The sequence below is a fragment of the Marinomonas alcarazii genome (genome assembly GCF_003208215.1).
In the GTDB taxonomy this organism is placed as follows: Bacteria; Pseudomonadota; Gammaproteobacteria; order Pseudomonadales; family Marinomonadaceae; genus Marinomonas; species Marinomonas alcarazii.
Window position 1 is genome coordinate 1 of the sequence record NZ_QKLW01000004.1, and the last position, 230,686, is coordinate 230,686.

A 230,686-nucleotide genomic window follows, 5' to 3' on the forward strand; every position below is an offset into this window, starting at 1 on the left:
GGGCTTTTGTATTTATTCCCTCCCCTTATGAAGGGGAGGGCTAGGGTGGGGTTCTAGGGCTTTTTGACCCCCTCCCAACCTCCCCCTTGGCAGGGGGAGGAGCTAAGGGCTTTTGTATTTATTCCCTCCCCTTATGAAGGGGAGGGCTAGGGTGGGGTTCTAGGGCTTTTTGACCCCCTCCCAACCTCCCCCTTGGCAGGGAGGAGCTAAGAGCAGCAGAGATTTAATTATTTAGATAAGAACAAGGAATCCAGTATGAAAAAACAAACGTTACGAATTGGTGTGGGCGGTCCAGTAGGATCAGGCAAAACGGCATTGCTGCGTTCTTTATGTAGCGCGATGCGAGACCATTACAACATTGCCGTGGTGACCAATGATATTTATACCCAAGAAGATGCGAAGTTCTTAACTCAGCATGAGGCGTTAGATGCCGATCGTATCTTGGGTGTCGAGACTGGCGGTTGCCCACATACGGCGATTCGTGAAGACGCGTCGATGAACTTGGCGGCGATTGACCAACTATTAGAGCGCCATGGCGAATTGGATGTGGTGTTTGTGGAAAGTGGTGGCGACAATCTGAGCGCGACTTTTAGTCCAGAGTTATCCGATTTTACGATTTATGTGATCGATGTCTCCGCTGGTGACAAAATTCCACGAAAAGGTGGTCCAGGTATTACCAAGTCCGATTTGTTGATTATTAATAAAACTGACCTAGCCCCTTTGGTTGGCGCGTCTTTGGATGTGATGGCACACGATGCCAAGATTCAACGCGGTTATCGTCCGTTTATTTTTTCAAATCTTAAAAAAGCCCAAGGTTTGGATGAAATTATTCAGATTATTGTGTCGGAAGGTATGTTGGAAGCGAAAGAAATACCAGCAGCGAAAGCCGTTGTTTAAACGACTACAGCGTTCTTAACGACGTTGAGCAGTATTCAGTATTAGGAGAAAGAGAGTATGAATGCATTGAAAACAAAAGGTTTGTTGGTAGCGGCCTGCGTATTAGCGTCAGGTTCTGTTCTGGCACATCCGGGGCATGAACAAGCTTCTAGCTTTATGACGGGATTTGCTCACCCAATGGGTGGTTTGGATCATCTTTTAGCGATGGTGGCGATTGGTCTTTGGGCCGCGAGCATGGGCGGTCGCGCTTTGTGGGCGATTCCGGCTGCGTTTGTTGTAACCATGTTGCTAGGCGGCGGTTTAGCTGTGGCAGGTTTGAATGTGCCATTTGTTGAGCAAGGTATTTTATTGTCTGTCATCGTTTTGGGGGCTTTGGTGTTGTTTGCTAAGCGTTTACCAACGGCGGTTTGCGTGGCGATTGCGGGTGGTTTTGCGTTATTCCATGGTGCTGCTCACGGTATGGAAATGCCTTTGAATGCCAATGGTCTGCAATATGCGCTGGGCTTTGCTTTGGCAACGGCTGGTTTACATGTGGTTGGTTTGGGTTTTGGTCAGTTAATGGCGAAAATCGGTACGTCTTTGGCGACGCGCATTAGTGGTTCTTTAATTGCGACAGCGGGTTTGTTTCTTGCTTTTGCATAAGAAGATGGTCGGCATCTTGATGCCTAAGTCCGAGATATTATGACCGCGGCACAAAAGATCTTTAAAGTGCGACGCCACTATAATAAATGGGTCGCCGACCAAACGATGGAAGACTATGCCTTGCGCTACACTTCCAAACAAGGTCATACCATGAGCATCGAGCGTGTCGGTCATACTGCGCTCGGTGCAACGGCGTTTTTGGCGTTGGAAGGTCTGGCAGCCGTTATTACTTTAGCTTATGGTTTTACCAACGCGGTGGCGGCCATTCTTACTGTGTTGGCGGTGTTTTTTATAACGGGTTTTCCCATTGCCTATTATTCTGCCAAGCATGGTTTAGATATAGACTTACTGACCAGAGGCGCGGGTTTTGGTTATCTCGGATCGACTATTACCTCGTTGATTTACGCGACTTTCACTTTTATATTCTTTGCCATTGAAGCGGCTATTTTGGCCTCTGCTATGGAGGTTCTGTTAGGCATTCCCTTGGCCTTGGGTTACGCGCTTTCAGCAATATTTGTGATTCCCATCGTGACGCATGGTATTCGGGCTATTAGTCGTTTTCAAAACGGTACTCAATGGATTTGGTTGGTGTTGCAAGTGGCGGCTATCGGCGTGGTGGTTACGCAGGAATACCAAAACTTCGAAGGCTGGACTCAATATGCGCCGGTGGATTTACCACAAAGCACGCATTTCGATTGGATATTATTTGGCTCGGCGGCGTCTGTGTTATTTGCCTTGATGGCGCAGATTGGCGAGCAGGTCGACTATCTACGTTTTTTTCCAATCAAGAGTAAACAAAATCGTCGCCGCTGGTGGTTCTGGTTAATTTTAGCCGGTCCCGGTTGGGTGTTTATTGGCGCCATCAAAATGCTGTTGGGCTCATTTTTGGCCTACTTGGCAATCTCCGATGGTGCTTCTGCGATACAAGCTACAGACCCAACTTACTTGTATCAGCGAATCTTTTTCTTTTTAACTACCTCTCCGACCACTGCGCTGATTTTAGCAGCGGTGTTTGTTTTTATCTGTCAGATGAAAATCAATTTAACTAACGCGTATGCGGGTTCTATTGCTTGGTCGAATTTTTTCTCACGTTTAACTCATTCTCATCCGGGCCGCGTGGTTTGGTTGGTCTTTAACGTGACTATTGCGCTATTGCTTATGGAGTTAGGCATTTATCAAGCGTTAAGTGCTATTTTAGGCGTGTTTGCCATTGCAGCAGTGAGTTGGTTAGGCAGCTTATCGGCGGATTTATTGATCAACAAGCCCTTAGGATTAAGCCCCAATTATGTGGAGTTCAAGAGGGCGCATTTATACGATATCAACCCAGTTGGAACGGGATCAATGCTAATCGCGACGACATTAGGGTTAATAAGTTATTTAGGAGTCTTTGGCGAAGTCGCAAAAAGCTTGTGTCATTTTATTTCTCTGGGTTCTTGCTTTGTGTTTGTGCCGTTGATTGCTTGGCTTACCAAGGGGAAGTATTACCTTGCGCGCCAAAGTCCTGAACTGATTCCAATGATTGAGCTAGCAAAGGAACGCAACCCTAAATATGTCACTCTAACTTGTGGGATTTGTGAGAACGCTTTTGAAACTGAAGATATGAGTTTTTGCTCAGCCTATATGCAGCCTATTTGTTCCTTGTGTTGTTCTTTAGATGTGCGATGTTTAGACAGTTGCAAGCCGAAGGCAAGCATTGGACAGCAAAGTGATTACTTTTTGAAGTTGTTTTTACCCAAGAGACTAGTGAAAGCGCTGAGCTCTCGCTTTGGCCGTTTTGCTTCCTTATTGCTAATAATCAATATTATCAATGCAGCACTGATGATGTTGATTTATACGCAAATGGCACCGAATTCAGCAAATGAAGTGGTTTTGTTAAAAGACACTATGTTGGCCTTATTCTTCACGCTATTGATCGTTTCTGGTGTGTTGTCATGGCTATTCGTATTGGCTCATGAAAGCCGTTTAGTGGCTCAGAAAGAGTCCAATCGTCAAACTCGAAAACTGATTCGCGAGATTGACGCTCACCAAGAAACGGATCGCGCATTACAAAATGCAAAAGAGCAAGCCGAGCAGGCAAACGAAGCAAAAAGCCGATATCTTACTGGTATTAGCCACGAATTACGCACGCCGCTGCAATCTATTATTGGTTATGCGCAACTCTTGTCCGAGAAAGCCAATACGCCATCAGGGCACCAGAACGGTTTGGATATCATTCATCGTAGTGGTTTGTATTTGGCGGATTTGATCGAAGGTTTGTTGGATATTTCGAAGATAGAAGCGGGGCGCTTTGATCTATACCGCAATACGGTAGATCTGCCGAAATTGATCGATCAGTTAAACAGCATGTTTTCTATGCAGGCTCGTGACAAAGGTATTCAACTGCAATCTAAAATTCTCGCCCCTTTGCCTCAACACGTGGTGACAGACGAAAAGCGTTTGCGGCAAATCTTGATCAATCTGTTATCAAATGCGGTGAAATACACACCAAAAGGCTCGGTTTTGTTTGAAGTGAATTATCGCAACCAAGTGGCGGAGTTTGTGATTCGCGATACAGGTGTTGGTATTAAAGAAGGACATCTAAAACGTATTTTTGATCCCTTCGAGCGAGTCCGCGACATCAGCACTGGCAATTTACCCGGCACAGGCTTGGGCTTGACCATAGTGAAGCTGTTGACGGAAATTATGGGCGGTGATTTGCAGGCGCGCTCAGTGGTCGGCGAGGGCAGTGAGTTTCGCGTTAGTCTGATGTTGCCTTGGGTCAGTCAAGGAGACGGCTCTGCTTATGAATATAAACGCATCGTGAGTTACCGCGGTTATCAGCGCACTCTGATGGTAGTGGACGATGACCCAGTGGTACGTGGTTTGTTGTCGGATATTCTGGTGCCGCTGGGCTTTAATGTTCTGGAAGCCTCCGACGCTGAAGCTTGCTTGGATGAGCTGGATTCTTGCTCGCCAGATTTATTCGTATTAGATGTCTCCATGCCCGGTATGGATGGGTTGAGTTTAGCTAAGTTGCTACGTGATCAAGCTTATAGTGCGCCAATTATTATGTTGTCTGCTGATGCCAAAGAGAATCAGCGTAAGCCTGATGAGCAAGCGGCGTTTAATCAGTATTTAGTCAAACCGGTTAATAACAGCGCCTTGTTGGATGCGATTAAACATTGGTTGGTGCTTGATTGGGTTTATCAAGAAACAGAATTAGACACCTTAGCACCGACTGTCATTCAGAAGCTTTCAGGAAGCAGCGAAGAGCAAGAGCAAAAAGTGTTAGATGAACCGACCATTCCAGACCATGAAAGTGTGCGTGAACTAATGGCGTTCGCAGAAATGGGTTATAAAAAGGGCGTGCGTGGTGTGCTGGATCAATTGGCTAAAACAGACGTAATCGCTCCGAATCATTTGCAGCACTTAGAAAGTTTGTATCAAAGTTTTCAGTTCGATGCGATTGCCCAATATATACAAAAAAGTCATGTTTAATCCGTGGTGTAAGTGAGAAATCTAATTATGAATCCGAGTAGTAAAAGTGACATTGTATTAGTGGTTGACGACTCACCAGATGCGTTGAGCCTGATTCATGACACCTTGGAAACAGCTAATATGGATGTGCTTGTCGCCCTTGAGGGAAAGCAGGCTTTAACCATCGCCCGACGGATTCGTCCTGACATTATTTTGCTCGATGCCCTTATGCCGAACATGGATGGTTTTGAAACTTGTCGAGCGCTTAAAGCCGACCAAAGTTTGGCGTCGATTCCGGTTATTTTTATGACGGGGTTGAGCGATACCGATGATATTGTGCGTGGCTTAGAAGCGGGTGGTGTGGATTATCTCACTAAGCCAATTCAACCCAATGAGCTAATTGCTCGCATGCGCGTGCACTTGTCTAATGCTCGTTTAAGCAATAACGCGCAATCGGCTCTTGATAGCATGGGGCAATATTTGATGACAACGACTTACGCAGGCGAAATTGCTTGGGCGACGCCACAAACCTACGCCTTGCTTGCCAAAGCTCGCGCCAGCAGTGAATGGCAAAATACGGAATTAGCCCTACAAATACGACTTTGGTTAGCTCATCACCCCGTGGTCGGAAACGTCTTGAAACTCAGCGGCTTGGAATACCCTTTGGCGTTGAAAATGATGGGAATTACTGAGCAAAAAGAAGTGCTTCTAAGATTGGAAGATGGTGATAAACCGACAGGCCCTGCATTATTAAAGAAAGAACTGGATCTAACTGATCGCGAGTCCGAAGTATTGCACTGGATCGCCAATGGTAAAACCAATCGAGAAATCGCCGAAATCCTAGAGATGAGCCCGCGTACAGTCAACAAACACCTAGAGCAAATTTTCCCTAAGCTTGGTGTTGAAAATCGGACCTCCGCTGCAGGTGTGGCTTTGCGAATTTTATCGGCAGATCGATAGTTTTGGTAGGGTGTTTGCTATTGTTTAGGCTTAACTTTAGGTAAGCATTTACTTATTTTATAAACGCACAGATTACTCTATGCTGCCATTTTACCGCATCGAAGAAGGTGTTCTAATGTCTATTGAGAAATCCATCGAGTTATCGCTTCCCGTTGTTTACAAGGTGAATCAGGCTATAACGGCTAAGCAGTTTGTTGAGTTGCTGGCAAAAACGACATTGGGCGCGCGTCGTCCTATCGATGAGACTGTAACAATAGAGGCTATGTTGGAAAATGCTAATTTATTGATTACGGCATGGCAAGGCGAGGCCTTGGTCGGCGTGGCGCGTTCAGTGACGGATTTTGCCTTTTGTTGTTACTTATCGGACTTGGCGGTGGACGAATCTGTTCAGGCGTCGGGCATTGGTAAAACGCTGATCCGAATGACCAAGGAAGCCTTACAACCTAAATGTTCCTTGATTCTATTGTCAGCTCCTCTGGCCGTGGATTACTACCCTAAAATTGGTTTTACTCAACATAATAGTGCTTGGGTGTTGACGAATGTTGATGACTTGAAATGATTTTTCTTGACCAAACAGCTTACCTAACGCCTACTACCGCTCATGTCATGCCGCTTAAATGGTGCGGTATTGTCTTATCAATAAAAGGCTTTTAAGGCGCTGGTTATGAAGATTACAGATTTACCCTTTGGCATTACCGATTGGCAAGGTGTGGAAAAAACGACCCACAAGGGCGAGAGCGGTTTTGCCTATTGGCAGACTAAGCAGTTCGGCGATATTCGAGTGAGAATCGTGACTTATTCTGCGGGTTATTTAGCAGATCATTGGTGTACCAAAGGACACATTCTTTTTTGCATGAGTGGCGAGCTGAAAACGGTATTAAAAGACGGTCGTACTTTTGTTTTATCCGCAGGCATGAGCTATCAAGTGGCGGATGATGCTGAGCCGCATCGTTCATCCACCTCGGAAGGGGCAACGCTATTTATTGTCGATTGAGTTGCGTCGATTCCATAGTAATGATTAATAAAAAGCAAAATCATCCTGTGGTTTTGCTTTTTGCGTTGTTCACTGTATTGGCCCGATTAGCGGGGTAAAGAAGAAACAAAACGTTTGCGAAAAGCGCTGGGCGTTAATCCCATTATTTTCTGAAAGGTTTTACGGCAACTTCCCACATCTTCATATCCTACCTGCAACGCGATACTCTCGAACGGCAGCGTTGTTTGCTCTAACGCATCGCAAGCAGCTTGAATGCGGATACGTTGTAAGTATTCATTTGGGTTTAACCCTGTGCATTTAGCAAAGTGTCTTAAGAATGTTCTTGGTGTGAGTTTGGCAAAAGCGGCCATGTTTTCGGTGCTTTTTAGTTCGGCAAAATGGCCTTGTAAATAATGCTGAACAGCTAGAATAGCGGCATCGCCATGGTCGAAATTAGGCTGAAACTGTTGGTAGTAGCGTTGCTCTCTTTTGCCAGTATCGATTACCAAGGTTTTGCTAAGCTGGCGAACGATATGAGCATTTGTCAGAGCTTGTACTAATTCCAGCGCCAGATCCATCCAAGACATCATTCCGCCGGCACTGATGATATCGCCTTGATTGATCAAAATCTTCGACGTATCTATCGCTTGTTTTGGGAAGCGTTCCTTGAACAATGCCTCCAATGCCCAGTGTGTTGTCATCTGGCGTTTTTCTGTTAGGCCTGAGTAAGCCAAAAAGAACGCGCCAGCGCAGGCGCTGCAAAGTATGGCTCCATGTTGATGTTGTGCAATTAAAAAATTATTGATGATGGTGTTTTTCACACTGTAGCTGGCTTTGTTTAGAGTCGGGGGCAACAAAACCGCGTGATAGTGCGATTGCGTGTCTAATTCTGCCTGCAGGTCTTCCATGTGTAAAATATGCGTAGTAATACGAACTTCTAACCCCGTTGTTTTGCAGGCTTCATTGGCTAGTTCGAAGGTTTCTGCAAAACCATAAACAGCCGATAAAAGGGAGTGGGGATAAGCAAGCACAGCGATTTGATAATGTTTCAAGGTTTTATCCTGCTTGTCATTTATGCCTCCTAATATGTCAAATTTGACACTGTGATGGAATCTATTGTTTTGCGATGCTAACGTTTTAAACGCAACCCTATAGGAGTTAACAATGAGCCGCACTGCATTATTAGTCATCGACCCACAAAACGACTACTTCACTAATGGTAGCTTTCCTCTATGGAATGCCGATGAAGCCCTGAAAGAAATAATCAACGCCATTCAAGCCGCGAAAGAGCAAGATGCCGCTGTGATCCTTGTGCAACATGTGGCTGCAAGCGAGTCACCATTATTTGCTGAAGGCAGCGAAGGGGCAAAGCTTCATCACGCGATTCTTGAAGCGGCACCTGATGCACCAGTGATCACGAAAAAACACGCCGATGCGTTTCAGGACACCAACCTAACGCAAGTGTTAGAAGAATTGGAAGTTGATCGTTTAGTCATCTGCGGCATGATGACGCAAAACTGTGTGACTCATACCGCCATCTCGGATGCGGCCTATCTTTATCAAGTCAGCATATTGCCTGATGCTTGTACTACCCGTGAACAACTATTGCACCTAATCGCTTTAGAGGCGATTAAGGCTAAAGTGACCTATACCGACATTCAGCACGCTTTTGAGCGAGTTTAGGTGGGAACTTTTAACGAGAATGAGAAAGCGTTGAAAGGCAGAAAATAAGAGGGCTGTGTAAGAGGTTGGTTGAAAAATAGCCTGTTAATCAACTACTTTCGAAGATTTATTACACATAAATTGCATCGACTTCTTGGCAAGCGGCGAGCATGTCGCTATAATCTGCAACGCTTTTAGGGCCTGTAGCTCAGTTGGTTAGAGCATCCGACTCATAATCGGCAGGTCCCCAGTTCAAGTCTGGGCAGGCCCACCATATAAAATAAGCCTCTAGAGAGTTAGTGAATGCTAATCTCTAGAGGCTTTTTTATTTGTTGTGCTACACGGGTGCTACAGTGTAGTACAGTGCCTTCTCAATTGTATGGCCTTCCTTCAACATCTTTGGTACAACTTTTTTAATATTTGAAAGAGATATAGGTTCATTTTTGTCGTGTCCTTCGTTTATCTCTGAATTAAGTATCTCGACATAAGACATATTGAGCCCTATCTTTTTGTAAAACCAACGTTCATTGCGTACCAATAAGCGGTCTGTTGTGACTAGACGTTCTCTTCGAGATAGCATTGCTTCTAGTACAATTGCGTTGATGAGCCAGAAAGGGTGTTGTGAGGCTTCGTAGTGATTGTTTAAAAGGCCTTCAGAGTATAATGTTTTACTTAGATCTTTTAGTGAGGATGCGTTTGAGATGGCTTCGTTTAACCCGTTGGGTAAGTCTGGCAGCGAAGCCGCAAACTCTTGAAATTTTGAGATGTTAACATTACTCCAATGCTCTTGTTTTAGATCATATACCATTGAATGTATAAATGAGTTCGTTGGTAGTGCAGGAGTTTCTGTATCAGGAACCTCTTCAATCATAAAGTTGCTATGAAGTCGGAAATCATTATGTTGTACCAAGTTTCTCTTAAGCTTGTAGTTATCTAGCATTTTTTTTTCATCAGGCTCCAATGCTTCAAATACTATTTTCCCTAATCTATTTGATTTGTTTGAATCTACAATCGATGTTTGATGCTTAGGACAAAGCCCACTATTATTCGCTACTCTATAGCAAAACTTGCAGAGTAAGAAATCTGTAGATTTTAGAAGATGAGAGCTAAGCTTGTTTTTTTCTACTTCTTGAGAAAAATTATTTAAATATGAATGAGTATTTCGTTTAGAAATTATTTCATGGGAATCTTTTAAGAGTAAGTAACAAAGCTTTGATTCTGCTAATAGAAATTCGAGTTGCGGTGTACTACTTAACAGTAAATAGTTGTCTTTGATCTCTTGTCGATAGGTTTTAATTTGATTCAATATTGAAAATATTTTACTACTTTTTGTTTTCCCCCATTCTTTCGATGACCAACTTTCGTGATTTGATATTTCTATTAAGGCTTGTTGTAAGCTACGAAAATCTATTTTTATATTTTCATTTATAATAAATGGGAATAACCCATAACTTTTTAATTTATCAGAATGATTTGAAAGTATTTTCAATAAATTATTTTCTAAAATACGAAGATATGATCTTGTGCTGTTTCGTTGTTCAAAAGATATATAGAATTTTTCAACTGAAAAATAGTCGGAAATTTCTTTTAAACATGTAGAGCAATATTCACCTATTTCATCTTCAAACTCTTTAAATTGTCTATAAAAAATCAATGATAACTCTGACTTGATTTCATTTGTTTTATGCTCGTTTGACATAAAAAATCCTCTTGGCTACTTTTTTGTAAACTTTCCCACGTGACCCCAAAAAATATCATCATTAGTCTATAGCTGTCTAACAACGAGGACTTAGATGATGAAAGAAAAAGATAGATCTAATTTGATTTCCACTAATGGAAAACAAGGTTTGTTGAGTCGTAATGAAGCAGCCCAATTTTTGGGTGTACGTCACCAAACTTTGAGTACTTGGGCTTGCAATGGGCGCTACGGATTGCGTTATGTGAAGATTGGACGTAGAGCAATGTATCGTGTTTCTGATCTAGAGGATTTTTTAGACCGTCGTACGATTACTCATTGTGGGGAGTTGAGAGATGAGTAAATTAACAGCTTTTCTATCAGACCCCAACGCACCTGACGATGCATTCAGTGTCTTATGGAAATCGGAGCTATCGCTTGAGTCTCTCACAGAGTAGCTGATTTCAGTTAGAGAATTGATTTCTCAATTCCATTATTAAAAGTTTAACTAATTCAATTGTTTAAGGCGGATTTCATTGAAATCACGCTCAGGGAATTTTTATGTCTAAAAAAAGTGTAAGTCGAGCAATCACAGTACGTTTTTCAGCGTCAGATTATAACCGTATCGTAAACGATGCTGAACAAAAAAATGAGTCAGTCGCGGAGCATATTCGAACCATCATTTCAGCAAATGATGAACAGCTATCTCTAGATCAACGATTTGTAAATTTAGAACGTCGTATTACTAATCGAATGTTTTCAATTGTATGTGCTGTTGCAAATATTAGTGATCATGAGCGTGAGATTGCTAGACAGCGCTTAAATGGAGGTAACTAGTGATGAGAACTACACCAAACGAAAAAACACAGGATTGGAATTCAATTTTCTTGTCATTTGGGATTTTTTTTGTATTTTTTTATTGCTTTATTATATGGCTAACATGGAATTGGCTTACTGGATGGGGTGATATTTCTGAATATTATGAATATTTTTTAAGCTTCTTTAAAAAGGTAGCGTTAGGTGGTTCTGGTTATGATTGGATTCAGTACTGGAATTGGTTAGAAAGAGAAAGTTTAGTATTGCATTTCTATATTCATTTGATAGCTCCATTATTATTTTCATTTCTGGTTTCTTATAAATTAACAAAGAAACTAGTTTGGGAAGAAGGTGGTCGTGATCTTAGTAGGCATGTTGAGGGTTCTAAGTTATATATAGGGAAACGAGCTATATCTGTTATTAAGAAAAAAACAAAAAAATCTCTGAAAAAGGCAGGATGGAAAAGTAGAGGGATTACTATTTATCCAAATTCTTCCCTAACAAAAAAAGAGGAACAGTCAAATGTTTTAATTTTAGGTACTGCGGGTGGAGGTAAAACTACAGTTATTTTGCCAATGATGGATCAGGTCATAAATAGAAATGATAAAGCTTTTATTTATGATGAGAAAAAGGAGTTTACAACTTTTTTCTTGAACAACAAATCGATCTTGATCGCGCCTTGGGATGATAGGTCATTTAGGTGGGCTATCGAAAACGATATTCAGAATGAACATGACGCTGAAATGATAGCAGCTAATTTAATTCCAGATGGCAATTCACATGATCCGATGTGGATAAAAGGAGCGCGGCTTATTTTTACCGGAATGCTGGTTAGTCTCTTGGAGGAAGGTGAGCCTTGGGGCTGGGGTAGTATCAATCAACGTATTCAGCTACCCCAATCTGATATGTTATCTCTATTACAGCGTTACTATCCAATTGCAGCATCATTTGTAATCGATGGTTCTAAAACTACACAGGGGTTCTATGTGAATTTGATAGCGGAGCTTAGCTGGATTGAGACTTTAGCGGTTGCATGGCGGGATTCAGATAGGCCAAGGTTTTCTATTCGAGAGTGGGTGAATAGCAATCATAAAAAAGGACGAAATACGCTTATTGTGCAGTCTGATCCTCGATATAAATCGATTGGAGCACCATTATGTAACGCGTTATTGTCGCTGATGACAAAGCATTTTCTATCCCAATCAATGAAAAATGTTCGGGACACTTGGTTGTTCATTGATGAAATGGCAAACCTTCCGCCAAATCCGAGTATCAAAATGTGGCTGGAGCTAGCGCGAGCGCGTGGAGGGCGTGCCGTTTTTGGAACTCAATCAATTTCACAGATTAAGAAAAATTATCAAAATGATGCTGATACGATTTTAAATCTATTCTCTGTTGTGGTTGCTATGCGTGTAGGTAGTGCTGGAGGAGAATCTGAATATGTTTCCAATATGTTCGGAGATCGCATTGTTGAGCGACCGTCACAGGTTGGTAACGAAAAAACATGGCAGCGGTCTATTGAGGCAATTGTTAGTGAACATGATTTAACTCACATTGAAATGCCATCAAAAAAAGGCGTAATTGGCTATCTCATGGTGCCTAGCTGGGAAGGTGTATTCCGTTTGCAATGGCCTCTTTTCAAGAAAAAGCCTATTGCGGAGGAGCATGTTCCTGCGAAATGGTTAACTGAACGTCCCAAAAAAGAGAGTAGGCCTGAAAATAAACTGTTCGGAGGTCGTCCATAATGATGACGATATCGCCGATTAGAACGATTTCCTATTATACCAACCTCGCAGCCGAGGATTACTACCTCGGCTCAGGAGAGCCGCCTGGTGAATGGTATGGGTTAGGTTGTCGTCACCTCAAACTATACGGTGAAACAGTAGAAAAAGAGTCATTAGAGGCTTTGATCAATGGAGGTGCGCCTTCGGGCGCTCCTCTTGTTCAGAATGCATATTCAGATAAACGTCGATTAGGTTGGGATTGCACGTTTAGTGCGCCTAAATCGGTCTCTGTTGTGTGGGCTAGAGCAGAAGAGGGTCTTTGAGCAAAAATTCAGGAAGCACAGACTACCGCAGCTAAACGCGGCATTGATGCATTGGAACGGTATGCATCTTTTACTAGACGAGGTAAAGGGGGTGAAACGTTAGAGCGTACCGCTGGTCTAGTCGCGGCGACTTTTAATCATTGCACTTCTAGGGAGCAAGACCCACAGCTTCATATACACGCTGTTATATGTAATGTCGCCCCTCGTGCTGACGATAGCTGGGGAAGCTTGGAATCTCGAAAAATTTACCAGTGGCAAAAGGCAGCGGGTGCTATTTATAGAGCTGAATTGGCCGCTCAGATGAAAGAGCTAGGTTTTCAGGTGGAACGAGAGGAAGACTCCTTTCATGTGTCTGGTGTCGATAAAGAGGTTTGTGAGCATTTCTCAAAAAGATCAAAAATGATTCGTGAAGAGCTGAAAAAACAGGGAGTCGGGAGCAGTGCGAGTAAGGCGGGGGATCTAATAAAACTTGATACTAGAAAAGACAAAGGCCTAGTCGACCACCATGTTCTTCTAGAAAGCTGGCAAGGTGAAATGGATCAACAGGGCTTTTCTAAAGAGCACTTAAACCAGATACATTCACATGAACAAGTTTGTTTAAATGAATTGAATGAAGATAGCTCTCTCCTTTCGATTACTGACAAAAAAGCAATCTTCAAACCTCAAGATTTGTTCTACCAAATTGCAATCGACTCGGTGGGTTCAGGTATTAATGCGACTAGTGTAGAAAGCATTTCTAAGCGTTTATTAAAAGACGCTGAGGTGGTCGAGCTTCCTACAGAATACGCATTTGATCCTAAATACACGACTGAATCGGTTCTGGCCTGTGAACGTATGATGGTTCAGTCGGCTAAAACACTCGCTAGTAGAACAACTAAGCAAATACCTAATACTCAAATTGCAAGTGCGATTGCCTCCGCTGAAAATCAGCTTGGTTTTGCATTTGACGACGAACAGCTAGAAGCAACTTACTCCATGCTATCAGGCGGCGATTTTTCAATTATCCAAGGCAGCGCGGGCGCGGGTAAAACAACGGCTATGTTGGCGGCAAATCATGCTTTTCAAAATAGAGGTTATCGCGTTCAGGGTGCGAGTATTGCTAAGCGCGCAGCCGATAACTTGCAGCAAGAAACGGGCATAGAGTCCGTCACTATTGCATCCTTGACCAGTAAGATAGTTGAAGGTGCGAATCCGCTATCCAATTTAGATGTATTGGTTGTCGACGAAGCAGGGCAATTACCCAGTACAGATCTGCAAAAGCTTACTCACTGTGCGGAGCAAGCTAATTGTAAAATTGTTTTGACTGGAGAAGATAAACAATTAGATGCCATCAACCGTGGCGGTGCTCTTAAGTATCTATCCAAACCAGAAATAATCGGAACTACTCGAATAGAAACCATCAAAAGGCAGCGGACTGAATGGGCGCGTCAGGTCGTCGCGGACTTACGAGATGGTCACATGGAAAAAGCGTTCAACACCTTGAATGATAAAGGTTGCTTGCACTTTGGGGAGGATCAAGAGGCTGCAAGGAAGATGCTAGTCGAAGATTGGCATAACTTTCAAAAGACTCATCCAAACAAGAAGTCACTTGTTATTGCTCAGAAATGGAGTGATGTCCAAGAACTAAGCAAGCTTATACGTGATATCCACATTTCAGAGGGACGGGTAGGGCATGAAAATATAGAGTTGGATTGCAGCGTAGCAGGGAAAACCTTCAAAACTGAGTTTTCTAAAGGGGATAGGATCAAGTTTTGTCGAAATGACTATCGAGATTTGAAGGTATCCAATGGTACATTAGGAACAATAAGTGGTATAAGAAAAACAGAAAGTCTTGAAACCGAGCTGACAGTGAAAGCTGATGATGGGCGTTTGTTGTCTTTCTTAGCGTCAGACTATGCCGATGAAAAAGGGGCTTACCTTTGTCATGCATATGCACTGACAGTTTATAGTTCACAAGGTGTGACAGTTGATGGAAATACGTTTGTATACGGAGATGCTGGGATGGATCGTGTTAATTCATATGTATCATTAAGCCGCCACAAAGATCTTTCAAATTTATATGTTACTCAAGATGAAGTAGATTTTTTGACTAGAGTATACGAACAAGAAAACATTATAGAAAGTAATCTTACATCTCGTCATCTTGGCACGGTTGTTCCCCGACAAAAGTCATCAGCTCTAGCAATTGAGGAACAGTTGAGTTGCTAAGAGGATAGGTGAAAGAGGTTTCTGGATGTGGGGTTTTTAGGATATGTCACAAGGCTTTATATTAGGGTAGCTATATTGAAACTGCGTTTTTTAGGGGACAATTCGCTATCTCTACTTATGTATTTAATTACGTTTAAGGAGAGAAATATGGATTTTTTAACGAGCAGTATACTATCAGGGGTGCTCTATGATGGTTTTAGACGAGGCGCCTCGATATCATCTACTTTTTTGAAAGAGAAGCTTCAGGGTTGGATTCTAGATGATGTTCTATTGGAAGGCTTAACAGCTAAAGTGAACGAGCTTAAATTGCAAGATTATGGTGAGCATGTCATTGAGCGTAAGTTAGATGAATCTGAGTCATTGCAAAAAATTTTAGAGCAGATCAAACCAGATCAAAATACAACAATTGGATCAGTGACTCAAAATCATAGCGGTTCAGGTGACAACATTGTCGGGAACAAAACTGTTTATCATAAGTAGGTAGATTATTTGATGGTGGAGCAGGATGATACCTTTATTGGTGACAATGTTGTGGGTGGGAACAATGCGACTCAGAGCCATACAGGATCTGGTGACAATGTTTTGGGTAACAAATACGAGAACATAGTTCGCAGCATTAAATCTGGCGACCTTATGTTGGTTACCACAAGTATTATGAAAGATATTTGTTATAGAGATCTAGATAAAGCTCATGAAACGTTGAATGTTTTAAGTGAGATTGGGGGACTAGAAGTTGATGTTCAATTGTTGCTCAAAGCCTTAAAACTCAAAGCCGAACTTGTAAATACATCTGATTTACCATCAAAGAGTGATCTCTTAACATTGGTGAAGAGTGATGGTCTTCCTAACGATATTTGTGATGTAGTTACTTCTATCTTAATTGATCTGGAGTCAAGGTCCTCAGCGGATTTAGCTAGAAAAAGATATGCCGATTTATCTTTTGAAGGCGTATATTGCAAAGAAGTTTTCTATGAATTCTTAGCATCTGAGGAAGAGCTAAAAGATGCCTACCAAAACGCTAAAGTCTACAATCTGTCCGAGCAAGAGTTGACAGGGTTGATTCGTGGTGTATTAAGGGTTAACAATTTTGAGTTTGCCTTTGAGATCGCTAAGTGTCTACATGAACATTTTTTTTCAAGTAACTCTACAGCCCTTTTGTTATATGTAGAAACTTGCACATTGTGTAGTTCCAATCAGAAATTGCACTATTTTTCTTTCAATAAGAAAAAGAAAAGTGATGTGGATAGACTAATTAAACAGCTTATAAATGATATCTCTGATAAAAAAGATTCTAGGCATATTGCTGCCCTAGCGAATTTGCTTAACCTTACGAACTTCTCTGATAAACGATTATTTGATCTTGGAAAATTACATCTTGATTCAATCAATAAAATCGTCCCAGAGTGCTCGGAAAGGATTGAACTACTTGCTGGAGAGACCGTTAGTTCAAAGGAGAAAATTGATTTAGCTAATAGTTTTCTGAATTTAGAGCAATTCGAATACCTTGATATTGCTCTAAATAATAATGAATTTAAGGTTAGTACTCTGCGAATTTGGCTTGAGCGCGGAGGAGAAGTTCTTACAGATGATGATTCTATTAGCTCTTTTGGTAATTTATATCTAAATGCTTGGGTGTGCTCATCTGATAATAATGAGCTACAAAACCTAGATAGAAAAGCGAAAGACTTTTTAGATTTATATGAGGATAAACTTCTTAAATTTAATCCTTATATAATTGTTAGACTATGTATGAAGTTTATCGAGCTGAAGCTTCCTTTGCAGGCTGTCAAATTCTTGGAACCTTTTTTATCAGATGAGGCTTGGGTATCACCACTTTTTCATTGCTATCTTGATGCATTATTTGCTAGTGAGAAGTTTGACTTACTCTTGTCCAAAGTAAGTCATTTAAGTCTTGCGGATAAAACGCCAGATATTTACTTAAGAGAAGCCCGAGTATATGAACGCCTAAGTGACTATCCCTCTTCCATTGCATCTACAAGGGCTTCAATTTTAATTGAGCCGGACATACCGTATGCGTGGCAATTGTTGCTGCACGTATCCAGAGAAAATGAAGCTAGCCAAGAGCAGTTGGCTAATATTGTTCGTGAAATACCAGAGATAATGTTCTCAAGTTACCATGAATCCTCAGTACCGTTAGTTAATGAAATAGCAACTTATGCAGACGTTAATTTTGCAGATAGAGTGCTTGTTGATTGGTTTGCTCAAGACCCTGATAAATCAGCTACAGCCCTAACGCAAATTTATTTTAATTCTTTGCGCAATAGGCCTGATGTTACTGTCAATCCTTACGAACCACTATATTGTTGTGATGGAGTTAGATACAACGATGGATTTGAGACCTTTTCCCGATTGCTTGTTCGTGAGGTCGCTGTAGATCACCCCTTATTACTAGATATAGAATCTCCTCTGGGGAACAAGCTGAGTGTTATGCAAGTGGGGGAAACGCTAGATGATCTTAAATTGCTTGAGCGTTTACCGCCATTTGTTGCTGCTTTTAGGTATGCCGCAGATATCCGGCATAAAGGGAATGATGGGACGGATGCTTTTAAGATGTTTAATGTTCCTAGTAACGAAGAGGATTTTTTTCCTTATTTTGAAAAGGTATTGAGGCGCTTTTCCCCGGAAGAAAACAGATCAAATGAAGCTTTTAATAACCCTAACCTACCTTTGATGATGAGAGCTCATTATACGGATAGAGGAAAACCGCTTCGAGGAGCCATAGTAAACCTTCATTCAAATGACGCGACTCAACATATGAAGCTGTTCAATAAAGGTGAAGAGCATTTTAAGAGAGTTATTGTTGATGTATATACGGCTGTATATTTATCTATGATGGGCTTTATTCCGAGTGTAATTGACCTACATTGTAAAATAGTACTATGTCGAAATACAAAGAGAGTTCTAGAGAAGTGGCTTGAAGATATTTCAAAAGACGACTTCATACTTATGGGCGTGTCAGAGCAAGGTCTACATAAAACTACATCTGATAGCTTTCAAAAAGAGTTTCGTATCCTTATTGAAGGTATTAAAATTCTACTTGAGATTTCGACAGTCGAGTCATTAAAACCTTTGAATACCCCTGAGTTCTTAATAAAAATTAGAGATGTTGTAGATGAGACAGTATTTTCAACCTTTCAGCTCTCGTTTGCTAATGATATTCCGTTGCTTTGTATAGATCATTTGATGGCTGAGTTGGTGTATAAATCTGGACTACGTGTTGTCAATATGGCCTCTATTATCCAGAGTTCTATTAATTCGCTATCACTGAAAGATAGAAAAAAAAGTATCGAATGTAGCTTATACCTTGGGGTGCCGTGTTCTATTTTTTACAATGACATTATAACGCTTAGTCGCTCATCAGAGCTCGATGACACTCGCTTGGTTTCTAAATTTTTAGATAAGTATGGCGATCAAATTATTCAAACTGATTACCCTCTAGAGTTTTTAGCTCGTATTGCCAAAAATGTAGTAGTCATAGCTAATCTTGATGGAGAGATTGTACGGAGGGGAGCAACTAGTCCTAGATATCGTGGACATGCAGTGAAAACTTTTAACTCATGTTGTCGTTTGGCAATGAATACTAATATTGGTCAAACCTCAGAACAAAGATTGGCGATACTCATCTACGGTATCATTAACTTATCAAACCAGTCTCAAGAATTAATCAGACTTATCTCTTATTTAGTTACTGAGTTTGCTAAAGGCCACTTTTTAGATGTTGAAGCTTGCTATCGAGAGCTACAGTCCTGTTTTGATAGTGGAGGCGGTTAAAGTACATACTGGGAAGTGCAGTGTTTACCAAAACATCAGATCGAAACCATTGCACTAATTATGTTGTCTATATTTGAGGAACGCTATGACGATGCCAAGACCTGTTCGCTTGTTTCATATAACGGCAATCGATAATTTAGATATGATATGTCAGCAAGGTGCCTTGTTTAGTAAAACCAGAAGTCAGCAGCTTGGTTTGCATTATCATAATATCGCTCATGGCGGAGCTCAAGGAGCGAGAGCGGTAAAGTCTGTGACTAACCCTCCTGGTGGTTTGGTGCATGAGTTTGTTCCTTTTTATTTTGCCCCTCGATCACCTATGCTTTCGGCCATTCATCATGGGCAGGTTCAAAACTGTCAGTATGATCAAACGGGTATCATCTATTTTGAAACAACGATTGAAATAGCCCGTCAAAACGGGCTACAAGAGTTTGTTTTTTATGATCGAAACGCAACATTAGATTACAGCCAATGCTTTACGGACTTAAGTTCATTAGAAAGCTCTGTAGATTGGCCTACGATGACTGCATACCCTCAACTAGACGGTTTTTGTAAGTACTTTTTTGATAATCCAAGAGATGAGCGATACGTAGACAGAATGGAAAAGCGCCAAGCGGAGTTCTTAATCAAAGAACAAGTTCCGTTAAGTTGGATAACTAGAATTGGTGTGATAGATGAAGTTAGAGCACAAGAGGTCAATGTCATTTTAGCTCGTAACAATGTAAACTTAATAGTAGATGCAATGACTGACTGGTACTTTCTGGGGCAATGATATGACGATAATCTCAGCTAAAGGTGATTTGCTAAAGCAGCAAGATGTTGATGCTATTGTGAATACTGTCAATTGCGTAGGGGTAATGGGCAAAGGTATTGCATTGCAGTTTAAGAAAAAGTGGCCTGACAATTTCAAAGCCTATGCTGCAGCCTGCAAAAACAAAGACGTAAAGCTAGGTCAAATGTTTATTTTTGAGCTAGGGGTTCTTGCTACGCCTCGTTACATTGTGAACTTCCCTACAAAAGATCATTGGCGAAGTGCCTCTAAGATAGAAGATATTGAGTCCGGCTTACAAAGCTTGGTCCTGCATATACAAAAGTTCGATATTCGCTCTATTGCTATTCCACCTTTAGGTTGTGGCTTAGGCGGCTTACCTTGGGTTGATGTGAAAGCATTAATTGTAAAGTACTTAGGTGAGTTAGATAATTTAGAAATTCGACTATTTGAACCTAATGATGAGATCAAAGCGTCTGATATTGAAATAAACACTGCAAAACCAAAGATGACGGCAGGAAGAGCGGCTATTCTCGCTCTGTTAGAAAGCTACCGCTCAGTTAACTTTGGCTTATCTAAAATTGAAGTTCAGAAACTGGCTTATTTTTTACAAGAGGCGGGTGAAAGTATGAGGCTTCAATTCACCAAAGATGCATACGGGCCTTATGCCGACGCTTTAAGACATGCACTGAATACAATGGATGGTCATTATATTCAAGGTGTTGGTGACGGTGTTGTTGAGTCTGAGATAAGACCGATAACTTCGGCATTAAAAGATGCAAAGCAATTTATAGCCGACTCAAACGAAGGTATTCATTCAAGAATTCAACGAGTCACTGAACTTATTGATGGCTATCAATCTCCCTATGGGGTTGAGCTTTTAGCTACAGTTCATTGGGTTGCTAAAAATGAGGGAGCCTCTAATCCCACTGAAGCTCATCAAGCGATCCAAGTTTGGAATGATCGTAAAAAAGCATTAATGACGCCACAGCATATAGAAGCTGCATGGGGTCGACTTAAACAAAATGGATGGATCCAGTAGTTTTTATGGCGATATATCAAGTAACAGATAACGAAATTAAATCAATTTCACGTACTACTTTTTCTCAATCAGGATTAAAAGAACGTGAAGACCTTCAGCGTTTGCTAAAACATCAAATCCAAATCATTTCACCAGACACTCTAGTTGTTGCAGAAGAGTTTGGTGAATGGGATGAAAGTCGTAGACGTATTGATTTATTAGGTATTGATAAGAAAGCTAATATCGTTGTTATCGAATTAAAGCGTACCGAAGATGGTGGCCATATGGAGCTTCAGGCAGTTCGATATGCAGCTATGGTTTCAACGCTCACGTTTGATCGTTTAGTTGATATATATGCTGACTATCTAAAAGCAAACAGTCTTGAATTAGATGCTGAAGCATCACTATTGGATTTCTTAGGTTGGAGCAAAAAAGACGAAGATGAATTCGGGCAAGAAGTTAAGATAGTCTTAGCGTCTGCTGAATTCTCTCGAGAGTTAACAACAACCGTTATGTGGCTCAATGATTACGGTTTATCTATTCGCTGCGTGCGTATGCACCCATATATAAGTGATGGGAAAATTCTATTAGATATACAGTCCGTAATACCTATTCCTGAAATCGAAGATTACCAAGTTAAGATTCGCGAGAAACGCCAAAAAGAAAGAGCTTCACGTTCTAGTAGTAGGGATACGAGCCGTTATTCTATTTACTTTAATGGTGAGCAAGTTTATGCCCATATCCAGAAATCAGATATTGGTTACTGCACAGTACAGTTGCTTGACGAGAAAGGCTTGATTGATCATGGCGTATTTGAGTTTTTGAGAGCGGATAATACCTGTGCATTTCAGTTAATTAAATTAGAGTCGGAAGTAACTGAAACCAATAAAAAGTATAACAAGTATCGTGTTTCTCGTGATCCAGAGCTGATTTATGATGGCGAAGAGTATTACGTTGCACGTAACTGGGGTAAGGAGAGTGCCCAAGCCTTCACTGTTAAAATAAGTAATCGGTTTCCTTTAGTTTCTTATGAAATGCATGCTGAGTAGTACTAGTTTTTTAAAATAGATAATGTCTAACTTGCTTTACTTGTTAAGCAATTTATTTTCTATTATTTCGCATGAGGGTTTTAACTCTTCAGCTGTAAGAATTGTATAGCCTGCAGTTACATCGTTTCTACCCGTTTTATGATTAAGTAAACGCTTAATCGTATAAGTGCCGACTCGTAAGAGTTCTGCTGTGCTTGTGAATGTTCTTCTAAGGTCATGAAGTGTAAAGCTAACCCCTGTTTCATCTATAATTTTCTGTATTGATTTTTTTGGCTCTCGAACGTATCCATAATCGTTTTCCGCTTGAAATACATACTCATTGTTGGTCATTGTTTGTCGTCTCTCAAAAATAGAATGTAAATGACCTGCCATTGGTAGTTCTAACGCATCACCATTTTTTGTCTCTAAAATTCGGAAAGTTCGTTCTTCAAGATTTACCTGTTCCCATTTCAAGTTTAGTAGTTCTGATTTTCTCAATCCTGTGAATAGGGCTATTTCAACAAAGTCACAGACCGCAAACAAAAATGTGTCTGCGGTTTCACGAATAATATTTAGGCCGCTCAATAATTTAGGGATTTCAGATCGGGTGAGGCGTGTTTGTTTGCGTGGTACGTGATTCCATTGCCTTTTATGACTAAGTATTTGAACTGGGTTGTAGAGAAAAATTGGTTTGTCTTGAGCGTTTTTATATTCAAATTGAGCAAAGTTGTACAAAGCTCTGAGTACTCTCATGCAATAGTCGGCTTGCGCTCGACTAGTGCATGAGAGACTCGCGTGTTTTTCTTTGATCATGCTCTCTGTAATGTCTGCAAGGGCCGATTTATGCCAGTCAGCAAGATAGGATCGCATTATTTGGTTATAGCCGCGTAGGCTCGACTCAGACAGCTCCTTTTGTGATATGTAGTCATCATAAACTTCTATTAATGTGATTTTTGACTTTGCATCGGCTTTGGCTTGTTCATTTGGGTTGATGCCATGTGCAAGCTTGGATAATTCCTCTAGTGCTTTTTTTCGAGCGTTCTCAATGGTTAAAGAAGGGAATTGGCCTAGTGTAATGCTTACAGGAGAGGTTTGTCCTTTGAGGCGTTTGTAGACACGAAATGATTTTCTACCAGAAGGAAGCACTTCTATTACTAAACCATCGACCTTAGCATCTTGAATACGTTGTCTTTTATCTGACGGTTCTATGGCGGCAATGATCTCTTTAGTGAACTTCAATTTCATATGATACCTAAATTACGTGCTACAGATGTGCTACATAATCTATCAATATAGGTATAGTTAAGTAAAGCTGAATTAAGTAGTTTTATATTTAAGTATTTGATATATATAATTAAATATATTTCAATCAATCTGCGTAAAGCTATATCAACCACTAGAGATTAAAACTCATAATCGGCAGGTCCCCAGTTCAAGTCTGGGCAGGCCCACCATATAAAATAAGCCTTAGTAGGTTAGTACTTACTAAGGCTTTTTTTATTCCTTTTTTATTGATCTGGTCGGATCATTCCTCTAAATATTCCTCTAAATTCACTTCATCATGCAGTTCTTTAGGTAGGAATCGCTCGGCGTATGTTAAGTAAGTACCGCTGGTTAGAAAGAAGCGGAACAGTTGTAGGTCGAGGTGTCCTTCTTTGCACATGTTAAACATAATGTCGACGGCAACGCTGAGTGGTTTGGCCTTTTTATAAGGACGGTCAGCGGCGGTGAGGGCTTCGAAAACATCGGCGATCATTAGAACTCTGTCGGGAATGCTGAGCTGTTCTGCATTGAGTTTTCGTGGGTAACCTTTGCCGTCCATTCTTTCATGGTGAGTGGAGGCATAAAGCGGTACTCGACTTAACTCTGGCGGGAAAGGCAGTTTGTCTAGCATAGTAATGGTGCTGATGATGTGTTCGTTGATTTTGAATCTGTCCTCTTCGGTGAGTGTGCCTTTTTGTATGGTGAGATTGTAAATCTCACCTTGGTTATATTGATGCTCGGGGATTGTCATCTTGATGCCTAGGGATTCATCAAACTTGACTTCTTTATGCCGAGGAATGATGTGTTCAGGCTTGTCTGATAATAGGGTTTCTATGGCGTTATGTGGATCCCTGTGCTGGTCTTGCTCTGCATGCATCATTTCTTCTGCAGGGGATAATCCTAAGCGATTATTGAAATGGCGAGTCCATTCTTGTGCACCAATGGCTTTGATCTTGTTTTGCTCTTTTTCACTCATGAATTCACTGCCAACGTTGGCTTTGGCTACTAATGCAAATTCCTCTTGAAGCCTTGCTTGATTTTCTTGCCATGTTGCTAAGGCGATACTTGGGTCTTGTTTTTCAATATGTACAGAGCGTAAGTAGTCTATTTCCGCATCGCGCCATAAGACTTCAAATCGTGTGCGAATCTCATGAATGCGATTATAGATACATTCGAGTTTTGAGCCTTTGTCGATGATGTGTTCTGGCATGGTGATTTTGCCGCAGTCGTGTAACCAAGCAGCAATACGAAATTCTAGGCGTTCATTGTCATTGGCAAATTGGAAGTTTTTATAAGGGCCTTCTTCGGCTTTTTCTAAAGCGCCGGACAGCATGAGCCCTAGTTCTGGAACTCGATAGCAGTGGCCGCCAGTATGAGCGGATTTGTCATCTATGGCCGTGGCGATAAGGCGGATTAATGCCTCCATAAACTCTTTTTGGCTGGCTTCATGCCGCTTGATGTCTTGAGACATAGAGACGAAGGAGTTAGACAGTTGCCAGATTTCTTTAATGTGTGAGTCTGTGAAGGTGACATCATCAAACTGGCGTCGTTTGATTTTCTCTGTTTCGAGTTGTAGTTGTCGAATCGGGCGAACGATGGGGGCGCTAAAAAGCCAGATAATGGGTAATAAGATGATCATTACCAGCGCATTTAACAATGTGGAATGAAGCGCTTCTTTGGTGGCTTGTTGAAACAAGACGTCCTTTGGCAGAGTAACGGCGATGTATTGTTGATTGAGTATGTCGTTGCCGATGGCGGTAATAAATGCATAGTATCGAGGAGAATTTTCTTTTTCGATAAGGGTTGGCTGTTTTGCGTTTGGGTTGTTGGCAATGTCGATGAGTCTTTTTGATTCTATGCCAAGGTAATCTTGAATGTATTGATGATACGACGATGTGTCTGAGTCGCTATCCGTTATATTTGAGGCAATGATTTTGCCGTTTTGGTTGAATAAAAAGGCCTGCTCCTGACCATTTATCAGTTTTGTTGAAGATAAAGTCAGTTGATCTGATAAAGACGATAAAAGTATATCTAATCCGATTACCTGTTCTGTGTTGCGAATTCTCTTTGCGTAGGTTTGTCCAGATATTTGTAAGTGTTCAAAAGTATAAGGTGGGGTTGTAACGATATTATTTTGTTCTGATGCCGCAAACCATGGTCGCTTTGTAGGGGAGAAACTACTCTTCTCTGTTTGTTGGTGATTTAGGCGAAAGGTATTCGAGTAAAAATAGGTGCGGCGTAAGCGCTTTTCGCCATCCCCTGAAATATGTACAGCGGCCCAGCGGTCATCCGCTTGCGCCCCCATTCGTTGTCTTGTGTCTTTGGCTGAGTTTAGGTTAATGAGCTGAAAAAAGTTTTCTTGCTTGTCACCAACATAAAGGCTGTATAGCTCGGGACGCTTTTGTAGAAACTGAGCAAATAGGCTGCTTTTGTGTTCTATGCTGATGTTGGATAAATCTGAGCTGATGAGCTCGGAAAGTAAATTAACGGCTTGTTTGGCGTCGCTGTCTAGGCTTTGAACACTGTCGCTCATATGATCGGAGAGTAGATCGATGCTTGATAGCATGTGATCGACAGCGGTTTTTTTGCTGGTGCTATACTGCAGAGAAATAGCAATGCCTGCGGTAATGACGATTGCCAGAAGAAACATATTGGCAACAAGAATTCTGATCGATAATCGCTTGGGTCTTCGCTGCTTGCTAGTCACTATTCATTCCCTTGTAATGAGTATTGAGTACATACATTTGTGCAAATCCATCAATGTGATGATTTGTTATCTCTTATGCCTTCATTCTTGATTCAAATTTTTTCCTTATTTGTTTTTCTTATATAAGGTAATCATTTTTCCTTCTTATCCATTTAGTCAACATTTTGTTAAGATGGCGCCAACTTGCCGATCAGACCTGTTGATTGATGTTTAGGTGAACGGGCGTCGGTGTTCTAAGGTTTATTTTTTTAAGGTTTTCCTCATGTTGTATCCCATTATTAACTTAGTGGTTTTCGCTTTGTTAATTGTATTGCTGTTTAAGCTTCAAAAAGCAAAAAAGACACTGTCTACCCAAGTGTTTACTGGTTTGGGCTTAGGTGTTGCCTTTGGTGCTGCGCTGCAATTTATCTATGGTGTTGGCAGTGCAGAAGCAAGCGCCACGCTAGAGTATGTAAATATAGTTGGTTATGGCTATGTTAGCTTGCTGAAAATGATCATTATGCCGTTAATTTTGGTGTCTATTATTGGCGCTATCATTAAGGTGAAAGACACGGGCTCTTTGGGCAAGATGTCTGGCGGTATTATCGGTATCTTGTTAGCAACTACCGCAGCTTCTGCCTTGATTGGTGTTTTTGTCAGCAATTTATTTGGTTTGTCTGCAGATGGTATCGTACAGGGCGCTCGTGAAATGGCGCGTGGTGCGGCATTAGAGACACGTCTTGATGGTCTGGCTAGTGTGTCTTTTGCTGACATGATTACGTCTTTCTTCCCTGGTAATCCTTTTGCTGATTTGGCGGGTAGTCGTCCGACTTCTACAATCGCTGTGGTGATTTTTGCTGCCTTCGTCGGTATCGCTGGGGTGACAGTTGCCCGCTCTGAGCCAGAATTAGGCGCAAGTTTTGAACGTTTTGTTGATGTAGCTCAATCAATTGTTAGAACCTTGGTTCGTATGGTGCTAAGCCTTACGCCATATGGTATTTTGGCTCTGATGACTAAGGTCGTTGCTGGTTCTAATGTTGATGACATACTGACGCTGCTTAACTTTGTTGTGGCCTCTTATGTTGGTTTGGCACTCATTTTAGTCATGCATTTATGTTTATTGGCTTTCAATGGTATTTCACCTCTGCGTTACTTTAAGAAAGTCTTGCCAGTATTGTTGTTTGCCTTTACTTCCCGTTCGAGTGCGGGAACGATCCCGCTAAACATCGATACTCAGGTAAAACGTCTGGGTAACGGTGAGGGTGAGTCAAACTTTTCGGCTTCTTTTGGTGCGACGATGGGCCAAAATGGTTGTGCTGGTTTGTATCCAGCCATGTTGGCCGTGATGATCGCGCCAACTGTGGGCATTAACCCGTTGGATCCAAGCTTCATCATTTCATTGATTGCCATTGTGACGGTTAGCTCGTTCGGTATTGCAGGTATTGGTGGTGGCGCGACATTCGCTGCATTGATTGTCTTATCCGCTTTAGATATGCCAGTTGCATTAGCGGGTTTGTTAATTTCTATTGAGCCTTTGATCGATATGGGGCGAACAGCCGTAAATGTGAATGGGGCAATGACTGCCGGTAGTATTACATCTAAATGGCTTGGTCATTCAGATTCGAGTGTGTTTGAACAAGATGAAGTGCCTGAAGCAGAGCTGAAAAACAGTTAATGATATAGGGCTGCAATATTTTGTTTATATAAAACCACCTTCGGGTGGTTTTTTTATGAATTTTTTTGGAGAAGTATTAACTGCGGTAGTTAATAAAAGAGCGCAAATTTTTTGCTGATCTATATTAATGATATTGGGCATGCAAAGTGCATGATTTCGTCTAAGCTTGCTTTATAACAACGACAAGGAGAGGCTAGTGTCCTTATTTTCAAATCTAAAAGTATCTCATTCGGTTGCCATTGTTGGCATATTACCCTCACTTTTTGCGATTATTATCGTGGCGTTTTTGGTCACAGATCTTAATGAACAAGTGGATGAGGGGGTGCTTGCGGAAGACATGGTAAAGCTATCAACTATTCTTGATGGGGTAGCACATAATTATGCTGTAGAGCGTGGTTTGAGTGCAGGTTTTTTGGGAAGCAAAGGCAGTAATGGCGCCGAGGCATTATTAGCTCAGCGTAAGGTGGCTGATAGTGCAGAAGAAGCCCTTCGCAATATTGATGAAGATGCTTTTGAAGAATTGTCGTTAGATCGTTTGAATCGCTTGCGAAATCCTGTTTTAAATTTGCTAAAGGATAAGAGTCAGATCCGTCAAAAAGTGGATGCGTTAGCCGCGGATAATGGCGCTTTTGATTTTTATTCTGAGGTCAACCGTAAAGCTCTTGGTTCGATAGAGCGTGTTATTTTAGATGTGAGTAATCGCGATATTGCTAAAGCACTTGAAGCTCGCTTAAGTTTGTTGTGGATGAAGGAGCGAGTCGGTCAGTATCGTGGTGCACTGAATGGCGTCTATGCCGCTAAGACGACAACCTTAATGCGCCAGTCTCAGATTGCGGCTTTTATTATTGATGAGGAGCATCAATTAGAACACTTTATGGTGACGTCATCCGATAAGGAGCAAGCCTTGCTGGACACGGCGATGAAAAATGCAAAATGGCAGGCGGTCGACCAAGCGACTAAGAATTTTTTGGCGTTACAGGATGTGTCCTCTGTGAACGGCCCCGCTGATTGGTTTGCGCTTGCGACGGCGAAGATAGGTTTGATTAAAGGTGTTGCTGATCAGGTTAGTACAGAGATCAAAACGTTAAGTAGCGCCATGACAGCGCAAAGTAAGCTGTATCGTAATGGGCTGGTGATTGGCTTTATTGTACTGATTACACCGGTTATTTTGTTGGCATTTTCGTTGACTCGTTCCCTAACAAAACGTGTGGAAGAAATTAGCCGAGCATTATCTAATGTCTCTGTAGAACGTAATTTAGTCGGCCGAATTGAAAATACGTCGAAAGACGAATTGGGTGAAATTATCCAATATCTCAATGTTCACTTAGATCATCTGAGTGAGTCATTTCATCTGATGGTGGATATGGCATCAGAATCAAAAGAAAGCATGAATGTATTAAGTGGCTATTCTAAAACTGCATTAGAGGAAACCAAAGACCAGTTTAATCAAACCGATCTTATGGCTTCTGCTGTAGAGGAGATGTCTCTGACCAGCAACACTATTTCTCAGGATATGCAATCCTCAGCGGAGGCGACGGAAAGTATTCGTCAGCAGAGTACCCAAGGTTCAGAACGTATGCAGAGTATTCTGCAATCTATCGCAAATTTATCATCTGAAGTGGAAGGTGGTCATAAAGCGGTACAGTCTGTGACGGATCATACGGAAGAAATTAGCAGTATTCTGCAAACCATCGAATCTATTGCTGAACAAACGAATTTGTTAGCCCTTAATGCCGCAATCGAGGCGGCTCGAGCAGGAGAGCAAGGTCGAGGTTTTGCGGTAGTGGCAGACGAAGTTAGAACGCTGGCGCAGCGTACACAAAATTCGACGGAAGAGATTCGTTCGATGATAGAAGCCTTGGTAGGTTCTGGTAAGAGTGCGCTTCAATCAATGGGGCAATGTGCCAACATGGCAACGGAAACATCGAATGTAGTGACTGAGAACGTCACTATGATGCAAGGCTTATTTGAGGCCATAGAGCATTTGGCTCAAACAATTGAACGAGTTGCTACCGCGTCTGAAGAACAATCACAGGTCTCTGAAGAAATTAATAAGAACATTCAAAATGTCAGCGAACGTTCCGAACGAATTCTGGACATGGTGAATAAAACCGATGAAGGGGCAGGTCAAGCCAAGCAGCGTTTTGAAAACGTATTGAAAGAGATTAGCTCTTACAAGTTGAGTTAGTTTTTCCTCACGATGACATCTGGTTCTAGCGTTGAGAGGCAGATGTCATCTTAGTTTAATAGGTTTGCTCAATGTTGTTTTCTTCCATGAAGGCTTCGCTGCTAAAAGCGCCGATCAATGTGCCTAAAGAAATTGACAATGCGATGATGAAGATAAGCGATTTGATGGATGGGTTTTTAATGCGTTTTCTTAGGGTGAAGTAAGAGAGTAGTGCAGCTAAATATAAAACAGCGGCATTTAGGTTAAAGAGGAAGTAGAACATAATCTCGAATGTCCAAAGAGATTCGCTGCTTTTGAATTCATTAAGAGACAGAGTTGTGTAAGCGAAGGCGAGGAATATAGCGGTAATGGTAGGTAGAATTTTATAGACAAAAAGCTTTTCTTCTTTCAATAGGACGTAGCCTATTCGTAGAGAGTAAAGGAAGCTGATCGCCCAGAATAAAAACAGAGGAAGAATGATAATTCCCATGACACGTCCTTGATGTAAGTGAGTTGTTATTTAATCTTATGCGCTGTTCAAAGAAAAGACACAGTAGCGGTATGCTCACTGTGGCTTTATTTTAGCAGACTCACTGAAAATTAGTCTGGCTTACGGTTACGACGCGCTGGCGCTAATGGTTTGCTACGTAGACCTTGTCCAGGTGTCATTTCTGCTTTCGGTGCTGCAGGGCGACGTTTGCCAGATTTAGGCGCGTTACCTTGCTTTGCTCCAGCGTGTTGATCGCGTGGGGCTTTCGGTTTTTTCGGCTTTTTGGGTTTAATTGGGCGCGTATCAAGGGTGGTATCAGGCAACATGTGTGTTGGAATGAAGTCATCTTCATAACGACGCTCAATCAGCTTTTGAGTCAGGCGCTCAATGGCACGTAATTGATCCAGTTCGTCAGCTGCAACCAATGAAATTGCTTTGCCTGTCGCACCAGCGCGGCCAGTACGACCGATGCGGTGAACGTAATCTTCAGCCACATCAGGTAAATCAAAGTTGACAACGTGAGGCAGCTGTTCGATGTCTAGACCACGAGCGGCAATGTCGGTTGCAACGAGAATGCGAATGCGGCCTTCTTTAAAATCGGCTAGGGCACGGGTGCGTGCGCCTTGGCTTTTATTGCCGTGAATAGCACTAGCACGAATGCCAGCGTCTTCTAATTGTTTGGTGATCTTGTTGGCGCCGTGTTTGGTGCGAGAAAATACCAAGGCTTGATCCCAGCGACCTTGGGCTATAAGTTGAATCAATAATTCCGATTTACGTTTTTTGTCTACTGGGTGTAACCACTGCTCAACAGAAACGGCTGTCGCATTACGTGGCGTGACAGAGATTTCAACAGGGTTGTTGACTAAGCCTTTCGCTAGTTGGCGAATCTCTGGAGAGAAGGTCGCAGAGAACAATAGGTTCTGGCGTTTTTTCGGTAAGATGGCTAGGATCTTTTTGATGTCATGAATGAAGCCCATGTCTAACATTCGATCGGCTTCATCTAAAACCAGCACTTCCAATTTATCGAAACGCACGGCTTTTTGGTTGTATAAATCCATCATACGACCAGGCGTCGCAATAAGAATATCTGCGCCGCGTCGAAGGGCCATCATTTGAGGGTTGATTTTGACGCCACCAAATACAACGGTCGACTTAAGACCTAGGTGCTGGCCGTAGTTCTTTACGCTTTCAGCGACTTGAGCGGCGAGTTCTCGTGTTGGTGTTAACACCAAAGCACGAACCTGATTATTTTGCGCATGCTCGCCTTTACTCAGAATTTCAAGCAAGGGTAGGGTAAAACCGGCTGTTTTGCCTGTCCCTGTTTGGGCCGCGGCCATCACATCTTGGCCTTCAAGAATGGCTGGTATTGCCTGAGCTTGAATTGCAGACGGCTCAGTATAGCCTTGATCTTCAATGGCTTTTAGGATGGGGGCAGAAAGCCCAAGTTTGTTGAAACTCATAGATGTTCTCATGTTTTATAAAGGCAGGTGCAAAGCTGAAAAATCAGGTTATGCAAGAATTTCGCGAAGCTTACCTTATATCGGCTCTACATGCTATGTGGTAAGCCTCTTACTGAAATTTAACAGTATGCATATTAGTCTATTTTAAACATGTTTTAACAAGGTGTTGTTTTTGAGGTTGGCTATTTTTAGGCTCATTTTATCATTAGTGACATGGGTCGGTTTTATTTCAACGGAAAGTCGCTACTATGCCCTGTAGATTGTTTATAAAAATCTCATTTTAAAAGAGAGGGTGTTATTTGAAGCAGGTTAATCGTGTTGTGATTGCAGGTGCTGGGATTGGTGGCTTGTGTGCAGCATTAGCTTTGGCAAAGCGTGATATTCAAGTGGTGGTTTGTGAGCAAGCCGTAAGTCTTGGTGAGGTGGGGGCGGGTTTACAAATGAGCCCGAATGCCATGAAGGTTCTGCGTGAACTGGGTTTAGAAGCAGAGCTAAGCGCTTTTGCTTTTGTGCCTCAGAACGCTGCGATTCGACATTATAAAACGGGTGAATATTACCTTAAATCTCCTTTGGCGGAGCAAGCCGAAGTGCGATATGGCGCGCCTTATTGGCATTTGCACCGCGCTGATTTGCATCAGGTATTGGCGCAAGCCTGTTCCCAAGCGGGTGTGGAATTAGTGCTCAATTCAACGGTAGATTCTTACCGCGAAGATAAGGCGCTAAATCAAGTTTGTGTGTCCCTTGATGGTGGACGTGAAATTTGGGGGGATTTACTGATTGGTGCGGATGGCATTCGCTCAAAAGTACGTGAGCAAATGCTTGGCAAGGAGCGCCCTACTTTTATGGGGCAGGTGGCATGGCGTGGTGTTATTCCTGTGAGTGATCTGACAGTTAATGTGAAGCCGGATGCCTGTGTTTGGGCGGGGCCTGGTCGGCATTTTGTCAGTTATTATCTGCGTGGTGGTGATTACGTTAACTTTGTTGCGGTTGAAGAGCGCAGTGATTGGCTGTCCGAATCTTGGCGTGAAGAGGGGGACATAGCCGAATTGAAACGAGTTTTTGCTGATTGGCACCCTGAGGTTAGCCAGTTGATTGCTTGTGCGAAAAGTACTTTTTTATGGGCTCTGAATGGGCGTGACGAATTACCTACTTGGCATCAGGGACGAGTGGTTTTGTTAGGTGATGCTTGTCATCCAATGTTGCCTTTTATGGCACAAGGAGCGGCTATGGCAATTGAGGATGCGTATGTTTTGGCTGAAAATTTAGCTCGCCACGAATGCCATGCAGCATTGGTTGAGTATGAGCAAATTCGAAAGCCAAGAGCAACCAAAGTTCAGCAGATGTCGAAAGCCAACGCTGGTCTCTATCATATGCAGGGCGGTGTATTTGGCAAGGCGAAATTAAGAGCGCTCCAGGCCGCAGGTCGCTTTGTTCCTAATGTTATTCAATCTAAGTTGGATGCTGTTTATGGCCATGATGTAACGCAGGGGTGAGGAGTATCGCCTTTTAAATATGTAAGAAAAAAGTCTATTTTGTCATTTTGTGCTCTAAACTTTTCCTTTGAAATGTAATCATCTATGGTAAATAGGTAGCTTGACGGCTTTCAGTGCTCGTTTGGCATTTGTGCTCCTGAATTAAATGAATGAATCAAACACAAAGGGATGAGTTTATATGATAATTCTTTCGGTACTTTTTTTAGCAATAGGGCTAGCGTTGCTATTCGGTGGCGGTTGGTTAGTGGCACTTGACGGTAGTTCTTACTACGTTGTTGCTGGTGTTGCATTTATCGCTGTTGCTCTATTGCTAAGAAAGCGTAATAAAATAGCTAACCTTATTTATGCGCTCTTATTAGTGGGAACCTTGATTTGGTCGATTATGGAATCCGGTTTGAGCTGGTGGCCATTGGCGACTCGAATGGGGCTTTTCTTAGTTCTAGCGATTCCTCTTCTTTTATTCGCTTTCTTCAAACGTCCTGCCGGTGGACGCTTGTTATTTCCTGTTTGGTTAGCGACTGCCTTGGTGACTATATCGCCTCTATTTATGACATCTCCAACGACGATCGAAGGGCAAATGACTCGCTCTGTTAGCATTCCTGACGCCGACATGGGGGATGTGAATCAAGGGGAGTGGAATGCGTATGGACGCAGTAACTTAGGCCAGCGTTTTTCGCCTTTGGCGCAGATAACCCCTGATAATGCTGATCAGCTTCAAGTTGCTTGGCAGTATCAAACAGGTGATAAAAAAGGTCCAAAAGACGTTGGTGAGACGACTTATGAGGCAACTCCGTTAAAGTTGGCGAATGCTCTTTATGTGTGTACGCCACATAACTGGATTGTGGCTTTAGATGCCGATACTGGTGAAGAACAATGGGTTTATGATGCAAAAGTTCCTGAAGAAAGTCAGCGTCAGCATCAGACTTGCCGTGGTGTATCTTATTTACCGCCTTCGAATGCGCCTCTTCCTCCTGTTCAAAAATCATCTGTACCTGCTGAAAGCTTAACGAGTATGCAATGTGATGCTCAGTTGTTTTTACCTACGTCTGATGCTCGTCTAGTGGCTGTGGATCCAACCACTGGTGCCCGTTGTGCTAACTTTGCTGATAATGGTGAATTGGACTTAATGCACAATATGCCATTCAAACAGTCTGGTTATTATTATTCTACGTCGCCGCCAATAGTGGCTGGTGGTGTGGTGATTGTCGCGGGATCGGTGAATGATAATTATGCGGTGAACTCGCCTTCAGGTGTGATCCGTGCTTATGATGTAAAAACAGGTGAGTTGATGTGGAACTGGGATTCAGGCCATCCAGATGACACAACACCGATTGGTCCTAATGAAACCTATGCGACAAGCTCACCAAACAGTTGGTCTGTTGCCAGTGCTGATGAAGATCTAGGTTTGGTGTATTTCCCAATGGGGAACCGCACGCCGGATCAACTGGGTATGTACCGTTCTCCTGCGGAAGAAAAATACGCAACCTCTGTTGTGGCTCTGAGCCTTGAAACGGGTCAGGTTGCTTGGGTTCAACAATTTGTTCATCACGATTTATGGGATATGGACACCCCTGCCCAACCCGCGTTGTTGGATTTAGATACGCCAACGGGTAAGCAGCCTGCTCTGGTGGTGCCCACTAAGCAAGGTGATGTGTACGTATTGAATAGGAAAACGGGCGAGCCGATTTTCCCTATTACAGAAGAGCCTGCGCCACAGGGCACGATTCCTGGAGATTATGCTGCGAAAACCCAACCCACTTCGGCGTTGACGTTTAAGCCAGCTAAATTGACAGAGGCTGATATGTGGGGTGGTACACCTTTGGACCAGCTCATGTGCCGAATCCAGTTTAAGCAGTTACGTTATGAGGGCCGATACACTCCGCCTTCGTTGCAGGGAACCATCGTCTATCCTGGTAATTTTGGGGTATTCAACTGGGGCAGCATTGCCGTTGACCCTAAACGTCAGCAAATGTTTGGTATGCCGCTTTATCTAGCCTTTACATCAACCCTAGTGCCAAAAGATGGTGTTGATTTGGGAGAATCAAATAAGGGCGAGCAGGGCCTAAACTCAAATGAAGGCGCAGATTATGCGGTTGAGTTGAAACCTTTCTTATCGCCATTAGGCGTGCCTTGTCAGCAGCCACCTTGGGGTTATGTTGCTGGTGTCGATCTTAAAACGGGCAAAACGGTGTGGAAGCATAAAAACGGCACAATTGAAGATATGACGCCACTTAAGCTACCAATCGAAATGGGTATGCCTGGAATTGGCGGTCCCGTTATCACGGATGGTGGTGTTGTCTTTATGGCAGCAGCCGTGGATAACTATTTGCGAGCTTATGATTTGTCTACGGGTAAAGAGTTATGGAAAGGGCGTTTGCCAGCAGGTGGTCAAGCAACACCAATGACATATTTGAACAGCAAAGGCGAGCAAATGGTTGTTCAGGTAGCTGGTGGACACGGTTCTATTGGCACCACGATTGGAGACTATGTCGTCGCTTATAAACTGAAAAAATAACCTAAGAGTTCTTTGCTTTATAGCTAGGTGGTTTTATAGCTAAAAGAAAAACCCAAGGTTAAGGCTAGCCAATAATGGTTTGTCTTAATGATTGGGTTTTTTATTGCTTGTGAGTTCTAGTATTGTGTATATGTCTATATTGAATAAAAAGGTGATATATTTGATTTTTTGGTTATAACGTTTTGTGACAACGACATTGCTAATTATTATTGGTCTCGTTGACGACTTTTTACTATCATTCGCGCCTTTCTTCCCTAAGACCAAAAGTTGCAGGGTTAACTTAATCTGGAATCCTCAGACGATATGACTTCTAAATCTCCTTTGGCATTGTTGCCATTGTTACTTTTCCTTGTTCTTTTTGTTGGCAGTGGCCTTTGGTATCAGTCTGAAGGTGTCGATTTCGCCTTCTATCAGATCTCTGCACCTGTCGCTATTTTACCTGCGATTGCCTTGGCTATTTTGTTAGGTAAAGGACACTTCAATCAGCGTATTGAGACTTTTATTCAAGGCGTAGGTGATAACACGATTATCACTATGATCTTGATTTATTTGTTGGCGGGCGCTTTTGCCAGCGTAGCAAAAAGCGTTGGCGGAGTGGATGCAACGGTTAACTTTGGTTTGAGCATTGTACCTGCCTCTTTATTATTGCCGGGCTTGTTTGTTATCACCGCATTCGTTGCAACGTCGATGGGGACTTCCATGGGAACCATTGCCGCTATTGCGCCAATTGCTATTGGTGTTGCGGAAGCTGCGGATTTGCCTTTGTTATTGACAGTAGGGACTGTGATTGGCGGTGCGATGTTTGGTGATAACTTGTCGATTATCTCCGATACCACAATCGCGGCAACGAGAACGCAAGGCTGTGATATGCGAGATAAATTTCGCATGAACTTTAAAATTGCTTTGCCAGCGGCACTGGCGGCTTTGGTGTGGTTATTTTTTCAGAGTGAAGAAGCGCATATTGCCGATGTTCAAGATTACGAGCTGATTCGAGTGTTGCCTTATGTGGCCGTTTTGGGCTTGGCTGTGGCTGGGGTGAATGTCATTTTAGTCTTGTTTAGTGGCATTATCTTGGCAGGTGTGATTGGTCTGACGATGCAGCCTGACTATTCAGTGGCTTCTTGGTCCGCGGATATTTATGCGGGTTACACTGGGATGCAAGAGATTCTGATTTTATCTTTGTTAATTGGTGGTCTTGCTGGATTAATGAAATCACAAGGCGGCTTGGCTTGGTTGGTTGGTGCGATTGAGCGTATTAGCCGTGGCCTAGGAGCGAAAGAAGGCTCTACTCGTGCTGGAGAGTTGAGTATCAGTGCTGCTGTCGCGTTGACTAATTTATGCACAGCCAACAATACGGTGTCTATTTTAATTAATGGTTCAGTCGCAAAAGATATTGCTGAGCGCTACAATGTTGATTCGAAACGCAGTGCTAGCTTGTTGGATATTTTCTCTTGTGTGGTACAAGGTATCTTGCCTTATGGCGCGCAAATCTTATTGGCTTCTTCTTTAGCGAAGGTGTCACCATTAGAACTAATTAGTTATGTCCAATACAGTTGGTTATTGGCCGTTGCCGCTTTGATTTCTATTTTTATTAGCTGGCCTAAAGGTACGAAAGCAAATAAGGTTTAGTAACAAGCAATAAATTTTTAAAGCCTGCGAACTTAGTGATAGCTCACTCGGTATGCAGGCTTTTTTGTGTCTTGCATTTGGTAGGGGGAGCGCCTTTTCTGTCCAACATTATTATTTTTAAGTAAGGAAAGCTCTTGAAACAAGGGACTCATCTGAAAGCTGAATTGATTTTAGTCTTCGTCACTATTTTGGCGGGGTTTGGTTGGATCTTTTCAAAAGAAGCCATCTCAGGAATGCCACCGCAGTTTTTTATGGGGGTACGTTTTCTTGTTGCGGGTTTTGTTTTGTATCTTGCTGGGTTGAAATATTTTCAGGGGCTAAACTGGCAGGATGTTAAGCGGGCGGGGTTGGTCGGTTTGGTGATGGGGATCACCATGATGTTTTGGGTGAAAGGCTTAGATCAAGGTTCGAACTTAGGAGTGGGGGCTTTTATCGCCAGCCTAGGGGTTGTCTTGGTGCCTTTGATTGCGCGATTTATGTTTGGCGCTAGGCCACCATTGAGTATCTGGCTTGCCTTGCCTGTGGCTGTTTTAGGCTTGGCTTTTTTGGCATTGGATAATGGCTTGGATTTCGAATTTGCCCATGTGTACTTTTTTTGTTCGGCGTTAGGCTTGGCGTTTCAGCTTAATTTATTGTCGCGTTTTTCTATGCGTATGCATGTTTTAGTATTAACGACGATTCAGTTATTGGCGGCAGGCTGTGTCTTATTGTTGCTATCACTGTTAACAGAATCGCTTCCGCACAGCATTAGTCTTGAGGTGGCCGGTTGGTTCCTTGCGAGTACTTTGATTGCCAGTAGTCTGAGGTTTTTATTACAAGCTTATGGGATGAGTTTGACGCCAGTAAGTCATGCGGCAGTTATTATGAATTTGGAGCCTGTTTGGACTGCTATCTTTGCGGTATTTTGGTTTAGGGAGTCGATGTCGGGTGGTCAGATATTTGGCTGTTTTTTGATCTTTGTTGCGATGTTAATTAGCCGCTGGCCTCAAATTAGGGGCATATTCAAAACGCGTAAATATTCATGAGAGAGTTTTAAACTTCTGAGTGAATATTTAATCGGGCAGAATCGTGTCTAAAGTTTGCTGATAGATTAACTGCGTTTCTTCGTTAAAAGGTCTGTTCTGTGAGTCCCATCTGGCCAGTAAGCCTTCAGTAAGCGTAACGAGTATTTCAATACGTGCGATGATTTCTGCTTTTGCCATTTTGGGGTATTGAGATTGAAGAATTTTTACCGCGCGAGCTTGTAAGCGGTTATTGGATTCCATATAGATTTTCTCGATAACAGGGTTACGTGATGCTTCCGCTTGGATTTCATAGTGCATCACTCTCATGCTATGAGTGTCTTGATTTTCTTCAGAAAAGTGTCGGTTTAGCCAATCTTTTTTATCTAAAAAAGACGCCATAAACTGTAATCTTTTTTCGGTAAATTGGTCTACTAAAGCGCAGATAATGTCATCTTTGTGTGCAAAGTATCGATAAATTTGGCCAACACTCAGTCCAGCTGTTTTGGCAATTTCGCTCATACTGGCTTTATGAAAGCCTTTCACAAGGGCGTGTTGTTCAGTGGCATCAATAATGCATTGCTTTCGCTGATCGCTGTGACATGGCGGCTTAATAGATCTCATTTATTTGCACGTTTTGACATATATTAGGTACATTTCTTGTATTATAGTGCTAGTGAATGGTCATTCTCAATATCTCGAAAGGAAGTTTCCTCAATGTTGTCTAAATCTAAATATGCTTTAAGCGTGTTAGTTATTTTTTTGTTGGCTGGTTGTCAGGAAGAGGCTGCTGAGTCTGCTTCTGCAAAACCACCGGCTCCGAAAGTGCAAGTGGGAGTCGTTAGTATTGAAGCCCAAAAAACAGATCTAATTGCTGAATTACCTGGACGTACCACTTCAAGCTTGGTCGCAGAAATTCGTCCGCAGGTGGGTGGAATCGTTAAGAAGCGTTTTTTTGAGGAAGGTCAAAATGTTAAAGCAGGTGATTTGCTTTACGAATTGGATGACTCTACTTATGTTTCTTCTTATAACCAAGCTCAAGCGGACTTAGAGTCAGCGAATGCAAGCCTCAAATCTGCGCAGTTGAAACTGCAACGCTACACAGAGCTGCGTAAGCAAAATAATGTTTCTCAGCAAGATTTAGATGATGCGCAAGTGGCTTTTCTAGAAGCTAAAGCAAGGCAAAAAGGGTCTGAAGCCGCGTTAGAAAACGCCAAAATCAATTTAGGTTACACTAAAATCAAATCCCCTATCGATGGTCGAATCGGTATCTCTCGCGTTACTGTAGGTGCCTTGGTGACGGGTAGTCAGGCTGCCGTTATGACAACGGTTCGTTCATTGGACCCTATTTTTGTAGACTTATCTCAAACAAGTTTGGATCAGCTTAAACAGCGTACGTTTTTAACGAAAGAGGGTGTTGAGCGTGGCTCAAATCAAGTTTCTTTGATTCTAGAAGATGGCACAGAGTACCAATATAAAGGTAGTTTGAAAGCCAGAGAAATAAGCGTAGATGAGTCCACCGGTAGTGTCACGTTGCGTGCTGAATTTCCAAATCCAGATAACCTTCTTTTGCCGGGAATGTTTGTTCGTGGCTTGATTAATGAGCTAACACATAATTCAGCGATTCTAGTGCCTCAGCAAGCCGTTTCTCGTGACGTTAAAGGCAATCCTGTTGCCTTGGTTGTTAACGATAAAAATGTGGTTGAGCGCCGTATTTTGAACATTGAACGCTCTTTGGGTAATCAGTGGTTGGTTCTCTCTGGTATTCAATCGGGTGAAAAAGTCATTGTTGAAGGTTCTATGAAGGCAAAACCAGGCACTGAAGTCGTGCCGTTTGCAATGAAACGAGATAGTGAGACTGGTGCTATTGTCGATGCCAGCGGTTCTTCGACTCAAGGGAATTAATCTATGTTAGCTCATTTTTTTATCAATCGTCCGGTATTCGCGTGGGTTATTTCCATTGCGATTATGCTGGCAGGTCTTGGTGCAATAACGGCCTTACCAATCTCTCAATACCCTAATGTAGCGCCACCTACGATTAGTATTTCAGCAACGTATTCTGGTGCTTCAGCTGAAACGGTTGAAAACAGTGTTACTCAAGTATTAGAGCAGCAATTGACTGGCCTTGACGGTCTTTTATATTTCTCGTCTTCCAGTAGCTCAAGTGGTCGTGCAAGTATAAATGTTACTTTTGAGCAAGGTACAGATGCTGATATTGCACAAGTACAAGTGCAAAATAAAATTCAGCAAATTACGTCCAATTTGCCAACGTCTGTTCAGCAAAACGGTGTGACTGTTCGCAAAGCGAACTCAGACTTTTTGATGGTAGCGTCTGTTTATGATGAGACAGATAGAGATACAGCAAATGATATTTCTGACTTTTTAGTGTCAAGCATTCAGGACCCTGTTTCTCGTGTTGATGGTGTTGGTAGTATCCAAGTATTTGGTGCGGCTTACGCCATGCGCGTTTGGTTGGATCCACTGAAATTGGCCTCTTATAAGTTGATGCCTTCTGATATCGCAGCAGCAATTAATGCTCAAAATACTCAGGTTGCTGCAGGTAGCCTTGGTGCTTACCCGATTGTTAAAGGGCAAGAACTTAACGTCACAGTCACCGCTCAGTCTAAATTACAAACGGCAGAGCAGTTTAAAGACATCATACTGACTTATGATGACAGTGGTGCAACGGTTCGTTTGAGTGATGTTGCAAGGGTTGAACTTGGTAGTGAGTCTTATGGCTACATTCCCCGTTTGAATAAACACCCTGCCTCTGGTTTGGCTGTGATGTTGGCGCCAGGCGCAAATGCCTTATCGACGTCGGAAGCGGTGAAAAAGACGTTGAATGATTTGTCTGGCAGTTTGCCTGAAGGGTATAAATTTTCATTCCCTGTTGATAATACTGACTTTATTAAAATATCCATCGAAGAAGTGGTCAAAACTCTCTTTGAAGCCATTGCTTTGGTAATCATTGTGATGTTCGTCTTTTTGCAGAACTGGCGTGCGACGCTCATTCCTGCAATTGCAGTGCCTGTTGTACTTTTAGGTACATTTGGTGTGTTGGAGGTATTTGGTTTCTCGATCAACACGCTGACCATGTTCGGTATCGTACTCTCTATCGGTTTGCTTGTTGATGACGCCATCGTTGTGGTTGAGAACGTTGAGCGAGTCATGGAAGAAGAAAAGCTGTCTCCTAAAGAGGCGACGATCAAGTCCATGAAGGAGATAACAAGTGCCCTTATCGGTATTGCGGTCGTTTTGTCTGCGGTATTTTTACCGATGGCGTTCTTTAGTGGTTCTACGGGGGTTATTTATCGACAGTTTTCGGTAACCATCGTTGCTGCCATGGTTTTGTCTGTGATTGTGGCATTAACCTTAACGCCAGCTTTGTGTGCGACTCTGTTAAAACCAAAAGATCATTCAGATGAATATAAGGGTCTTGGTGGTTGGTTTAATCGAAACTTTGACCGCTTTACGGGCAAATATTTTAATGGTGTTAGTCGTATCATTAAAAAGCCTGTTCGCTGGATGCTGGTATACGGCATGATCGTTGCCGGTTTAAGCGGCTTGATGTTGAATTTGCCTTCTGGTTTCTTGCCAACCGAAGACCAAGGTCGAGTGATGGTTATGGTGTCTTTGCCTGAAGGCGCCTCTATGTCTCGTACTGATAAGGTCATGCAGGAAGTGGAAAACTATTTCCTCGAAACTGAGAAAGACAATGTTAATGACGTGTTCACTATTTCTGGCTTTAACTTTATGGGCAGTGGCCAAAACGCAGGTTTGGCGTTCATTGCGTTAAAAGATTGGAGTGAGCGAATTGGCCCTGCGAATAGTGCTAGCGCTATCGTTGGTCGTTCTTATGGTGCTTTTGCAGGTATACGTGATGCGCAAATCTTCTCTCTAATTCCGCCTTCAATCCAAGGTTTGGGTCAGAGTAGTGGCTTTACTTTCCAGCTTCAGGCAACCGGTAACACTGATCGTGAAACCTTGCTTGAGATGCGAAATAATTTGCTTAACGATGCTAATGCAAGCCCGTTATTGACTGGTGTTCGCTTGGGTTCACAGTCTGAAGGGCCGCAACTGCATATTGATATAGACCAAGAAAAAGCGTCTGCGCTTGGCTTGTCTTTATCTGATATCAGCTCAACCTTGAGCAGCGCGTGGGCTGGTCGTTATATCAATGACTTTATCGACCGTGGTCGTGTTAAGACTGTTTATATGCAAGGTGAAGCGGAATACCGTTCTGCTCCTGAAGATTTACAGCACTGGTATGTTCGAAGTAATGACAATACGATGACGCCATTTTCTGCTTTTGCTAAAAGCGAATGGACATATGGACCGAAGAGTTTGTCTCGTTTTAACGGCCTCGCTTCTTATGAAATTCAAGGTTCAGGAGCTCCTGGCGTGAGTTCGGGTGAGTCCATGGATGAATTGCAGCGTATTACGAACAACTTACCTGGTGTAACAGGCTCTTGGAGTGGTTTGTCTTATCAAGAGCGTTTATCGAGTGGGCAGACGCAATTGTTGTACGCCATTTCGATTTTGGTTGTATTCCTATGTCTTGCAGCCTTGTATGAGAGCTGGACTGTGCCTTTCTCGGTGATCATGGTTATTCCTCTTGGGGTAATAGGTTCTGCTGCAGCGGCGCATTTGCGAGGCTTGGAAAACGATGTGTATTTTCAGGTTGCGTTATTAACCACCATAGGTTTGTCGTCTAAGAATGCGATCTTGATCATAGAGTTCGCTGAAGCGGCTTATCGACGAGGACTTGGGGTGTGGGATGCTGCTGCTCAAGCTGCTCGCTTGCGCTTACGTCCTATTATCATGACGTCTTTGGCGTTTATGGTGGGTACTTTACCGCTAGCGCTTTCTTCTGGTGCGGGTGCAAATAGTCGAATTTCTATAGGTTCAGGTATCGTGGGCGGTACTTTGACGGCAACTGTATTGGCTATTTTCTTTGTGCCTTTATTCTTTGTTGTTGTTCGTCGGATCTTTCCGAAACGTCCAGATGGATTAGTAACTGAAGAAAACGCAGAGTAATTGAGCTTAGCTAAAAGCAAAGCTAATAAGTAAAAAAGGAGCCGTCTTTGGCTCCTTTTTTTGTGCAGTAAACTGTTTACTGAAGAGAGTTAAAGTAAGCGTTTGCGAATAATTCGTAGAGCATTGATTGTTTATAACGTCGAGATCAGCGAAAATAGGCGTATAGAATCCAAGATTAACATCACGGGGCTTTATAATAAGCTCGCGTATAACCTAAAAGAACACTTTAATGGCAGACCAGAATTTCCTTAATGAAGTAAGCGATAGACGTACTTTCGCTATTATCTCCCACCCAGACGCCGGTAAAACTACTATCACTGAAAAATTGCTGTTACTAGGGCAGCTGATACAGACTGCAGGTTCAGTGAAAGGGCGTAAAGGTGATAAGCATGCCACATCAGATTGGATGGCAATGGAGAAGCAGCGTGGTATCTCGATTACCTCTTCTGTGATGCAGTTTCCTTATAGAGATCGTACGGTTAACTTGCTGGACACCCCTGGGCACGAAGATTTCTCTGAAGATACCTACCGAACGTTAACAGCTGTTGATTCTGTGTTGATGGTGATCGACGGTGCGAAGGGTGTAGAGGATCGCACGATCAAGTTGATGGATGTTTGTCGTCTTCGTGATACGCCTATTTTATCTTTCATTAACAAAATGGACCGCGATATTCGTGATCCGATTGAGTTGCTTGACGAAGTGGAAGATGTATTGAAAATTGCCGCGGCTCCTATCACGTGGCCCATAGGTATGAGTGATTTCTTTAAAGGGGTTTATAACCTTTATACTGATACTATCCACGTATTTGTTCGTGGACGTGGTCATACTTTGATGGATGACATTCGTATTGAAGGGTTAGAGTCTGATGAAGCTAAGGAGTTGCTTGGTGATGATTGGGAAGCGTACGTTGAAGAGATCGAGTTAGTTCGTGGTGCTAGTCATGAGTTTGATCATGATGCGTATCTTGCTGGTGAATTAACGCCTGTGTTCTTTGGTACGGCGTTGTCTAACTTTGGTGTTCGCGAAATGCTGGACGGCTTTGTTGAGTGGGCTCCCGCACCGATCGATCGCGAAACAAACTCTCGTACAGTTGCCGCGAAAGAAGAAAAGTTCTCTGGTTTTATCTTTAAAATCCAAGCCAATATGGATCCAAAGCACCGTGACCGTATTGCGTTTATGCGAGTGTGTTCAGGAACCTACAGCCGCGGCATGAAAATGCGTCACTGTCGCATTGGAAAAGATATTAAGGTGACGGATGCGGTGTCTTTCACCGCTGGCGATCGTGAGGGTGTTGATGAGGCATTTTCTGGTGATATCATTGGTTTGCATAACCATGGCACGATTCAAATCGGTGATACCTTTACAGAAGGTGAGGATTTGAAATTTACAGGTATTCCTCACTTTGCCCCAGAATTGTTTCGCCGTGTACGCTTGAAAGATCCAATGAAAATGAAAGCGTTACAGAAAGGGTTGCAGCAGCTTTCCGAAGAAGGTTCTACTCAGCTATTTATGCCACAACGCAATAATGAACTGATTGTTGGTGCGGTAGGTCAGTTGCAATATGAAGTTGTGGCTTATCGTTTAAAAGACGAATACAAAGTTGAGTGCATTTACGAACCCGTTAACGTTAATACCGCTCGCTGGGTTGAATGTGATGATGCTAAGAAGTTTGAAGAATTTAAGAACAAATGTCGTGATAATTTGGCGATTGATGGCGGTGGCCATTTAACTTATTTAGCGCCAACAAGAGTAAATCTGATGATGGCCGAAGAGAAATGGCCTGAAGTACGTTTCCGTTCTACTCGAGAGCACTGATCTATACTTGACTAAATTACTCGGATAAGCGGATAATTCATTTATTGAAATGGTTTTAGTGGTATTGAAATGAGCATGGTTGAATCGATTGATCCTATCGAGTTTACAGACGCAGCTGCGGCTAAGTTGCAATCTTTGATTGAAGAAGAAGAGAACGATCGACTCATGTTGCGAGTTTATGTAACAGGGGGCGGTTGCTCTGGCTTTCAGTATGGTTTTACGTTTGATGAAGAGCATCAAGAAGACGATACAGAAGTTAAGCGTAATGGAGTGACTTTAGTGGTCGATCCGTTGAGCTTCCAATACTTAGTTGGCTCTGAAGTAGACTATAAAGAAAACTTAGAAGGCTCGCGCTTTGTGGTGCAGAACCCTAATGCCACATCAACGTGTGGTTGTGGCGCAAGCTTTAGTATTTAACTCTAGTGTTTTGTTACTGAAACCCTTCAAGCTTCTGGCTTGAAGGGTTTTTTATTGGCTGGCGTTTACAATTAGGCTTTGGTATAGAGATTGGATGCTTGTCTAGCGCTTTGCTCTACGCTGTGAATGTTGCCTTCTAGTGCTGTGTAGTGACCGACAAAAAGCAGGCCTATTTTATTACTTCCTAATACTATCGGTGTTAGGGCGTTGTTCTTGGCTCGCCAAATTCTTAAACCAAACATCTGCTTTGGCAGTGAACTTTCTTCAGCTAACTTACTTTGATTAACATGAGCATAGAGGGCTGAGAGCTGATCTGGCTCGCCATCTTGATCCAGTAAAATGTGGTGATGCCTGGTTTGCTGATCCAAAAATTCTGGCGGATACGGTGTTTTTAGTACAGGCAGAGAATTTTCTTTAGGGAGCGAGTGAAAAAGCTCTAATGTTTCAGGGGAGCCGTTATGTGGCGATAAAAGTAGGGTCATTTCCACAGGTATTCCGTATGAAGGCTTAACCGGAATGTGGAAAATGAGTTGTTTTGCTGGTGGTCGTCGATGAATCTCTGGTGCCATGTATCCCGCTGTTTTGTTGTTTTTGTTTGCGTGTATAGGGGGGACTTGTAAAAAAAGACGCCATTCTTTTTTGTCTAAGTCGAGTTCTTCTGGTGAATGAATGTGGAACTTAGCTTCAAATATGTGGCTGAGTACGTGTTCAATTAGGTTGGCAAATATACTGGTTGAGGCCGTAAGCGATTCTTTATTTTGGCTATCTAGGTATATTTCTTTTACCTGATGCGCAGCAGAGCTTAGGTCAACTGAATCTTGATTACTGGTTATAGGGCGATATTTGACCCGAGAAATGGTTTTTCTCTCGCTCGGTTGATTTGATGCTCGATTGAGCGCCTCTATGAACAGCATAATACGACTCCTTGATTCGCTATCAAGAGTATCGGCCATATCGTTGAAGAGTTTAGAGATAGTCTGTTTTTTGTTCAAAAAAGACTATCTCATGGTGTATTTAGCGAAGAAGATTCGAAAGCTTTGGGTTTGGCTCTAAAGCTGCACGGTAAAAAAGTGCTACTTTGCCAATAGTCTGAACAGTTTCGCATTTCATGATTTTACTGATTTCTGCAATAAGAGCGGTACGAACTTCGCGATCCGCGATGCTAATGCGTACTTTAATAAGCTCGTGATCTTCTAATGCGCGATCTACTTCAGTTAATACGGCTTCAGTTAAACCGTTGCCCGCAATCATAACCACAGGATTTAGCGCGTGGCCGATTAGGCGATATTGCTTTTTTTGGGCGTTTGTTAGACTCATAGTTAAATTTTCTCATATTAGTTGACCCTCTTTATTGGAGGCTTAAGAGGTTAAGCGATATTATAGCGGAATATTGACTAATTTAGGTATGATGAAAACGTGGCAAGATCAAAAAGTAGTAATAATTGGATGAAGGAACATTTTGACGATCCATATGTCAAAAAGTCCCAGCAAGATGGTTATCGCTCTAGAGCCAGTTATAAGCTGATAGAGATTAACGATAAAGACAAGCTATTCAAACCCGCTATGCGAGTTGTGGATCTTGGCGCTGCTCCTGGTGGTTGGTCACAAGTGGCAGCAAAACTTGTTGGGGATCATGGAACAATTGTGGCTTCTGATATATTGGAGATGGCACCCTTGCCGGGCGTGCGTTTTGTTCAGGGTGATTTTACTGAGCAGGAAGTGTACGAGGCTATTTTGGCTGAAATTGGAGATGAGAAAGCAGATCTTGTAATTTCAGATATGGCCCCCAATATGAGTGGTAACAGTTCTTCTGATCAGCCACAAGCTATGTATCTTGTAGAACTTGCTTTGGATATGGCGGCACAAGTATTGCGTCCAGGTGGGAATTTTCTGGTAAAAGTGTTTCAGGGTGAAGGGTTCGAAGAATACCTGAAAACTATGCGGGCTCAATTTGGGTCAGTAGTAACACGTAAACCAGATGCATCGCGAGCAAGAAGTCGTGAAGTTTACTTATTAGGAAGACAATATAAAGGTTAATGGGATATGTTCTGGTATGATTACCAGATACATTTTAAATAACCGTTTAGAGGTGTGCTCTTGAACGATATGCTGAAAAATATACTGTTGTGGTTGGTAATAGCAGCTGTACTACTAACTGTATTTAATAATTTTAATACGACATCTGATACGAACCGAATTTCATACTCTGAATTTGTAAAAGAAGTTCAGGATGGTCGTATTGCCAAAGTGGTTGTTGATGGTTACACCATTAGTGGTAGTAGAACCAGTGGCGACACCTTTGATACTGTGCGTCCAGCGGCAGCTGATCCAAAAATTATGGACGACTTGCTGAGTAATAATGTGGTTGTTGAAGGGCGTATGCCTGAGCAGCAAAGCATTTGGACTCAATTGCTTGTCGCCAGTTTTCCTATTCTTCTTATTCTTGCCATCTTCATGTTTTTCATGCGCCAAATGCAAGGCGGTGGCGGCGGCAAGGGCGGACCAATGTCTTTTGGTAAGTCAAAAGCGCGTCTGTTACCTGAAGACCAGATTAAAACAACCTTTGCCGATGTGGCTGGTTGTGATGAGGCGAAAGAAGATACCGAAGAGCTTGTCGATTTCTTAAGAGAGCCAAGTAAGTTTCAACGCCTTGGTGGTAAAATTCCACGTGGTATCTTGATGTGCGGTCCTCCGGGTACGGGTAAAACCTTGCTGGCAAAAGCGATTGCTGGTGAAGCTAAGGTGCCTTTCTTTACTATTTCGGGCTCTGATTTCGTTGAAATGTTTGTGGGTGTTGGTGCGTCTCGTGTTCGTGATATGTTTGAACAAGCTAAAAAACACGCACCATGCATTATCTTTATCGATGAGATCGATGCCGTAGGTCGTAACCGTGGTTCCGGTATGGGAGGCGGTAACGATGAGCGCGAGCAGACATTGAACCAGCTATTGGTAGAAATGGATGGTTTTGAAGGTAACGAAGGTATTATCGTTATTGCGGCGACTAACCGCCCAGACGTATTGGACCCAGCATTGTTGCGTCCAGGCCGTTTTGACCGTCAGGTTCAAGTTGGTTTGCCAGACATTCGTGGTCGTGAACAGATTCTTAAGGTGCATTTGCGTAAAGTGCCTTGTGATGATGATGTTGAGCCAAAAAACATCGCTCGTGGTACACCAGGGTTTTCTGGTGCAGACTTAGCGAACTTGATAAACGAAGCGGCATTGTTTGCAGCTCGTTCTAATCGTCGATTAGTGAATATGGAGTTGCTTGAGTTAGCGAAAGATAAAATCCTCATGGGTGCTGAACGTAAGACCATGGTGATGAGTGATAAAGAAAAGTTAAACACGGCATACCATGAAGCGGGTCATACCATTATTGGTTACTTGATGCCTGAACATGATCCTGTTTATAAAGTGTCTATTATTCCTCGTGGTCGTGCTTTAGGTGTCACCATGTATCTTCCAGAGGAAGATAAATACAGTATCAGTAAGCGCGGTCTTGAAAGTCAGGTTTGTAGTTTGTACGGCGGTCGTATCGCTGAAGAAATGATTCATGGCTTTGATGGTGTTTCAACGGGCGCTTCAAATGATATTGAACGCGCTACTAGTATTGCTCGCAACATGGTTACCAAGTGGGGCTTGTCTGAAAAACTAGGTCCTTTCGCGTACGAAGAAGATGACAATAGTGGTAGCTTTATTTCTGGGCCAACGGGCAGTAAATCGAACTATTTCTCGCCTGAGACAGGTAAGGTTATTGATGCTGAGGTTCAGGATATTATTAGTCGTTGTTATGAGACTGCGACAAAGATTTTGGTTGAAAATCGTTCAAAACTGGATGTTATGGCAGAAGCCTTGATGCAGTATGAAACGATTGATGCTAAGCAAATTAAAGAAATCATGGACGGAAAAAAACCGTCACCGCCTGAAGGCTGGTCTGATCCAGGTTCCAAGGCTCCTAAAGCAGAAGATGCTGATCAAGTTAAGGATGATGCGGTTTTATCGTCTGATGATGACGTGAAAGCGGATGATGCAGATGCAACTTCTGGTCAGGTGTCGCCTAAATCAACAGGTGAGTGATTTCAAATAGTACTTTTTGATATGGTTTTTTCATGTCGTTAATGTCATTTGGGGATAAGTCGTTAGACTTATCCCTTCCTCATGTTATGGGGATATTAAATATAACCCCAGATTCCTTTTCAGATGGTGGTGCTTTCAACTCATTAGATGCGGCATTGCGTCAATCTGAAGTGATGATCCAAGAAGGCGCTAGTATTATTGATGTCGGTGGCGAATCCACGCGCCCTGGTGCCGAAATTGTATCCACTCAGCAAGAGATGGATCGTGTCTTACCTGTTGTTGAAGCGATCAAGCGTCGCTTTGATATTATTGTCTCTGTTGATACGAGCACCCCGGATGTCATTCGAGCAGCTTCGGCTCTTGGTATGGGGCTGATTAATGATGTAAGGGCGCTTGAGCGTGAAGGGGCTTTGCTGGCCGCTGCTGAGACAAATTTACCTATCTGTTTGATGCATATGAAAGGTGCACCTCAAACAATGCAGGATCGACCTGATTACACTTCTGTGGTGGGCGATGTGGTTGGGTATTTGATGTCTAGGGTTGCTGCGTGTGAGTCGGTTGGAATTGATCGCTCTAGACTTATTTTGGACCCTGGTATTGGCTTTGGAAAGACGCTTTCCCATAACTTATCATTGTTGAGTCATACTGATACTTTAAAGTCATTAGGTTTTGAGGTGCTGATGGGGCTTTCTAGGAAAACCATGATAGGTGATGTACTAGGGAATCCTGTGGAAGAAAGACTTTATGGCACCATGGGAGCAAATGCTTCTGCTTATTTGAAGGGTGCACGTATATTTAGAGTTCATGATGTTAGGCCGCATGTAGAAATGTTGGCGTTAATGTCTCGTATTGAGGGAGCGGTTTAATGCGTAAGTATTTTGGTACAGATGGGATTCGAGGTAAGGTCGGGACAGCGCCTATAACACCTGAGTTCATGTTGAAGTTGGGTTGGGCAGCAGGTCAGGTTTTTAAAGAACATGATAAGAAAATCTTGATTGGTAAAGATACCCGTATTTCTGGTTATATGTTTGAATCTGCGCTGGAATCAGGAATTGTTGCTGCTGGGGCGGATGTGCGCCTAGTGGGTCCAATGCCGACACCGGCAATTGCGTATTTAACGCGAACGTTTCGTGCCAGTGCAGGCATTGTTATTAGTGCTTCACATAACCCTTACACTGACAATGGGATTAAATTTTTCTCAGCTGAAGGTGGCAAGATTTCTGATGAAATTGAAGAGCGCATAGAGTATTTCCTAGAGCAGCCGATGGAGGTTGTTGAATCCAGTCTTATTGGCCGAGCGAAGCGTATTGATGATGCCGCTGGTCGATATATCGAGTATTGCAAGGGTACTTTTCCTATTGGGCTGCAGCTTAGCGGTTTAAAAATCGTTGTCGATTGTGCTGATGGTGCAACTTATCATGTCGCTCCTCGCGTGTTTTCTGAATTAGGCGCCGAAGTAATTCCAATTGGTATCAATCCTGATGGGTTAAATATCAATGAATTCTGTGGTGCAACTAAGCCTGAATTGTTGCGTAAAAACGTCTTAGCTGAAGAGGCCGATTTAGGTATCGCGTTAGATGGTGATGGTGACCGTCTAATACTGGTGGATCGCCATGGCGTCGTGCGTGATGGTGATGATATTTTGTATATCATTGCGAATCATCTGATGCGCACAGGTCGCTTCAGTGGTGGTGTTGTGGGGACGTTAATGAGTAACTTCGGCCTAGAGCTAGCATTTTCTGAAACTGGAATTGGTTTCAGCCGGGCAGCTGTTGGTGACCGTTATGTAAACGAGAAGCTGATGCAACACGGCTGGGTGTTGGGTGGTGAGCCTTCTGGGCATATCGTCTGTCGCTCTATTACCACTACAGGTGACGGTATTATCGCTGCTTTACAGGTTCTTCGTGCCATGGTTGAAGAGGGTAAGGCCCTTGATGAACTGCTTGTCGGTTTGGTTAAGTTTCCTCAAAAGCTAAAGAATATTCGTGTCGCTAAACGGTTTATTCCAAATGAAGAGCCAGCTTTGCAAAAGGCCATTGCGGTTGCGAATGAGCGTTTGAATGGGCTTGGTCGTGTATTACTTAGAGCGTCTGGAACAGAACCTTTGATCAGGGTAATGGTTGAGGGGCGTGATAATGATACGGTCGATGAGTTGGTTGAATATCTTGTTGACGAAGTGAACGCTATTGTTGAGTCAAAGAGCGGCGAATAAAGTGATTTGTGAATTGAAAAAATAAATGCTTGAAACCAAAGCGTCCATTCCATAGAATGGGCGCCTCGAATTTAGGGGTTAGAATATGATTCGTCAAAAGATAGTTGCTGGTAACTGGAAAATGAATGGCTCAAAAGAGAGCATTTCTGCACTTGTTAATGGCCTTCTTGAGATGGATGGTTCTGGCTCTGAAGTAGTTATTGCTCCTTCGTTTCCTTATTTATCTCAGGTCGACAGCCTTATTTCTGGTAGCCATATTGTTTTGGCGGCTCAGAATGCAAGCCAAGAGATAAAAGGCGCTTTTACTGGAGAAGTTTCGGCTTCTATGTTGAGTGATTTTGGAGTTAAGTACGTTTTAGTTGGTCATTCAGAGCGTCGCTCTCTTTATGGAGAATCTGACGAGCTGGTTGCAGCCAAAGTGAAAACGATACTTGAATTGGGTCTGACTCCAATGTTGTGTATCGGCGAAACATTAGCTGAGCGTGAGTCGGGCAAAACTCTTGAAGTTTGTGAACGTCAAATTCAAGCGGTTATTGATTTAGTTGGTATTTCTGCATTTGAAAAGCTAGTTGTTGCTTATGAGCCGGTTTGGGCTATAGGAACAGGTCTATCAGCAAGTGCAGAACAAGCTCAAGACGTTCATGAGTCAATTAGAGCCTTTTTGGCTAAGTCATCTAAATCTGTTTCTGAGAAAGTTCAGATTTTGTATGGCGGAAGTGTTAAAGCATCAACCAGCTCGGCTTTATTTAAAATGCCTGATGTAGATGGTGCTCTTGTTGGTGGTGCATCACTTGATGCAAAAGAATTTATCGCGATTGTAAAAACAGCAGGTTAATAAATGGAAGCACTTATTTTAGTTTTGCATGTACTAGCAGCGGTATTAATTATCGCGTTGGTTTTGTTGCAGCAAGGCAAAGGTGCGGATGCCGGTGCCTCTTTTGGTGGTGGAGCATCCCAAACAGTATTTGGTAGCCAAGGTGGCGGCAGCTTCTTTGGGAAAATGACCGCAGTCTTCGCTTTGGTTTTCTTTTTGACCAGTTTTGGTTTGGCGTTTTTTGCCAGTGAGAAAGCGAAAGGTGTTTCTGGCGCGGTTGATTTTGTTCCTTCAGCTCCTCAGGTTGAAGAAACGACAGGATTGCCAGAGTTAGGTGAAAAGAATAAAACAAATTCTGATATTCCAGTGACTGAGTAATAATTTCATTTAGTTTCTGGCGTTTTGTACTGAAGAGTTTGGAAAGAGTTTTGCGGATGTGGCGGAATTGGTAGACGCGCCACCTTGAGGGGGTGGTGAGCTATGCTCGTGGGGGTTCGAGTCCCCCCATCCGCACCAATATTGAATTGATATCGTATTTTGTGTATGATGTCGAAATATTGATGCAGAGTAATCTGGTTTGTTGAAAGTGTTATGTGTTTTTGTATTCGCTTTCTGTTTGTTTTCCTATCTTAGGTAAGCGCACCAGCTTGTTCTTAGAGTATTTAGTGTCAGGATTGACAACCTTCTTCTGGAAGGCTTCTCTCTCAATTTATTTTGAAGGGAGTGCTAAGAACCCCTATATGGGGTTTTTTGTTATCTGTACTGCTGCACTAAGTTTTTAATGTAAATGGGCCTTGAGCCCGTTTTTTGTTTCTGCGTTTTACAAAAATGATATTCGGAGAAAACGATTGTCAGCGAAATACACGATTTTAGAAGAGCTCATTCGACCAGTTGTTGAAGGGTTAGGTTTTGAGTTTTGGGGAATGGAATATTTATCACTAGGTAAAGATTCTGTGCTTCGTATTTTTATTGAGACCGATGATGAGAAAGGAATTGATGTTGAGGATTGCGCTCGTGTCAGTCGTCAGGTTAGTTCTATTCTAGATGTTGAAGACCCTATCACAGGGGAATATAACCTAGAAGTCTCGTCACCAGGTTTAGATCGGCCTTTATTCAGTTTGGCTCAGTATCAGGCTTATATCGGTTCTATTGTTTCTTTGCGTTTGCGAGTGCCTTTCGATGGCCGTCGTAAATTCAAAGGGCAACTAATGGGGATCGAAAGCGAAGATATTGTTATTCGTGTAGATCAAGAAGAATACTTGTTGCCTATCGATTTGATTGATAAGGCAAATGTAGTTCCACAATTTTAAAAATTAACCTTGAAGAGAGGCTAAAAGGATGAGCAAAGAAATTCTTTTGGTAGTAGAAGCCGTTTCCAACGAGAAAGATGTTCCGAAACAAGTTATTTTCGAAGCCGTTGAAATTGCTTTAGCTAGTGCTGCCAAACGCCGTTTTGAAGAAGACGCATTAATTCGTGTATCTATTGATCAACGTACGGGCGATTACAAAACATACCGTCAATGGAATATTGTTGCGGATGAAGATTATTCTGCTCCTGCTTCCGAGTTAACAATTGATGATTCTGAAGAGCAAAATCTTGGCGTTGCTATTGGCGAGATTTACGAAGAAGAAGTTGAGTCTGAGGCGTTTGGACGCATTGCTGCACAAACAGCAAAACAGGTTATCGTACAGAAAGTACGTGAAGCTGAACGCGCTAAAATGGTCGCTTTGTATTCTGAGAAAGTGGGCAAACTTGTTCACGGTCAAGTGAAGAAAGTGACTCGCGATAGCTTGATTATTGATTTGGGTGAGAATGCTGAAGCATCTTTGCCAAAAGATCAGTTGATTGCTCGTGAAAGCTTCAGAATGAATGACAGAATTCGTGCATTGTTGCTTGAGATTCGTGAAGACAGCCGTGGTGCTCAGTTGATTCTGTCACGTAACGCCCCTGCGTTTATGGTTGAACTGTTCCGTCTTGAAGTGCCAGAAATTTCAGAAGAAGTTATTGAGATTCGCAGCGCTTCACGCGATCCAGGTCTAAGAGCAAAAATAGCGGTTAAAACGAATGATCGTCGTATTGATCCTATTGGTGCTTGTGTTGGTATGCGTGGTGCTCGAGTTCAGGCTGTTTCTAACGAAATGAATGGTGAGCGTGTTGATATCGTGCTTTGGGATGATAACCCAGCGCAATTGGTTATCAATGCGATGGCGCCTGCTGAAGTTGATTCTATTGTGATTGATGAAGACGCTCATTCTATGGATGTCGCAGTTAAGAGTGATAATTTAGCTCAGGCGATTGGCCGTAATGGGCAAAACGTTCGATTGGCCTCCGCTCTAACAGGTTGGTCTTTGAATGTGATGACCAGCGAAGATGCTGAAGCGAAGCAGCAAGAAGAGTCGCAAAAACTAATCGATATCTTTGTTACTGGATTAGATATTGATGATGATTTAGCGATTCAGATGGTCGATGAGGGATTCACTTCTTTAGAAGAAGTGGCGTATGTCCCAATGGAAGAAATGTTAGATATTGACGGATTTGATGAAGATTTAGTGAATGAACTTCGTTCACGAGCAAAAGAAGCTCTTTTGAATAAAGCACTTCAAGCAGAAGAACAATTAGATGATGCCAAACCAGCAGCTGACTTATTAGCTATGGATGGAATGGATAATCACCTTGCATTGGTTCTTGCCTCTATGGGGGTAATTACAATGGAAGATTTGGCTGAACAATCAGTTGATGAATTGCTTGATGTTGAAGGTATGACAGAAGAGCGTGCAGCTAGTCTTATTTTGACTGCTCGCGCACCTTGGTTTGCTGAATCTGAATAAAATCTGAGTACATAAGGGGGAACTTAATGACAGTTCAAACCGTAAAGATACTATCCGAATTGGTAAATACGCCAGTCGATAAGCTACTGGCTCAGATGAAAGACGCTGGTTTGCCTCAAACAAGTGCGAGCCAAGAAGTCTCTGAAGTAGAAAAGCAAGTTCTGTTGAACTATTTAAAGCGTCAGCATGGTGAAGAAAGCGATACAAGTCAGCGTATTACTTTGCAGCGTAAAACCACTAGTACTTTGTCTCGTGGTGACGGCGGAAAAGCGGTTAATGTTGCGGTAAAGAAAAAACGCACCTATGTTAAACGCGATGATGCAGACGAAGAAGCTCAAAAGCAGGAAGAATTGCTGTCGAAACGTCTTGCGGAAGAGCAAGAGCGTTTAGCGGCTGAAGAGAAAGCACGCCTAGAAGCAGAGCGTAAGTTAGAAGAAGAGAAGGCAGCTAAAGCAAAAGCTGAAGCTGAAGAAAAAGCGCGTCAAGAAGCAGCAGCGAAGCCTGCTAAAGCGGATGCTGGCGCGGTAAATGATACGGAGCAGTATGTTTCCGATATAGGAGCGGCAGAACCCGTGGAATCACCGAAGCAGCCAAAAAACCCGAAAAAAGCGTCTCAACCAGCAATGGACAGTAAAAAGTCAACTGTTGCGCCTAAAGGCAAAAAGGGTCCAGTTAGACATGACAATGATAAAGACAAGCCTCGTGGTCGTGCTAATCCAGATAACAAACGTTCACGCGTAAACGTGAATGATGAAGATGAATTTACTCGTCGCGGTAAGTTAGGTCGTAAGAATAAGAAGCCTGCTAAACAAGAGCATGGTTTCCAGAAACCTACAGCGAAGATGATTCATGAAGTCGCTTTGCCAGAAAGTATTACTGTTGCTGATCTTGCTGAGAAAATGGCAGTAAAAGGCGCAGAAGTTATTAAAATTATGTTCAAAATGGGCGCGATGGCGACCATTAACCAGACAATCGACCGTGATACAGCAACGCTTGTTGTTGAAGAAATGGGCCATACGGTTAAGTTTATCGACGAAAATGCTGTCGAAAATGACATGATTGAAGCGATTGACTATGAAGGTGAGGCGATTAAGCGTGCACCTGTAGTCACTGTAATGGGTCACGTTGACCACGGTAAAACATCATTGCTTGATTACATTCGTACTACTCGCGTTGCAGCGGGTGAGTCGGGTGGTATCACGCAGCACATTGGTGCTTATCACGTTGAAACACCTCATGGCATGGTTAGTTTCTTGGATACACCTGGACACGCTGCGTTTACTTCCATGCGTGCTCGTGGTGCTAAAGCAACGGATATCGTTATCCTTGTTTGTGCCGCTGATGATGGTGTAATGCCTCAGACTATTGAAGCGATTCAGCATGCTCGCGCTGCTGAAGTGCCTATGGTTGTTGCTATCACTAAGATAGATAAAGAAGGTGCGGACTTAGATCGTGTTAAAAACGAACTTGTTGCACAAGAAGTTGTGCCAGAAGAATGGGGCGGTGACGTTCAGTTCGTAGGCGTATCGGCTAAATCTGGTGAAGGTATCGAAGAACTTCTAGAAGCGGTTCTTTTGCAATCTGAAGTACTTGAACTTACCGCTGTGCCTAGTGCTCCAGCTAAAGGTGTTGTGGTTGAGGCTCGCCTTGATCGTGGCCGTGGTTCTGTAGCGACACTGCTTGTACAAAACGGTACTTTGAAGAAGGGCGACATTGTGTTGGCTGGTCTTCAAATGGGTCGTGTGCGTGCTTTGTTGGACGAAACTGGTAAAGCAATTGATGCCGCTGGTCCTTCTATCCCTGTTGAGATTCTTGGTCTTGATGGAACACCGGAAGCGGGTGAAGAATTCATTGTGGTTGCTGATGAGCGTAAGGCTCGTGAAGTAGCTAACTTCCGTCAAGGTAAGTACCGTGAAGTGCGCTTTGCGCGTCAGCATTCTGCTAAGTTAGAGAACTTGTTCTCTGAAATGGGCAAAGACGAAGTTCGTACCTTGAACGTGGTTCTTAAAGCGGATGTTCGTGGTTCTCTTGAAGCTTTGATCAAGTCTTTGACTGACTTGAATACAGACGAAGTAAAAGTAAATGTTGTTTCTAGTGGTGTTGGTGGTATCACCGAGACTGACGCAACTTTGGCACTTGCTTCTGATGCGGTTATCTTCGGTTTCAACGTTCGTGCAGATAGCTCAGCTAAGCAGTTTATCGAGCGTGAAAGCATCGATCTTCGTTACTACAGTGTTATCTACAACATTATTGATGATGTGAAATCTGCATTGTCTGGCATGTTGTCTCCAGATCTTCGCGAGGACATCAAAGGTACTGCTGAAGTACGTGATGTATTCCGTTCGCCTAAGTTTGGTTTGATCGCTGGTTGTATGGTTATCGAAGGTACGGTTTACCGTAACAAGCAGATTCGTGTACTACGTGATGACGTTGTTATTTACGAAGGTGAGCTTGAGTCTCTTCGTCGCTTCAAAGATGCTGTTAACGAAGTTAGCCGCGGTATGGAGTGTGGTATCGGCGTGAAGAACTACAACGATGTCAAAGTAGGCGATAAGATCGAGGTTTTTGAAACCGTCGAAGTAGCGCGTACGCTTTAATAGGACAAAATCATGGCAGGCGAATTTAGTCGTACTAGTCGGATTGGTGACCAGCTCCAAAAGGAGCTGGCGTCCTTGATCCAGTTTGAAGTAAAAGATCCTCGTTTAGGGTTGGTTACTGTCAACGAAGTGCGTGTAGCAAAAGATTTAGGTTATGCGGATATTTACTATACCGTTCTTGGTAAAGATGATCAGCCAGAAGTATTGGCTGAGAACCAAGCAGCACTTGATAGTGCAAAAGGGTTCTTGCGTCGTCGTTTAGCACAAGAAGTAAAACTTCGTGTTATGCCGCATTTGCGTTTCCATTATGACCAGAGTGTTGTAAATGGCTCGCGCATGTCTGCTCTTATTGACGAAGCAATTCGTGATGATGAGACAAAAAACGGTAAAGAAGACGAGTAATAAGTTCGTATGGTTAAAGCAAAATGGCGTTCAGTGGACGGTATTGTCCTGCTGAATAAGCCGATAGGTTTAAGTTCTAACCAAGCCCTGCAGCGTGTCCGTCGTCTTTATCAGGCGGCAAAAGCTGGGCACACTGGGGCGCTTGATCCTTTGGCAACTGGAATGTTGCCATTATGTCTTGGTGAGGCGACTAAATTTTCTCAGTATTTATTGGATGCAGATAAGCGCTATTTAACCTGTATTCAACTGGGGAAAAGAACAACCACAGGCGATCGAGAGGGTGATGTGTTGACGGAAGAGTCGATACCGTCACTTACTGATGATGAGCTTGAGGCTGTTTTGGACAGATTTCGTGGTGAAATAGAGCAAATACCACCAATGTATTCTGCTTTAAAGCATGAAGGAAGACCTTTATATGAGTATGCTCGTCAGGGTATTGTCATTGAAAGGAAACGTCGTCGCGTTATTATTTCTAATCTTACCCTTGTTTCAAGAACGGAAGATACACTGACTTTAGATATTCAGTGTTCTAAAGGTACTTATATTCGAACGATTGGTGAGGATATTGGTGAAGCATTGGGCTGTGGTGCTCATCTTCATTCATTGCATCGTATTTCTACGGCAGGATACTTGCCTGAAAATATGATGACGTTGGAGGAGTTTGAGTCCATTGCAGAGCAAGGTTATGAAGCGTTAGATTCTCATCTAATTTCTATGGATACGGCCGTTGAGCATTTTGTTAAAGTGGATTTACCTAAAGTAGATTCGCTGGATATGATGTTCGGTCGAACTGTCCAAAGTCCTGTTTCATTAGACCATGAAACGGTAATTAGAATGTACGATCATGAGTCTCAGCGATTCTTAGGTCTTGGTCAGATTAAAGGGGCGACTATTCGTCCTTATCGATTAGTTAATACGAGTGAGTTCTCTTTATAAATAGCAGTGAGTTCTGCTAAAAAGAGTGTTAAACTTGCTGGTCTAGGATAACTGAAAATATGCTCGGCTATCCTTTACTTTTAATAGCATATTAATTTGGAGATTAAGATTATGGCATTGTCTGCAGAATCAAAAGCAGCGTTGGTAAAAGAGTTTCAAGTAGCGGAAGGCGACACTGGTTCTCCTGAAGTTCAAGTAGCATTGTTGACTAAGAACATCGAAGGTCTTCAAGGTCACTTTAAAGCTCATATCCACGACCATCATTCTCGTCGCGGTCTAATCCGTATGGTAAACCAGCGTCGTAAGTTGTTGGATTACCTTAAGCGTAAAGATGCAGCACGTTACACTAGTTTGATCAAAAAACTAGGTCTGCGTCGCTAAGACTGAGAAAGGGCCATAAGTGATTATGGCCCTTTTTTTATTGGTCTCCCAAGGGACAGCCTGTACTTCATATACACTTTTTTCTCTCTGTAAGTGGGAGAAGCGAGAAGAGTTTATATGAGTACTGGCTTAAAAAGAGGTCTTTGGGAGAAGAATTATTTTTAATAAAAAGGAATACGCGTGAGTATTACTACAAAAACTTTTCAGTTCGGTAACGATACCGTAACGCTAGAAACAGGCCGCATTGCTCGTCAAGCAACAGGTGCTGTTCTTTGTACAATTGGTGATGCGCAAGTACTTGCTACTGTTGTAGGTGCTAAATCAGCTAAACCAGGTCAAGACTTCTTCCCACTGTCTGTTCATTATCAAGAGCGTGCTTACGCTGTTGGTAAAATCCCAGGTGGTTTCCTAAAACGTGAAGGTCGCCCTTCTGAAAAAGAAACGCTAACTTCTCGTTTGATCGACCGTCCAATTCGTCCATTGTTCCCTAAAGGGTTCATGAACGAAGTTCAGGTTGTTTGTACTGTTATGTCAACAAACACTGACCTAGACGCTGACATTGCGGCTATGTTGGCAACGTCTGCAGCATTGACTATTTCTGGTATTCCATTCAACGGTCCTATTGGTGCTGCTCGTGTTGGCTTTAACGACGAGTCTGGTTATGTGCTTAACCCAAGCTACTCTGATCTAGACGGTTCTTTGCTAGACATGGTTGTTGCTGGTACTAAAGACGCGGTATTGATGGTTGAGTCTGAAGCACAAGAGCTTACAGAAGACGAAATGCTAGGTGCGGTTCTTTATGCTCACAAAGAAATGCAAACGGCTATTTCAGCTATTACTGAATTTGCAGCTGAGTGCGCTAAGCCTCGTTGGGATTGGGAAGCTGAAGCGGCAAACGTTTCTTTGACTGACGCTCTAGAGTCTGGTTATGCAGCTCAAATTGAAGAAGCATACGGAATCAGTGAGAAAATGGCTCGTTACGCTCAACTAGGTGTTGTTCGTGACGCTGCTGTTGCTGCGCTTGTTGCTGAAGAAGGCGAATTTACAGAAGCTGACGTTGTTGGTGCTTTCTCTAAACTTGAAAAACGCATTGTTCGTCGTCGTGTAATCGATGGCAAGCCTCGTATTGATGGTCGTGACAACAAAACGGTTCGTCCAATTGACGTAGAAGTGGGTTTGCTAAGCAAGACTCACGGTTCTGCTTTGTTCACTCGTGGCGAAACTCAGGCGATTGCAACTTGTACTCTAGGTACGAGCCGCGATTCACAAATGACAGATGGTTTGACTGGCGAAAGCAAAGACAGCTTCATGCTGCATTACAACTTCCCTCCATACTCTGTTGGTGAGTGTGGTCGTATGGGTGGTGTTGGTCGTCGTGAGATTGGTCACGGTCGTCTAGCGCGTCGTGGTGTTCAGGCTGTGTTGCCTTCTGAAGATGAATTCCCATACACAATCCGTGTGGTATCTGAGATCACTGAATCTAACGGTTCAAGCTCTATGGCCTCTGTTTGTGGTGCGTCTTTGTCTATGATGGATGCGGGTGTTCCTCTTAAAGCACCAGTTGCGGGTATCGCAATGGGTCTTATCAAAGAAGACGACGGCTTTGCAGTATTGACTGATATCTTGGGTGACGAAGATCACCTTGGCGATATGGACTTTAAAGTAGCGGGTACTGCAGAAGGTATCACTGCGCTTCAAATGGACATTAAAATCGAAGGCATCAACGAAGAAATTATGGACATCGCCTTGAGCCAAGCGCTTGAAGCTCGTACTCATATCCTTCGTGAAATGGCAAAAGTAATTGGTTACGCTCGTCCAGAAGTGTCTCCAAATGCGCCATCTATGGCGACGATCAAAATTGATCCAGAGAAAATTCGTGACGTTATCGGTAAAGGTGGTGCAACAATCCGTTCTATCACTGAGCAGACAGGTGCTTCTATCGATCTAGATGACGATGGTACAGTGCGTATCTACGCGGCTGATAAAGCATCTTCTGACGCTGCTTTGCTTAAGATTCATGAAATCACTGCTGAAGCAGAAGTTGATAAGCTTTACAAAGGTAAAGTTGTTCGTCTTGCTGAGTTTGGCGCATTCGTAAATATCTTACCTGGTAAAGATGGTCTAGTTCATATTTCTCAAATCGCTGAAGAACGCATTCGTGCGGTTTCTGACTTCTTGTCAGAAGGCCAAGACGTGATTGTTAAAGTACTAGATGTTGATGCACGTGGTCGTATCAAGCTTTCTATGAAAGATGTAACTGAAGAAGAAAAAGCAGCTTATACTGAATAATTTTTAGTGTAAATTGATGTAAAAGGGCGCTATTTATAGCGCCTTTTTTTGTTTTTAATGGGTCTAATAGACTAGAATGAAAACATCATAAATAACACTCTCATTTGTTGTTTGACTGACTTATTAAACAAGGAAAAGCGCATGACGTTTAAAGTAGTAAGTGTATTGGCTGCCAGTTTGGTGTTGGCTGCCTGCAGTAAAGATGTAGTAAATACCCCTGTTGCTGATGTTCCTGATTGTGTGTTTGCTGATGGTTCAAATCAAGCGGCACCAGAATGGGTGTGTGGTGCACCGGTTGAGGGTGTGGAATTATCTGCAGTTGGTTACAGTGAAAAGTCTGCAGCCGGCGCTAATTATATGAAGCAAATGGCAACGACAGCTGCACGCGTAGAATTAGCTCAAGTACTAAGTGTTGATTTGCAAAACATGGTTAAGCAATATGTTGAAACGACAGGCGCTGCCGATGCTGAAACGGTTGATCGTGTTAACAGCGTGGTGACAAAACAAATAACTGAGCAAACCTTGATAGGATCTAAGGTCATTCGCCAGATGCCAACCCCAACGGGTGGTTTAGTGGTGTTGGTTGGTTTAGACCCATCTCAAGCTGAAGGTATTGCTGAAAGTATTTTGCGTACATCTATGAGAAATGAAGCGGCTTTATTTCAGAAATTAGAATCTGAAAAGAGTTTTGATGAATTGGCTTCTGAGATAGCAAAACGACGTGCTAATTAATGGATGAACGATGGGAGACAGGGTTATCTTGTCTTCCATCATTTTCCGGAATAGGTGTTAAACACCTTCTTCTTCGTCAAAGATGGGTGTCGGCTTTTTATTGCTGTCTACTGCCACAAAATTAAAATGCCCAGTGACGGCTTTTGTGCGTTTGTCGCTGTCGAGCTGTTCAAGAAAAATAGACACTTCTACTTTTAATGACGTTCTGCCAACGTGAACTACGCGGGCGATAAGTTCAACCAGAATGCCAGATGGGATTGGTTGTTTAAAATCGACTTGCTCTGTTGAAATGGTAACCATGGTTTTTCTTGAAAACCGAGTGGCTGCAATGTAAGCAACTTCGTCCATCCATTGTAAAGCGATGCCGCCAAATAATGTGTCGTAATGGTTTGTCGTGCCAGGGAAAACCATTTTGGCCACGCGTGTTTCTGAAATTTCTTCTCGTTTTTGGATGAGTAGCTTGTTCATGTTAATAAAGCCTTTTCGTTCTTATCTTCTGTTGTTCGCTATTATACTCGTTGTTGGCGGTTGTGATACTCGCTTTAAAGGTGAAGCTTTTCTGAATGAATATGTCGTAGATTTAAATCGCTCTCAGTCATTGTCGATTTCTTCTCCTGCGATTGTTATGCCGAAAACGTTTCCTTCAGCACGATATAGACAGCAAACTTTAAGCCAATTTGATATTGGTTTATTGGATTTTCTTTCTCTACAGCAATGTGATGTAGGGGCTGTTGCCGGAAGAAAGAACAGTATTCTAGGTAAGGTAATGCCTGATAGTCAGCGATTTTTGTACGAACTAGATATTATTCGTGCGATTGAGTCCTGCGATATTAAGAATGAATCCTTGTCAGAAGAATTGCACCAAGTCGCTGCGCAGAAAAGACTTGAATTGTCTAAAGCGTTCTCAAATGCACTTTTTAATGGCGTAGAAAGCGATGCCTTTTTCAGCCTATCGAATGGTTATTTGCCACTTAATTACTCTACGGCGGAGCAGCAGGAGTTGTTAGATTCACTTAATCGATTGGTGGTGATTGGCGAGAATTTGCAAGATTTACCTGTGATTGATGCTGGGACTTTTGAGGATGATCTGAAGGTCTTGATAGACAGTGAATATGCTGGACGTTTATTGTATTCGTTAGCGCGTATAGCGGATTATTTAAATCTTGTTGCGAGTAATGTGCATGCTTTAAATGAAGAGGTTTGTGGTGCGCCAATGACATTTTTAAAGCAACAATTTGAGACACATTATGTGCAGAAAATTCAGCCATATATGGGGCGAATTAACCGTGGTGCTTATCAGGTATTACCGCTGTTAAATCAATTATTCCAAATAAGTCAGCCGCTAAGTATCGAAATGGCTGAGTTTTCAAGTCAATTTTCTTTGCAGCAAAAAGGAAGTGAATGGCAGCGTTATCAGTCGGCGTCTCAGTATCATGCTAAAGAGTGGAGTGCATTATTCGAGCGCTGCTCTGTCTCAATTCAAGATCGTTAGATGCGAACACTCAGCTGTTGTTCTAAGCTTTCAACGGCATCATATTGGTAAGCAGGGCCATTCGCTAAAGGTTCTTGGCTTAATGCTTTTAAAAGAGCGATGTTCGCGATCGGGTTCTCACCAATGTTGTGGGAAAACTGCATTGGCCGAGTCAGAGCATGAGGCTGATGAAAGCTTAATTCATCATCTGCGTTCATGATAGACGGGCCTGGTTGATTGAAGAGGCTCATCAATAAAGCGAAATTAGCGTTTCCAGATACAGCTTGGCCCGCTTTACTGCTTTGAGTTACCTGCGTTTCAATAATTTCTCTTATATTCATTTGTGTACCTAGTTAGCCACTCTTAAATTAGCTATCGGCACAGATAAAATTTTCTTAAAGAAAACAGGTAAATAAAAGAAGGCTGAGTTGTGCTAGGTGGTGATGAAAGAAAAGAATATGATGTGATATTTGTCTCTGAGGCATACAAAAACGCTGTTTTTGTATGATTATTCATCACTTTTTTGTTCCATCTATAGCTCAAAGTAATTAAGCATCGTACTATAATGCAGTTAGATCAATGAGGTTTTTAGGGTCTGGTGCTTCTATATAGAATTAATGAACCGCTTAATTTGACTGCGGTAAGGCATAATGCATGCATAATATTAATGAATTGATCGATAATGTTAGACACAATGAAGAGATAGCACGCAAATTTTTTGAAATTGAGCGTTGTATTCTTTCGATTGGTCGCTGTGATCAGTTTGTTTCGACTCTTACTAAAGAAGTGCAAAAACAATTCAATGTTCCTTATGTTTGGGTGAATTTAATCAACGAGGCTCCTTTGTCTCATTTGATTGAAAGCTTGGAAAAAATGCCTGATCTACGCGATAGGGTGTTATTTACAAGACGCCGTTCAATGATTGATATCATTAAATCTAGCAATAAAACAGTTTTGGTTAATACCAATCTAAGCCGCTGTTGGGAGATTATCCCAGCGGTTTACCGAGATATCATTTCGTCCGTTGCTATTTCGCCTTTAACGATTGATGGTGAGCTTGTGGGTTTATTTTGTCAGGCTGATTCGGACAGTACTCGCTACGATGCCACTACAAAAGACACTTTCTTACTTGATCAGTTGGCCATCAAAATTTCCATTTGCCTTAGCAATGTGACAGCAAGAGAAAAGCTTGAATATTTGGCGACTCGAGATCCCTTGACTGGTTTGTTAAACCGCCGACAATTAGAGTTAATGTTAGACCGCGAATTCGCTCGCTCTAAGATGCAGGAGCGTGATTTAACGGTGGTTTTTATTGACTGCGATGCTTTCAAATCGATTAATGACACATTAGGCCATAACTGTGGTGATGAGGTGTTGGAATACATCGCCAAGCGGCTATTAAAATATGTACACAAGCAAGGGTTGGCATTTCGGTTTGCTGGTGACGAATTTGTTTTTGTTATGCCGGGTAAAAGCTATGAGCAGGCCATTCTCATCGCTGAATCTATTCAGGAATATCTACAATCTAATCCATTAAGGTACAAATCTAACCTTGTACCTATTACTATTAGCTACGGTGGTGCTAGTGTGTCATCTGACAGACCAAGTAACTATAAACATCTGTTGAAGATCGCAGATGAGCGTCTCTATGATTATAAAAATAACCGTAAAAGATTAGTGCCTACAAAGGTGTTCAAGTTTTTAAACAGGCTGAGATAAAATGTAATTTTATTACATTTTAGCCTTTGTTTTTTCAGGGTTGCGGTATTTTTCACCTCATTTTTGTTGTAAAATTTCAAGAAAATTAAATAGGGTTCGTTTATGTCCCATGCTTTAATCGCCGATCTCGGCGGAACTAATGCGCGCTTTGCCTTGGTTCCCATTCATCAGTATGAGCCTCTAGAAGTAAGAGTGCTTCCCTGTGAAAATTATGAAACCTTTTTTGATGCTGCTGCCGATTACATTGAAAATTGCAGTGTCGGAATGGATGATATTGACGCTGTAGTGCTAGCGATTGCAGGTCCTGTAAATCAGCCGGTGATTAGGTTCTCTAATAATCCATGGCAGTTTACTCGTAGCGAAGTAGAGTCGTATTTTGGTGACAATAAAGCGGTTGCTTTGTTGAATGATTTTGATGCTGTTGGTCACTGCCTAGAAATCTTGACTCCTCAGGATTTGGTGGTGGTTGGCGAACGATCTGAAGTAGATCCCAAAGGCGCTTGTTGGGTGGTTGGGGCTGGGACAGGTCTTGGTGTCGCCTGTGTTGTTCCGCAAGATCATGGCCCAAATATTGTTTTGCCAGGCGAAGGTGGTCATGTTGATTTGTCTGCTTGTAATGACGTCGAGGATAATATTTTAAAGTTTCTTCGTACTCGTCATCATAGAGTTTCTGCTGAACGAGTCCTATCTGGCATGGGGTTGGAAAATATTTACGAAGCGTTGGCCTTGCAACAAGGTATTAAAAAGCGTTTAACTGCACCTGAAATAGGTGACGCGTTGAAATTGGGTAATGATCCGATAGCGACAGCGACCTTGGATCAGTTTTTTGTCTTTTTAGGACGAGTGATTGGCGATTTGGTGTTGTCGGTTGAATCCCGCGGAGGGGTTTATATTGCCGGTGGTATTGTGCCTCGTTATCTAAAAGAAATTCTGAAAAGTAGCTTTCGTGACGCGATGCAGGATAAAGGTCGTATGAAAGATTTCGTGTCACCGATTCCTACGTTTGTTGTGATGTCTGAATACCCAGGGCTGATGGGCTGCGCATGTTATGCATCTCATCTAGTATCGAAAGCCTAGATTTAGTTGGAGAGTAAAGAATGAAGGCCAGTTTAAAAGCCTGTGATGTTGTAATTTTTGGTGGCGGTGGTGATCTTGCGATGCGTAAGTTATTACCGGCTTTATACCATTTAGATATGGATGGTTTGCTTGCTCCAACAACACGAATTATTGGTGCTTCTCGACGAGAAGTGACTACGGAAGATTATCAAGCAAAAATTCGAACGGCACTTGATGAGTTTGTACCTTCTAGCATTGGCGACAGCAAAACATGGGAACGTTTTAAAAAGCGTTTGAGTTATGTCTCGGTTGATGCGCAGCAGGAATCGGATTTTGTTCGTTTGAATGACCATCAAGTCGGAGGCGATGATCGTGATGTTGTTTTCTATCTTGCGACTTCCCCTGATTTATTTGGTTCTATTTGTTCATCATTAGCGGCGCATGGTTTAAATGCTGAACGCATGCGTGTGGTATTAGAGAAACCACTAGGCCGTGACCTTGTTTCTTCTCGTGCTATAAATGATGAGGTAATGAAAAACTTTACGGAACAGCAAGCGTTTCGTATCGATCATTACTTAGGTAAAGAGACAGTACAAAACTTGTTGGCTATCCGTTTTGGTAACACACTTTTCGAACCTCTATGGGACAGTGCGCATATAGATAATGTGCAGATTACTGTATCCGAAACAGTCGGAGTGGAAGGTCGCTGGGGGTATTATGATAATGCCGGCGCTATGCGTGATATGGTGCAAAACCATTTGATTCAGCTGCTTTGCTTGGTGGCGATGGAGCCACCGGGTCGCATGGATGCCGATTCAGTACGAGATGAAAAAATTAAAGTACTAAAAGCTTTGCGTCCAATTGCTGGTGCTAATGCTTATACCAAAACTGTCCGTGGCCAGTATGCAAAAGGCATGATCAAAGGCAAGGAAGTGAAAGGTTACTTTGATGAAGAGGGCAGTAACCCGAATTCAAGAACGGAAACCTTTGTGGCTTTGCGTGCCGATATTGATAACTGGCGTTGGGCTGGCGTACCTTTCTATTTAAGAACTGGTAAGCGCCTTGGTCAGCGTTATTCTGAGATTGTGATTCAATTTAAGGCTGTTCCTCATAGTATTTTTAGTGACGAGAGTAACCGCCAACTACAGCGTAATCAGTTGATCATTCGTCTTCAGCCAGAAGAAAAAATCTCGTTGACTGTGATGAATAAGGTACCTGGCGCAAGTGAGGGTATGAACCTTCAGCCTGTTGATTTGAACTTGAGTCTGACAGAAGCCTTCAATGACAAACGTAGTCCAGAAGCGTATGAACGACTATTGCTTGATGTAATGCGTAACGATGCTACTTTGTTTATGCGCTACGATGAAGTGGAAGCGGCTTGGAAATGGGTCGATGGTATTATGTCTGCATGGAGTCAAACTAGTGAGCGTCCAAAAGAATATGCTTCTGGTTCATGGGGGCCGGCTGCATCTATGGCTCTGCCTATTAAAGATGGCCGTAATTGGCACGATTATTAAGTTTTAAAGAAAGGAAAATTTCAATGACCACTTCTTATACTGCTGAGCAGGTAATGACTGCAACTCCTGTTGTGCCTGTTATTGTTGTTGATGACGTAGAACAAGCTGTTGCATTAGGTAAAGCACTTGTTGCAGGTGGAGTGCCTGTTTTAGAAGTTACTTTGCGTACACCTGCAGCCTTGGAAGCCATTGCGGCGCTTCGTAAAGAAGTTCCAGAGGCGATTGTCGGTGCGGGAACCGTGTGTTCTCGTGAGCAATATGTTCAGGCAATCGAGGCTGGCTCTCAGTTTATTATTAGCCCTGGGATGACTGCGGATTTATTGGCTGTTGGTAAAGAATATGATGTTCCTTATTTACCTGCTGTCGCAACCATCTCGGATATATTGTTGGGGATGGAATACGGTTATGACCGTTTCAAATTTTTCCCAGCAGAGGTGAATGGTGGTGTTAAAGCTCTGAAAGCGTTCGGAGGTCCATTGCCGCAAATTAAATTCTGCCCAACAGGTGGTATTGGTGCGAATAATTTCCGCGAGTACTTGGCTCTGCCTAACGTACTTTGTGTTGGCGGATCTTGGATTGTGCCTATGGATTTGGTTCGTGCTGGAAAGTGGGATGAAATTACAGAGCTGGCAAAATCTGTAAGCCAGTAATTTACTGCTTTTCATTTTTTTTGAGTCAATTAAAAAGGGAAAGAGCATTTGCTCTTTCCCTTTTTTAGTCGCTGTTGTTCTGTTATTTAGAGGTTTTCTTCTGCAAATTCAGCAAGTCGACTGCGCTCAATCCCATTGACGTGCATGATGCTGGAGTATTTGAAAGATTTCGTTTTTTCAACCAAGTAGGTTAAACCTGATGTAAGTGGGGTAATGTACTTGTTGTCTATCTGAGCCAAGTTGCCTAAGACAATAATTTTTGAGTTGCTACCAACCCTTGTGACAATAGATTTAAGCTGGAATTGTGTTAATCCTTGAGCTTCATCAATAATAATCAGAGCGTTGTTGAAAGATCGACCTCTCATAAAGTTCAGTGATTTGAACTGAATGTTGGCCTTTTGTTTTACATAGTCAATGCTACTAAAAGAATGCTCGTCAGCGCCATGAAGTATTTCTAGGTTGTCATCGAATGCCGCTAACCAAGGTGCCATTTTTTCTTCTTCAGTACCTGGTAGAAAGCCGATGTCCTCAGCCATTGGTGGTGTTGATCTTGCCACAATGATCTTATTGAAGCGTTTTTCCTCCATGGTGACTTGTAGGCCATAAGCTAAGGCCAGTAGGGTTTTCCCTGAGCCTGCTGGGCCTGTCATTACCATTAAATCGGAGTTGTCATGGCGTAATAAGTAAAACGCCATAGCTTGCTCCAGATTGCGTGGATGGATGCCCCAAAAGTTTTGATTCATCAAATGCTGTTTGTTTACATCAAGCAAATAGACAAATTCTTGATCGAGGTTTACCACAAAGCCAATAAAGTCCTCATCATCAATAACGAACATATTGATATAGAGGTTAGGGAGTCGGCTTTTATTGATTACATGGACTGTGTGACGGCCGTGAGCTTCCGTTTTGACACTATCAATAGTCGACCAAAAGCTTCCGGTAAATTGAATGTAGCCTTTGGTCATTAAGTCCAGATCATCTAAAACACGATCTTTGCGGTAGTCTTCTACCCGTTCTAGGCCAGAGCCTTTTGCTTTTATGCGCATATTAATGTCTTTGGTGACTAAGCAAACCGAAGAACGCGGATGCGTTGCTTGTAAGCTTAAGCCAACATTAATAATTCGATTATCGTTTGCGTGATCATGGTTTCCGTTTAGGAAAGGGATGTTGTCGGTTAGTGTAATTTGTTGATCGGGGTAGATTGCTAAAGAGCCTTCATTGCGGGCGTTCTCGTTTTTGTCTATGTCGTTGCTAACGACGCGGATTGGAACGCCAGCTTGCAATTCGCGAGGGGAGGCGTCACCTACTATTTTATCTATCGTATTGATGGCTACCCGTGCCTCGCGACTGACGTCTTTGTCTCTTCTATCTTTAATAACGTCCAGTTCTTCAAGAACCGTCATTGGAATAACAACCTTGTGTTCAGCAAAAGCATAAATTGCCAAGGGGTCGTGCAATAGCACGTTAGTGTCAAGAACGTAGATTTTTTCCATAGAGTATTACTCCTACAAAGAACATGAAGTTTTCTTTTGAAAGGGTGCATAAACGTACAAAACAATGGGGCTTGGTATTTTTTGTGGTGCTGAATTTTTTATTGGAGGTAAATTTTAGGGTATTGAAAATCTGAACAGAGATGCTTTCTGTTGGTGGGAATAGGGTGATGTTATGGTCTGGATTATGGTTTTGTAGCAAGCTATACCTCACTGTATTTATCCATACTCTAATCTGAGTGTATGACAGTTTGGTTGCGTATGCTTGTTCTAATTGGTTTTTTTTACATTTTTTGGTTATAAAAAAACCGCTGTTTATGGCAGCGGTTTTTTTTATAGTCGATCATATTACTCGTCTAAGAAGCTTCTTAGATGCTCTGAACGGCTAGGGTGGCGTAGTTTACGCAATGCTTTGGCTTCGATTTGACGAATACGTTCACGAGTAACGTCAAACTGTTTACCAACCTCTTCTAGGGTGTGGTCAGTATTCATATCGATACCGAAGCGCATACGTAGAACTTTAGCTTCGCGGGCGGTTAGGCCAGCAAGTACCATTGTTGTTGATTCACGCAAGCCTTCAATGGTGGCAATATCAATTGGAGATTCAGCACCATCGTCTTCAATGAAGTCGCCTAGGTGTGAATCTTCATCATCACCAATAGGGGTTTCCATCGAAATAGGCTCTTTAGCAATTTTCAGAACCTTACGAATCTTGTCTTCTGGCATATCCATTCGAGCTGCTAGCTCTTCAGGTGTCGCCTCACGACCCATTTCCTGAAGCATTTGACGAGAGATACGATTAAGTTTGTTAATCGTTTCAATCATATGCACAGGGATACGTATAGTGCGTGCCTGATCCGCAATTGAGCGAGTAATTGCCTGACGAATCCACCATGTAGCGTAAGTTGAGAACTTGTAGCCACGACGATATTCAAATTTATCAACCGCTTTCATTAGGCCGATGTTACCTTCTTGAATAAGATCCAAGAACTGTAGGCCACGGTTAGTGTATTTTTTCGCTATAGAGATAACCAAACGTAAGTTGGCTTCAACCATTTCTTTTTTCGCACGGCGAGCGCGAGTCTCACCGATAGAAATACGACGGTTGATTTCTTTAAGCTCAGCAATGGTTAAGCCTGTTTCTTTCGTCACTGCACGAAGTTTACGTTGGCTGCGCATAAACTCAGCTTCGTTTTCTTCTAAGGTTGCAGCGTAATCCGCGCCCGTTGCAATTTGTTCTTGAAGCCAATCAGGATTGGTTTCATTGCTTGGGAAGCGTTTCAAAAATTCTGTTCTTGGCATGCCGGCTTTACGCACGCACACTTGCATGATTAGGCGTTCTTGTTCACGAACTTTTTCCATGCGAGAGCGAACACGATCAATCAAATCGTCAAACAGTTTTGGAACCAGTTTGATCGGCGCGAAGCTGATGCTCAATTCTTCTTGCTTGCTTTTTACAGCTGGATCTTGTCGATCTTTCGTTTCTAGCAAGATTTTCAGCTCTTCGTAAATGCGTGAAATATCGTTGAAGCGCAGTGCCGTTTCTTCTGGGTCTGGACCGTTATCGGTTTCTTCTTCGCTGGTTTCGGTGTCATCATCATCGTCGTCACTGTCAACCGAATCTTCTTCGATAGCAGGCTCGTCCGCTAAGGTCTCTTCGAAAACAGGCTCTTCGCCATCGCCATCGATAAAGCCACTGAATATGTCGCTTAAACGGCCTTCTTCTTCTTGCACTTTTGAGTAAGCATCAAGCAATACGTCTACTGCGCCAGGGAAGTACGAAATGGCCGCCATGACTTCACGAGTACCTTCTTCGATACGTTTTGCAATGGCGATTTCGCCTGCGCGAGTCAGTAGCTCAACGGTTCCCATTTCGCGCATGTACATACGCACTGGATCTGTTGTTCGGGTGATATCACCTTCTACGGCCGCTAACGCAGCAGCAGCTTCTTCAGCCGCGGCTTCGTCTGTGGCATCACCTTCTTCCATAAGAAGGTTATCTTTATCAGGAGCAACTTCAGAAACCGTGATGCCCATGTCGTTGATCATGGCAATAATTTCTTCTACTTGCTCCGGGTCTGAAAGGTCATCAGGTAGATGGTCGTTAACTTCTGAGAAAGTTAGGTAACCTTGTTCTTTACCTTTGGAGATCAGCTCTTTGAGACGTGACTGTTGAGTGTCTGGCATTCGACAACCTATCGTTAGAAATTCATTTGGGAGTTTAGCAAGCCGCGGATTATAACAAAATCAATCACTTTTATCCACCAAATCCTTAGATTTTTGAATGAAAAGTAAGCAACATTTAAGATTTTTTTTGCCTAATTAGATCCATCAAATTTCGCAGTTCTTGCTGACTGTTAATATCCTTTATGGATTCATTTCCCTTGTTTTTCAACCGTGCAATGCTGCTATTTAATCCAAGATTTTTTTCTAGCGTTAGAATCATATCAAGCACTTCTTGCTGTGCGTTGGTGATTTTTTGCTTTGTTATGGCGTCTTTGTGGTTCAATAATGCGTAAATAGAAGAAAGGGTGAAAGAATCTGTTATCTCGCTTAAAAGATTTCCGGTGTTTTTTGTTGGATTTTTGGTGAAAAAACGCCAAATTTTACAAAAAACTTGTAGCTCTTCGCTTGCTTGGTTGATCAGTGGCTCTGGTATATCAATTTCTTTGGCTATGTGTGGGTGCAGCAAAAGGCACAGTGTGGCTTGTTTAATTTGACTTAAGCTAGGCGCTGCTGGCGGTAAGGCGGGTTCGTCATTATAAAACTTACCTTTAGAGAAAGGCTTTTTACCAAATGGCTTTTTGAATGAGCTTTGAGCTTTCTGCTGGGTGGCCGGAATGGCGTGATCTGTGTACTGGTAATCATCATAGTTACTATGGGATGGTTCATAGTCGTAATGACTTAAATCTGGAAGATCGTCACTGTAGTTTTGAGTAGGCTGAGTATGGCCTTGTTGTGGCGTCTCGTTGGATTCTGTTGAAATGTGCTGACGTCGAGCTTTAAAAACAGTGTTGCTTAATGTTTCGCTGTCGATGCCAGACTGTTCACTTAATTGGCGAATCAACACAGACCGAAAGGTTAGCTCTTTCGGAATCTCTCTAATCATCTCCATAGCGTTGCGAGCAAATTGAGCTTCGCCTTCCTCGTCGCCCAAGGTGACTTGATTCCGTGCGTGTTCAAACAGTACATGGGAGAGAGAAGAGGCGTCTTCTAAGCGATGATTGAACGCTTCTTTACCTTCCTTTCTGACGAGAGAGTCTGGATCTTCCCCTTCGGGCAAGAATAAGAATCGTACTTGCTTTTCATCTTGCATCACTGGAAGCGAAGCTTCTAAGCCTCGAATTGCAGCGGCACGACCCGCTTTGTCGCCATCAAAACAAAGTACGACTTTGCTGACCAGTTTAAACAGTTTACGTATGTGCTGACTGTTGACGGATGTGCCAAGCGTTGCAACTGCATTGGTTATGCCGTGTTGCGCTAATACAATCACGTCCATGTAACCTTCGACGACCAGAATTTGGTCGAGTACAGGCGTATTCTGTTTTGCTTCAAATAAGCCATAGAGTTCTTGGCTTTTTTGGAAAACGGGCGTTTCTGGGGAGTTTAAGTATTTGGGTTTTTCATCGCCAAAAGCTCGTCCACCAAAGGCGATGACTCTGCCTCGTGAATCACGAATAGGAAAAATGATCCGATCTCGAAAGCGATCGTAATAGTGACCTGGTTGGTCTTTTTTCTCTATCAGCATGCCGCCAAGTAGAAGTTGTTCTTGGCTTTCGGCGCGGGTGCCGACTTTTTTAAGTAGGTTGTCCCAGCCTGGTGGAGCATATCCTAGGCCAAAGACTTTGGCTATTTGGCCTGATAAGCCACGATCTTTTGATAAATAATCGGTGGCTTTTTTCTTGTCTGGGTGTTGTGTTAATTGCTGTTGATAGAATTGCGAGCTTTCAGAAAGTCGTTTGAGTAATTCTGCGTTTTGCTCGTACCTGTCTGGTGCGCCTTGTTCTCTGGGTACTTCCATTCCAGCGTCTTTGGCAAGCGCTTCAATGGCTTCAACAAAGTCTAAATGATCATGCTCCATGACAAATGAAATAGCGTTACCGCCAGCACCACAACCAAAGCAGTAATAGAACTGCTTGTTTGGATTTAAGCTGAAAGAGGGGCTTTTTTCATTATGGAAAGGGCATAGGGCGCTGTAGTTTTGCCCTGTTTTTTTTAGGCTGATGCGAGACGCAACCACATCGGTTAGATCGGTTCGAGCTAACAGTTCATCAATAAACTGATCAGGAATACGTCCCGCCATTGTATTAGCCTAGTTGTGCTTTAACTTGTTTGCTGATTTGTGCCATGTCGGCACGGCCTTGTACTTGTGGTTTCACAATGGCCATAACTGCGCCCATTTGTTGCATAGAGCTAGCGCCAGTTTCGGCAATCGCCGCTTTGACGATCTCACCGACTTCTTCGTCAGTCAATGGTGTTGGTAAAAATTCACTAATGATGACCATCTCTTCCTTTTCTACGGTAGCTAGATCTTCACGGCCACCGTCAATGAATTGTTGGTAAGAGTCTTTACGCTGTTTGTTCATTTTATCAAGAACGGCCAACACGCGCGCGTCATCTAGTTCAATGCGTTCATCAACTTCGATTTTCTTGCATTCAGATAAAATGGTGCGAATCACGGTTACGCGTTGTTTTTCTTTAGCGCGCATAGCGGCCTTTAGGGTGTCTGAGATGTGCTTTTTTAAATCTGACATGTTGTCCTCTTTATGAATTATAAGCAAAAAAAACGGCTAGTTGATTAACTAGCCGTTCTTTTATAAACCTATTTGCTAAAAGCATATAGGCAAACATTTGTTTTTAGCAAAGTGCCAAACGGCAGATTGGCCTAGTACAAACGTTGGAATTTCTTCTGCTCACGAGAAACTTTCTTAGCGTGACGTTTTACAGCAGCTGCTGCAGCACGTTTGCGAAGAGTTGTTGGTTTTTCGTAGCATTCACGACGACGAACTTCAGCCAAAACACCTGCTTTTTCACAAGAGCGTTTGAAGCGACGTAGAGCGATGTCAAATGGTTCGTTATCTTTTACTTTTACAGCTGGCATGTTATTACCTTCAATAATATTTTTTTAAAGTTTAAGTATTCACAAAAACGGCGTGAATCATACCCGTATTTACTGGGCTTTCAAAGCGCGCTTTTGTTGAACAGAGTGTGATTCAGTATGAATCGATTTTTCTGAGCCAAAGGCTCAACCCTGAACAGACTATTGTCGCGTCTGTAACGGTATTCATTTTTTAAGAGGGTGTTTGGGTCGCCATTTAACTGATATAAGAAGTCTTTACTTCAGTACGTCAGAATCTATGTGCCAAACTAGAAAAATCACCTGCCTTTTAATTTAAACATTTAAAACGCGCGCATTATAATGCTTTTGTTCCTCTGTGTCTAATTTCATTTAGCCTGCGTGTTAAGTAGTGACGCTTAACTCTGCAATGGATGGCACAGATAAGGTACAATGCGCTCAAATTATTGAAGAGATTATTCTGATGAAAGTATTGGGATTAGAAACCTCTTGTGACGAGACTGGTATCGCTATTTACGATACCGAAAACGGATTGTTAGCTCACAAGATTTATTCTCAAATTGCACAGCATGCTGAGTACGGTGGCGTCGTGCCTGAATTGGCGTCTCGTGATCATGTTCGTAAAACCTTGCCGCTGATTGATGAAGTGTTGCAAGAAGCGGGAATGAAAAAGTCGGAATTGGACGCGATAGCCTACACCAGTGGTCCTGGGTTAGTTGGCGCCTTGATGGCTGGGGCAACGATTGGGCGTTCTCTGGCGTATGCTTTAGGGATTCCTGCTTTGGGTGTTCATCATATGGAAGGTCACCTTCTTGCTCCTATGTTAGAAGAGTCTCAACCTAAAATGCCTTTTGTTGCTTTGCTGGTTTCTGGTGGACACACACAGTTAGTGCGAGTGGATGGTATTGGTGAGTATCGTTTGTTAGGTCAATCCCTTGATGATGCGGCTGGTGAGGCTTTTGATAAAGCCGCTAAGATGATCGGATTACCTTACCCTGGTGGGCCACAAATAGCCGCATTAGCAAAACAGGGTGATCCTAAATCCGGGTTGAAATTTCCTCGCCCGATGACGGATCGCCCTGGTTTGGACTTCAGTTTTAGTGGTTTAAAAACCGCATTTTTAACAGCGGTTCATGATGCCTTAGATAACGAGTGTTGTGATGAGCAGTTTAAAGCGAATGCGGCTTTGGCATTTGAAACGGCGGTCGTGGATACTTTGGTTATTAAGTGTCGTCGAGCTTTGGAAGCGGAAGGGCTGAAACAGTTGATTATTGCTGGTGGCGTGAGTGCCAACCAGCGTTTGCGTGAGCAGCTTGAAACCCAGCTTAAAAAGATAAAGGCGAATGTCTTTTATGCGCGTCCAGAGTTTTGTACGGATAACGGCGCCATGATTGCCTATGCTGGTGCTCAGCGTTTGTTGAATGGTCAATCCTCAGAGTTAAGTCTGTCGATACGTGCGCGTTGGCCTCTATCCGAATTACCTCCTTTGAAGGGATAAAAAATGCAAGATTTGGTGTTCATTGAAGGTCTTAAGGCTCAAGCAGTCATTGGTGTTTATGACTGGGAAAAAAAGATCCAACAAGATTTGGTGTTTGATTTGGAAATGGAGCACGACAATCGTGTTCCTGCTGAAACAGACGATTTGGCTAAAACGTTAGATTACGAAGCGATTTCTAATTACATTTTGACTTTCTGTGCAGAGCGTCAATTTGAATTGATTGAAACCTTGGCAGAGCATTTGGTTGGTGAGTTGATTGGGCAGTTTAAGTTAAATGCTGTCACATTAACTTTGCGTAAGCCGGGCGCTGTACCTGCAGCTAAGGCTGTTGGCGTGAAGATTCACCGTAAGTCTGCTGTTACTTACTAGTTACTCTGTTTCAGCGGACAAATGGGGATAGGGTTTTATCGAGCGCATCCGCACGGGCTTGTTTTAGTGCTTGCCCAAGCTCTGCACCACTTAAGCCTAGCTTCATTAGGCTTGCTGCATTAATTGCTGCGATAGTAGTGCGTAGCAATTGCCAGTCCTGTGGTTTGCTATTGGTTAACAAGCTTAGAACCTCAATCAGTAAAACAAATGGTTGAGGTTTTTTTATGGCATTAACGGAGGTTAACCAGTTTTCCCATGCGACAGAGTCCATAGGGATGCGTTGGTTTTCTAAAAAAGCGCGAGTTTGCTCGGCAAGAACCTTAAATTGGTTAGGGCAGCGAATGCGTTGATGCAGTTGGATTAACGTCTCAAGAGGGGTGTCTTTGCAGAGAATAGCCCAACGCTGAGCAGGTGTGAGTGTGACTTGCTGTAAGATATCGACGAGAGACTGGTTGTTTTTCCATACGAGTTCTGGAAAGAGTTTGTCGAGCGCGTTCGCGTCCTTTAATACCGAAAAGAACACATTGGAATCTTGAGTATTTAACGCTTTTTCCAATTCTTTCCAGATGCGTTCAGCGCTTAAGGTAGAAAGTTCTCCGGACGCGCTTATTGTTTGCATCAATAGCATGGTTTCTGGGGCGATGGTGAAGCCAAAGTGATGAAAACGAGCGGCAAATCGGGCGACCCTTAATACTCTGAGTGGATCTTCAATGAAGGCATTTGATACATGGCGAAACACTCTATCATGTAGGTCTTTTTGCCCATTAAATGGATCGATTAGTGTGCCATTTTCATCTTGCGCAATGGCATTGATGGTTAGGTCTCTGCGTTCTAAATCTTCTTCCAGGCTGATATCCGGCGAAAAGTCACAAATGAACCCAGTGTAACCTTCGCCTTGTTTTTTCTCTTTACGGGCAAGGGCGTATTCCTCTTTATTCTTAGGGTGTAAAAAAACAGGGAACTGCTTGCCAACTTGCTGAAAGCCTTGCTGTTCAAGTTGCTCTGGAATGGCGCCTGTAACAACCCAATCGTGATCGATTACGGGTAGCTCTAATAAAGCATCGCGAACGGCGCCACCAACGAGATAAACTTGATAAGGTTGTGACATTATTGATTACCTGATTCACACTGATCTGGAAACATGGCGCTCCATTGACTAAAGCCACCATTCAATGAGTAAACTTCTTTGAAGCCTTGTGAGGCTAGATATTCTGCGGCACCTTTACTGCTGTTGCCATGATAGCAGCAGACAATAATGGGTTGTGCTTTGTCTGTGTTGTCGATGAAATCTTGTACGTTGTCGTTGCTTAGACTTTTTGCATTTGCAATGCGGCTGGTTTGGAAGCTAGCCAAATCACGGATATCTACGATGGTTGCATTGTTTTCAATGATTGGGAGGGCGTCTGAAATATCGATACAAGTGTAAGTCATGATTTCTTCCGGTTGATGTTACAAGGTGTGCTAAAGCGTTGCATATCTTCAAGGCGTAGAGCCGTTAAACTTCCACCCCAGACGCAACCAGTGTCTAAAGCATGGATGCGACTTTTTTGGGTTTCCCCTTCTAATGCAGCCCAATGCCCAAAGACAATATGACAACCTTCAGGCAACTTTGTGGGGTAGTTGAACCAAGGAGCATAGCCTTTAGAGGCTGTGTCTACACCTTCTTTGGATTTTAAGTCGAGTCTACTGTTTTCATCGCAAAAACGCATGCGAGTAAGGTAGTTAGTAATCGCTCGAAGTCGATCTAATCCTGATAATTTATCTTTCCATAGATCTGGTTTATTACCATACATGGTCGCAAAATATTCATCAACAGTGTCTGATTGAAGCGTATTTTCGACTTCTTTGGACAAGGCGATCGTTTCTGCTAAATCCCAGCATGGGGGGATGCCCGCGTGGGTCATCACCGTATTAAGTTCAGCGTCGTAATGACACAATGGTTGGTGGCGCAGCCAATCCATTAATTCATCTCTGTCCCTAGCCGTTAGAATTTCCATTAATGTGTCGCCACGCTTTAATTTGCCATGGCCAAACGAAACAGCAAGCAAATGTAAGTCGTGATTACCTAAAACCACAGTGGCGTTATCGCCCAATGATTTAATAAAACGTAATGTTTCTAGTGACTCGTGACCTCGATTAATTAGGTCTCCCGCAAACCACAGTTTGTCTTGCTCTGGGGAATAATTGATTTGTTCTAATAACTGTACTAATGGGGTCAGACAACCTTGTAAGTCCCCAATTGCGTAAGTTGCCATAGGGAAGCCTCAGTGAATCTGGTTTGGCACAGAGAGAGTGAAAGGGCGAACTTGAGCGTGAAATTCTGTGCCGTCATCGGCAAGAAATTGGTAGCTGCCATGCATACTGCCAACCACGGTATCCATTACTGTGCCGCTGGTATAGTGGAACGATTCCCCTGGTTGCAAATAGGGGTACTCACCAATTACGCCGCTGCCTTTTACTTCTTGAACTTGTTCGTTGCCATTGGTGATTATCCAATGACGTGTTTGCAGTTTGGCAGGTTCAGTTCCGCAGTTTGTAATGGATATGTGGTAAGCAAATACATAGCGTGACTCAGCTGGTGTAGATTGGCTTGCTATATATTCTGTTCGAACAGAAACCACGACATCATATTTTTCCATTCATCCTTCCTTGTTAAGGACGTAGTTTGTGATTCTAACAAAATCCTCTACATCCAATCGTTCTGGGCGTAGTGTTGGGTCAATGTTTACGGCTGCAAAATCATCATTGTCCAATACCCCTTTGTAGTTATTACGAAGGGTTTTGCGACGTTGTTGGAAACCGATGCGCACTATGTCTTCTAGTTTCTTAATGTCGTTGACAGGGTGAGGCGGTGTTTTGTACGGCGTCATTCTGACAATGGCTGAATCGACTTTAGGGGCAGGGTCAAAGGACTCTGGCCCAACAATAAAGAGAGATTCAACAGCGCAGTAATATTGCGCCATAACACTTAGCCGTCCATATAAGCTGTCACCTGGTCGTGCAGCTAGTCGATCAACCACTTCTTTTTGTAGCATGAAGTGCATGTCTTCAATAGCGCGGGCTTGGCTCAGCAAATGGAAGATCAGGGGCGTTGAAATATTGTAAGGTAAGTTACCAACAACTCGAATAGCTTGCTCTTCTGTGCTTAGGGAGGTGAAATCAAATTTCATCGCATCGGCTTCATGAACCGTTAGGTCTGGGTAGCGGAACAGATTCACTCTCAATATAGGGATCAGATCACGGTCAAGTTCAACCACGTCCATGCGCTCAGTGACGCTAATGATTCCTTCTGTTAGGGCACCTTTACCTGGGCCTATCTCTACGATACGTTGTCCTTTTTTAGGACCTATGCAGGCGACAATTTTTCGGATGACGCCGTGATCGTGAAGGAAGTTTTGGCCGAATCTTTTTCTGGCTTTATGGGGTTGTGGTTTGCTCATTTAGAAAACTTTTTCGCGTTATTTGCCATGTTAATAGCATGTTGAATGGCCACTTTTAGGCTGCCGTTACTTGCTTTGCCTGTGCCGGCTAAATCAATTGCCGTGCCGTGGTCTACAGATGTCCGAATAATAGGTAAGCCTAATGTAATATTAACGGCATTACCAAAACCTGAGTATTTTAACACAGGTAAGCCTTGATCGTGATACATGGCTAAAGCACAGTCAGCATCATTTAGGTATTTTGGGGTGAAAAGTGTGTCCGCAGGCAAGGGCCCAACAAGATTTAGTCCTTCTTGGCGAAGCTTATTAAGTGTTGGGATGATGACATCAATTTCTTCTCTGCCCAAATGACCGTCTTCACCTGCGTGTGGGTTCAGTCCACAAACAAGTATTTTAGGTGTTTTGATGCCAAATTTTTCTTGTAGGTCTTTGTTGAGTGCTTTGGTAACTAGGCTGATACTGTCTTCTGTGATTACTGCTGATATGTCTTTTAGTGGTAAATGAGTGGTGACTAAGGCCACTTTCATTGCTTCAGTGGCGAGCATCATAACCACATGGGGAGATCGGCACTGGGCTTGAAAGAACTCAGTATGCCCAGAAAAATGCACACCGGTTTCACACAAAACGCCTTTGTGGACAGGTGGCGTGACAATGGCATCGAATGCTTTTTGAATACAGCCTTCACCCGCTTGCTTTAGTGTTTCTAACACATAAGGCGAATTTTCTACGTCTAGAATCCCTGCTGTCGCAGGTTTTGCTAGTTTTATTGGCAGAACACTAATAACACCTTGTCTATGGGGAGGCGCATCGTTCGCGTTACTTAGGCTTTGAATATTGGCCGATAGTCCTAGCGTTTTGGCTCTGTCTTTGAGTAATTCGGGGTCAGCAAGAACCACTAAGCGAGCAGGGAATTCCTGTTCGCTTAGTACGCTAATAATAATGTCTGGGCCAATGCCTGCCGGCTCCCCAGAGGTAATGGCAATAATGGGCAATGGCTCATACAGGTCGTTAGTCATCATTTGACCTTTAATTTTTGATATCGATGAAGGCATCGGCACGTAATTCATCCAGCCAATTTCCTAATACGACATCTTGTTTTTGAGCTATTAAGGCTTGCTCTGCATTACTACGTTTAACTTTGTCGCTAATGTCAGCTTCACGACGGCCTTCAACTTGAAGAATGTGCCAACCAAATTGTGTTCTGAAAGGCTTACTTATTGCCCCGATGTCGGTTTTATCCATCATCTCTTCAAATTGCGGAACCATTGTGCCTGGTGTCACCCAACCTAAGTCGCCCCCTTGTAAGGTCGAGCCTTGGTCTTCGCTGTATTCCTTGGCTAGTTCAGCAAAGTCCGCACCATTTTGTAACTTGGTATAAATTTCCTCAGCCAATTCTTTGGTTTGGGCCATGTTTCTAATTTCATTGGCTCTAACAAGAATGTGTCGAGTCTTGGTTTGCTGTTGCAACGTTACATCAGGAGATCGCTTTTCTATTACCCACAAAAGGTGGAAGCCTGCATTGCTCTGTAATGGGCCGATAAGTTGACCACTTTCTGACTCAAGAGCACGTACGAACAGAGGTGGAAGCTGGTTTAATGGTCTCCAGCCTAAATCACCGCCTTCAATAGCGTATTGTCCATCAGAGTTTTCAATTGCCTGTTGGACAAAGTCATCTTCGGTCTGAATGTTTTGTGCGATGGCTTCTATTTTACTTTTAGCTTGCTCTGGGTCATTAGCTCGAATCAGTAAGTGACGTAAATGCACTTGGTCTTTTTCTTTAGTAATGCTGGTGTCAGAACTCAAATAGTCGTTGATTTCTTGCTCAGAAATGACAATGCGCTTTTTGATTATTTCTCTTTTGATGTTATTGATTAGGATCTCTTGCTCAATTTGTTCACGGTAGCGGGCATAGTTAATTCCTTTGCTAGCGAGGACATTTTTTAGCCCTTGAAGGTCTTGATTCATGTTTTTGGCAACACCAAGAATGGCGTTATCAACATCGGAGCTAGACACTCTCATGCCGACCTTGCGTGCGTAGTTTGCCTGCAGTGCTTCATCGATCATTTGGTTTTGAATTTGACGGTGAATATTGTCAGTCATAATGCCGCCGGGAACGCGTTCTTTCACAATTTCGAAGCGGCTTTGGATATCACTCTCTAAAATAGGAGTTGAGTCCACAATAGCGGAAATACCATCGATTTTTGTTGGCGCAGCGTGTAGTGATTGCAAGGGTAATAATGCAAATAAAATAAAAGAGAAAAAAGACAACTTCATGATTAATATCCAACGTTTCCTTGGTTCCAATAGTTATCAGCAATATTGGCTTCGCTGTTCGCTCGGCCAGCAGTGCTTAAACCACGTAAAATAAATTGTAAAAAGACACCTCTATCAAATACATTGTCATCGTTTAGCCAATCTTGATAGCTTAGCGATACTTTGATACAGCAGTTTTCATAGCCTAAACCTACGATTTCCTTAGTCGAGTCTTCACGGTTGAAGTCATAGGTGTATTGATTGTAAATAGACCAGTTTTGGTTAAGAGGAAATATCGTTCCAATGCTAGCTTGTTTGGCGTCATCATCTGGATCTGTGTTATTGATTGAATACAAATAGCTTAGATTGATTTTAACGTCATCCACGGGTTCCATAGAAGCAACAAGTTGGGCTAGGTTAACGTTTTGGTCATCTAGGTTATAGTTTAAGTTCGCAGTCAAACTGTAGTTATTGCCAAAGTAATCTGCGGAGGTTAATAAGTCGCTACGTTTAGCATCATCTACAGCGGTGTCTTTATTTGTGTTGCCATTAATACCAACATAACGATCTTCCAAATAAAAGACTTGTCCCGCTTTAAAAGCCCACTTTTCATTATTGTTTGCATCATATAGACGACTTTCGAGACCAAAGGTTATTTGCTCTGTATCACCAATACGGTCACTGCCGTTAAAGCGGGTGTGACTAAAGGCTTGAGAGTAGGTCATGGTCGGCTCACTGGCATCAAAGTTGGGGACCTGATTTTGATACTCAAACGGTGCATAAAGGTAGCTTAAACGCGGCTCAAGAGTTTGTCGTCTGGATGTTTGACCATCTAGAATTCGTCGTTCAAACAAGAGTGAGGAGTCAATATAGCTCGATAGATGGCCAACGGTATTTGAGCTGTCGGTACTGGTTTTATAATCGTGCAGATCATAGTCACGGTACTGAGTTAGTAATCCTGGACTAATGGTTCCCCAGCTATTACTAAAATTTAGAGCCAAATCTTGGTTGAGTACGACACGTTCGCCATCAAAGTCATCTTCAGCCGGATCATAAAAGTCGGTGTACTGTACGTTTACTTTGTAATCCATATAGGACGAAGTCATTTGATAAGAACTGTCGACTCTTGGTTGCCATTCAAATGGTTGATCGTCTGACTTATCTGGTGTCTGGTAAGTCAAGTAAGTGACCTTGTTGAAGAAATTGCCATTATTGAAAGCAAAGTACATGCTACGTTGATAATGGTCTTTCTCGCCAATGGAGGTGCTGTTGGCTTCTGGAAACTTATTGTCTGTTGGGTTTGCCTCTAGCAAAAAGCCTGCGTTGAAATAGTCATTAAATTTTTGTTTAGAGGTTAATTTTAATAGTGTCTGCTCACCTTCGTCATTATCCGAGAAAGTGGACTGCTCATAGGTTGTTTGTCCATAAGGGCTTAGGTGACGAAGCTCTAAGTCTATGCCTTCCCCTTTCTTCTGAATGAACTGAGGTGTAATCGTGGCGTCGTAGTTTGGTGCGATATTCCAGTAAAAAGGTGCAGAGAAACTGAAGCCGTCCGAGCCAGAGTAGCCAAACTCAGGAAATAAAAAGCCTGTTTGACGGGTGTCATCGAGTGGAAAGCGTAGCCATGGAAAGTAAAAAACGGGTATGCCAGCAATGCGTATTTGCACGTGTTTTGCCGTCCCAAATCCACTTTTGGTATCCAACTCAATCGAACTGCCATAGAGCTGCCAGCTTTCTTGGGTTGGCTCGCATGTAGTAAAGAAGCCTTCTTCAATGAAGATGACACCCTCTTGGTCGTTCGAAAGAGACTTAGCTGCAACACGAGTGCCTGACTGGTGGTTTAAAAAAGTCGCATCATTGAATTCAGTTGTCCCGTTGCCATTATTTGAAATGTAAGCACTGGAGCTGCGTATTAATTGATTGTCTCCGCGCAAGGTGACATCGCCATTGGCGCGATAGTAGTCATCAGGAATACCTTCAATTGTATTGGCTGATAATGTCGAGTTGGGTTGGACGATCTCAGCCGCCCCTTGAAGGTGAATCACCCCCTTCTTGTCTCGTACAATCAAGTCACCACTTAAATTTGTCGTTTTGCTGTTGGTGGCTTGCCAGCTGTTAATATAGGTTCCCTGGCAATACTGATTGAGCTGAGCTTGTTGCTCCGCTGTCAGGGATTCTCTGGGTGTCCAGTCCCATTGGTCTACTTGCGCATTGGCAATAGGCAATATGAAAAGACTTTGAAAAAATAAGGCGTAGGTGCGTAAATGCTTAAACATGCAGGGTATACTTGTGCCAATAGTTATTGTCCGAAATCGGATACTGCCCGTAAGCGGGTCCACGTGTTAAGACAAATGATAATCTAAGCAGGCCTATAGGGGCTACCGATTCTGGAGAAATATCTTTATGTGGAAAATTGTTTGTGCAATTTTGGGTTATATATTAGCGGGCTTTATAGGCGCTTTGCTTGGTTTTATTGTTGGCGGTGTTATTGATAGGTCCCAGGCTGGAGGCTCGTTCGGTACGATTCGTAATGGTGCTACTGTGCGTCTTCAGCAAGAAACTTTTTTTCGTACATTGTTTCTTTTGATGGGGCGATTGGCTAAATCCGACGGACAGGTATCTGAAGCTGAGATCCAATTAGCACAGTCTGTGATGCAGCGTTTACGCTTATCTCCAGCGGCTCAAGAGCAAGCTAAGCAGCTGTTTAATGAAGGTAAATCCGCTAATTTTGATTTGGCTATTGTTTTAGATAGATTTAAACAGGTGGTTGGTCCTGGGGATCTGACACGAACATTGTTAGAAGTTCTGTTGGTTTCTGCTTATGCTGACGGGCACTTTAGTGTTGAAGAAAAGTCGTTTGTTTCTCAGGTTTGCGCTCACCTTGGTGTGTCTGCCGCGGAATTCGAAGCGTTACATATTCAAGTGAAACAGCAAGCACATTTTCGACAAGGCTATCAGTCGTCTGCGAATGGCGCTGACTCAAAGGATTTGCTCAAAGCTGCCTATGAAGCGCTTGGGGTGACTGAAGATATGAGTGATGCAGACATTAAAAAAGCATACCGACGACTGATGAGTAAAAATCACCCAGATAAGTTAAGTGCCAAAGGTCTTCCGGATGAAATGATAGAGTTAGCAAAAGAGAAGACTCAAGAAATTCAAGCAGCTTATGAAATGATCAAGTCTGCTCGCAAATAACGAATCTGCTTAATGCTATCGCTATCTCACTCAACAGGGCTTTTATAAAAAAGCCCTTTTTTTATGTTAGGAAGCTGTTTTTGTTGCGTTATTTGAGTGGTGTTTTGTTTTAAAAAGCCACGGACGCGTTGAATGAGTAATTGTTTGCTGTTTTTACCAGTGACCCTGTCCGGTATTGCATCTATTTGAATGTAGCTAATGTCACTTTCTGTTCTTTGGTTGGCTGCTTGCTTTCGCCAAAGGGCAAACCTTTCACTGCCATTGTTGTTTACATAATAGTCCAAAGTCGGTTTGCTTATTTGGCGGATCTTCTGGGCGTTTGTGTAATCAGATAGCGCAGTGGGGGACTCAATGTCAATTAAAATTAACGCTTCGCCAGCTTCTGGGTTCTCTGCTAAGAATGCAAGAGCGTAACTGGCACCGGTTTTGTAGCCAAGCAAGACAAATTGTTCAATGCCGTCTGTTCTTGCTCGATTCATTGCAGCTTCGACTCGTGCGAAAACGTTAGCTTGATTCGGTAGCCCTGTCGATTCTTGATTGTTGCTATTCTCCGAAGGGCTGGTTTGAACAGGCGCCGCACGCTTTATGATATCAGGCACCTCTATGGCTAGAGTGCACCAGCTATGTTCGGGCAGTGCGTTACGTAATGGGCCAATGGCATCAGGCCAGTCGGGATGTTCATTGTCCGAATGCAGTAAAATGACACAGCCTTCCGTAGAGCGGGTCAAAGACGGATTATATAAGGTTAAAAACGACTCTCCATTTGCTTCCAAAGTTTGTATTTGATGGTCTAACTGCCTTAAGGTCAACGTGCTTTTTAACGATTCTATCCGCGATGCTTGTGGTTTAGGAAGAACGTATTCTTGATCTGACTCTTGTGGTGACCTTGATTCCGAATTGTTGTTATCAGTTGAAGCTTGAGACTCTTCAGCCAACAAGGAGGATGTATTCAGGTAAAGAAGTGCAATGATAACGTAGAGTATGGCATTAATTTTCTTCATTGTTTTTCAATACTTCTTATAAAGGCCTTGTTAAAATACGGTCTACATTTTCATTATGAGACCTTTATTGTGTCACTGCTGGAGTCAGATATGAATGATTTTATCATCGCCCCTTCTATCCTTTCTGCCGATTTCGCTCGATTAGGCGAAGAGGTAGACAATGTACTGAAGGCTGGAGCCGATATCATACACTTTGATGTGATGGACAATCATTATGTTCCTAATTTAACGATTGGTCCTATGGTCTGTAAAGCTCTGCGCAAACACGGTGTGACCGCAGAGATTGATGTTCATTTGATGGTGAAACCTGTTGATCGTATGATCGGAGATTTTATTGAAGCAGGTGCTTCTATTATCACTTTCCACCCAGAAGCCAGTGAGCATATTGATCGCTCATTGCAGATGATCAAGGCTGGAGGATGTAAAGCCGGCCTAGTTTTCAACCCAGCGACCCCTCTAGATTATCTGAAATATGTATTAGATAAAGTCGATATGGTTTTGTTGATGTCTGTTAACCCAGGGTTTGGCGGTCAGTCTTTTATTCCAGGTACGTTAGATAAGCTGCGTGAAGCTCGTGCTTTGATTGATGCTAGTGGTTATGACATTCGCCTTGAGGTTGATGGTGGGGTGAGTGAAAAGAACATTGCTGAGATAGCTCGAGCGGGTGCGGATACCTTTGTGGCGGGGTCTGCTATTTTTGGTAAAGACGATTACAAGGCTGTTATTGATACCATGCGCAAAGAATTAGCGAGTGTACGTTAATGAAAACACCTAGCTATTTTTCAAAATGGTTTGAAGGTTGGCCAGAGTTGGTGTGTTTAGATCTAGATGGCACCTTGGTTGATAGCGTTCCTGATATTGCTGGCGCGGTAGATGCTTTTTTGGCTGAGCTTGGTGCACCTTTAGCAGGTGAGGAGCGTGTTAGAGGTTGGGTTGGCTTTGGCTCGGCTAAATTGATTGAACAAGCACTTGAGTGGGCAAAAGTTGATCCCGCAAAACAGGAAGAAGCATATCGTATTTTCTTAACGCATTATCATGCACATTTGACTGATGGAACGATCCTATATCCGAATGTTAAAGTGCTGCTAAAAGCACTCAAGTATAATGGTGTGCCTGTGGCTTTAATTACGAATAAGCCCAGTGTTTTCGTGAAGCCTATGTTGGATCATTTTGAACTCACTGAGCAGTTTGGCTGGTTGTTGGGTGGCGATACGTTAGAAGAGAAAAAACCGTCGGCGATGCCTCTGCTTTACTGCAGTGAATCCATTGAAGCCTTACCTGAAAACTGTTTGATGATAGGGGATTCAATCACAGACTTTAAAGCCGCAAGCAATGCTGGATTTAAATGCGCATTGGTGACTTATGGTTATCATCAGGGTGTTGATCTTAAAGCGTTAGGTGCTGACGCTATCATTGATGACTTGGCGGAATTATTAGTCTGAATGGTGGTTTAGGTTACACAAAAAAAGCCAGACTGAAATCAGTCTGGCTTTTTTGTGTTTTATCTTTAGTTTCTACTTTTTCGCAGGCTGCTCTTGGCTAGATGGCTCATCAGGAGAGTGTTGGGTATTCTTTGCCTGTTCCGACAGTAAAGTCATCTGGCTGTCGTTTGCCATATGCACTGTGTGAGTAGGGAAAGCGACTTCAGCACCATGAGATTCTATAATTTTCATGGTTTTAAATAGCACGTCTTGTTTGACATTGTGATACGTTCGCCAATCTACGGTTTTTGTATAAGCGTAAATAAAGAAATCCAGTGAAGAAGCGCCAAATTGGTTAAAGTTCACCATGTATATGTCGTTTGTATCGAGATCTTCATGATTTGCGATCATGTCTTTTATATCTGATAAAATGGTCGGTAACAGTCGAAAATCACTATAGCGCACGCCAATGGTTTCATTGATTCGTCTGTGTGTCATGCGCGATGGATTTTCAACAGAAATCAAAGAAAAGGTAGAGTTCGGAACATATAAGGGGCGCTTGTCAAAAGTGCGGATGCGAGTTTGGCGCCAACCTATGTGTTCAACTGTTCCTTCTATGTTTTTATCTGGCGAGCGGACCCAGTCGCCAATAGCAAATGGGCGGTCTAAGTAAACCATTAACCCGCCAAAGAAGTTAGCCAGTAAATCTTTTGCGGCAAAGCCTACGGCAATACCACCTACACCGCCAAATGCTAATACCCCAGAAATGCTATAACCTAGAGTCTGTAGCGCGACTAATACAGCGGTGATAATAACGGTTGCGCGTAATAACTTACTGATTGCACTGGCCGTTGTATAATCAACCTTATTAGCCACTTTGCTTGAGCTAATTAAGGTGCGCTCACTTTCGGAGATGCAACGTAAAACAAACCAGGTTAGCAAGGCGATAATGCCGACTTCGCGGGTTGCTCTAATGAAAGATATGAAATTAGGGTCTAACTCTTTGCCAGATATTTCGGCCGCGACACTTAATCCAGCCAGCCAGATGAATACACCGATTGGCTTTTGTGCCGCATGAACTAAAACGTTATCCCATGGCGTTTTGGTTTTTTCTAGTTGTTTATCTATACGCATTAGAATGCGAGTGGCAATAAAGTTGACGGTGAGAGTGACGAGTACCACTAAAAAGACTCGAACGATCCAGTGCATCTTGGTATCACCTAGACCTAAATATACTTGCATTGTTTCCCAGTTCATTATTCTTACTCTACATCTTTTATGTTCGTGAATGGCTTGGATTAAATAATTGGTTTCGGCACTAGATAAGTAATAAGGTTCCTAGTCCCAAGAAAGCAACAAAGCCAGCAATGTCGGTTACTGTGGTTAAAATAACGGAGCCTGAAAGAGCGGGATCAACACGTAATTTATCTAGCAATACGGGAATTAAAACGCCAGATAAGGCGGCCATAACAATATTGACGATAATGGCTAAGCCAATCACCATGCCAAGCATTGGGCTTTCGAACCACCATAAAGTCACGATGCCAATGACAATCGCCCACAATATGCCGTTCAATCCTCCTACTTTTAACTCTTTGGATAACAGGGATTTCAAGTTGCTGCGAGTGATTTGCCCAAGAGCCAAGCCTCGAACAATCAGTGTGAGGGTTTGGCTACCAGCAATGCCACCCATAGAAGCCACAACAGGCATTAATACTGCTAAAGCAACGACTTGTTGCAGGGTGGCTTCAAATATTCCTATGAAAGCAGAAGCTAAGAATGCGGTTAATAAATTGATGCCAAGCCAAATGCCGCGAGTTGCTGCACTGCGTTTTACTGGAGCAAATAGATCGGATTCTTCGTTCAGGCCCGCTGTCGACATCTGCTGAGCTTCATATTCTAAGCGCCACGTTTCCATAGCGAGGCCTGCGTGAAAGCGCCCTAATAGAATTTGATTGTCATCCACTACCGGAAGGGCTGACAGTGAAGAGCGTTCAAGTAGCTCAGAGGCTTTGGTTAGCTCGGTGTTGGCATTAATGAACGTGCACTCTTCATCAATCAGGCTAGAGATAGGTTCATGGCCTTGGGCTTTAAAGAGTTGGTCGAACTTTACACAGCCGACCCATCGTCCGGTTCTGTTTACTAGATAAATCATGTCTGTGTAATTTGGTGTGCTTTTCTTTAGCAGTCTCATAACTTCAGAGGCTCGAATGGACTGCGAGGCAATTAATAACTCGTGGTCTATCCAACGACCAACAGAGTCATCGTCGTAAACAATACCTTGTTGGTAATATTCACGTTGTTTGGTGTCCATTTGCTTTAACGCAATGTCTACGAGTCGATCGGGTAAGGAATCGGTTATTTCAAGTAGATCTTCTGCATCAACATCAGTGAAAAGTGCTTCAATCTCTGAATCATCAAGTTCTTTGAGCAATAGCTGACGAGATTCGCCACGCATCTCAACAAGAATATCCAATCGATTGGCTTGTTTGATGTTTGCCCATGCCTGTCTTCGTTGGGCAAGTGGTATTGACTCCAGTGCTAGCGCAACATCGTCTGGCGTTAGCTCTGAAATGGCCTTGTTAACGGACTCTGGAGAGTATTCGTCATGAATGAGGGTTTCTATGAGGGCGGCGACTTGGCTATGCACAGGGCATCCTTAAAACACTGAAAAATGATGTTAACAATAACATGCTTTTCAGTGTGTAACATAGTTGGGAGTGGATCAAGTAAGGTTCTGTTTTTACAAGGTTTTATTGAAAACCTTTCATATTGCTGAATAACTTAGTCAAATTGTAACGATAAATTTCTTACTGGGTGTGGTTAGAGAAGTGTTGAGTATGCGCTCTGGCGAGACAGGATCTTTTTGACAGTGTAGAATTTAGCGCACTTTAAATACAGGTGCGTGTTACTTGTTGGTGAGTTTTGTTTTTTGCGTGCCAGTTTCTGCGGATAATGGCATTGGTATAGGTCAATATGGTTTTTATAGGCGCGTTCCTTTTTTATGTTATTGATGATCGATAATTATGATTCTTTCACTTACAACCTTGTGCAGTATTTTCGTGAGTTGGGTGCGGATGTGCGAGTGTTTCGTAATGATGAGATTAGCGTTGAGGAAATTGAGCGTCTTTCACCTTCGCATTTGGTGATTTCTCCTGGTCCTTGTACGCCGAATGAGGCTGGGGTTTCTATGCCTGCTATTGCTGCTTTTGCAGGGAAAATTCCTATATTGGGTATTTGCTTAGGCCATCAAAGTATTGGTCAGGTCTTTGGTGGGGAGGTGATTCGTGCTAAAAATGTCATGCATGGCAAAACATCCTTGATTTACCATCAAAATACCTCGGTATTTTCTGGATTGCCAAACCCTCAAACCGCAACACGTTATCATTCTTTAGTGGTGTCTGCTGACTCTTTGCCGGACTGCCTTGAAGTGACGGCGTGGAGTCAAAATGCGGCTGGTGAACGAGATGAAATTATGGGGATTCGACACAAAACGCTTGCCGTTGAAGGGGTGCAGTTTCATCCTGAGTCGATTCTGACAGAGTCAGGTCATGCTTTGTTGGCCAATTTCTTAACGCGATAGTTTTAACAAGATAGGAGAGGCTGGTGGATATTCAAAGAGCAATTGCTGCAGTTGTTGAGCGCCATGATTTGAGCGGTGACGAGATGCGAATAGTGATGAATGACATCATGACGGGAAAGGCCACTCCAGCACAAATAGGCGGTTTTTTAATTGGCCTTAGAATGAAAGGCGAAACAGTCGAAGAGATTACGGCAGCAGCGCAGGTGATGCGAGAATTATCCAGCAAGGTAAACTTGAACCTTGAGCATGTTGTTGACACTTGTGGTACTGGTGGCGACGGTGGGAATTTGTTTAATGTGTCTACCGCGTCTGCTTTTGTTGTTGCTGCGGCTGGCGGTAAAGTGGCAAAACATGGTGGTCGTTCTGTTTCTTCTAAGTCTGGCAGTGCTGACGTGCTTGAGCAGGCAGGTATTTTTCTTGGACTTAATGCGGAGCAGGTTTGCCGCTGTGTGGAAGAAATCGGTTTAGGCTTTATGTTTGCTCCTAACCACCATTCAGCGATGAAGTACGCAGTCGGGCCACGAAAAGAGATGGCTGCGCGTACTATTTTTAATTTGCTTGGCCCTTTAACGAACCCTGCTAATGCAAAATGTCAGGTGATGGGGGTTTTTCATCAAAAATGGGTTCGTCCTATCGCTGAGGTATTAAAAGCTTTGGGTAGTGAGCACGTTATGGTTGTGCATTCAGAAGATGGGTTGGACGAGATTAGTATTGCGGCACCAACCTATGTAGCTGAGCTAAAAAATGGTGAGATTTTAGAATATAAAATATCTCCTGAGGATTTTGGCATCGCTTTGCAATCCATTGATACGATCCAAGCCTTGGATGCATCAGAAAGCCTAGCTTTGGTGAAATCCGCATTGGATGGCAAAGGGAAAATTAATCCTGCTAGAGACATTGTGGCTCTTAATGCTGGTGCGGCGATTTATGTCTCGGGTATCGCGGACACATTGGCAGAGGGTGTGAATATTGCGGAAGATGTGATCGGCGGTGGTACGGCCAAAGTTAAAATGTCGGAACTTGCTAGTTTTACACGCTGTTTTATGAGTTCAGACTCACTGTAAAGAATAGGAGCAATAGCCTAATGCAAATAGAAACACCAACAATTCTAAAGAAAATTGTGGAGCGAAAGTATGAGGAGATTGCTGAGCGTAAATCTCATACGCCTTATGGGAATCTAGAGGTGGCAGCTTCTGTAGCAAATGTTCATAACGCACCTCGTGGTTTTGCCCAAGCGCTAAGGCATCAAGTTGCCATTGGGAAAGCGGGCGTTATCGCGGAAATTAAGCAAGCTTCGCCTAGTAAGGGAATCATACGAGACCCTTTTATTCCAGCAGATATTGCCCGTTCCTATGAACGCTCTGGAGCAGCTTGTTTATCTGTTTTGACAGACAGTGACTTTTTTAAAGGGCATGAAGATTACCTAGTGGAAGCTCGTGCAGCTTGTAAGCTGCCAGTGATTCGAAAAGACTTTATTGTCGACGAATATCAGGTGTTAGAAGCGAGGGCGATAGGTGCTGACTGCATTCTTTTAATTGCAGCTTGCCTTGATGGTGAGAAATTGCGTGAGCTGGATCGAATGGCGCGTGATCTTGGTATGGATGTGCTTGTTGAAGTGCACAATCGTCCTGAATTGGAATTGGCTCTGGAGTACACTGAGACAGAGTTGTTTGGTATTAATAACCGTGATTTACATACGTTTGAGCTTAGTTTGAATCACACGTTTGAATTGATGGGCAGTGTGCCTTCCGATCGTCTTATTGTTACGGAAAGTGGAATCCATACTCGAGATGATGTTGCGATCATGCGCGAAAAAGGCATTCATGCCTTTTTGGTTGGTGAGGCCTTTATGCGTGCTGACGATCCAGGTGAAAAATTGGCAGAACTGTTTCAGTCTTAGTGGCGATGGTTTTAGTCTTGGCAAATTGAAGTAGGGTTGAACAATGAAGACAAATGTAAGTTGGCAAGAAGATGTGCATTTTACCGCTGAAACTGGCTCTGGTTTTAAAATAGAGATTGATGGTAATCAGACTGCTGGACCAAGACCAATGGAGCTTTTGCTTGCAGGTTTGGGTGGCTGTACTTCTTATGATGTAGTTGGGATTCTTAAAAAAGCCCGTCAAGATGTGACGTCATGTGTGGCTCAAATTGATGCGGATCGAGCGGATGCGGTTCCGGCTGTATTCACAGAGATTCGAGTGCATTTTGTTGTGACAGGTCGCAACTTAAAAGAAAGCGTGGTTGCGCGTGCAGTGAAATTATCGGCTGAAGAATATTGCTCTGCTTCTTTGATGTTAGAAAAAGGCGGAGTGAAGATAGTTCATAGTTTTGAAGTGGTTGAAGCTGAGTAAGGCGACAAACTAAAAGCGTGGATTTAGAAAGAGCCGTAAGGCTCTTTTTTTGTGTCGGTTTCTAGATGTTTGGTGTCCCCACCAGGACTCGAACCTGGAATAGCTGCTTAGGAGGCGGCCGGTATATCCTGTTTACCTATGAGGACGTATTTGACGAAGTGTTTTATACATTATTTAGGGTTGGAATACAAATCCATGGTCAGTACAATATTGATTTGTATGGTTTTTTACGCTCTACCAAGTGTGTGCTTGCTGCTTATTGGGTGGGTCGAGCCTCTAGAGGTGTAGACTTTATTTTTGCTGTTATGGCCTTGCAGTAATTCAAAAAGGTGCTTATTGCGCTTCTGAAGGGTGTTAAGTACACGCGCATTGGTGTTGTTCTTAGTTTTGCATACTTGTAGGAGTGTTTCGCACTCATTCATGAGTAAGCGTACATTGTCTAATGAACTGTCTTGTAAATTTAACCAGTGTTTGAATTCTTCTTCGGTAGGTTTTTTTCTATCTACGACATCAAATTTAATGAGAATGTTGACTCGCTTCTCATTAAGTTGATTCATTTCATCGAGGAGGGCTTGTTTTTGCTCTGCTATATTAATAATGGTGTCACTGTCCGACTCGCCATAAGCAAAGCGTTCTTCATCAAGAAGCGCAGAAAGTTTTTCTAGTACCTCTTTGCTTCTGATGAATATTGGGGCGATAGGAATCATAAGGCAAACCGTTTGCTGGGTGCATTGAACTTATAGCTTAGAACAATGAATCCATAGAAGCCATGTTGCTTGCTAGCTTTTGCGTGTCGATCTTGTACTCGCCAGAAGCAATTGCTTTCTTGATTTGCTCTACTTTATCCATATCAACATCTGGTAAGTTGTTAATTTTCGCTTGCTGGCTCTGCAATGTTTGCGCAGTTCCGCTTAATTTTACGGTATCTTCAGCAAGTGTGCCGCCACTTTGCACAGCGTTGTTTTTAGCTGTTGCATTGCCTGCTACATCGTCTTTCTGAGATCGTTCACTTTTGTTTATAGTGTTTTGATTGGATAGACCTGTAAAATGTATTGCCATTGGGTTTTCCGCCCTTTAATAATTTGCCTGTCTATATTGTCGGCAGAGTCTAAGAGAACTTTAGTAAAAACTTCATAAAAGAATTTACTCGTTACACTTGTAGAATAATCCTTGTTCAATAGTTTACAAGAACTTCACTGTCAGTTACAACTTTGGCGTATATAATTCGTTCAGAACTTGTGTTTTTTACTCTGATTTGTTGACCTTTTACACCATTTTCTAGAGCAACACCGTTCATTCTTACTATAATAGTGCCACTGCTTGCGGTAATAAGTACAAGGTCTCCCTTTTTTACCAGTGTTGGTTGGTTGGTTAGGTCATCAGTTATGAATGTGTTGATTCGGAGGTTTCGTGCAGCAATCAAGCCGTACGGAGGGTTTTTTAGAGTAAAAACATCGCCTCTTAATGTTGATATGTCGACTTCGCCAACGTCTGTGTTGGACTGATTGATCACTTGTCCGCGATTGATTGGTGTTATGGTTTTTACGGCTGAGATTAAGATGCTTTGTGTGACTGGAATGTAAGACTTCCAAGTGGGCGACTGGCAGCTGATTTCATAATTTGTACGTTTAATTGCTTCTGGCCGTTGATTGTTGATTTGGATTGAACCACTTTCGCAGTCTGGCAGATAGTTTAGAGCAGCAAGATTGTTTAGCGAGATAGTGATAGCGGCATCAGGGTATATTTCTGACAGCCGAGGGATCTCTACTTGGTTGATATAGAGGTTAATTTGCTCTTCTAGAGAAGCGGCAAAAGTTAATCCTGTTTGGAAACAAATGAAGGCTATACTTAGCCTTATGATTCGCATGATTTGCTCTCTTTGTTTATTATTGCTTGATTAATAAGATAGTTAGTAAAAAAATAGAATTCACTTTATCATCGGATGATGCATTTTAACAATTTTGAGGTAATACCTCAGTATATGTTTTTACATTCTGGAGGCGTTTATGGCTGGAGTTTTGGATACTGTTAACCAACGTACACAGCTCGTAGGGGAAAACCGACTTGAATTGCTGTTGTTTCGCTTAAATGGTAAGCAGATTTACGGTATTAACGTCTTTAAGGTAAAAGAAGTACTACAGTGCCCTAAATTGACCACTATGCCTCATAGCTCCCCTGTGGTTAGAGGGGTGGCTCATATTCGTGGTGGTACAATCCCTATTTTAGATTTAGGTTTGGCTACGGGCGCAAGCCCTATTGAAAACATTGCCCAGTGCTTTGTCATTATCACGGAGTATAATCGCCGCATTCAAGGGTTCTTGGTACGAGGCGTTGAGCGCATTGTAAACATGAATTGGAGTGATATTCAGCCACCACCAAAAGGGTTATCAAACGATAATTACTTGACGGCTGTTTGTCAGGTAGACAAGGAGATGGTCGAAATCATTGATGTGGAGCAAATTCTTTCTGAAGTTGCGCCAACCCGTCAAGACATTTCGGCTGGCATTGTTGATAACAGCGTGACTGAAAATGCCCAAAAACACCATATTCTTATTGTGGATGACTCTTCTGTTGCTCGTAAGCAGATCAAGCGCTGTATGGAGCAAGTTGGCTTTGCAACAACCGTTTTATGTGATGGTCGTGAGGCGCTAGATTATCTTCAAACTTTGGTTGCAGATGGCAAGGATGTTACGAAAGAATTTTCCATGGTTATTTCAGATATTGAAATGCCAGTAATGGATGGCTATACATTAACGACAGCGATTCGTAATGACAGTCGCTTACAGGATCTATTTATTCTTCTTCATACTTCTCTAAGTGGCGTCTTTAATGAAGCCATGGTTAAAAAAGTGGGTGCAGACGGATTTTTAGCGAAATTCCAACCTGATGAGCTTGCTCGATTGGCAATAGAAACCGTTCAAGTGCAATCGGAATAATATTTAGTCTCTCTTAGGGTAGGCTTTATTTATTGAATCTGGAACGTATGGAGTTTTAATGCTCAGTAGTACAAATACAATTACGCCGAATGGTTATATCAGGTTCAGGGACTATCTGCAGAAAGTTTGCGGAATTTCGTTGAGTGATAATAAGCAGTATTTGGTTGCTAGTCGTTTAGGAAAAATCTTAGAAAGAGAAGGTTTTTCTAAAATAGAGCAACTTGTAGATGCTTTAGAGAAATTTGGCGGCTCCAAATTGAAAGAAGAAGTCATTAATGCAATGACGACGAATGAAACCTTGTGGTTTAGGGATACCCACCCGTTCACTATTTTGAAAGAGAAGGTGTTGCCAGAAATGACGGCATCTCCTTTGAGAATTTGGTCGGCTGCTTCCTCAACTGGCCAAGAGCCATATTCTATTAGTATGGTGATTGAAGAGTTTAAATCCTCTCGACCAGGTGCCTTAAAAGCGGGTGAAAAGATAGTTGCTACAGATATCTGTACAAATATTTTGAAGCATGCCAAGCAGGGGGAATACGATAGCTTAGCAATCGCTCGAGGTCTTGGTGCAGATTTGCAAAAGCGTTACTTTGATAAAGTGAATGACACAACTTGGAAGATTAAGCCGAACTTGGGTGCACGTGTTGAGTTCAAGTACTTGAACCTAATAGAGTCGTTTTCTATGTTGGGCAAGTTTGATGTGATTTTTTGTCGAAATGTACTGATTTATTTTACTGTCGATCTGAAGTTAGATATTTTGAAAAGAATGCATGCATCCCTTAAGCCAGGTGGGTATCTGTTTCTTGGTGGCTCAGAAGCGTTAAGCGGTCTGTCCGATTATTTTGAAATTGTTCAATGTCACCCTGGGATTGTTTATAAAGCTAAGGCTTTATAAGTACTTTTCACTTCTTGTTCTTAAAATAGCCTGTCCTTTTTGGATGGGCTTTTTTGTCTCTTCTGTTCTATCTTTAAGTTTGCCGCTTTTTGCCGTGACGCTGATTAATTTAACTAACTGTTTGAAAAGTATGGGTTTTATTTTTTGGCATCATAATTGCTTTATCTACACCATATCAATTAAGACTCGTTTTATTGAGGGCTAGATGGCTATTTCTTTTTCGAAAGCATTTGCAGGGCATGACAAAGCGCTTGAGTTCCGAAGCGCGAGAGCGGCTGTGCTCGCAAACAATATTGCTAATGCGGATACGCCAAACTATAAGGCGAGAGATATCTCGTTTGACTCTTTATTAAATGACGAAAGTAATAAGTTGAAGCTTGCAGGCACTAACTCCCGCCATATTGCTGGAGAAGGATTTGCTGGTGAGCCTGAAGGGTTGCTTTATCGAAATGCTAATCAGCCTTCCCTAGATGGTAATACAGTGGACATGCAAAGAGAGCAAGCAGAGTACGCGCAGAACTCAATGCAGTTTGATACTAGTTTTATGTTTTTAGACCGAAAAATTAACGGTATGAAAAAAGCACTTGTTGGGAATTAATAACGATGTCTTTAAGTAATATTTTTGCAATTTCTGGATCTGCTATGAGTGCTCAAACTGTACGTTTGAACACGATAGCCAGCAACATGGCTAACGTCGACAGTGCGGCAAGCTCAGCAGATCAGACATATCGTGCCCGCAAGCCGGTTTTTTCTCAGATGATGAACGATAGTATGCGTGAACGCGGTTGGGGAAACGTTAAAACAGATAATAGCGGTGCAGGCGTTGGGGTGAAAATCGATGGTATTGTGGAGTCAGATGCGCCTTTGCAACCACGTTATGAACCAGATCACCCAATGGCGAACGATGATGGCTATGTGTTTTACCCTAATGTAAATCCGATGGAAGAGATGGCCGATATGATGTCGGCTTCTAGATCTTTTCAAACGAATGTAGAAATTATGAACTCCGCAAAAAGTATGATGCAGAAAATGCTCACGCTTGGGCAGTCATAGGAGCTGATTTATGGCAAATATCTCTGATACAAAAGGTCTTGGCGGTCTAATCTCGCAATACGGGACGGATGCTGCTAAGTCAAAAGCTGGTATTGAGAAGCCTGAAGTAACCAAAGAAGAGGCTGCGTTAGCAGATCAAAACGTCTTCTTAAAATTATATATAGAGCAGTTAAAAGGCCAGGATCCAACGGCGCCACAGGATACTAATGATATGGTGGCCCAAATGTCTCAGTTTAGCTCTCTAGAAAGGCTGACGAGCATATCTGATCAGCTTGAAAACATGGCGACTTCATTGACCTCCAATCAGGCATTAAGTGCCTCCACGTTGGTTGGTAAATCGGTGTTGATGGAAGGCAGTAAGACAAAAGTAACGGAAAGCTCGGAAGAGGTGCCGTTAAGGGTTGTTATACCTGAAAACTCTCAGGCAGCAACACTGAAAATTTATGACGCAGACAATCGTCTTGTACGTACAGCAACGCTGAACGATGCCAACTATAAGTGGGACAAGAAAGACGATGACGGAAATGTTTTGCCGCCTGGTGAATATCGCTTCTCCGCTTTCTCTACAAACGATAAGGGGGAGGTTTCTGCGATGAATACTCGCTTGCCTGCCCGTATTCAGGGAGTCACCATTAATGGTGAAGATGGAACGGCTTTGAATGTAGAAAATCACGGTAAAATTAAACTTACAACTGAATTAGAAATATTAGGGTGATTGGAGAGCATTATGGGATTCAATACTGCATTATCAGGCATTAAAGCTTCTGCCGATTATTTAAGTGTTACGGGTAATAACATTGCCAACGCCGATACGACGGGCTTTAAAAAGTCACGTATTGAATTTGATGACCTCTACAACACCAGTGTTTTAGGTGCCGGAAGTGGTAACAGTATTGGTTCTGGTGTCAGTGTGAGCAAGGTTTCTCAAGAATTTGCTCCTGGCAACTTATCTTATACAGACAACAACCTTGATTTAGCGGTTGATGGCACTGGCTTTTTTGTCTTGGATGCTGGGGTTGCGCAATCTTACACGAGAGCGGGTAATTTCAAGTTAGATGAGAATGGCTTTCTTGTGACTAACACGGGAAGTAATGTTCAAGGCTACAATGCTGTAGATAATGTGGTGGGTGGTAATTTAGAAGACCTCAAAATTCCAACTGATCGAATTGCGCCTGAAGCGACATCTGCGATGGAGTTGAAGGTGAACTTGAATTCAGACAGTAAGGACGTTCCGCCGTATATTAGTGCTGATTTTGATCCGATGAATCCTGACTCTTACAATTATACCCAGACGCAGGGTGTTGTTGACGCGAATGGCCAAACGCACGTTGTTACCTATTACTATTCAAAGAGTGAGTTGCCTAATACCTACAAGGTCAATGCGACGGTAGACGGCAACATGACCGATGATGCTGGCGTTCCTTTCTTAGCGGAAACTTTTGCTACGTTTAATACAGCAGAAGGCGGTGTTGATTATAATGGAGATGGTATTCCTGAGCAGCCAAATCAGTTGCTTTATATTGGCGCTGCTGAGCCGGGCGCTGGAGACATCGCGGCGTTAACTCAAACGCCTTTGACGCTTAATGGCACTTTGGGTGGGGTGGCGATTACAGCTACGCTGGCTCCTGATGAAGTGCGTAATCATAGTTCTGTTGCCCGCGAGGCGTTTGATCCGCTAAATATTGATACTTATACCTACGGTAATACTAGAACAGTATATGACTCCTTAGGTGGCGCTCATACAATGGGGTATTACTTCATTAAGCAAGGTGAGAATAATAATTACGAACTGCGCGTCACATTGGATGGAGAGGAAAGTTATGTCGATCCGCTTACCGGTAATGACACGCGTTTCTTGAAAGAAAAGACAATGGTTAGCTTTGACGCGGCAGGTAATTTGATGGGGACCTATCGTGGTGTTGCTCCTTATGATATTGCGCAACCTATCGCTTTAGAGATTACAGGGTTAGACCCATCTAACCGAGGTAAGGTGGTGGAGCTGGATATGGTTGGTTCTACTCAGTTTGCGTTAGAGAATACCGACACCTTTGAGCAAGATGGATTCTCTGCAGGTGAATTGCAGGGTGTTTCATTTGATGATGACGGCATGTTAACGGCAACTTACACCAACCAACAAACGGCAATACTTGGCCAAGTTGCTTTGGCAACCTTTGATAGTACGGATGGACTTGTCCCTAACGGGCATTCTGCGTGGCTTGCAAGTAAAGGTTCTGGGCCAGCTGATATTGGCCGTCCTAATAGTGGCACGCTAGGACGAATTCAAGGTGGCGCGTTAGAAGAGTCTAACGTTGACCTAACGTCTGAATTGGTTGCGCTTATTGAGGCGCAGCGTAATTATCAAGCAAACAGTAAGACATTAGAAACAGAAAATACTGTGACTCAGACGATAATAAACCTTCGTTAATTTTCTGGAGAGAGAAGATTTAGGCCGGAGCAGCAACGCTGTTCTGGCCTTTTTTTTGGCTTTTATAAAGTGGTTTTTTACGCTTTTTGTAAGTTGGTATGCTTTTTGAAAGGATATTGGCTAGTGGTCATTTTTTTCCGGGAGAATCGTAGTGGATAAGGCTTTATATTTGGCAATGAGTGGCGGTGTTCAAACAATGAATGCGCAAACTATTCACGCTAACAATCTTGCAAACGTCAGTACGACCGGCTTTCGCTCAGATTTTGAGCAAGCCCGCTCTATGCAAGTCTACGGTGATTATTATCCGAGTCGTGTTTACGCGATGACAGAAAACCCAGCTACACGCTATACGCAAGGTGACATGATACAAACGGGTCGAAATTTAGATGTGGCTGTGGCAGGTGATGGCTTTATCACGGTTTACGATGACAGTGGTCAAGAAGCATATACCCGTGCTGGAGATTTTCAGATTAATGCGGCAGGCCAATTGGTAACCGGACGAGGTTTGCCTGTTGCGGGAGTGGATGGTCCTATTTTTTTGCCACCTGCTAGTAGCATTAACATTACCGCGGACGGCTCGATTTCCATTGTTCCTCAGGGTGGCGCTGGTAATGAAGTAGCTGTGTTGAACCAGATTAAGCTGGTTAACCCAGATAGACAGAATTTACGCAAAGAAGAAGATGGTTTGCTGCATACCAGAGATGGCCAGGAATATGAGGCGGATCCTAATGTTCAGTTGGTGAGTGGTTTCATTGAAGGCAGTAATGTGAATGCTGTGGAAGAGATGACCCATATCATGAATTTGTCTCGTCGCTTTGAGATGAATGTCAAAATGATGGATACCATTCGAAATAACGCAGACTCTTCGGCAAGAATATTACAACGTACGTCATAAGCATGATGGTTAAACACGTATCGATGAATTAAGAGGTATTTATGAATTCGGCATTATGGGTTAGTAAAACGGGTTTAAGTGCAATGGATAAGCAGTTGAACGTTGTTGCCAACAACTTGGCTAACGTTTCAACGACGGCTTTTAAGAAAGACAGAGCGGTATTCGAAGATCTGATGTATAAAACTGTTCGTGCTCCTGGTGGATTAAGTGCCCAAAACGCTGAATTGCCCTCAGGTTTGCAATTGGGAACAGGGGTAAAAGTGGGCGCATCTCAAAAAGATTTTTCTAATGGCGATTACAATATGACTGACCGTCAGCTTGATATCGCTATTCAGGGTAAAGGTTTTCTACAAGTGTTACAGCCTGATGGCACGATTGCTTATACGCGCGATGGTAGCCTTCAGTTGAACAGTCAAGGCCAGTTATCAACATCGGGTGGCTTGGTTGTAGAACCGGGTATTCAAATTGACCCAGATTCTATCGAGATCATGATCGCAGAAGATGGCATCGTATCTGTTCGTAAAAATGGTGACGCTGATGCTCAGCAAGTCGGGGCCATCAATATAGCGGGATTTATTAACCCAACAGGATTAAATTCTGCCGGACAAAATTTATTTACAGAAACCAATGCGAGTGGGCCACCGTTAGTTGGTGTACCAGGGACAGATTCATTGGGAACGATTGCTCAGGGTATGCTTGAAGCTTCTAACGTGAATTCGATAGAAGAACTTGTGAATATGATCACGACACAGCGTGCTTATGAAATGAACTCAAAAGTGATTGCCTCTGCGGACGGTATGATGAGCTTCGCAATACAGCAGTTATAATAAAATGTGGATCATGATGAAGATTAAATTTGCCTTATTAATTTTACTTAGTGTTTGCTTGTCTGGTTGTCTCACATGGGATGTAAATCAGCAAGCGGTAGCCAATGCAGCGGCCGCTGGTGCGGCGGCCGCTGTGACGGATGCTGTTATTGACGCTGTAGCTGATGAAGATAATGGTGAGGATGGTGCTTCATCCGAAGAGGCGCGTAAAGGCTATGTGCCTGATCCTAATGATCCTTTAAATGGACCTAATATTAGTCAATCCATTCAGTCTGATGACCCTTATTACGCACCGGTATACCCGAGTGATATGACGCCTTCTCAGGCGCCAACCGGCGGTATTTATCAGGCTAATATGGGAGATGTTTTTTTTGGAGATCAAAAGGCCAGTAAGGTTGGGGATATTTTGACCATCAACCTAAATGAAACAACAACCTCTACTAAGGCCAATGCGGCAACGGTTTCAAAGTCTTCTTCGGCAACAATAGAAAACCCAACGGTTCTTGGGCAGGAATTGAGAGTAGATACAACGCTGCCTCAGCAGGGAACAGATTTTAGTGGTAATGCTTCAGCTAACCAAAATAACAGCTTGAGCGGGACAATTTCAGTAACGGTTTATAAGGCGTATCCAAATGGATTACTCGCCGTTCGTGGTGAAAAATGGCTGCGCTTGAATCAAGGTGATGAGTACATTCGCTTCTCAGGTATGGTTAGAAAGCAGGATATTTCTCCTGATAATACGGTAGAGTCTGAACGTGTGGCGGATGCAAGAATTACCTATTCGGGTACGGGAGATGTTGCCGCTGGAAGTGAGCAAGGTTGGGTGAGTCGTTTGCTTAATACAAGCAATATGCCATATTAATTTAATGATCTAACTACAGGGGACTGGTTCCTCGTAAATGGGTGATGTGATGAAGCACATAGCGCTAATTGTCTTATATTTTTTATCTTTTTCTGTTCAGGCTGAGCGTCTGAAAGACATTGCTAGTGTTCAGGGGGTTCGAGAGAACCAATTGTTTGGTTATGGCTTGGTGATTGGTCTTAATGGCACGGGCGACAGTACCGCATTTACCAATCAGAGCTTTGCAAGCATGTTGTCTCGGTTTGGTGTGACCTTGCCGGATGGAGTGAATGCAACGTCTAAAAACGTGGCAGCGGTTTCTTTGACGGCGACCTTGCCGGCTTTTTCTAAGCCAGGTCAGAAAATTGATGTGACGGTCTCTTCTATTGGTAACGCAAGCGCATTACGAGGCGGTACTCTTTTGCTTTCTACATTGAAGGGTGCGGATGGGGCTGTTTATGCAATTGCGCAAGGTAACCTTGTTGTGGGTGGCTTAGGCGCTGATGGTTCAAGAAATTCCGTTAACGTGCCTACTGTTGGGCGAATTCCTAACGGTGCCAGCGTTGAGCGTATAGTGCCTAGTAGCTTTAATACCGGTGACACCTTGACGTTTAACTTGAATCGCCCAGATTTCACAACGGCTAAGCAAGTATCAGATAAGATTAATAACCTCCTTGGCCCTGGTGTGGCAACAACTCTAGATGCTACGTCTATTCGAGTATCGGCGCCAAGAGACCCAAGTCAACGTGTTACTTATCTGTCTATTCTTGAAAACTTGGATGTTGAAGTTGCTGAAGAGCGTGCTCGTATTGTGGTGAACTCTCGTACTGGAACCATTATTATTGGTCAGCATGTCAAAGTTTCACCTGCCGCCATTACTCATGGTAGCTTAACTGTGACAATTCAAGAGGTGCCACCTGAAGTTGGTCAAGATGGAACAGTAACCGGCGGAGAGACAATCATATCGCCTCGTGAGGGAATTGAAATAGCCCCTGATAGTGGTCGTATGTTTGTGTTTGACCCAGGTGCTTCATTGAATGATATTGTACGTGCCGTTAATCAGGTTGGCGCAGCGCCAGGTGATGTTATGGCGATATTGGAAGGCTTAAAACAAGCTGGTGCTATTAATGCAGATTTAGTGGTGATATAGATTTGGTTATGAACTCAGTGCCGCCCAAACAAGACTTTTTTGCTGACTTTTCGACCTTGACTGACTTGAAAACTAAGGCGCAAAAAGACCCTGATGGCGCGTTAAAAGATGTGGCTCAGCAATTTGAATCCATTTTCATTAACATGCTGTTGAAAAATATGCGTAGCACTAACGAGGCAATCGGGAGTGGTTTGTTTGCTAGTGCTCAAACAAAGCAGTATCAGGAAATGATGGACTCTCAGATGTCGCAGAGTCTAGCGAGTTCTGGTGGTATTGGCTTATCTGACGCACTTATTCGTCAGTATCAAACACAGCAGCAGGCCCGTATCAGCTCTCCTGAAGCCAAACAGCGTGGAGATACTGACTTTTTAAATCAAGTGGCAAAGCAGGACTTGGTTCGAATTCAGGCCTTGGCGCATCGAGCGTCGACGGAGTTTATTGAATCTGTACAGCAAGAGGCTAAGCAAAAAGCGTCTACTGGCGCTGCAGACGAGTCCTCTTCTACTGCTGCCCCTTCCGCACTTTCTGTTGTATTTGGATCCCCGCAGGAATTTGTTGATAACCTTTGGCCTCATGCTCAGCGAGCGGCCGAAAAGTTAGGGGTAAACCCCAAGGCTATATTGGCTCAAGCAGCATTGGAGACAGGGTGGGGTAAATACCCTATTGCTAAAGAAGATGGTGCGGCCAGTTTTAATTTATTTGGCATTAAAGCCGATACTCGTTGGCAGGGCGATAGGGCCGTTGTGAATACCTTAGAGTTTCGTGATGGTGTTGCTCGGCGAGAGAAAGCTGCGTTTAGGGCTTACGATTCTTTTTCGCAAAGCTTTGAAGATTATGCGAATTTTTTGTCTTCTAGTGAGCGGTATAAAGATGCCATTAATGCTGGGGATGACGCGTCAATGTTTGCCGCTTCTTTGCAAAAAGGCGGCTATGCTACAGACCCTAAATACGCTGAAAAAATTGAAAATATCCTTTCAAGCGAATGGTTTCAGCGGTTGTAGGCTTTTTTCTTGCCGTCTTGGCGCTTTTTTATTTTTAAATAAAATCGCCTAAAATCCTATATTGTGTTGTTAAAGTTAACTTTTTTCTTATTTTCATTTGTTTTGCACTCTCTTCCAAGAAAATATTTCGAAATTAAATTCTACTAAATAGAAGCATTGGTAAACTTCTTGCATCCTTAGTCGTTAGAGCGGGCTTTTAAAGCTTGGCTATTTTGAAAACGTACTAGAGGTGTGAGCAATGGGCTCAAATTTATATTCAATTGGTTTGTCTGGACTTCAGTCCAGTAATGCCCGTATTAATACGACAGGGCAGAACACATCCAATGTGGATACAGAGGGTTATAGCCGCCAAAGGACTGACACCACTAGTTCGCCTGTAGGAGGTGTCGTACTTCGTGATACTGCACGCCTAGTTGATAATTTTGTTAGTAAGCAAGTGCGTACTGATACCTCGACACATTCCTATTACGATACCTATCATTCGATGATTTCGACTTCTGACAATCTGTTGGCAGAAGACAGTATTTCTTTGAACACATATCTGAATAAATCTTTTGATGCATTACAGACGGTTAATAACGATCCTACGTCTTCGTCATTGCGGCAGTTGGCCCACTCTAGCCTTACTAATCTAGTGCAGCAATATCATGTTTTGTCTGGTGTGGTGAGTGATCAGGAAGGGCTGGTAGATGCACAGCTTTCTTCATCTTTGAAAGATGTAAATGCCATTACATCAAAAATTTCAAGTCTGAATAAACAAATTTTGAGACAAGAAGGTCTCTCTAGATCGCCAGCCAATGAGTTACGAGATCAACAAGAGTTGTTGGCTAAGGATTTATCTGAATATCTAGATATCAACGCTCAATTTAACGATGAAGGGTTGATGACAATACAGTTGGCTAATGGCCAGCCGTTGGTTATGGACCAAAACCCGACAGAAATTAAAGTTAGACCAAATCAATTGCAACCCAAAAAAATTGATTTGGTGGTGAGCTTTGGTGACTATGAAGTGGCTTTAAAAACACAAGGCTTAGGCGGAAGTGTTGGTGGGCTTGTTGACTATAGATCTGAATTTAGTGTCTATGCTGATAGAACCTTAGGGCAGCACGCCATTGCGTTAGCTGATGCTATGAATACTCAGAATAAAAAAGGTATTGATGGTAACGGCCAGGCAGGTAAAAACCTATTTTCTTTAGGGGAAGTAAAAGTCTATTCATCCCTAGAAAATATTAACAAGGCTAAAGATATTTCAGTCAAGGTATCGGATGGTGAAGCAGCTAAAATCACAAAAGAGACTTTTGAGTTAACCAAAACGGACGATAATCGCTTTTCAATAAAAAGAATTGATGAAAAAGGCAATTCAACGGAGCAGAATATTATTTTTGATCCTGTCTCACTCACAAAAGACAGTGATGGATACGTTAAGATAGACGAACTTGGCATTGATATTCGTATTGATAATATGAGTGCCATTGACGATAACGATGTGTTCCGCTTTACCCCAACGGAAGGTGCTGCAGCTGGATTGTCACTCTTTGCAAAAAATGGTGAGGCGCTTGCTTTAAGTGCGCCTGTTAGCGTTAGTACTGGGTCTAGCAACTTATCCGATGCCCGAATTTCATTAACGTCTGTAACGAATACAGACCCAGAGACATCGGCGTTTTCATCTGATGGGCCACTTTATCCAAGTGCTCCACATCAAATTTACTTTACTTCGCCAAGTTCATACGTTGTTCGTGATGCAACTGGAGTCGAAATTGCTTCAGTAAGCAATGTGACTCAGTATACTAAGTTACTTGAGCAAGCCGGTCTTTCTAACGAGGCCGGGTTTGATGTATCGGTTTCATCGAAACCACAAAAAGGTGATGAGTTTTCTATTAGTACCGATAACATAGGTGTGTCCGATAACTTTAATGGTCTTGCGTTGGCTGATCTACAGAATAAATCCTTAGTTGCTGGTGAAGATACCCTGATGAAGTCGTTTTCTGGCTTCATCTCCTACGTGGGTAGTAAAACAGCAGAGGTAGAAGGGCACGCTGACGCAAGTGAGATAGTGTTAAATGAAAGCCTTGCTCGTCGTGATCGTTTGTCTGCGGTAAGTCTTGATGAGGAGGCGGTGAATCTCTTGAAATATCAACAATCCTATTCTGCTTCCGCTCAAGTGGTGACTGCTGCTCGTACAACGTTTGAAACTTTGCTTGGGATCATGAGGTAAGATTATGCGTGTAACGAATAACTTAATTTACGGTCAAGCAAACCGATCTATTAGTCAGGCGAATGAAAAAATCTTAGATGTTCAAGGCAAAATATCATCGCAAACGAATATCTTAAAGCCAAGTGATGACCCGGTTGGAGCCAGTCAGATTTTGCTGTATGACGGCAATAATCGAACGCTAAAACAATATGATGAAGCGATGAAAATGGCCAAAGGGAACTTGGAATACCAAGAAGTGGCTTTGGACAGTTTGAATGATTTTTTAGATACTGCCAGAACGCTGTTTATCCAAGCTCAGAATGACATTAATACTCAAGCAGATATTAATGCGATTGCCCATGAAATCTCATTAATTACAGAGTCAATGGCCGATCTAATGAATTCCAAGAGCGCCGATGGAAGTTATATATTTGCTGGTACTGACTCTCAAAGCCCAGCCTTTAGATTGGGGAGTGATGGGCGTTACCATTGGTCCGGTAACGAAGGGCAGAAATTTGCCCAGATTTCAGAAGACATTAAAATTCCTGTGACTAATTCAGGGAAAGTGCTTTTTCAGGATATTTGGACGAATCGATCTTTTAACGCCAAAATCACTGAGGGTAATGTACGATTAAGCTCTAAAGTTCAGGATCAGGCTGATCTTGATGCTTTTATGGCGAAAAATTATGATCCTGAAAATGCGCAAGTAAATCGCTATTATTTGACTACTTCTTACGCTGAAGATCAAAAACCTGTAGATACTCAGGTATCTGATGGGAAGGATGGAAAGTCGGAAGAGGCGTTGGATAATTATCACCTGTTTACAGGTATGCCTGCCCAATATGCAATTACAAACAGTGATGGGGAGGTCATTGAATCTGGTGAGTATCGTGTGGGTAAGCCGATCGCGTTTGCTGGGATGTCTTTTATTGTTGAGGGGGAGCCAGGAGCTTCTATTGATATCTCTCTTAAAAAGCCAGAAAAAGATAACGTACTTAACCAGATAAAAGACTCTTTAGCTGTTTTGACTGATAAAAATAGCACCTACAGTGATAGGGAGGCTGCATTTTTCAGTGCTACCTACAGCATTAATAATGCTCAGCAACGAATTGGTGAAGGGCGTTCTGAAATTGGTGCAAGGCTGAATATGATTGAAGATAGAGAGGATTATAGCTCGGCCAACCAGTTGTCTAATACGATTGCTCAAAGTAGAGAAGGTGAATTGGATATGGGGGCAGCTGCTACCGAACTGTCTATGAAAGAGTCTGCACTTAATGCTTCGCAGAAGGTCTTTTCTCGCATGAGTAATTTGTCTTTATTTAACCAAATGTAACTTTTTAGGATGTAGGGTAAACAATGTCAGCATTTAAAATGGAGTCCTGTTTTGGGGCTGATATTAATGTCGGGTATTTTAATATTACTGAAATACTCACTATCCTAAAAATTAAGGACAAAGTTGTTGGTAGTAAACGTGTTAAAAGTCTGATTGGGATGCATGGCAAAAAAGACCGTATTGTCATCATTGCTATGCGTCAGATTGCTTTTGATGTATTGCGTTCAACTCTGGACTCTGAATTTCTGCCTTATGATCCTTACTTCTCGGATGACAAGCTTTTAAATACTCGGCGTGAGCGACTGTATGACGCACAGGAGAGATTTCTCATATTGTGCATGTCCATTGCTACCGGTCGCTCTGTCAGAAGTCTTAGAAAACTCAACCCTGACCTAAATACCAAAGAGTTGCGTAGTAAGTATGCACGTGGCAAAAGTCTGTTTCGTTATTTCAGGCAAGAGCTAAATGATCATACAAGAGAGTATATTCTGAGCTATAAGTCAGCCCAGGATAAAACCAAAAACGTCGACATAACCTCCGAGACCGTTGTTGCTCCAGAGCAGCAAGTTAAGAAAACGGGAATGGCTAAAAAGAGTGTTGTCGACCATAAGTTAATTCCCACTTCATTTGATGATGAAACATTAACAGCACTCAAAATATTTCAGGATGGTCATATCTTATTATCAGCTCAAGTGGAGCGCTTTAAGCGTGGTGAGCAGCTTGAAATGCTTGAGATGATGAAGTTTTGCCGTCGATTAATTGAGTCTCATACCCGTAATAACTTTTCTCTCATGGCCATACGTCATATTAAAGATCCCTCAGCCTATCTAGAACAGCATGCAATGGGAATGGCAGTGTTGGCTATTCACTTTGCGAAAGCGCTAAAGCTATCGTATGCCTACATTGAAGTTATCTCGCTTGGTGCCCTGTTGTTTGACTTAGGGCGTTTTAAATTACCGATGGCGATGGTGACAAAAACCACCAAAATGACGGAAGGGGAGTTTGATTTATTTCGTAAGCACATACAGTTCGGAGAGCAGATTTTGCAAAAGTGTGAAGGTGTGCCGAAGGCTGTTTATCAAATGCTAGCTGATCACCATGAAAAAATAGATGGTTCTGGCTATCCTGCAGGTAAGCAAGATCAGGAAATATCTGTGTATGGGAAAATTGCCGCAATAATTGATGCTTATGATGCAATGACTTCAGAGCAGCCGCATAAGCCTTCAATGGGGCCTATTAAGGCGTATCGGCAAATGCAGAAAGAGTCCGGTTTGGCGTTTGATAAAAAATTACTGTCTGTGTTTTTAAATAGTATTGGCTCTATTCCTGTTGGTTCTTGTGTCGCGCTTTCTAATGGAAGGGTTGGGTTTGTTCTGACACTGAATAAATCATTTCAGCCTTCTTTGGTGCGTCAGGTGTACAGTGTCACAAACAAAGCGTTTATTGAGGCTTCAGATATTGAGCTGAATAAGGTTGCGAATCTAAGAACAGAGGTGAAGATTGAAAAAGACGTTGATCCGCAAGAATTCGGACTGCAATTCATCAATCACCTTTCTTAATACATTGTAATGAACTCTCCCTCCTTCTAATTTTTTCCTTTTAGTATCCCCCCCTGTCAGCTTACAGAGTGAGACCTCTGTAAGCTGATGTGCGTTTTTTTCACCTAATCTCCATGTTTTTCACGATATTTTTACTTTTATTCTAAAGTTCTTGGGGCTCTGTTCGATAACCGTTCTAGCGCTTAATAACTAAGAATAAAAATTAAATAAAAACTAAAAAAAGTGCAAAAACAATTAAAGGTTATCTTATCTGTGTCGATAACCTTATTAAGAGACAAAAACCCCAAAAAACTAATTAAATCAGAGGGTTGTCTTGATTTTAAATATTCTTAGGAGAGAAGAAAATGGCTTTATATGTAAACACAAATGTGTCCTCGCTGAACGCCCAGCGTCAGCTTACAAGTAGCGGTAAAGTACTCGATACAGCGTTTCAAAGATTGTCATCTGGCCTTCGTATTAACAGTGCGGGTGATGACGCTGCGGGTCTTCAAATATCTAACCGTTTGACATCACAGATTAATGGTTTGAACCAGTCTGTTCGAAATGCTAACGATGGCATTTCATTGGCTCAAACTGCTGAAGGTGCTTTGGAAGAAACAACAAGCATGCTTCAACGTATGCGTACTTTGTCTATTCAGTCTGCAAACGGCTCGAATGCTGACGAAGACCGTATTGCCCTACAACAAGAAATGGGGCAATTGGCACAAGAAATTAACCGAATTGCTGAAATTACCACTTTTGGTGGTCGAAACCTTCTTGATGGTTCTTACCAAGGTATTTTCCAAGTAGGTGCGGATGCTAATCAGACGATCAGTTTTTCAATGGAATATGGTGGCATCAATAATTCCATCAACTTGGCTGGTAACGGTGGCTTTACTATTTCTGGTTTGACTTCAGGGGTTCCTTATATTGAGCCAGAAGAAGAGCCAATTCAGGTTATTGCGACTGAAGAAGGTGGTTTTGTTAACCAATATGGTGACGCTGTTAATGAACAGGGACATCTAATTAATGAAGAAGGTGAGTTGATCAATGAAGACGGGCTACGAGTCAATGAGAACGGTGTTCTTATTGATGAAGAAGACCGCCCTATTAATGAAAATGGGGTGTTGATTGATGAAAATGGCACACCTATCAATGAAGATGGCTCCATCAGAGAAGACGTTGTTAACGAAGATGGAACAATTTTGAATGCGGATGGAACAACGACAGGTCTGGACGGCAGTATTTCTTATCCTGATGGGCGCGTTATGCAGCCGGACGGATCTATGGTTCACCCAGATGGGACAATTAATCACCCAGATGGGGGTATTACTCAGCCAGATGGCACTTATGTCGAGCCAGAGAAAAAATATGGCAAGCCATTAATTACAGCTGAGACGGTGTCCATTACAGATATTAAGAATTCACAAAGTATGATTTCAATGCTGGATACCATGATCCAAGCGGTTGACTCTAAACGAGCTGAGTTAGGTGCTGTGCAGAACCGTTTTAGTTCAACTGTGAATAACTTGTCTAGTATTTCTGAGAACGTATCGGCTGCTCGATCTCGCGTAAGAGACGCAGATTATGCTGCTGAAACGGCTTCATTGACTAGTTCTCAAATTATTCAGCAGGCGAGCTCGACGATCCTTGCTCAAGCGAATCAAAGACCTCAAGCTGCATTGCAGTTACTAGGATCTTAAGTGGTTTAACATGGTTGAAGTTCGCATAAAAAAGCGGCTTCAGTTGGAAAAAATTCGAGATCTTCTCGGAATATAGGCTACTTCTCTCTCCTAGAGGTGCCTTTTCAGCCGGGTGAATTTTCACCCGGCTTTTTTTTGCCTAAATAGTGCTGATTTATAGCATTTTTCGGGTTTTGGAGAGGGTTCTAGGCTTATGCCATAGGTGTTTTTTGGCATTAGAAGGGACATGTTTTGTTTCTTCTTACCAGAGAGCAGCTGTGAGATGGGCTTCTAAGTAACTGGTCGTACCAGGCTATTGCTATATGGGCTATCGAGAATTTGTTTGTTTTTAACAATAGGGTGTTGTTTTGAAGGTAGTGATTTTGTTCATGAGTTGAATCGCTTTTAGGTGATGAGATGTGCCTGTTTTTTTATGGCGAAAGTCTTAAGGGCTGATGCAATGCGATATGGCTGTGCGCGTGAAAAAAATGAATGAGTCCCGCTTGTCTGTAAGGGGGATTAATTTGTTCTGGCATAGCTGTGTCTTGCCTGCTGATGAGAGGCGTTACATGTGAGTCATGCAAGTTATTCGATGTATTTTTTCATTAGATAGAAGCACACGGATTGGTCGTGCCGACAAGAGATTGATTGGCAAGAGAGGTTGGATGCTTTGGCTTTTTTTATGTGTTGAAAGTAATGGTCACTTTACTTGATAGGTAAGGGGTTCGGATGTCGGATATTTGGCGCTGCCATTTCGGGTTTGTCTGTGGGCGAACGGTAAGTTGAAGCACTGTTTTAAACGCCACAATTGCGTCTCGATTTTAAAGGGCAGGGTAAGCGATTTGTTCTGTATGCCTCTGGTTGGTGGAAGTGTTGTTTGATGAGTGCTTTTGATCGCAATCGTTTTGGGCTGATGTGTATTGGTTTTGTTTGCTCGTGCATGGCGAAAAACAATTGGTTGTTTGCTGGCACAGTTGCGCCTGAATTATGGCTCAAACGAGGTATCGAGGTCTTTAGTGCCTAGGAGTATCGGCTGAGTTGATTCGACAGAGCTTTATAGATTGAAAATGGCTTAATAACGAAGCCTTGCTGGGATTTTATGATATCGAATTTTTTTTGAGGTGAGCGTATTTGAGGGTGTTGCTGTTCTTAGTGATCAACATTTTAGGCTTTATCGCATCTGGCTTTGCCTGTTTTTGTGTGCGCCTGTTGAAAAGAGACGTCCGTTTTCTAATGGCACAGTTGCGTCCCGATTTTGTGGCGTGACCAGCAGGTTTGTATTGCACCTAAGAAGGGTTTGAGTCGAATAAAGAGCGTTTTTTGTATTGAAAGAGGCGGCAATAAAAAAATATTGCTGGGGCTGTTGCGTTGAATGGACTTGCCTGGGTGTGTGATTGAAAAAATGGACTGTTTGGCTGCACCGTTATGAGCTGATTTTAATGGGTATGTGAGTGCGAGAAAGGCACCGCCTATGTTGCTTTTTGCGATTTGTGTCGTAGGAATATTGCTGCCTATTTGCGGTGGCAAGCATTCTCCGCTTGTGGCTGTGTTGAGCCGCATTATGGCAATGGAATACGGCAACGAAAAACTCGCATTTTGCTCAATTAGCAATACACGGCTTGAACAATATGTACATGTGATCGGGTAATTCTTCTGTCGAATGTCAGTATTTTGTCATTAGCGGGGGTTTTAGGGCGTTTGAAGTGGTATTTCGGAGCCGTTTTGCTCGGAAAGTACGTGCTTTAGAAAAAAACGTAAAAAAATTTAATTGTTTTTTAATCCAGTTAAAACAATTAGTTAGGCATTAATTTGCCGCTTTATGGGACGTTTTTTTCCACCTTAAGGAAAAAATATTCCGAAATTGACTAAAGGTTTTCAATTTCTTGTCGAAAACCTTATACGATCTGCTTTTTTGCGGAGTTTAATGAAACCTAGGAGGCTATAATGGCTTTATACGTTAATACGAATACTTCATCTTTAAGCGCACAGCGTCAGTTGATGAACTCAAGCAAAACTTTGGATACGTCTTTTCAGCGTTTATCTTCTGGTTTGCGTATCAATAGTGCAGCAGATGATGCCGCAGGTTTGCAGGTTTCTAACCGATTAACATCTCAGGTTAATGGTTTGAATCAGGCAGTGCGTAACGCCAATGACGGTATCTCTGTAGCTCAAACTGCTGAGGGTGCGTTGGATGAAACGACAAACATGCTGCAGCGTATGCGTACTCTGTCTATTCAGTCTGCAAACGGGTCTAACTCTGATGCAGACCGTAAAGCACTACAGCAAGAGATCACGGCTCTATCTACAGAGATTGACCGTATCGCTTCTGATACCACTTTCGGTGGTCGTAGCTTGCTTGATGGTACTTATGATGGTGTTTACCAAGTTGGTGCAGACGCAAACCAAACAATTAGCTTTGATTTGAGTAAAGGTGAAAACCAAGATTACGCAGGCAATGGTGGTTTCACTATGGCTGGTCTATCTTCTAATGCGGCTGCTGAAGCGAAGTACCAAGAAGAAGTGGCTGCTTATAACGATTACTTTGTACAAAAAGATGCAGCAAAAGCACAAGCGAGAGCAGAAGCTGAAGCTAACGGTGATGAGTATGAGGATCCAGAGTTAGAAGCGATCGCTGCTGCTGAAGAGCGTGGTGAAGTTTATGTAGATCCGAATGCACCAGCTGTGCCTCAGCCACCAGCAAGTCGTTCTAGTAGTTTTGGTAATCCAGAAGAAGGCTTTGGTACGCCATCGGTTACTTCTATCCAAAACGCACAAAGCATGATCTCTATTTTGGATAATATGATTTCTGCTGTAGGTTCTAAGCGTGCAGAATTGGGTGCGATTCAAAACCGTCTAGGTTCTAGTATCAGTAACCTAAGTAATATCCAAGAAAACGTATCAGCCGCTCGTTCTCGTGTACGTGATGCTGACTTCGCTGAAGAAACTGCTAAACTAACAAGTGCTCAGATTCTACAGCAAGCAAGTTCATCTATATTGGCTCAAGCGAACCAACGTCCACAAACTGCTTTGTCTCTTTTGGGCTAAAATTATTAGGTTTAACGAAAAGCTGGGGCTTTGTTCCAGCTTTTGTTTCGTTTAGAGGGTTGATGATATGTCAATTAATTCCAGTGATTTTTCAAAGCAGCCAATGGGAGTGGTTACAACTAGGCAAGACCAGCGAGCGGATGAGCAATTTAGAGCATTACGTGAAGCAAATGCTAAAGTAATACAGGGTTCAGCCGATAGTAATAAAACTGGTGCTAATAGTGGTAACAGCCAAGGGGCAGCAAATTCTCCTCGTGTTGAGCCAAAGCAGATTGAGAACGCGAACATTAAAATGTCTCAATTAAATGTTCAGTTATCGTTTGAAATGACCGAAGATCGCAAAAATAATATTGTGAAAGTGTTAGACCAAACGACAGGTGATGTGGTGCGTCAAATGCCCACAGAAGAGTTCCTGAAGATGTCAGAAAGAATTGATGCTATCATGAATCAGCTAAGTGACGTAAAAGGAACATTAGTGAATAGTGAAGTGTGATTTTGTTATAAATGTTATGTTTTAAACTTGGGGAGTTGCTATGGCTATTGGCTCATTAGGTGCTGGATCTGGATTAGATCTGGAATCCCTAGTAAGTGATATGGTGAGCGCAAGAAGAGATACAAAAGTAAAATTGTATCAAGACAAACTCGCTGGGTATGAAGCAGAGCTTTCTGCTCTCGGTTCAGTTGGCTCCGCAATTGATAATTTCAAAACATTTGTAAGCACTTTGAATAATGCTGACCTTTTTTCAGGTCGTAATGCAACCATCGAAGACGCAGATGGCAAACCATCATTTTCTGTTGTTGCAGACAAAACCGCTTCCACCGATAAATATTCTATTCAAGTTGACCAGTTAGCAAAAGGAAGTCGTCTTGTTTCTGATATCACATCATTTACTTCCCGAGATGAGAAAGTAACCTCTTCAGGGGGAGAGCTTAAACTAACAGCGGGCGATCAAAAGCTTGTCTTAGATGTAAAGCCAGACACAACCTTGTCCCAGCTTCGCGAACAAATAAATGCTGAAGGCAAAGACTTTGGTGTATCTGCCAACTTGGTGGATGATGGCGATGGACATATGTTTTTCACGATAACGTCTACAAAAACCGGCGCCGGTAACACCTTAAAAATTGATAGTAGTAACCTAACATTAGACAGTGTTGGTCTTGGTGGCTTTTTTCCTGGTTTAAGTGTGCCTGCGGGCGGTGAAGCGCAAGACGCCATGATCACTGTCGACGGCATTAAAGTGCGCAGTGAAACGAACGATTTTGATAGTGCGATTGCAGGTTTAGAAATCAAAGCGTTGGACGTCTCACCAGAGCCTAAAAAAGTAGAAGTTAGTTATAATAAAGAAGAAGTTGAGAATACCATTCAGGGTTTTGTTAGCTCTTATAATGAGCTCATTAGTGTATTTAAACAAAATACAGCAAAGGGTGCCGTTCTGAATGGAAACAGTATGATACGGAACTTAAGCTCATCTTTGGCGACTAATTTAATGTCTAATTACGCTGAGCCAGGCAGTCCTTTTACCTCCATTTTTGACGTTGGGGTAGAGTTCCAGGACAACGGAACGTTAGCCTATGATAGTGATAAGTTTAATAGAGCCGCCGAAACGAACTTTGATGCCGTAGCGTCATTGTTTACGGGTAAAAATGGCTTAGCAACCTCACTTGATTCATTATTAGAAAGTTACGCAGGCCCAAGGGGAATGAATAATACCCTGAAGGACTCTGTTACAAAATCTATTGGCAGTACGGAAGAGTCTCTTTCTGACTATGAAGACCGTATGGCCAAATATGAGGCGTCTTTACGCAGTAAATTCACGAATTTAGATACACAGCTTGCCAATATGAATGCGCAAGGTGATTATCTGAATTCGATGTTAAACCAGCTATAATTTTTGTTTGAACCAAATTAGTAAATTTATTGAGGTTGCTTTATGTACGGGAAAAAAGGGATTCAGGCCTATAAAAAGGACTCGATTAAATCCGATTTAGCCTCGGCAGATCCTCATCGAGTTATTCAGCTTCTACTGCAAGGGGCAATCGAAAGGTTGGCTTTGGGTAAGGGCTGTATTGAACGAGCTGACTGGGCTGGCAAAGCGGCTGCATTTACTCGAGCGATAGAAATTATTAACGCTTTAAGAGATGCGTTAGATAGAGATGCGAACCCTGAATTAGTCGATAATTTAGAGGGTTTATATGACTACATGACGGTGCGAATCAACGAAGCCAGTGTGTCTAAAGATATTGCTGTTATAGATCAAGTTATTGCCCTTCTACTACAGATTAAAGGGGCTTGGGATCAGATATCAGAAGCGGATAAGCAAGAAGCCTATAACCGTGAAAGTGAAGTCCGAGCTGGGGCTGTGAATGCTTGACCTGTCTCGGCTGACCAAGTTAACTGAAGACTTAGAGCAAGCTGTGTTATCGGAAAATATTGATGAAATTCAACGCTTGTGCTCCGAAAACAGTGATTTTATTTTTTCTATTCAACCTGAAAAAAAAAACACTTCAGCTAATCAGCAATTAAAATCCTTTATTGATATTCATCAATCAGCCACTCTGTTGGTAAAACAAACTCATCAAACGGTACAAAATCAACTTTATCAGTCGATAAAAGCTCGCAAGAGTGTGAGTAAATACAAAGGCGTAAAGCATGCAGAATAACGATCCTTTTTCTAACCTTGAGCATGCGGAAGCATTTCTTGAATCTTTTAAAGCAGGCGCAGGAAGGCTAAAAGAAAACGATCAAGAGTTGACTGAGCGCTATGTGAAAAATATGACTGTTTTTTCACAGGTAATGCCTCATATATATGAAGAATTACAAGGCTATGTTCCCAAGAAGCGCTTTATCTACATGGAAGAGTCAGGGGACCTAAATATTTTTAGGGAAGACATAGGGTTTCCTCTATTTTCGACAAATCCTCGAACTCAAGCGCAAGAAAAAATTAATCATGCTTTTGCTCATCCCACGAAAACACTGCTTAATTTAGAGCGCTCTCTTAACAACGACAGCCGTCATGTATTCTATAGCAACAAGATTCTTGACGAAGTGAAGGTCCAATCAGAAGGGCTAAAAGAACAAAAAGAGTGGCCTCAGTTTGTGGGGGCTGCCATTGTTTTCGGAATAGAGTTTGGCTATCAGCTTGAGCTATTGTTACAGCAAAGGGAAATTAAACACCTTTACCTCTATGAAAGTGACTTAGACTTTTTTCACTACTCTTTATTCGCAATAGACTGGGAGAAGATCCTAGATACCTTTAATAAAGATGGTCGTACTGTACATTTCTTTTTGGGTATTCAGCCGGACGAATTTACAGATACTTATCTGCTTCAGCTGCAAGAGAATGGCTACTTTTTGGCGCCTGAAACCTATCTTTTTATGGGGTATTCTAGCCCTGAAAATAATAAAGTATTTGATTACTTTAAGAAGCATTATGCACGCCAAGTGATGGGCTGGGGGTTCTTTGATGATGCCTTAATTGGTATCGCGCAAGGGTTAAGATCCTTACCGAAAACAAAAGTCGCCCATTTTCAAGGACGTGATGTACTGCCTAAATGGGTTACCAATGTTCCTGTGTTTATCCTTGGTAATGGCCCGTCGCTGGATCAAGGTATTGAGCTGATCAAAGAGATTCGTGATCAAGTGTTATTGATTTCATGTGGCTCTACTATTAATACCTTAAGTAAGCTTGGTATTACGCCTGATATACATGTAGACATTGAAAGAATGAAGCAGACGGTTGATAAATTTCTGTTTTTAGATAAAGAGTACTTAAAAGGAATTTGGGGACTCAGTGTTGATGTCATGCACCCAGAGTATTTTGATTATTTTGATCGTTCTGGGATGGGAATGAAGCCTGGCGAGGCAATCACTTCTCTTATCCTTTCTCATGCTCGCGCTAATGGCGATGACAAGAACTATGTACAGCTGAATTTCTGTAACCCTGTTGTGGCCAATTTGGCTTTATCTTATGTGCATTTATTTGGTTTTAATAATGTGTACTTTATGGGGGTTGATAATGGCTTCAAGGATAAGAATACTCACCATTCTGTACACAGTGGTTACTATAAAGACGGCAAAGAAACTGGGTTTCAAACCTTCCAGGAAGCGAAGCTGGTGGAGCGTGAGGGCAACTTCGGTGGGACAATTTATGCGACAGGCATAATGGATACATCGAGAGTTCAGCTTGAATCTCTGATACGTAACTTAAATAAGCGTAAAAACTTTGAGAGTTTCAATTTGTCTGATGGCGCCAAAATAGAAGGTGTCACACCACTCTCAATCGACGATGTTCTGATTACCGATCCTGTTATCGACCAAAAACGCGTAATCGACTTGCTCGAAGAAGCCTTTTTTACCGAATCTCCTGAAGCGGTTTTACATCAAACGCCAGACCAGCTGCTTTCAGTGGATGACTTTTTGAAAATCAGCAAGGTTTTACAAAGTGGCTGGGATGACTCAATAAAAACGCGTGAGGATGTCTGTAATTTACTTTGGTCATATCACCGAGAAATTTATTTCTTGAGAGGCAGTGTTTATCGTCATATTCATGATCTATTGATTGGCTCTTTCACCTATTCGGCCTTCTTGATTGTGCAGTTCCTATTTAAATTTGAAGACGAAGCTGAAACGGTTGCTCGTGCTCGTCATCTGTTTACACCTTGGTGTGAGTTCCTCGATGAAATGCCTAGTATGCTTCAGCAAGCGTCTGAATACGTGGATAAAGGCAATGATCATCTAATCACTTTTTATAACGGTTAACTATGTTCGAAACCATGTTTGAAAAAACGCCTTTTATTATTGCTGAATTATCTGGCAACCATGACCAAGATTTTGAACTCGCTAAAGCCATGATTCATGCCGCGGCGGACGCGGGCGTGGACGCTATTAAGCTACAGACTTATACACCAGACACCATGACACTAGATGTCCGTCATGGTGAATTCATGGTATCTGAAAGTGACAGTTTATGGCGTGGTACCAATCTTTATGATTTGTACCAAAAGGCCTCAACGCCTTGGGAATGGCATAAGCCTTTGTTTGAGTTAGCCGAGTCTTTGGGGTTAGTCGCGTTTAGCTCGCCTTTTGATTTGAGTGCCGTGGCATTTTTAGAATCCATCGATGTGCCTTTATATAAAATAGCTTCATTCGAAATGACCGATATCCCACTGATTCAAGCTGTTGCGCGAACAGGCAAGCCGATTATTATGTCCACTGGAATGGCGAGCGAAGAAGAAATTGCCGAAGCCGTAGCAACCATTCGAGCCATTGGTGATAACCCACTCACATTGCTTAAATGTACCAGTACTTATCCTTCCAAGATTGAAGACTCTAATTTGGTTACCATGGCGGATTTGGCTGAAAAAACGGGTTGCCCGGTTGGCTTGTCCGATCATACTCAAGGTATCGGCGCTGCTGTAGCGGCAACAGCGCTGGGCGCCACCGTGATTGAAAAACACTTTGTGTTGGATCGTAGTGCGGGTGGTGTCGATGCTGAATTTTCTATGGAGCCAGAGGAAATGAAGGCGCTGGTTGTTGCTTGCCGTGCGGCAAAAGCGGCGCTTGGCACAGTGACATATGGCGGCTCTGATGCCGAACAAGCAGCGAAGAAATACCGTCGCTCTATTTATGTGGCTGCAGATTTACCTGCTGGCACCATATTGACCGAAGAGCACCTTAAAATCATTCGTCCTTCGTTTGGTCTTGCGCCTAAGCACTGGCCAGATGTAATAGGGAAAACATTAGTAGCCGATGCACAAAAAGGCCAACCCCTTGCTTGGGATATGATGGCGTGAAACTCTTGGTGCGAGCCGATGCTTCTGTCGAAATCGGCATGGGGCACAGAGTTCGCTGCCAAGCCTTGATTCATGCGTTTCAAGCACTAGGTTGGCAGTGTCAGTTTGTTGTGGATTGCCGCTATAAAGTCTTTTCAGCCCCTGAAGATTGTTTTATCGGAGGTCAACCTGGCAAAGCCAGCAAGGTTGAATTTTTATCGTTAGCAAAGCAAGCTGACTTGGTCATCTTAGACCATTATGACTACAGTGCCGACGATATTACCCAGCTCTATCAGCATCAAAAAAATCTCCTAGTATTGGATGATATGAATGATAGGGGAGAGTTTCCTGCCAAATGGCTGCTCAATCCTTTGCAGCAAGAATATTCCAAGTTGGTTGAGTTTTCATTAACAGGCAGTCGCTACGCAATATTAAGACCTGCTTTTCAACACCATCAAGACAATCACAAGGTACCAGAGCAACTGCTCATTACGCTTGGTGGTACGGACCCGCTGGCGTTAACTTTGCCTATTCTAAATACCTTATTGGCGTCTAATTTTCCTAGGAAAAACATACAGGTTTTATTGGGTGCCAACGCCAAAGATGCCGACCAAGTGATTACGTGTTGCCAAGATAATAGTATCGCTTTTGCACAAGGTTTAACGGATGTTACGCCTTTGATGGAACAAGCAAGGATGGCCATTTCTGCTGCTGGTGGCACTTTGTTTGAATTGGCTTGTATGGGCGTGCCTACGATATTTGCTCAGGTTGCTGACAATCAAACACGTTCTTTAGAGCAGCATGTTCCACTTGGTTGGTGTCGTTCACTTCGTTTTGATAACGTAGCGGAGGACATTAGATTGCAGCGTGTTGAATTGCTCGCTGCAGAGTTAAAGCGTCTGTGGCTGGACATTGAGTGGCAGCAAAATGCCCGCAAAATTGCCCGCAGTTTAGTTGATGGTAATGGTGCTAAACGCGTGGCAGAAACCATTAATTCCTATTTTTAAGTGCCATAATTTGCGTTAAACGCAACCAATCTTCTTCTGTGTCTAGGTCTTGAATTCTATGTCTTGGTAGCATCAAAGGCTTGGATTTAGGGCCAAATATTTCTTCATCAAACCAGTCTTGAGTTCTCGCCCAATAGAATTGTCCTGCATCGTGTATTGCTTCGGTTAAATCCTGTGAGCGCTTTCCAATGTGTTCAGGAAACATTGGCGCTAACTCGCCATTTTCTTGGATATGAAGCGCCCGCTGGATAGGGAAGGCAAACGTCGTGGCGGAAAAACAAAAGGCTGTGAATTCGTTAAGCTGTGCCAAACCTTGCTGTAAATCATCCGGCGTTAGTAGCGGACAAGTGGCGTAAATTAAGCAAGCTTGATCTGGTGTTTTGCCTTCATCGATTAAACAACGTAACGCGTGTTGCATGACGGGGGTTGTGCCAGTCATGTGGTTGGCTAAATCGGCAGGGCGAAAGAAGGGGGTTTCGGCACCAAATTGACGTGCGACCTCTGCTATTTCTGTGTCATCGGTGGACACAATTACGCGATCAAATAACCCAGAAGCAATCGCTGTTTCGATAGAATAACCTATCAAAGGTTTGCCATCTAACAAGCGAATGTTTTTTCTTGGAATACGCTGAGAACCACCACGAGCCGGAATCACCGCAACGCGATAATTTTTTGGGTTGTCTTGCGAACGAGAGTGCTTTGTCATTGTTTAGGCGCTCATCACACGATTAGCAATTAAGGCGTGTTTTAAAATCAGTGCCACTCGCTCTTGTTGCTCATAGGTTAGATCGGCAAAAAGCGGCAAACTCAGAGTGCGAGCGTAATAGTCTTCCGCGATAGGAAAGTCGCCTTGTTTAAAACCAAGCGCTTGGTAATAAGGTTGCGTATGCACCGGAATGTAATGCACCTGAGTACCAATTCCGCCTTGACGTAAAATATCAAAAACGCCTTTTCTTGCCGACTTGTTATGTTCTGGTAATAAAATCGGACACAAATGCAGGGCCGAATAATTATCTTCTGCTTGATAAGGCAAGGTGACGGGCAAATGTTTTAACAAGGCCTTGTAGTTGGCAAATTGCTGATGGCGACGTTCGATAAAGTCATCTAAACGAGACAGCTGAGATAAACCCAAAGCAGCCTGCAAGTCCGTCATGCGGTAATTGAAGCCCAGCGTATGTTGCTCGTAATACCAATCTCCTGGCGTCTGGGTTAAGTCATCAGGGGATTTGGTTGTGCCTTGTTGAGCATGAGTGCGCATGTGCTTGGCAAGTGTTTCATCGTTGGTGATCGCCATTCCACCTTCGCCAGAGGTAATGATCTTTACTGGGTGAAAACTGAAAATACAGATATCACTGTAAACCCCGTTACCCACATAGTTGCCTTGGTATTTCGCGCCAATAGCATGGGATGCGTCTTCTATGATCCGAAAGCCGTATTCTTTCGACAGTGCATGAATGGTTTGCATATCACAGGATTGACCTGCGAAATGCACTGGAATCACGACTTTGGGTAAGTTGTTGTTCGCCTTGGCGATGGCTAACTTTTCAGCCAATTTATTTGCGCACAGATTGTAAGTGCGGGGATCGATATCAACAAAATCGACGTTTGCACCGCAATAGCGTGCGCAATTCGCGGAAGCGATAAAGGTGTTAGGCGATGTCCAAACCGTGTCGCCCACTCCAACCCCCAATGCCAAGCAGGCCAGATGTAACGCTGATGTGGCGCTGTTTGCGGCGACGCCATAACGAGCACCGACTTTTGTGCAAATGGCCTGTTCGAAGTCACTGACGTAAGGGCCCTGAGTTAAAAAATCAGAGCGTAGCGATTTTACGACGGCCGCAATGTCGTCTTCGCTAATCGAGTGGCGGCCGTAAGGAATAAAATCATGCGTCATCGAAGGTTAAAATCTCTTCTACTGTTAAAAAGTGTGGATTGCTGCCAGATTGATACTCATAACCTGGTTCAACCAAATCGCCCGTTTCGCCTAAACGATTGTGCGCAAAATCCATATCATCTTGATAAAACTTGATGCTTGGCGCAATCACATAATGATCTTGAAACTCGTACGTATGAAAAGAATCATCGCCTGGGCACATGACTTCGTGAAGCTTTTCTCCGGGACGTATGCCAACATCTTTAGTTGGTATATTAGGCGCATAAGCGGCCGCTAAATCCATGATGCGCACCGAAGGAATTTTAGGAACGAATATTTCCCCCCCGTGCATGCGACGGAAGTTTTTTAGTACAAAATCCACACCCATAGGTAAGGTGATCCAGAAACGCGTCATGTCTGGGTGAGTAATCGGGATAGACTCTGCCCCATCAGCAACCAACTTTTGGAAAAAAGGCACAACCGAGCCCCGTGAGCCAACCACGTTACCATATCGAACCACAGAGAAGCGTGTGCGGCCTTGGCCAACCATGTTGTTGGCAGCGACAAATAACTTATCAGAAGCGAGTTTGGTGGCGCCATAAAGGTTGATAGGCGCAGCGGCTTTGTCTGTAGATAAAGCGATGACTTTCTCTACGTCATTAGCAATGGCGGCTGCAATCACATTTTCGGCACCATGAATGTTGGTTTTGATGCATTCCATAGGGTTGTATTCGGCAGCAGGGACTTGCTTTAGTGCCGCCGCATGAATCACAAAATCCACATCGCGCATGGCTTGCGTTAAACGGTCTTTATCTCGCACATCGCCAATAAAATAGCGCATGCAAGGCGCATCGAATTCTTGCTGCATCTCGTATTGTTTCAATTCATCACGTGAATAAATGATGAGTCGTTTAGGTTGGTAATTGGCCAATAGAGTTTTCACATACTGATGGCCAAAAGAGCCTGTACCACCAGTAATAAGAACGCTTTTGTTGTCAAACATGTTATATACCAAACTAAATAATGGAATTGAGGAGAGCAAGAAGCCTCGCCATTGTACTAAGAGCCTCTTAACTATATCGACTACTTTAGGTGAAACATTAATGAAATCAAGGAACTGCTTGATTTTTTGTACTTTGATTTATGTCTTTTACCATTAAAGATAAGTTCACCCCCTCCCAGCCTCCCCCTTAGCAGGGGGAGGAGCTAGGTGCGATCTGGTCCCTTCCCCTTATCAAGGGAAAGGTTAGGATGGGGTCAGGGCTGTTTGTTAAGAACGACGGGCAATACAATCCGTAATATGGTCGTTCACCATGCCGGTGGCCTGCATGAAAGCGTAGCAAGTCGTGGGGCCAAGGAATTTAAAGCCGCGCTTTTTCAGATCTTTCGCTAAACGTTTAGATAAGTCGGTAATAGAAGCACCATCTGTGTGATGTTCAATAGGGTTGTCGATGACTTGGTTGTCGCTAAATGCCCAGTAATACTGGCTAAACGAACCAAACTCATCAGCGATTTTCAAAAAAGCTTTGGCGTTGTTAATGGTCGCTTCGATCTTAGCGCGATGACGAACGATACGCTCATCTAATAATAATCGCTCGACATCAGCGTCTGTCATTTTAGCGACTTTTACAGGGTCAAAGTTATGGAAAAGGGCGCGATAGCCTTCCCGTTTACGTAAAATTGTAATCCAGCTTAGACCTGCCTGAGCGCTTTCTAGTACAATACATTCAAATAGGGACGGATCATCATAAATAGGCACTCCCCATTCAGTATCGTGATAATGAATGTATTCGGGAGATCCTAAACACCAAGCGCAACGTATGTTTTCCATGAATGACACTCCAATTGTGTGATAACGACATGCCTAACTGCGAATTAATCATATCAGACACTGTACTAAATAGTGTTCTGCTTAGGACGAGATAATATGAAGTTTAAACCGACTTACAGTAAAAAAGATGTCGAGGTTTTGGCTGACGAATGCCTTTATAAAGGTTTTTTCGAAATGCGTAAGCTGACGTTGAAGCACAAAAAATTTAACGGTGACTGGAGCCAGCCAATGACCCGTGAAATGATGGTGCGCAACGATGCCGTGTGTGTGCTTTTATTTGACCCAGTGGCCGATAAAATTTTATTAATCGAACAGTTTCGCCCTGCGGTACTGAACAGCGAGTCACCCTGGCTACTGGAATTGGTGGCCGGCATGGTGGAAGAAGGTGAAAGCGATGAAGATGTCGCACGCCGTGAAGCGTTCGAAGAAGCAGGTGTGACAGTAAAACGTCTTGAATACATGTTTAAGTTTGTTCCTTCACCGGGCGGTCTGGTGGAATACCTACGCATGTACGCTGGCGAATTTGATTCGAGTCTTGTAGATACGAAAACGGTGCACGGTTTAGACGAAGAAAATGAAGACATCAAACTTCACCTCATCTCATCTGATGATGCCATTGATTTGCTTAAAAATGACGTGGAAAACGCCAGTACCATCATGGGATTGCAGTGGTTTGCATTAAATAAAAATGATCTTATAAAACGATGGTGTGCTTAAGTAGATGAAGCCAGAAATATCTCGTTTAACAAATAAGAAGACTTGGCTAGAACCTTGTATCGGCCTCGTTTCCTTTGCATTTATGTGCGCCAATGTGCTGTTTTGGGCTTCGCTTGTACACCTTATTGCACCTTTATTGTTGTTGAAAAACACGCGCTACGCGAACCTTGCAGAGCAATGTGCTAATCGCTTGTATTACAACTGGCTTGCTTCCTGCGAATGGTGGTTCCAAAACATTTTAAATGTGAAATGGGAGCTTGATGAAACCATGAAAGAGGACTTTGATCATTGGCATTTGATCATAGCGAACCATCAGTCTTGGGTGGATGTCTTTGCGGTCTTTGCTCAGCTTAAGGATCGCCGCCCTTTGCCAAGAGTGTTCATGAAGCAAGCACTGTTCTGGATGCCGTTTGTGGGAACCGCCACCTACATAATGGGGTTTCCTTATATGAAGCGTTATACTAAAGCTCAGATTGCTAAAAATCCCAAGTTGGCAGGCAAAGACCTAGCTACCACCAAACGTTCTTGTAAGCGACTGCTTAAAGACCCAAACTCCATTATGAGTTTTGTTGAAGGAACACGCTTTTCAGAAAAAAAGCATCGGCAACAAGCGTCGCCTTATCGCTGTTTATTAAAGCCAAAGGCGGGAGGCATCAGTTTTATATTGCAGACAATGCCGCAGAAAATAAAAACTATTACAGACATCAATGTCTTATACAAGCAAGACAATATAAGTGGCTGGGATTTGCTCTGCGGTCGCATTGGTAAAGTGAAAGTCATGGTGCGAGATGTGGCCATTCCTGACACCATGTTAACGCCAGAATACCAAGCCGCAGGGAAAGATAGAGAGCACTTTTTTACTTGGTTTAATCTATACTGGCACGATAAAGATACACGCATGAGCCATCAGCTTGCTGCTTTAAAACAGGCAAAGACTTTGGGCTCAGAACAAGAATTTTCAAAAGGAAATACGTCGCAATAAAATGACGAATGCTATGAAAACATCGAAACAATATGTACCAGATTTAGTGAGTTTACAGATGCTTGGTGAATTAAATTATCGCCGACTAGGTAAACTCCTGCGCGGTCATGAAGAGATGGATTCGTGGAGTTTTTCGATTCACAGTGCCGGCGATCAAGAGAGCCGCTTACGCCTCACCTTGGGCAAAGAAAGCCGCTTCACCTCTGAAATAGCGCTAGAGTTTGGTCCGGAAATTCCTAAACAGCTGCTTTTTAAAACCACACTATCTATGACGGTGCGTTTGTATCATGATGTCGGTATCGCAGAGATTACGGATGGACATCGCCAATACAGTGGAACGTACCCATATCCAAATGATGCCATGCTGCACAGAGACGAGAAGTTTCGTCTTAACCAGCAGTTAGCCGATTTATTAGAGCTGTGTTTGAAACATGGTCATAGACTGAATGACACCTTATCCTTTCAGTTTGCCTGACTGTCGTTTTTTTAATCGTAAATTGCTTGATAGAGAAGACCACCTTTGACTGTTTTACTATATATCCACGGTTTTAATAGCTCTGAGCGATCCCATAAAGCCACCGTTCTCAGTGAAGCGGCAAAAAAGTTTGGGGTGCCCGACGCGGTCGTGTCTCCCCGTTTGTCTTGGCGGCCAGCGCAAGCCATTAAGCAATTAGCGGACATTATCGAAGCGAATCAAGCACAAGGCATTACGTTAATTGGCAGCTCCTTAGGTGGTTTTTATGCGGCTTACTTAGCAGAAAAATACCATCTGAAAGCCATATTGGTTAATCCAGCTGTTCAAGCACCTATCTTGCTTCAAGACTATCTAGGTCCGCAATCTAACCCTTATACCGGCGAAGAGTATGAATTAACGCAAGCACACATGGCCGAGCTAGAGGAATTGGTAGTGATCGATCCGACAGCCGAATATTATTGGCTGATGATTCAGGAAGGTGACGAGGTCTTGGATTATCGAGAGGCCCTTAAAGCTTTCCCTCAAACAGCACGCCTTACCCATGAAGAAAATGGCAACCATAGCTTTACCGAATTTGAACGATTTTCCGAAGATATTCTTCGTTTTGCTGAAATATTAACCGAGTAAGCTACTGCTTTTATTGGAGTATTTCACACAGTATAAAACCAGTGATAGACTCTAACCCATTGAATTGATACTCGCTCACGTTGTAATGTTTGATAATACAACGTACGACCAACTTGGAAGTAAAAACACGCATGTCTGCAAAAGAATATAACGCCGGATCGATAGAAGTTCTTAGTGGTTTAGAACCCGTACAAAAACGTCCTGGGATGTACACAGATACCACGCGGCCTAACCACTTAGGCCAAGAAGTTATTGATAACTCGGTTGATGAAGCCTTGGCTGGTCATGCCGATCGCATCGAGGTCATTTTATACAAAGATGGTTCGTTAAGCGTAGAAGACAACGGCCGCGGCATGCCGGTAGATATTCACCCTGAAGAGGGCGTATCTGGTGTTGAATTGATCCTAACGAAATTGCACGCAGGCGGTAAATTCTCAGGGGATAATTACCAATTTTCTGGTGGTTTGCACGGTGTTGGCGTGTCTGTTGTGAATGCCTTGTCTACCTCCCTTGAAGTGTGGGTGCGTCGTAATGGCATCCAGTATCATATTGGCTTTGAAAATGGCTTCAAAACGTCAGAGCTGAAAGAAATTGGTACCGTAGGTAAGAAGAACACCGGGACAAAAGTTAAGTTCACAGCCGATACAAAATACTTCGACAGTCCTAAATTTTCGCTTTCCCGTCTAAAGCACCTACTTAAAGCCAAAGCCGTACTTTGTTCTGGTCTGCATGTTGTCTTTATTGATCAAAGTGGCAGTGAAGAAGTGCGTGAAGAGTGGTTCTATCAAGATGGCTTAAAAGACTACCTTGCCATTGCGAACCAAGGTTTTGTACTGCTGCCTGATGAGCCTTTTATTGGCGGTATGACGGAGAAAACTCAAGGCGTCGATTGGGCGGTTCAATGGCTGCCGGAAGGTGGCGAATTAGTGACAGAAAGTTATGTTAACTTGATACCAACAGCCCAAGGCGGTACACATGTTAACGGTTTACGAACGGGGTTGCTAGAAGCGATTCGAGAGTTCTGTGAGTTCCATAACTTATTGCCTCGTGGCATCAAGCTAACCGCTGATGATGTGTGGGATCGTTGTAGTTATGTGTTGTCAGCGAAAATTCAAGAGCCACAGTTTTCGGGACAAACCAAAGAACGTTTGTCGTCTCGCCAGATCGTGGCGTTTATTTCAGCAACCGTAAAAGACGCCTTCAGCTTATGGTTAAACAAGCACGTTGAAGACGGTAAAAAGATTGCTGATATTGTAATTAATAGTGCGCAGAAACGTCTTAAAGCCAGCAAAAAAGTCGTTCGTAAGAAAGTGACTCAAGGGCCTGCATTGCCGGGTAAATTGGCCGACTGTTCTGGGCAGGACTCGTCGCGCAGTGAACTTTTCTTAGTGGAAGGGGACTCAGCGGGTGGATCAGCTAAACAAGCGCGCGAGAAAGATTTTCAAGCCATTTTGCCTTTGCGCGGTAAAATATTAAATTCATGGGAAGTAGACTCTGCGCAAGTATTGGCTTCCCAAGAAATACACGATATTTCTGTCGCTTTGGGTGTGGATCCTGGAGAGGAAGACTTAAGTGGCTTACGTTACGGCAAAGTATGTATTTTGGCCGATGCGGACTCGGACGGTTTGCACATCGCGACACTGATTTGCGCGTTGTTTGTTCGACACTTTCCTGCTTTGGTTAATGGTGGTCATGTCTTTGTTGCCATGCCACCGCTGTACCGAATAGACATCGGAAAAGAGGTTTATTACGCTCTTGATGACGAAGAAAAAGACATCACATTGCATAAAATTGCCGCTGAAAATAAACGTGGTACGCCAAATGTACAGCGATTTAAAGGCCTGGGTGAGATGAACCCTTCCCAATTACGCGAAACCACTATGGCGCCAGATACGCGTCGCTTAATCCAGTTAACCATGGAAGATAAGCCAGATACTGACGAGCTTCTAGACAAACTGCTGTCGAAAAAGCGTGCAGGGGATCGTAAAGGCTGGTTAGAGACATATGGCAACTTGGCGATTATTGATTAAACCTACTGTGTTTTTATCAGGCCAAGCTAAAATATAAGTATCGCTCAACAAAATGGAAACGAATGAATGTCTGAAGAAAACGGCGATGATGTCATCAGCGAAGAAGTCCTTTACGAAAAGATCGACCACTATTTATTGACGTTCGGCACAGATCGCTCGTTGATGTGTGTGTCCGAACTCGATGGCTTTCTAACCGCGTTGGGCTGTTCGATAAAAGAGTTGGAGCCAGATGTATGGCTTAATGCAATATGGGGCGCGGATGAAGACCAGCCTGTATGGGACTCGACAGAACAAGAAGATGAATTTCTAAGCCTAGTGTTAATCATGTATATGGAAACCATGAACAGCTTATTGTTCGGGGATTTCTATCCTGTTTACCTAGAACAAGAAGTAGATGGTGAGTTTACCATTTTGGTTGAAGAGTGGTGTGTAGGCTTTATTCGAGGCGCTAAATTGATTGGTTTAGGCGTTGGCGGAGACAGAGAATTCTTTGACGAAGTGCTTGCTCCAGTGCGTCTGTTTGGGACAGAAGCCGGATGGGAGAAGTTAGAAGGCATGGTCGATGAAGAGGTGACATTCTGGAAGGAAACACTAGAACCTTCGATCCTGCGTTTGGCTAAACACTACCATCCTGAAATGCAAGCAACGAGCAAAATAGAAGGCAAACGCACATTGCATTAATCATGCAATGCCTAGAGGACGTATTCCCAAACTTATTTTGTGTATAAAAAAACGTGATGCAGGTTTAGCCTGCATCACGTTTTTTTTGCTTAGTAAGGGATTAACCCACTACTTTTGCGATGCTTTCACACAAGTAATCAATGTTGCTATCGCTGACACCAGCGACGCTCATACGACCAGTATCTGCAATGTAAATAGAGTATTCACTGCGCAAAGTGCGAACTTGTTCTAACGTCAAACCGGAGTAAGAGAACATGCCGCGCTGATCTTTGATGAAGCTAAAGTCTTTGCTCACCCCAGAAGCCGCCAATTTCGCTACAAGTTTTTCACGCAGGCCGTTAATACGGTCACGCATTGCCGCCACTTCTAGTTCCCATTCCGCTTTCAGTTCTGGGTTGCTCATAATGGTATAAACCACTGCGGCACCGTGAGCTGGTGGCATAGAGTAGTTGGCACGAATGGCTTGACCAATAATAGAAAACGCAGCATTGGCTTCATCAGCAGATGCAGCAATAACACTTAAGCCGCCACAACGTTCACGGTAAATGCCAAAGTTTTTCGAAAAAGAGTTCGCGATCAACATATCTTGAACATTCGCAGCCATGTGACGTAAGCCCGCTAAGTCTTCGTCTAAGCCATCGCCAAAGCCTTGGTATGCAGCGTCAACCAATGGTAACAAACCACGCTTATTAACGAAGTCTGTTAGCACTTTCCAGTGATCAAGTTGTAAGTCAATGCCTGTTGGGTTGTGGCAGCAAGCGTGAAGCAACAATACATCGCCTTCTTTCACTTCGGCTTCTAGTTTTGCCATCATATCGTCAAAGCGTAAGCCGTTCGTTTCAGGATCGTAGTAAGGGTAATCTTTTACTTCTACGCCTGCAGAATCAAAAATAGACTTATGGTTACCCCAAGTTGGATCACTTACCCAAAGACGAGCGTCTTTCAAGTTCGCGCTGATAAAATCCGCAGCGACTTTTAACGCGCCAGTACCGCCAGGAGTTTGAGTAGAGCGAATACGCCCAGAAGCAATCAGCGGATTGCCTTCACCCAAGATCAAATCTTTGATAATGGCTTCAAATTCAGTTGCGCCATAAATACCTAGATAGCTTTTAGAATCTTCTTGTTCAAGCAAAATAGCTTCCGCTTTTTTAACCGTATTTAAAATCGGTGTATTGCCATTATCGTCTTTATAGACACCAACGCCTAAATCGATTTTCTTTGGGTTCGTATCTTGCTTATGCGCAATGATAAGGGCTAAAAGAGGGTCGCCAGAAACAGGTTTAAGATGCTTGAACATGATATTTAAAGGGTCCTTATGGTGTGCCACAGTAAAATCGCTGTGGTTAAAATCGTTGCTTAAATAGCTTCTTCATTTTGCCGTTTTTATGACAAAATACAATGCAACATAAAGTGAAATTTCCGCAATACTGTAAAGAAATAAAGACACTTCGTTTTCCTGCTTTTAAGAGCCAACTTATGACCTCTTTTCAATGTCGCTTTCAAAGCCTAAATACTTGGTTAAAAGCACATACTCAACTCTGGCAATTCGACACCTTTGCTCGCTTAGATAACCCTTGGGCACAGGCTTATCCTGAGTTGGCTGCACTGTTAGAACGAGAAAATCGAGTAATAGAAAGCGAGGCTTTCTATGAACAAGTATTTCAGATTTGCCCTGACTTAAAAATCGCACTTAGCTTTTCAAAGCCAGATTTACTTGATGCATCACCGAAGCGAACACTTACAAACGAATTGCCAAGTTATGTCTCGGCGGGAATAAAAGGGCGCAAATGGTCGCAAATCCAAGCCTTTGTTGCTCACACCCCCAAAGCCAGCAACTATCTAGAATGGTGCGCAGGCAAAGGCCATTTGGGCAAATTATTAGCCTTTCAAAACGGTAAGCCAGTTCACAGCCTAGAATGGCAAAAAGCCTTGTGCGAAGCAGGTGAACAAGAAGCCAAAAGCCTAAAGCTACCGCAAACCTTTACTCATGCCGATGTATTAAAGGGAGAAGGGCGATCCAAGTTAGCAAGCGCTCACTGTGCTGTTGCGCTCCATGCCTGCGGCGATTTACATCGTGAACTGATCGAACAAGCGGTTGTCGTTAATACGGCCATGTTGTGCATTTCCCCTTGCTGCTACCACCTAACAAAAGACAGCCACTACCGACCATTTTCAAAAACCGCGCAACAATCTAGCCTTAACTTACGCCAAGCCGACCTCAAACTGGCCGTCAAAGAAGTGGCTACCGCTGGCGCCCGTGAACAACGCCTCAAACAACTGGAACTGACTTACCGTCTCGGCTTCGACGCATGGCAACGCTACGCCCGCCAGCAAGACGACTACCTTCCTGTTCCCTCTATTCAGAAAGCCCTGCTCAACCAAGGCTTCGATGCTTTTTGCCATTGGGCCGCCGAACAAAAAGGCTTAACGGACTTAATCGCCAAAAATCCATTGGAAAGCTTCGAACAACAAGGCGAACAACGCTACCAACAGGTACAAAAACTCGAAGCCATCAGCCAACTCTTTCGCCCCGCACTGGAATACTGGCTCGTCCTCGACCGCGCCATGTACCTAGAAGAAAACGGCTACCAAGTTGAAATCGGCACCTTTTGCGAAAAAGCCCTCACGCCTCGGAACTGGATGATCAGGGCGGGGCGGTGATTAGTGAACTGTAGCGTGATGAGCTCTTTCCATTTCGGAAACAGTTCATCAAGAGGGCATAATAGAGGTTAAACGCAAACTTGAGTATTACAACCTAGATGCTGTCATCTCAGTCGGCTATTGAGTTAACTCGGTGCAAGCGACCGAATTTCGTATCTGGACGACTCAACTCATTAAGGATTACATCATCAAAGGTTTTTTCATGGATAATGAGTGTCTTAAAAAAAGCGTCTACTTTACCGCCGCACAGGCGGTTTAGAAAATGTAGATAAATAAATTAATAGGGTAGAATGCAAGAGATTATTCATCCTATTAAAGGGAGTTATGTGATGTTTATGCGTTATATTTTTGGTTTTGTGTGTTGTTTTTTAAGTACTATATCATTCGCTCAAAGCTGTGAGCTGAAAGTTGAGCCCAATCATTCTAAGTGGTTTGGAGCTTATTTGGGGAGTGATATTGATGATGTGAAGGCATATCTTAACTGCGAGAACCTGTTGTTTTCATATGAAGTGCCTCCAAAATTAAATCAAGAAAACTATGTGAAAAATCAGTTCTTATTTGTCGACGAAGACTGGCAGCCAAGTTATATCGATCCGAGTGCTACTATTGCTTATGCTTTTGATCCTGCAGGTGAATTGTTTGATATAACTGTCTCTTGGAAAAGTATGTCAGAGAATAGTTTTAATATACTGCTTGATTTTTTAATGGATAAATATGGCACCGAATCCGTTAAATTTAATAATGCTTACTTATTTTATGACAAAGAGAATAGCGAGACGGTACTTTTAGATAAAGTAGCAGTATCGGGTGGTGTAGGGCACAGATATAGACTTCTTATCCAGCCCTTTTTTACAGAATAATAGTAATAGATCACTGTCTAATTAGCATTTTTTATAGGTTTTAAACAGTGATCTATCCAATCTGATTAAATCAAGTCACACCAAGTCAAACAGTAGTGCTTTAACGCGTTGCTCGCTGAGTCTTTCAAAGTTAATTTCAGATACATCTTTAATTTTTGCGCCGTCGCCTGGGCGCATTGTAATGCCATCACCTAGGGACAGTTCGCCTTCGATTAGGTGCACGTAGTAGTGGCGGTTGTTGTCCGCTTGCCATGTTGCTTGTTGCTGATCTTCTAGTATCAGTTGGATCAGTTGCATGTTTTGTTTTATGTGCAGTGTGCCATCTCTGCCATCAGGTGTGATGATGGTGGTGAAGCCTTGTGCTTGGCTAAATTCTTTTTGTTGGTAGCCAGGTTGCCCGCCCAGTTGGTTTGGTTGTATCCAAATTTGTAGGAATTTCAGCATGTCTGTTTTAGAGGCGTTAAATTCGCTGTGATAAATGCCTTTGCCTGCGGACATGAGTTGGTATTCGCCTGCTGGTAGTTCTTTTACGTTGCCTGCGCTGTCTTTGTGGGCGATGGTGCCTTCTAGTACTAGGCTGATGATTTCCATGTCTTTGTGACCATGGGTGTCGAATCCTGCAGCGGGCGTCACTGTGTCGTCATTGATGACGCGAAGGTGTGAAAATCCCATTTGCTGAGGGTCGTAATAGTTACCAAACGAAAACGTATGATAGCTGTTTAACCAACCGAAGTTTGCGTGTCCGCGGTCTTCTGCATGACGTAGTGTAATCATTGTTTGGCTCCTTAATGGCTGTTGCTCTTTTTGAGGCTATGAAGTGAGTGTAGGTGTTGTGGAAAAGAAAGAAAATCGGAAGGTTTTGAGCTAATATTTCAAAAAATTTGAACAAAGGTTTGGTTATGACATACGCGGTGACGTTGGAAGCATTAAGAGTGTTGGAGGCGATTCATCAGTTGGGCAGTTTTGCCGCGGCGGCGGAGGCTTTGTTTAAAGTGCCGTCGGCATTGACCTATACAGTCAAGAAGTTGGAAGACGATTTGGGTGTGGCTTTGTTTGATCGCTCGCGCCAAAAAGCAGTGCTGACTCCTGCTGGGCATTTGGTGTTGGAGCAAGGTCGTAGCATTTTAGAGGCTGCCATGCGCTTGGAAGATTCAATTAAGCAATTTGAGTCTGGCTGGGAGCCGAAGTTAAGAATCGCCCGTGATACAGCGTTGTTGGAATCGCCTTTGATGTCGGTGGTCGGAGAGTTCCTTTCGCAGAACCGACCGGTGGAGTTGACCTTGTCAGAAGAAGCCGTTGGTGGTGGGTGGGATGCATTACACGATGATAGAGCGGATTTGGTGATCGGGGCGACCGGTGAGTTGCCAAAGGGAAATGTTCATATTCGTGCTCTTGGTGAAATAGAGTTTGTGTTTGCGGTGTCGCCGACGCATCCACTGGCGTTGGCTGACGGGCCCATTACTGCGGCGCAATTGCGCCAATATCCTTCTATTGTTGTTGCTGATAGTTCAAAAATTTTGCCTGCACGAAGCAGTGGGGTTTTTGAGAGTCGGCAGGTGCTTAGGGTCGATACCATGCGCAGTAAAATTCAGGCGCAATGTTTGGGGTTGGGTGTTGGGTATTTGCCAAAACATCGTATTGCTGACGAGTTAAGCTCTGGGCGTTTGGTGCTACGCCAGTGTGAGTTGCCAAGGCCAAATCAGATGGCGTATTTGGCATGGCGTAAAGAGGACCCAGGTCGAGGGTTGTCTTGGTTTGTTGAGCGATTAGCCATGCAAGACTGGCAGCTTTTTCAAAAAACAGACTGATACCTCGTGCTTTCAGGCAGGGGACATTTGAGACTATTTTTAAGGAGTATTTGTGTTTTCTCTCTCTCTTTCTGTGTTGCCAGTATTTTTGCTTTTGATGGCGGGGGCTGTTTGCCAGCGTTGGCGTTTTCCTATGGAGGGGTTTTGGTCTGGTGTCGATAAGTTTACTTATTGGGTGTTATTTCCCGCTTTGTTGTTTAGTAAGACGTCGCAGATCGATTTTGACAACCCAATGTTGCCAAAGTATGCGTTTATTTTGTTGTTTGCTTTGCTAGTAACAGCTGTGTTTGTGTTTACCTGTACTTGGTTGATGAAGGTAGTCGCGCCGACGGCATCGTCTATGCTGCAAGCCGGTGTGAGGTTTAACACTTTTGTTATGTTGGCTTTAGCGGGCAGTTTGTACGGCAATGATGGTTTGGTGTTGGCGGCGTTGGGCGCTTCTGTGTTGATTCCTTCTGTTAATGTGTTTTTGGTGGTGTCCATGACCTTGATGCATGGGTCGTCGTCAGTTGATAGTTCGTCAGCCAATTCCTTGCCTCGTTTGTTAAGTGGCGCTTTGATTCGCAACCCTTTGATTGTGTCTATTGTGCTGGGCAGCGGTTTGAATTTGCTAGGGCTGACGCCGATCATTTTGGTTTCTGATGTGCTTAGTATGTTGTCGCAGGCGGCATTGCCATTGGTATTGTTGGCGGTTGGTGCGAGCGTACGGTTTGAAACAATTCGCTCTGTTGGTATGACGTTTGTGATGTCTGCTGTGGCGCGTTTTGTGGTGTTTCCATTGGTAATTGGTTTGATGTGCTGGTGGCTAGATGTTCGTGGTTTGCCTGCGTTGGTGGCGGTGTTGTTTGGTGTGGTCCCAACGGCAACATCGGCTTATGCGTTGGCTCGTCAGTTAGGGGGCGATGCAGATAGGATGTCAGCGTATATTACGATGCAGACGTTATTGTCTGTGGTGACTTTGCCTGTGAGTGTTTGGTTAAGTCAGTTGTATTTGATGTGATGTAACGCGCACTTTAATGAATAAAAAATACCATATTGTGAATAAAACAGTCATGTTGCAGTGCTTTTTCATATCAATATTGATATGAAATTCGCTGTAACTTGCATTTGAAAGGTAAGGGGAGGAGATATAGTGTGAATCGTAGGGCGTGAGTTTGTCTGTAAATACAGATAGATGATGCTCCCTTTAGTACTGATCACAACAAAAACAAAAAGGAATCTAGTATGAAATCTCTTTCTATTCGCCCATCACTTCCATGGTTGGGTGCATTCAAGCGCAAGGCTGTCTTGACCACTTTTTCTGTATTACTTCCTGTGTTGTCCGCTTCGGCGATGGCTGCGGATCTCACGATAGGTTTCTCGCAAATTGGCTCAGAAAGTGGCTGGCGGACGTCTGAAACCGAATCCATTAAAGCTGAGGCAGAACGCCGTGGCTACGATCTAAAATTCTCTGATGCTCAACAAAAGCAAGAAAACCAAATTAAAGCGGTGCGTTCATTTATCGCGCAAGGCGTGGATGGCATTTTGCTGGCGCCTGTGGTGGAAACAGGTTGGGATCAGGTGCTGAAAGAAGCGCAACGTGCCAAGATCCCTGTTGTGTTGATCGACCGTGGCGTGGCGGCAGATCCAAGTTTGTACCTAACGAAAGTGGCGTCTGATTTTAAAGAAGAAGGCGCATTAGCTGCATCTTGGTTGGCAGCGAAAACCAATGGCCGTTGTAATATCGTCGAGTTGCAAGGTTCGGTTGGTTCTTCTGCGGCTATTGACCGTAAGACGGGCTTTGATTCTGTTATTAGTAACTTCCCTAATATGACGATTACTCGTTCTCAGTCTGGTTCATTTACTCGTGCTGGCGGTAAAGAAGTGATGGAAAGTTTCTTAAAAGCCGAAGGCGGTGCGAAGAATATTTGCGCGCTATTTGCTCACAACGACGATATGGCGTTGGGTGCGATTTTGGCGATGAAAGAAGCGGGCGTGAAACCAACCAAAGACATTTTGGTCGTGTCTATTGATGCTGTGCCAGATATCTTTAAAGCGATGGCTGACGGTGAAGCCAATGCCACTATCGAGTTGAATCCTCATCTTGGTGGCCCAGCATTTGATGCCATCCTAGCGGCTCAGGATGGTAAAAAAGTCGACAAATGGATCAAGGCAAACGGTCCTTTGTATCTTCCTGATACGGCGGCTGCGGAATACGCTAAGCGTAAATAATATTGCGTCACACTTAGGAGCACGGTGCTTCTAGGTGTGGATTATTGTTTTATGTTAGCGGAACGGAGACGGCGTTATGTCGCAATTAGTTAATGAAACCTTGATGGTCAAAGAGACGGTCGAGGCAGCGCAAAGCGCAGTGCGTCCTTTACTCGAAATCAAACATTTATCCAAATCCTTTACCGGCGTTCAAGCCCTGAATGATGTGTCTCTAGAGATTCAACAAGGAGAAATTCGTGCCTTGCTTGGCGAAAATGGCGCGGGTAAATCCACTCTGATTAAAGTTTTGACAGGTGTTTATCCTCGGGACAACGGTGAGATCCTATTAGATGGCTCGCTAATTAGCGCATCGGATAGCGGTCATGCTCAGCGTTTAGGTATCAGTACGGTTTATCAAGAAGTAAACCTTATTCCTACTATGTCGGTGATGGAAAATCTGACATTACAACACCAAGAAAAAACCTTTGGTTTGATCAGTTGGAAGAAAGCTGAAATCCGCGCGAGGGAATTATTGGCGCAAGTAGGCTTAGACATAGATCCATTACGTCAGCTAGATACTTACTCTATTGCGATTCAGCAATTAGTTGCTATTGCCCGTGCGTTAAGTACTCAGGCAAAGATGTTGATTTTAGATGAGCCAACGGCCAGTTTAGACAGTGACGAGATTAAGCAGTTGTTTAATCTGATGGCACGACTGAAATCCGAAGGCTTAGGCATTATCTTCGTAACTCACTTTTTAGATCAGGTTTATAGCATTACCGATAGCATCACTGTTCTACGCAATGGGGAGTGCATTGGCACCTTCAAAACCGCTGAGCTATCGCGCTCTGATTTGGTCAGTCACATGGTGGGCAAGTCTCTAGAAGATTTAGCGCCAACCGCTCACGATCATTCTATTAAACGCGAACGTACGGAGCTGCTGCAACTGAATAATGTCGGCAAACAGCGTTATCTTCAGCCGTTGGATTTGAATATTGCGGCTGGGGAAATTGTCGGTGTGGCGGGCTTGTTAGGCTCTGGTCGTACTGAATTGTGTGAGTTGGCCTATGGTTCAGTAAAACCAGATCAAGGCGAGGTGACGCTAAGTAATCATTCACTGACTAAATCGTCTTTGCGTCGGGCGATTCAGGTTGGTATGGGCTATTGCCCAGAAGATCGCAAGCAAGATGGGATAGTGGCGGAGTTGAGTGTTAGGGAAAATATGATCCTTGCGCTGCAAGCGAGCAAAGGTTGGTGGTCGCCTATTTCTATGGCCGAGCAACAAAAGCTAGTAGAAGAAATGATTCAGCGTTTGGCAATAAAAACACCTGATATGGATAAACCCATTGGCGAGTTAAGTGGTGGTAACCAACAGAAGGTTATCCTTGCTCGCTGGTTGATTACGCATCCTGCCTTGTTGATCTTAGACGAGCCAACACGGGGCATTGATATCGGTGCTCATCATGAAATCATTCAAATTATTAAAGAGTTGTGTGAGCAAGGGATGGGGTTATTAGTCGCGTCTTCTGAACTGGAAGAGTTGGTGATGTTTGCTCATCGCGTGGTGGTAATGAAAGACCATCATAAGGTATCTGAACTTCATGGAGATGAGGTTTCAGAGCAGGCTATATTACGCACCATTGCGAGCTAGTCATTTTTTACGTTTTCAAAGTAGCTGTTCATATGAAAAAAAATAACTTTCTACATAAGCATCAAAAAACGCTCGCGCCTTTGTTGTCCCTTGTACTGATCATTTTGATTACGGCATCTGTGACACCGGGGTTTCTGAGCATTCGAATGGTAGATGGGCACCTATTTGGTAGCTTGTTGGACATTCTTCATCGTGCAACGCCAACAGCGTTAGTGGCTTTGGGCATGGCGGTAGTCATTGGTACTCGCGGTATTGATTTGTCCGTGGGAGCCGTGATTGCAATTTCCGGCGCGGTGACGGCAGTGTTAACAGTCAACACCGATTGGCCTGTTTGGGTAGTGATTTTATGCGCTTTAGGCACAGGTATGCTGTGTGGTTTATGGAATGGCATTTTGGTGTCCGTATTTAATATCCAGCCGATTGTTGCCACGTTAATCTTAATGGTGGCAGGGCGTGGTATTGCGCAGATGATTACGGAAGGACAAATTGTCACTTTCCATTCAGATGTATTGGATGCCATTGGTAATGGCTATTTCTTAGCATTTCCTATTCGCGTGTGGATTGCGATAGGCATGATTGTCTTAACCGTATTGGTGATGCGTAAAACTGCGCTGGGCTTATTTATAGAAGCGGTTGGGGCGAACGTGCGAGCCAGCCGTTTGGTGGGCATCGAAGCGCGTTTATTGGTGTTGTCTGCTTATGTTTTTTCGGGCCTTTGTGCTGCCATGAGCGGCATTATTCTTGCGGCGGATATTCGTGGTGCTGATGCTAACAATGCCGGATTATGGTTGGAACTGGATGCGATTCTAGCTGTGGTGTTAGCTGGGGCTTCATTGGCTGGTGGACGCATTTATTTGTTGCTGACGATTGTTGGCGTGTTGATTATTCAAACCTTAACCACGGCCATTCTGACCAGTGGCCTACCTGCTCAATATAATTTGGTGGTGAAAGCGACCATTATCTTAGCCGTGTTGTTGGTTCAATCGCCTAAGACTCGCCAGTGGTTGTCTGACTTTTTTATGAAAAAGAAGCATGCAGAAAATAGTCGTACTGGTAACCCTGATACCGGTAAAGGGAGCATAGAACCATGATTAATGAACGTAATTTGCCGATATTGGCAACGCTATTGGTTTTTATCCTCTTGTATGGTTTTGGGATGTATGAATACAAGGGATTTCGTGACACCTTGGTATTCTCAAACTTGTTGACCGACAACGCGTTTTTGATCATCACTGCGATTGGTATGACGTTCGTCATTCTGTCGGGAGGAATTGATTTATCGGTTGGGTCGATGATTGCATTTATCGGTGTCTTGATGGCTTATCTGATTACCAGCACCGGCATGCATCCTTTGTTTGCCATTGGTATCGCTTTGGTCGTTGGGGTGGCTTTTGGCGCGATAATGGGCGTTATCATTGCGTTTTTTGAGATTCAGGCGTTTATCGTTACTTTAGCAGGGATGTTTTTGTTTCGTGGTTTGGCGTATTTGATCAACCTAGATGCGGTGCCGATAGATCACCCGTTTATTACGGGCTTGTACGATATTTATGTGCCGTTACCTGGGCGTGGAGGGCTGACCTTTATTGCCATGGCGATGCTGGTATTACTGGCGTTGGGCATATTGCTCGCTCGAAGAACGCGGTTTGGTATGAGTGTGTATGCGCTGGGTGGAGACAGTCATTCTGCGGCCTTGCTAGGTGTGCCGGTGAAAAAGACCATTATTAAAATCTATGCGCTAAGCGGATTTTACAGTGCTATGTCTGGGGTGATCTTTGCGATATATACAGGCTCGGCTTATCCACTTGCAGCAGTTGGTGTTGAGTTAGATGCGATCGCTGCGGTGGTGATTGGCGGAACGTTATTAACGGGCGGTGTGGGTTATGTGTTTGGTACTTTCTTGGGGGGAATGATCCAAGGCATTATTCAAACGTTAATTACCTTTGATGGTTCGTTAAATAGCTGGTGGACCAAATTGGCAGTGGGTGGCTTGTTGTTGTTCTTTATATTGTTACAAAAAGGCATTGTGGTTTGGGTGAAGAAACGCTCGGCGGCTTAGGGGGTTATTTGTTTAAAGCTCTTCTCATGATATCTCTGCACCGTCATTCCCGCGAATGTGGGAATCTAAGGTTTAAATTAGGTTGTTTTGCAAGATTATAGCTGAAGACCATAAGTGATTGTTTCCCGCCTTCGCGGGAATGACATAAGAGAGCTGCTCTGTGGAATGATTGGCACCTCTGTTTTATATAGGTCTTAGTTTATTTTACTAAACACAAAAAAAACCAGTACGTTTAATGTACTGGTTTTTTTTGACCTGTTTTGGTGCGTTTTCTAGAAGGTTACGCTTCAGTAGGGTCTTGGTAAATGTTTTTGTAGCAGTAGTTAGTTGCTTCAACGAAGCCATCAACGCTACCACAGTCAAAACGTTTGCCTTTGAATTTATACGCTAATACACAACCCTCTTGAGCTTGTTGCAAGATAGCGTCAGTGATTTGCACTTCGCCATTACGGCCGGCTGGTGTGCTGCGAATTTTGTCAAAAATATCGGGTGTTAGAATGTAACGGCCGATAATAGCAAGATTCGATGGAGCGTCTTCTTTTGCTGGTTTCTCTACCATGTCGGTAACACGGTAAAGACCGTCCATCATGGATTCACCTTTAATAACACCGTATTTGTGTACTTCGTCTTCAGGTACTTCTTCGATAGCCACAATTGTGCAACGGAATTGGTTATACAGTTTAACCATTTGTGCCATTACGCCATCATCTTCTCCGAAGCAAAGATCGTCCGCTAGTACCACGCCAAAGGCTTCGTCGCCAATCAGAGGTTCGCCCGTTAGGATGGCATGACCTAGACCTAACATGTTGTTTTGACGAGTAAAAGAGAAGTTAACGTTGTCGATTAGGTGACGTATACCGTCTAGGTATTTTTCTTTGTTTGTGCCAGCGATTTGGTGCTCTAATTCGTAGCTGATATCGAAATGATCGGCAATAGCGCGTTTACCACGGCCAGTTACGAAGGTGACATTGTCCAGACCCGCTTTGACTGCTTCTTCGACACCGTATTGAACCAAAGGCTTGTTTACAATAGGAAGCATTTCTTTTGGCATAGATTTAGTGGCAGGCAAAAAACGGGTGCCATAACCGGCAACAGGGAACAGACATTTGCGAATCATAAATTTTCCTTAAAAAATGGCGTTAATCTTTGTTTAATGGCTGGCTAACATTATACCGCATAGTCAGCCTGTTTCGTTTCAGTGGTGACTCTATTTTAAAGCTTCTTGTGTGACGCTTTTTATCACCTTAGTTAATCGATCTAATACAGGTGAATTGAGTTTGTACCAATGCCAGTAAAGAGGCAAGGCTAGGCGCGTGTTTGGCAGCAAGGATACCAGTTTCTTGCTTTTTATTTTCTGTTTGATTTGAATACTAGGAATTAAAGCACAGACTGTGCCACCCATTACCAGTTCAACAAAACCATGGGAAGAGGGGTACCAATGACTGTGACTAATATCGGTTTCGACTTGTAGGCATTCATTTTGATATCGCGCCCAAAGTTCATCATGTTCGTCGTAAATCAAAGACGGCGATTTTAAAACGGCTTCGGCGCTAAGGTCTCCTTTCAGGTGTTCTTCTATAAAGCTGGGTGTGGCGACCAGTTCATAGTGCATGTAACCAAGAAAGATTGAATCCCCACCGGCCACTGGCGTACCAATTTGACTGACACAAGCCACGACTTCGCCTGTCTGTAGTAGCGCACGAGTGTTGGCTTGGTCAGCGGCTTTAATATGTAATTTGTTGGAATCTGTTGCCGAGAATTGGCTCACTACGTCGGCAAACCAAGTCGCGAGCACATCGTTGTTGACCGCAATGCTTATCGGTTGTGTGGCTTGATTGCCTTGTATTGCTTCTTGTAAACCTTCCTCTAGCATGGCGACTTTATTGAAATGCGCGAGTAGTTGTTCTCCAAGTGGTGTGGCAACGACAGGCCGAGCTCGAATCAGTAAAGGGCGACCACATTCTTGTTCTAAGCGTTTGATATTTTGTGACACCGCTGATTGTGTCAAATGAAGGTATTCTGCGGCTTTGTCAAAGCTCTGGAATTTCAAGACAGCGTGAAGCGAGGATAACGCTTTATAATCCATCATAACTTTATCTAATGTAGCTTTAGTTTAATTAATTTTAATTTAATGGTTGCCTTGCGTAAGATCAAGCGCACTTTAAAGAGCGCAGAGAAATTGGAGAAAGTTTGTGTTGGCATTTTTAAGTGGTGCGATTACAGGTGGTGGGTTAATTGTCGCGGTTGGTGCGCAGAATAGTTTTTTATTGGAGCAGGCATTAAAGCGACATTATGCCTTTCCAATCGCGCTGATGTTTATATTAAGTGATGCGATTTCCATTGCACTTGGCGCATTTGGTTTAGGCTTAATCTTGCAAAGTCATGATTGGCTGTTGTCGGTATCTCGTTGGGCGGGCGTGGCATTTTTAGTGTGGTTTGCCTTTGGTAAATGGCGTGCATCTTTTCAGGAAGAGCACTTGGTTCTGGAGCAATACAGTCAGCGTTTGGCCTTTTTTCCATTGGTAATGATGGGGTTTGCGGTGACGTGGCTGAACCCACATTTCTATTTAGATACCATGATTTTGATGGGGAGCTTGGCGAACCAGTGGCAGGGCGAAAAGTGGGCGTTTGTGTTTGGTGGTGTGTGTGCGTCTGTGGTGTGGTTTTTGTCTTTGGCTTTCGTCGGAAAACTGTGTGCCAAGTGGCTAGAAAAAGCGGCTTTCTGGCGTTGGTTTAATCGTGTGAATGCTATCTTGATTTGGAGTATTGCGCTTAAAATTGCAACACAGCCCTTATCGTAAAAGGGCTGTGTTGATTATCGCCAGTTATGGAATAGGCTAAAGTTTGATTTCAACCTCGTGAGAGGTTTCTTCTGTCACTGTTGAAGAATCTGCTTCAACTAACATTTCCGCTGTAGCAACAGATGAAACGGTCAATGCCACTGGGATTTGATCCCCTTGCTCTTCGATGATCATCGCTGGCTGATGCTTGATTCGATACACAGCAAACAATGCCACGGAGATATTTAAACCGGCAACGAACCAGAACAAAGCATCTATGCGCATGGTGTCCATTAGGGCTGCTGCAACCAGAGGCCCCAACATACCGCCAATACCATTCAGCAGTATCATGCCGCTACTGGCAGAGAGAATTTGTTCTGGGCGAAGTTGGTCATTCATATGAGAGGAAGCCAGCGAGTACATTGGAAAAGTAAATGCGCCCACTGCAAACATACCAACCATCATTAATATTTGATTATTCATTGTGCCTCCGAGCGGCACAATGAAGGCGGCGAGTGCACCCACTACACCAACCCAAAGGATAGTGACGCGTCGGTCTTGGCGGTCAGATAATTTACCAATCGGCCATTGCAGCAACATGCCGCCCACATAACTTGCACCAATGAAAAACGAAATTTCAGCAATATTCATGCCGATACTTTTTGCATAGAGTGCCCCCAGACCCAATAAGGCGCCAGAGGTTGCCCCTGCGATGGTGACACCGGTGACACCAAGGGGTGCGGTTTTGATTAACCCTAGAATGTTGAGCTTTTCAGGTACGTTGATGGTTGGAGAAGGAGTACGAACTAATAATAGAGGTACCACTGCCAAGGAGATTAATACAGACGTCAAAATGAACAAGCCGTAGCCACTAGGCGAGGACAAGTTCAATAAGAACTGACTGATGGTTTGGCTTGCCCAGATCTCGATAATATAAATTGAGAATAATCGACCACGAGTTTTATTGGTGGCAATGTCGTTTAACCAGCTTTCAGTCACAATAAAGAGACCCGCGTAACACAAGCCTGTGCCCATTCGCATCAGCATCCAGAACCATGGGTTCACTACCATGGATTGCATTAAGATAGTAACGGATGCTAATGAAGCTACTGCGGCAAATACACGAATATGGCCAACATTTTTGACCCAACTCGGCACTAAAAGGGAGCCCAAAATAAACCCAAGGTAATACGCGGACATGATTAAACCTGTCGCGGTGGTATTAAACCCCTCAATCGATGCTCTAATACCAATGAGTGAGCTTTGCAAAGCACTTGCCATAGTCAGTACGGCAATGCCTATGAGTAGACTCCAAATTGGAATCAGGGTTTGCTTTAACATTCAGTGTCCTTTACAAGTTTTAGCTGGCAATAAAAAGTTTAATACTACGCTGGATTGATCATTATTTCGGCTGACTATACCGACAGAATTTGTGAATGCAATCACTAATCTGAGACTTAAAGGATAGCAGGTGACAACGCTTGTTTGTGATGTAATGCGCCCGTTTATTTTAATACCATTGAGTCGTTCGAGTTAAGATGCAAACAACATACCTCTTTGGCGATATGCGTTTATTTGAGCGGTTTAAATAAGAAAGGCTAGGTGCTTTCACCTAGCCTTTTCAAGTTTGCAGTACGTCACGTTGATCTTAGCTCAGGTGCTCTATTAAGCCGCGTCTTCTTCGCGTCCAAAATGTTTACCAAGTAGCGCATGGTAAAAATTATGATCGTTGAGAATGCCGATGCATTGACCAGCTTCTTCCAATACTAACAAGTGATTGGATTGGTAACGGATCTCGACAGCATCACGCATGGCGATGTCAGCTGGCACGATAAACACTGTGTGATCAGGCACATTGGCAAGGATGGTTTCTGGTGTCCATCTTGCGGTTGGGATTTCACCTTTTGATCCTTGTATTGATACCAATTTACCATTCTCTAGTGTCATCGAGATATCATCACTGATGATGATTTGACCATCTTTTACAGCCAAATCTGCTAGCGGCGTCATTAATGATTCTCCGCGCAGTACGTTTAGCGGGTTGGTGTGAGCAACGAATTTTTCTACGTACTCGGTAGCGGGATTTAAGACAATTTGCTCTGGAGTGTCTTCCTGAATGATTCTGGCTGATTCCATAATGGCAATCTTAGAACCAATCTTTAAGGCTTCATCTAGATCATGGCTCACAAAAATGATGGTTTTATTGAGTCGTTTTTGCAGCTCGATAAGCTCGTCTTGCAGTTGAGAACGTATCAGTGGGTCAAGTGCTGAAAAGGGCTCATCCATTAGCAATACATCTGTGTCCATGACAAAGGCTCTTGCTAAACCCACTCGCTGGCGCATGCCCCCAGAAAGCTCATCGGGTTTTTTATCTGCCCATTTATCTAGGCTTACCATTTTGAGTTGTTCACGTGCTTTTACAAGTCGCTCTGCTTTTGGCATTCCTTGCATTTCTAGACCAAAAGCAACATTTTCGAGCACGGTCAGCCAGGGCATTAGCGCAAAACTTTGAAATACCATGGAGACTCTGTGCGTTCTCATATGACGAAGCTTAGCTTCATCGCATTTGGCCATATCGACCATTTTGTCGCCATCTCTTACAAGGCAACGACCACGGGCGATTTTATTTAAGCCATTGACAGCACGCAGTAGGGTAGATTTACCTGACCCTGATAACCCCATCAAGACACAGATTTCACCTTCATTCACTTCTATGTTGGCGTTTTGTACGCCAACAACGTCGCCAGTCATTCCTAGAATCTCATCACGGGAGTGACCTTTATCCATCAATGGGAGTGTTTTTGCTTTATTGTCACCGAAGACGATGTCTACGTTTTCAATTGTTACAACAGCCATAAATTACCCCTCGTTCTTAGATGATGGCGACTTACAAATACGGTCTAGCATGATGGCAACCAATACAATGGCGACACCTGCCTCAAAGCCTTGGGAAATGTTTACCGTGTTGAGTGCTCTGACAACTGGTTTACCTAAACCATCTGCTCCGACCAAGGCAGCAACCACCACCATGGAGAGTGACAACATAATACATTGGGTTACGCCAGCCATGATACTTGGCATAGCTGCCGGTAGTTCAACTTTGTAAAGCAGCTTTGATTTGGTACAGCCAAACGCCAAACCCGCTTCAATTAGCTCATTAGGAACCTTGCTGACACCTAGATAGGTCAAGCGAATGGGTGCGGCTATAGCGAATATAATGGTCGATATCAATCCTGGGACATAACCCAAGCCGAAAAGAATCAATGTCGGGATCAGGTAAACAAAGGTTGGGATTGTCTGCATTAAATCCAGTATCGGACGTAAAATAGTGTACAACCAAGGCCGATGAGCTGCCGCAATGCCAATAGGGACACCAACTAGAACACTCATTGCGGTTGCGGAAATAACCAATACTAAGGTTTGTATGGTTTCGATCCAGTAGCCCATATTTATGATGAGTAATAGGGATAAGGCAACGAAAATGATTAAGCTGATACTGCGATGGAGGAACCAAACACCGACTAGAATGATGGCAATCACTGCGAGAGGATGAAGGTAATCAATCGCATCAACCATGCTAACAATCATGGTTTCTAGGGTGAGAGAGACAAGGTCAAAAAACACGGAAGCCGCACTCACTAGCCAGTCGACAAAGTTTTCCATCCAAGCGCCAAGAGGGATTTTATTATCCGTCAGCCAATTCATATGTGTGTTCTCCCGATAGATTAATGACGCATTCTTAGTCGTGTGTGACTAAGAATGCGATGTGATGCAAATGATGTATTACAGGCCTAGATGGGACTTCACAGCGCTAAGGCCGTTATCACCAGAGGCAGTAGTGACACCTTTGAGCCAATTATCGAGAACGTCAGGATTGGCTTTTAACCATTCTTTTGCGGCGATATTCGGTTTTTTACCGTCGTCTAAGATGGCACCCATGATTTCGTTTTCCATAGGTAAAGAAAAGGTGAGATTGGAAATAAGTTTGCCGACATTCGGGCATTCTTGAATGAAGCCTTTACGAACGTTGGTATGAACATTTGCACCGCCAAAGTCGGGGCCAAAGTAATCATCGCCACCCGATAAGTATTCCATTTTGAAGTTGGCATTCATTGGGTGCGGTGCCCAACCTAGGAAGGCAATCCATTTGTTACGACGAGTGTTTCGGTTTACCTGAGAAAGCATGCCCGCTTCACTTGATTCAACCAGTTGGAAGTCACCCAAACCAAAAGCGTTAGAATCGATCATATCTTGGATGATACGGTTGCCATCGTTACCTGGTTCAATGCCGTAAATGCGCCCAGAAAACTCTTTGCGGTGTTTGGCGATGTCTGAAAAATCTGTCACACCAGCGTCAAAAGCGTCTTTGCTTACTGCTAGCGTGTATTTAGCGCCGACTAGGTTGGGACCAAGGTCCTCAACCGTGCCAGCTTTAAGGTAAGGTTCGATATCGGCTTGCATGGTAGGCATCCAGTTGCCAAGGAAGACATCAATGTCACCGTTTGCAAGAGATGTATAAGTAACAGGGACCGATAATAGTTGAGTTTTCGCTTTGTAACCTAAGCCTTCGACGATTTCACTGGTTACTGCCGTTGTCGCAGTAATGTCTGTCCAGCCCACATCTGAAAAGCGAACGGTAGAACACTCTGCGGCCATTGTCAGCCCTGAAACACCAGCCATACTAATCGCGATAGCGGTCTTTTTTGCTTTATTTAACATAACCTTACCCTCTTTCTATTGAACTCAAAATCAATGAGCGAATACAGTGCTAGATCTCAACACTGAGCGTGAACTCCTAAAACGTTTGCAGCGAATAAATGAAGGCTGCTTAAAATGTATGATGTAAATATAGGTACTAAGGTGTTTTAGTGATGACTTTTAAACACCAAATCCAAATAATTCTGTATTTGTTCTGAGGCTTGTTTTTTATTAATTCCGCCTGCGAGCGAGCCCCTTAACCACATGCCGTCAATTAATGCGGCCACTGTGAGGGCGATGTTTCGTGCTTCTTGTAAATCAAATTCTTCTTTTAGTACGCACACAAGCGAGGTGTTTAACCGCTTTGAATAAACGTTTTGCAATCGATATAAAGAAGGTGTGTGCATTGCAGAGGCCCAAAACCCCATCCAAGCTTTCACAACTTGAGGATGAGTCTGAGACTGACTAAAACTGGCTTTCACAATCGCCATGACTTTATGTTTTGCTGACTTGTTTTTTGTTTTTGTTATTTCTACTGATAACCCGTCAAAAAATTCGCGGATTAAGCTTTTCATGGTGGCTTCATACAACCCATCTTTACCACCAAAGTAGTGATTAATGATGGCGGGTGAGACACCTGCTTTTTTGCCGATAACACTGACTGTCGCTCCCGCAAAACCATGTTTATCTATGGCTTTTATTGCGGCCTCGATAAGCTGAGGTTTTCGTATTTCAGGCATTCCAACTTTTGGCATTCTGGATCCTTTTTTATTAAACAGCCGTTTAATGAAAACTATACTAGGCTGATTGTGCAATTTAGGTCAACCCTTGACAAATCTAAAACTTAGTACTCTAATCAATTTAAAGGTTTGATTTTAAAAGGTTTTTAGCCGTTTAAAATTTTTTTAATCTTTTTTTTAGAGCGATTGTGTCGGTTTAAGATAAGAAATAAGGATTTTTAGGCTTATTTCTTCTGATTTTAGGGCGTGTTTATCTTATTCACTCGTCAGATTTTCACTGGAGTTTGTCGCTTAGACTATGTTAATTATAAAACGAAATACATAACTGGAGTGTTATTTAATGGCTGTCTCTTCTTCTACCTTTGATACTGTTTTAGATCGATCGAATACCAGCAGTGATAAATGGTCTAAATACCCTGATACGGTTCTCCCAATGTGGGTAGCTGATATGGATTTTGATTCACCTGAATGTATAAAATCTTCATTAAATCAAAGGGTTAATAAAGGTGTTTATGGCTATACCCACACACCTAAGGCGCTAGAGAGCGCTATACAGTCACACCTTTTGCATCGTTATAATTGGCAAATTTCTGCGTCACACTTGGTGCATTTACCGGGATTGGTTTGTGCTCTGCATCTTAGTGTTCAAACTTTCTCTAAAGAGGGTGAGGGGGTCGTTGTCCCTGGACCTGTTTATTATCATTTAACCAAGGCACCACAGTGGTCTGGTCGAGATTTGTTACATGTCGATATGTGTTCTCAAGATGGCCGTTGGTTACCTGATATGGCGCAGCTTGAGGCCGCTTGTGCGAATCCTAACAGTAAAATGATTTTGCTATGTAATCCGCATAATCCAGGTGGGACTGTCTATACAAAAGCGGAGTTGTTGAGCATCCATGCATTGGCTGAAAAATATGATTTGCTGATTGTCAGTGATGAAATTCACTGTGATTTGATTTTGGATGATTTGCCGCATGTGCCTCTTGCTAGTCTAAACAAAGACGCTGCAAACCGAACAATTACCTTAATGGCACCAAGTAAAACATTTAACATTGCAGGGTTAGGTTATGCCTTTGCCGTTATAGAAAACACAGAATTACGCCAAGCCTTTAATAAAGAAAGAGCTGGCCTGATTCCATCACCCAATATGCTTGGTTTAACGGCCGCTACGGCCGCTTATGAAGAGGGTCAAGAGTGGCATAACGCTTTGCTCATGTATTTAAAAGGAAATCGGGATTTATTGGCTCAAAGGCTCGCTGCTACGCCATTAAAAATGCTGCATTTGGAAGCGACATATTTGGCTTGGATTGATGTTTCTGCTTTGGCGTTGGACGATCCGCATCAATTTTTTGTTGATGCGGGTGTGGGAGTTTCAAATGGTAAAGATTTTGGTAATCCGAACTATGTTCGCCTAAACTTTGGGTGTCCCCAATCTATTCTGAACCAAGCGATAACTCGTATTGAAGAAGCTCTAATTGCGCATGGATTTATGTAATTTATTATATTTTTCAAATGGTTAAGTTTTCATGATTGAGGTCCTTTTTATTTTTTTAATATAAAGAGAGGCTTTTATGTTGAACTTAGCATCGTGTGATTTTGTAAGACAATATGTCCAGCATAGTTCTCCCGCAATGCGGGCAGATCTACTGGAAATCATTGATATGATGGAGCTAATTGCACCGGATGCGGAGTTAGTCAGTGGTATAGAGATTCCGTATTTTCAGCAAAACTCAAGTTGGCTTTATGGTGTGGCAGCACGATCTGATCATTTATGTGTGTATTTCTCTGATTTGAGTGTTTTACACCCTTTTATTGATCGGTTGCCACATGTTCAATTTGGTGATCATTGTTTTATTATTCATCGCTTAGATGAGGTAAATCTTAATGTATTGGCAGAGCTGTTTGGCCAAATAAAGGTGCATTTTTTATTAAGCCATCAGCATCCACCTGAGCCTATTCAGTGAGGCTCGTCTTGGGGCGTAAATTTGATCTGTATCACCGTGTTCTTATCTAGGTTGTGTACTGAATGATAGATTTCACTGTACGGGTTGGCGTGTTTTTTCTTGTATTCAGCACATTGGTTTTGTGGCAGTGGTTGAGTCCAAGGGCGATGTTGTTACAGTGGCGGCAACGTTGGTGGCACAATATGTCTCTTTTTGCGCTCGGCGCGCTTTGTGTCCGAGTTATTCAGCCATTATTACTGTCTGTTATCGCTTTCTCCAGTTCGGAGTTTGGTCTCTTTTGGTGGTTAGATTTGCCTTTTTGGGCTGTATTCTTATTCAGTATTTTACTGTTAGATTGCCTTATTTATTGGCAACACCGTCTTTTTCATCGTATTCCTCTTTTGTGGCGAATTCATCGCGTCCATCATTCTGATCCAGAGTTAGATGTTAGCTCGGCCGTGCGCTTTCATCCGGTCGAAATTGTCTTGTCTCTCTTTTTTAAGGGGCTGGCCGTTTGGCTGCTGGGGGTTCCTGTGGCGGCCGTATTGGCGTTTGATGTTTTATTGAATGCATCGGCTATGTTTAATCACACCAATGTTAGATTGCCTGTTATTATCGAAACTTGGCTGAAGAAGTTACTGGTTACTCCCGATATGCATCGCATACATCATTCAAGAGTAAGTCTTGAAGCAAACAGTAATTTCGGCTTTTTTCTCAGTATTTGGGATGCACTTTTTAGAACGAAAAGAAATGACGCTTTAGAAGGAGATGAGCACTTAAAAATAGGACTGCCGGATACAAAAACGTATCAACCCACATCGTTAAAAGACGTATTGGTGATGCCTTTTACCGTATTTAAAAAGCATCGTTAAAGACGAAAGATAAGAAGCAGTTAGGAATCCCTATGAGTTATCACGAAGTAAACTTTATAGAAATGCGTATTATTGGTTGTCTGATGGAAAAAGAGATAACCACGCCAGATCAATATCCTCTTAGTTTGAATGCACTTGTTAACGCTTGTAATCAAAAGTCCAATCGCGATCCTGTTACCCAATTGTCAGAGTTGGATGTTCAAGATGCCTTAGATGCTCTGGTGGCGCGTGGTTTAGTCACTGAAATTAATGCTTCTCATAGCCGAGTCAGTAAATATCAGCACAGATTTTGTAATACGGAGTTTTCAGACTTACAGCTATCTCCTGCAGAAACAGCGATTATTTGTTTGATGTTTGTTCGTGGCGCACAAACGCCAGGAGAAATTCGTTCACGTAGCGGTCGGCTGCATACTTTCCAGTCTCGCGATGAAGTCGAGCAGGCTTTGCTGTCACTGCAGGAGAAAACGGGCGGCCCTTATGTTTGCCAGTTGCCAAAAGAACCTGGAAAGCGCGAGCAGCGCTATCAGGAATGTTTCTGTTCCGAGTCTGAGCGACCTGTCGTTTCCTTTTCTTCTGATACAAGCAAGGAATACACTCAACAACTTGAAGCCAAAGTTAAAGAATTGGAAGCACAAGTTGAGAAATTAAATGAACGTATTCATGAACTTGAAAATGTCAGTGGACTATAGTCTTCTTTAACGTCAAACTTAGCGAGATATTTGCACGACTGCTGTGCTTGCCAATACTTTGTTAAAAACAGACTCGAAATGCTCATTTATAACTCATAAATTCTGCTTTCTCGTCTATTTTTTGCCTCGTCTTGGTTTCACTTGTAACGTCGTGCAAAGGTCTGTTACGCGCGTTTTTTAGTGTCGCTAAGTTTAACGCTAATCTGTTGTGGGCGTTAATGCTTTGATTAAGTCTATGGGGAGAATCCTATGAAGAAGGTACGCTGGGGTATTATTGGTACAGGTCAAATCGCGCATTTATTTGCCAGTGATTTTTGTCATGTCAAAGCGGGTGAACTTCGTGCGGTTGCTTCTCGTAATAAGGTGTCTGCGGATGCTTTTTCTGCTGAGTTTGATATTGAGTTAGCGTTTTTTGACTATTTTTCCTTAATAAATAGCAACGAGGTCGATGCTATTTATATCGCGACACCTCATGTGTATCACTACGATTTGACCAAGGCGTGTATTTTGGCAGGCAAAGCAGTTCTGTGTGAAAAGCCTTTTACTATTAACGAGTCGCAGTCTAAAGAGCTTTATGATTTAGCCTTAGAACATAACGTCTTTGTTATGGAAGCCATGTGGACGCGCTTTAATCCTGTTATTGAGCAGGTGGTAGAGTGGGTTGAAGAAGGTGAAATAGGAACATTAAACAGTATTCAAGCAAGTTTTAATTTTATTGGACCGACCGATCCTAATCATCGTTTGATGAATCTTGAATTAGGTGGCGGTGCCTTGTTAGATATCGGTATTTATCCTGTCTTTTTGGCGCAGTTGTTCTTTGGTAAGCCTGACTTTGTGCAGAACCAAGCAGTAATTGGTGACACAGACGTAGATCTGTTCGAACAAATTTTACTAGGCTGGGAAAGCGGGCAACTTGCTTCATTGGATGCGTCTTTGATTTCATGCAACCCTAACCGCGCTACTTTGTCTGGTTCAGAAGGCTATATTGAAATTGACTCTGAATGGTTTAAAGCTAAGTCATGTCGTATTGTTGGTGCTGATAATTCAGAGCGAGCGATTGAGTTTGATTTCCCTGGGAATGGTTACCAATTTGAAGTGGATGAAGTGAATCGTTGCCTTGAAGAAGGTTTGCTGCAAAGCCCTAATCACAGTTGGAAAGACAGTTTAGAGTTGATTGCGACTTTGGATGAGATTCGTCAAGACATTGGTTTGTATTACCCTGGCGAGACAGCTGAGGGTCATCATCACCATGATGAAGAAGATCTGCATGAGCATCATCATGAGCATAGCCATCATAAACATTGATTTTAAAAACAAGTGCTAAATAAAAAAGGCTCTTTTCATCGCAGAAAAGAGCCTTTTTTGTGTCTACCTTATGAGCTAAGGGATGTCTTAGTTCAGGTGCTTGTTAAGCGTTGGTAGTAATACTTTGAATAAACGTGGCGCGGCACATAGTACATCGCCTTTTTCTAAACTTGGCGAGCCATCAAAACCAGCGAATAGGCAGCCTGCTTCTTTGGCGATAAATAGTGGGGCTTGCATTTCCCATTCTTGAAGTTTGATGCCCCAAGCAGCGTCAAGACGACCTGCTGCAACGTTAGCAAGCATCAGTGCTGGAGAGTCTTGCATAACGGCACGAGCACCTTGCTCTGCAATTTCTGCTAGCACTGCGAATTGGCCAGATAGAGAAGGCATAAGACGATCTGTTGCTGGGAATTGAGCTGCGACAGTTACGTTTTCTAGGGTGCGAGCTGTACTGCTGCGAATACGGGAATTGTTTAGATAAGCACCACGACCTTTACTGGCGTAAAATTCGTCTTTGGTGTGAGGGTTTAGCACAAGAGCGTGCTCCACTTTACCGGCAACTAGGTAGCTCATAGTAATGACGTTGCCTGTTAGGCCTCGTGAAAACAGGTGCTGACCTTGAATCGCATCAATGATCCATTCTCCTTCTTCACCATTTTGTACAGTGCCTTGAAGGCGAGTCGTAATAGTGTCTGCAGGGTAGGCTTTTTCTAGATGGTAAACGATGCTGCGTTCAGCGCCAGAGCAAACAGTTTGATAAACCTGTTCAGCTGATTGGCCTTGTTCTTTGTCAAAAAGTAGTTTCTCTTGTGAGTGAACTATATATTCTGCAGCGGCACGAGCTGCTTTCAGTGCGACATTGATTCTAGGTTGCATAATTTACCGTCAATTATTTCGTCATTAAAATGCACATACCGTCGATAAGACAGACGATAGGTTGCCAAATAAAGTGTTAAAGAGCGGGCGGCTCCGTTTTATCTATTTACTCTGCAAAGAGGGTTAGTTTCTAAGTGAGTAGGCTAAACAAATTTCCTGTTAAAAAGAAAAGAGCGCGATAAAACCGAGTGCCTAAATAAGAGCGCGAATTCTATCTTAATCGTCTGCCTTTTACTAGGAAATATTTGTTCGAAAATTGATCGATTTGCGGCTTTACTATAAATATCTGTTAAGATACCTGCCATTGTCCTACTGCTATTATTGGTACCTCATAAAATGCAAAACAAAGTAAGAATCGTCCTTGTTAATACGTCGCACCCAGGCAATATTGGTGGCGCTGCTCGTGCAATGAAAAATATGGGGTTAGCAGATCTTTATCTTGTTGCACCGAAGCAATATCCTAGCGATGAAGCAGTAAGTCGAGCCTCAGGTGCAACCGATATTTTGGACAATGCGGTTGTCGTTGAAACCTTGGAAGAGGCTCTGGCAGATTGTCAGTTGGTTATTGGGACGAGTGCTCGTGAGCGAAATATTCCTTGGCCTTTGGTTGATCCAAGGCAGGCGGCTGATCTGGTTTATGACGAAGGATTGGTCACGGCGTTTGTGTTTGGTCGAGAAGACCGAGGTTTGACGAACGAAGAATTGCAACGTTGTAACTATCATGTGCATATTCCTTCAGTTGAGACCTTTAGTTCCTTGAACTTAGGTGCTGCCGTTCAGGTTATCGCTTATGAGCTGCGAATGAAGTCTTTATTGATGAAAGACGCGCCAGTAGTAACGAGCAAATGGGATGTACCAGCCGCCAATGTAGAGCAGATCGATTATCTGCTTGAGCACCTAGAGAAAGTGCTAGTACAGACTGAATTTCTTGATCCAGAAATGCCGATGCAGGTGATGACGCGCTTTCGTCGCATGTTCCAGCGTTCGCGATTGGATCAGCAGGAAGTGGGCATGCTAAGAGGGATGCTGACTTCTATGGAGAAGAAAATGAAGTCTTGACGACAGTGCTCGACAAGACTTTGAGACTTTTGCATAACTACTACGCTTGCCAATATTTTGTTAAAAACAGAAGTCAGCGTATTAAGTTTGAAACAAAAAAAACGCTGACTTATTGCTAGGTCAGCGTTTTTTTTGGGGCTAAGAGTCGGTCTTAAGCTTTGCGCTCTGGACGACCTTCTTCCTGCCAGTATGTGTGGAATTTCTGACCTGCTTCTGCATCCACTCGTTCATAAGTGTGGGCACCGAAGTAATCACGCTGTGCTTGAAGCAAGTTTGCAGGTAATACTTCAGAACGGTAACCGTCAAAGTAAGCCAAGGCAGAGAAGAAAGATGGCGTTGGAATGCCTGATTGTGCCGCAAGAACAACCGCTTTACGAAGGCCAGCTTGTTTGCTTGCCATTGCATCGGCGAAATAATCACTTAGCAGTAGGTTTTCAAGTTCTGGATTTTCAGTAAATGCATCCGCGATTTTTTGTAGGAAAGAAGCTCGGATAATGCAGCCTCCACGCCAAATCTTAGCGATATCGCTGAAGTTAAATTTCCAATCGTATTCTTTTTCAGCGGCGCGCATTAGCTGGAAGCCTTGAGCGTAAGCGCAGATCTTCGCACAGTAAAGCGCATCTTCAATGGCTTTTTCGACTGCTTCTGCCTCAATCTCTCCGCTGTCTAGGTCAGCAACAAGCTTACTGGCAGCAAGTTCGCGTTCACCTGTCAGTGTGCTTAGGGCGCGAGCATAAACGGATTCACTAATAATACCCGCAGGAACACCCATTTGAGTCGCGCTAATTGATGTCCAGCGACCTGTACCTTTTTGGCCTGCGCTGTCTAAAATCATATCAACGAGTGGCGCACCTGTTTTATGGTCGTATTGCTGAAGAATATCGGCTGAGATTTCAACAAGGTAACTGTTTAAAACGCCTTGATTCCATTTTTCAAACAATTTGCCGATTTCTTCTGGTTCGTAACCAAGCAAAGAACGAAGCAAATGGTAAGCTTCACAGATAAGTTGCATGTCGGCATATTCGATACCGTTATGAACCATTTTTACGTAGTGACCTGCGCCATTTGGCCCAAGATACGCAGTGCAAGGCTCACCTTCAGTAACGGGCTTGCCAGGCGTGTTGCTAACGATAGGTTTGCCATTTTCGTCTACTTTGGCTGCAACCGCTTCCCACATTGGTTGTAGGTATTTCCAAGAGTCTGCATCACCGCCAGGCATAAGAGATGGACCGAAGCGAGCACCCACTTCACCACCGGAAACGGCTGTACCAAAGAATTTGAATTTTTCTTTGTATTCCGCTTCACGTCGGATAGTGTCTGTCCATTGGCTGTTACCACAATCTACCACGATGTCGTCTGCTTCTAGACCGGCTTCAATCAAGCTGTTGCAAACGGCGTCAACAGGGTTTCCTGCTGGAACGAGAACAACAATAACTCGAGGTTTGACAAGGTTTGATAGCATGTCTTCCATGCTTGAGCAGCCAATGATGCGTGCTTCTGTCGATGTATCTGGACGTTCCGCAGCTTCTGTATCAAGAACGTCTTGTACTTTATGTGTGTCAAGATCAAAACCTGCAACTCGGTAGCCATGGTCAGCTAAATTTAAGGCCAAGTTTTTACCCATGACACCCAGGCCGACAAATCCAATATTGCAGTTCTGATTTGTTTTTAACATAAATATCAATCAACCTTTTGAACAATTGGGGGGAAATCTAAGAAAGAATCTTACCACGAAGCGATATGATTCAGGACATATTAGAGGCAAGAAAAATTCAAAAAATTGTATTTTTTTGAAGTTTCTTAATAGAAACCCTACATTTTAGGTGGCTTTGTCGTTGATAGATATGCGCGTTGTTTGTGGATTATTGTAGGGGTGTAAGTCAGTAAGAAGGTTTCTGTTTAGTCGGTGGGTGACAAAAAAGAAAGAAAACTACATGAATTTAACGCTCAATAGGCGCTACCTAGGCATAATTTGTTGGGGAATCTTGTGTTTTTTTGTATAAGTTTATAAATAACAATAACTTACGCTATATTTAAAAATTTCAAAATGGTAATAAAATAACATATTGTTATAACAATATTTTTTTTTAGATTGTTTTGTTACTATGTTTTTCACCGAAAAAAACTTCGTATAACTGAGTGTTTTGTACGGCGCAATATTTGATGTTGTCGTATAGAGGCATTTTTTAACAGAGTGATCAGACAACCTTTATTGTTCAGAGGACTTAGCAAAATGAACTCCGCATTAGACGTAGCGACTATTCATACAAATTTAACCACGCCGCAGTTGGTGGAAAAGGCCCTGCAGAATGGCGAAGGGGTTCTTGCCGATAACGGTGCGCTTGTTGTTGAAACGGGTGCTCGTACAGGTCGTTCTCCTATGGATCGTTTTATTGTAGAAGAAGCGTCCAGCAAAGATAGTATCCACTGGGGACCAGTAAACCGTCCATTTCCTGAAGCGAAATTTGCTCCGCTGTGGGACCGAGTGACTGCGTATCTTGATGGTCAAGAGTCGTTTGTATCTAATATCCACGTTGGCGCGGGTGATGAATATTATCTTCCTGTCATCATGCGTACAGAAACCGCTTGGCATCAGTTGTTTGGTCGTAATCTATTTATTCGTCCTGATGTCTATAATCCATCTGACAAAGGTGAGTGGCAGATTCTTAATGCGCCAAACTTTGTTTGTGAGCCTGATCGCGATGGCACTAACTCAGATGGCTGCGTTATTTTAAATTTTGCTGAGCGTAAAGTGCTTATTGCGGGAATGCGTTACGCTGGTGAAATGAAAAAGGCCATGTTTTCTGTGCAGAATTATTTGTTGCCTGCTCATGATGTCTTGCCTATGCACTGTGCTGCGAACGTTGGTCCAGAAGAAGATGTGACACTGTTCTTTGGTTTGTCTGGAACGGGTAAAACCACTTTGTCTGCGGATCCTGAGCGCTTTTTGATTGGTGATGATGAGCACGGTTGGGGTAAAGGTACTGTTTTCAATATTGAAGGCGGTTGCTACGCTAAAACGATTGACCTTTCTAAGAAGAATGAGCCGATCATTTGGGATGCGATTAAATTTGGTACAATTGTTGAAAACGTTGTACTAGATCCGAATACACGTGTAGCCGATTACGCAGATACTTCTTTGACGCAAAATGGTCGTGCAGGCTACCCTCGAGAGCATATTGAGAAGCGCGCTGCAGGTAACCGTGCAGGTGAGCCAAATGCGATTATCTTTTTAACCTGTGATTTAACTGGTGTTCTTCCTCCTGTTTCCATTCTTACTAAAGAGGCGGCGGCTTATCATTTCTTAAGCGGTTACACCGCTTTGGTTGGTTCTACAGAAATGGGTGCTGGCACGGGAATTAAATCAACTTTCTCTACTTGTTTCGGTGCACCTTTCTTTCCTCGCTCTGCTGATGTTTATGCGGATCTTTTGATTAAGCGTATCGAAGAGTTTGGTAGTAAGGTTTATCTAGTGAATACTGGTTGGACTGGTGGTGCTCACGGTCAAGGTGGTAAGCGCTTTAGTATCCCAACGACTCGTGCGGTTATTTCTGCGATTCAATCTGGTGTATTGGCTGATGCAGAAACTGAGCATTTGGCAGATGTTAATCTAGACGTTCCAACTCAAGTTCCGGGCGTCGATAGTGTTTTGTTGAATCCTCGTAAAACATGGGCTGATCAGTCTGCGTATGAAGCGCAAGCGAAAAATTTGATCTCTCAGTTTGTTGAGAACTTTAAGAAATTTGAAACCGTTTCTGATGCTATCGTGAAGGCTGGCCCATCACTTTAAGTTAGTTTATTCGCGTTTCTAAATAAGCCGTGCATAGTGCACGGCTTATTTGTTTTTGTCGGTTTTATAAAATAGTGCTTTATTCTTTAAATCATGTAATCTTTTATGTATGTATATAGACAGTCATTGCCATTTTGATTTTGATGTATTTGATGGTCAGCGCGACGCTTTAATGTCGCGTTGCCTAGCAAGTGGGGTTGGTGGTTTTTTAGTACCGGCAACGACTCATGCTAGCTGGTCTAAATTGGCCTCACTTATTGTGCATTACCCTGAATGGCGAGCAGCATATGGTCTACATCCCTATTTTTTGCGAGATGCCAAATTGTCTCAGATTGATCTGCTTGGTGAGCAATGTGATGCCGATAGAGTGGTTGGTGTTGGGGAAATAGGTTTGGATTGTTGGCCTGATGCGGTTGATATGGCAGTGCAGATCGACTTCTTTTCTCGACAACTAAGTGTGGCTAAATCTTTGCAATTACCTGTTATCGTGCACGCTAGGAAAAGTTATGATTTAGTTCTTAAGTGTATTAAGAATGTGCGGTTTCAAAATGGCGGTGTGATTCATGCCTTTAACGGCAGTATTGAACAAGCGAAGGGGTTTTTAGATTTTGGTTTTGTGCTGGGGATTGGCGGTACAATTACGTATCCTAGAGCAAAGAAAGCTCACCGTGTTTTGGCGGCTTTAGACAGTAAAGCATTTGTACTTGAGACTGATTCACCTGATATGCCTCTTAAGGGATTTCAAGGGGAAATAAATACACCACTTTCTATTCCCATAATTGCACAGTGCGCGGCAACGATAAGAACAGAAAATGTTGAGCAGATCGCGATACAGACATGTGATAACCTACTTAGAGTTTTTCCTAAGTGGAACGAGGGTTCGTTGTGAATACTACACCTGATATTAATGCCCCTATTCGTATTCTCCTGTTGGGGAGTAGCACGGAAGTGGGGTCGTCATTATTAAGTTTATCAAAAGAAAGAAGTGAATTTTTATGGCTATGCCCAGACGAGTCATTGTTGCTGGATGTTGCTAGAAGGGAAGAACTTGATGCAATGCAATTTGACGTTGTTATTGATGCGTTAAGTTTGCGTTATGCGTTGCAGGGTAGCGATGAGAAGTTGCAGGCGGCTTTACGTTATTTCAATGAGCGAGCAAGTGCACCATTGATAATGATTAGTAGCGCTAGAGTGTTTTCAGGTAACAAAGATGCAGCTTACGCTGAAACAGATGAGCCTGACGGTACGGAGCCTTACGCCCAAGCCTTGATCGCGGCAGAGTCTATAGTATTAAGCAATCCTGATAATATTGTCCTGCGAACTGGTTGGCTTTTTAGTGGTCAAGGTGATGATTTTGTATGTAGAACGCTTGGTTTGATTCAGGATGGCGTTAATCTTGCTTACAAAGATGATCTCATTGGTAGTCCGACGCCTGTGTCAGATTTGGTTCGTGTTATTCTATCTATGGTGAGTCAGGGTCATTACGGTGCGCAAAATAAAGGTGTTTACCATTATTGCTGTGCGGAAGAAATTAGTTGGATTCGTTTGGTTGAGGCGATTCTTGCGACTTCTGGGCAGTTTGATCCTAAAGCGCAAGTTGAAGTTGAAGCGATTGGTGATTCGTTTCCGGAAGTTCAGGAATCTTCTGCGATGCAGCGTCAGTCGTTATCTTGTCGAAAAGTGTTTAACCACTTTGGGATAAAGCAGCGACCATGGCGATCAAAATTACGAAATCTAGTGAAGGAATTATACAAAACCAGTTAACAGCGTGTGAGCTGAGACTAACAAGTTAAGGGGCTGATGTGTACAAGGTAAATAAAAGAGCGGTTGTGTTGGTGTTTATCCTTCAGATTATACTTGGGGGTGTTTGGTATGTGTCTGCACCTTCTTCATTTTTAGACCGCCTTACACGCACTATTGAGCCAAATCAGCTCGATATCGGTTTGATATTCGCCTTTGTTGCTTCTTCCTTTGTTTACTTGATGTTCACTGCTTGGTTGTTAAGTCGAGTGAAAGGCTTTTCTGGGGCAGGGCGTTTTTTCTTGGTGATAGGTTTGTGGCTGTTTGTGGTTCTGCCTAACAGCGCTTTCCTCTGTTTCTATTTAGGTTTTGGCATTTCTGATATGTTGTATTTCTTGTCCTATGGGGCGGTAAATAGCGCCATAGCAGCAATCATATTGCCATTATGGCGCTCGTCACGTTCAATATTTAAGGACTAAATCGCTCTTAGTATAGGCTGCTTTCTGGCCAAACTAGCCACAAGCAAAATCCACTCACTAAAAGGCTGATTACACCTTGAATAAAAATCACGCCGATGCTCTGTTTATTGGTCAACTCTGAACTGAATCTTACTGCAATTGGTGTAACAAACACGCTTGCTGTAATGAGTAAAATGACACTAAGAGGAATGTCTGCAAGCACGTGGCTCTGCGTGATTAATCCTCCTAACAGTAATGACGCTGGGATACAGCTAAACACTTGTGTGACTTTTGTTAGATAGCTAACAATCACATAAGCAAAAAGAGCCGCTCCTAATGCACCTAATAATTGCCCAATTAGCAAGCTTCCACCAATAGAAATGACTGGTGCGGCTGCGCCTGCCACAATCATGAGTCCTACTGTTGGTAAAAGAACAGACAGTTTGCGTTCAGCCTTGTCATTGCCTAATTCCAACTCTTTCGGTTGCACTTGCAGTAGGTGATAAACTAGGGTGACGATCGCACTTGCCGCAGCCCAACTTAGACTGAGAAGTAATCCCGTATGTTTAAGGACTGGGTTTAGTAGTAAGTAAAAGGATAAGCCAAATAGCACTAGCCCTAGGATGTTGCGTGGTATCGTCTGTCGAATATTGGTAAAGCAAAGTACAGACACTGTTCCGATTAATGCTGTGATGCTGTAATAGTCGATGGCTTGGGCCGGCGGGAAACTCAAGCCTGAGTGAATCAGGCTGAGTCCGGCAATAAAGCCACCAATGTAACCAAGGTAAGACGATGCACGTAGTAATTTAGCTGCAATAACGCTGATTATTAGTGCGGCGAGAAAAGGGTAAACTGCCGTATGTAATAACATAAGCACCGATGAGTTGCTGGCTTCTTCGTACATGATCGTTCTGCTTCCTTAATGAGTTACAGTTACTGGCGAATGCCTTCGATAAACACTTCAATTTCTGTTTGATCTGTTACGCCTGGAATGAAGTAAGTAATGCCAAAGTCACTGCGTTGGATTACCGCTTTTGCTTCAAAACCGGCACGGTAGCCACCCCATGGGTCTTTGCCTTCGCCAATTTGGTTAACGTCAAAGCTCACCGGCTTAGTTACACCGTGTAGAGTCAAATCACCTGTTAATGTCTTGCCATCAAATTGTGTGCTTTTGAAGGTTAAAGTAGGGAATTGTTTTACATCTAGAAAGTCAGGGCTACGTAGGTGTTTATCACGTGCTTCATGGTTAGTGTCAACGCTAGCTGTCTTGATTGTAAGGGTTGCGCTTCCTGATGATTTATCTTCAGCGTATGAAAAGTTGCCTTCAAATTCATTGAAGCGACCTGGTGTTGTGCTTACACCTAGGTGCCCAACTTTGAAAGTGACCGCAGAATGAGCTGGGTCAATCTTATAATCGGCCGCCATAGTGATACTTGAAGCTAATACTAATGCACTGATAGTGATCATTTTCATTGTTTAGTTCCTCTATTTGATTCAATGATGCGTGTAGTGTAATTTGTTTTTTTTAATAAATAATCGGCCTAAAATAGAATTCAATATTTCTTAATAAGAAATGATTCTGGTGGAACTTTTGTGCGGAGAGCAGAATGAATGGATAAACTTCAGGGTATGAAGGTGTTTTGCCGAGTTTTCGAGGCGGAAAGTTTTAAATTGGCTAGTGATTCTCTTGGAATATCCAGGCCTATGGTGACCCGCTATATTAACTCTATAGAGGAAGAGCTTGGTACTAAGCTTTTACAGCGTAACACTCGGAATATTAGTATTACTGATGCTGGGCGCAAATATTATCAGCATTGCATTGCCATCATGGAGGCAATTGAAGAGGCTGAAGGTGAAATTGGTGAATTGACTAAAAAACCTAAAGGCCTACTTAAAGTGAGTGTACCGATGGATTTTGGGTTAACGCATCTTGTGCCTTTATTGAATGAATTTAGTCAGATGTACCCGCAAATTGAACTGGATGTTGATTTCAGTGACAAGCGTGTTGATATGACGGAATCGGGTGTGGACATCGCGATCCGTGGTGGCTATTTGGGCGGTGATCAGTTTGTTGCAAGGCCGCTTTGTTATTCGAAAGGGTTTGTGTGTGCGTCGCCTGAATATGTTGCTGCTTATGGCCCGCTTAATGAGATCGCCGATTTAGAAAAGCACTCTTGCCTAATATATCGTAATGCTCCAACACCAAATAGATGGACATTAATGAATGAGAGCGGTGAATCTCAAACAGTGTCTGTGTCAGGTGGTTTTTCGGCAAATAATGGCAGTGCTTTGACGCGCTTTGCAGTGGCTGGTTTGGGGATTATTTATCAGCCAGACTTTTTGGTATCCAAGTACATTGAGTCAGGTGAACTGATTAATCTATTGCCGCATTGTAAAGGGTATGAGATAGGGTTTTATGCTATTTATCCGCAAAGGAAGCTTATGTCTAGAAAGACGCGTTTGCTTTTGGATTTTTTACAAGAAAAACTGGCCAACATTCAGTTTTAGCTTCATGTTGACCAGTTGTTTTATCACCGAGGTATTATTTTAGGTCGCCAAATTCATTTTCTATATTGAGGCTTACTGGCATTTCGTACCCAGGTAAGCGAATTTCTTGATCTGTGATGTGAAGTTCTTCACCACCTAGAACATTAAATCCAAACTTATAAATAGGCAGAACTTCACCGCGAATACTTGATTGGTTGTATTCTTCAGCCGCCGCTGCAACGTCTACGTTTTTAGCTTCGTAGGCGCTGATGTCTTCTGCGCTGTAGCGCTTCTTCAACATTTTCATGGTTTGTTGAGGGGATAGAAGAACGGCTGTTGCGTTGTTGCCACCAAAACCTTTTGAGTTAAGTAAAGCGGCATCAAAATAGTCCTTTCCATAAACTTCATGTTTAAGTTGGAACTTTAAGCCGTCTCGGTAAACATCATCAGCAATAGCGTGGGATGTTGTTATACCAGGAAGAATGCCGTCTTTCCAAACACCTAAAGATAGATGAAGTTGATCGCCGCCAGCTGTGCCTTGAGAGTGTCCTAGAAACGCTTTCATAGCGATAACGGGCATTTCTGTTGCACCAAAGCTGACTGCTGCTTTGCTTAGAACGTGAGATTCAGTGATCCGGTTTTGTGGTGTGCTTGTACCGTGAGCTTGAATGAAGGTGCGTTGTGTTAAACCCTCATTACCTATTATGTTTTGTAGGTAAGCCATGGCTTTGCTCATGGTTAAATAGTTACCAATACCCGGCGCTGAAATGGATTTTTTGTGCCCATCTGCATATGAGAAAACAGCAGGGATAGCGCCAAATATTTCTGCGCCTAGCTCTATCGCTAATTCGTCATCCATCAGGAGCGTCCACTGACTGGATTCTCCGATGGTGAAACCACAGTTTTGTGCGAATGGGCGACAGCTACGAGTATGGTCTGGCTCTTCTTGATTGGTTATTTGGTCCAGAGCAAGTAGGGCTGTATCTTCAGCGAGTGCGCCCATGGTTCTGAAGCCTTCAATGATCTCTGGTGTAATTGGTGCATCACTACCGCCCACCATAGCCACTCTGAATTTACCAGATTTGATGCCTTCAATGGCTTTTTCTAAATTGAAGAAATAGGTTGCGCAGGCACCGATGGCAGTACCTACATTGCCTACGCTGCCAAGGATGTAGGCGTTAACAAAATCAGCGGGCATTTGCGCGTAGCCAAGTGGCAGATGTTTTGATGTTGTACGCTTGCCCATTAAGGCGGATTTAAGCATGCCGCCAAAGCCGAGATCGTCCATTTGACCAATAGAGTTGGCTGCATAGACGGCCATTTGGTCTGGGGAGACCTTGCTGCGAATGACTTCCCAATCGATGCCACTGCTTTTAATAGCATCCGAGGCGCCATAAACCGTCATTTGTAGCCCGCGAGGATGGTTTCGACTTTGGTACAATTTTGATGGATCAAAGCCAGTTGGTAATTGTCCTGCCGCTTTTACAGAAAGTGGGCGAGCGTCTTTAATAAAAGTTTCTAAATTGCCATCAACCGTTACTTTACTTAGCGTGCTGGATAGTTCAACTACATGCCAATTCGTTGGGCGCTCATTGGGCAAAGAGCGAGTTTTTATCGTGAAGCTTAGTTTTTCATCGTCTTGGTTTGATTGTAGTGTCGTTGACTTGTGAAGAATGACATGGTCAACATCAAATAAACTTGGGTGAATACGACGAATTAAAGTACGAGCAAGAAGTGACTCACCAATGCTATCAACCAATGCGGCAGCGTCTAGTGCTTCGCCGCCGTCTGTATACCACAGACCATTTTTATGTTCGGCCATATTGGTGATGGTGGCAAGATCGAGTAAAACATCCTGCTGAATTGAACTTGGCAAGAGGTCAAAGACAATGCGGCGATATGCTTGATGTGAAGAGGTACGACCAGCCGAATTGATTCCGCCAAAGCCAACAATAACAGGTAAACGGGCCAATTGAATTTCCTCGTTTTATGAGTGGGTAAATTATTACGGTATTGTAATGAAGGGGGTGGCGCTTAGCCACCCCGCATTAAGGTAATTTCGCAACAATACGCCGAAATTTAGGAAAATTGCGAATTGCCTGAACAGTTACTGCGGCTCTTGATTTGGCTGAACACGGTTGTAGCGCCAAAGTTTATTATAATTAATGAGGCCTTCGATTTCCTCTACATAGGCTTGGCCGCGTTGTGAGTAGAACTCTAGTCCATGAACGAGCGCAAGGCCTGTGATTATTTCTTTATCCTGTCTTAGTTCCTCGCGCGCAGCTCGAAGTGTTCTATACGCTGCGTTGGTGTTTAAGTTGTCTATGTAAGCAAAAACAGATTCGCGGGCATCATTGAATTTTCGTACTTCGTGATCGGCGTCTTCGTCTCGAGATCCAGGGACTAAACCACAACCTTTTCTAAAGCACCATTGGCCAAAAAAGTTATTTCCTTCTGTGGCAAAGCGTGAGGTTCCCCAAGCGGATTCATTCGCGGCTTGTGCTAAGACTAACGATACAGGAATAATGTCGACCCTTCTTAATAAGGCTTTTAAGTCATCTTTTGTGTAGTTGTCTAACTTGCTCATTTTGTGGTCTTCGCGAAGGGTAGAAATCCACTTTTTGTTTTTAGATGAGAGCTTTTTGTTGCTGTTTAATAGACCCGTTATACGTTCACGGTCTTTGAGTATGAGCGTGTTTTTTTCATTAACAAAGGGGGTTAGGAATTCAAAAAAGGCTTGTTTGCGCTCTTTAACGTCTGTAATGGCTGCGAAATCAGGCGTTTTTTGAGAAATAGGGTGAGACTTGAAGTAGCTTTTTTCGTTTGCAGTGGCTTCCCCAGATTCTTCGTTTAGGGCTGTGGCGCTGTCATTTGTGGTGTCTTCTTCAGTGCTTTGAAATGGACCTGCTTTTATCCACAATATGAACAGCAGTGCAAACGAAATAATCCAAAGTATTTTTTTGTTCATAAATAACCACAAGTCCTAAGCATTTATATTTGGGGCGATGTCCACGTTAGCGGCTACCGACCCAAATAAATTGGATAAAAAGTGAGCCTATTATCCTTAAAAATAGACCACTTTAATAGACTTTAGCTTAGGCTTCTTTAATTTACCTTAATTCCTTTGCTTGTTGTAAAGCGACTATAGGAAAAGGTTGGTTGGTCCAACAGGAACAACTTGCGTTGGATTAATGTTTTTATGGCTAAAGTAGTAATGTCGTTTTATGTGCTGCATATTGATTGTGCTGGCGATATTGGGTGTTTCATAGAGGCGTTTTAAGTACGTATTTAAATTTGGATAGTCCAAAACTCGCTTTAAGTTGCACTTGAAGTGCCCAAAATACACTGCATCAAAGCGAATGAGTGTTGTGAAAAGCCGCCAGTCGGCTTCGGTTTGTTCCTCTCCAAGCAGGTAGGTATTGGTCGACAGTTTTTCTTCTAAGAAATCCAGTGTATCAAATAAAGGCTGTAATGCTTCTTCGTAAGCATCTTGAGTGGTGGCAAACCCACATTTATAAACGCCATTATTCAAGGTATTGTAAATACGTTCATTAATTTCATCTATTTCTAGGGCTTGGCTTGCTGGGTAAAAGTCGAGTTTGTTGTTAGTTATCTCATTGAAAGCGCTATTAAATATGCGAATTATCTCAGACGACTCGTTAGACACGATGGTGCTGGTTTCTTTATCCCATAAAATAGGCACGGTGACTCTGCCACTGTAATTGGAGTCGGCTTTAGTATAAAGCTGATGCGCATAGTTAAACTGGTGTAACGGGTCGCCAATAGCAATATTTGGATCGCTAAATGCTGAGTCTTCTTTAAATTCCCAACCGTTCTCGAGCATGTCTGGATGAACACAGCTGATACTAATTAGGTCTTCTAGTTGTTTTAATTTGATGAAAATTAACGCACGATGCGCCCAAGGACATGCTAAAGAAACGTATAAGTGATAGCGTCCGGCTTGTGCTGGGAAATGCTTTGCATTGTCTGCATCATACTCACTGGCTGGATAGATCCAGTTTCTGAAAGCAGACTCGCTGCGCACGAATTTACCTTGGTTTGATTTTGTGTCGTACCATTGGTCGACCCATTGTCCGTCTACTAGTAATCCCATCTTATTTTTCCTCAATTTATAATTCACACTATTATTAATGAAATTGGATCGTTTTCGGGGCAATATATTGATCGTATTTAATCGAATGATTCGATGGGTTTGATGTTTTATGTCTGAACGGTTAGGTTCATTGTTAGTGCCATGCTGTATTTTGCTCGTGAGTGTTTACGCGAGTTTGTATGTTGGTATGCTGCCTCCTTTGTGGTTTGGTATTTTGCCACTGCTCCCTCTTATTTTAGCAGGCGTCGCTATTTTATTAGCTTGGCACTTTAATAAAGGTCGAGTCTTGATCTTAGTCTTGTTGCTACTGATTCCCAAATTGTATGGTGGTTCAGACCAACAGGCATCATTGACGGCGTATCTAGTCGTGTCTTGTTTTTGCATTTCTTTGTTGGGATTTATTCCAGAGAGAGGGTTTTTTAACCATTTTGCTGTAAATCGTATTCTTTTTATCTTTATGTTGGTGGGGTGGTGTTATGCCATCGAGCGCGGCTGGATTTCATTTTCTTTTTTAGATTACCGCTTTTTTAGCAGTAGCTTTACCTGGTCAACGGTATTGCTTTGGAGTGTTTTGTTGTTGAGCGCAGGTACGACAGGCGTTGCTTGGTGGTTTAGCGGAGATGCGTTTAAAGCTAGCGGTTTAGTGAGTATCGTTAGCTTGTTGGTAATCAGTTATTTTGTGTCTTCAGATACGCAGTTTGATGCGTTGCTATCGGCTCAGTTTCTTTTATGGATTTGGTTCTTATTGATGGAAAGTCATCGTATGGCTTATCTCGATGACCTGACAAAATTGCCTGGTCGGCGGTCTTTGAATGAGCAATTGGTGGGATTATCTAAGCAGTACGCTATTGCTATGGTGGATGTTGATCACTTTAAAAAATTCAATGATACCTATGGACACGACATGGGAGACAAGGTGCTGAAAAACGTTGCCTCTCAATTGAAATTGTTTGCTCACCCAGGGCGTGCTTTTCGATACGGCGGTGAAGAGTTTACGGTGGTCTTTCGTAGTAAGCATCTTGATGAAGCTGAGTCATCATTAGAAACCATTCGAGAGAGTATAGAAAAGGCGTTTGTTACGGTATTCGATCCTAAGAAAAAGCAGGAAGTAGATATAAACGTGACGGTCAGTATTGGCGTCGCATTTGCAGTATCCGGGGAGTCTACCGATGCAGTCTTAAAAAGAGCGGATGATGCTCTATATCAATCCAAGAAGAAGGGACGAAATCGTCTTACCAGGGCGCCTCAACCTAAAAATAGCTAATTTATTTAAATTATTTGATCGATCGGTCAACTTTTTTCTTCTGAGCTATTGCGCTGCAAAATTAGGTGTCTATAATCAGCGTATAAATTGAATATTTAAGACATTGATTGGCGTATAAAGGAAAGCTAATCGGCTTTTGCGAATCAGTGTCTTGCTCAGAACATTGATATGTTGAACCTACAGCATGTCAATTACAGCGCCAACGTGGTGTAGCAGTTAGCCTAGTAACGAATGCCTATAGTTACTAACGTCTCTGCTACGAGGGGAAATGGGGAGCTTCGGCTCCCTTTTTTTATGCCAAATTTTTGTTATCTCTTCGTGACAATTATAAAGAATGTTATTCTCTTCCTGTGTCGCACAGGAAGGTAAGTCGATACTGCAAATCATTTCCCCTTTAGTACTATATTCGATCAATGAGGCTACACCTTTGACTGACGTTAAACGACCAAAAGATCAGCTGAAAGCGCATATTCGAGCTCAAAACCAAATGCTCATTCTTGAAACATCAGAGCGTGTTTTTGCTCGACAAGGTCTGGCAAAAACAACGACTCAGATGATTGCTGATGAAGCTGGCTTACCAAAGGCCAATGTGCATTACTATTACCGCTCTAAGAAAGATTTACTAGAAGCCGTATTAGAACGTATTTTGCGCCTATGGTTGGATTCGGTGAGTGAGTTTAATGCGGAAGAAGGTCCAAAGCTTAATCTAACCCGTTATATTAGCGAAAAAATTGATCAATCTCGCGCCAATAAAAATGCCTCTAAAATCTTTGCAATGGCACTAATTGGTGAAGAGGCTTTTGTTCTAGATTATCTGAGAAACTTATTCGTAACGGAGTTAAGTCGAGAGAAAGCAACAATTCAACAGTGGGTTGCTCAGGGCTTGATGGCTCCGGTGTCGACTGAACATCTTTTTATTAGTATTTGGGCTATGACTCAAACTTATGCAGATTTTGATGCGCAAGTAAAAATTATGCTGCAAAAAGATGAGTTAGAAGAAAGTGATTACGAAGAAGCTAAACACTTTATTACTCGTATGGTGTTAGCCGGCTGTGACGTAAAAGGGTAGCTAAAGGAGCATCATTATGACATTAGAAAGTGGCATTACCTTCTTTCTCGCTATCTTTATTTTTAGTATCACTCCAGGTCCTGGTATTTTTGCTATCTTGGCAAGAAGCATGACCAAAGGTGCGCGGGCTTGTTTATCGCTTAGTCTTGGTATGGTGTTAAGCGATATCATTTACTTGGTGATGGCGTGCTATGGTTTGGCTGCGATAGCATCCACATGGGAGAGTGCATTTTTAGTCATACGATATGCAGGTGCGGCCTATTTGCTGTATTTAGGCTGGAAAATGTGGACATCTCCTGTCTCTTCTACTTCAGCAGATGTTGGCACGACGAGCGGTGAAATGGCGAGTTTTATGCAAGGTTTTATGATTTCAGCATCGAACCCTAAAGTGATTCTTTTTTATGTGGCTTTTTTGCCGACCTTTATGGATTTAACTGTTCTTGGTGGTGTTGATATTGTATTGGCTTCTTTTTTGGCCTTTATTGCTCTTTTGCTTGGTCTTACCATTATTTCAGTTTGTGCTTCTCAAGCGCGACGGTTTATGAAATCTGAGCGTTCAATGAAATCATTGAATCGAACCGCTGGCGGTATTATGGCAAGTGCTGGTGTATTTCTTGCTGTGAAGAACTAGCGTGTTTTGTTGTTTAGTCTACTGTTTTAAAAATACCGCTTTGATAGAAAAAAGGCCCTTCTTTAAAAGGGCCTTTTGATTTGGAGTTGTATTGATTAGCGCGTTCCGTATATACGGTCGCCAGCATCACCTACGCCAGGTCGGATATAGGCGTGTTCATCAAGGCCACGGTCAATTGAACCTATGTACATGGCAACGTCAGGGTGTGCTTCTTTAAAGACTTGAATGCCTTCTGGTGCGGCAAATAGACAGATAAAGCGAATGTCCGTTGCGCCCATTTCTTTCATTTTTTCGATCGCCATGATCGCAGAGTTGCCTGTTGCTAGCATAGGATCGACAACAATGATGGTGCGCTCATTCACTGAATGTGGCATTTTTAGATAGTATTCGACAGGTTGTTTTGTCTCAGGGTCTCGGTATAAGCCAACATGGCCAACTCGAGCGCTTGGCGATAATTTTAATACGCCTTCAGCAAGCCCGTTCCCGGCTCTCATTATTGTGACGATACAAAGCTTTTTGCCTTTTAATACAGGGCACATGGCTTTTTCTAATGGTGTCTCTATTTCGATGTCGACAGTTTCTAAATCTCTGGTGGCTTCATAACCAATGAGGGTGCCAAGTTCTTCTACCAACATTCGAAATTCACGCGTGCTGGTATTTTTGTCACGTAGACTTGTTAACTTGTGTTTAACAAAAGGGTGCTTTACCACATGGATATCTTGGTAAGCGTTAAGGATTTCATCGCGGGTCATTGGCCATTCCTTTCTAATCACTAAGGGAGTGTGAATGTAAGTGAGTTATCGTTTCATCATTTAGCTAATAATAGCATTAAGTAAGAATTGACCAAATAACTAATCCTGTCTGTATGGTTAGATTGGCTCTTGAAGTAAGCAAGTATTTGGGAAAATAACGGAAAGTATTGTTTTCGGTAAGATCGTCATTACATAGAAGGTATCAGAAAGAGTAGTCATTAGCTGTTGATCGCTGGGCTGTTTTTAACAACGAGGCAATGTGTGAGACCTTAATAATGAATGATGATGAACAATATATAGATGAACACGAAGTCAATGATGTAATGGATGGGGCTGACGATATCGAGATTAGTGACCCTAAAGGTTTAGCTTTACCTGATGATGTTTTGCCTGAGACGCTATTTATTTTACCTATTTCTAGTCGTCCATTTTTTCCCGCGCAGGTTCAGCCTGTTATGGTTGATGCACAGCAATGGGAAGAGACTCTGGAGCGAATTGCTGAGCACCCACAAGCGGCTGTTGGTTTGGTCTACGCGGATAAGAAGGCAAAGAAAGAGCCTTCGGTCAATGAGTTTCGATCTATCGGTTGTGTTGCCCGAGTTCATAGAGCCGAGAAGCAAAACGACAAATTAACGTTTTTGGCGCAGGGCGTGAAGCGGTTTGAGGTTGTTGAATGGTTAAGTGAAGAGGCGCCTTATCTGGCGCGTGTTCGTTATATTAACGATGTTAAATCAAATGATGATGAGTCAAAAGCGTACTCAATTGCGATCCTTGATGCTATTAAGCAATTGATTCGTTTGAACCCTTTATTTAGTGAAGATTTAAAACAGTATCTAGGGCGCTTTTCCTTTAATGAATCTGGTCTGTTAGCCGATTTTGCCGCGTCTATCACTTCTGCAGATGCTGAAGAGCTGTACGATGTTTTGGCAACGATTCCGATTCCTGCGCGTATGCATTCGGCGTTGACGCTGCTGCGCAAAGAGTTAGAAATTGCTCGCTTACAAAATGAAATTAGCGCAGAAGTGAACGATAAAATCAGCAAGCATCAGCGTGACTTCTTTCTAAAAGAACAGCTGAAAATTATCCAAAAAGAGTTGGGGATTTCAAAGGACGATCGTACTTCAGATGTTGAAACGTTTGAAGCGCGCTTGGAAGGCAAAATTCTTCCTAAAGCTGTAAATGATAAGATTCAAGAGGAGTTGCATAAGCTCAGTATTCTGGAAACGGGTTCTCCAGAGTATGGTGTTACGCGTAATTACTTGGATTGGGCGACAGCGCTGCCTTGGGGAATTCATTCTAAAGATAATCTCGACATCAAGCTGGCTCGTGAGGTTTTGGAATCTCATCATGCGGGCCTTGGTGATATCAAAGATCGTATTGTGGAATTTTTGGCGCTCGGCGCGCATCGCGGTGAGATGGGAGGAAGTATTCTTCTTCTTGTTGGCCCTCCAGGTGTTGGTAAAACGTCCATTGGTAAATCGATCGCGGAGTCTTTGAATCGTAAATTCTATCGCTTTAGCCTTGGCGGTATGCGCGATGAGGCTGAAATTAAAGGGCACCGACGCACTTATATAGGCGCTTTACCGGGTAAGTTTGTGCAAGCGCTGAAAGATGTTGAGGTTGAAAACCCTGTCATTATGTTGGATGAGATCGATAAGATTGGCTCTTCTTTCCAAGGCGATCCTGCGTCTTCTTTATTGGAAGCCTTGGATCCAGAGCAAAATGTTGAATTTCTCGATCATTATTTAGACATGCGTATCGATTTATCAAAAGCCTTATTTATTTGTACAGCAAACCAGCTGGATACTATCCCTGCGCCTTTGTTAGACAGGATGGATGTGATTCGGTTGTCTGGTTACATAAGTGATGAAAAATTGGCGATTGCTAAGCAGCATCTGTGGCCAAAATTGCTGAAGAAGAACAAGTTGCTTAAGAAGCAGTTGAATATTACGGATGCAGCGTTGCGACATATTATCGAACATTATGCTCGTGAAGCTGGGGTTCGTGGATTGGATAAATTGCTACAAAAAATCTTGCGTAAGAGTGTTGTGGAACTGATAACGGGAGAGAAAGAGCAAATCAATGTAGGTGTTAAAGATGTCGAAACCTTGTTAGGTATGCCTTATTTCAGACCTGAGAAAACCTTACAAGGCGTTGGTGTGGTAACAGGTCTGGCTTGGACGTCTATGGGCGGGGCGACATTGCCGATTGAAGCGAATAAAGTGCATGAACTAACACGTGGCTTAAAACTCACTGGTAAGCTGGGGGATGTGATGAAGGAATCCGCTGAAATTGCTTATTCCTATGTATTCTCGCACACCAAGAGCTACCAGAAATCGCCAGAGTTTTTTGATAAGAGTCTTGTGCATTTGCATGTGCCTGAAGGCGCAACGCCGAAGGACGGCCCAAGTGCTGGTATTACGATGGCAACGGCTTTGATGTCATTGGCAAGAAATGAACCGATACGTCGAGGCTTAGCAATGACTGGTGAGCTTACTTTAACAGGCCAAGTGCTTGCTGTTGGTGGTATTCGAGAAAAAATCATTGCTGCGAAACGCAGTAAGATTAGTGAGATCATCTTGCCAGAGCCTAACCGCCGAGATTTTGAAGAGCTGCCAGAATCGGTGAAAGAAGGTATGACGGTGCATTTCGCAGAGCGTTTTGCTGATGTCGAAAAAATCGTTTTTAATCGAACGAATAATGACCTTCACTAAATTATCTGCATGACGAGTGTGAAGTAAGCATTTTCTCAATTGCCTATACATGAGAAAATAAAGGATCGGACAAGTACTCACTTGTCCGATTTTTTTATTTTTTCGTATCGTTGTCGTTCAGTAAAAACGGCATTTTTAGGGGAAACAAATGCCTAGTCCGGCAAAGCTTACAGAAGGTTCAACCTTTAAACATGTTGTTAGTATGTCTGCTACTGGCGCGTTTGGCCTGATGTGCATGTTTTTGGTCGACCTCGTCGACATGCTTTTCCTCTCTATGTTGGGTGAAAAGGAAGCGGTTGCGGCCGTTGGATTCGCCAGCACGATTATGTTTTTTACCATCTCTTTAAGCATTGCTGTATCAATCGCTGCAACGGCATTGGTATCCAGGGCAATTGGAGAAGGTCAAATTGAATTGGCCAAGCGGCGTGCCGTGAATGTGTTGGCGTTCGGTATTTTTTTCTCGACTGGGATTGTGTGGCTTTTGTGGTCTAATATCCCTCATATCTTGTTGTATATAGGTGCGACAGGGCGAGCATTGGACTTAGCTACCGGATATTTGCAGATTTTAGTTCTTGGTATGCCGGCAGTAATGATTGGCATGATTGGCTCTGGCATTATGCGAGCATTAGGCGATGCACGTCGAGCAATGTACGCCACTATGATTGGCGGCTTAGTTAACGCGGTACTGGACCCGATTTTCATTTTTGCATTTGGCTTGGGGGTGCAAGGGGCGGCCATCGCTTCTTTGATCGCGCGTTTTTCTATGGTGGCTGTGTCTTATTATGGCGTTGTCCATATCCATAAAATGTTAGGCGAATTTGATTTGATGGATTTTTTTGAGGACGTTAAATCTATCTCCCTAATTGCTGTTCCTGCCATGTTAACCAATATGTCTTCGCCGCTAGCAAACGCCATTGTAATGGAGCACACGGCTTCTTTTGGTGATGATGCCGTGGCCGCCGTCGCAGTTATTGGACGCATTATTCCTGTTGTTTTTGGTGGTATATTTGCTTTGTCTGGCGCGGTGGGGCCTATATTGGGTCAGAATTATGGAGCAGGGCGTTTTGATAGAATGCACAGTGCAATCAGCAGTGCAGTGATTTATGCATTTGGATACTGTTTAGTGCTTTGTTTTTGCCTTTATCAGATGCAGGACTGGCTGATTTCTGTGTTTCATGCGTCACAGGGCAGTGCTGATTTGATTCGCTTTTTTGCTACCTTTGTTTCTTTTAGCTTTTTCTTTCAAAGCTTACTTTTTATTGCGATTGCGGTTTTCAATAATCTTGGTAGGCCGCTAAACAGTACCTTGTTAAATTTTGGCCGAGCGACACTAGGTACTTGGCCTTTGATTACTTTCTTCTCTTTGTTTATGGGCGCTGAAGGGATTCTTTTTGGTCAGGCGATCGGGTCTGTTATCTTTGGTTGTTTGGGTTTTTATATGGCTAGAAACTATATTACTGAACTAGAAGAAAAAGAAGCCCGTGAGATTCTGCCTAGTAACCTTCACAACTACGATGAAATTATCTAAGCGTTAATTTTCTCTGTACATCATGGGCGATGACCTTATCGACGTGTCGCCCAAAGTAAAAATTCTTGGTTGCCATCTCCGCCCTTGATCGGACTTTCTATATAGCATTTCACTTCGAACCCTAGTCCTTGGATAACGTCTTTGATGTCTTTTTCAAGCTGCTTTACTCGTAGTTTGTCTTTGACTATACCGCCTTTTCCAATGAAGTCTTTGCCTACTTCAAACTGAGGTTTTACTAGCGTTATTAGGTGACCTTTTTCGCAGAGTAAGTCTGGTAGCTGTGGCAAAATTTTTGTTTGTGAAATAAAAGAGACGTCCATAACGACAAGGTCGAAACCATTTTCTGGGAAGTGTTCGTTTAGATCTGTAACCGATAGGTGGCGAGCGTTGATGCCCTCTAAGCAAATAATGTCCTTATTATCTCGTAAGCGCGGATCGAGTTGGTCGTGGCCTACTTCTACACCGACAACTTTTGCTGCGCCATGTTGAATAGCACAATCGCTAAAGCCTCCGGTAGATTGGCCGATATCTAGTACGTATAAACCTTCAATGTTTAAGTTTGTGTATTGCAAGGCTCCTTCAAGTTTTAGGGCACCGCGCGAAACGTACCTATCAGCGTCGTTTTGTTGGATCGTAATTTCGGTATCCCCAGGGAGCTTTAGACTGGCCTTGGTAACGTTTATCCAGTGTTCACCTTGTTTGTAAGATACTCGACCTTCACTTATAAAGGTTTGCGCTTGCGAGCGAGATTTTGCAAGGCCTTGCTCAGTGAGGATTAGATCAATACGTAACATGGGGAGCTCTTCAGTAAGATAATAAGCGCGAATATTAGCAAAAAATGAATAATCAAAGTAGATTTAAAAGAAACTGAAATGTTCTGTTTGACGAGCGTTAATGAGTGTCTGAGGAAAAGCCTGTGCTATTAAAAACATTAATAAATACAAATGAATTGGCTACATTGCTTGGGCAGCCAAATGTCGTTGTTTTGGATTGCCGATTTTATTTGACTGATCATGCTAAAGGGCGGTCTGAATATGAAAAAGGCCACATTCCTGGCGCTATTTTTGTGGATGTTCATCATGAGTTAGCTTCGCCAGAAACACAAACAACTGGTCGACACCCTCTGCCGGATGAAAATGTCTTCTCGAAGCAGTTACAGGATTGGGGGATAGAGACTCACTCTAAAGTGGTGGTTTACGATGATATGGGCGGAGCTATCGCTGCCCGAGCTTGGTGGATGTTGAGTCAGCAAGACATTGATGTGCGCGTGTTAAATGGTGGCTTTCCTGCTTGGGTTAAAGAAGGTCGAGATGTCTCACAAACACCTACTGTTCCAGTAGCGGCAGAGCATAAAGTAGCTGTATCATTTCCTTGGGCTATTACCGAGCAAGCGGTTATCGAAAATTTTGAAACCAATCAATTCCAGCTGGTGGATGCTAGGTCATCAGACAGGTTTAATGGGGAAAATGAGACAATGGACCCTGTTGCAGGTCATATCCCTGGAGCCATTAATCGACCGTTTGCCGATAACTTGGATCCAGATGGCTACTTTAAGCCCGCGGAACAACTTCATGTCGAGTGGCAGGATTGGTTATCAGATGATTGTGATGCTTATGTTTATTATTGTGGATCTGGTGTGACGGCTTGCCATAATGTCTTGGCATTAAACTACGCTGGAATAGGTGCTAAGCAAGTTTATGTTGGGTCTTGGAGTCAATGGGCTAAGCGTATGCTGCGAGCGACGGCTTTGTGATGTCATGGGGCTTAGCCTTAGGTTAAGCCCCATGCCTTGTTTTATAAGAGGCAAGCTTTCTATTTTGGTGTTGTGCCTGCCATGAATATTTGCACTTGCTGGTGTGTTTCCCCCCAGATGTGCGACTTGATAGCCATTAAGAAATGCTCAGCCTCTTTTAGTGAAACAATACCATCTATTAACTTGATTCCTATGCCTTCTTGGGTGAAGAAAAACTGCCAAGTATGTTTATCAATAATGGCTTCACCTTCGCCGTTATTGTAGCTTACTTGCTGGAAAGGGTAGTCACTAGGAATAAAGCAGGAAAGCTCTTGTCCTGAGATGCCATAATTTAGATCTGGGATATAGCCTTGACGGTCTACTAGTTCGAACTTCATAGAGAACTCCTTGTTTTTTATTAAGATTAGCTTAGGACTTCTCTACTTGCTGCATTTCTTGATGTAATTCTTTTAAAAAAGGGAATTAGGTGTTTTTTATTGTCTGACACGTTGTAAAATATCGTCTTTTCAAAATCACTTCTGGCTTTAAAAAAAGGTAGCTCGCATGAAAATAGCGGTGGCAGGAACTGGATACGTAGGCATTTCAAATGCTCTCTTATTAGCCAAACACAATCAGGTAGTCGCCTTAGATATCGTTGCTCAGAAGGTCGACATGCTCAACAACAAGCAGTCTCCTATAGAAGATCGTGATATTGAACGCTATCTGGTCGAAGAGAACCTTAACTTTGTTGCCACCTTAGACAAAGAAGAAGCTTACTGTGATGCTGATTATGTAATCATTGCAACGCCTACAGATTACGATCCAGAAACAAACTATTTTAATACCAAGCATGTTGAGTCGGTCATTCAAGATGTAATAAGCATTAATCCAAATGCGGTTATGGTGGTTAAATCTACGGTACCAGTGGGGTTTACCAAGTCAGCAAGTGAGCGTTATGCGACTGATAATCTGTTGTTTTCACCTGAGTTTTTGCGTGAAGGCAAAGCGCTATATGACAACTTGTTTCCTTCCCGAATTATTGTTGGTGAGGAGTCTGAAAGGGCTCGGGTTTTTGCTCACTTGCTTGTTCAGGGAGCGGAAAAAACTGACATTGATGTACTACTTACAGGCTCTACAGAAGCGGAAGCCATTAAGCTGTTTGCAAACACTTATTTAGCGATGCGCGTAGCATTTTTTAATGAATTAGACAGCTACGCGGAATCTCATCATTTAGACAGTCGTCAAATTATTCAAGGTGTGGGCTTAGACCCTCGTATTGGTAGCCATTACAATAATCCCTCATTTGGTTACGGTGGCTATTGCCTGCCTAAAGATACTAAGCAGCTACTTGCAAACTATGACAAGGTGCCGAATAACCTAGTACGTGCGATTGTCGACGCTAATGCCACTCGTAAAGATTTTATTGCAGAATCAATTCTAAAAAATAACCCTAAAGTTGTTGGTATCTACCGTTTGGTGATGAAAGTTGGATCGGATAATTTTCGGGCATCGGCCATTCAAGGAGTCATGAAGCGTATAAAAGCAAAAGGAGTTGAGGTGGTAGTGTATGAACCCTCTCTTCTAGAAGATAACTTTTTTAATTCCAGAGTCATTAAAGATTTAGAAGAGTTTAAGGCTTTATCAGATGTTATTGTCGCTAACCGAATGACCGATGATATGCTAGATGTGAAAGATAAAGTTTATACACGTGATTTGTTTGGTGGGGATGTTTGAATGGCGAAGAAGGATTTAGCTTATCTCAAAGGCCGCCTATCTCGAATTCGTTATTATTTATGTGAAGGCTTGGCTCTTCGTCGATCTGTTAAATCGGTAGAGATGTTGTTGGCTGACGTTGATGTGACAAGTGACTTACAGAATAGAGTCGACTATTATTGCAAGCTTAATCAGCCATTCTCTCCATCAGCTAAGGCTGTCTCTGTCGCAACCTTTAAAAAAACAAAAAGTTTTGTATATTACGCAGATACAAAGCGTGTGGTTCGCCATTTTCCTAAAAATAAAAGATTTGACTATGTTTTTGGTGATGTGACTGATGTGCCTGATACTCCGTCTTTTGTGAAAAGCCGTCCAATATCTGAAGATAACCAGAACTCCGTACTTCTCAAGCTAAATGCTATTCGTCACTATAAGTTTTTATCTGATTCGCTAGAGTTTGAAAATAAACGTCCTCTTGCTGTATGGCGAGGTATGGTGTATCACCAGCATCGGCGTGACTTTGTTGATATGTACTGGGGCAGCAACTTAGCTAATATAGGCCATAATGATGAGAAACTATCCTATGAGCCTAGTTATAAAGGTTTTTTATCAATTCAAGAGCAGCTTAATTACCGTTATATCATTAGTGTTGAAGGAAAGGATGTAGCAACCAATTTAAAGTGGGCCATGGCATCTAATTCCTTAGTTATGATGCGCAGACCAAGGTTTGAAACATGGTTTATGGAAGGCTTGCTTGTGCCAGGGGTTCATTACGTTGAATTGAAAGAGGACTTTTCTGATCTGGAAGAGAAGATTGAATATTACAACCTTCATACTAGCGAGGCATTAGAGATAATTGAGTGTGCCCATAAGCATGTCTCACAATTTTTTGATAAGGATAAAGAGCAGTTAGTGTCATTACTGGTAGCTAAGAAGTATTTTGGGTTAGTTGAAGATAATTGAAATAGAGACGGTTGAATTTATGTCTACAGTTGGTGTACTACTTATTGTCAAAAATGAAGGTAAGATGTTAGCGAAATGCTTGTCGTCTGTAGCATCATGGGCAGATCAGATTGTGGTTGTAGATTCAGGTAGTGATGATAACACAATAGAGATTGCACGCTCCTTTACCTCTGATGTTTATGTTCATTCAGATTGGCCTGGATTTGGTAAGCAGCGGCAAATTGCACAAAGCTATATAAACACAGATTGGGTGTTTGCGATTGATGCAGATGAGGAAGTTTCTGAAGCTCTTCAGCAAAGTATCTTAGCTGCAGTTAAGTTAAATGAGCCAGTATTGTATCGACTTGATCGTTTGAGTAGTGCTTTTGGCAAACGTATTAGTCATTCTGGATGGAGTCCTGATTGGATAGTGAGGCTTTACCCTCGAGAGTTTGCTTCGTATAACGATGCGCTTGTCCACGAAAAGGTGGTCTCGGACAGGTCATTGGGTAGTAAGAAGTTGTCTGGTCATCTATACCATGATACTTATTCGAGTTTAGCTCATTACTCCGCTAAGACGACGGGTTACCTTAAAGCTTGGGCGGATGATCGTGAAGGGAAGAAGTCTTCATCAGTGTCAAAAGCTATATCACATGCACTGTCCTGTTTTATAAAAATGTATTTTGTTAAACGTGGCTTTCTAGATGGTCGGCATGGTTTTATTTTAGCGTGGTTAGCCGCACATTCTACATTTTATAAGTATATTGATTTATGGCTACGAGAGTATCAAAAGAAATGAAAATTAGTTTAATCGTCACCACTTATAATTGGAAAGAAGCGCTTGCTATTACACTAGAAAGTATCAAAGAGCAGACCTTGCTTCCTTATGAGGTTATTGTGGCTGATGATGGCTCTAGTGAGGATACTAAATCGTTAATCGAAGCCTATCAATTGAACTATCCCACTCGCCTTGTTCATTCATGGCAAGAGGATAAAGGCTTTCGTTTGGCTGCTAGTCGTAATAAAGCTATTGCAAAGGCTCAAGGTGATTATCTAATCATTGTAGATGGAGACCTTTATTTACCAACTAGTTTTGTCGCTTCTCATTCTAGCGCAGCAAAAGAAAATTGTTTCGTTCAAGGAGGTAGGGTTCTTCTGGGGCCGAATATTAGTAAAAAAGTTATGGAGGTTGGGTATAAACCACACTTTTTTAGTGCTGATATTAGAAATCGTCATAATATGCTAAATTCAGAGTTGCTTAGTAACTGGTTTACAAAAATAAAGAACAATGACAAGTCTACTCGAGGGTGTAATTTTGCTCTCTGGAAAAAAGATGCCATATATGTAAACGGTTACAATGAAGACTTTGAAGGTTGGGGGCGAGAAGATAGTGAAATGGTTATTCGTTTGCTAAATAGTGGTTTAGATCGCATTTACCTGAAATTTAAGGCAGTTGGCTATCATATATATCATAAAGAAAGCAGTCGAGGAATGCTTGAGAAGAACCAAGAGATTTATCAGAAAGCTATTGATCAATGTCTGACTAAGTGTGTTAATGGATTGGACAAATATACTTCATGAAAAGGGTCATTATCGCGAATGACTTTTATGTAACTAAATATCTTATGAAAGATGTTATTGATCTTGATTATGATATTTTTTTTGAGAGTGATTTTCGTTGTCGCGTTATTAATAAAACTTTTGCTCGATTCAATGCATTTCTTCCCTCTAAGCCTGGGCCTAACGATTGTGTCTTGGCGTTTGCTATCGAAAATATAATAGTTCTTGATCAAATATACCGGAAAGTAGGTAAGCCTAAAGTTTGGTTATGGAATCCTATATCGTCTATGACAAGAAAGAATAAAAAGCTTTTTTTATCTTATGTTCGACGCAAAAAAATTGAAGTGTGGACTTTTGATGAAAATGATGTGGAGCTTTATGGGTTTTTATATCATGATCAAATTCATTCATCTTCTTTAATTAAGTCAACTGTGTCTGTATATAATCGGGCGTTTTTTTCTGGTGTGGATAAAGGGCGTCTTTGCACTGTTAAAGGTATTAAAAAAGAATTAGATGAAATTTCAATTGATAGTGTTGTTCATATTGTTCGGGATAAGGGCAATAATGGTTATACCCTTTCTGATTTAGACGTTACGACAGATGTGTATTTGAGTTTTGATGAGTATCTTGAGCAGGTTGAGCAAAGTGATATTCTTATTGATGTTGCTCAAAATAATCAGAGGGGTGTTACTTTACGAGTTGTTGAGGCTTTTTTTCAGAATAAAAAATTGATTACAACCAATCCTTATGTGGCTTCGATGGATGGTTATTGTCCTGAAAATATATATATTTATGGAGAAGAAAGGCATAGAGCATTAAAGGAGTTTATAGAGACTCCTACGCATGTCGTAAAAGACTCTATAAAACGCCAATATACCTTGAAGCATTTATTGGAAAAAATGTTTGGGGGGTTCTAGTTATCTATTCTAGATGAAGCTTTTCCATAACTTGTTCTGGAGTGAGTTTATTCTGGCAATTTGTATGCCCTAAAGGGCAAGTTCGTTTGAAGCAAGGTGAACATTCTAGGTGTAAATTATGAATGGTCTTGTTTTCGGTGAGTGGTGGCGTGAATAATTCACTGGTTGACCCATAAATTCCATGTACTTCTGTACCAACTGCAGCCGCTACATGCATCAATCCTGAATCATTGCTAACAGCTTTTTCTGCGATTGCGAGTAAATCAATAGCATCGACTAATTGAGTTTTTCCACACAGGTTGATGGCATATTGGCCAAGATCCTTAACAATATTCTCGCCATCTGTTTGGTCTTTTGGCCCGCCTAGTACCCAGATTTGATAGCCTGCCTTAATCGCTCTGTCTGCTAATTCATGGAAATAAGCGATTGGCCATTGCTTAGATGGACCAAATTCTGCTCCAGCCATTAAGGCGATTGCTGGTCTGTTTGATAATTTATGCTGCTGATAGAGTTTTTTCTGATTCTCAGGGTCAACATGCAGAACTGGATATGGCGTATTTGCTGGTGGATAGGCAAGCTCGTTAGGTAGACCTAAAGATGTAAAGCGTTTGACTGTTTGGTTTAGAATATTCTTATCTAATTTGCGCCGTTCATTGATTAGTACAAAGCGTTGTTCACCAGTAAAGCCGACACGTTGCGGAATATTGGCAAAGAAAGGTACTAACGCTGACTTCCATGAGCGAGGCATCACAATAGCGCGATCATAGTGTTCAGTGCGAAGTGAGTGTCCGAGTTTTCGTCGAGTATTTATCCCCCATTCGCCATGTCCTGTGGGTAGGGTAATTGCATTACGAACTTCTGGCATCCTAGCTAATATAGGGGAAGACCATTTTGGCCCAATTACATCAATTATAGCTTCTTTGTCGCGCTGTTTTAGCGTAATAAAGAGGCTTTGAGCCATTACCATGTCACCAACCCAAGATGGGCCAACAATTAAATATTTAGCCATTCGAATCGAGCCAACCTAAGTAATCTTGAACACCTTGAGCTAATCCTCGGAATTTGCCTTCATATCCAGCCTGGCGAAGCTTTGTTATGTCTGCTTCAGTAAAGCTTTGATAGGCCCCTTTTAAATGCTCAGGGAAAGGGATGTATTCAATTTCGCCTTTTCCATAATGCCCTATTACAGTTTCAGCTATCGTACGAAATGGCTCGGCTTTACCTGTACCTAGATTGAAAATTCCTGACTTTTCTGGATTTTCTAGAAACCAAAGTTTGGTATTAACTAGGTCCTCTACGTAAATGAAGTCTCGGCTTTGGCCGCCAGCTTCGTAGCCGTCATAGGCGCCAAATAATTTGGGGTTTTCCCCGGCTAGAACTTGGTTGCGAAGATGAAAGGCCACACTGGCCATGCTGCCTTTATGTTGTTCGCGAGGGCCGTATACGTTGAAATAGCGGAAACCGACAATTTGACTTTGTGCGGTTGGTAAAGCAGCGCGGATGTACTGATCAAACTGAAACTTAGAGTAAGCGTACATATTAAGTGGTTTCTCGTTTTGACGAGACTCTTGGAAAACAGGACCTGATCCATAAACGGATGCGGATGAAGCGTAAGAGAAAGGTGCGCCATGCTTTAAGCAAAAGTTTAATACGGCTTTTGAGTATTGATAGTTTACATCCATTACATACTTGCCATTCCATTCAGTGGTTGCCGAGCAAGCGCCTTCATGGAAAACTGCAGTAGGGATTATTCCCAAACTATCATCTTTTATTGCGTCTAAAAAGTCATACATATCCATGTAATCTGAAATATCAAGGTCTGATAGGTTTAGACACTTTTTTCCATCTGTCAGGTCATCAACCAAAAGGATATTTGTTATGCCCTTGTTGTTTAAGGCTTTGATGATGTTGCTGCCGATAAATCCGGCACCGCCAGTTACTATGTACATAATTTGTTTATCCTAATGTCTTGTCTAAGCTTGCTTCTAGAATGGTAAACTAAATTCAGAAAGAGCTTTGGAAACCGTTGTTCGCTTTAGCCCATGCTATCACTTCTGTAAGGCCGAGAAAAATATGATAGTCACTGGTTCCAGGGAGTGGGAAGTCCTTTGCTGAGTTGTCTTCGTTAAGGTATTCATTCCAGCGTCCATTTGGGAGTAAATAGTATTGTTGCATAAAATTGATTGCCTTAACCAAGCGATCTACCTTTTCTTCTTTACCTATGGGCATAACAGTGATGGCTTTTAAATATTCAGTGATGGGCCAGATTCGCTTTTCCTTATCGAGAGGCTGATAAGTATTTCCATCTATTTGATTGTAAATTCCTCCATTTTCGGCGAGGCCATATCGGGTTGCCGTTAACCATAATTGCTGTGCTAAATCGGTATACTCTAAGCTGGGCACTATTTTATTTGCTTGAAAAAGCAGCCATACCCATTCGAAATGGTGCCCCGGCTCTACTTGGTGGCCTGTTTCAGGGTCAAGGCTCCAATCCGTACTAAAAAACTCACGAAGGGTTTTTGTTTCTTTGTGATAGAAGTGCTTGAGCGATAATGAAAGTAAATATTGGACGGTATTTCTATATTCTTCATCATGAGTGGCCTCAAAAGCTGCAATATAGCCCTCTAGTAAATGCATATGAGGGTTTTGGCGTCGTACCTGTTTGATGTCTACTGGGTAGGACTCAAAAAAACCACCGGACTCAGATTGCATGTTTTCTAGTAAAAAACGATGTGTCTTTTTCATAAATTTAAGAGCACGATCGTCATTGGTTACAGCATAGTAGTGACTAAAAGACAGTAAGACAAAGGCCAGAGCATAAGCGTCTGAGTGCTTATCTTTTATAGATAAGTCGTCATTTAACGAAAAGATCCATCTATCCTCAATAAAGTAATGAGAGACGATAAAGTCGAATAGGGGAGTTAACTGTGCTTGCCATTCAGGCATGCTCTTAATCTGGCAGGCATGGCTAAAAGTATATAATTGACGGCATTGTGTTAGTAACCGTACACGACCAAGAGGGTTGTTTGTCCAGTTGTGATTCATGCTTTCATAGCTATGACCATCTTCCTTGTTGATACCATAACGCGACCAATTGTTTAAAAGTTCTTCAAATAAGAACGATTGGCTAGATAGTAGAGCGGAATTCAGCATTGTGTAAAAGCCTTATTTCGTATGTTTTAGGTATGTCCAACTTGGCAGAGTAGTATGATAAGATGAGTGCCTCTAAAAATCGATTATTATGTGGCTATGAACTCTTCGTATCTAAACTTTAAAGATAAACGCATCCTTGTTGTTGGTGATGTAATGCTGGACCGCTATTGGCATGGTGGTACCTCGCGTATTTCTCCAGAAGCCCCTGTTCAAGTGGTCAAAGTATCTAATATTGAAGACAGACCAGGTGGTGCTGCAAACGTTGCACTTGGTTTGGCTAAACTGGGTGTGCCTGTAACACTTGTCGGCGTGGTTGGTAATGATGAAAATGCCGATATATTAGCCAGTAGTTTAGAAAAGGCCGGCGTTAAATGTCGTTTTGTTCGATCTGAAACCTTGCCGACTATCACCAAGCTGCGAGTAATGAGCCGCCATCAGCAGCTTATTCGTTTGGATTTTGAAGAACGTGAAGACAGCCTTTCGCAGAATCAAGAATTGGCCCAAGTGGTTACAGAGTGCTTACCTGAATCTGACGCTGTTATTTTTTCTGATTATGCGAAAGGGTGTTTAGCAGATGTTCAGGCATTAATAAAATTATCTAATGCCGCTAAAGTACCTAGTTTCGTTGACCCTAAAGGCAATGATTTCTCTATTTATCAAGGTGCTACCTTGGTTAAGCCTAACTTGCTTGAATTTGAAACTATTGTTGGTAAGTGTCATTCAACGAAAGAGCTGGAAGAAAAAGCCAATGTTTTGCGAGAGCAATTTGGCTGGAAGGCTTTGTTGGTGACACGTGGAGAAGATGGCCTTATTTTATTGAGTGAGGGTAAACCGCCTTTTTCACTGGCTACAGCGGCTAAAGAGGTTTTTGATGTTACTGGTGCAGGCGATACCGTAATAGCAGTCTTGACCGCTGTTTATGTGACTAGTAAGCGTTTTATTGACGCTGTTGAATATGCGAATCAAGCCGCTGGTTATGTTGTCGGCAAGCTCGGAACAGCAACGATTAGTGCTGAACGACTTGAAGCTATTATGTTTCAACGTTCGCATAGCTCTAATTTTGGCGTACTTTCTCCTGAAGACTTGCTTGAGCAAATTAAACTGGCGCAAATGAACGGTGAAAAAATCGTTTTTACGAATGGATGTTTCGATATTCTTCATCCGGGACATATTGCTTATATGAAACAAGCAAAGGCACTAGGTGATCGTTTAATTGTTGCTGTTAATACGGATGCATCTGTTAAGCGTCTCAAAGGAGAAAAGCGCCCGATCAATAACCTAATCCATCGTATGTCTGTACTCGAAGGAGTTGGGGCGATTGATTGGGTGACATGGTTTGATGAAAACACACCAAAAGAAATTATTGAATATTTAACACCAGATGTTTTAGTTAAAGGTGGGGATTACTCCATAGAAACAATCGTTGGTGCTGATCATGTTTTAGCTCATGGTGGTGACGTTAAAGTGCTGACCTTTGTTGATGGTTATTCAACCACCTCAATCATAGAAAAAGCGAATTTATAAATGCAAGACAAAGATAATGGTGAGGCTCTACCTCAAAAGGTGCCTGTATCTGGCATGAAGATTTATTTTCGTTTGTTGGGGTATGTGCGATCTTCTTGGTTCTATTTAGTGCTAAGTGTTATTGGTTATGTAATTTACGCAGCGATGGAACCTGCTTTGGCTGCCTTGTTAAAGCATATTGTTGATATTGTTTCCGCTGGTAGTATTTCAGAAAGCCGCCTGTTGATACCTATTGCTATTTTAGGTGTATTCATTGCAAGAGGGATAGGTACTTTTTTGGGTAACTATTTTATGGCAAAAGTGGCTAACAACGTTGTATTCGATTTGCGAACTAGTATGTTTGACAAATTGGTATTGTTGCCATCTAACTATTATCACTCGATTCCCACAGGGAGATTATTAGCTAAGTTAACTTATGATACAGAGCAGGTCATTGGCTCTATCACACAAGCAATACGTGTCCTTTTGCGTGAGGGGTTAACAGTTGTTGGGTTGTTCAGTTATATGATTTATATGAATTGGCGCCTTTCTTTATTATTTTTGGTGGTTGTTCCTCTGATTGGCTTGGTGGTGTCCTACGCTTCTAAACGTTTTCGTAAATTGAGTACACGAATTCAAAATGCTATGGGTGGTGTAACTGACGTCGCATCTGAAGCGATTAAAGGCCATGAAGTAGTCAAAATATTTGGCGGTAGTCATTACGAGACCGAGCGATTTAATAAAGCTGCGCATGAAAATCGACGTTCGCAGTTAAAAATGGAAATGACTAAGTCCCTTAATATTCCAATTGTGCAATTTATTCTTGCTTTGATGATGGCTGTTTTAATCTGGCTCGCCTTGAGTCCTTCGATCAGCTCTCATATGTCTCCGGGGGATTTTATCGCATTTCTGACCGCGGCAGGTATGTTGGGTAAACCTGTGCGTCAGTTGACGGATGTAAATAGCATTTTGCAAAAAGGCATTGCAGCCTCGTACAGTATTTTTGATTTCCTCGATATGGAAGAGGAAGTGGATAACGGTACAGTATCGATTGACCGCTTAAAAGGAAATATTGAGTGGCGTTCTATGTCTTTCACATACCCAGGTGCAGATAAAAAAGCCTTGAAGAATATTAACTTATCATTGCCAGCTGGTAAGACTCTGGCTTTGGTAGGGCGGTCTGGTAGCGGAAAGTCTACGATGGCTAATTTGATTCCGCGTTTTTATAATTTTGAAGACGGCAGCATTAATATTGATGGTGTTTCCATCAATGATTATAAGTTGACGGAATTGCGTTCTAATATTGCTTTAGTTAACCAACAAGTCGTTTTGTTCAATGGTACAATTCGCGAAAATATTGCTTATGGCCACTTAAGTGATGCTGACGATGACGCTGTAATTGATGCCGCGAAAGCAGCGAATGCTTGGGGTTTTATTCAAGAGCTTGATCATGGCTTAGATACTATGGTTGGTGAAAATGGTGTATTGCTTTCTGGTGGTCAACGTCAGCGTATAGCCATTGCGCGAGCTATTTTGAAAAATGCGCCAATTTTAATTCTAGATGAGGCTACTTCAGCATTGGATACGGAATCTGAACGAGCCATTCAGGCCGCTTTAGATGGCTTGATGGAAAATCGTACAACGATTGCTATTGCTCATCGATTATCAACCATTGAAAACGCCGATATTATTGCAGTGGTTGACCATGGGGAAATTATTGAGCAAGGCTCCCATAGTGAGTTGTTGGCGATGAACGGAGCTTACGCTCAACTTCACAATCAGCAGTTTAGTGAGACGACAGCCTAATTATGTGGCTTTACCGTATTCTGATTCATATCTTTTCGCCGCTTGTGCTGTTGAAAATTCGACGTTTTAAAAAAGACTATGCGAATTATAGAGCGAATGAAGCATTTGGCTTTTGGCCCTCAGTAGAAGCCGATTTATGGATTCATTGTGCGTCTGTGGGTGAGGTGCTTGCCGTTCGCCCTTTAGTGCTTCAGTGGCGTGAAAAGTGTCCTACGAAAAAGTTATTAATTACTACTATGACCCCAACGGGTGCCGAACAAGTGGTTAAAACTTTTCCTTTTGCAGAGCATCGATATCTGCCTATGGATTGGCGTTCTAGTGTAAAAAGAGCGCTTAAAAAACTTTCCTGTAAGCACCTTCTGGTTGTTGAAACTGAGCTTTGGCCGAATTTATTACAACTCGCAAAACAACGTGGGTTGCGAGTAGAAGTGCTAAATGCTCGATTAAGTGAACGTTCTTTTCAACGCTACCAGAAGTTCTCAATTATCTCGCGTCCTTTATTCGCTTTGCCTGATTGCTTTTTGGCTCATGCGCAAGCGGATGCTGTGCGCTTTGAGGCGATGGGGGCAAAGAGAGTGCTTGTCACAGGAAGTATTAAATTTGATCTTGCTGTTCCTCCTGAAGTATTTCAGGCTAATTGGCGTAGTCAGCTAGGCTCTCGATTTGTTTGGGTGGGAGGCAGTACTCATCAGGGTGAAGATGAATTGCTTTTGCGTATTCACAAAGCCTTGTTGGAAAAGCAACCTGATGCGTTATTAATATTGGTTCCGCGTCATCCGGAACGGTTTGAAGCGGTGAAAGCGTTGGCAGAGCAATCTTTTGAACGTGTAGCATTGCGTAGTCAAACCCCACCAGATCAATGGCGTCAGTTTGATGTCGTGATAGGTGACTCTATGGGAGAGCTGATGTATTACTATCAGGCAGCTGATATCGCTTTTGTTGGCGGTAGCTTGATTAAACGGGGTGGCCATAATCCTATTGAACCGGCCTTACTTGGTAAAGCGATTTTGGTTGGTCCATATACGTTCAACTTTCTGGATATTACCGAACAGCTTCTACAAGTAAACGGTGCCATTCGTTGTCAGGATGAGGCACAGTTAGAAAAAGTGGTTGTGGATCTTGCTGGGCAATCGTCTCAACGATTCCGGCTTGGTCAGTCGGCATTACGTTTCGCTGAAAAAAATCAAGGTGCTGTGACGAGAGTGCTTAGCGAAATAGACTTCCGTTAAGCGACTCTTTACAATAAGCGCTCAATATCTCATGGGGTGTTCTAGTGTTTAGTCAATGCTAGAGCTGAGAAGCAGATTTTCTGCTAACCCACCGAACCTGATCCAGATCATGCTGGCGTAGGAATCGAGATAGCAAGTGAAATAACTGACACTCGTTGTCATTAACCATCATACTTGCCGTTTCCCCTGTACGCCGCTCACTTATTTTAGGAGCGACACTTTGCAATTACTTTCGTTAACCTCTACTTTATCCGCTTCATTTATTGCTTTTGGCCTTACCATTTCGCCTGTGGCTTTATCAGCAGACACCTTGAATGTTTATACCTATGATGCCTTTGCATCTGATTGGGGCCCGGGCCCTAAGATAAAAGCTAACTTTGAAAAAGAGTGTGCTTGCGAAGTCAATTTCGTTGCATTGGATTCTTCAGGGGGGATTTTATCTAGAGCGCAGCTTGAAGGGAAATCGTCTCAAGCGGACGTGCTTTTGGGGTTAGACCTTAACCTAATGGAGGCTGCGAAAGACACTGGTCTGCTGGCAAATCATTCTGTTGATACTTCTGCTGTGACGATTGATGGCGGTTGGTCTGATAACATCTTTGTGCCATTTGATCAGGGGCATTTTGCTTTTGTGTACAATTCTGAAACGCTTTCAAATCCACCAACCAGTTTGAAAGACGTAGTAGACAATCAAGACCTTCGAGTTATTTATCAAGACCCACGAACCAGTACCCCAGGTTTAGGTTTATTGTTGTGGATGAAGTCTGTGTATGGTGATGAGGCAGCTGATGCTTGGGAGCGTTTAGCAAGTCATACCGTTACTGTGACGAAAGGTTGGTCTGACGCTTATGGTTTGTTTTTGAAAGGTGAGGCGGATGTCGTGTTGAGCTATACGACTTCTCCTGCATACCACATTGTGGCCGAAGGAGAGGAAAAGTATAAAGCAGCCTCTGCCAGTGAAGGGCTTTATCCACAAATTGAAGTGGCTGCAATGATGAAAGACGCGCCTAATCCTGCGTTGGCTAAGCGTTTTATGCAGTTTATTCTGCAGCCAGGTTTCCAATCGACTGTAGCGACAGGAAACTGGATGCTGCCAGTTGTTAAGCTGGATGAAAAGTTACCATCCGCATTTGATAATGCTTTAAAGCCTACTAAGAGCTTGGTTCTGCCTGCGAAAGACGTTGCACAAAACCGTAAGGCTTGGATTGATGAATGGTTGAATGCGACAACGCGATAACAGGAACTAATTTGCTCTTTTTTCACACGATCAAAAGGCTCACGCCAGCATTAATAGGTGTTGGTGTTTTCTTGTTAGTAGGAGCTGCCAGTCTGGCAGCTCTTTTGCGTTACAGTGATCTTCCGTCTTGGGTCGGTTACCTGCAACAGCCTTACCTTTGGCGAGTGGTTCGCTTTTCTTTATGGCAGGCACTGCTCAGTAGTGGTATCAGTTTGCTTATCGCTATACCTGTAGCCTCTTGCCTTATCCATCGTTCATTTTATGGGCGCTCAGCGTTACTGCAGTTATTCTCAATTTCTATGGTTGTGCCAACCATTGTGGCTATTTTAGGTTTGGTCGTGGTGTATGGTCGCACGGGCTGGCTGAGTCACATATTGGGTGTGCAAATTCCCTTGTATGGATTGGTTGGAATTTTATTGGCCCACGTGTTTTTTAATATGCCATTGGCGGTGCGTCTTTTATTGCAAGGATATGATTTGATTCCCGCAGGGCAATGGCGTCAAGCCTCGCAATTGGGGTTTTCCCGCTGGGCGGCTTTTCGGTGGATTGAATGGCATTATATAAAAAAAGCGCTGCCTGGGGCGTTTGTGTTGATTTTCATGTTGTGTTTTTCAAGCTTTGCCGTTGTGTTGAGTTTGGGTGGAGGTCCGAAATCCAGTACGTTAGAGGTGGCTATATATCAAGCGTTACGGTTTGATTTTGACCTGAATAAGGCCAGTTTTTTGGCATTATTGCAGGTGTTTATATGCACCTTGTTTGCGGTTGTTGTGTATAGACTTGCGCCTGTGAACCGCCAAGATGCCAGTCTATTGGCGGTTAGGGGTTATGCACTGAAGGATTCTTGGTTAGCGAAAGTGGCAGATGGTGTTGCTTTGCTTTGTGCTCTTTCATTGGTGATTCCACCTTTTTTAGCTATTTTTGATCCAGTTTTCTCGCCTGTATTTTTAAGTACATTGCAGTCGGCTGCCTTGTGGGATGCCGTACTTGTTTCAATGAAGATTGCGTTGCCCGCCGCTTTACTGAGTCTGTTGCTTGGGGTGTGCTTTGGTGTGCTGGCGCGTTTTTGTATGGATCGTCCGTATTTGGCGTTTCTACCGAATAAAATTGAGCATTTGGGCAATATGATTTTAATGGTGCCCGGATTGGTTATTGCTACAGGGTTGTTTTTAACTTTACGCGATTTAGGGCTGGGGCTGCAATCGAGCTACTGGATTGTGGTTTGGGTTAATGCTGTGATGGCGTTACCTTTCGTTCTGCGGGCACTGATGCCTGTGTTGTACCAGCAAGAGCGCCGCTTTAGAAATGTTTACTTGAGCCTAGGGATTTATTCATGGGCTAGGTGGCGTTTAGAGTGGCCGCTGGTGCGAAAAAGTGTTGCGCAGGCATTTGGTTACGCTTTGCTGCTTTCTTTGGGGGATATGGGTGTTATTGCTCTATTTGGCAGCCAAGGCCTAGTCTCCTTGCCGTTATATCTGTTTCAGTTGATTGGGTCCTATCAGCTTGAAAAAGGAGCGTGTGTGGCCGTCGTGCTGATCTCTCTGTGTTTGGTTTTGTTTTATTGTTCATCTCGCTTTATTGGTGGAGTCACTGCACGTGTTAAAAATTAACCTTCAATATGATTGGGAGACCTTTCATGCCGATTATTGCGTAGATATCCCCCCTGGCGTTACCACACTCCTTGGGGGGAGCGGTGAAGGGAAGAGTACGCTGCTGCATTTATTAGGCGGTTTTCTGGATGGGCGTGGTGAGATTTATTTTAATGATGCTTCGCTTTTGTCTTTACCTGCTTATGAAAGGCCTATTTCGACTTTGTTTCAGAGCGATAACTTATTTCCGCAATTAACTGTTTGGCAAAATGTGGCTGTAGGTTTGTCTCCTTCCTTGTCTTTGAATAAAGAGCAGAACCAAAAAGTCCAATGGGCGCTTGATAAAACACAGTTGCTTGATAAAGCCGAACGATTTCCACAGGCTTTGTCTGGCGGGCAAGCTCAAAGAGTGGCCATAGCTCGTGCCTTGGTGCGAAAAAAGCCGATCTTATTATTGGATGAGCCTTTTAGTGCGCTGGACCCATCATTGCGTGAAGAAATGCTGTACCTGGTTAATGATGTCACTCAAGAGTTGGGTTTAACTACTTTGTTGGTGTCGCATTTACCAAGTGAAGCAACTCTAGTTGGAGGTCGTGTTATTTTGATCGAGCAGGGACGAATTACTGCTCATGAAGATGTGTCTGTGCTATCTGAAACTGGGTTTCACCCACATTTCTCTCGTTACTTTGGTGTTTCTAATTCTGGTGAAAGGTAGCGTCTTAACTTTTAATCGCTCGACAAGTGAATTTTGTTGGGTTAAATATTGCGTTTGCTTTTCTTAAATTAAGAGTAACTGAGTGCTAGATAATCATGAGTTGTTGAAAAAAGGGATTATTATGACAATCGCGTATGCGTTTGTTATGTCTCTTACCGCCTTAGCGGCGAAGCAGGCGCAAACCTTGATTGCAGTATCAACGCTGGTTTTTTGGCAAAGTTTGTTTTGCACCTTAATTTTATTGCCGCAAATGAGAGGCCGTTGGCAAAGGCGGCCATTTTCAGTTTGGAGAATCCATTTCTTACGTAGCTTTGGCGGCTTCCTTGGTTTTCTTTGTTATTACTGGTCCTTGAATCATATCCCTTTGGTTGAGGCGTCTTTGCTTAGAACGTGTGCGCCTTTATGTGTGCCTTTTGTCGTTTTAATGCTTCATAAGATCAAGGTTCCAAAAGAACGTTGGGTCCCACTTGTGATTGGCTTTATTGGGGTGGCGTTTATTATTCAACCAACGCCAGATCATTTAAACCCTTGGCATATTGTTGGCTTTATTTCCGCTATTGGTTTGGCGCTGTCGATGGTGACAACGCGTATGTTGTCTCAGCAAGTGTCAGGCCAAGAGACGTTGTTTGTGTATTTCCTAGTTTCGACAATCTTGTCTCTTCCCTTGGTGTTTATCCAAGGGGACTCTGTTGTGCTACCCGCTGAGGTGTGGCCACTGGTTGCTGTTGTTACGATTACCTTGTATGTCGGAATGTACCTTTATAATTTGGCTTATACTTATGCGCCAGCCAGTATCGTGTCGCCTGTTAGTTATGTCGGAGTTGTTTTTAGTGGCTTTTGGGGATGGGCTGTATGGGGGCATGTGCCTGATGTTTACGCCATTCTGGGAATGCTGTTTATCTTTTCAAGCATTTTGATTAGTACCCGAATGGCGCGTAGTAAAGGTTAGTTTGTTTGTTGTCGTTTTTTATTGAGTATGGTCGCGACAAAAATGCCCGAGAAGATAAGCATGATACCTATATAGTGAAAGTGGAATAACCTTTCGCCTAGGAAAATGACAGAGAGACCAATACTAAAGACTGGTAATAAGTGAATGAAGTGTCCAGCAGTGGCAGCCCCAAGTTTTTGAACACCAGTATTCCAGCATAAAAAAGCCCCAATTGATGCGAACACCCCCATATAAGCGATGGCTCCCCAGTTACTTGCTGTAAAGTCGGCAAGGTTTGAGTGTCCAAATAGGAAGAATAGAGGGGCTTGAATTAAGGTTCCTATGAGTGCTGTGCAGGCAAAGAAGCCAATTAAAGACATTTCTTTCGGGCGTTTTACAATCATTACCGAATAAATGGCCCAGCTGACAGCGGCGGTAATGATCCATAAGTCGCCTTGTGAAAAGCTGAGATGCAAAAAAGTATCTAAACTACCGCGACTAACAATGGTGATGGCCCCCAAGGTGGAAATAAGTATGCCGGTGTTTTGCAGCCAAGATGTTTTGTTTCCCAAAATTAGTCGGGCGGTAATAAGTATCATAACTGGCATGATTGAATTTAATAATACGGCATTGGTTACCGTTGTAGAGCTTAGCCCTATGTATAGGAAAAGGTTGTAATTGCATATGCCCAGCCAACCAAAAAGAACCAGTAGTGGCCAGTTTTTGACGATAATATGTTTTTCATTCCAAAGCTTTTTATAAGCAAAGGGCAGAATAATTAAGCAGGCAAGGCTCCAGCGTAAGAAGGAAATTGAGAAAGGGTCAATGCCACTGGAAACCGTAAGACGACCAAGAATGTAGTTGCCAGACCAGAAAAGAATGGGGAGCAATAAGTAAATAAATGGAGGCATAACATATCCTTTGCTTTGTTAGTTTGTTTTTCTTTTTGCCCAATTTTGTATGAATAGGCCGGTTAGTATGAAGGCTAATCCAATGAGCGTTGAGCGTAAAATTGGCTCGCCGGCAAATTGTGACAGCCAAACAATAGATAAAAGTGGCGACAGGAAGATTAAATTGGCTACTTGGCTAGCGTTGGATGTCAGCTTTAAAGCCTTGTTCCATAATACAAAACTCAGTCCCATTTCAAATAAGCCAATGTAAATGGCTCCCCACAGGCCGTTATTATCCCAATGGTTTAGCTCCCCTGTTAGCGCCGCATAGATGAAGACTATTGGCAGTGCGAAAACAAAATTAAGAGTTAGACCCACCAAGCTGGGGCGTTTGTCTTTGGTGTTTAAAAGCCAATACAGCGCCCAAATAATCGTGCTTAGAAGGGCGAAAGCAACGCCAGAAACGTTAGAAAACTCTAAAGAGCCTATTTGCCCACGTGTTGCGATGTAGAGTACGCCAAAATAGCATGCGGCAGCTGCCATATAATCGGCGGTTTTTAGTCGCTGTTTTAGAATGGGAACAGCCATAAAGCTAAGCGTTATAGCCCATGTGTAATTGATTACCTGAGCTTCTTGAGCCGGAAGAGTGTTGTAAGCTTGGAGCAATATTAAGTAATAGAGAAAAGGGTTAATCGCACCAAAAAAGAGAGACGATTTCCACGATTGCTTGGTATAGGAAACGAGAGAGCCAAACTCTCCTTTAATGACGAGAAGCGCAATGAGAAAAGCGAGCGACACGACATTAGCAACCAGTAATAACTGGGTAGGTGAAAAGTGTCTTAGGGATATGGAAAATGCGGTCGCAACAGTCGACCAAAGCAGTACGGCGCCTAGCCCAAAAAACATGGCTTGAGCATTGTGAGAAAGTTTACTCATGGCTTATACGTTCCGAAAACAATGGTCTGGATTTTATTCGATATCGAAGTGATAACGCTTAAAATGAAAAGATAAAGCCTACTGAACCCGCAGTTACGGTATTGTCTTCTACGATAGGGCTTTTCAAAATATCATCATCAAATTTGGTTTGGCTAATGCCTAGTATTAGATTGGCATTGGGGGTAAGAGGGTAAATAGCTCTTACGCCATATTTTATTTGGGAAATAGCGCCTGAGTCATAAGCGGCAATAGCGTTTCCAGTTCGAATAGATTCACTTTCAGAAATGCCGAATAAGTGGTTACTCATTTTACTGTCCATATGGCGATAGGAAAGCGATGGGATGATTCTCCATGAGCCAATTGGAATGGGATAACCAACCCCTACCTGAGCGTAATAACCGTCGTGTTTACCGCTTATGTCTTGTGCCACTTTGGTTGACAATATTCCAAATTGATAGCTGGCAAAAGCCATGATGCTTGGGTCTCTTTCATCAAGTTGCTGGATGTCAGCATTGCTTGAGTCACTAGGATCAAAGCTTAAGCCTTCGTAGGATATCCCTACGGAAACGTTCTGCGCAGATTGCCTTGGTAAAAATCGGTACCCTACCTCCGGCAGTTGAAGGTAAAAATGATCACCTTGGTAGCCGATATTTGGTAGGGAGGTTGATCGGTTACTGGTTTCCTTATAAACGGATTCAGATGTCGCACCAACCACGCCCACGCTACTGCTGGCTTCAACAATAGGTGAGATTGATATAAGTAACCCCAAAAATGCTTTTTTTATCATGTCCATATTCTTTAGGTAGCCTGATCATAGAGTGCAATGATTCTATTGTTTTTGCTCATGTCTGTAAAATAACCTGTATAAAATGAAGCCGCTTAACTGAATTGTCGATCTTAAAGAAAGGAAAGAGGTAGGTGTCCGCATTACTTTGGCTGAATTCGTTTACTTATTGTTCATTGGTGCTATATAATGCGCGTCCCTGTAAATCAATACTCCTTGTCTCACAGCTTTTTAACAGGGGGAGCGTGGAGACTAAGAACCCATAAGGAGAGCTTAAATGCGTCATTATGAAATCGTCTTTCTGGTTCACCCAGATCAAAGCGAACAAGTACCAGCAATGGTTGAGCGTTACACTAACCTAATCACTGAAGATGGTGGTCAAGTTCACCGTCTAGAAGATTGGGGCCGTCGTCAACTAGCTTACCCAATTAACAAAATTCACAAAGCACACTATGTTCTTATGAACATTGAGTGTTCTGACAGTGTTTTGTCTGAATTAAACGACACTTTCCGCTACAACGATGCCATCATCCGTAACTTGGTGATTCGTCGTAAAGATGCGGTAACTGACGTATCTCCTATTAAGGCTTCTGAAGGTCGTGAAGACCGTCGTTCTGCTCCTCAGCGTGAAGAGCGTAACAACGATACTGAAGAAGTATCTGAAGAATCTGAAGATTAATTTATTTTTATTAGGAGACACTCATGGCTCGTTTTTTCCGTCGTCGTAAGTTCTGCCGTTTTACAGCAGAAGGCGTTAAAGAGATCGATTACAAAGATCTAGACACACTGAAAGGTTATATCACTGAAACTGGTAAAATCGTACCTAGCCGTATTACTGGCACTAAGGCTCGTTACCAGCGTCAGCTAGCGACTGCTATCAAACGCGCTCGCTACATTGCTTTACTTCCTTACACTGATAGCCATTTTAATTAATAGGCTTAAGAAGCGCTTTATATGAGTGGTTTAGCTAAATGGGTAATGAAAAAGCGCCTGAATGCCATTATTGGTGTGATGGTGTTTGGTCTGATACCTGTGATGTTTTGGCTGGCCGCTGCAATCTTAGGGTTGGTAGTGCTTCGCAAAGGTGTAAAAGAAGGAATACCTGTATTAGCTTGGGGTTGTTTACCAGCACTTGTGCTTTGGATACTCCAAGGAGACGCCACGGCTCTCATGGTGTTAATTGATGTGATGTTGTTAAGCTATTTACTTAGAGTGACAATGTCATGGAGTTGGGTATTGTTAGCCGGCAGTTTTCTGGCGGTTATTAGTACGCTACTTCAGCCACTTTTAATGACCGATGTTTTGAATATGGCGGTAACGCTGGTTCAGAAAGTTCTGTCAAATGAAGGTGTTGAAGTACCTGATAGAGACTTGATTTTTAGCCAGGCGGTGATGGCAATATCCATCTTCCAAGTGGTCATTGCGATTCTTTCTTTGTTTTTGGCAAGAAAGTGGCAAGCAGGACTCTATAATCCAGGCGGATTACGCGCTGAGTTCCATCAATTAAGGTTGCCGATAGCGTTCAGTTTGGTGTTGGGTGGAATGATTCTGATAGGCGAAAGCTTAGGAGGTTCATTCAGTATTTTATCCCAAGCTGCTGTACCTGCATTAGTATTGCCGGGGCTCGCTCTAGTACATGGTGTTTTAGCAAAGAAAGAAATTGGGATTGTTGGACTGATCGCATTTTACCTTGTGGGATTTTTTGTTCTGAATGTGTATTTTGCAAATATTCTCGTTGCACTTTGTGTGATTGATAGTTTTGTGGATATTCGTTCTAGAATCCAAGGTAAGGCGTCCAACTCAAGTGATAGCTAATGATTAATTAGAGGTGATCGAGATGGAAGTTATTCTACTCGACAAAGTAAACAAGCTAGGCGGTATTGGTGACGTTGCAGTTGTTAAACCAGGCTATGCTCGTAACTTTTTGATTCCGAACAAAAAAGCTGTAATGGCTACTAAAGCTAACTTGGCTAGCTTTGAAGAGCGTCGTGTTGAACTTGAAGCGAAAGCAGCGGAGCGTAAAGCAGCAGCTGAAGCTCGTGCACAAACGCTAGAAGGCAAAACTTTCACTATCACAGCAAATGCTGGTGATGAAGGTAAGCTTTTCGGTTCTATCGGTACTCGTGACATCGCTGACGCTATTTCTACGCAAGTAGCAGTAGAGAAAGCTGAAATCCGTCTTCCAGAAGGCGCGATTCGTCACACAGGTTCTTTCGAAGTAGACATTCAACTTCACTCTGACGTGGTAGTTGCTGTTACTTTAGAAGTAATCGCTGAGTAATTTGCTTAGGCAAATTGCTTAAGAAAGGCGTTCGTCTTTCTTAAATAAGAGAAGGGGATCTTGCTAATGCAAGATGCCCTTTTTTTTCGGTCGTGCTAAGCTAATCCTCCGTATTTTTCTGTTTTTGTATGAGTATTTTACGTGCAACTAAATGATTCCGAAGTCGCTTCTATAAAATTACCACCGTATTCCATTGAGGCTGAGCGCTCAGTCGTTGGCGGATTAATGCTGGACCCACAGGCTTGGGAGAAAGTATCCGAACTTGTGATAGCGGATGATTTTTATCGACCAGAGCATAAATCAATATTTGCGGTAATTGCTCGTTTAGCTGATGAATCTGAGCCTATTGACGTTGTTACCATCGGAGAGCGTTTAGATAAACGTGGCGATTTAGAATCAATAGGTGGCATGCCCTATTTGATTGAGATCGCTGAAGCAACACCCAGTACATCCAATATTGCTGCCTATGCAGATATTGTTCGCGAACGTTCTATTTTACGTCGCCTTATTTCGACAACGAACGATATTTCAGCCAGAGCATTTCACCCAGAAGGCATGACCGCAGCTGAAGTGTTGGATGAGGCTGAACGCAAGATATTTCAGATAGCTGAAGGTGGAGAGAAAAAGGGCGGCCCAAGAATCGCTGCCGATATTCTGAGTGCGACCGTAGATAAAATTGATGAGCTTTATCATCAAGATGGTGCCATTACGGGCTTGAGTACAGGCTTTACCGATTTAGATGCGATGACTGCTGGTTTGCAGCCCGCAGATTTGATTATCGTTGCTGGCCGTCCATCCATGGGTAAGACGACTTTTGCGATGAACTTGGTGGAAAATGCCGCCATGATCAGCGACAAGCCGGTGATTGTATTTAGTTTGGAGATGCCTGCGGAATCATTGATGATGCGTATGCTTTCTTCTCTTGGGCGAATTGATCAGACACGCATGCGTTCTGGTCAGTTGGTTCAAGAAGACTGGGATAAGTTGATGTCAGCGGTAAAAATGCTCAAAGACCGCAAACTATTTATCGATGATACGGGTGGTATCAGTCCAACGGAAATGCGTTCTCGTGTGCGTCGTATTGCTCGGGAACACGGTGGTGTTGCTATGATTATGGTCGATTACCTTCAGTTGATGCAGATTCCCGGTTTTACCGAAGGTCGTACCAATGAGATCTCTGAGATTTCTCGATCTCTTAAAGCCATTGCCAAAGAAATGGACTGTCCGATGGTCGCGCTCTCCCAGCTAAACCGTAGTTTGGAGAATCGACCGAATAAACGCCCTGTTAACTCGGACTTGCGTGAGTCTGGAGCGATCGAGCAGGATGCCGATGTGATTTCTTTTGTGTACCGAGACGAGGTGTATCACGAAGACACGCCTCACAAAGGGATTGCGGAAATTATTATTGGTAAGCAGCGTAATGGTCCGATCGGTACTTGTCGATTGGCGTTTGTAGGTAAGTACACGCGCTTTGAGGATTTGGCTCCAGATGCTTATCGCGATTTTGATGATGAGTAAGTTTGTGTTGTGTTTTTAGTGTGTACATAGTTAGCAACAATTAAGCATACGTGATAAAAATAACGAATATAAAAAATATATCGAGAGTTGTTTATGCGAAAAATGCCTGTAACCGATAAAGAAAATGATTTTCCTGAAAGCTATGTTCTAGTTTCCAGTACGGATGTGAAAGGACGCATTACGTTTGTTAATGATGTTTTTTGCGAAGTCGCTGGCTATGAGCGAGAGGCTTTAATTGGCTCTCCTCATAACCTTATTCGTCATCCAGATGTGCCACCTGCTGTATTCGCCGATATGTGGGCTAACCTGAAGCAAGGTAAAAGCTGGATGGGGTTAGTAAAAAACCGTTGTGAAAATGGCGATCATTATTGGGTGAGTGCTCATGTGAGCCCATTGTTAGATGGCAGTAAAGTGATTGGCTATGAGTCGGTGCGTCGTAAAGCGACACGGGATGAAATTAAGCATGCTCAATCTATTTATGATCGTATCAATGCGGGTAAAGCATTGTTACCGACGTCAACAAAAGTGGCTGCCCATCTTAGTAATGCGACTTGGCCATTAATGTCTTGTTTCATTTTATTGGCGGTTCTGGGTTTGTTATCTAATGTGTTGGCGCTACAAATAGCTGCGCCTGTTTTGGCATTGTTAGGAATGTGGTTAACCTATTTCCAGGCTCAGGCGCTTAATTCAGTTGTGTCTGGTTTGTCGTCTGAAGCGAGAAACCCGATTGGTCAGTATTTATATTGTAAAACGGTCGGCGTTAAGGCGGCCATTAAGTTCGCTAAAATACATCAAGAAGCCGCAGGCAATACGTTCCGCTACCGTCTTAAGGAAGGGGCTGAACAGCTTCGTCAGCGTGCTTCTGAAGCGAAGTCGAGCGTGACTGGGAATTTGGCTAACTTCAATACACAGCGTAGTACTTTCCAAGATGTGGTAGCGGCAAGCTCCCAGCTATTGGCTAGCGTCACTCATGTTGCAGAGCATGTTCATGTGGCGGTTGAGGCCACAGAGTCGGTAGGTGACTTGTCGCGTGAAAGTCGATTGCTAGCACAGCAGACAGGCGAAACAATGCGTCAGGTTTACCATGATGTATCTGAGGCGAAAAAGGTTGTTGCGATATTAGCTGAACGCAGTGATAACATTAATGAAGTGGTTAATTCCATTAGTGATATCGCAGAGCAAACCAATTTGCTTGCTCTTAATGCGGCCATTGAGTCTGCCCGTGCTGGTGAGGCTGGACGTGGTTTTGCCGTTGTTGCGGATGAGGTGCGTGCGTTGGCGATACGTACTCAAAATGCTACGCAGAGCATCAATAGCATGACAGAAGAGCTGAAGAAAAATACGCTTGATGTTACGAATACCATTGATAAAGGGACGTTGGTCGCACAGGAAGGTGTCGACAGTGTGAATAAAGTTGCCGAGAAAATGAGTGATATTGAAACCGCTATTAAGCAGGTTGTGGCGATGACGGCACAAATTAATGTGTCTTCAGAAGAGCAGGCCGGTGTCGCTCGTGATCTTAATGATAAGATGCAAGACGTTGATGCGGTAAGTATTGAGAGTATTGCTCAGGCTGAAAATGTTGTCATCAACATTACTCATATTGAAGAAGAAGCCTATGAGCAGGGTAATCTTGCTGAACGAATGAAGCAGTAAATTAGGTATCTTAAGCTTATTGAAGCCCTTCTAGCTGCGATGCTTGAAGGGCTTTTTTATATCGGGATTAGCAAGCCTGTTCGCTAGCGATTTGGTGGATGGCTTTGCCGAGAGTACTGATTTGCTCTTTGCTGATTACGTACGGTGGCATTAAGTAAATAAGTTTGCCAAAAGGTCGTATCCATACGCCTAGTTCGACGAATTTTGGTTGTATTTCGTGTAAATTAACGGCATTTTTTAATTCTACAACGCCAATGCCGCCAAGACAGCGGATTTCTTTTACTTGTTCAAGCTGTTCACATGGTCCAAGAGCTTCCTTCATCCAAGTTTCTAGCTGCGTAATCTTTTCTGGAATATTGTATTCGCTTAATAGTGAGAGGCTTGCATTGGCTGCAGCACAGGCAAGAGGGTTTCCCATGAACGTGGGGCCGTGCATAAACACCCCATCATTCTCGCTGATTCCTAGGGCCACTTTGTCATTGGTGAGTGTGGCTGCTAGTGTCATATAACCGCCCGTTAGTGCCTTGCCGATGCACATGATATCAGGGCAAATATGGGTGTGATTGGTGGCGAAAAGCTTACCTGTTCTGCCAAAGCCTGTGGCAATTTCATCGAAAATCAACAATATGTCGAATTCATCGCAAAGTGCGCGGATCTGATTTAAATACTCCGGATTATAAAAACGCATGCCGCCCGCATTTTGCACGACGGGCTCGATAATGAAGCCTGCTATGCGTTGGTGGTTGTCTTCAAATGTCTTGCGTATTTCTTCAAGATATTCCGTTTTTACAGGTTCGTTCAGGCCTGTTGGGGGAGGGGATATAAAGTACTGTTGTGTTAGTGCGGCACTGAACAAGTTGTGCATGCCATTTTCAGGGTCGCATACTGACATAGCAGCAAATGTATCGCCGTGATAGCCACTTTTGGGAGTGACAAAAAACTGCTTGTTGGGCTTGCCTTGGGTGTTCCAGTACTGAATAGCCATTTTAAGAGCGACTTCAACAGAGACCGAGCCAGAATCGGAAAAGAAAACGCGTTGTAGTTCGCTAGGTGTTATTGCGACAAGTCTTTCGGCGAGTTCTATTGCTGGTTTGTGAGTTAGCCCACCAAACATAACGTGGGAGAATTGTGCTAACTGCTCTTGAATTGCCTGATTGATCGTTGGGTGGTTATAGCCATGAATAACACTCCACCAGGAAGACATGCCGTCGATTAGCGTTCGCCCATCATTGAGGGTTATTTCACAGCCTGACGCTTTTTCGACAAGGAAGTGAGGACTAGGTTTGCTCATCGATGTGTATGGGTGCCACAGCAGTTGCTTGTCTAAATCTAGGTATTCTTGATCTGTTTTCATGACGTTCACCATTGCTTTGTTGGGGGCATAGTAAACAAAGGAGCCTGCAATGACTAGGTGGTTTGAGTGGCTTATATTTGGTGCTCTTTGTCTGGCGTTCTCGCAATCACCCAAATATCGACCTGTTCAGCGCCCGCAGCTAATAATAATTTAGTGCAATGCTCTATAGTGCTCCCAGTGGTCATGACATCGTCAAATAGGGCGATGTGTTTAGCGATAGGTGAGGTAATTACATAGCTGTTTTTGGGCCCTTTTAGTCGCTCTTTGCGGCTTAATGAGTGTTGGGCTTGGGTATTCTTGATTTTTTTTATTGGGTTTTTCTTTGTTAGGCTTGGGCATTTATCTCCGAGTTGGTGTCTGAGCTCTCTCGTTAGTTGTGTTGCCAATGCTTTTGTTTGGCAGAAACCTCGTTCTTTGATTCGACTTGGGTGGCTGGGGACATAAAGCAGTTGCTCGGGCCAATGTTTACCTGAATATGACTCCATAAGATGCTCGCTTAATAAAGTGGTTAAAGGTCGAATATAGTGATTTCTTTGGTTGAATTTAACGCCATGAATCAGGTTTTTTATGATGCCTTCAAATCGGTAGGGGGCGACGCATACTTGATAAGCGGGAGGTGTGCTTTGACATTGTCCACATAAAATATTTGAGACATAGGTTGGGCGTTTGCATTGCAAGCAATGGGTATGGTTTGAAGGAAGTCCTTGTTTGCAGGATTGGCAGAGTGTGGTTTTGGCTTTTGTATGACAAATATAGCAAAGGTTTAAAAATAACCTGCTGTAAACCTCTGTTATTTTTGTGGTTGACAGTTTCTTCCAGTCCATTAGTATTGCTCCATAAATTTCTATGGATCGAGGATACTATGTCTTTAAGTACGTCTACAAATACTGTGAGCGGGCCGCGTTATGACTGGACGCATGCGGAAATAAAAGCTCTGTTTGATTTGCCTTTTATGGATTTGATGTTTCGTGCTCAGACAGTCCATAGAGAAAATTTTGCCCCTAATGAAGTGCAGGTCAGTACACTCTTGTCTATCAAGACGGGAGCTTGTCCTGAAGACTGCAAATATTGCCCGCAAAGTGGTCACTACAATACAGAACTTGAAAAAGAAAAATTAATGGAAGTTCAGAAGGTGCTTGAAGAAGCAGCCTTGGCAAAAGAAAAAGGCGCTAGCCGTTTTTGTATGGGCGCCGCATGGAAGCACCCTTCCGAGAAAGATTTTCCCTATGTACTAGAAATGATTAAAGGTGTTAAGTCTTTAGGTTTAGAGTCTTGTGTCACTCTTGGGACGCTAAACGATGAGCAAGCGCAGCGCTTGTCCGATGCAGGCTTGGATTACTATAACCATAACCTAGACACCTCCGCTGAGTTTTACGACAGTATCATCACCACGCGTACTTATCAGGACCGTTTAGATACACTGTCTCGTGTGCGCGATTCGGGTATTAAACTGTGCTGTGGCGGCATTATGGGGATGGGAGAAGAGCAGAAGGATCGCGTTGGTTTGCTGCGTCAATTGTCTTTAATGACACCGCACCCAGAGAGTGTGCCGATTAATATGTTGGTGAAAGTAGAGGGAACGCCGCTAGAAAATGTTGAGGATCTGGATACTTTTGAATTTATTCGCACTATTGCTGTGGCGCGTATTTTAATGCCGAAATCCCATGTTCGTTTGTCTGCGGGTCGACAAGGCATGAATGAACAAACTCAAGCTTTGTGTTTTATGGCGGGTGCTAATTCTATTTTTTACGGTGAAAAACTGTTAACGACTGGCAATCCAGAGGCAGATAAAGACATGGCGTTGTTTGCTAACTTGGGGATTAATCCTGAAAAACGTGAAGAGCATTCGGATGAAGCGGTGGCTGAAGCCATTGCAGCGCAAGCTGTAAAGCAAGAAGAGTCTAAGTTGTTTTATGAAGCCAGCGTCTGATACGCCGGATTGGGTGTTGGCGGCGCTTGAAGAGCGCCGCCAAAGGGACTTGATGCGCCGAACAATAACGCTAGATAGCCCTCAAACTCCACACACACAAATCCACTCTCAGCAATATACTGCGTTTTGCTCAAATGATTATTTGGGGCTGGCCAATCACCCGAAATTGATTAAGGCGATGTCAGATACGGCGAGCGTTTATGGCGTTGGTGGTGGTTCATCTCATTTGGTGTGTGGGCATTTATCACCTCATCAGGCGCTTGAAGAGGCTTTGGCAGACTGGTTGGGGTATGAACGGGTAATGCTGTTCAGTACTGGCTATATGGCGAATCTGGGAGTGATTTCGGCTCTTGCGGATAAACAACGTCCAGTTGTGCAGGATAAGTTAAATCATGCTTCTTTGATTGATGGCGCTTTGTTGGCACAAGCGCCTTTGCGGCGTTATTTGCATAGCAATGTGGCGAGTGCTCAGAAGTTACTTGCTAAATCTTCTTCTCCTGGTCTGTTAGTGACGGATGGGGTGTTTAGCATGGATGGTGATATTGCGCCTTTGGCTGAATTATCTCAGTTGGCAAACCAGTACGGCTGGATGTTCATGGTTGATGATGCTCATGGTTTGGGCTGTCTTGGTGAAAGTGGCAGAGGGTGTTTGTCTTTAGAAGGGATGGATGCTAAGCGTTTGCCTATTTTAGTTGGTACTTTTGGCAAGGCGTTTGGAACAGCCGGAGCCTTTGTTGCCACGTCACACGATTACGCTGAGTATCTTACGCAGTTTGCTCGTCCTTATGTTTATACCACCTCTATGTCGCCAGCGATTGCTGGAGCCACTTTGGCTTCATTGCAGCTTATCCAATCCGCAGAAGGTCAGGAAAAGCGAGAAAAACTGGCTCGACATATTGCTTACTTTCGTCAAAGAGTTCACTCCCTTCCGGTTGAGCTAATGCCATCAAATACGGCTATTCAGCCTATTGTTATTGGTGATAGTAAGGCTGCGATGGCAATTAGTGAACATTTAAGAGCGCTTGGAATATGGTGTACTGCGATTCGTCCACCAACAGTGCCTGTTGGTAGTGCGCGTTTAAGAATTACCCTAAGTGCTGCCCACTCTGAGGAAGATTTAGTGTTATTATGCGACTCACTCGAGAAAGTTTTAACAGTGACATCTTTAAACGCAACGTAATAGAGGGGCAGCATGCGAGTACGTATTGAAACAGAATCTTTTGGAAGCGCGTCGAATCAGGCTATTTTTATGGTCTCAGGTTGGGCTATGCCAAAAGAGGTGATGCGTTCTTTTGCTTTGCGCCTCAGTGAGCGGTTTTATGTGGTGGTGGCAAACTTACCTAGTATATCTCTTGATGAGCAATGGATTTCTCGCTCACGAATTGGGCCGAATTACGATATCGATGCCTTATCTGAGCAGCTTATAGAGGCGGCACCCGATGAAGCTTGGTGGATTGGTTGGTCTTTAGGTGGCATGGTGTCGACCTACGTAGCGGCTCGTCGCTCCAGTTGTGTGTTGGGGGTAATTACCTTGTCGGCTTCGCCTAGTTTTATTAAGCGTGACGGTTGGGATAACGCCATGTCTGTTGAAGACTTTGACGCCTTTGCAAGTTTGGTCGCGCAAACACCAGAAGAAGGGCTTAAACGCTTTGTTATATTGCAGACCAAAGGTGCTGAGAACGAGCGGGCTTTGATTAAACAGTTACAGGCTTGGTTGCCACTAAAAACACTAAATCGCCAGGCTTTGATCGGTGGCCTTAGGTTGCTGAGATCGTTGGATGTGCGCCGTGAATTGTCGTTGTTGGATCTCCCAAATTTACATCTATTTGGTGGTAAGGATGCATTGGTTTCTAGTCAATCTTTAGATCAGCAAATGGATGCAAACCCTTTGCAACAATGTGTTGTCTTGTCCAACTGTGCGCATCAGCCTTTTTTAGAAGATGAAGAGGCTTGCGTGCGTCATATAGAAAACTTTATCGATGCTAATAACCCCTGAAATATCAACGCTTAGCTATAAAAAACAATTGGCTAGGCGTTTTGACCGCGCTTCTTTGTCTTATGATGCCTATGCCGATTTTCAAAAAATTGTTTTAGAGCGGCTGGTTGCTATGCTGCCGGTAGAGGATGCAGAGGTTGTGCTTGATCTAGGTTCGGGAACAGGTCAGGCATTAGTCGCCTTGTCTGAGCAATTAACGCCAGCGTGTATGATCGCCCTTGATTTGTCGCCACAAATGTTGGCGGTTGCGAGTAAGCGCTTCCCTGAGCTAAAAAATGTTCATTTTGTTTGTGCTGATGCAGAACAATTACCTATCCAAGATGTTTCCTGTGATTTGGTTTTTTCTAGTTTGGCAATCCAGTGGTGCCTTAATCCTTTGGGGCTATTTAAAGAACTGTATCGAGTCACTAAACCTGGCGGCTATGTTGTTTTTTCAACTCTGTCTAAAGGTTCTATGCCAGAAATTAGTCAAGCTTGGCGTGGTCTAGATGACGCCGAGCATGTGCATCAGTACATGTCGCCAGAGGCACTGATGGATTGTATTAAAGAGTCTGGTTTGAACCTTTTTTCTTCTTTGTTATCTGATATTCCTATGTGGTTCGTTACACCAGAAGACGCTATTTATTCGCTGAAAAAGGTAGGGGCAAGTCTCATTGCTTCCGAGGGTGAAAAGCCAATATCGCCAAGTAAGTGGAAAGCGTTTCTAAATGAATATGAAAAACAAAGGGTTGAATTGGGTATACCGCTAAGTTATCAAGTTTCGTTTGTTGTGGTTCAACGACCTTTTAGTATTCAGGAGTAATGGGTGAAGAAGCGTTTTTTTGTTACGGGTATCGATACGGATGCTGGTAAAACTCATGTCACAGTAGGTCTGTTAAAAGCGGCTAAGCGTGCAGGCTTGAAATCGATCGGGTTAAAACCTATTGCAGCGGGCGCTGATCGTGTTGATGGCAATCTACGTAATGATGATGGCTTGCTCATACAGCAGGCCAGTAGTGTTAAATTGGCTTATGAACAAGTGAACCCTGTGGTTCTTGAAGAGGCTATAGCTCCTCATATTGCGGCGATGAAGGAAGGGCGTCTTGTCACAGCTTCGCGTTTGGAGGGTTACATAAAAGGTGCCTTGCTAACGCCTCATGAATTTGCGCTAGTTGAAGGCGCTGGTGGTTGGAGAGTGCCATTAAATGATAGAGAGATGTTATCTGATGTGGCTAAAGCCTTAGGTTTTCCGGTTATTCTGGTTGTTAATATGAAGCTAGGCTGCTTGAATCATGCGCTATTGACTGCTGAAGCTATTTTGCGAGATGGCCTTACTTTGGCAGGGTGGGTAGCAAACACAGGGCCGGAGACAATGCCTTTTTATGATGAAAATGTCGCAACATTATCTGCAATGTTGCCCGCTCCCTTGTTAGGTGCCTTGCCTTGGGGAGTGGAAAGTGAAGAGGTTGCCAAGGTGTTTGATGAGTTGCTTTCGGCTTTATAATAGCGAATTGATGTTATTAGCTGGCGTGAAGCGCTTGAAAGTGAGTAAAATCAACGCATTATAATGGTAGTGACTGTATATTTTGATTGAGGTGATGGTGTGAAGGCTTGGTTGTGTGGATTGGACGATGAAGAAACGTCGAGCGTGTCCAGCATTCTGACCTTTATCGGAATTGACTATAGCACGTCTTTGAATTCGCTTTCTTTGCCCGATTTTGTTGTGCTGGGAAAAGCGGTCGATTCTTTTGAGCTTGATGAGATGGTGCCATTGATCTCACTCAGCCCGAGAGAGAAGAGCGCGGATGACTTTAATGTTTGGTTTTGCCCTTTGCCTTGGCGCTCCCAGTCACTGTCTCTTGTTTTAAAAGAAATTAAGCAGCTGCATACTTTTCCCCAAGCCTCTGGCGTGAATTTAAATTTGCATGTTCGTCATCTCGAAGCACTTCTCATTCGCCAAGCTTTAGTGTCTACTCAAGGTGTTGTGTCTAAAGCAGCGCAAAATTTGCAAATACAGCGCACCACACTGATTGAAAAAATGCGTCGCTATAATATTGATAAATCGGAGTTTTAGTGACAAAAGATGAAGAAATTGCGGAGTTAAAAGCCGCGTTTAAAGCCTTCTCTGAATCTTCTGATGTATTGGCAAAGTCATATGTGGACCTTCAGCATGAAGTGGCTCGATTATATGACCAATTAGAGAAACTTGAAGAGGATAAGCGTCAAGAACAAGATAAAAACCGTGTGCTGGTGTTGCAGTTTCAACAGTTGTTTGAGTCTATGCCAGTCGGGGTTTTATTGCTCAACGAAGAGGGTGTGGTTGTAATGGCCAACCCTGTTGCCGATCGCTTATTCAACCTGCCTTTGGTTGGTCAGTCATGGGGCAGTATTGTTCCGCTTAGCTTTCGCCCCCAAAAAGACGACGGCCACGATGTTAGTATGGTTTCTGGGCGAAGAGTCCGCGTAGAGACCGCGTCTTTAGGTAATGTGCCTGGGCAGCTGGTTATTTTGGTTGATTTAACTGAAGCGTATTTGCTGCAAAAAAAGCTTAGTCATCATGAGCGACTGTCTAACATGGGGAAAATGGTGGCGGCTTTAGCCCACCAGATTCGAACCCCTCTTTCGTCAGCTACTTTGTATGCTGGGCATCTACAGAAACCAGACCTTGCCCCCGTTATGCGACAGACATTCGCGAACAAGTTAGTCGATAGGTTAGGTAATATCGAAAAGCAAATTCGTGACATGTTGATTTTTTCCCGTAGTGAGATAAAACTAGATGAAACAATCAGTGTGACGGCTTTTATAAAAGAGCTTACAGCGCAAAGCCAAGAAATTTGCGACCAAAGAAATATGAAGTTTGAAGTTGCAGGGGCTGAATTTTTAGCGACGGATTGTATTCAGTGTAATAAAGAAACATTATTAGGAGCATTACTAAACCTTGTAAATAATGCGGTAGATGCGCAGTCGGAAGGAGGTTTAGTACAATTACATTGGCGTAATAGTCATGGGTTTGTAACGCTTATGTTTAAAGACAGTGGCGTTGGCATGTCTAAAGCGCAGTTGGAACACGTTCAGGAAGGTTTTGTAACGACAAAACAACATGGCACAGGATTGGGTTTGATGGTGGTGAAGGCCATTGCTCGAGCCCATCATGGGCAATTTGAAATAGACAGTATAGAAGGCACTGGAACGACCGCCAGTTTTACGTTGCCTCTAGTAAGGGTATGAAATGTCTGATGTTAAGTTATTGATTGTAGAGGACGACAAAGGGCTTGCTGAAGCGCTAGAAGATACACTGATGTTGGCAAGTTATCAGTGCAAAATAGTCTATAGCGCTGAAGAGGCGATAATCGCACTCAAACATGCTCCATTTGATATGGTGGTTTCTGATGTTAACCTTCCTGGAATGGATGGTTACGGGTTACTTCATCATGTTATAGATACTTACCCTGAATTGCCTATTATGTTGATGACCGCATATGGTGATATTGCGCATGCTGTAGAAGCCATGCGTGATGGTGCGGTTGACTATTTGCTAAAACCATTTCAAGAAGAAGAGCTGCTTAATGCCATTGCAAAATACACCGTAAAAGCAGCACCTTCTGTCAATCTTCAACCTATCGCCAAAGATCCAGCGAGTATTGCTCTGCTTGAGTTAGCAAAGCGTGTTGCGGTAACCGACTCGACGGTGTTGATTTGTGGCGAAAGTGGTACAGGTAAAGAAGTACTTGCCCACTATATTCATCAAAATTCAAGCCGACCCAATGCGCCTTTTGTGGCAATTAACTGTGCGGCCATTCCTGAAAACATGCTGGAAGCCATATTATTTGGGTATGAAAAAGGTGCATATACTGGAGCGGTGTCATCTCAAGCTGGTAAATTTGAGCAAGCCAATGGCGGTACTCTGTTGTTGGATGAAATAACTGAGATGGATGTCGGTTTGCAGGCGAAATTATTACGTGTTTTGCAAGAGCAAGAAGTAGAGCGCCTCGGTGGTAAAAAGTCGATTCCCTTGGATGTTCGTATCATTGCTACGACAAACCGAGATCTTGCTGATTATGTGCGAGAAGGTGGCTTTCGAGAAGATTTATACTATCGCTTGAATGTCTTTCCGTTGCGCTGGCAGCCCATTCGCGAGCGTAAAGGGGATATTTTGCCTATTGCTCAGCATTTGTTGGCGAAGCATGCTTCGAAAATGCGCATTGCTGGCGCCACATTAAAACCGTCAGCACAGAGCAAATTGGAATCTCACCCTTGGCCGGGGAATGTCCGCGAGCTGGATAATGTGATTCAGCGTGCTCTTATATTAAGTCCAAATGCGCAAATTAATGAAGATCACATTGCCTTTGATATGATGAGCTTAACGCCTGCGGCGACAGAAGCGGTTGTGGATGAAGACAGTGCGGCTTCCATTTTGGGCAAAGGTGTTCAGCAGCATGAATTCCGAATTATTGCTCAAGCTCTTATAGATGCAAATGGTAAGCGTAAAGTGGTCGCAGATAAATTGGGGATTAGTCCAAGAACGCTGCGCTACAAAATTGCTAAAATGCGTGAAAGTGGCATAGATGTAGATTGATTTTTGTATCTTGTTTTAATTAGCTTTATGCTAAGCTGTACAAATGTGATTTTTTAGGTGAAAAAACATGATTACTGGTCGACCAGACATTAATCAGGTGTTATCTCAAATGAGAGAAATGCAGTCGCAAGTTCAAGCGCCTAGCTCCTCTGTGTCTAATATCCCCAAAATAGGTGGTGAAGGCGACAGTGGTCAGGCTGTTGAACGAGCAGATTTTGCAGAAATGCTAAAAAATGCGGTCAATAACGTGAATACTTTGCAAAAAGAATCGACTCAGTTAGCCCAATCCTACGAGCGCGGTGATGAAGGGGTTGATTTGCCTCAAGTCATGATAGGTCTGCAAAAGTCGAGTGTGTCATTTGAAGCAATGACTCAGGTGCGTAATAAACTTGTAGACGCGTATGAAAAAATCATGAATATGCCAATTTAGGCATAATAAACCGCTTGGCGCTTTTTAATGGATAATATCCCTGCAGAACAATCGGAGCAAAAGCTCTATCTAGAGTTGGTTACCGGCTTTAATAAGTTAACGGTGATACGTCAGCTTGCCTTAATGGTTGGTTTAGCTGCCTCTATCGCTATAGGATTAGCCGCTGTCTTATGGAGTAACGGCCCAGACTACAAACCTGTATTAAGTAGCATTACCGATTACAATGCAGATCAAATCGTTGAAATTCTTAGTGTTAATAATATTCCTTTCAAATTAGACCAAAATACCGGTGCGTTGCTTGTTGAATCTGATTTTTATCATCAGGCTCGCCTCAAGTTAGCGGGGTCAGGTATTGTTTCCGACAACATTGTTGGTATGGAAATAATGGATCAAGAGCAAGGGCTTGGCACATCTCAATTTGTAGAAACGACTCGATATCGCCGTGGCTTAGAAGGTGAGTTAAGCCGAACCATATCAAGTTTACAAAGTATTAAAAGTGCTAGGGTGCATTTGGCAATACCGAAAGAGTCCGTTTTTGTCCGCGATACACGAAAACCATCTGCATCGGTATTCTTAGAGCTGTATCCTGGAAGACGTTTGGACAGAAGCCAAGTTGAGGCGATTGTTAACTTAGTGGCTTCTAGTATTTCCCAATTAAGTGATAAAGATGTCACTGTTGTAGACCAGCGCGGCACTTTATTAACTGAGAAAGACTCTGATTCTGAGCTTTCTGTTGCTGGAAAGCAGTTTGATTACGCTCGTAAAGTAGAAGATGTATTGCTGCAACGAGTGAATAATATTCTTGGGCCTGTTGTGGGTCAGGGACGTTTTAAAGCAGAAGTGTCTGCGGACGTTGACTTTACCGCGGTTGAAAAAACAGACGAACAATATAACCCAGATTTGCTGGCGCTAAGAAGCGAGCAAACATTACGAGAAAATCGAAGCGCAGGCGCCAATGCTGGCGGTATTCCAGGGGCTTTGACCAACCAGCCTCCAGGTGCGGTGACAGCGCCTGAAGCGGTTGATGAAAATGGCGCGCCAATAGGTGGCGCTTCCACCGGTGTAAACGGACAATCCCGTGAAGAAACAACACGAAACTTTGAGTTAGACCGAACTATTAGCTATACCAAGCGCCAGCAGGGTATGGTTAGGCGTTTGTCTGTTGCGGTAGTGGTGGATGATTTGGTGAGTTTAAATCCAGATACTTCTGCAATTGTAAGGACGCCATGGAATGACGACGAACTTGGTCGATTAACGCTCTTAGTGCGTGATGCGGTCGGCTATGATCCTTCTCGTGGCGACAGTGTGAGTGTTATTAACTCTCCATTTGCTTTGCCAGACCCAGAAGAGCCGGCGGTTGAAGTGCCTTTCTATCAGCAAGCTTGGTTCTTGAATCTTATTCAGCCAACCTTGGTTGGCATCTTTGTGTTAATACTATTGCTTGTCGTGGTTCGACCAATTCTTAAAACACTCAGCGATCAGAATAAGATTGCCGTGACAGAAGACACCGAAGCAGCTATTTTTTCTGATGAGACAGACGAAATATCGGACGATCAGGTTTCCTTAGTAAGTGCAGAAGATATATTAGTTCCTGGATCACCAGAGAAAATTGACCGACAGCTTAACGCTATTCGTGGATTAATTGCCGAAGAGCCAGAGCGTGTCGCTCAAGTCGTTAAACAATGGGTAATGGAAAGCAAATGAGTGATACTGGCCAAGGTGCAGATTTAAGTTCAGTTCAAAAGGCAGCCGTGCTACTTATGTCGCTGGGTGAGTCTGATGCTGCCCAAATATTGAAGCATATGGGGCCTAAAGAGGTTCAACGTATTGGCCAGACTATGGCTCAGTTATCCAATATTCAACGACATCAAGTTGAGAAAGTATTGGATGATTTCTTGGTATTAGTTGGAGACCAAACTGGGTTAGGGCTTGGTGCCGATGGTTACATTCGTAACATGCTAAGAGAAGCCCTAGGTGAAGAAAAAGCCGGCAGCTTGATCGATCGGATTCTATTAGGCGGAAATACAACCGGTCTTGATACGCTTAAATGGATGGAGTCTCGTGCTGTTGCTGATGTTATTCGTTATGAGCACCCGCAGATTCAAGCCATCGTTATTTCTTACCTAGATCCAGATCAGGCCGCTGATATCCTTGCGAATTTTGATGAGCGAGTACGTTTGGATATCGTGTTGCGTGTGGCCGCCTTAGAAACGGTTCAGCCAGCGGCATTGCAAGAGTTAAACAATATTCTTGAGCGTCAGTTCTCTGGTAATAACTCAACCCAGTCTACAACTATTGGCGGTGTTCGTACGGCAGCCAATATCATGAACTTTATCGACAGCTCTGTAGAGTCTGAATTAATGGAATCTATTCGTGATGTTGATGAAGATCTTGCTAATACAATTCAGGATTTGATGTTTGTATTTGATAACCTTATGGATGTGGATGATCGCGGCATTCAGGTTATTCTTCGTGAAGTTGAATCTGAAACCTTGATTCTTGCCTTGAAAGGCGCAGATCCCGATATGCAGGACAAAATTTTCAAAAACATGTCTTCACGTGCTGCCGATATGCTTAAAGATGATTTGGAAGCGAAAGGCCCTGTGCGTGTAAGTGAAGTGGAAGTCGCACAAAAAGAAATATTGGCAGTTGCCAGACGCCTTGCTGATAACGGAGAAATCGTTCTCGGTGGCGGCGGTGAGCAGATGGTTTAGTTAGAGCATGTCAGATCAAAAGCAGGAAAAAAACGAACGTAAGTTAACGGCTTACGAGCGTTGGGAACTTCCTCACCTAGAAAATAATAATCCGGTGACCAATTCTGGTCCAGCGATGTTGATTCAAAAGAATACAGTTGTCACCAGTGAAGAGGTCGATGAAGACTCTTTGGTGTATGAGCCGCTAACCGCTTCTCAATTAGAAGAAATTCGTTCGGCCGCCTATGAAGAAGGTTTCATTCAGGGTGAAGAGGAAGGCCATAAAAAAGGTCATGCCGATGGTTTTTCTAAAGGCGAAGTGGATGGCTTTGAGAAAGGTCATGAAGAAGGTCGTTTAATTGGCCTAGAAGAAGGCAAAGAGCAAGCTCGTGAACAGGCGAAACTACAATTTGAAGCGCTTGAGGCTTTATTGAGTAAGGCTGTGCAAGAATTGACGCATCCATTGGAAGAGAGCCGAGAAGCAGTAGAAACGCTTTTGTATCAGTCAATGACGCGTATTATCGAAAATGTTTGTCTTTCTACAATGTCTCAAGATGGCCATAGTGTGCTTAAAAAGCAGCTTTCAAGAGTATTTGATGAAATTGGTGAATACGAAGGTCGTGTGAAACTTCGACTTCACCCTGATGATGTGTCTATTTTAGAGGAGTTGGGGGTTAAAGATAGACTAACCATTCAGCTTGAAACGGATGAATCGCTTATCAGCGGTGGTTTTGTTCTTGATTCTAAATCCTTTCATGTCGATGGGCGCGTCGAGCAACGACTTGACGCTGTATGTGATGAACTTCGTAATCTATCCTTTGCTGAGCAGGATTAACTGCTGTGTCTACGCTTAAAGAGCGATTTAACAAACTAAGTCATGTCTCATTAACAAGGTTGCCTCCTCAAATAGAAGGCAAAGTGACCCGCATGGTTGGTTTGACCATGGAGGCGGTTGGCTGTGTCGTGGCGTTGGGAGATCGCTGTTCGGTACAAGTCAGAAAAGACCGCTGGGTGGAATCCGAGGTGGTTGGGTTTACCGGTGATTTAACTTATTTAATGCCAACAGAAGCAATAGAAGGGATTTCTCCTGGTGCTCGGGTGCGTCCTTTACTTGGTGATAGCCTGATGCCTGTGGGGGATGAGTTGCTCGGCCGTGTTGTGAATGGCTTAGGCAAGCCTTTGGATGGTAAAGGCAAAATCAAAACTAAGGATTCTGTTAGCCTGCACGGTGATGTGATTAACCCGTTGCAAAGGAAGCCTATACACGAGCCATTGGACGTCGGAATTAAGGCGATCAATAGCCTGTTAACGGTTGGTAAAGGACAGCGTTTAGGGCTTTTTGCCGGCAGTGGTGTGGGTAAGAGTATGTTGCTTGGGATGATGACCAAGTATACAGAAGCGGATATTACTGTGGTTGGCTTGATTGGTGAGCGTGGCCGAGAAGTAAAAGAATTTATTGATCAAATACTTGGTGCTGAAGGTCTTGCACGTTCGGTTGTGGTAGCTTCTCCTGCGGATGACTCAGCATTGATGCGATTGCGCGCAGCGATGCTTGCCACTCGCATTGCTGAGTATTATCGTGATCAAGGTAAAAATGTTCTGCTGCTAATGGACTCTTTAACTCGTTATGCTCAAGCACAGCGGGAAATTGCACTGTCAGTTGGAGAGCCCCCAGCAACAAAAGGGTATCCGCCTTCGGTTTTTTCTAAACTTCCACAGTTGGTTGAACGGGCTGGTAATGGCTGCGAAGGCAGTGGCTCAGTAACCGCATTTTATACGGTATTAACTGAGGGGGATGATCAGCAGGATCCTATTGCTGATGCGTCTCGAGCTATTCTAGATGGCCATATTGTGTTGTCTCGACGCTTGGCTGAAGAAGGGCATTATCCGGCTATCGATATAGAGGCTTCTATTTCTCGAGCTATGCCGCATATTGTCAGTGAAGATCATTTATATGGTGCCATGCGAGTTAAGCAGCTGTATTCAAAGTTCCAGCAAAACCAAGACCTTATTTCTGTCGGTGCTTATGCCCGTGGTAGTGATCCGGATTTAGATCAAGCCATCTTGCAAATGCCAGATATCAGGGAGTTTCTACAGCAATCCCTTACTGAAAGCTTCAGCATAGATGAGAGTTTGCAGGCTCTTGTGACGGCAATGACGAAAGCGCAGTAGACGCCAGCTTATAAAAACGTCTACTATTTAGTGAGTTTCAAAGTGGAGTGGGCATGAAAAAATCACAGCGAATGCAGATTCTAGTCGATCTTGCTAAACGCAAAGAGGACTCTGCTGCTCAGCAATTAGCGCGTGATAAAGCGAAAGTGCTTTATGATGAGCAAAAGTTGCAAGAGTTGCGCGAATACGCGGAACAGTATGAATCAGAGCGAAATCTTTTAGGTTTGAGTGCGTATTTAACGACCAACTATCAGCACTTTGTGACGCGAGTTCAGCAAGCGATAGCCCAGCAGGAAGCCGCTATTGGTCGATCTGAGCAACAAGCCAATATGAGTATGCGTCGCTGGCTGCAAGCTCGTACCAAAACGAAAAGCATGGATTGGCTTAAAGAAAAAAATCACAAAGCAGAGCTGCTTGTGGAGACTAAACAAGAACAACGACAAAGTGATGAATTTGCTATGCGCCGCTTTTTAGATAGTTTGCGATAGCATTCAAATTGTATATTTAGACAGCCACTTGGCTCATTGTTAAGGTGAAATATGGCAGGACTGGATAACGGAGTAACCAATTTGTCTTTGCCTATTGCTCAAATAGAAAGTGCACTGCATGAATATGCCTACTCACCCGCAGATGGCATAGCGCAGCTTCAACAATCATTACTTTCAATTAAAAATCTTTTTAAATCATCTTTTCCTTCCCCTTTGTGCAATCAGCGTTTATTAGACATTTTGTCGGCTGTTGATATGCTCTTGGCGCAGGGTGCGCCTTATGACAGGGAATATCATCTTGCTTTTTTGTCCGCTACCGATGCGATTATTCAAGTAATTATTGCTAGTCAGATTGATGCAGAACGAGTAAATCAACTGGAAGCTCTGTTGTCGGCTGAAAGGTCTTGTTGGCAAGTGGTTTTATCTTTTTCTGAGCAATCATACGATGAGCCATCCTACAAAAACTTTGAAGCAAGCCTGGATGGAAATACGAATTCGTTGATAAGTATTGATACCTATCTTAAAGGGCTTTCTCGTGTGGGAAAGGTGTCATTTCAGTTAGATTCGTTTAAAAACTCTGTGGTGATGGGGCGATTTTCTCTGGTGAGTGTGCAATCACTGAGTTGGCTTCAGGATCAATTTCCTGACTTGCACTGGAAAGTACTCCCCAAAAACAGCAAAGAAACATTGCGAGAGCTCTGTGAGTTGAGTTTTTTACCCTTATTTCAAAATACGGCGATGCCACGCGATTTGCGTTATCGCTTGTTAGATAGGTTTGATGTGCATGTTAAGGCTGGGTTCTATAAAGGGTTTAGTGACTGTTTTCGTACTGATGTACCTTTACTGAATTCAGCAAACCGTCTTGTGCCTATGGCTGAGCATGTTGTGCCGATTCAGGTGGAGGAAGGTCGTGATTACCTACCTGTTCGTCATGGAGGCTCTGTTTACCTTGCTACTCTTGAAAGTGGCCAGCTATCTTATTTGTCCTGCCTAGGGCGCGATTATCTAGCCTATACTTTGTATGAGATAGAGTCGAGTTTCGGGACTGTTGTATTTGATCGAGCGGAATGCTTAGGCAAGTTTCTTGTGACTGAAGAAAGCATGCACAAGATGGGTGAGCGCTGGATGTTTTCGATGGAAAATCGACTAGAAGCAGAAGTGGTATTCGACATGCCCTTATTTTCCAAAGTCGATGCTTTTTGTCTGTTGCCCTCTAGTATTCGCGAGGTTTTAGTTGTGCAACAGGGAGGGCGCTATTTTGCGATTCCTTATCTTTTTATCCGTGAGATTGAAGCGGTAGCGTCTCAAATGCCATCACCCCGCTTATGGGTTAAGAATGTTTGGTTGAGTTCGCTTAATGAGCCGCTATTAGAGCCTTGGTTGTTGAATGCTGAGGGCTTACCAGTAATTTCTAGCTGGCAATCGTCTAAGAGAGAAGCTTTACCAACTAAGAACGGTTATTATTCTGGAAGCGTTTGTGGCAGGATGTGTTGGGTAGAGGCGAGTTTAGTGATGGCCTTGCTGCCTTACCAACCATCTAAAACGGTTACAAGTAAGGTGGGAAGCCGTTTAGAGTTTGGTGCTTTCGTTGTGCACGACGGCCGCTGTTATGACCGTGTGATATCTGAATTACCCTTTGATCTTGGCGGGGCGTTTTCTTCAGATGATCCCGCATTTACCGTTGTCTTAGAATGGATGGGGGCGTCAGTAGTTTTGTCTCTGTCTGGATGTGATTGGAGTTCAGCTGTGCCTGAGGCCGACTATATTCAGGATTTTGTTGCACTAGATAATGCATTTAATAGTCAGCGTGAGAATACGAGTTTTTCTTATGCTGATCACGGTGACATTCTTATTACTAAGAAGAATTTCGTATCCTTTGTTGCTGGCGTTTGGCCATCTTTATTATTAGCTTGAAAGTGATTATTGCCTATGAATACACCACATTCACCATTTGGCGCTCCAAGAAAAGAGCTCATTAATAGACTTCAAAAAGGCGTTGCGGCTTTATTGTTTATGCTCTTGCTCGTATTTAGTGGGGTGTATGTTGCCATTAGCATGAGTTTAGAGCAGCAGCGGCAAGAGCAGGCAAAGTTGAATGAGCTGTTAGTGCTGACGCAGAGTGCAAAGGAACACTGGTTACAGTGGCTGTTGCTTGGTAAGGGGGATGATGGTGATATCGCTCGTTCAGCCATGGAGACGGATGACTTTTCGCAAACGCTACAAAGAGAGTATGGCTTGATTGAAAGTCGGTTGCCAAATTTTCCGCTTCTAGCGGATGAGAATGTATCTGACTCTTTAATAATGCTGGATGCCATGATTCAGAAAGAACCAGAGCAGAGGTTGTTGACAGAGTCAGAGCGAATGGCGGCTTATGCTTCGTTTGATCAGTTAAAAGCTATTAATGAGAAATTGCAGCAGACTAGAGTCAGTCTTGATTATAAACATCAACTGTTTGCTGATCGTTTAATGATGGGATGCATTGCTGCTTTTATCCTATTGATGGCCATTTTGCTTATTTTGAGTGTGCGATTTGCCACGCAGTTGCGCACTGGCTTTTCTAGTTTGCAGGCCGTGTTGGATCACTATAAGCATAGTCATGCGCATGTGTTACCACCTCGAAATGTGGTGGATGAGCTAACAGACATTGGCCACATTATTGATAATGAATTGGCATCCCGTGATTTTGATATTCGCCAATCTCAGGAGTCGCTTGAGTTGGTCGAGAAGGCTTTAGGAAAAGTCGATGAGGCCTTTTTTATCACGAATCATGAAGGCGATGTGAGTTGGTTAAGTGCTGGTGCTGGGCACCTTTGGTATAGAAATACCGCCTTGTTTGAGTCTTTGTTTGGCATTGATCCGGGGCTTGATGATCCTATCGGAGAGCGTATAGCGGATTCGATACTCCTTTGCGAGGACAGTGTAGTTTTAAATTTATCAGATGGCATGTACGAGCTAAAAGTAGAGCGCCTTGCTCCTGATAGTGAGGAAGAAGCGTCTCGTTTACAGTGTTTCATTTCTATAAAAGCCAAATCAGAGATGGCTGAACTTGAAGTGCTACATCATAGCTTGAAGCTAATGTCTCATGATGTTTGGGATGCGCCTATACGCCCATTAAGAGCTTCTTCTCCTTACGCTTCCTTTGCTAAATCTTTAGAGCTTACTCGTCAAAATGTCATTTCGGTGTTTGATGTCCTTAACTCTCTCTCATTACAAACAAAACCGGTAGAAAAAGTTACTAAACTACAACAAATAGCATCCCTAATTGACGAGAAAACCAATCACAATAAAGCATCTGGTAATGATGTTGCGTTAGTCGATGATTCGCTTGGTGACGTGTTTCAAGGTGAACTAAACGATGTTGTTTGGTTGTCTGAGCAAATAAGAGATTCATTGATATTAGGCTACGAATTGGTTTTGCAGCGCTTAGCACTGGTTGAAAAGGATTTGTCTTCAGATGTGTTTTTATTAGGTGATGTAGAGCGATGGCTTAATGAAGTGAGAGCTGGTGTATTAACCAGTCTGGCGGCGACCGAGGGTGAGAGTGAAGGAGTGCGTCACCGTTTCGCTGTTGATTTGCAGCATGACATTAGTAATGTCCAGAAACAGATACAAGAGATGAAATCAATGACGTCATCTACCTTGTCTTTGCTAGAGTCCGATAGAAGTGTCGGGGTCGCTAGGCTTGATAAGGCCAGAGTGTCTGTTAATGAAGTGTTGGAACGGCTCCATAGTATGATAGAGAGAGCCTCCATAAGTATTTCGTCGGTTGCAGATGACGATAATTCTGCTGAAGAATCTAATAGTGAGTGGGAGGCTAAATAAAGCTTTTCACTCATCCTCTAGGAGTAGGCTGTGGTTGAAAGCTTTTTTAATAAAAAATCAGGGTGTTTAACAATCCGAATAGAAGGACGCTTTGATTACAGCTGTCATAAAACGTTTAAAGAAGCTTTTATGAATACTGTGGGTGTGACTTCTTGTGATGTGGATTTATCTCGAGTGACTTATCTTGATAGTTCGGCTTTGGGTATGTTGTTGTTGCTAAGGGACTATACTGGAGGCGATAAAGCGAATATCCGATTGATACACGCAAATGATGCGGCTATTGACATTCTTAAAATTGCTAACTTTCATCGGCTGTTTGTTATTACTGAGTAGTTTTATATGGAACAAGTTTTAACCATATTGATTGCGGACGATAATCCGTCTGATCGCATTTTATTGAAGGCTATTTTAAGCCAACTCGGGCACAAGGTTGTCGTTGCGATTGATGGTCAAGATGCTATTGATAAATTTGACCCTAAAGCTATTCAACTTGTCTGTTTAGATATAAAAATGCCATTAAAAAATGGTTGGGAAACCGCTTCTGAAATCCAACAGATTGCTGGAGATGTGTTTGTTCCTATTGTTTTTCTTTCTGGGATTTCTGATCCTATTGCTTTATCTAAATGCCTACGTATAGGCGGCATTGATTTCATCTCTAAACCTTATAGTCCTGCTCTTATTACGGCGAAATTAAATGCCATAGTGAAGCTGCTTGTTATGCAGAAAACGTTGGAAGAGCAGCGTGATGCAATGAGCTTATACAATGAACAACTGCTGCACGATCAAGAAGTCGCAAAAGTTGTATATGAAAATATAACGCATTCCAATTGTTTGGAAGATCCCGCCCTCTCTACTATTCATTATGGAACCCATACCTTTAATGGGGACGTTATTTTGGCCGCCTATAAGCCAAATGGTGGGATGCATTTATTATTGGGGGATTTTACAGGGCATGGTCTTTCAGCCGCTATCGGCGCCCTTCCATTGGCCGATATCTTTTTTGATTGGACCAAAAAAGGCTTTTTGATGCGTCAAATCATTCCTGAGATTAATGCTCGTCTAAAGGGTATTTTGCCAGCCAATATGTTCTGCAGTGCAGTGTTTATCGATGTTAAAGTGAACAACAATAGTATTGAAGTGTGGAATGGGGGCTTACCAGATTTATTGTTCTTTTCAGAGTCATCAGAACAACCTATGCGTTTCGCGTCTAAAAATTTACCATTGGGTGTGCTTTCGCCCGAGGCTTTTGAGTGTCAAATTGACCCTATGAACTTTGCGCCTGGTGATAGGTTGATGGCCTTTTCAGACGGTGTTTATGAAGCTTTGGGGTTATCTGGTGAGATGTTTTGTCATTCAGTACTCAACCCTCTATATCGAGGGGAAATTGAAGCAGATAAGGCGACAGATTGGTTGGTTGAGCAGCTGAAAAACGAAGGGGTTTTAGAAAATCCTCATGATGATATTTCGTGTTTGAATATTCGTTTAGATACAAACATTGGAATTGATTCTTTGGAACGAGATGTGCCAAAAAGGCACCATGAAGCGCCAGCCAATTTCTCCTTTGAATATGTTTTATACGCTGACTCGCTTCGCAATACAGATCCACTCCCATACGTTTTGCAAATACTGACGACAGTGCCGGGGTTAAGTAGCTTTTCTAGTCAGATTTTTATGATTCTGTCTGAATTATATTCGAACGCACTGGAACACGGTGTGTTGCAGCTGGATTCAGCGAAGAAAAACTCTAGCGAAGGTTTTTCTCAGTATTACGATGAGCGGGAACGACGTTTAAGTAACTTGGTTGATGGCTACGTAAAGATTTCCATCAAAGTCACTTCTGATAATAATCAGCGTGTGCTTGTTTTGTATGTTGAAGACAGTGGATCCGGGTTTGATTATCAGAAGGTGAATTACGATATATCGAACACAGAGTTGCTTTATAACCGAGGCTTAGCATTGCTGGATCAGCTGTGTTCCAAATTAGAATTTTCTAAGGGTGGTAGTGCAGTGACAGCGCATTATCATTGGCAAGTTGGTTTAACTAACTAGGTTGGCCTTTCTATTGCATAGTCCTCTATACTATCGGAGGAAATTATGCGCACAGACTCAAATTCGGTATTGTCTTTATCTTCAAATATACCACCTAAAAAGCCTATTTCGACTAAGGCGCCTTCTAAGAGCGGCGATGCTTTTGCGAACGACTTTAATAGAGCAAAAAGTACTCTTGCTTCTGATAAGGCTTCCTCGCGTGGTGATTCTTCTGCATCTACACAGTCGCCAGCAGCTGAAACAAAGGCTTCTAGTGCTGACAAAGTAGCGACAACGAAAGAGCCAAAGAATGATTCAACACCAATAGGTGACCGTTCTTCTGATGGGAAGAGTGGCCTTACTGATCAAACTGTCTCCTCCAAAAATAACGACATCAAAGCCGATGGCAGCGGCAAAAAGTTGCAGGGTGAAGGTGAAGTCGCTCCTGCTCAAGGGGCTTCTGGTGCTGTTTCCGCTGATGCAGAAGTGCCTGTTTCAACATTACCGGCTACTAACAGTTTAAATTCAGAGTCTGAACTGGTTAGTCCTGTGAATTCGGATGCTGAGTTGGTTGCTGCAGAAGCTGAGTCCGTAAAAAATTCTGATAGTGGTGAGGTGGTCGCGACTGGCGTGTTGTCTCAAAAGACACCAGACATGAAAAATGAGTCGATTGCTAAGACCGCAAATGCATCTAGTACTGCTACTGTCAGCGGTGAAAACCTTGCTGGAGTAGCGGGGCTAAAGTCCGTTGTGGCTGGTGGCGATGGTTTGACTTCTAAATCTGGTTTGGTTGAATCTTCCGGAGAGGGCGTTGAGACAGACTTGGAGGGTGAAGAAAGCTCTTTGTCTTGGGTTTTATCTCAAATGGCGAATCCTGTTACTAAAGCCGCTTCAGGTTCTGCGACTGGAGAGTCTGGAGTGGATTCGTCTAAAGTTCTTAGTGGCGCTGCAGCTGTCGCTGGAACGGTTGGCAATAAAGAAGCTCGTTCAGGAGCGGTTCCTACTGCTTTGTTAGGGGCTGGAGCGGCTACTGCATTAGATGGCGATAGCGTTGAGCTTAGTGATGCTTTGCTAACGGATGATGGTGTACTGCTAAACGAGCCGATTGAATTGCGTAAAAAAGAACAGGAGGCCATGATAGGTCGAATGTCAGCGCAAATCGATGGCAATTTTGCTGATGATAATTCATCTGGAGGTTTAAATAGTTCGTTGCACAATAACAATGTAAACCGAGCGGCTGTTGTTGCAGCGAATGCGTCTGCTATGGCGCCTCAAAATAATTTGACCATGAGTGTGCCACCTGGTCATCCTGGTTGGGCCAATGAGATGACTCAAAAAGTGGCTTGGATTGCTCGTGATGGAGGTCATACCGCGCACATCCGTTTGGACCCACCGGAGCTTGGAAGTTTAACGGTAAAAGTCTCTGTGGACAGTGATTCGAATACTCAGATTAGTTTTATTGCCGCAACGCCTCAAGCAAGAGATTTGCTAGAAGGCCAGATGGGTCGCTTGAGAGATATGCTTGCTCAGCAAGGAATGGATTTGAGTCGTGCTGATGTGGATGTTTCCCAGCAAGACACTTCTGGCGCGCAAGATAGGGCAGGTGAGCGAGGCAATGGCTCTTCGCAAGGGTTGCTGGCTAGCAATGATGAGCTTGAGGAAGAGTTGGATTCAAGCAATTTATCGTATGTTTCAGCGTCAGGTGTTGATTACTACGCTTAAACTTTCAAGAAATTGATGGTGCTATGTTTGATTCTTTGTAGAATAGGGAATTGTTCATGCATAAGAGCGTGATAAACGTTCTGTAAAAGAATTTGATACACCTAAGGTTTATGAGTATGGCTGAAGAAGACGGTTTGGATATTGGTGAAGAAGCAGGGAAGTCTGGTGGTAAGAAAAAACTTATTATCATTATTGCTCTTCTTCTAGTGTTGGTTGGTGGTGGTGCAGCTGCGTATTTTTTCTTATTTAGTGGCTCTGATGAGTCTACAGAGTCTACTGAGGAAGCATTAGCAAATGAGCCTTCAACTTACTTAGCATTAGATCCCGCTTTCACGGTGGATTTCATGGTCGATGGCAGGCAGCGTTATGTGCAGCTTAATATGTCTGTGAAGTCTAAAAATGTCGAACAGATTAATGCCCTAACCCTACACATGCCTTTGATTCGAAACAGTTTGGTGCTGCTTTTTTCAAGCCAATCGTTTGATGAGTTACAAACCGCTGAAGGGAAAATGGCATTAAAAAATGCAGCCCTTGATGCAATCAATGGCATTCTTGAGCAGGAAACTGGTCAAGGGGGAATTGATGCTGTGTTATTTACTAACTTTGTGATGCAATAAAATTATGTCAGCTCAAGATCTGTTATCACAGGACGAAATCGATGCTCTTTTACATGGCGCTGATGAAAAGCCTGCAGAAGAGGATAACCGAGACGCCAATGGCGTTGCGTCGTATGACATCACCAGTCAAGAGCGTATTGTGCGTGGGCGTATGCCCACCTTGGAAATGATTAACGAACGATTTGCTCGTTATACGCGAATTAGTTTGTTTAACATGCTTCGCCGAACCGCCGATGTTTCATCTGGTGGTCTTCAGGTAATGAAGTTTGGTGAATACGTTCATACCCTTTATGTTCCCA

General features: G+C 43.0%; 210 protein-coding genes, 3 tRNA genes, 3 pseudogenes and 1 riboswitch (1 of these 217 cut by a window edge). Of the genes and pseudogenes, 154 read left to right on the forward strand and 62 right to left on the reverse strand.

Features of this window, described 5'->3' with window-relative positions; all coding sequences use genetic code 11:
• Positions 1–255: 255 nt before the first annotated feature.
• From ureG to DFP75_RS09875, 6 genes are all read left to right on the forward strand, one after another.
• Entirely contained in the window at positions 256–897 is a 642-nt protein-coding gene (gene ureG, locus DFP75_RS09850; protein ID WP_110575135.1) for an urease accessory protein UreG, read from the forward strand.
• 57 nt (positions 898–954) lie between these two features.
• Positions 955–1,539: a HupE/UreJ family protein gene (locus tag DFP75_RS09855; RefSeq protein ID WP_110575137.1), complete on the forward strand. Its 585-nt coding sequence runs from the start codon at positions 955–957 to the stop codon at positions 1,537–1,539.
• A 39-nt stretch (positions 1,540–1,578) separates the two neighbouring features.
• Complete coding sequence (locus tag DFP75_RS09860; RefSeq protein ID WP_110575139.1) at positions 1,579–5,016, forward strand: hybrid sensor histidine kinase/response regulator; 3,438 nt, start codon at positions 1,579–1,581, stop codon at positions 5,014–5,016.
• A 27-nt stretch (positions 5,017–5,043) separates the two neighbouring features.
• The gene (locus DFP75_RS09865) at positions 5,044–5,955 is read left to right on the forward strand and encodes a response regulator transcription factor (RefSeq protein ID WP_110575141.1); all 912 of its coding nucleotides are present in this window, start codon (positions 5,044–5,046) and stop codon (positions 5,953–5,955) included.
• A gap of 79 nt (positions 5,956–6,034) precedes the next feature.
• Positions 6,035–6,514, forward strand: a complete 480-nt coding sequence (locus DFP75_RS09870) for a GNAT family N-acetyltransferase (RefSeq protein ID WP_245927030.1) — start codon at positions 6,035–6,037, stop codon at positions 6,512–6,514.
• Between the two features lie 105 nt (positions 6,515–6,619).
• Complete coding sequence (locus tag DFP75_RS09875; RefSeq protein WP_072840237.1) at positions 6,620–6,949, forward strand: DHCW motif cupin fold protein; 330 nt, start codon at positions 6,620–6,622, stop codon at positions 6,947–6,949.
• 86 nt (positions 6,950–7,035) lie between these two features.
• Here DFP75_RS09875 and DFP75_RS09880 read toward each other — a convergent pair whose 3' ends face one another.
• Positions 7,036–7,980 carry a GlxA family transcriptional regulator gene (locus DFP75_RS09880; protein ID WP_110575143.1) on the reverse strand — a complete coding sequence of 315 codons (945 nt, stop codon included), beginning with the start codon at positions 7,978–7,980 and terminating at the stop codon, positions 7,036–7,038.
• A gap of 112 nt (positions 7,981–8,092) precedes the next feature.
• Here DFP75_RS09880 and DFP75_RS09885 point away from each other — a divergent pair, with 112 nt between their 5' ends.
• Both DFP75_RS09885 and DFP75_RS09890 read left to right on the forward strand, forming a co-directional pair.
• Positions 8,093–8,611, forward strand: coding sequence for an isochorismatase family protein (locus DFP75_RS09885; RefSeq protein WP_110575145.1), 519 nt, complete (start codon positions 8,093–8,095; stop codon positions 8,609–8,611).
• Positions 8,612–8,787: 176 nt separating this feature from the next.
• Positions 8,788–8,864 (forward strand) — tRNA-Ile (locus DFP75_RS09890).
• Between the two features lie 63 nt (positions 8,865–8,927).
• Here the strand turns inward: DFP75_RS09890 and DFP75_RS09895 are convergent.
• Positions 8,928–10,289, reverse strand: a complete 1,362-nt coding sequence (locus DFP75_RS09895) for a hypothetical protein (RefSeq protein ID WP_110575147.1) — start codon at positions 10,287–10,289, stop codon at positions 8,928–8,930.
• A gap of 97 nt (positions 10,290–10,386) precedes the next feature.
• Between DFP75_RS09895 and DFP75_RS09900 the strand changes: the two genes are divergently transcribed.
• The 10 genes and pseudogenes from DFP75_RS09900 to DFP75_RS09945 all read left to right on the forward strand — a co-directional run bounded on the left by DFP75_RS09900 (position 10,387) and on the right by DFP75_RS09945 (position 21,967).
• Complete coding sequence (locus tag DFP75_RS09900) at positions 10,387–10,629, forward strand: helix-turn-helix domain-containing protein (protein WP_110575652.1); 243 nt, start codon at positions 10,387–10,389, stop codon at positions 10,627–10,629.
• A gap of 197 nt (positions 10,630–10,826) precedes the next feature.
• Complete coding sequence (locus DFP75_RS09905) at positions 10,827–11,102, forward strand: hypothetical protein (RefSeq protein WP_110575149.1); 276 nt, start codon at positions 10,827–10,829, stop codon at positions 11,100–11,102.
• Positions 11,103–11,104: 2 nt separating this feature from the next.
• Positions 11,105–12,826: a type IV secretion system DNA-binding domain-containing protein gene (locus tag DFP75_RS09910; protein ID WP_110575151.1), complete on the forward strand. Its 1,722-nt coding sequence runs from the start codon at positions 11,105–11,107 to the stop codon at positions 12,824–12,826.
• A 2-nt stretch (positions 12,827–12,828) separates the two neighbouring features.
• Positions 12,829–13,665, forward strand: a pseudogene (gene mobF, locus DFP75_RS18595) (MobF family relaxase); the annotation flags it as partial.
• A gap of 300 nt (positions 13,666–13,965) precedes the next feature.
• Positions 13,966–15,336, forward strand: a complete 1,371-nt coding sequence (locus tag DFP75_RS18600; protein ID WP_281270066.1) for an AAA family ATPase — start codon at positions 13,966–13,968, stop codon at positions 15,334–15,336.
• A 147-nt stretch (positions 15,337–15,483) separates the two neighbouring features.
• Positions 15,484–15,816: a GapS6a family protein gene (gapS6a, locus tag DFP75_RS09925; RefSeq protein WP_110575157.1), complete on the forward strand. Its 333-nt coding sequence runs from the start codon at positions 15,484–15,486 to the stop codon at positions 15,814–15,816.
• A 12-nt stretch (positions 15,817–15,828) separates the two neighbouring features.
• Positions 15,829–19,128 (forward strand): GapS6b family protein, encoded by a 3,300-nt coding sequence (gene gapS6b, locus DFP75_RS09930; RefSeq protein ID WP_110575159.1) that lies wholly within the window; start codon positions 15,829–15,831, stop codon positions 19,126–19,128.
• An 85-nt stretch (positions 19,129–19,213) separates the two neighbouring features.
• On the forward strand, positions 19,214–19,900 hold the full coding sequence (gene darT / locus DFP75_RS09935) for a type II toxin-antitoxin system toxin DNA ADP-ribosyl transferase DarT (protein ID WP_110575161.1): 687 nt from the start codon (positions 19,214–19,216) through the stop codon (positions 19,898–19,900).
• 1 nt (position 19,901) lies between these two features.
• Positions 19,902–20,939, forward strand: a complete 1,038-nt coding sequence (gene darG, locus DFP75_RS09940) for a type II toxin-antitoxin system antitoxin DNA ADP-ribosyl glycohydrolase DarG (protein ID WP_110575163.1) — start codon at positions 19,902–19,904, stop codon at positions 20,937–20,939.
• A complete protein-coding gene (locus DFP75_RS09945; RefSeq protein ID WP_220032636.1) occupies positions 20,927–21,967 on the forward strand; it encodes a PDDEXK family nuclease in 1,041 nt (346 codons plus the stop codon). The genes darG and DFP75_RS09945 overlap by 13 nt, the downstream gene beginning before the upstream one ends.
• 36 nt (positions 21,968–22,003) lie before the next feature.
• Here the strand turns inward: DFP75_RS09945 and DFP75_RS09950 are convergent, their stop codons facing one another.
• Together DFP75_RS09950 and DFP75_RS09955 are read right to left on the reverse strand one after the other, a co-directional pair.
• Positions 22,004–23,191, reverse strand: coding sequence for a tyrosine-type recombinase/integrase (locus tag DFP75_RS09950; protein ID WP_110575165.1), 1,188 nt, complete (start codon positions 23,189–23,191; stop codon positions 22,004–22,006).
• Positions 23,192–23,471: 280 nt separating this feature from the next.
• Positions 23,472–25,916: an HD domain-containing phosphohydrolase gene (locus DFP75_RS09955; RefSeq protein WP_220032637.1), complete on the reverse strand. Its 2,445-nt coding sequence runs from the start codon at positions 25,914–25,916 to the stop codon at positions 23,472–23,474.
• A gap of 262 nt (positions 25,917–26,178) precedes the next feature.
• On the opposite strand from DFP75_RS09955, the gene DFP75_RS09960 reads away from it, so the two are divergent.
• Together DFP75_RS09960 and DFP75_RS09965 are read left to right on the forward strand one after the other, a co-directional pair.
• Positions 26,179–27,570: an L-cystine transporter gene (locus tag DFP75_RS09960; RefSeq protein WP_110575167.1), complete on the forward strand. Its 1,392-nt coding sequence runs from the start codon at positions 26,179–26,181 to the stop codon at positions 27,568–27,570.
• Positions 27,571–27,766: 196 nt separating this feature from the next.
• On the forward strand, positions 27,767–29,758 hold the full coding sequence (locus DFP75_RS09965; RefSeq protein ID WP_110575169.1) for a methyl-accepting chemotaxis protein: 1,992 nt from the start codon (positions 27,767–27,769) through the stop codon (positions 29,756–29,758).
• 55 nt (positions 29,759–29,813) lie between these two features.
• Here the strand turns inward: DFP75_RS09965 and DFP75_RS09970 are convergent, their stop codons facing one another.
• Positions 29,814–30,227: a hypothetical protein gene (locus DFP75_RS09970; RefSeq protein ID WP_110575171.1), complete on the reverse strand. Its 414-nt coding sequence runs from the start codon at positions 30,225–30,227 to the stop codon at positions 29,814–29,816.
• 110 nt (positions 30,228–30,337) lie between these two features.
• On the reverse strand, positions 30,338–31,687 hold the full coding sequence (locus tag DFP75_RS09975; protein WP_110575173.1) for a DEAD/DEAH box helicase: 1,350 nt from the start codon (positions 31,685–31,687) through the stop codon (positions 30,338–30,340).
• 299 nt (positions 31,688–31,986) lie between these two features.
• Here DFP75_RS09975 and DFP75_RS09980 point away from each other — a divergent pair, with 299 nt between their 5' ends.
• The 4 genes from DFP75_RS09980 (at position 31,987) to DFP75_RS09995 (ending at position 38,349) form a co-directional block, all read left to right on the forward strand.
• Positions 31,987–33,180 carry an FAD-dependent monooxygenase gene (locus DFP75_RS09980; RefSeq protein WP_110575175.1) on the forward strand — a complete coding sequence of 398 codons (1,194 nt, stop codon included), beginning with the start codon at positions 31,987–31,989 and terminating at the stop codon, positions 33,178–33,180.
• A 178-nt stretch (positions 33,181–33,358) separates the two neighbouring features.
• On the forward strand, positions 33,359–35,695 hold the full coding sequence (locus tag DFP75_RS09985; RefSeq protein ID WP_110575177.1) for a glucose/quinate/shikimate family membrane-bound PQQ-dependent dehydrogenase: 2,337 nt from the start codon (positions 33,359–33,361) through the stop codon (positions 35,693–35,695).
• Positions 35,696–35,998: 303 nt separating this feature from the next.
• Positions 35,999–37,324, forward strand: a complete 1,326-nt coding sequence (locus tag DFP75_RS09990) for a Na+/H+ antiporter NhaC family protein (protein ID WP_110575179.1) — start codon at positions 35,999–36,001, stop codon at positions 37,322–37,324.
• A 134-nt stretch (positions 37,325–37,458) separates the two neighbouring features.
• On the forward strand, positions 37,459–38,349 hold the full coding sequence (locus tag DFP75_RS09995; protein ID WP_110575180.1) for a DMT family transporter: 891 nt from the start codon (positions 37,459–37,461) through the stop codon (positions 38,347–38,349).
• A 27-nt stretch (positions 38,350–38,376) separates the two neighbouring features.
• Here the strand turns inward: DFP75_RS09995 and DFP75_RS10000 are convergent, their stop codons facing one another.
• Positions 38,377–38,949: a TetR/AcrR family transcriptional regulator gene (locus DFP75_RS10000; protein WP_110575183.1), complete on the reverse strand. Its 573-nt coding sequence runs from the start codon at positions 38,947–38,949 to the stop codon at positions 38,377–38,379.
• A gap of 93 nt (positions 38,950–39,042) precedes the next feature.
• Between DFP75_RS10000 and DFP75_RS10005 the strand changes: the two genes are divergently transcribed.
• The 4 genes from DFP75_RS10005 (at position 39,043) to erpA (ending at position 45,595) form a co-directional block, all read left to right on the forward strand.
• A complete protein-coding gene (locus DFP75_RS10005; protein ID WP_110575185.1) occupies positions 39,043–40,230 on the forward strand; it encodes an efflux RND transporter periplasmic adaptor subunit in 1,188 nt (395 codons plus the stop codon).
• A gap of 3 nt (positions 40,231–40,233) precedes the next feature.
• A complete protein-coding gene (locus DFP75_RS10010; protein ID WP_110575187.1) occupies positions 40,234–43,362 on the forward strand; it encodes an efflux RND transporter permease subunit in 3,129 nt (1,042 codons plus the stop codon).
• A gap of 229 nt (positions 43,363–43,591) precedes the next feature.
• Entirely contained in the window at positions 43,592–45,178 is a 1,587-nt protein-coding gene (locus tag DFP75_RS10015) for a peptide chain release factor 3 (protein ID WP_110575189.1), read from the forward strand.
• Positions 45,179–45,247: 69 nt separating this feature from the next.
• Positions 45,248–45,595, forward strand: a complete 348-nt coding sequence (gene erpA / locus DFP75_RS10020; RefSeq protein ID WP_110575191.1) for an iron-sulfur cluster insertion protein ErpA — start codon at positions 45,248–45,250, stop codon at positions 45,593–45,595.
• 71 nt (positions 45,596–45,666) lie between these two features.
• Here the strand turns inward: erpA and DFP75_RS10025 are convergent, their stop codons facing one another.
• Together DFP75_RS10025 and DFP75_RS10030 are read right to left on the reverse strand one after the other, a co-directional pair.
• Complete coding sequence (locus DFP75_RS10025; RefSeq protein ID WP_110575193.1) at positions 45,667–46,509, reverse strand: hypothetical protein; 843 nt, start codon at positions 46,507–46,509, stop codon at positions 45,667–45,669.
• 100 nt (positions 46,510–46,609) lie between these two features.
• Positions 46,610–46,912: a YhbY family RNA-binding protein gene (locus tag DFP75_RS10030; RefSeq protein WP_110575195.1), complete on the reverse strand. Its 303-nt coding sequence runs from the start codon at positions 46,910–46,912 to the stop codon at positions 46,610–46,612.
• A 99-nt stretch (positions 46,913–47,011) separates the two neighbouring features.
• On the opposite strand from DFP75_RS10030, the gene rlmE reads away from it, so the two are divergent.
• The 15 genes from rlmE (at position 47,012) to DFP75_RS10105 (ending at position 62,861) form a co-directional block, all read left to right on the forward strand.
• Entirely contained in the window at positions 47,012–47,632 is a 621-nt protein-coding gene (rlmE, locus tag DFP75_RS10035; RefSeq protein WP_110575197.1) for a 23S rRNA (uridine(2552)-2'-O)-methyltransferase RlmE, read from the forward strand.
• 60 nt (positions 47,633–47,692) lie between these two features.
• A complete protein-coding gene (ftsH, locus tag DFP75_RS10040; RefSeq protein WP_110575199.1) occupies positions 47,693–49,669 on the forward strand; it encodes an ATP-dependent zinc metalloprotease FtsH in 1,977 nt (658 codons plus the stop codon).
• Positions 49,670–49,701: 32 nt separating this feature from the next.
• Complete coding sequence (gene folP, locus DFP75_RS10045) at positions 49,702–50,535, forward strand: dihydropteroate synthase (RefSeq protein WP_110575201.1); 834 nt, start codon at positions 49,702–49,704, stop codon at positions 50,533–50,535.
• Positions 50,535–51,881 (forward strand): phosphoglucosamine mutase, encoded by a 1,347-nt coding sequence (glmM, locus tag DFP75_RS10050; RefSeq protein ID WP_110575203.1) that lies wholly within the window; start codon positions 50,535–50,537, stop codon positions 51,879–51,881. Before folP ends, glmM begins: the two co-directional genes overlap by 1 nt.
• An 85-nt stretch (positions 51,882–51,966) precedes the next feature.
• Entirely contained in the window at positions 51,967–52,716 is a 750-nt protein-coding gene (tpiA, locus tag DFP75_RS10055) for a triose-phosphate isomerase (protein ID WP_110575205.1), read from the forward strand.
• 3 nt (positions 52,717–52,719) lie between these two features.
• Positions 52,720–53,073 carry a preprotein translocase subunit SecG gene (gene secG, locus DFP75_RS10060; RefSeq protein WP_110575207.1) on the forward strand — a complete coding sequence of 118 codons (354 nt, stop codon included), beginning with the start codon at positions 52,720–52,722 and terminating at the stop codon, positions 53,071–53,073.
• A gap of 52 nt (positions 53,074–53,125) precedes the next feature.
• A tRNA-Leu gene (locus DFP75_RS10065) sits at positions 53,126–53,211 on the forward strand.
• A 332-nt stretch (positions 53,212–53,543) separates the two neighbouring features.
• On the forward strand, positions 53,544–54,005 hold the full coding sequence (gene rimP, locus DFP75_RS10070) for a ribosome maturation factor RimP (protein WP_110575209.1): 462 nt from the start codon (positions 53,544–53,546) through the stop codon (positions 54,003–54,005).
• A 28-nt stretch (positions 54,006–54,033) separates the two neighbouring features.
• The gene (gene nusA, locus DFP75_RS10075; RefSeq protein WP_110575211.1) at positions 54,034–55,524 is read left to right on the forward strand and encodes a transcription termination factor NusA; all 1,491 of its coding nucleotides are present in this window, start codon (positions 54,034–54,036) and stop codon (positions 55,522–55,524) included.
• A 26-nt stretch (positions 55,525–55,550) separates the two neighbouring features.
• Positions 55,551–58,121, forward strand: a complete 2,571-nt coding sequence (gene infB / locus DFP75_RS10080; protein WP_110575213.1) for a translation initiation factor IF-2 — start codon at positions 55,551–55,553, stop codon at positions 58,119–58,121.
• A gap of 12 nt (positions 58,122–58,133) precedes the next feature.
• The gene (rbfA, locus tag DFP75_RS10085; RefSeq protein WP_110575215.1) at positions 58,134–58,523 is read left to right on the forward strand and encodes a 30S ribosome-binding factor RbfA; all 390 of its coding nucleotides are present in this window, start codon (positions 58,134–58,136) and stop codon (positions 58,521–58,523) included.
• A gap of 9 nt (positions 58,524–58,532) precedes the next feature.
• Entirely contained in the window at positions 58,533–59,459 is a 927-nt protein-coding gene (gene truB / locus DFP75_RS10090; protein ID WP_110575217.1) for a tRNA pseudouridine(55) synthase TruB, read from the forward strand.
• Between the two features lie 111 nt (positions 59,460–59,570).
• Complete coding sequence (gene rpsO / locus DFP75_RS10095; protein ID WP_012068748.1) at positions 59,571–59,840, forward strand: 30S ribosomal protein S15; 270 nt, start codon at positions 59,571–59,573, stop codon at positions 59,838–59,840.
• Positions 59,841–60,020: 180 nt separating this feature from the next.
• Positions 60,021–62,129: a polyribonucleotide nucleotidyltransferase gene (gene pnp / locus DFP75_RS10100; protein ID WP_110575218.1), complete on the forward strand. Its 2,109-nt coding sequence runs from the start codon at positions 60,021–60,023 to the stop codon at positions 62,127–62,129.
• A 141-nt stretch (positions 62,130–62,270) separates the two neighbouring features.
• On the forward strand, positions 62,271–62,861 hold the full coding sequence (locus DFP75_RS10105) for an LPP20 family lipoprotein (RefSeq protein WP_110575221.1): 591 nt from the start codon (positions 62,271–62,273) through the stop codon (positions 62,859–62,861).
• A gap of 57 nt (positions 62,862–62,918) precedes the next feature.
• On the opposite strand, the gene DFP75_RS10110 is transcribed toward DFP75_RS10105, so the two are convergent.
• Positions 62,919–63,329, reverse strand: a complete 411-nt coding sequence (locus tag DFP75_RS10110; protein ID WP_110575223.1) for an acyl-CoA thioesterase — start codon at positions 63,327–63,329, stop codon at positions 62,919–62,921.
• Between DFP75_RS10110 and DFP75_RS10115 the strand changes: the two genes are divergently transcribed.
• The gene (locus DFP75_RS10115; RefSeq protein ID WP_110575225.1) at positions 63,328–64,353 is read left to right on the forward strand and encodes a DUF3080 family protein; all 1,026 of its coding nucleotides are present in this window, start codon (positions 63,328–63,330) and stop codon (positions 64,351–64,353) included. The genes DFP75_RS10110 and DFP75_RS10115 overlap by 2 nt on opposite strands.
• Here DFP75_RS10115 and DFP75_RS10120 read toward each other — a convergent pair.
• The gene (locus tag DFP75_RS10120) at positions 64,350–64,673 is read right to left on the reverse strand and encodes a hypothetical protein (protein WP_110575227.1); all 324 of its coding nucleotides are present in this window, start codon (positions 64,671–64,673) and stop codon (positions 64,350–64,352) included. The two genes, DFP75_RS10115 and DFP75_RS10120, sit on opposite strands and share 4 nt — an antisense overlap.
• A gap of 313 nt (positions 64,674–64,986) precedes the next feature.
• On the opposite strand from DFP75_RS10120, the gene DFP75_RS10125 reads away from it, so the two are divergent.
• The 4 genes from DFP75_RS10125 (at position 64,987) to DFP75_RS10140 (ending at position 69,274) form a co-directional block, all read left to right on the forward strand.
• Positions 64,987–66,051 (forward strand): sensor domain-containing diguanylate cyclase, encoded by a 1,065-nt coding sequence (locus tag DFP75_RS10125; protein ID WP_110575229.1) that lies wholly within the window; start codon positions 64,987–64,989, stop codon positions 66,049–66,051.
• A gap of 102 nt (positions 66,052–66,153) precedes the next feature.
• The gene (gene glk, locus DFP75_RS10130) at positions 66,154–67,128 is read left to right on the forward strand and encodes a glucokinase (RefSeq protein ID WP_110575231.1); all 975 of its coding nucleotides are present in this window, start codon (positions 66,154–66,156) and stop codon (positions 67,126–67,128) included.
• Between the two features lie 20 nt (positions 67,129–67,148).
• The gene (zwf, locus tag DFP75_RS10135) at positions 67,149–68,624 is read left to right on the forward strand and encodes a glucose-6-phosphate dehydrogenase (protein WP_110575233.1); all 1,476 of its coding nucleotides are present in this window, start codon (positions 67,149–67,151) and stop codon (positions 68,622–68,624) included.
• A gap of 23 nt (positions 68,625–68,647) precedes the next feature.
• Positions 68,648–69,274 carry a bifunctional 4-hydroxy-2-oxoglutarate aldolase/2-dehydro-3-deoxy-phosphogluconate aldolase gene (locus DFP75_RS10140; RefSeq protein ID WP_110575235.1) on the forward strand — a complete coding sequence of 209 codons (627 nt, stop codon included), beginning with the start codon at positions 68,648–68,650 and terminating at the stop codon, positions 69,272–69,274.
• Between the two features lie 86 nt (positions 69,275–69,360).
• Here the strand turns inward: DFP75_RS10140 and DFP75_RS10145 are convergent, their stop codons facing one another.
• The 5 genes from DFP75_RS10145 to rpsU form a co-directional block, all read right to left on the reverse strand.
• Entirely contained in the window at positions 69,361–70,767 is a 1,407-nt protein-coding gene (locus tag DFP75_RS10145) for a PhoH family protein (RefSeq protein WP_110575237.1), read from the reverse strand.
• A 345-nt stretch (positions 70,768–71,112) separates the two neighbouring features.
• Positions 71,113–72,951 carry an RNA polymerase sigma factor RpoD gene (gene rpoD / locus DFP75_RS10150; protein WP_110575245.1) on the reverse strand — a complete coding sequence of 613 codons (1,839 nt, stop codon included), beginning with the start codon at positions 72,949–72,951 and terminating at the stop codon, positions 71,113–71,115.
• 115 nt (positions 72,952–73,066) lie between these two features.
• On the reverse strand, positions 73,067–75,067 hold the full coding sequence (gene dnaG / locus DFP75_RS10155) for a DNA primase (protein ID WP_110575247.1): 2,001 nt from the start codon (positions 75,065–75,067) through the stop codon (positions 73,067–73,069).
• 4 nt (positions 75,068–75,071) lie between these two features.
• Entirely contained in the window at positions 75,072–75,518 is a 447-nt protein-coding gene (locus DFP75_RS10160; RefSeq protein ID WP_110575249.1) for a GatB/YqeY domain-containing protein, read from the reverse strand.
• 131 nt (positions 75,519–75,649) lie between these two features.
• Positions 75,650–75,865, reverse strand: coding sequence for a 30S ribosomal protein S21 (gene rpsU, locus DFP75_RS10165; RefSeq protein ID WP_009835737.1), 216 nt, complete (start codon positions 75,863–75,865; stop codon positions 75,650–75,652).
• 439 nt (positions 75,866–76,304) lie between these two features.
• Between rpsU and tsaD the strand changes: the two genes are divergently transcribed.
• Positions 76,305–77,339 (forward strand): tRNA (adenosine(37)-N6)-threonylcarbamoyltransferase complex transferase subunit TsaD, encoded by a 1,035-nt coding sequence (tsaD, locus tag DFP75_RS10170; RefSeq protein WP_110575658.1) that lies wholly within the window; start codon positions 76,305–76,307, stop codon positions 77,337–77,339.
• A gap of 3 nt (positions 77,340–77,342) precedes the next feature.
• Positions 77,343–77,708, forward strand: coding sequence for a dihydroneopterin aldolase (gene folB / locus DFP75_RS10175; RefSeq protein WP_110575251.1), 366 nt, complete (start codon positions 77,343–77,345; stop codon positions 77,706–77,708).
• A gap of 10 nt (positions 77,709–77,718) precedes the next feature.
• Here the strand turns inward: folB and DFP75_RS10180 are convergent, their stop codons facing one another.
• From DFP75_RS10180 to DFP75_RS10215, 8 genes are read right to left on the reverse strand one after another with little or no spacing between them, the layout of a single operon-like run.
• Positions 77,719–78,816 (reverse strand): tRNA nucleotidyltransferase/poly(A) polymerase-related protein, encoded by a 1,098-nt coding sequence (locus tag DFP75_RS10180; RefSeq protein ID WP_110575253.1) that lies wholly within the window; start codon positions 78,814–78,816, stop codon positions 77,719–77,721.
• Entirely contained in the window at positions 78,816–79,139 is a 324-nt protein-coding gene (gene glpE, locus DFP75_RS10185; protein WP_110575255.1) for a thiosulfate sulfurtransferase GlpE, read from the reverse strand. Before glpE ends, DFP75_RS10180 begins: the two co-directional genes overlap by 1 nt.
• Positions 79,136–79,963, reverse strand: coding sequence for a symmetrical bis(5'-nucleosyl)-tetraphosphatase (locus tag DFP75_RS10190; RefSeq protein WP_110575257.1), 828 nt, complete (start codon positions 79,961–79,963; stop codon positions 79,136–79,138). The genes glpE and DFP75_RS10190 overlap by 4 nt, the downstream gene beginning before the upstream one ends.
• A 9-nt stretch (positions 79,964–79,972) precedes the next feature.
• The gene (apaG, locus tag DFP75_RS10195) at positions 79,973–80,347 is read right to left on the reverse strand and encodes a Co2+/Mg2+ efflux protein ApaG (RefSeq protein ID WP_110575259.1); all 375 of its coding nucleotides are present in this window, start codon (positions 80,345–80,347) and stop codon (positions 79,973–79,975) included.
• Positions 80,348–81,148, reverse strand: coding sequence for a 16S rRNA (adenine(1518)-N(6)/adenine(1519)-N(6))-dimethyltransferase RsmA (rsmA, locus tag DFP75_RS10200; RefSeq protein ID WP_110575261.1), 801 nt, complete (start codon positions 81,146–81,148; stop codon positions 80,348–80,350).
• Entirely contained in the window at positions 81,145–82,164 is a 1,020-nt protein-coding gene (gene pdxA / locus DFP75_RS10205; protein ID WP_110575660.1) for a 4-hydroxythreonine-4-phosphate dehydrogenase PdxA, read from the reverse strand. The genes rsmA and pdxA overlap by 4 nt, the downstream gene beginning before the upstream one ends.
• A 10-nt stretch (positions 82,165–82,174) precedes the next feature.
• Entirely contained in the window at positions 82,175–83,422 is a 1,248-nt protein-coding gene (locus DFP75_RS10210; protein WP_110575263.1) for a peptidylprolyl isomerase, read from the reverse strand.
• A 2-nt stretch (positions 83,423–83,424) separates the two neighbouring features.
• Positions 83,425–85,677, reverse strand: a complete 2,253-nt coding sequence (locus DFP75_RS10215) for an LPS-assembly protein LptD (RefSeq protein ID WP_110575265.1) — start codon at positions 85,675–85,677, stop codon at positions 83,425–83,427.
• A gap of 127 nt (positions 85,678–85,804) precedes the next feature.
• Between DFP75_RS10215 and djlA the strand changes: the two genes are divergently transcribed.
• Entirely contained in the window at positions 85,805–86,596 is a 792-nt protein-coding gene (djlA, locus tag DFP75_RS10220; RefSeq protein ID WP_110575267.1) for a co-chaperone DjlA, read from the forward strand.
• Positions 86,597–86,622: 26 nt separating this feature from the next.
• Here the strand turns inward: djlA and DFP75_RS10225 are convergent, their stop codons facing one another.
• A complete protein-coding gene (locus DFP75_RS10225) occupies positions 86,623–87,597 on the reverse strand; it encodes a DUF3530 family protein (protein WP_110575269.1) in 975 nt (324 codons plus the stop codon).
• Positions 87,598–87,687: 90 nt separating this feature from the next.
• On the opposite strand from DFP75_RS10225, the gene rpe reads away from it, so the two are divergent.
• Together rpe and DFP75_RS10235 are read left to right on the forward strand one after the other, a co-directional pair.
• Positions 87,688–88,359, forward strand: coding sequence for a ribulose-phosphate 3-epimerase (rpe, locus tag DFP75_RS10230; protein WP_110575271.1), 672 nt, complete (start codon positions 87,688–87,690; stop codon positions 88,357–88,359).
• Complete coding sequence (locus DFP75_RS10235) at positions 88,359–89,039, forward strand: phosphoglycolate phosphatase (protein ID WP_110575273.1); 681 nt, start codon at positions 88,359–88,361, stop codon at positions 89,037–89,039. Before rpe ends, DFP75_RS10235 begins: the two co-directional genes overlap by 1 nt.
• Positions 89,040–89,111: 72 nt before the next feature.
• On the opposite strand, the gene DFP75_RS10240 is transcribed toward DFP75_RS10235, so the two are convergent.
• Together DFP75_RS10240 and DFP75_RS10245 are read right to left on the reverse strand one after the other, a co-directional pair.
• The gene (locus tag DFP75_RS10240) at positions 89,112–90,275 is read right to left on the reverse strand and encodes a mechanosensitive ion channel family protein (RefSeq protein ID WP_110575276.1); all 1,164 of its coding nucleotides are present in this window, start codon (positions 90,273–90,275) and stop codon (positions 89,112–89,114) included.
• Between the two features lie 61 nt (positions 90,276–90,336).
• On the reverse strand, positions 90,337–91,668 hold the full coding sequence (locus tag DFP75_RS10245) for a magnesium transporter (RefSeq protein ID WP_110575278.1): 1,332 nt from the start codon (positions 91,666–91,668) through the stop codon (positions 90,337–90,339).
• Between the two features lie 354 nt (positions 91,669–92,022).
• Here DFP75_RS10245 and DFP75_RS10250 point away from each other — a divergent pair, with 354 nt between their 5' ends.
• Genes DFP75_RS10250 through DFP75_RS10265 form a run of 4 tightly spaced genes read left to right on the forward strand, consistent with a single transcriptional unit; the run spans position 92,023 to position 94,952 of the window.
• A complete protein-coding gene (locus tag DFP75_RS10250; protein ID WP_110575280.1) occupies positions 92,023–92,601 on the forward strand; it encodes an anthranilate synthase component II in 579 nt (192 codons plus the stop codon).
• Positions 92,602–92,624: 23 nt separating this feature from the next.
• Complete coding sequence (gene trpD / locus DFP75_RS10255) at positions 92,625–93,665, forward strand: anthranilate phosphoribosyltransferase (RefSeq protein WP_110575282.1); 1,041 nt, start codon at positions 92,625–92,627, stop codon at positions 93,663–93,665.
• Between the two features lie 20 nt (positions 93,666–93,685).
• Positions 93,686–94,501, forward strand: coding sequence for an indole-3-glycerol phosphate synthase TrpC (gene trpC, locus DFP75_RS10260; protein ID WP_110575285.1), 816 nt, complete (start codon positions 93,686–93,688; stop codon positions 94,499–94,501).
• Between the two features lie 43 nt (positions 94,502–94,544).
• Positions 94,545–94,952, forward strand: a complete 408-nt coding sequence (locus DFP75_RS10265) for an OsmC family protein (protein WP_110575287.1) — start codon at positions 94,545–94,547, stop codon at positions 94,950–94,952.
• Positions 94,953–95,022: 70 nt separating this feature from the next.
• Here the strand turns inward: DFP75_RS10265 and DFP75_RS10270 are convergent.
• The 4 genes from DFP75_RS10270 to flgA all read right to left on the reverse strand — a co-directional run bounded on the left by DFP75_RS10270 (position 95,023) and on the right by flgA (position 96,819).
• A tRNA-Arg gene (locus DFP75_RS10270) sits at positions 95,023–95,098 on the reverse strand.
• An 81-nt stretch (positions 95,099–95,179) separates the two neighbouring features.
• A complete protein-coding gene (locus DFP75_RS10275; protein ID WP_110575289.1) occupies positions 95,180–95,659 on the reverse strand; it encodes a flagella synthesis protein FlgN in 480 nt (159 codons plus the stop codon).
• Between the two features lie 37 nt (positions 95,660–95,696).
• Positions 95,697–96,011 (reverse strand): flagellar biosynthesis anti-sigma factor FlgM, encoded by a 315-nt coding sequence (gene flgM / locus DFP75_RS10280; protein WP_110575291.1) that lies wholly within the window; start codon positions 96,009–96,011, stop codon positions 95,697–95,699.
• Positions 96,012–96,126: 115 nt separating this feature from the next.
• Positions 96,127–96,819, reverse strand: a complete 693-nt coding sequence (gene flgA / locus DFP75_RS10285; RefSeq protein ID WP_110575293.1) for a flagellar basal body P-ring formation chaperone FlgA — start codon at positions 96,817–96,819, stop codon at positions 96,127–96,129.
• Positions 96,820–96,958: 139 nt separating this feature from the next.
• On the opposite strand from flgA, the gene DFP75_RS10290 reads away from it, so the two are divergent.
• The 25 genes and pseudogenes from DFP75_RS10290 (at position 96,959) to pseG (ending at position 123,546) form a co-directional block, all read left to right on the forward strand.
• Positions 96,959–97,888, forward strand: coding sequence for a chemotaxis protein CheV (locus tag DFP75_RS10290; protein ID WP_110575296.1), 930 nt, complete (start codon positions 96,959–96,961; stop codon positions 97,886–97,888).
• A gap of 58 nt (positions 97,889–97,946) precedes the next feature.
• Entirely contained in the window at positions 97,947–98,783 is an 837-nt protein-coding gene (locus DFP75_RS10295) for a CheR family methyltransferase (protein WP_110575298.1), read from the forward strand.
• Between the two features lie 205 nt (positions 98,784–98,988).
• The gene (gene flgB, locus DFP75_RS10300; RefSeq protein WP_110575300.1) at positions 98,989–99,381 is read left to right on the forward strand and encodes a flagellar basal body rod protein FlgB; all 393 of its coding nucleotides are present in this window, start codon (positions 98,989–98,991) and stop codon (positions 99,379–99,381) included.
• Positions 99,382–99,386: 5 nt separating this feature from the next.
• Positions 99,387–99,836, forward strand: a complete 450-nt coding sequence (flgC, locus tag DFP75_RS10305; RefSeq protein ID WP_110575302.1) for a flagellar basal body rod protein FlgC — start codon at positions 99,387–99,389, stop codon at positions 99,834–99,836.
• A 10-nt stretch (positions 99,837–99,846) separates the two neighbouring features.
• Entirely contained in the window at positions 99,847–100,551 is a 705-nt protein-coding gene (locus DFP75_RS10310) for a flagellar hook assembly protein FlgD (protein ID WP_110575304.1), read from the forward strand.
• Positions 100,552–100,563: 12 nt separating this feature from the next.
• A complete protein-coding gene (locus DFP75_RS10315) occupies positions 100,564–102,261 on the forward strand; it encodes a flagellar hook-basal body complex protein (protein WP_110575306.1) in 1,698 nt (565 codons plus the stop codon).
• A gap of 151 nt (positions 102,262–102,412) precedes the next feature.
• The gene (gene flgF, locus DFP75_RS10320) at positions 102,413–103,156 is read left to right on the forward strand and encodes a flagellar basal-body rod protein FlgF (protein WP_110575308.1); all 744 of its coding nucleotides are present in this window, start codon (positions 102,413–102,415) and stop codon (positions 103,154–103,156) included.
• 41 nt (positions 103,157–103,197) lie between these two features.
• On the forward strand, positions 103,198–103,983 hold the full coding sequence (gene flgG, locus DFP75_RS10325; protein WP_110575310.1) for a flagellar basal-body rod protein FlgG: 786 nt from the start codon (positions 103,198–103,200) through the stop codon (positions 103,981–103,983).
• A gap of 13 nt (positions 103,984–103,996) precedes the next feature.
• Positions 103,997–104,845, forward strand: coding sequence for a flagellar basal body L-ring protein FlgH (locus DFP75_RS10330; RefSeq protein ID WP_110575312.1), 849 nt, complete (start codon positions 103,997–103,999; stop codon positions 104,843–104,845).
• Between the two features lie 49 nt (positions 104,846–104,894).
• Positions 104,895–105,974: a flagellar basal body P-ring protein FlgI gene (locus DFP75_RS10335; RefSeq protein ID WP_110575662.1), complete on the forward strand. Its 1,080-nt coding sequence runs from the start codon at positions 104,895–104,897 to the stop codon at positions 105,972–105,974.
• Between the two features lie 8 nt (positions 105,975–105,982).
• Positions 105,983–106,975 carry a flagellar assembly peptidoglycan hydrolase FlgJ gene (gene flgJ / locus DFP75_RS10340; protein ID WP_110575314.1) on the forward strand — a complete coding sequence of 331 codons (993 nt, stop codon included), beginning with the start codon at positions 105,983–105,985 and terminating at the stop codon, positions 106,973–106,975.
• Between the two features lie 238 nt (positions 106,976–107,213).
• Positions 107,214–109,190, forward strand: coding sequence for a flagellar hook-associated protein FlgK (flgK, locus tag DFP75_RS10345; RefSeq protein WP_110575316.1), 1,977 nt, complete (start codon positions 107,214–107,216; stop codon positions 109,188–109,190).
• Positions 109,191–109,194: 4 nt separating this feature from the next.
• Positions 109,195–110,502, forward strand: coding sequence for a flagellar hook-associated protein FlgL (gene flgL, locus DFP75_RS10350; RefSeq protein WP_110575318.1), 1,308 nt, complete (start codon positions 109,195–109,197; stop codon positions 110,500–110,502).
• Positions 110,503–110,525: 23 nt separating this feature from the next.
• A complete protein-coding gene (locus DFP75_RS10355) occupies positions 110,526–112,061 on the forward strand; it encodes an HD-GYP domain-containing protein (RefSeq protein WP_110575320.1) in 1,536 nt (511 codons plus the stop codon).
• 344 nt (positions 112,062–112,405) lie between these two features.
• A pseudogene (locus tag DFP75_RS18515) lies at positions 112,406–112,886 on the forward strand (flagellin N-terminal helical domain-containing protein); the annotation flags it as partial.
• A gap of 599 nt (positions 112,887–113,485) precedes the next feature.
• Positions 113,486–113,743 (forward strand): annotated as a pseudogene (locus DFP75_RS18605) (flagellin); the annotation flags it as partial.
• A gap of 1,450 nt (positions 113,744–115,193) precedes the next feature.
• On the forward strand, positions 115,194–115,370 hold the full coding sequence (locus tag DFP75_RS18425) for a hypothetical protein (protein WP_181417021.1): 177 nt from the start codon (positions 115,194–115,196) through the stop codon (positions 115,368–115,370).
• Between the two features lie 296 nt (positions 115,371–115,666).
• Positions 115,667–116,767: a flagellin N-terminal helical domain-containing protein gene (locus DFP75_RS18740; RefSeq protein WP_110575324.1), complete on the forward strand. Its 1,101-nt coding sequence runs from the start codon at positions 115,667–115,669 to the stop codon at positions 116,765–116,767.
• Between the two features lie 67 nt (positions 116,768–116,834).
• Positions 116,835–117,260 carry a flagellar protein FlaG gene (locus DFP75_RS10370; RefSeq protein ID WP_110575326.1) on the forward strand — a complete coding sequence of 142 codons (426 nt, stop codon included), beginning with the start codon at positions 116,835–116,837 and terminating at the stop codon, positions 117,258–117,260.
• Positions 117,261–117,300: 40 nt separating this feature from the next.
• On the forward strand, positions 117,301–118,656 hold the full coding sequence (gene fliD, locus DFP75_RS10375) for a flagellar filament capping protein FliD (protein ID WP_110575328.1): 1,356 nt from the start codon (positions 117,301–117,303) through the stop codon (positions 118,654–118,656).
• 42 nt (positions 118,657–118,698) lie between these two features.
• A complete protein-coding gene (gene fliS, locus DFP75_RS10380) occupies positions 118,699–119,139 on the forward strand; it encodes a flagellar export chaperone FliS (protein ID WP_110575330.1) in 441 nt (146 codons plus the stop codon).
• Positions 119,132–119,428: a hypothetical protein gene (locus tag DFP75_RS10385; RefSeq protein ID WP_110575332.1), complete on the forward strand. Its 297-nt coding sequence runs from the start codon at positions 119,132–119,134 to the stop codon at positions 119,426–119,428. The genes fliS and DFP75_RS10385 overlap by 8 nt, the downstream gene beginning before the upstream one ends.
• On the forward strand, positions 119,418–121,526 hold the full coding sequence (locus DFP75_RS10390; RefSeq protein WP_110575334.1) for a motility associated factor glycosyltransferase family protein: 2,109 nt from the start codon (positions 119,418–119,420) through the stop codon (positions 121,524–121,526). Before DFP75_RS10385 ends, DFP75_RS10390 begins: the two co-directional genes overlap by 11 nt.
• A gap of 2 nt (positions 121,527–121,528) precedes the next feature.
• A complete protein-coding gene (pseI, locus tag DFP75_RS10395; protein ID WP_110575336.1) occupies positions 121,529–122,560 on the forward strand; it encodes a pseudaminic acid synthase in 1,032 nt (343 codons plus the stop codon).
• Positions 122,557–123,546 (forward strand): UDP-2,4-diacetamido-2,4,6-trideoxy-beta-L-altropyranose hydrolase, encoded by a 990-nt coding sequence (gene pseG, locus DFP75_RS10400; protein WP_110575338.1) that lies wholly within the window; start codon positions 122,557–122,559, stop codon positions 123,544–123,546. Before pseI ends, pseG begins: the two co-directional genes overlap by 4 nt.
• Here pseG and pseF read toward each other — a convergent pair.
• From pseF to DFP75_RS10420, 4 genes are all read right to left on the reverse strand, one after another.
• Positions 123,530–124,252 carry a pseudaminic acid cytidylyltransferase gene (gene pseF, locus DFP75_RS10405; RefSeq protein WP_110575340.1) on the reverse strand — a complete coding sequence of 241 codons (723 nt, stop codon included), beginning with the start codon at positions 124,250–124,252 and terminating at the stop codon, positions 123,530–123,532. The two genes, pseG and pseF, sit on opposite strands and share 17 nt — an antisense overlap.
• 3 nt (positions 124,253–124,255) lie before the next feature.
• A complete protein-coding gene (gene pseC / locus DFP75_RS10410; protein WP_110575342.1) occupies positions 124,256–125,440 on the reverse strand; it encodes a UDP-4-amino-4,6-dideoxy-N-acetyl-beta-L-altrosamine transaminase in 1,185 nt (394 codons plus the stop codon).
• Positions 125,430–126,422 (reverse strand): UDP-N-acetylglucosamine 4,6-dehydratase (inverting), encoded by a 993-nt coding sequence (pseB, locus tag DFP75_RS10415; protein ID WP_110575343.1) that lies wholly within the window; start codon positions 126,420–126,422, stop codon positions 125,430–125,432. The genes pseC and pseB overlap by 11 nt, the downstream gene beginning before the upstream one ends.
• Positions 126,423–126,689: 267 nt before the next feature.
• Positions 126,690–127,250 carry a DNA-3-methyladenine glycosylase I gene (locus tag DFP75_RS10420; RefSeq protein WP_110575345.1) on the reverse strand — a complete coding sequence of 187 codons (561 nt, stop codon included), beginning with the start codon at positions 127,248–127,250 and terminating at the stop codon, positions 126,690–126,692.
• Between the two features lie 96 nt (positions 127,251–127,346).
• Between DFP75_RS10420 and DFP75_RS10425 the strand changes: the two genes are divergently transcribed.
• From DFP75_RS10425 to DFP75_RS10450, 6 genes are all read left to right on the forward strand, one after another.
• A complete protein-coding gene (locus tag DFP75_RS10425) occupies positions 127,347–127,967 on the forward strand; it encodes an NUDIX domain-containing protein (protein WP_110575347.1) in 621 nt (206 codons plus the stop codon).
• Positions 127,968–127,971: 4 nt separating this feature from the next.
• Positions 127,972–128,949 carry an acetyltransferase gene (locus DFP75_RS10430; protein WP_110575349.1) on the forward strand — a complete coding sequence of 326 codons (978 nt, stop codon included), beginning with the start codon at positions 127,972–127,974 and terminating at the stop codon, positions 128,947–128,949.
• 13 nt (positions 128,950–128,962) lie between these two features.
• Positions 128,963–129,424 (forward strand): DUF1249 domain-containing protein, encoded by a 462-nt coding sequence (locus DFP75_RS10435; RefSeq protein ID WP_245927032.1) that lies wholly within the window; start codon positions 128,963–128,965, stop codon positions 129,422–129,424.
• 45 nt (positions 129,425–129,469) lie between these two features.
• Positions 129,470–130,051 carry a YqiA/YcfP family alpha/beta fold hydrolase gene (locus DFP75_RS10440; protein ID WP_110575353.1) on the forward strand — a complete coding sequence of 194 codons (582 nt, stop codon included), beginning with the start codon at positions 129,470–129,472 and terminating at the stop codon, positions 130,049–130,051.
• A gap of 131 nt (positions 130,052–130,182) precedes the next feature.
• On the forward strand, positions 130,183–132,081 hold the full coding sequence (gene parE, locus DFP75_RS10445) for a DNA topoisomerase IV subunit B (protein ID WP_110575355.1): 1,899 nt from the start codon (positions 130,183–130,185) through the stop codon (positions 132,079–132,081).
• A 66-nt stretch (positions 132,082–132,147) separates the two neighbouring features.
• Complete coding sequence (locus tag DFP75_RS10450) at positions 132,148–132,762, forward strand: UPF0149 family protein (RefSeq protein WP_110575357.1); 615 nt, start codon at positions 132,148–132,150, stop codon at positions 132,760–132,762.
• Positions 132,763–132,862: 100 nt separating this feature from the next.
• Here the strand turns inward: DFP75_RS10450 and DFP75_RS10455 are convergent, their stop codons facing one another.
• Positions 132,863–134,059 (reverse strand): amino acid aminotransferase, encoded by a 1,197-nt coding sequence (locus DFP75_RS10455; RefSeq protein ID WP_110575359.1) that lies wholly within the window; start codon positions 134,057–134,059, stop codon positions 132,863–132,865.
• 179 nt (positions 134,060–134,238) lie between these two features.
• Here DFP75_RS10455 and DFP75_RS10460 point away from each other — a divergent pair, with 179 nt between their 5' ends.
• From DFP75_RS10460 to DFP75_RS10470, 3 genes are all read left to right on the forward strand, one after another.
• Entirely contained in the window at positions 134,239–135,423 is a 1,185-nt protein-coding gene (locus DFP75_RS10460; RefSeq protein ID WP_245927033.1) for a methyltransferase, read from the forward strand.
• Positions 135,424–135,556: 133 nt separating this feature from the next.
• The gene (rhuM, locus tag DFP75_RS18795; protein ID WP_217494991.1) at positions 135,557–135,682 is read left to right on the forward strand and encodes a RhuM family protein; all 126 of its coding nucleotides are present in this window, start codon (positions 135,557–135,559) and stop codon (positions 135,680–135,682) included.
• A gap of 31 nt (positions 135,683–135,713) precedes the next feature.
• Positions 135,714–136,283: a hypothetical protein gene (locus DFP75_RS10470; protein ID WP_110575363.1), complete on the forward strand. Its 570-nt coding sequence runs from the start codon at positions 135,714–135,716 to the stop codon at positions 136,281–136,283.
• Positions 136,284–136,358: 75 nt separating this feature from the next.
• Here the strand turns inward: DFP75_RS10470 and DFP75_RS10475 are convergent, their stop codons facing one another.
• Entirely contained in the window at positions 136,359–137,057 is a 699-nt protein-coding gene (locus DFP75_RS10475) for a pirin family protein (RefSeq protein WP_110575365.1), read from the reverse strand.
• A gap of 125 nt (positions 137,058–137,182) precedes the next feature.
• Here DFP75_RS10475 and DFP75_RS10480 point away from each other — a divergent pair, with 125 nt between their 5' ends.
• The 6 genes from DFP75_RS10480 to yjfF all read left to right on the forward strand — a co-directional run bounded on the left by DFP75_RS10480 (position 137,183) and on the right by yjfF (position 143,988).
• Positions 137,183–138,091 carry a LysR substrate-binding domain-containing protein gene (locus DFP75_RS10480; protein ID WP_110575367.1) on the forward strand — a complete coding sequence of 303 codons (909 nt, stop codon included), beginning with the start codon at positions 137,183–137,185 and terminating at the stop codon, positions 138,089–138,091.
• Between the two features lie 52 nt (positions 138,092–138,143).
• Positions 138,144–139,091 carry an AEC family transporter gene (locus DFP75_RS10485; protein WP_110575369.1) on the forward strand — a complete coding sequence of 316 codons (948 nt, stop codon included), beginning with the start codon at positions 138,144–138,146 and terminating at the stop codon, positions 139,089–139,091.
• 224 nt (positions 139,092–139,315) lie between these two features.
• A complete protein-coding gene (locus DFP75_RS10490) occupies positions 139,316–140,302 on the forward strand; it encodes an ABC transporter substrate-binding protein (protein WP_110575371.1) in 987 nt (328 codons plus the stop codon).
• 76 nt (positions 140,303–140,378) lie between these two features.
• Positions 140,379–141,932, forward strand: coding sequence for a sugar ABC transporter ATP-binding protein (locus tag DFP75_RS10495; RefSeq protein ID WP_175404893.1), 1,554 nt, complete (start codon positions 140,379–140,381; stop codon positions 141,930–141,932).
• A 32-nt stretch (positions 141,933–141,964) separates the two neighbouring features.
• A complete protein-coding gene (locus tag DFP75_RS10500; RefSeq protein WP_110575373.1) occupies positions 141,965–143,023 on the forward strand; it encodes an ABC transporter permease in 1,059 nt (352 codons plus the stop codon).
• Positions 143,020–143,988, forward strand: coding sequence for a galactofuranose ABC transporter, permease protein YjfF (gene yjfF, locus DFP75_RS10505; RefSeq protein WP_110575375.1), 969 nt, complete (start codon positions 143,020–143,022; stop codon positions 143,986–143,988). Before DFP75_RS10500 ends, yjfF begins: the two co-directional genes overlap by 4 nt.
• A 280-nt stretch (positions 143,989–144,268) precedes the next feature.
• Here the strand turns inward: yjfF and galU are convergent, their stop codons facing one another.
• A complete protein-coding gene (galU, locus tag DFP75_RS10510; protein WP_110575377.1) occupies positions 144,269–145,105 on the reverse strand; it encodes a UTP--glucose-1-phosphate uridylyltransferase GalU in 837 nt (278 codons plus the stop codon).
• 90 nt (positions 145,106–145,195) lie between these two features.
• Positions 145,196–146,077 carry an ArgP/LysG family DNA-binding transcriptional regulator gene (locus DFP75_RS10515; protein ID WP_110575379.1) on the reverse strand — a complete coding sequence of 294 codons (882 nt, stop codon included), beginning with the start codon at positions 146,075–146,077 and terminating at the stop codon, positions 145,196–145,198.
• A 103-nt stretch (positions 146,078–146,180) separates the two neighbouring features.
• On the opposite strand from DFP75_RS10515, the gene DFP75_RS10520 reads away from it, so the two are divergent.
• Positions 146,181–146,789: a LysE/ArgO family amino acid transporter gene (locus tag DFP75_RS10520; RefSeq protein ID WP_110575381.1), complete on the forward strand. Its 609-nt coding sequence runs from the start codon at positions 146,181–146,183 to the stop codon at positions 146,787–146,789.
• A 36-nt stretch (positions 146,790–146,825) separates the two neighbouring features.
• On the opposite strand, the gene DFP75_RS10525 is transcribed toward DFP75_RS10520, so the two are convergent.
• From DFP75_RS10525 to betI, 5 genes are all read right to left on the reverse strand, one after another.
• Positions 146,826–148,109 (reverse strand): MFS transporter, encoded by a 1,284-nt coding sequence (locus DFP75_RS10525; RefSeq protein ID WP_110575383.1) that lies wholly within the window; start codon positions 148,107–148,109, stop codon positions 146,826–146,828.
• Positions 148,110–148,433: 324 nt separating this feature from the next.
• Positions 148,434–149,624, reverse strand: coding sequence for a choline ABC transporter ATP-binding protein (choV, locus tag DFP75_RS10530; RefSeq protein WP_110575385.1), 1,191 nt, complete (start codon positions 149,622–149,624; stop codon positions 148,434–148,436).
• A gap of 3 nt (positions 149,625–149,627) precedes the next feature.
• Positions 149,628–150,473 (reverse strand): choline ABC transporter permease subunit, encoded by an 846-nt coding sequence (choW, locus tag DFP75_RS10535; protein ID WP_110575387.1) that lies wholly within the window; start codon positions 150,471–150,473, stop codon positions 149,628–149,630.
• Positions 150,474–150,551: 78 nt separating this feature from the next.
• Positions 150,552–151,487 carry a choline ABC transporter substrate-binding protein gene (locus tag DFP75_RS10540; protein ID WP_110575389.1) on the reverse strand — a complete coding sequence of 312 codons (936 nt, stop codon included), beginning with the start codon at positions 151,485–151,487 and terminating at the stop codon, positions 150,552–150,554.
• Between the two features lie 146 nt (positions 151,488–151,633).
• The gene (betI, locus tag DFP75_RS10545) at positions 151,634–152,221 is read right to left on the reverse strand and encodes a transcriptional regulator BetI (RefSeq protein ID WP_110575391.1); all 588 of its coding nucleotides are present in this window, start codon (positions 152,219–152,221) and stop codon (positions 151,634–151,636) included.
• A gap of 325 nt (positions 152,222–152,546) precedes the next feature.
• Between betI and DFP75_RS10550 the strand changes: the two genes are divergently transcribed.
• The 5 genes from DFP75_RS10550 (at position 152,547) to DFP75_RS10570 (ending at position 157,015) form a co-directional block, all read left to right on the forward strand.
• Positions 152,547–153,701, forward strand: a complete 1,155-nt coding sequence (locus tag DFP75_RS10550; RefSeq protein WP_110575392.1) for a MalY/PatB family protein — start codon at positions 152,547–152,549, stop codon at positions 153,699–153,701.
• A 76-nt stretch (positions 153,702–153,777) separates the two neighbouring features.
• Positions 153,778–154,170, forward strand: a complete 393-nt coding sequence (locus tag DFP75_RS10555; RefSeq protein ID WP_110575394.1) for a DUF1801 domain-containing protein — start codon at positions 153,778–153,780, stop codon at positions 154,168–154,170.
• A gap of 62 nt (positions 154,171–154,232) precedes the next feature.
• Positions 154,233–155,021: a sterol desaturase family protein gene (locus DFP75_RS10560; RefSeq protein WP_110575396.1), complete on the forward strand. Its 789-nt coding sequence runs from the start codon at positions 154,233–154,235 to the stop codon at positions 155,019–155,021.
• A 32-nt stretch (positions 155,022–155,053) separates the two neighbouring features.
• Positions 155,054–155,710: a YceH family protein gene (locus DFP75_RS10565; RefSeq protein ID WP_110575398.1), complete on the forward strand. Its 657-nt coding sequence runs from the start codon at positions 155,054–155,056 to the stop codon at positions 155,708–155,710.
• A 249-nt stretch (positions 155,711–155,959) separates the two neighbouring features.
• Entirely contained in the window at positions 155,960–157,015 is a 1,056-nt protein-coding gene (locus tag DFP75_RS10570; RefSeq protein WP_110575400.1) for a Gfo/Idh/MocA family protein, read from the forward strand.
• Positions 157,016–157,102: 87 nt separating this feature from the next.
• On the opposite strand, the gene DFP75_RS10575 is transcribed toward DFP75_RS10570, so the two are convergent.
• Positions 157,103–157,891 carry an inositol monophosphatase family protein gene (locus DFP75_RS10575; protein ID WP_110575402.1) on the reverse strand — a complete coding sequence of 263 codons (789 nt, stop codon included), beginning with the start codon at positions 157,889–157,891 and terminating at the stop codon, positions 157,103–157,105.
• A 336-nt stretch (positions 157,892–158,227) separates the two neighbouring features.
• Between DFP75_RS10575 and DFP75_RS10580 the strand changes: the two genes are divergently transcribed.
• On the forward strand, positions 158,228–158,950 hold the full coding sequence (locus tag DFP75_RS10580; protein WP_110575403.1) for an RNA methyltransferase: 723 nt from the start codon (positions 158,228–158,230) through the stop codon (positions 158,948–158,950).
• Positions 158,951–159,101: 151 nt separating this feature from the next.
• Here DFP75_RS10580 and gndA read toward each other — a convergent pair whose 3' ends face one another.
• Positions 159,102–160,625 carry an NADP-dependent phosphogluconate dehydrogenase gene (gene gndA / locus DFP75_RS10585; protein ID WP_110575405.1) on the reverse strand — a complete coding sequence of 508 codons (1,524 nt, stop codon included), beginning with the start codon at positions 160,623–160,625 and terminating at the stop codon, positions 159,102–159,104.
• A 558-nt stretch (positions 160,626–161,183) separates the two neighbouring features.
• Between gndA and DFP75_RS10590 the strand changes: the two genes are divergently transcribed.
• From DFP75_RS10590 to DFP75_RS10605, 4 genes are all read left to right on the forward strand, one after another.
• Complete coding sequence (locus DFP75_RS10590) at positions 161,184–162,740, forward strand: phosphoenolpyruvate carboxykinase (protein ID WP_110575407.1); 1,557 nt, start codon at positions 161,184–161,186, stop codon at positions 162,738–162,740.
• Between the two features lie 109 nt (positions 162,741–162,849).
• On the forward strand, positions 162,850–163,629 hold the full coding sequence (locus DFP75_RS10595; protein WP_110575409.1) for a TatD family hydrolase: 780 nt from the start codon (positions 162,850–162,852) through the stop codon (positions 163,627–163,629).
• Positions 163,626–164,504, forward strand: a complete 879-nt coding sequence (locus DFP75_RS10600; RefSeq protein ID WP_110575412.1) for an SDR family oxidoreductase — start codon at positions 163,626–163,628, stop codon at positions 164,502–164,504. Before DFP75_RS10595 ends, DFP75_RS10600 begins: the two co-directional genes overlap by 4 nt.
• 38 nt (positions 164,505–164,542) lie before the next feature.
• Positions 164,543–164,959 (forward strand): hypothetical protein, encoded by a 417-nt coding sequence (locus DFP75_RS10605; protein ID WP_110575414.1) that lies wholly within the window; start codon positions 164,543–164,545, stop codon positions 164,957–164,959.
• Between the two features lie 7 nt (positions 164,960–164,966).
• Here DFP75_RS10605 and DFP75_RS10610 read toward each other — a convergent pair whose 3' ends face one another.
• Both DFP75_RS10610 and DFP75_RS10615 read right to left on the reverse strand, forming a co-directional pair.
• Entirely contained in the window at positions 164,967–165,842 is an 876-nt protein-coding gene (locus DFP75_RS10610; protein WP_110575416.1) for a hypothetical protein, read from the reverse strand.
• A gap of 29 nt (positions 165,843–165,871) precedes the next feature.
• Positions 165,872–166,411 (reverse strand): YceI family protein, encoded by a 540-nt coding sequence (locus tag DFP75_RS10615; RefSeq protein ID WP_110575418.1) that lies wholly within the window; start codon positions 166,409–166,411, stop codon positions 165,872–165,874.
• 138 nt (positions 166,412–166,549) lie between these two features.
• Between DFP75_RS10615 and DFP75_RS10620 the strand changes: the two genes are divergently transcribed.
• Complete coding sequence (locus tag DFP75_RS10620) at positions 166,550–167,446, forward strand: LysR family transcriptional regulator (protein WP_110575420.1); 897 nt, start codon at positions 166,550–166,552, stop codon at positions 167,444–167,446.
• Positions 167,447–167,480: 34 nt separating this feature from the next.
• Here the strand turns inward: DFP75_RS10620 and DFP75_RS10625 are convergent, their stop codons facing one another.
• From DFP75_RS10625 to DFP75_RS10635, 3 genes are all read right to left on the reverse strand, one after another.
• Positions 167,481–169,397 carry a beta-ketoacyl synthase gene (locus DFP75_RS10625; RefSeq protein ID WP_110575422.1) on the reverse strand — a complete coding sequence of 639 codons (1,917 nt, stop codon included), beginning with the start codon at positions 169,395–169,397 and terminating at the stop codon, positions 167,481–167,483.
• Between the two features lie 135 nt (positions 169,398–169,532).
• Positions 169,533–170,393, reverse strand: coding sequence for a glucosaminidase domain-containing protein (locus DFP75_RS10630; RefSeq protein ID WP_110575424.1), 861 nt, complete (start codon positions 170,391–170,393; stop codon positions 169,533–169,535).
• 174 nt (positions 170,394–170,567) lie between these two features.
• On the reverse strand, positions 170,568–171,539 hold the full coding sequence (locus tag DFP75_RS10635; protein WP_110575426.1) for a glutathione S-transferase family protein: 972 nt from the start codon (positions 171,537–171,539) through the stop codon (positions 170,568–170,570).
• 109 nt (positions 171,540–171,648) lie between these two features.
• Between DFP75_RS10635 and DFP75_RS10640 the strand changes: the two genes are divergently transcribed.
• The 3 genes from DFP75_RS10640 (at position 171,649) to DFP75_RS10650 (ending at position 174,503) form a co-directional block, all read left to right on the forward strand.
• On the forward strand, positions 171,649–172,803 hold the full coding sequence (locus tag DFP75_RS10640; protein WP_110575428.1) for a GGDEF domain-containing protein: 1,155 nt from the start codon (positions 171,649–171,651) through the stop codon (positions 172,801–172,803).
• Between the two features lie 427 nt (positions 172,804–173,230).
• Positions 173,231–173,872 carry a TetR/AcrR family transcriptional regulator gene (locus tag DFP75_RS10645; protein WP_110575430.1) on the forward strand — a complete coding sequence of 214 codons (642 nt, stop codon included), beginning with the start codon at positions 173,231–173,233 and terminating at the stop codon, positions 173,870–173,872.
• Between the two features lie 16 nt (positions 173,873–173,888).
• A complete protein-coding gene (locus DFP75_RS10650; RefSeq protein WP_110575432.1) occupies positions 173,889–174,503 on the forward strand; it encodes a LysE family translocator in 615 nt (204 codons plus the stop codon).
• A 95-nt stretch (positions 174,504–174,598) separates the two neighbouring features.
• Here the strand turns inward: DFP75_RS10650 and upp are convergent, their stop codons facing one another.
• Entirely contained in the window at positions 174,599–175,255 is a 657-nt protein-coding gene (upp, locus tag DFP75_RS10655; RefSeq protein ID WP_110575434.1) for a uracil phosphoribosyltransferase, read from the reverse strand.
• 275 nt (positions 175,256–175,530) lie between these two features.
• Here upp and lon point away from each other — a divergent pair, with 275 nt between their 5' ends.
• Together lon and DFP75_RS10665 are read left to right on the forward strand one after the other, a co-directional pair.
• A complete protein-coding gene (gene lon, locus DFP75_RS10660; protein WP_110575437.1) occupies positions 175,531–177,969 on the forward strand; it encodes an endopeptidase La in 2,439 nt (812 codons plus the stop codon).
• A 148-nt stretch (positions 177,970–178,117) separates the two neighbouring features.
• Complete coding sequence (locus DFP75_RS10665; protein WP_110575439.1) at positions 178,118–179,497, forward strand: MATE family efflux transporter; 1,380 nt, start codon at positions 178,118–178,120, stop codon at positions 179,495–179,497.
• A gap of 35 nt (positions 179,498–179,532) precedes the next feature.
• Here the strand turns inward: DFP75_RS10665 and DFP75_RS10670 are convergent, their stop codons facing one another.
• Complete coding sequence (locus tag DFP75_RS10670; RefSeq protein ID WP_110575441.1) at positions 179,533–180,291, reverse strand: TlyA family RNA methyltransferase; 759 nt, start codon at positions 180,289–180,291, stop codon at positions 179,533–179,535.
• Between the two features lie 122 nt (positions 180,292–180,413).
• On the opposite strand from DFP75_RS10670, the gene DFP75_RS10675 reads away from it, so the two are divergent.
• Positions 180,414–181,250 (forward strand): sulfurtransferase, encoded by an 837-nt coding sequence (locus DFP75_RS10675; RefSeq protein ID WP_110575666.1) that lies wholly within the window; start codon positions 180,414–180,416, stop codon positions 181,248–181,250.
• A gap of 59 nt (positions 181,251–181,309) precedes the next feature.
• Here the strand turns inward: DFP75_RS10675 and DFP75_RS10680 are convergent, their stop codons facing one another.
• Positions 181,310–181,627, reverse strand: a complete 318-nt coding sequence (locus DFP75_RS10680; RefSeq protein ID WP_110575443.1) for a hypothetical protein — start codon at positions 181,625–181,627, stop codon at positions 181,310–181,312.
• A gap of 166 nt (positions 181,628–181,793) precedes the next feature.
• Between DFP75_RS10680 and DFP75_RS10685 the strand changes: the two genes are divergently transcribed.
• Genes DFP75_RS10685 through DFP75_RS10705 form a run of 5 tightly spaced genes read left to right on the forward strand, consistent with a single transcriptional unit; the run spans position 181,794 to position 186,361 of the window.
• A complete protein-coding gene (locus DFP75_RS10685) occupies positions 181,794–182,963 on the forward strand; it encodes a nucleotide sugar dehydrogenase (RefSeq protein ID WP_110575446.1) in 1,170 nt (389 codons plus the stop codon).
• A complete protein-coding gene (locus DFP75_RS10690; RefSeq protein ID WP_110575448.1) occupies positions 182,964–183,905 on the forward strand; it encodes a glycosyl transferase family 90 in 942 nt (313 codons plus the stop codon).
• A gap of 19 nt (positions 183,906–183,924) precedes the next feature.
• On the forward strand, positions 183,925–184,683 hold the full coding sequence (locus DFP75_RS10695; RefSeq protein ID WP_110575450.1) for a glycosyltransferase family 2 protein: 759 nt from the start codon (positions 183,925–183,927) through the stop codon (positions 184,681–184,683).
• Positions 184,656–185,465 carry a glycosyltransferase family 2 protein gene (locus DFP75_RS10700; protein WP_245927034.1) on the forward strand — a complete coding sequence of 270 codons (810 nt, stop codon included), beginning with the start codon at positions 184,656–184,658 and terminating at the stop codon, positions 185,463–185,465. Before DFP75_RS10695 ends, DFP75_RS10700 begins: the two co-directional genes overlap by 28 nt.
• Before the next feature lie 44 nt (positions 185,466–185,509).
• Positions 185,510–186,361, forward strand: a complete 852-nt coding sequence (locus DFP75_RS10705) for a WaaS/CpsH family glycosyltransferase (RefSeq protein WP_146219956.1) — start codon at positions 185,510–185,512, stop codon at positions 186,359–186,361.
• Between the two features lie 4 nt (positions 186,362–186,365).
• Here DFP75_RS10705 and waaF read toward each other — a convergent pair whose 3' ends face one another.
• The 3 genes from waaF to DFP75_RS10720 are packed head-to-tail and all read right to left on the reverse strand — an operon-like array spanning position 186,366 to position 189,514.
• Positions 186,366–187,370, reverse strand: coding sequence for a lipopolysaccharide heptosyltransferase II (gene waaF, locus DFP75_RS10710; protein WP_110575456.1), 1,005 nt, complete (start codon positions 187,368–187,370; stop codon positions 186,366–186,368).
• Positions 187,363–188,310 (reverse strand): ADP-glyceromanno-heptose 6-epimerase, encoded by a 948-nt coding sequence (rfaD, locus tag DFP75_RS10715; protein WP_110575458.1) that lies wholly within the window; start codon positions 188,308–188,310, stop codon positions 187,363–187,365. Before rfaD ends, waaF begins: the two co-directional genes overlap by 8 nt.
• Before the next feature lie 55 nt (positions 188,311–188,365).
• Entirely contained in the window at positions 188,366–189,514 is a 1,149-nt protein-coding gene (locus DFP75_RS10720) for an AGE family epimerase/isomerase (protein ID WP_110575460.1), read from the reverse strand.
• Positions 189,515–189,610: 96 nt separating this feature from the next.
• Here DFP75_RS10720 and hldE point away from each other — a divergent pair, with 96 nt between their 5' ends.
• The 7 genes from hldE (at position 189,611) to DFP75_RS10755 (ending at position 198,536) form a co-directional block, all read left to right on the forward strand.
• Positions 189,611–191,038 carry a bifunctional D-glycero-beta-D-manno-heptose-7-phosphate kinase/D-glycero-beta-D-manno-heptose 1-phosphate adenylyltransferase HldE gene (hldE, locus tag DFP75_RS10725; RefSeq protein WP_110575667.1) on the forward strand — a complete coding sequence of 476 codons (1,428 nt, stop codon included), beginning with the start codon at positions 189,611–189,613 and terminating at the stop codon, positions 191,036–191,038.
• Positions 191,039–192,823, forward strand: a complete 1,785-nt coding sequence (gene msbA / locus DFP75_RS10730) for a lipid A export permease/ATP-binding protein MsbA (RefSeq protein WP_110575462.1) — start codon at positions 191,039–191,041, stop codon at positions 192,821–192,823. It begins immediately after the preceding gene.
• 2 nt (positions 192,824–192,825) lie between these two features.
• Positions 192,826–194,052 (forward strand): 3-deoxy-D-manno-octulosonic acid transferase, encoded by a 1,227-nt coding sequence (locus tag DFP75_RS10735; RefSeq protein WP_110575464.1) that lies wholly within the window; start codon positions 192,826–192,828, stop codon positions 194,050–194,052.
• A gap of 22 nt (positions 194,053–194,074) precedes the next feature.
• Positions 194,075–194,194: riboswitch (TPP riboswitch) on the forward strand.
• 78 nt (positions 194,195–194,272) lie between these two features.
• Positions 194,273–195,286 (forward strand): thiamine ABC transporter substrate binding subunit, encoded by a 1,014-nt coding sequence (gene thiB, locus DFP75_RS10740; RefSeq protein ID WP_110575466.1) that lies wholly within the window; start codon positions 194,273–194,275, stop codon positions 195,284–195,286.
• Positions 195,287–195,297: 11 nt separating this feature from the next.
• Complete coding sequence (gene thiP / locus DFP75_RS10745; protein WP_245927035.1) at positions 195,298–196,893, forward strand: thiamine/thiamine pyrophosphate ABC transporter permease; 1,596 nt, start codon at positions 195,298–195,300, stop codon at positions 196,891–196,893.
• Positions 196,880–197,587, forward strand: a complete 708-nt coding sequence (locus tag DFP75_RS10750; RefSeq protein WP_110575669.1) for a thiamine ABC transporter ATP-binding protein — start codon at positions 196,880–196,882, stop codon at positions 197,585–197,587. Before thiP ends, DFP75_RS10750 begins: the two co-directional genes overlap by 14 nt.
• A 121-nt stretch (positions 197,588–197,708) precedes the next feature.
• Positions 197,709–198,536, forward strand: coding sequence for a DMT family transporter (locus DFP75_RS10755; RefSeq protein ID WP_175404980.1), 828 nt, complete (start codon positions 197,709–197,711; stop codon positions 198,534–198,536).
• Here the strand turns inward: DFP75_RS10755 and DFP75_RS10760 are convergent.
• Genes DFP75_RS10760 through DFP75_RS10770 form a run of 3 tightly spaced genes read right to left on the reverse strand, consistent with a single transcriptional unit; the run spans position 198,533 to position 201,128 of the window.
• A complete protein-coding gene (locus DFP75_RS10760; protein ID WP_110575472.1) occupies positions 198,533–199,426 on the reverse strand; it encodes a DMT family transporter in 894 nt (297 codons plus the stop codon). The genes DFP75_RS10755 and DFP75_RS10760 overlap by 4 nt on opposite strands.
• 18 nt (positions 199,427–199,444) lie before the next feature.
• Positions 199,445–200,341: a DMT family transporter gene (locus DFP75_RS10765; protein ID WP_110575474.1), complete on the reverse strand. Its 897-nt coding sequence runs from the start codon at positions 200,339–200,341 to the stop codon at positions 199,445–199,447.
• 58 nt (positions 200,342–200,399) lie between these two features.
• The gene (locus DFP75_RS10770) at positions 200,400–201,128 is read right to left on the reverse strand and encodes a MipA/OmpV family protein (RefSeq protein ID WP_245927036.1); all 729 of its coding nucleotides are present in this window, start codon (positions 201,126–201,128) and stop codon (positions 200,400–200,402) included.
• A gap of 274 nt (positions 201,129–201,402) precedes the next feature.
• On the opposite strand from DFP75_RS10770, the gene rpsF reads away from it, so the two are divergent.
• The 6 genes from rpsF (at position 201,403) to DFP75_RS10800 (ending at position 206,580) form a co-directional block, all read left to right on the forward strand.
• Positions 201,403–201,804, forward strand: a complete 402-nt coding sequence (gene rpsF / locus DFP75_RS10775; RefSeq protein ID WP_110575478.1) for a 30S ribosomal protein S6 — start codon at positions 201,403–201,405, stop codon at positions 201,802–201,804.
• Between the two features lie 23 nt (positions 201,805–201,827).
• Positions 201,828–202,058: a 30S ribosomal protein S18 gene (gene rpsR, locus DFP75_RS10780; protein ID WP_013662377.1), complete on the forward strand. Its 231-nt coding sequence runs from the start codon at positions 201,828–201,830 to the stop codon at positions 202,056–202,058.
• A gap of 21 nt (positions 202,059–202,079) precedes the next feature.
• Positions 202,080–202,940, forward strand: a complete 861-nt coding sequence (locus tag DFP75_RS10785; protein WP_110575480.1) for a hypothetical protein — start codon at positions 202,080–202,082, stop codon at positions 202,938–202,940.
• Between the two features lie 22 nt (positions 202,941–202,962).
• Positions 202,963–203,406: a 50S ribosomal protein L9 gene (gene rplI / locus DFP75_RS10790; RefSeq protein ID WP_110575482.1), complete on the forward strand. Its 444-nt coding sequence runs from the start codon at positions 202,963–202,965 to the stop codon at positions 203,404–203,406.
• Positions 203,407–203,547: 141 nt separating this feature from the next.
• A complete protein-coding gene (dnaB, locus tag DFP75_RS10795; RefSeq protein WP_110575484.1) occupies positions 203,548–204,924 on the forward strand; it encodes a replicative DNA helicase in 1,377 nt (458 codons plus the stop codon).
• A 93-nt stretch (positions 204,925–205,017) separates the two neighbouring features.
• A complete protein-coding gene (locus DFP75_RS10800) occupies positions 205,018–206,580 on the forward strand; it encodes a methyl-accepting chemotaxis protein (RefSeq protein ID WP_110575485.1) in 1,563 nt (520 codons plus the stop codon).
• Positions 206,581–206,647: 67 nt separating this feature from the next.
• Here DFP75_RS10800 and bioA read toward each other — a convergent pair whose 3' ends face one another.
• Positions 206,648–207,934: an adenosylmethionine--8-amino-7-oxononanoate transaminase gene (bioA, locus tag DFP75_RS10805; RefSeq protein WP_110575486.1), complete on the reverse strand. Its 1,287-nt coding sequence runs from the start codon at positions 207,932–207,934 to the stop codon at positions 206,648–206,650.
• Between the two features lie 71 nt (positions 207,935–208,005).
• Positions 208,006–208,419, reverse strand: coding sequence for a ComF family protein (locus DFP75_RS18610; protein WP_245927037.1), 414 nt, complete (start codon positions 208,417–208,419; stop codon positions 208,006–208,008).
• 377 nt (positions 208,420–208,796) lie between these two features.
• On the opposite strand from DFP75_RS18610, the gene bioB reads away from it, so the two are divergent.
• The 21 genes from bioB to fliM form a co-directional block, all read left to right on the forward strand.
• Entirely contained in the window at positions 208,797–209,864 is a 1,068-nt protein-coding gene (bioB, locus tag DFP75_RS10815) for a biotin synthase BioB (protein WP_110575488.1), read from the forward strand.
• Positions 209,848–211,044 (forward strand): 8-amino-7-oxononanoate synthase, encoded by a 1,197-nt coding sequence (bioF, locus tag DFP75_RS10820; RefSeq protein ID WP_110575490.1) that lies wholly within the window; start codon positions 209,848–209,850, stop codon positions 211,042–211,044. Before bioB ends, bioF begins: the two co-directional genes overlap by 17 nt.
• Before the next feature lie 12 nt (positions 211,045–211,056).
• Complete coding sequence (locus DFP75_RS10825; RefSeq protein ID WP_110575492.1) at positions 211,057–211,860, forward strand: alpha/beta fold hydrolase; 804 nt, start codon at positions 211,057–211,059, stop codon at positions 211,858–211,860.
• Positions 211,844–212,662, forward strand: coding sequence for a malonyl-ACP O-methyltransferase BioC (bioC, locus tag DFP75_RS10830; protein WP_110575494.1), 819 nt, complete (start codon positions 211,844–211,846; stop codon positions 212,660–212,662). The genes DFP75_RS10825 and bioC overlap by 17 nt, the downstream gene beginning before the upstream one ends.
• Before the next feature lie 3 nt (positions 212,663–212,665).
• Positions 212,666–213,343 (forward strand): dethiobiotin synthase, encoded by a 678-nt coding sequence (gene bioD / locus DFP75_RS10835; RefSeq protein WP_110575496.1) that lies wholly within the window; start codon positions 212,666–212,668, stop codon positions 213,341–213,343.
• A gap of 99 nt (positions 213,344–213,442) precedes the next feature.
• Positions 213,443–213,913, forward strand: a complete 471-nt coding sequence (locus DFP75_RS10840) for a helix-turn-helix domain-containing protein (protein WP_110575497.1) — start codon at positions 213,443–213,445, stop codon at positions 213,911–213,913.
• Positions 213,913–215,067, forward strand: coding sequence for a sensor histidine kinase (locus DFP75_RS10845; protein ID WP_110575499.1), 1,155 nt, complete (start codon positions 213,913–213,915; stop codon positions 215,065–215,067). Before DFP75_RS10840 ends, DFP75_RS10845 begins: the two co-directional genes overlap by 1 nt.
• Before the next feature lies 1 nt (position 215,068).
• A complete protein-coding gene (locus DFP75_RS10850; protein WP_110575501.1) occupies positions 215,069–216,415 on the forward strand; it encodes a sigma-54-dependent transcriptional regulator in 1,347 nt (448 codons plus the stop codon).
• 67 nt (positions 216,416–216,482) lie between these two features.
• Positions 216,483–216,845 (forward strand): flagellar hook-basal body complex protein FliE, encoded by a 363-nt coding sequence (gene fliE, locus DFP75_RS10855; protein ID WP_110575503.1) that lies wholly within the window; start codon positions 216,483–216,485, stop codon positions 216,843–216,845.
• Positions 216,846–216,872: 27 nt separating this feature from the next.
• Entirely contained in the window at positions 216,873–218,549 is a 1,677-nt protein-coding gene (gene fliF / locus DFP75_RS10860) for a flagellar basal-body MS-ring/collar protein FliF (protein WP_110575505.1), read from the forward strand.
• Positions 218,546–219,559 (forward strand): flagellar motor switch protein FliG, encoded by a 1,014-nt coding sequence (fliG, locus tag DFP75_RS10865; RefSeq protein WP_110575507.1) that lies wholly within the window; start codon positions 218,546–218,548, stop codon positions 219,557–219,559. The genes fliF and fliG overlap by 4 nt, the downstream gene beginning before the upstream one ends.
• Positions 219,560–219,566: 7 nt before the next feature.
• Entirely contained in the window at positions 219,567–220,373 is an 807-nt protein-coding gene (locus tag DFP75_RS10870; RefSeq protein WP_110575509.1) for a FliH/SctL family protein, read from the forward strand.
• A 5-nt stretch (positions 220,374–220,378) separates the two neighbouring features.
• Positions 220,379–221,710, forward strand: coding sequence for a flagellar protein export ATPase FliI (fliI, locus tag DFP75_RS10875; protein ID WP_110575511.1), 1,332 nt, complete (start codon positions 220,379–220,381; stop codon positions 221,708–221,710).
• 53 nt (positions 221,711–221,763) lie between these two features.
• Positions 221,764–222,198: a flagellar export protein FliJ gene (gene fliJ / locus DFP75_RS10880; RefSeq protein ID WP_110575513.1), complete on the forward strand. Its 435-nt coding sequence runs from the start codon at positions 221,764–221,766 to the stop codon at positions 222,196–222,198.
• Between the two features lie 51 nt (positions 222,199–222,249).
• The gene (locus tag DFP75_RS10885; protein ID WP_110575515.1) at positions 222,250–224,112 is read left to right on the forward strand and encodes a hypothetical protein; all 1,863 of its coding nucleotides are present in this window, start codon (positions 222,250–222,252) and stop codon (positions 224,110–224,112) included.
• A 15-nt stretch (positions 224,113–224,127) separates the two neighbouring features.
• The gene (locus DFP75_RS10890) at positions 224,128–226,020 is read left to right on the forward strand and encodes a hypothetical protein (RefSeq protein WP_110575517.1); all 1,893 of its coding nucleotides are present in this window, start codon (positions 224,128–224,130) and stop codon (positions 226,018–226,020) included.
• A 30-nt stretch (positions 226,021–226,050) separates the two neighbouring features.
• On the forward strand, positions 226,051–226,353 hold the full coding sequence (locus DFP75_RS10895; RefSeq protein WP_110575518.1) for an STAS domain-containing protein: 303 nt from the start codon (positions 226,051–226,053) through the stop codon (positions 226,351–226,353).
• Between the two features lie 6 nt (positions 226,354–226,359).
• On the forward strand, positions 226,360–228,069 hold the full coding sequence (locus DFP75_RS10900; protein ID WP_110575521.1) for a fused response regulator/phosphatase: 1,710 nt from the start codon (positions 226,360–226,362) through the stop codon (positions 228,067–228,069).
• Between the two features lie 45 nt (positions 228,070–228,114).
• A complete protein-coding gene (locus DFP75_RS10905; RefSeq protein ID WP_110575523.1) occupies positions 228,115–229,770 on the forward strand; it encodes a flagellar hook-length control protein FliK in 1,656 nt (551 codons plus the stop codon).
• A 116-nt stretch (positions 229,771–229,886) separates the two neighbouring features.
• On the forward strand, positions 229,887–230,387 hold the full coding sequence (locus tag DFP75_RS10910; protein WP_110575525.1) for a flagellar basal body-associated FliL family protein: 501 nt from the start codon (positions 229,887–229,889) through the stop codon (positions 230,385–230,387).
• A gap of 4 nt (positions 230,388–230,391) precedes the next feature.
• Positions 230,392–230,686, forward strand: the beginning of a protein-coding gene (gene fliM / locus DFP75_RS10915; protein WP_110575528.1) for a flagellar motor switch protein FliM. 680 nt of this gene lie beyond the right edge of the window; the window shows 295 of its 975 coding nt (coding positions 1–295); it begins with the start codon at positions 230,392–230,394; the stop codon falls past the right edge of the window.

What these genes read in the sequence shown, in the direction of transcription:
- pseC (WP_110575342.1), bottom strand. Translation starts at nt 125,440, where the DNA reads ATGACGCATGATTTTATTCCTTACGGCCGCCACTCGATTAGCGAAGAC.
- DFP75_RS10555 (WP_110575394.1), top strand. Translation starts at nt 153,778, where the DNA reads ATGTTGAACTTAGCATCGTGTGATTTTGTAAGACAATATGTCCAGCAT.
- DFP75_RS10470 (WP_110575363.1), top strand. Translation starts at nt 135,714, where the DNA reads ATGCAAGAGATTATTCATCCTATTAAAGGGAGTTATGTGATGTTTATG.
- DFP75_RS10685 (WP_110575446.1), top strand. Translation starts at nt 181,794, where the DNA reads ATGAAAATAGCGGTGGCAGGAACTGGATACGTAGGCATTTCAAATGCT.
- DFP75_RS10515 (WP_110575379.1), bottom strand. Translation starts at nt 146,077, where the DNA reads ATGATGGATTATAAAGCGTTATCCTCGCTTCACGCTGTCTTGAAATTC.
- DFP75_RS18425 (WP_181417021.1), top strand. Translation starts at nt 115,194, where the DNA reads ATGTTGCTTTTTGCGATTTGTGTCGTAGGAATATTGCTGCCTATTTGC.
- secG (WP_110575207.1), top strand. Translation starts at nt 52,720, where the DNA reads ATGGAAGCACTTATTTTAGTTTTGCATGTACTAGCAGCGGTATTAATT.
- apaG (WP_110575259.1), bottom strand. Translation starts at nt 80,347, where the DNA reads ATGGAAAAATATGATGTCGTGGTTTCTGTTCGAACAGAATATATAGCA.
- glpE (WP_110575255.1), bottom strand. Translation starts at nt 79,139, where the DNA reads ATGACTTACACTTGTATCGATATTTCAGACGCCCTCCCAATCATTGAA.
- DFP75_RS10240 (WP_110575276.1), bottom strand. Translation starts at nt 90,275, where the DNA reads ATGAACTGGGAAACAATGCAAGTATATTTAGGTCTAGGTGATACCAAG.
- msbA (WP_110575462.1), top strand. Translation starts at nt 191,039, where the DNA reads ATGCAAGACAAAGATAATGGTGAGGCTCTACCTCAAAAGGTGCCTGTA.
- DFP75_RS10870 (WP_110575509.1), top strand. Translation starts at nt 219,567, where the DNA reads ATGTCAGATCAAAAGCAGGAAAAAAACGAACGTAAGTTAACGGCTTAC.
- lon (WP_110575437.1), top strand. Translation starts at nt 175,531, where the DNA reads ATGAATGATGATGAACAATATATAGATGAACACGAAGTCAATGATGTA.
- DFP75_RS10425 (WP_110575347.1), top strand. Translation starts at nt 127,347, where the DNA reads ATGAAGTTTAAACCGACTTACAGTAAAAAAGATGTCGAGGTTTTGGCT.
- DFP75_RS10460 (WP_245927033.1), top strand. Translation starts at nt 134,239, where the DNA reads ATGACCTCTTTTCAATGTCGCTTTCAAAGCCTAAATACTTGGTTAAAA.
- DFP75_RS10670 (WP_110575441.1), bottom strand. Translation starts at nt 180,291, where the DNA reads ATGTTACGTATTGATCTAATCCTCACTGAGCAAGGCCTTGCAAAATCT.
- DFP75_RS10495 (WP_175404893.1), top strand. Translation starts at nt 140,379, where the DNA reads ATGTCGCAATTAGTTAATGAAACCTTGATGGTCAAAGAGACGGTCGAG.
- DFP75_RS10665 (WP_110575439.1), top strand. Translation starts at nt 178,118, where the DNA reads ATGCCTAGTCCGGCAAAGCTTACAGAAGGTTCAACCTTTAAACATGTT.
- DFP75_RS10475 (WP_110575365.1), bottom strand. Translation starts at nt 137,057, where the DNA reads ATGATTACACTACGTCATGCAGAAGACCGCGGACACGCAAACTTCGGT.
- DFP75_RS10000 (WP_110575183.1), bottom strand. Translation starts at nt 38,949, where the DNA reads ATGAGATCTATTAAGCCGCCATGTCACAGCGATCAGCGAAAGCAATGC.
- DFP75_RS10580 (WP_110575403.1), top strand. Translation starts at nt 158,228, where the DNA reads ATGCAAAACAAAGTAAGAATCGTCCTTGTTAATACGTCGCACCCAGGC.
- DFP75_RS10800 (WP_110575485.1), top strand. Translation starts at nt 205,018, where the DNA reads ATGCGAAAAATGCCTGTAACCGATAAAGAAAATGATTTTCCTGAAAGC.
- rbfA (WP_110575215.1), top strand. Translation starts at nt 58,134, where the DNA reads ATGGCAGGCGAATTTAGTCGTACTAGTCGGATTGGTGACCAGCTCCAA.
- darG (WP_110575163.1), top strand. Translation starts at nt 19,902, where the DNA reads ATGACGATAATCTCAGCTAAAGGTGATTTGCTAAAGCAGCAAGATGTT.
- DFP75_RS10650 (WP_110575432.1), top strand. Translation starts at nt 173,889, where the DNA reads ATGACATTAGAAAGTGGCATTACCTTCTTTCTCGCTATCTTTATTTTT.
- rpoD (WP_110575245.1), bottom strand. Translation starts at nt 72,951, where the DNA reads ATGCCAGACACTCAACAGTCACGTCTCAAAGAGCTGATCTCCAAAGGT.
- DFP75_RS10490 (WP_110575371.1), top strand. Translation starts at nt 139,316, where the DNA reads ATGAAATCTCTTTCTATTCGCCCATCACTTCCATGGTTGGGTGCATTC.
- DFP75_RS09865 (WP_110575141.1), top strand. Translation starts at nt 5,044, where the DNA reads ATGAATCCGAGTAGTAAAAGTGACATTGTATTAGTGGTTGACGACTCA.
- DFP75_RS10900 (WP_110575521.1), top strand. Translation starts at nt 226,360, where the DNA reads ATGGAACAAGTTTTAACCATATTGATTGCGGACGATAATCCGTCTGAT.
- flgJ (WP_110575314.1), top strand. Translation starts at nt 105,983, where the DNA reads ATGAACTCAGTGCCGCCCAAACAAGACTTTTTTGCTGACTTTTCGACC.
- darT (WP_110575161.1), top strand. Translation starts at nt 19,214, where the DNA reads ATGACGATGCCAAGACCTGTTCGCTTGTTTCATATAACGGCAATCGAT.
- DFP75_RS10565 (WP_110575398.1), top strand. Translation starts at nt 155,054, where the DNA reads ATGAGTTATCACGAAGTAAACTTTATAGAAATGCGTATTATTGGTTGT.
- DFP75_RS10785 (WP_110575480.1), top strand. Translation starts at nt 202,080, where the DNA reads ATGAGTGGTTTAGCTAAATGGGTAATGAAAAAGCGCCTGAATGCCATT.
- DFP75_RS10115 (WP_110575225.1), top strand. Translation starts at nt 63,328, where the DNA reads ATGTTAATAAAGCCTTTTCGTTCTTATCTTCTGTTGTTCGCTATTATA.
- pseB (WP_110575343.1), bottom strand. Translation starts at nt 126,422, where the DNA reads ATGTTTGACAACAAAAGCGTTCTTATTACTGGTGGTACAGGCTCTTTT.
- DFP75_RS09910 (WP_110575151.1), top strand. Translation starts at nt 11,105, where the DNA reads ATGAGAACTACACCAAACGAAAAAACACAGGATTGGAATTCAATTTTC.
- DFP75_RS09985 (WP_110575177.1), top strand. Translation starts at nt 33,359, where the DNA reads ATGATAATTCTTTCGGTACTTTTTTTAGCAATAGGGCTAGCGTTGCTA.
- DFP75_RS09945 (WP_220032636.1), top strand. Translation starts at nt 20,927, where the DNA reads ATGGATCCAGTAGTTTTTATGGCGATATATCAAGTAACAGATAACGAA.
- DFP75_RS10455 (WP_110575359.1), bottom strand. Translation starts at nt 134,059, where the DNA reads ATGTTCAAGCATCTTAAACCTGTTTCTGGCGACCCTCTTTTAGCCCTT.
- parE (WP_110575355.1), top strand. Translation starts at nt 130,183, where the DNA reads ATGTCTGCAAAAGAATATAACGCCGGATCGATAGAAGTTCTTAGTGGT.
- pseI (WP_110575336.1), top strand. Translation starts at nt 121,529, where the DNA reads ATGTTCGAAACCATGTTTGAAAAAACGCCTTTTATTATTGCTGAATTA.
- DFP75_RS09875 (WP_072840237.1), top strand. Translation starts at nt 6,620, where the DNA reads ATGAAGATTACAGATTTACCCTTTGGCATTACCGATTGGCAAGGTGTG.
- folB (WP_110575251.1), top strand. Translation starts at nt 77,343, where the DNA reads ATGCAAGATTTGGTGTTCATTGAAGGTCTTAAGGCTCAAGCAGTCATT.
- DFP75_RS10125 (WP_110575229.1), top strand. Translation starts at nt 64,987, where the DNA reads ATGCATAATATTAATGAATTGATCGATAATGTTAGACACAATGAAGAG.
- gapS6b (WP_110575159.1), top strand. Translation starts at nt 15,829, where the DNA reads ATGGTGGAGCAGGATGATACCTTTATTGGTGACAATGTTGTGGGTGGG.
- DFP75_RS10435 (WP_245927032.1), top strand. Translation starts at nt 128,963, where the DNA reads ATGAAAACATCGAAACAATATGTACCAGATTTAGTGAGTTTACAGATG.
- flgG (WP_110575310.1), top strand. Translation starts at nt 103,198, where the DNA reads ATGAATTCGGCATTATGGGTTAGTAAAACGGGTTTAAGTGCAATGGAT.
- DFP75_RS10215 (WP_110575265.1), bottom strand. Translation starts at nt 85,677, where the DNA reads ATGTTTAAGCATTTACGCACCTACGCCTTATTTTTTCAAAGTCTTTTC.
- DFP75_RS09900 (WP_110575652.1), top strand. Translation starts at nt 10,387, where the DNA reads ATGAAAGAAAAAGATAGATCTAATTTGATTTCCACTAATGGAAAACAA.
- DFP75_RS10030 (WP_110575195.1), bottom strand. Translation starts at nt 46,912, where the DNA reads ATGAGTCTAACAAACGCCCAAAAAAAGCAATATCGCCTAATCGGCCAC.
- DFP75_RS09950 (WP_110575165.1), bottom strand. Translation starts at nt 23,191, where the DNA reads ATGAAATTGAAGTTCACTAAAGAGATCATTGCCGCCATAGAACCGTCA.
- DFP75_RS10385 (WP_110575332.1), top strand. Translation starts at nt 119,132, where the DNA reads ATGCTTGACCTGTCTCGGCTGACCAAGTTAACTGAAGACTTAGAGCAA.
- rpsO (WP_012068748.1), top strand. Translation starts at nt 59,571, where the DNA reads ATGGCATTGTCTGCAGAATCAAAAGCAGCGTTGGTAAAAGAGTTTCAA.
- yjfF (WP_110575375.1), top strand. Translation starts at nt 143,020, where the DNA reads ATGATTAATGAACGTAATTTGCCGATATTGGCAACGCTATTGGTTTTT.
- rpsR (WP_013662377.1), top strand. Translation starts at nt 201,828, where the DNA reads ATGGCTCGTTTTTTCCGTCGTCGTAAGTTCTGCCGTTTTACAGCAGAA.
- DFP75_RS10015 (WP_110575189.1), top strand. Translation starts at nt 43,592, where the DNA reads ATGGCAGACCAGAATTTCCTTAATGAAGTAAGCGATAGACGTACTTTC.
- DFP75_RS10010 (WP_110575187.1), top strand. Translation starts at nt 40,234, where the DNA reads ATGTTAGCTCATTTTTTTATCAATCGTCCGGTATTCGCGTGGGTTATT.
- gndA (WP_110575405.1), bottom strand. Translation starts at nt 160,625, where the DNA reads ATGTTAAAAACAAATCAGAACTGCAATATTGGATTTGTCGGCCTGGGT.
- rsmA (WP_110575261.1), bottom strand. Translation starts at nt 81,148, where the DNA reads ATGAGCAAACCACAACCCCATAAAGCCAGAAAAAGATTCGGCCAAAAC.
- choW (WP_110575387.1), bottom strand. Translation starts at nt 150,473, where the DNA reads ATGAATTGGCTGACGGATAATAAAATCCCTCTTGGCGCTTGGATGGAA.
- DFP75_RS10735 (WP_110575464.1), top strand. Translation starts at nt 192,826, where the DNA reads ATGTGGCTTTACCGTATTCTGATTCATATCTTTTCGCCGCTTGTGCTG.
- rpe (WP_110575271.1), top strand. Translation starts at nt 87,688, where the DNA reads ATGAATGATTTTATCATCGCCCCTTCTATCCTTTCTGCCGATTTCGCT.
- rpsU (WP_009835737.1), bottom strand. Translation starts at nt 75,865, where the DNA reads ATGCCAGCTGTAAAAGTAAAAGATAACGAACCATTTGACATCGCTCTA.
- DFP75_RS10705 (WP_146219956.1), top strand. Translation starts at nt 185,510, where the DNA reads ATGAAAGATGTTATTGATCTTGATTATGATATTTTTTTTGAGAGTGAT.
- DFP75_RS09860 (WP_110575139.1), top strand. Translation starts at nt 1,579, where the DNA reads ATGACCGCGGCACAAAAGATCTTTAAAGTGCGACGCCACTATAATAAA.
- DFP75_RS10760 (WP_110575472.1), bottom strand. Translation starts at nt 199,426, where the DNA reads ATGCCTCCATTTATTTACTTATTGCTCCCCATTCTTTTCTGGTCTGGC.
- DFP75_RS10355 (WP_110575320.1), top strand. Translation starts at nt 110,526, where the DNA reads ATGTCAGCATTTAAAATGGAGTCCTGTTTTGGGGCTGATATTAATGTC.
- DFP75_RS09960 (WP_110575167.1), top strand. Translation starts at nt 26,179, where the DNA reads ATGTTGTATCCCATTATTAACTTAGTGGTTTTCGCTTTGTTAATTGTA.
- tpiA (WP_110575205.1), top strand. Translation starts at nt 51,967, where the DNA reads ATGATTCGTCAAAAGATAGTTGCTGGTAACTGGAAAATGAATGGCTCA.
- fliF (WP_110575505.1), top strand. Translation starts at nt 216,873, where the DNA reads ATGGATAATATCCCTGCAGAACAATCGGAGCAAAAGCTCTATCTAGAG.
- fliS (WP_110575330.1), top strand. Translation starts at nt 118,699, where the DNA reads ATGTACGGGAAAAAAGGGATTCAGGCCTATAAAAAGGACTCGATTAAA.
- dnaG (WP_110575247.1), bottom strand. Translation starts at nt 75,067, where the DNA reads ATGGCGGGACGTATTCCTGATCAGTTTATTGATGAACTGTTAGCTCGA.
- DFP75_RS10290 (WP_110575296.1), top strand. Translation starts at nt 96,959, where the DNA reads ATGGCTGGAGTTTTGGATACTGTTAACCAACGTACACAGCTCGTAGGG.
- DFP75_RS10265 (WP_110575287.1), top strand. Translation starts at nt 94,545, where the DNA reads ATGAAGACAAATGTAAGTTGGCAAGAAGATGTGCATTTTACCGCTGAA.
- DFP75_RS09855 (WP_110575137.1), top strand. Translation starts at nt 955, where the DNA reads ATGAATGCATTGAAAACAAAAGGTTTGTTGGTAGCGGCCTGCGTATTA.
- DFP75_RS09885 (WP_110575145.1), top strand. Translation starts at nt 8,093, where the DNA reads ATGAGCCGCACTGCATTATTAGTCATCGACCCACAAAACGACTACTTC.
- bioC (WP_110575494.1), top strand. Translation starts at nt 211,844, where the DNA reads ATGCTAATAACCCCTGAAATATCAACGCTTAGCTATAAAAAACAATTG.
- trpC (WP_110575285.1), top strand. Translation starts at nt 93,686, where the DNA reads ATGCAAATAGAAACACCAACAATTCTAAAGAAAATTGTGGAGCGAAAG.
- erpA (WP_110575191.1), top strand. Translation starts at nt 45,248, where the DNA reads ATGAGCATGGTTGAATCGATTGATCCTATCGAGTTTACAGACGCAGCT.
- DFP75_RS10140 (WP_110575235.1), top strand. Translation starts at nt 68,648, where the DNA reads ATGACCACTTCTTATACTGCTGAGCAGGTAATGACTGCAACTCCTGTT.
- glmM (WP_110575203.1), top strand. Translation starts at nt 50,535, where the DNA reads ATGCGTAAGTATTTTGGTACAGATGGGATTCGAGGTAAGGTCGGGACA.
- bioA (WP_110575486.1), bottom strand. Translation starts at nt 207,934, where the DNA reads ATGAAAACAGATCAAGAATACCTAGATTTAGACAAGCAACTGCTGTGG.
- DFP75_RS10235 (WP_110575273.1), top strand. Translation starts at nt 88,359, where the DNA reads ATGAAAACACCTAGCTATTTTTCAAAATGGTTTGAAGGTTGGCCAGAG.
- DFP75_RS10610 (WP_110575416.1), bottom strand. Translation starts at nt 165,842, where the DNA reads ATGTACGAAGAAGCCAGCAACTCATCGGTGCTTATGTTATTACATACG.
- DFP75_RS09970 (WP_110575171.1), bottom strand. Translation starts at nt 30,227, where the DNA reads ATGGGAATTATCATTCTTCCTCTGTTTTTATTCTGGGCGATCAGCTTC.
- DFP75_RS10110 (WP_110575223.1), bottom strand. Translation starts at nt 63,329, where the DNA reads ATGAACAAGCTACTCATCCAAAAACGAGAAGAAATTTCAGAAACACGC.
- rpsF (WP_110575478.1), top strand. Translation starts at nt 201,403, where the DNA reads ATGCGTCATTATGAAATCGTCTTTCTGGTTCACCCAGATCAAAGCGAA.
- DFP75_RS10315 (WP_110575306.1), top strand. Translation starts at nt 100,564, where the DNA reads ATGGGATTCAATACTGCATTATCAGGCATTAAAGCTTCTGCCGATTAT.
- DFP75_RS09975 (WP_110575173.1), bottom strand. Translation starts at nt 31,687, where the DNA reads ATGAGTTTCAACAAACTTGGGCTTTCTGCCCCCATCCTAAAAGCCATT.
- DFP75_RS10590 (WP_110575407.1), top strand. Translation starts at nt 161,184, where the DNA reads ATGAACTCCGCATTAGACGTAGCGACTATTCATACAAATTTAACCACG.
- djlA (WP_110575267.1), top strand. Translation starts at nt 85,805, where the DNA reads ATGTGGAAAATTGTTTGTGCAATTTTGGGTTATATATTAGCGGGCTTT.
- rfaD (WP_110575458.1), bottom strand. Translation starts at nt 188,310, where the DNA reads ATGTACATAGTAACTGGCGGTGCCGGATTTATCGGCAGCAACATCATC.
- DFP75_RS10885 (WP_110575515.1), top strand. Translation starts at nt 222,250, where the DNA reads ATGGCAGGACTGGATAACGGAGTAACCAATTTGTCTTTGCCTATTGCT.
- choV (WP_110575385.1), bottom strand. Translation starts at nt 149,624, where the DNA reads ATGGCTGTTGTAACAATTGAAAACGTAGACATCGTCTTCGGTGACAAT.
- DFP75_RS10560 (WP_110575396.1), top strand. Translation starts at nt 154,233, where the DNA reads ATGATAGATTTCACTGTACGGGTTGGCGTGTTTTTTCTTGTATTCAGC.
- DFP75_RS10120 (WP_110575227.1), bottom strand. Translation starts at nt 64,673, where the DNA reads ATGAATATAAGAGAAATTATTGAAACGCAGGTAACTCAAAGCAGTAAA.
- flgA (WP_110575293.1), bottom strand. Translation starts at nt 96,819, where the DNA reads ATGCGAATCATAAGGCTAAGTATAGCCTTCATTTGTTTCCAAACAGGA.
- DFP75_RS10825 (WP_110575492.1), top strand. Translation starts at nt 211,057, where the DNA reads ATGCGAGTACGTATTGAAACAGAATCTTTTGGAAGCGCGTCGAATCAG.
- DFP75_RS10525 (WP_110575383.1), bottom strand. Translation starts at nt 148,109, where the DNA reads ATGTTAAAGCAAACCCTGATTCCAATTTGGAGTCTACTCATAGGCATT.
- DFP75_RS10180 (WP_110575253.1), bottom strand. Translation starts at nt 78,816, where the DNA reads ATGTCACAACCTTATCAAGTTTATCTCGTTGGTGGCGCCGTTCGCGAT.
- nusA (WP_110575211.1), top strand. Translation starts at nt 54,034, where the DNA reads ATGAGCAAAGAAATTCTTTTGGTAGTAGAAGCCGTTTCCAACGAGAAA.
- betI (WP_110575391.1), bottom strand. Translation starts at nt 152,221, where the DNA reads ATGCCAAAAGTTGGAATGCCTGAAATACGAAAACCTCAGCTTATCGAG.
- DFP75_RS09870 (WP_245927030.1), top strand. Translation starts at nt 6,035, where the DNA reads ATGCTGCCATTTTACCGCATCGAAGAAGGTGTTCTAATGTCTATTGAG.
- glk (WP_110575231.1), top strand. Translation starts at nt 66,154, where the DNA reads ATGTCCCATGCTTTAATCGCCGATCTCGGCGGAACTAATGCGCGCTTT.
- DFP75_RS10595 (WP_110575409.1), top strand. Translation starts at nt 162,850, where the DNA reads ATGTATATAGACAGTCATTGCCATTTTGATTTTGATGTATTTGATGGT.
- DFP75_RS10620 (WP_110575420.1), top strand. Translation starts at nt 166,550, where the DNA reads ATGGATAAACTTCAGGGTATGAAGGTGTTTTGCCGAGTTTTCGAGGCG.
- DFP75_RS10575 (WP_110575402.1), bottom strand. Translation starts at nt 157,891, where the DNA reads ATGCAACCTAGAATCAATGTCGCACTGAAAGCAGCTCGTGCCGCTGCA.
- fliD (WP_110575328.1), top strand. Translation starts at nt 117,301, where the DNA reads ATGGCTATTGGCTCATTAGGTGCTGGATCTGGATTAGATCTGGAATCC.
- fliJ (WP_110575513.1), top strand. Translation starts at nt 221,764, where the DNA reads ATGAAAAAATCACAGCGAATGCAGATTCTAGTCGATCTTGCTAAACGC.
- rplI (WP_110575482.1), top strand. Translation starts at nt 202,963, where the DNA reads ATGGAAGTTATTCTACTCGACAAAGTAAACAAGCTAGGCGGTATTGGT.
- DFP75_RS10905 (WP_110575523.1), top strand. Translation starts at nt 228,115, where the DNA reads ATGCGCACAGACTCAAATTCGGTATTGTCTTTATCTTCAAATATACCA.
- DFP75_RS10615 (WP_110575418.1), bottom strand. Translation starts at nt 166,411, where the DNA reads ATGAAAATGATCACTATCAGTGCATTAGTATTAGCTTCAAGTATCACT.
- galU (WP_110575377.1), bottom strand. Translation starts at nt 145,105, where the DNA reads ATGATTCGCAAATGTCTGTTCCCTGTTGCCGGTTATGGCACCCGTTTT.
- DFP75_RS10430 (WP_110575349.1), top strand. Translation starts at nt 127,972, where the DNA reads ATGAAGCCAGAAATATCTCGTTTAACAAATAAGAAGACTTGGCTAGAA.
- DFP75_RS10250 (WP_110575280.1), top strand. Translation starts at nt 92,023, where the DNA reads ATGTTATTGATGATCGATAATTATGATTCTTTCACTTACAACCTTGTG.
- gapS6a (WP_110575157.1), top strand. Translation starts at nt 15,484, where the DNA reads ATGGATTTTTTAACGAGCAGTATACTATCAGGGGTGCTCTATGATGGT.
- upp (WP_110575434.1), bottom strand. Translation starts at nt 175,255, where the DNA reads ATGACCCGCGATGAAATCCTTAACGCTTACCAAGATATCCATGTGGTA.
- DFP75_RS09990 (WP_110575179.1), top strand. Translation starts at nt 35,999, where the DNA reads ATGACTTCTAAATCTCCTTTGGCATTGTTGCCATTGTTACTTTTCCTT.
- DFP75_RS10370 (WP_110575326.1), top strand. Translation starts at nt 116,835, where the DNA reads ATGTCAATTAATTCCAGTGATTTTTCAAAGCAGCCAATGGGAGTGGTT.
- DFP75_RS10635 (WP_110575426.1), bottom strand. Translation starts at nt 171,539, where the DNA reads ATGGGATTACTAGTAGACGGACAATGGGTCGACCAATGGTACGACACA.
- DFP75_RS10765 (WP_110575474.1), bottom strand. Translation starts at nt 200,341, where the DNA reads ATGAGTAAACTTTCTCACAATGCTCAAGCCATGTTTTTTGGGCTAGGC.
- DFP75_RS10720 (WP_110575460.1), bottom strand. Translation starts at nt 189,514, where the DNA reads ATGCTGAATTCCGCTCTACTATCTAGCCAATCGTTCTTATTTGAAGAA.
- DFP75_RS10450 (WP_110575357.1), top strand. Translation starts at nt 132,148, where the DNA reads ATGTCTGAAGAAAACGGCGATGATGTCATCAGCGAAGAAGTCCTTTAC.
- flgC (WP_110575302.1), top strand. Translation starts at nt 99,387, where the DNA reads ATGTCTTTAAGTAATATTTTTGCAATTTCTGGATCTGCTATGAGTGCT.
- DFP75_RS10105 (WP_110575221.1), top strand. Translation starts at nt 62,271, where the DNA reads ATGACGTTTAAAGTAGTAAGTGTATTGGCTGCCAGTTTGGTGTTGGCT.
- flgB (WP_110575300.1), top strand. Translation starts at nt 98,989, where the DNA reads ATGGCTATTTCTTTTTCGAAAGCATTTGCAGGGCATGACAAAGCGCTT.
- flgL (WP_110575318.1), top strand. Translation starts at nt 109,195, where the DNA reads ATGCGTGTAACGAATAACTTAATTTACGGTCAAGCAAACCGATCTATT.
- pdxA (WP_110575660.1), bottom strand. Translation starts at nt 82,164, where the DNA reads ATGACTAACGACCTGTATGAGCCATTGCCCATTATTGCCATTACCTCT.
- tsaD (WP_110575658.1), top strand. Translation starts at nt 76,305, where the DNA reads ATGAAAGTATTGGGATTAGAAACCTCTTGTGACGAGACTGGTATCGCT.
- hldE (WP_110575667.1), top strand. Translation starts at nt 189,611, where the DNA reads ATGAACTCTTCGTATCTAAACTTTAAAGATAAACGCATCCTTGTTGTT.
- flgK (WP_110575316.1), top strand. Translation starts at nt 107,214, where the DNA reads ATGGGCTCAAATTTATATTCAATTGGTTTGTCTGGACTTCAGTCCAGT.
- DFP75_RS10330 (WP_110575312.1), top strand. Translation starts at nt 103,997, where the DNA reads ATGATGAAGATTAAATTTGCCTTATTAATTTTACTTAGTGTTTGCTTG.
- bioF (WP_110575490.1), top strand. Translation starts at nt 209,848, where the DNA reads ATGAAGCCAGCGTCTGATACGCCGGATTGGGTGTTGGCGGCGCTTGAA.
- DFP75_RS10695 (WP_110575450.1), top strand. Translation starts at nt 183,925, where the DNA reads ATGTCTACAGTTGGTGTACTACTTATTGTCAAAAATGAAGGTAAGATG.
- DFP75_RS10630 (WP_110575424.1), bottom strand. Translation starts at nt 170,393, where the DNA reads ATGAACAAAAAAATACTTTGGATTATTTCGTTTGCACTGCTGTTCATA.
- DFP75_RS10005 (WP_110575185.1), top strand. Translation starts at nt 39,043, where the DNA reads ATGTTGTCTAAATCTAAATATGCTTTAAGCGTGTTAGTTATTTTTTTG.
- fliE (WP_110575503.1), top strand. Translation starts at nt 216,483, where the DNA reads ATGATTACTGGTCGACCAGACATTAATCAGGTGTTATCTCAAATGAGA.
- DFP75_RS10550 (WP_110575392.1), top strand. Translation starts at nt 152,547, where the DNA reads ATGGCTGTCTCTTCTTCTACCTTTGATACTGTTTTAGATCGATCGAAT.
- DFP75_RS10025 (WP_110575193.1), bottom strand. Translation starts at nt 46,509, where the DNA reads ATGCTGTTCATAGAGGCGCTCAATCGAGCATCAAATCAACCGAGCGAG.
- waaF (WP_110575456.1), bottom strand. Translation starts at nt 187,370, where the DNA reads ATGGCTAAATATTTAATTGTTGGCCCATCTTGGGTTGGTGACATGGTA.
- fliG (WP_110575507.1), top strand. Translation starts at nt 218,546, where the DNA reads ATGAGTGATACTGGCCAAGGTGCAGATTTAAGTTCAGTTCAAAAGGCA.
- DFP75_RS18740 (WP_110575324.1), top strand. Translation starts at nt 115,667, where the DNA reads ATGGCTTTATACGTTAATACGAATACTTCATCTTTAAGCGCACAGCGT.
- DFP75_RS18610 (WP_245927037.1), bottom strand. Translation starts at nt 208,419, where the DNA reads ATGGAGTCATATTCAGGTAAACATTGGCCCGAGCAACTGCTTTATGTC.
- DFP75_RS10420 (WP_110575345.1), bottom strand. Translation starts at nt 127,250, where the DNA reads ATGGAAAACATACGTTGCGCTTGGTGTTTAGGATCTCCCGAATACATT.
- DFP75_RS10640 (WP_110575428.1), top strand. Translation starts at nt 171,649, where the DNA reads ATGTCTGAACGGTTAGGTTCATTGTTAGTGCCATGCTGTATTTTGCTC.
- DFP75_RS10500 (WP_110575373.1), top strand. Translation starts at nt 141,965, where the DNA reads ATGAAAAAAAATAACTTTCTACATAAGCATCAAAAAACGCTCGCGCCT.
- infB (WP_110575213.1), top strand. Translation starts at nt 55,551, where the DNA reads ATGACAGTTCAAACCGTAAAGATACTATCCGAATTGGTAAATACGCCA.
- ureG (WP_110575135.1), top strand. Translation starts at nt 256, where the DNA reads ATGAAAAAACAAACGTTACGAATTGGTGTGGGCGGTCCAGTAGGATCA.
- DFP75_RS09895 (WP_110575147.1), bottom strand. Translation starts at nt 10,289, where the DNA reads ATGTCAAACGAGCATAAAACAAATGAAATCAAGTCAGAGTTATCATTG.
- DFP75_RS10540 (WP_110575389.1), bottom strand. Translation starts at nt 151,487, where the DNA reads ATGTTAAATAAAGCAAAAAAGACCGCTATCGCGATTAGTATGGCTGGT.
- DFP75_RS10850 (WP_110575501.1), top strand. Translation starts at nt 215,069, where the DNA reads ATGTCTGATGTTAAGTTATTGATTGTAGAGGACGACAAAGGGCTTGCT.
- pseF (WP_110575340.1), bottom strand. Translation starts at nt 124,252, where the DNA reads ATGACAAAGCACTCTCGTTCGCAAGACAACCCAAAAAATTATCGCGTT.
- DFP75_RS10755 (WP_175404980.1), top strand. Translation starts at nt 197,709, where the DNA reads ATGACAATCGCGTATGCGTTTGTTATGTCTCTTACCGCCTTAGCGGCG.
- DFP75_RS10690 (WP_110575448.1), top strand. Translation starts at nt 182,964, where the DNA reads ATGGCGAAGAAGGATTTAGCTTATCTCAAAGGCCGCCTATCTCGAATT.
- DFP75_RS10335 (WP_110575662.1), top strand. Translation starts at nt 104,895, where the DNA reads ATGAAGCACATAGCGCTAATTGTCTTATATTTTTTATCTTTTTCTGTT.
- DFP75_RS10275 (WP_110575289.1), bottom strand. Translation starts at nt 95,659, where the DNA reads ATGATTCCTATCGCCCCAATATTCATCAGAAGCAAAGAGGTACTAGAA.
- DFP75_RS10700 (WP_245927034.1), top strand. Translation starts at nt 184,656, where the DNA reads ATGGCTACGAGAGTATCAAAAGAAATGAAAATTAGTTTAATCGTCACC.
- DFP75_RS10225 (WP_110575269.1), bottom strand. Translation starts at nt 87,597, where the DNA reads ATGAAGAAAATTAATGCCATACTCTACGTTATCATTGCACTTCTTTAC.
- DFP75_RS10890 (WP_110575517.1), top strand. Translation starts at nt 224,128, where the DNA reads ATGAATACACCACATTCACCATTTGGCGCTCCAAGAAAAGAGCTCATT.
- DFP75_RS10480 (WP_110575367.1), top strand. Translation starts at nt 137,183, where the DNA reads ATGACATACGCGGTGACGTTGGAAGCATTAAGAGTGTTGGAGGCGATT.
- DFP75_RS10210 (WP_110575263.1), bottom strand. Translation starts at nt 83,422, where the DNA reads ATGAAGTTGTCTTTTTTCTCTTTTATTTTATTTGCATTATTACCCTTG.
- DFP75_RS18600 (WP_281270066.1), top strand. Translation starts at nt 13,966, where the DNA reads ATGGTTCAGTCGGCTAAAACACTCGCTAGTAGAACAACTAAGCAAATA.
- folP (WP_110575201.1), top strand. Translation starts at nt 49,702, where the DNA reads ATGTCGTTAATGTCATTTGGGGATAAGTCGTTAGACTTATCCCTTCCT.
- DFP75_RS10190 (WP_110575257.1), bottom strand. Translation starts at nt 79,963, where the DNA reads ATGGCAACTTACGCAATTGGGGACTTACAAGGTTGTCTGACCCCATTA.
- DFP75_RS10295 (WP_110575298.1), top strand. Translation starts at nt 97,947, where the DNA reads ATGCTCAGTAGTACAAATACAATTACGCCGAATGGTTATATCAGGTTC.
- DFP75_RS10570 (WP_110575400.1), top strand. Translation starts at nt 155,960, where the DNA reads ATGAAGAAGGTACGCTGGGGTATTATTGGTACAGGTCAAATCGCGCAT.
- DFP75_RS10910 (WP_110575525.1), top strand. Translation starts at nt 229,887, where the DNA reads ATGGCTGAAGAAGACGGTTTGGATATTGGTGAAGAAGCAGGGAAGTCT.
- DFP75_RS10390 (WP_110575334.1), top strand. Translation starts at nt 119,418, where the DNA reads ATGCAGAATAACGATCCTTTTTCTAACCTTGAGCATGCGGAAGCATTT.
- DFP75_RS10770 (WP_245927036.1), bottom strand. Translation starts at nt 201,128, where the DNA reads ATGATAAAAAAAGCATTTTTGGGGTTACTTATATCAATCTCACCTATT.
- zwf (WP_110575233.1), top strand. Translation starts at nt 67,149, where the DNA reads ATGAAGGCCAGTTTAAAAGCCTGTGATGTTGTAATTTTTGGTGGCGGT.
- DFP75_RS10310 (WP_110575304.1), top strand. Translation starts at nt 99,847, where the DNA reads ATGGCAAATATCTCTGATACAAAAGGTCTTGGCGGTCTAATCTCGCAA.
- flgM (WP_110575291.1), bottom strand. Translation starts at nt 96,011, where the DNA reads ATGGCAATACATTTTACAGGTCTATCCAATCAAAACACTATAAACAAA.
- DFP75_RS10145 (WP_110575237.1), bottom strand. Translation starts at nt 70,767, where the DNA reads ATGGAAAAAATCTACGTTCTTGACACTAACGTGCTATTGCACGACCCC.
- truB (WP_110575217.1), top strand. Translation starts at nt 58,533, where the DNA reads ATGGTTAAAGCAAAATGGCGTTCAGTGGACGGTATTGTCCTGCTGAAT.
- DFP75_RS09905 (WP_110575149.1), top strand. Translation starts at nt 10,827, where the DNA reads ATGTCTAAAAAAAGTGTAAGTCGAGCAATCACAGTACGTTTTTCAGCG.
- DFP75_RS10160 (WP_110575249.1), bottom strand. Translation starts at nt 75,518, where the DNA reads ATGTCAGATTTAAAAAAGCACATCTCAGACACCCTAAAGGCCGCTATG.
- bioB (WP_110575488.1), top strand. Translation starts at nt 208,797, where the DNA reads ATGTCTTTAAGTACGTCTACAAATACTGTGAGCGGGCCGCGTTATGAC.
- DFP75_RS10680 (WP_110575443.1), bottom strand. Translation starts at nt 181,627, where the DNA reads ATGAAGTTCGAACTAGTAGACCGTCAAGGCTATATCCCAGATCTAAAT.